Here is a 189,369-nt window from a genome sequence, read left to right on the forward strand (position 1 = left end):
GCTGCCCGTAACGCCAACGATGGTATCTCTCTGTCGCAGACCGCTGAAGGCGCGCTGACCGAAGTCAACAACAACCTGCAGCGCGTACGTGACCTGACCGTACAGGCGCAGAACAGCTCAAACTCAGCCTCTGACATCGACTCGATTCAGGCTGAAGTTAACCAGCGTATGGAAGAGATCAACCGTGTTACTCAGCAGACCGATTTTAACGGCATCAAAGTGCTGAACACCGGTTCTGGCAGCACCACCTATAACTTCCAGGTTGGTGCGAAAGACGGCGAAACTATCGGGATCACTATCAGCGCAAGTAACGGTTTCAACCTGTTCAACACTGCAAGCGCTTCAGGTCAGACTTCAGGCCAGACTATTAACGGTAACGCACGTTCAACCGTAGCAGAGGGCTTTGACGTTCTGAAGGGTACTGTGACTTCTGGTGGCGCGACGGATGGCAATCCATTAGCGGATGTCGATGCGGCGATTAAGGCTGTTGATAATCAACGTAGCCTGCTGGGTGCCTCGCAGAACCGTTTTGAGTCCACCATCAGCAACCTGAACAACACCGTAACCAACCTGACTGCTGCCCGCAGCCGTATTCAGGATGCGGACTACGCGACCGAAGTATCGAACATGTCCCGCGCGCAGATCCTGCAGCAGGCCGGTTCTTCGGTACTGGCGCAGGCCAACCAGGTACCACAGACCATGCTGTCTCTGCTGCGTTAATTCTCATTATAATGCAAGCGAACCCTGCCTTTTGGCAGGGTTTTTTTTGTCTTTTTTTCGCTATTGATAAGCAAGAATGGTGCGCTTTTATAGTGTTTTTGCGCCGATTGACTCCTCTTGACCTGAGTAGAATAAATCTATCTGGTTATTTTAATGACGTGTGGTCAGCAGGAGAGGGTATGAAAAACAATATAATGGTGACCAGTCCATTGCTTCCGCCTCTGGAAGAATTTATGCCTTATCTTGAAGAGATCTGGCAGAGCAAGCAATTGACGAATGGCGGCCCTTTTCACCAGCAGCTTGAACAGGCATTAGCCGAGTATTTGGATGTCAAGCATCTTTGCCTGTTTGCAAATGGTACCCTCGCATTGGTTACTGCCTTACAGGCGTTGCGTATCTCTGGTGAAGTCATCACTACTCCCTTTTCCTTTGTTGCCACCTCACACTCTTTACTCTGGAATGACATAAAGCCTGTATTCGTCGATATCGATCCGATAACGTGCAATCTCGATCCGGCTAAAATCGAGGCGGCGATCACGCCTCAAACGACAGCTATATTGCCAGTTCACTGCTATGGTATCCCCTGCAACATGGACGCTATTCAGGAAATAGCCGATCGGTATGGTCTTAAAGTTATTTACGACGCAGCTCATGCCTTTTCTGTGAAGCAGAATGGTGAAAGCATACTGAATCATGGCGATCTTTCAGTATTAAGTTTCCATGCGACTAAAGTCTTTAATACCTTTGAAGGCGGAGCAATCATTTGTCCCAATGAGAAAATTAAGCGTCGCATCGATTATTTGAAAAATTTTGGCTTTGCAGATGAAACAACTGTTGTTGCCCCGGGCATTAACGGAAAAATGAATGAGATCCAGGCTGCATTTGGCGTATTGCAACTAAAACATATCGATTATGCGCTGGACTGTCGCCGGAAAATTTTTGAGAGATATGTTGCGGCCTTAAGTCACCTCAAGGGCATTTCTTTTAGCTTCATCCCTGCTAACGTGGACTGGAATTATGCTTACTGTGCGATTTTTATCGATGAAAGCCAGTTCCCACTTTCTCGCGATGCTATGTATACACTTTTTAAAGAAAAAAATATTTATGTCCGCCGCTATTTTTATCCATTGATTTCCGAATTCCCAATGTATAAAGGCTATTCGTCTTCATCTCCTGATAATCTTCCTGAAGCATCCTTACTGTCTAAGCAAGTTCTATGCTTGCCGATCTATCCGACTTTAAGTGAAGAGAGTCAGAATGAGATTATTCACGTCATTCTGACCGCCGGTCATGTTAGAGCAGCGTAAATAAAAATTTTGCGATGTTTCCACATCGTCATTGAGGCTTAGTATGTCAAAAAGTAATCTGGTGTCTATCCTGATCCCTGCATATAAAAGTGATTTTATTGAGGATGCACTAAAAAGTGCTATGCAGCAGGATTACCCTGAAATTGAAATCATCATCTGTGATGACAGTAGCAGCGATGAACTTGCTCGTGTCGTCGAGCGAGTCAGTCAGGGGAGTTTACATCAAGTTCACTATTATAAAAATGAAACACGCCTTCTTGAACTGGGTAACATAGAGCGGTGTTTATCATTTGCCCAAGGCGAATATGTTAAATTTTTATATGACGATGATATACTGCGTTCTGATTGTGTAAGCCGATTAGTCAAAGCACTTAATGCTTCTCCAGATATCGTTCTTGCCTCCTCGCGGCGGCAGCGTATTGACGAATCTGGTTATGTCATGGCTGATATCATGGCCACAGCGTATCCGTTCCGTGGCGATGTTATTTTAGAAGGGCGGGATGTTATTTCATTCCTTTGTGATTACATCATCAATTTCATTGGTGAACCTTCCTGTGTACTTTGTCGCCGCGAAGACTTAATAGAATTAAATCACAATCCTGTTTACCTGAATGGTCAGGTTCTGCCTTATCTTTATGACCTGTGCATTTATGTGAACCTGTTAGTCAAAGGTAATCTGGCTTTTATCAGTGAGCCGCTTTCACAATTCAGGGTATCTGAAAGCCAGGTCAGCCATCAGGCGTCGTCTCAGGCAGATATTGTTTCTAATACTTATCAGCAGTTTCCGTTAATGATCGAGCAGTTAGGATTGTATAAGGGCGATCCTAATGAGAATCAGTCAGTGCGCGTTACGGCCCTCACTCATCCTCAGAATTATATCAATTGTAATCTTCTAGCTGCGATGAGCAGTGCATTACACCTGTCTGATGGCAATCGTGCGAATAAGAGCTTAAAAGAGTGGCTGGCATTACGCACCGTCACCGAGCTGGATTCAGCAAGGATTAATGATTACATCGGCAGTCAGATGTTTAGTACGCAGATTACGGTTTATATCTTATCGAATGGGGCCGATTCGTTATTAGTTGAACAGTCAGTAGATGATATTAATAAAAAACGCATTTCAGGCCTAACGCTAGTCCCTGTTATTGTTAATAATAGCAAACCCTTATCCTGCAATGCTGAAGCCATATCTGGAAGAAATGATGCTGAGGCAATAAATTTACATATCCAGCAATGTCAGGAACAATGGGTTCTGGTGATTAACGCGGGAAGTGTGCTGACTGAGAGTGGTCTGCTGCAACTTACGCTGGCATTGCCTTCCGCAACGGGCTGTAGCGCTGTTTATGCTGATGAAATGTATCAGCAAGAAGGTGATATCACAGGAACCTCTTTCCGCCCGGATTTTAATCTGGACTTACTGTTAAGTCACCCCGCTGAAATGGCACGCCATTGGCTCTTCAACCGTGAGTGTATCATTAACTTAGGCCTTTTTGATACGCGCTATGTGAATGCATGGGAGTTTGCAGGCATAGTCAAACTTATTGAACAATATGGTACTAACAGTATTGGCCACCTCCCTGAACCACTTGTGATTTCTCATACTTTTTCGCTTAATACCAATCCAGAGCATCTGGATATTCTGAGCGCCCATTTGCGTCAGAGGGGATATCCAAATGGTTGGGTCAAAAATACTTGGCCAGGCTTGTATAATCTTCGATATGAGCATACCGAAAAGCCACTGGTGTCAATTATTATTCCGACTAAAGACCAGTTACCCATTCTGATAACGTGTGTCACGTCACTGCTTGAAAAAACGGCTTATAAAAATTATGAGCTTCTCATCGTCGATAATAATAGTGAAACGGCTGAAGCGAAGCAGTGGTTGTCGGGATTAGAAACGATTGACCCTGAACGCATAAAGGTCCTGCGATTCCCTTATCCGTTTAACTATTCTGCTATGAATAATTTGGCCTCGCGCGAAGCGCGAGGGGAATACATGGTGCTGTTAAATAACGATACAGCCATTATTGATGGCGCATGGCTTGATGAGCTTCTCAATCATGCCCAGCGTCCTGAAGTAGGTATCGTTGGCGCTAAACTTCTTTTCCCTAACAATACGATACAACATGCGGGCGTTTTACTAGGCCTGAGAGGACCTGCAGAACATCCCTTTATTGGTGAGCCCGCAGAGGCAAAGGGCTATATGCGCCGCTTGATGGTCGATCAAAACTACGCTGCGGTGACTGCGGCCTGTCTCATGATTCGTAAGTCCGTTTACGAGTTGGTTGGCGGACTGGACGAAGACAATTTTAAAGTTTCCTATAACGATGTTGACCTGTGTCTCAAAGTCCGTGAACAAGGCTATCTGACTGTATGGACCCCGCACGCCATCGTAATGCACGAAGGAAGCGTCAGCCAGAAAAAAGTGGATAAGTCCACACAAGAAAAAAAGATCAAACGATTTACAGATGAGCAGGATAATTTTTATAAAAAGTGGCTGCCGCTTATTGCGAACGATCCTTCTTATAACGCCAACTTGTCACTTAACGGCAGCGGTTTTGAGCTGGAACAGGCTTTGGATATGACCTGGAAGCCATTGTCATGGAAACCGGTGCCGACCATTATTGCGATGATGGCGGATTTCACTGGTTGCGGCCAATACCGAATTATTCAGCCATTGAAAGCAATGAAGGCAGAAGGGCTGGTACAAGGGCGTCTTTCGGATTATATGCATCATACGGCGGAACTTGCCCGCTATGCTCCTGACAGTATCGTCTTACAAAGACAAATTACCCAGGAATCTCTGGAATGGCAGCGTCGACTGGGTGTTTTAAAAAATACCTTTAAAATCTTTGAACTGGACGATTACTTACCTAACCTGCCAATGAAAAGTATCCATCGTGCTAATATGCCGAAAGATATTTTAAAATCTCTCCGCAAAGCATTGAGCCTTGCAGATCGTTTTGTTGTGTCAACACCGGCTCTGGCTAATGCATTCGACGGAAATCATCACGACATCCGTGTTGCTGAAAATCGCTTGCCTGTTGAAACGTGGGCACATCTTACCAGCTTACGTGGCCAGGGAAAAAAAACGCGTGTCGGTTGGGCTGGCGGGTCGAGCCATACGGGCGACCTGGAAATGATTGCGGATGTTGTTCGCGCCTTTGCTGATCGGGTTGAGTGGGTCTTTTTTGGCATGTGCCCACCAAAACTCCGTCCATATATTCATGAATACTACAGCGGTGTGGAGATAAAGAAATACCCTGAAAAACTGGCTTCTCTGAATCTTGATTTAGCACTGGCACCGGTTGAGGATAATTTATTTAACCGCTGTAAAAGTAATTTAAGATTACTCGAATACGGCGCATGCGGTTATCCCGTCATTTGCAGTGACGTGGAGTGTTACCACTATGATTTACCCGTCACACGCGTAAAAAATCGCTTCAAAGACTGGGTTGAGGCAATCGAGATGCATCTTGACGATCCGGAAGCCTCCCGTCGTTCGGGTGAGGCATTGCGACAGGCAATCCATAAAGACTGGATGCTTACAGGAGAGCCTCTCCGGCATTGGATGAATATGTGGCTGCCTGATTAATGCGTGTGGACATGCTAGAAAGTTTAAAAGAGGGCTTGCCGCGGGTAAGCCCTCTTGATTGTTTATACAGAATTCAAATCGATGGGGCTCAGTCCTAAGTTAGCATCATCCTTAACCGTAGATGTAAGATAAACCGAGTTTTCCCATACTCTCAAAAACGCGTTTTTGATATTTTGTATTGATAAAGGATCAAGACAATGACTCAAGTCTCTAAAGTGGCAACGGATGCACGGCTAACCGCCCAGGCTCAACGTTTACTGGTTGTATCTGATAATCAGGAACTTTCCCTTTATCTAAAAGAAGAACTTGAAAAACAATCCTTCGAGCGGCCTTTCAACGCTGACTTTTGCTACACGTCATTTAATACGAATCCGCAGCAGATGATGGCCATGGGGGCAACGAAAATTAATATCAAAGATGAATTCACAGTTGAAAGGATCATCAATGAGTATGATTTAGTTTTTAGTTTGCACTGTAAGCAAATTTTTCCTGCCAAGCTGACTGATAACGTATGCTGCATTAACTTTCACCCCGGCCTCAATCCTTACAATCGCGGATGGTATCCTCAGGCTTTTTCAATCATAAATGGTCTGCCTACAGGGGCGACGATTCATTTGATGGATGCCGAAGTTGACCATGGCGATATTATCGATCAGCAGGAAGTTGAAGTAAAAATGTCAGATACGTCCTTGACAGTTTACAGGAAAGTCATTGCAATCGAAAAGCATCTTATAAGCAGGAATATTTTTACTATAATCACAAGGTCGTATACAACAAAAAAACCGCAGGCAGAGGGTAATTATAACGGGATTAAGGATTTTAATGCGCTGTGTGAATTAGATTTGAATTCTATAGGTACGCTTGATGAACATTTGAAAATATTGCGTGCAACAACGCATGGTGATTTTAAAAATGCTTTTTTTTGTGATGAAAAAGGTAGAAGATTCTTTGTTAGAATAGTCATCGATGAGGCGTTTTGACAATTAATTTTTTCTTGAAAGAGTTTAGGGTCTAATGTGCGTTATGAGTGACTGGTTCGTGTTTTAAAAAACTGTAAAGTGAAGCGTTATGCATTAAATATCTGAACAATATCATTGTGTTTTCTGAGATAATCAATTTTTATCTCTAGCCTTTCTGAATTTTATTGCGGATTTTTAATTATTATTAATGGGATCAGTCCCTTCGTGCGGCATAAAACAATTTTCTATTTTTAATGTTACAACATTTTTTCCACTCAAGTAACAACCTTTTAAAACAGTGTTAATGGGTTAAGTAAGTCTTTTGTAAGTTAACGAAAGCTAAAGTAAGGGTTGGAAAGATTAAAATATTGGTCACAACAGAATTGGATGATGATGACTTTTTCTATGTAATGTTTATTTATCAGTCAGTTTTTTAATGTTCAACTGACTGATACTCCTTAAGTATAAATATTGCAGTAATGCCCCTCTGTTAAGAGGCTATTTTATAATTTTTAGAAATTGTAAGGAGATAATTTTGCCAGTCTGAAGGGTGTATATTAAATTCTTTGATTTTATCACAACATAATAGTGAGTTTGTTGGCCGAACCGCCGCAGACGCATAGTCTCTACCAGAAATACCAAATACTGAAATTTCTTTTTTAACTGCAATAAAAACAGCTTGTGCAAATTCACACCAGCTAACAGGTTCATCACCACAGTAATGATAGATACCCCGCGCATCTTGCTGTAAGGCAAGACGAATCATAGCCCAGGCCAGATCGCCTGCGTAGGTAGGACAAGCATACTGATCATTGACCACCTTTATCTCATGCTGCGTTTCCGCTAAATGGAGCATCGTGTTAACAAAGTTATTTCCATATTCGCTGAAAACCCAGGAGGTACGAAGGATGACGGCTTCGGATGAAATATCCAATACGCGTTTTTCACCCTCCCACTTACTCAGGCCATAAAAATTAACCGGACAGGGCTGATCGCTTTCAGTGTAAGCAGTTTTTGTATTGCCATCAAAAACGTAATCAGTTGAAACATGAATCAGGCGTGCGTTGACCAGTTTTGCTGCTTGTGCCAGATTTTCAGGACCAATCGCATTCACCTTCAGCGCGCGGGTACGATCGGTTTCTGCTTTATCGACGGCCGTGTAGGCCGCAGCATTCATGATGACATCAGGTTTGAATTTTTTGACGACGCGCATAACCGCACAGCGGTCAGTAATATCCAGTTCTGCCGAACCACACGCCAGCGTGATCCAGTCAGCGGGAAAACGATCCAGCAAGCAACGCCCTAATTGGCCATAAGCCCCTGTAAGTAAAACGCGCATTACACCAACTCCTGCAGTGATAGTCCTTGTTGATCTTTTACCGACAATATCGGCTGTTCTACAGGCCATTGAATTGCAAAATCAAGGTCATTCCACATCAGGCAGGCTTCATCCTTAGGATTAACATAGTGAGGACAGGTATATTCAAAATCAGCAATGTCCGGGCGCGAGACGAATGGATGCAAGTGCATCAAAAGCGAAAGGGGAAGAGAGAGCATGGGTTTGTCATAGAACGGTAGCAGTTGCTCAGAGACGCCGCAGGTTACAGGATGTAATCGAGAACCTGTTCCACCAGCCAGCACTATGCCTTTCATCATTCACTTCCTCTATACCCGATCTGCATCTGCAGAGTGATGGTGAAAGAATACGAGTGTGCAAGTGAAATTAATGGCAAGAATAACCGATAAAAAAGCAGGTAAAGTAAAGGATAAGAACACCGCGCGCCCCTGAACAGAGAGGGAGATAAAACAAACAGGCGTGTTTTATGTTGCACTAATGCAAATGTTAAAGGGCAAAACGAACGGATTTTGGTCTGGGCCGTAAACAATAAAAAAGTGAACTCAGCGTTACAGTTCATCTCCGCTATGCCGATAATTCCCTTCAGAATGGCTCTAATTTTGATATTACTTTTCATGTTCTGGGGTGGTTATGCGCTTTAACTATGACCTGCTACCGGGCGAACGTCTCTCATTTGAAGAGATCGCCCTACGTTATGCACAACAATACCCTGATGAGAAAGAACTGACCGCGCGTGCGTTGCTGAGTCCTTCAACCAGCTATCGGACGTTAAAAATTCGCGCTGTCTTTGCTCAGGAAGAGAGTAACAGTCCGCTGGAAGACCTGTTGTTCATCGCCAACGATAACGAACGAAAAAATTATTTGCGCCGTTTTGAGCACTATCTGAAACAGCAGCAGCCTTTTCACTATTTTCGTCGGGGACACGAGGATAAAGAGAACAACCGGTGGAAAGTGATTGGGCAGAGCTACGTCTATGCGATGGTCGATCCGCACTCCGCTCAGGCGCAAAACCTGATCAACAGCCGGGGCTATAAGCTGGTTCTGATGCGCGAGGACGAAGAGGATGCCTGGTGGCAGCTGTTCAACGTTCAGTCTAATCCTTGCTTTCCACAGTCACGCCGTATCCAGTTTATTGTGGTACTAAGCACGCCTGAGCACAGAACGCCCGCTGCAGTTATGCCTGGTACGGAAGTCGGGCGGCGGGTGAAAGCCAAAGTGTTGCAGAAGGCCAGCCAGTCAGAGTTTATGGCGGCGGTTAAGGCGCGCTATGGGGCCTGTATCATTACCGGAACCAGCCTTCTCGATCAGCATCAATGGCCCTGGGTCGAAGCCTGCCATATCGATACGCGCGAAAACGAAGAGGGATTTCTCGCAGACAATAGCGTGGATAATGGGCTGTTCCTGCGCAGCGACTTACAGCGGCTTTTCATCAACAGAATGATTAGTATTGATGGTGATTCCGGGCAGGTCCGTTTTCACACGGATGATAAAACACGTGAAAGCATTAGCCCGTTTTATCAGGAGATGGAAGGGCGGGTTTGCGCGCTATGGGAAAACGTTCCCGTAGCCACACGGCAGCGTTTGCTGACATTACGTTAGCCTTCCTGTTCAGAGCGGAGACTTCCGCTCTGAAACATCACAAATTTGAAATAACCTCGGTTTATCCCGCCTATTCTGCCAATCAAAAGCCCTACAGAATTGCATAATCATGCCGATAACTTCATTAACGCAGGGTAGTCAACGTGAACGATCTCTATACCGCCGAAGGCGTGATGGACAAACATTCGCTCTGGCAGCGCTACGTACCACTGGTACGTCATGAAGCACTACGCTTGCAGGTCCGCCTGCCAGCCAGTGTTGAACTTGACGATCTGCTTCAAGCCGGGGGCATTGGTCTGTTGAATGCGGTGGAGCGCTATGACGCACTCCAGGGTACCGCCTTTACCACGTATGCAGTACAGCGCATCCGTGGAGCCATGCTTGATGAGCTTCGCAGCAGGGACTGGGCACCACGTAGCGTCAGACGAAATGCTCGCGAGGTTGCGGGAGCCATGCATCAGGTTGAACAGATGCTGGGCCGCGCTGCCTCTGAGCAGGAAGTCGCGCAACAGTTGAATGTTTCGATAGAAGAGTACCGGCAGATTCTGTTGGATACCAACAACAGCCAACTCTTTTCGTACGACGAGTATCGGGAAGAACACGGTGACAGTGCGGAACTGGTGACGGAAGGGCACGAAGAGGCCAATCCACTTCATCAGTTGATGGAAGGGAGTCTGCGTGAACGCGTCATTGAAGCGATCGAGGCCTTGCCCGAACGCGAAAAGATGGTGCTGACACTGTACTACCAGGAAGAACTGAATCTGAAAGAGATTGGCGCGGTTCTTGACGTGGGGGAATCCCGAGTCAGCCAACTGCACAGTCAGGCGATAAAACGCTTGCGTGCCCGACTTACGGGAGCGCGCTAGAAGGCTCAGTTCCTGGCGATCTATAAATAATAAGAAATCGGGGACTCAACAGTGGGAGCCAAAACCAAAGCCAGACCTTTAAGTCGTTATCTTAAAGACTACAAACACAGCCAAACCAATTGTTCACACTGTGGCAAAGTTTTAGATCGTATGGCGCTGGTCTTCCGAGGTCAGATCATCAATAAAGAGGCCATCGCACGCATGGACCAAATGATTGATGAGCCGCTTTGGCTAAAACTTCAGCCTGAATTAACGGCGCTTTGCCGTTTTTGCAGCGATATTTTTTGTAATACACATCCTAACTACTTTGACATTATGGCGTTTAAACAATATCTGTTCGAACAGACGGAAATGAGCCCGAGCACGATTCGTGAATACGTGGTTCGCTTACGTCGGCTTGACGATATGCTGAAAGCCAGAAACTTTCCGGCTGAAAAACTGACAGGCAATAGCTGGCATCAATGCCTGGAAGAAGACTTACCTGATGCTGGCAATAATAATTATCGTATTGCGCTGCGAAAGTACGACCAGTTTTTAGGCTGGCAGCAACGTTAAGGGACACAGTGAAATGTCAGAGAGCGTTGCCACTGACATGATGTCTCCCACCCCCATTTTTCCCACTTCGCGGGGGAAAATGGGGATGTTGCGCTGCAGCAGGCTGCCCTCTCTTTTCCCCCGCATTTGAATTCAGGATGATCCTTTCCGCATCTTCTGTAACACTGTAAAGATCACTGCCTTGTGCCCAACGGGAGGCCGCATTGTCCTTACATCTTATCCATCAGTTTCCTCGTATCGAACTTCTGGGCGCGCCCACGCCGCTGGAATATCTGCCGCGTTTATCTGACTATCTTGGTCGTGACATCTTTATCAAACGTGATGACGTGACACCGCTGGCTATGGGCGGTAACAAGCTGCGCAAGCTGGAGTTTTTAGCCGCGGATGCCCTTCGTGAAGGCGCTGACGTGCTGCTGACCGCTGGCGCCATTCAGTCTAACCATGTGCGTCAAACGGCGGCCGTTGCAGCCAAACTCGGCCTGAAATGTGTGGCCTTGCTGGAGAACCCGATAGCAACGCACAGTGAAAACTACCTGACCAATGGCAACCGCCTGATGCTGGATCTCATGGATGTCGAGGTGGTGATGGTCGATGCGCTGACCCAACCTGCCGCGCAACTGGCGGAACAGGCGGAGCGGCTTGAAGCGCAGGGCTTCCGGCCTTACATTCTGCCGGTGGGCGGTTCGAATGCGCTGGGGGCGCTGGGCTATGTGGAATGTGCCCAGGAGATTGCTCATCAGAGCGAAGGGGTGGTGGATTTTGCGGCAGTCCTGGTCGCATCAGGCAGTGCCGGAACGCATGCCGGTCTGGCGGTTGGGCTGGAACAGCTGCTGCCGGAAACTGAGCTGGTTGGCGTAACCGTATCGCGTAACGTCGCTGAGCAACGGCCTAAGGTTGACGCACTACGCCAGGCCCTGGCAACGCAGTTAGCCCTAGAGGCGAAGGCACCGGTCACGCTATGGGATGACTATTTTGCTCCGCGCTACGGCGAGCCGAATGAAGAAGGCATGGAAGCGATCAAACTGCTGGCGCGTCTCGAAGGGATTTTTCTCGATCCTGTTTATACCGGTAAAGCCATGGCGGGCCTGATCGATGGTATCAACCAGAATCGTTTTCGCCGGGAAGGGCCGCTGTTGTTTGTGCATACAGGCGGCGCGCCAGCGTTATTTGCTTATCACCCTTCGGTCTGAGACGCAGCGCAAAAAAGGGTTATAATTCAGCCGTTATTTTAACGCCTTAGGTAAAATAACGCCCATAATGACAGAGCGGCAGGCCGTGATGCGCCGCTCAACAGCTCACTTACAAATAATAAACGGGGTAAACATGGCTTTCTCACAGATTCGTCGCCAGGTGGTGACGGGAATGATGGCGGTTGCGCTGGTGGCAGGCTTCAGCGTTAAAACGTTTGCGGCAGACGATTTACTGGCGCAGGTTAAAAGCAAAGGCGAGCTGCGCGTCGGTCTGGAAGGCACCTATCCTCCTTTCAGTTTTCAGGATGAAAAGGGCAAGCTGACGGGCTTTGAAGTGGAGTTTGCTCAGGATCTGGCCAAACACATGGGGGTTAAAGCCGTCCTGAAGCCAACCAAGTGGGATGGCATGTTAGCGGCGCTGGATTCGAAACGCATCGATGTGGTCATCAATCAGGTGACGATCTCCGATGAGCGTAAAAAGAAATACGATTTCTCTACGCCGTATACGATTTCTGGCGTGCAGGCGCTGACGCTGAAGAAAAACGCGGGCAGCATCACTAAGCCAGAAGACCTCGCAGGGAAGAAAGTCGGTGTGGGCCTGGGGACCAACTACGAGCAGTGGCTGCGCGCGAACGTAAAAGGTGTGGATATCCGCACTTATGATGATGACCCAACCAAATATCAGGATCTGCGTTCTGGTCGCGTTGATGCGATTCTGGTGGATCGCCTGGCTGCTCTGGATCTGGTGAAGAAAACGGGCGATACCATGGCGGTAGCCGGTCCGGCATTCTCGCGTCTGGAAGCGGGCGTTGCGCTGCGTAAGGGCAACGAAGATTTACTGAAGGCGATCGATCAGGCCATTGCGGAAATGCAGAAAGACGGCACCCTTAAAAAGCTGTCAGAAAAATGGTTTGGCGCGGACGTTACTAAATAATGCAGGAAAGTTTACAACTGGTGCTGGACTCAGCACCCTTTCTTCTTAAGGGCGCGCTGTTCACGCTGCAGCTCAGTATTGGCGGTATGTTTTTCGGGCTGATACTGGGCTTTTTGCTGGCCCTGATGCGCCTGTCCCGCTTCTGGCCCGTGAACTGGCTGGCGCGTATCTACGTGTCCATCTTTCGTGGCACGCCGCTTATCGCCCAGCTGTTTATGATCTACTACGGTCTGCCGCAGTTTGGCATTGAGCTGGATCCCATTCCCTCGGCGATGATTGGGCTGTCGCTTAACATGGCGGCCTATGCCTCAGAATCGCTGCGCGGCGCGATTGCGGCCATCGAGCGCGGCCAGTGGGAAGCGGCGGCCAGTATCGGCATGACGCCGTGGCAAACGCTGCGTCGGGTTGTTTTACCGCAGGCCGCCCGTACCGCACTCCCGCCTTTGGGTAACAGCTTTATCAGTCTGGTAAAAGATACTTCGCTGGCTGCCACGATCCAGGTTCCGGAACTGTTTCGTCAGGCGCAGCTGATTACCTCACGCACGTTGGAGGTGTTCACCATGTATCTGGCGGCTTCGCTGATCTATTGGGTGATGGCAACCGTACTGTCAGCATTGCAGAACCGACTGGAAGCGCACGTTAATCGTCAGGATCAGGAGGCGAAATGAGTGCTATTGAAGTTCGCCAGTTGGTGAAAAAGTTTAACGGACAAACGGTACTGCACGGCATCGATCTTGATGTCGCCCCGGGCGAAATCGTCGCGATAATCGGCCCCAGTGGCTCAGGTAAAACCACGCTGTTGCGCAGCATCAACCTCCTTGAGGTCCCGGATGCTGGCCGCATTAAAGTGGGTGATATCACCATTGACGCCAGCCTGGGCATGAACAGACAGAAAGAGCGGGTGCGGCTGTTGCGTCAGCAGGTGGGTTTTGTCTTTCAAAACTTCAATTTATTTCCGCATCGTTCGGTGCTGGAAAATATTATTGAAGGTCCGGTGATTGTGAAGCGGGAAGCGAAAGCGGACGCGGTTGCCCGCGCGCGCAGCCTGCTTGAAAAAGTTGGACTCAATGGCAAGGAAGACAGCTACCCACGGCGCCTGTCCGGTGGTCAGCAGCAGCGTGTCGCCATTGCCCGCGCGTTGGCGATGCAGCCAGAAGTCATTTTGTTTGATGAACCGACCTCTGCGCTGGATCCGGAACTGGTGGGTGAAGTACTGAACACCATTCGCGCACTGGCTCAGGAAAAACGCACCATGGTTATCGTGACGCACGAAATGAGCTTTGCCCGCGACGTCGCCGACCGCGCCATTTTTATGGATCAGGGCCGTGTTGTTGAACAGGGCCCTGCTAAGGCACTCTTCAGCGATCCTCAGGAGCCGCGTACCCGGCAGTTTCTGAATAAATTTCTTAATCAATAAACCCGGTGCCGCCAGAAGTTGGCGGCGCTTATTGCGCTGTCTCCCACCTTTATTCTTCTCAGTTTCTTCCGAAAATTTACATTTTGCATAGATTTAATTAACTGATTTTAAAGGTGATTTGTCATCATCTCGCGTCCTGAGGTAACAGATTGTAACTTTTAAGAGCCGCCTGATTGAGACTTCCCGCTAAATATTAATAATTCTTCACAAATTCATTGCACGATCGGGAAGACATAATGAACCAACCCAGGAAGGAAATCCTCTGGATCAATACCCTAAAAGGGGGATGCATTTTACTTGTGGTACTGCATCACTCCATCATTACAACCTTCGCGCCAGCGCTTCATCATTTGACAGCCGGTATCGTACCGGCTCATGCGTGGGTGGCGTTTAATACCTGGCTTTCCCCCTTACGGATGCCGGCATTTTTCTTTGTATCCGGCCTGCTGGCCAGTAACTCGGTGATCAATAAACGCTGGAAAGCGGTCTTCACTAAAAAGTTCAGCAACATCGTTTACCTGTATCTGCTGTGGGGCGTAATCCAGTGGCTGAGTATCCACTACATTTCAACCCACCTGGGCGAGCGGCTGTCCAGCAGCAAAAACGCCGCCTATGCGGATTCGCCAATGGAGTTTATTAAACTGCTGATGCTGTCGATGACCAGCCTGTGGTACCTGTATGCTCTGGCGGGGTTTTTTCTGGTCACTAAACTTTTCCATCGGCAGAAGATGCTGCTGGTGGCTGCGGCAATAGCGGCAAACTACGCCGCGCAGTTTAGCCTGATCCCCGGATGGGGCCCGGCCAGCGTGGCACAGAACTATCTCTATTTCTTACTGGGCGTATTTTTTAGCGCAACGTTAATCGAACTGAGCGGTTTAAAAGGTCGTCACTGGCTCTGGTTGGGCGCAATCGCGGCGATCGGCATTGCCCATCATCTGGGCGGCATATATAAAAACCCGTTCTACAGCCTGCTGACCATCGTCTTTGGTATTGTGCTGTGCCGTTTTCTTAATGCGCATTTCAATATGGCGTGGCTGAACTATATAGGGCGTAACACGCTGCAGATTTATGTTTTGCACCGTATCTTTATCGAACTGGTGGGGCTGAGCGCCATCTCACTGGCGCTGCACTACGGCTGGTTTGGCAACGCGGGTTTTAGCTGGGCATGGGCGTTGCTGATGCCGTTAACCGGAGTGGCAGTCTGCACGCTCCTGTCTTTGATGGTCTGGTCGCTGCTGAACCGGGGGCCGGGACGGATGCTGTTTATTCATCCACGTTTAATCAGTAAACGGCAGCCAGAAACCCAAGCCTCATGATCCTGACGTACCGGGCCAGCATGCTGGCCCGTTTCGTATCCTTTCTCTGGCGGGCACCGCAGGGAGTAAGCATTTCTCCCCGGTTAGCCTGTTCCTGTCGCGTCAGCTGACAGGGCGAGAAGCATCAGTCGCCTCTGGTCGGGGAAGGGACACTTCATGTTGAGGCTGCTCTTTGCGTGCCGTGTTATGCCGGGAGACAAATGCCTTTGATGACCAGGTGCTGAATCAGAATAATGGTTTTCGCGTCAATGATGATGCCGGCATCAATCATCGCAAGCGCCTCTTGAATCGGCACCTCAATGACTTTGATATCTTCACCTTCAGCAGCAAGGCCTCCGCCCTCGTTAATCCGCATTTCGCGGGTAAAAGGGGCGATGAAAAAGTGCAGACGCTCAGTGACGGAACCCGGGCTCATGAATATCTCGCCAATCTTAGTGACCTCATTCAGCTTATATCCGGTCTCTTCTTCGGCTTCACTTCTTATTGCCTGAATCGGGTCCCGCTCATCAAGCAAACCGGCGCAGGCTTCAATCAGTTCATAGTGATGACCGATCAAAAACGCAGGCAGCCGGAACTGGCTGGTAAGGATGACCGTTCTGTCATCGCGGTTGTAGAGCAGAATAGTCGCACCGTGGCCGCGATCGTAAGCTTCACGCGTGAAACGCTGTTCTGTCCCATCGGAACGGACATAGGTCATATCGTATTTGGTCAGGGTGCCCCAGTCGTTTGCCAGTATCTGCTGGTTGTTAACGGTCGCGGTGGTGGAAACGGGCGTATAATGCGCATGCTTCATATTGAGATTCCATTGGTAAGTAAGTCTGGAAGAGCCATTCAGACACAGCGTGCCGAGTGGACATTAAAAAAATCACCCCTAAACCTAAACCTAAACCTAAACCTAAACCTAAACCTAAACCTAAACCTAAACCTAAAAATGCACTTTTCACCTGTCAGCGATATTTCCGAAAGGAACACCTAAGCGAATAACGTTTAGCGGTGTTTTATCCACGCCCTGTCTTTTTTAAGGTGATATTCGAACCTGAAATAAAGATACAGGCAATAATGCAGGGAAAAATTTAGCCGAAAAGGGCATAAACGAACGATTTTACCTGGCTGAATAAGCCACTCGCGCTAATCAAACACGCACAGTAACGTTACCTGTACTTAAGATGAGTCACCTGACCTGACATAAAGCCAGAAATAAGGTTAAGCAAGCGTTGAGTGTGAAAATTCGCCGGGACGTCATCGTGCGGTGTGGCATCGCGCGATGAAACGTTTATCTGTTGCCGCAACGATAAAGTCATGGATCTGAGGGGCAGGATGCGCGGGGCATTGGGGCCTTTGCGGCAGGATGCCTGCATAGCGCCGCACGGCTTTTGCAGCGCGCGTTCACGCAACAGCGTAGGGCCATGGGATAAAATACCTCGCCTGTCCTGCGCGACCCAGGCCAACTGATTTAATAACTGACCTGATGCTTAACGGGCAGCAACACCTGGACATTTCTTATTTATTCAGATAAGAACACCTTATTTATTCCGTCGTCTGACAACAATTCCCTGCGTTGAAATTAAATTCGGGATAAATGTCAGAAAACATCCTGTATTGTAAAGTACGGTTTTAAACCCTTCCGGGAAGGGGACTTTAAGACTTTCGCTACATTCAGGAGTGCGAGCATAGGGAATACTTTTCGTATAACGATAACGTCGGCAGTTCGAATAACTTGTTTGTACATGACACAGCGACGGAAAAAGCCTGATGACGAAAAGTGAAAAAAAAGATATTGCATGGATTAATACCCTAAAGGGAATCTGTATCCTGCTGGTCGTCCTGTATCACACGGTGTTACCCGGTTTTGAAAGCCGGGTGAAAGATCTGGCCGCAGGTGAATGGATGGCAGAGATGTGGGTGCAGTTTAATACGTTATTATCGCCGCTGCGCATGCCCGCGTTTTTCTTTGTGTCGGGTTTACTGGCCAGAAATGCCATCATTGACCGCCCCTGGAAACATATCGCGACCAGCCGGATGACAAATCTGTTTTATCTCTATCTGCTGTGGGGAGCCATTCAGTGGGGGGCCATCACGGGCATTTCAACGGAAATTACCGGGCAGCGTATTTCACAAAATATCAATGCGGCCTATGCGGGAACCTTTTCTGAGTTCCTGACGCTGACGTTTCTGGCGATGAGCACCTCATGGTATTTATATGCCCTGGGGATCTACTTTCTTCTTGCCAAACTTTTTCAACGTTACAACCTGCCTTTGTTGCTTATGGCCGCAGTGCTTAATTATCTGGCGGTTGAAAAAATCATTCCCTACTGGGGCCCGCAGAGTCTGGCGCAGTATTTTGTTTTCTTCATGCTCGGCACGTTCTGGTGTTCGCAGATACTGCGTTTAAGCGAGTGGCGAAGGCAAAACGGACTGCCGTGGTTGTTACTGCTGCTGCTGGCGGGCCTGCCCGCTCTGTTCGATTTCGACAGAAGCCTCTTCTTATCTGTTCTTGCCATCCTCATCAGCGTGGCGGCCTGTCGCGGGTTAAATCAGGTCAGTAGCATGGCGTGGCTCAACTGGATTGGCCGTCACACCTTGCCTATTTACGTCCTGCATCGCATCTTTATTGAGTATTTCGGCATGACGGCCATTTTGTTTGCGCAGCGCCACCAGCTCTTTGCGCTGGCATGGTTTTCGTGGCTGTGGGCCTGCCTCTATCCGCTGGTCATTGTCGCCCTCTGCTCACTGGCGTCCGTTGCCGTCTGGTCGCTGACAAATCATGGCGTCGGGCGCGCGTTGTTTCGCTTCCCGACGCTGATAAAACGGCCTGTGTACCCGGCGGCGTAACCGGGGCAGGTGGCGCAGGATGCGGGAACAGAAAAAGGCGTGGTGTAAAAAGCGCAATGAAGCCGGCCGCTGATAGCGGGCCGGATTGCGGTCAGGCTTAGTTACGCGCGCGCATCACCTGATAGCGGCGCGTGAAATACTCGACCGGCGCGCTCCAGATGTGCACAAGGCGGATAAACGGAAACACCAGAAAAATCGTCACTCCCAGAATCAGGTGAATACGATCAATCCCTTCCACCCCGTCAAGCCAGCGTGAGGCGTTGCCCCGCAACATGATCACCACCTGTGCCCAGCCGACCTGTTTCATCATGCCAGGGCCGTCCATATATCGCCCAATGCTCAGCGCAAAAAAAAGGTTCATGCCCGGGCATGAACCTTTAACGTAAGCGATCGGCCTGAAGGACGTTACCCGATTGTCATCAGGCTGGCATTGCCGCCCGCGGCTGCGGTGTTAACGCTGAGCGAACGTTCAATCAGCAGACGTTCCAGCAGCAGATTAGTTTCGCCGCGCGCAAAACCCTGCACCGACACGATGGCACCTTCGCGCGCCGCAACCTGTTCGCACAGGTTGCGGAGCTGGTCGGCATCACCGTGATAGATAACGGCGTCAAAATGCGCAGACAGGGGATCGTTGGAGAGCGTAATGCGGTTTTTCACCGCCGCCGGTAAGGTGCCCAGCAGTGCGCGGTGCAGCTCATCGTCCTGCCACAGTGCCTGGCTGCCTACGCTGGTGACCGCCGCCAGTTGAATCAGAGCATCCTCCTCGTTATCCGCCAGACAGAGTACCTGCTCACGCGGCAGCAACAGGAAGGTATTGCGTTCCCCTGTTGGACCTGGCAGCAGGCGTACCGTGCCTGCCTGAGCCAGCTCGGCATAATGCTGGCACAGTGAAGACAGCTGAGGCTTATCTTTTGCCCACTCGCTCAATGCCTGATGCGCTGCCAGCAGCAGCTGACGCTGGGCATGGTCGGCCGGGCGCTCAGCATCCTGACGGGCGAGGGTGGTGCTGAGTGCGTTGTCCGGGCGATTCGCCAGCAGGCGATACAGATAAAGCGGGCCACCCGCTTTCGGACCGGTACCGGATAAACCCTCGCCGCCGAACGGTTGCACGCCCACCACCGCGCCAACCATGTTGCGGTTAACGTACAGATTGCCCACTTTGGCCGCTGCGGTGACCTGCATGATGGTTTCGTCAATGCGGGTATGGACGCCTAACGTCAGCCCATAGCCCGAGGCGTTAATCTGTTCGATCAACTGCGGCAGGCCGCTGCGGGTGAAGCGCACAACGTGCAACACCGGACCAAAAACCTCTTGCGTCAGATCGCTGACCTTATCAAGTTCAATCAGCGTCGGTTTCACAAAAGTTCCGGTTGCCCACTCTTTGCTGTCCTGTGGATGATCCTGCGCCGTTTGAAACACCTTAAAGCCTTTATTGCGCATGGCCTGAATATGGCGCTCAATGTTGGCTTTGGCCTCTTTATCGATCACCGGGCCGATATCGGTGGACAGGCGCTCCGGATTGCCCATACGGCACTCCGCCATCGCGCCACGCAGCATTTTCAACGTATGTTCCGCGACGTCCTCCTGAACGCACAGCAGACGCAGCGCAGAGCAGCGTTGACCCGCGCTGTCAAAGGCCGAGGCGACGATATCGATCACCACCTGTTCTGTCAGGGCGGATGAATCGACAATCATGGCATTCATGCCGCCGGTTTCAGCAATCAGCGGAGTGGGGCGGCCTTGGGGATCCAGCCGGCCTGCCAGATTACGTTGTAACAGGGTGGCGACCGCCGTGGAGCCGGTGAACATCACGCCACGAATGCGTTCGTCTCCGGTGAGCTGTGCGCCCACGGTTTCACCGAGGCCCGGCAGCAGTTGCACGACGCCAGCCGGGACACCGGCACTCAGTAAGATCTCAACGGCCTGCGCGGCAATCAGCGGCGTCTGCTCGGCAGGCTTCGCCAGCACGCTGTTTCCGGCCGCCAGCGCGGCTGCGACCTGACCGGTAAAAATGGCCAGCGGAAAGTTCCACGGGCTGATACAGACCACAGGTCCCAGTGGGCGGTGCGTTTCGTTGTCAAAATCAAGGCGGACGATGCCAGCGTAGTAATAGAGGAAGTCCACGGCCTCACGCACTTCGGCAATGGCGTTGCTGTAGGTTTTACCGGCTTCGCGCACCAGAATGCCCAGCAACTGCTGTAGCTGACCTTCCATTAACTGTGCTGCACGCTCAAGGATGGCCGCGCGCTCCTGCGGCGGAGTGGCAAACCAGATGGGACCGGCATTGACCGCCGCCTCAATGGCCTGGGAAACCTCCTGTTCTGAGGCATGGCGAACGGTACCGACGACGTCCGACGGCGCGGCCGGATTCACCACATTCTGGCTTTCTCCGCTACCAGCAGGGCCGTCAATAAGCGGTTGTGCCAGATAAGGCTCACTCGCGCCGCTCAGCAGAGCACTGGACAGGGAAGCAAGGCGGTGCTCGTTAGCCATATCCAGACCCGCAGAGTTAACCCGGTCGCTGCCATATAAGTCTCGCGGCAGCGGGATTTTTGGATGTGGCAGGCCCAGGGTGCCTTCGCTGGCACCCAGTTTTTCAATTTCACTCACCGGATCGGCGACCAGCTCGTCTATCGGCATGGACGTGTCGGCAATACGGTTAACAAAGGAGGTATTCGCACCGTTTTCCAGTAGGCGACGCACCAGGTAAGCCAGCAGGGTTTCATGTGTACCTACGGGGGCATAGATGCGGCAGGGACGATTGAGTTTGCCGTCTGCCACTTTGCCTACCACCTGATCGTAGAGCGGTTCACCCATGCCATGCAGGCACTGGAACTCATACTGTCCGGGATAATAGTTATTGCCCGCCAGTTGATAGATCGCGGCCAGCGTGTGCGCGTTATGTGTGGCAAACTGCGGATAGATCAGATTGGGCACTGCCAGCAGTTTACGGGCGCAGGCCAGATAAGAAATGTCGGTGTACACCTTACGGGTATAAACCGGATAGCCTTCCAGCCCTTCCACCTGGGCGCGTTTGATCTCGCTGTCCCAGTAAGCGCCTTTCACCAGGCGAATCATGAGACGACGACGGCTGCGTTGGGCCAGATCTGTCAGCTCATCAATCACAAACGGGCAACGCTTCATATAAGCCTGAATCACGAAACCTATGCCGTTCCAGCCTTCAAGCTCGGGTTCAAAACACAACCGCTCCAGCATATCGAGAGACAGCTCTAAACGATCGGCCTCTTCCGCATCAATGTTAATGCCGATGTCGTAAGAGCGGGCCAGCAGGGTCAGCGACTTCAGAATAGGATACAGTTCATCCATCACCCGATCATACTGCGCGCGGCTGTAGCGCGGATGGAGTGCGGACAGCTTAATAGAAATGCCTGGGCCTTCATAGATGCCCCGACCGTTTGAGGCTTTACCAATGGCGTGAATCGCCTGCTGATAAGAAACCAGATAGGCTTTGGCATCGCTGGCCGTCAGGGCGGCTTCACCCAGCATATCGTAGGAGTAACGGAAGCCTTTTTCTTCAAGCTTGCGGGCGTTGGCCAGGGCTTCGGCGATGGTTTCACCGGTCACGAACTGTTCGCCCATCAGGCGCATCGCCATATCCACGCCTTTCCGGATGAGCGGCTCGCCGCTCTTGCCAATAATTCGGTTGAGCGAGCGCGACAGGTTGACTTCATTGTGCGTTGAGACCAGACGGCCCGTAAACAGTAGTCCCCACGTCGCGGCGTTCACAAACAGTGACGGGCTGCGGCCAAGATGTGACTGCCAGTTACCGTTGCTGATCTTGTCGCGGATCAGCGCATCGCGGGTGGGCTTATCCGGGATACGCAACAAAGCCTCGGCCAGGCACATTAATGCCACACCTTCCTGAGAGGAGAGTGAAAACTCCTGCAGCAGGCTTTGCACCATGCCGGCACGGCCGGTCGCCCCTTTTTGGTGCCTCAGCTTGTCGGCCAGCTGGTGCGCCAGCTGCTGCGTTTTTTCTGCCAGGGCGGCGGGAAGGCGCGCTTGCTCAAGCAACATGGGAACAGCATCAGTTTCAGGACGGCGCCAGGCGGCTGTCACCGCAGAGCGGGCGACCGACTGCGGCAAAATGTTTTCGGCGAATTCAAGGAAGGGCTGAACCATCTCTTCCGGGGCAAGCTCATCGGACGCTGAGTCGTTAAGCTGCAGGGGGATCTCATCCACCGTTTCACCCGCATCTAACTGGGTCAGATAATTAAAGATCGCCTGTTTGATCAGCCAGTGTGGCGTGCGATCGAGTTTCTGCGCCGCCAGTTTAATACGGTTGCGGGTGGCTTCATCCAGCTTCACCCCCATGGTTGTTGTTCCCATGATTTTCTCTTCCTTAAAACGGTTTTGACCAGAGCATGGGCTGCACTATTACCCATGTTGCAACTTTGTGCAACCAGGTTAAATGTGACCTCGGTTGCACACTTTGAAACCCCTTTTTTAATTAACATTTAAAAGCGGCACAAATCTTGCTGCAAAAAACTCGCCAAAGTTGCAACCTCATTCAATTTAAAGGGTGAAATCATTGCAAAGGTGCAACTTTATTGTGAGCGGGCGCAACCTGTGAGCATTTAAAAGGGATTGAGAGGTGAAACTGATGTGACGGATGTGTTAAATGCATTGTGTGCGCCGTGCCTTTACGGCAGGATACCGCGCCTTAAGGGAAATCGCTTTCTCTTGATGCGGTAACAGCCTGACGCCTTCACGTTCCGAGGGGGGCAGGAAAAAGATTTCTCTCAAGAGATCGGATAATAACGGAGAAACAAATGACAGTAAGTACGCCAATGTTGGTGACCTTTTTAATTTATATCCTTGGGATGGTGCTGATCGGTTTTATTGCCTGGCGCTCAACGAAAAACTTCGACGACTATATTCTGGGCGGACGCAGCCTGGGCAGTGTCGTGACTGCGCTGTCCGCTGGAGCCTCCGATATGAGTGGATGGTTGCTAATGGGATTGCCGGGTGCCATTTTTCTTTCCGGTATCTCTGAAAGCTGGATCGCCATTGGCCTGATTATTGGTGCATGGTTTAACTGGAAGATTGTCGCGGGGCGCTTACGGGTTCAGACGGAACACCATGATAATGCCCTGACGCTGCCTGACTTCTTTACCAGCCGCTTTGAAGATCGCAGCAAAATCTTGCGGGTCATTTCTGCCGTGGTGATTCTGGTGTTTTTCACTATCTACTGCGCATCAGGCGTGGTAGCGGGCGCGCGTCTGTTTGAAAGCACCTTTGGTATGGATTACTCCACCGCCCTCTGGGCCGGTGCCGCCGCCACCATTCTGTATACCCTGGTGGGCGGATTCCTGGCGGTGAGCTGGACGGATACCGTTCAGGCCAGCCTGATGATCTTCGCGCTGATCCTGACGCCAGTCATCGTGGTCATCGCCGTGGGTGGCTGGAGCGATTCGATGGCGGTGATTGAGGCCAAAAACGCTGAAAACGTCGATATGTTCAAAGGCCTGAATTTCGTGGCCGTGCTGTCACTGCTGGGCTGGGGACTGGGCTATTTCGGTCAGCCTCATATCCTGGCACGTTTTATGGCGGCGGATTCACATCGTTCCATTCGTACCGCGCGCCGTATCGGCATGGCGTGGATGATTCTCTGTCTGGCGGGCGCGGTGGCCGTGGGCTTCTTTGGGATCGCCTATTTCCACAATAATCCTTCTCTGGCTGCGGGCGTTTCACAGAATGGAGAGCGCATCTTTATTGAGCTGGCACGTATTCTGTTTAATCCGTGGATTGCCGGTATTTTACTGTCTGCCATTCTGGCGGCGGTCATGTCCACGCTCAGCTGCCAGCTGCTGGTCTGCTCCAGTGCGCTGACGGAAGATTTGTACAAAGGCTTTTTACGCAAGAATGCCAGCCAGAAAGAACTGGTTTGGGTAGGGCGCCTCATGGTGCTGCTGGTAGCGTTAGTGGCCATCGCGCTGGCGTCGAATCCCGAAAATCGGGTGTTAGGCCTGGTCAGCTACGCATGGGCCGGTTTTGGCGCGGCATTTGGACCGGTAGTCCTGTTTGGCGTGTGCTGGAAACGCATGAACCGCAACGGTGCGCTGGCGGGAATGATTGTCGGTGCGGTCACGGTACTGGTATGGAAACAGTATGGCTGGCTCGGCCTGTATGAAATCATTCCGGGCTTTATTTTTGCCAGTATCGCCATTGTGGTCTTCAGCCTGGCAGGCCGGGAACCTTCTGCAGCGGCCATTGAACGCTTCGATGCTGCCGAGGCAGAATTCCAGACTAAATAAGGCGCGAACGTGTTGAAAAGCCTGCCCTGTAAAGGGCGGGCTTTTTTTTGGCCTGCGTCTGGCACAGACAGTTACGAAATTATTTCACGGAGGAACTTGTTTTTTTCTGAGTGGTAATGATAATCGGTATCGTTCGTTTTTACGTAAATTTACGTCCCATTGACGCTGCTTAACATTCAAGAGGTCGGCGATGTTTGTTCCCTTTCTCATCATGCTGCGTGAAGGCCTGGAGGCAGCGCTCATCGTGAGCCTTATTGCCAGCTACCTGAAAAGGACGCAGCGCACACAATGGTTCCCTGCCATGTGGGCGGGCGTGTTTATTGCCGCTGCGCTTTGCCTTGCGCTGGGCATCGTCATCAACCAAACCACAGGGGAGTTTCCTCAGAAGCAGCAAGAGCTTTTTGAAGGCATTGTTGCGGTGGTCGCGGTCGTCATCCTGACCTCAATGGTGTTCTGGATGCGCCGGGTGGCGCGCAATATCAAGCTGGAACTGGAGCAGGCGGTCGATCAGGCTTTACAGAAATCAGCCGGGGGCGGCCTGGCCCTGGTCCTGATGGTGTTTCTTGCCGTCGCCCGGGAGGGGCTGGAGTCAGTGTTCTTTTTACTGGCCGCCTTCACTCAGGACGTCGGTTATGCGCCGCCGCTGGGGGCCGTGCTTGGCCTGGCGACGGCCGTTGTGCTGGGCATGTTGATCTACTGGGGCGGGGTTCGTCTGAATATGGCGCACTTTTTCCGCTGGACCAGCCTTTTTATTCTTCTGGTGGCCGCGGGGCTGGCAGCTGGCGCTATCCGTGCCTTTCATGAAGCCGGGCTGTGGAACCATTTTCAGCAGGTGGCGTTCGATATGAGTAACACCTTATCGACCCATTCACTGTTTGGCACGCTGCTTGAAGGCATTCTGGGTTATCAGGAAGCCCCCAGCGTAAGTGAAGTGGCCGTCTGGCTGCTTTATTTGATTCCGGCATTATTACTGTTTGTTATGCCTGCACGTGCTGGAACCTCAGCCGCTGCGCGCTAACGCGTTTACCAGGCGCGTCAGGCGCGCCTCTGACTGAATAGGGAAAAATATGAAGAAGCGTTTTCGTCGTCACGCGGTGCTGGCTTCGCTGCTGGCGGTTTCCGGCTCCACACTGGCTGCAGCCATTCCACAGGTTAGCGTGAGTGTCACGGACAAGCAGTGTGAACCGATGTCACTGACGGTTCAGGCGGGCAAGACTCAGTTTCTGATCAAAAACAACAGCCAAAAGGCGCTGGAATGGGAAATCCTGAAAGGGGTGATGGTGGTTGAGGAGCGCGAAAATATTGCGCCCGGCTTCAGTCAAAAACTGACCGCCAACCTTGAAGCGGGCGAATATGAAATGACCTGCGGCCTGCTGACGAATCCGAAAGGCAAGCTGATTGTCCAGGGCGGCGCGGGCAAAAACGTGCAGAAAGGTAAAACAGAACTGATGCAGCTGGCGGGGCCAATCAACGCCTACAAAGCCTACGTGACGGACGAAGTCAACCAGCTGGTGGCGGGAACCCAGGCCTTTACGGATGCGGTGAAAGCCGGAGATATCGAAAAAGCCAAAGCGCTGTTTGCCCCCACGCGCCAGCATTACGAACGTATAGAGCCGATAGCTGAGCTGTTCTCCGATCTGGATGGTCGCATTGACGCCCGTGAAGATGATTATGAGAAAAAGGCTGAAGACCCGAAATTCACCGGTTTTCACCGGCTTGAGAAAGCGTTGTTTGCCGATAATAGCACCAAAGATATGGCGGGCTATGCCGAGCAGTTAAACAACGACGTGCGCGATTTGCAGAAACGCGTTAGCGAGCTGGCGTTCCCCCCGGCCAAGGTCGTAGGCGGCGCCGCAGGGCTGATCGAAGAAGTGGCTTCCAGTAAAATCTCCGGCGAAGAAGATCGTTACAGCCGTACCGACCTGTGGGATTTCCGGGCGAACGTGGATGGCGCGCAAAAAATTGTCGAGCTGTTGCGCCCAGTCCTGAAGCAGGCAAATCCAGCGCTTCTGGCAAAAGTGGATGCCAATTTCGCGAAAGTTGACGCGATTCTGGATAAATACCGCAGCGGTCAGGGTTATGAATCGTATGAAAAACTGACGCCAGCCGATCGAACCGCGCTGAAAGGGCCGATTACTGCCCTGGCGGAAGATCTTTCTCTGCTGCGTGGCACCTTAGGCCTGGATTGATGATGGATAAGGATAAGGCGTTAAGCCAGCCATCGCGCCGCCGTTTATTGAAAGGACTGGGGATGCTGGGCGGCGCGGCGGCCGTCAGCGGTGGGTGTCCGTTTCATGCCGCGGCCGCCGAAAACCCGGACAGCTTTTCGCCCGGTACGGTAACGCCGAACGCGCGTCAGCAAGTGCAGCCCTTTTATGGCGTGCATCAATCCGGCATTACGACGCCACAGCAGGCGTCAATGATGCTGGTGGCGTTCGATGTGCTGACCCGCGATAAGCAGGAACTGCAGCGTTTGTTCAAACTGCTTACGCAGCGCATCGCGTTTCTGACCCGGGGCGGGATGGCGCCCGCGGTGACCAACCCACAGCTGCCGCCGCTGGATTCAGGCATTCTGGGGGCCGAGATTGCCCCGGACAACCTGACGATGACGGTTTCCGTCGGTCATTCCCTGTTTGATTCGCGCTTTGGTCTGGCGGCGCTTAAGCCGGCTAAACTGCAGGCCATGAGCCGTTTCCCTAACGACTCTCTGGATGCAAATCAGTGCCACGGCGATCTGCTGTTGCAAATCTGTGCTAACACGCAGGACACGGTGATTCATGCACTCCGTGATGTGGTGAAACATACGCCCGATTTGCTCGGCATTCGCTGGCGACGGGAAGGGTTTATTTCCGATCATGCCGCGCGCAGCGCGGGAAAAGAAACGCCCATTAATCTGCTGGGTTTTAAAGACGGTACGGCCAATCCCGATACGCATAACATGGCGTTGATGGATAAGCTGCTGTGGGTAACGGAAGAGCAGGCGGAACCCGCGTGGGCCCGTCACGGCAGTTATCAGGCAGTAAGGTTGATCCGTTTTCATGTGGAAATGTGGGATCGCACGCCATTGGGTGAGCAACAAACGATCTTTGGTCGCGAGAAATTAAGCGGCGCACCACTGGGCATGAAAAACGAGCACGACGTGCCGGATTATCGCCAGGATCCTGATGGCGATGTCATTGCGTTGGATGCGCATATTCGGCTGGCGAACCCGCGCACGCCTGCGACCGAAAGCAGCCTGATGCTGCGCCGGGGCTACAGTTATTCGGCGGGTATTTCAGCGTCAGGCCAGTTGGAAATGGGCTTGTTGTTTGTTTGTTATCAACATGATTTAGAATTGGGTTTTCTGACCGTACAAAACCGTCTGAATGGTGAAGCGCTGGAAGAGTATATACGTCCCTTTGGCGGCGGATACTTTTTTGTATTACCCGGCGTTATCAATGAAAATCATTATTTGGGCCAGTCCTTACTTGAAAGCTGATTAAATTTTAATCACGGCATTCTGTGCCTGACCGCCCAGCGTGCCGTATTTCTGTCTCAGGTTTTTTATCCTCCGCCTGTTTTTTCGCGCTCCGTTTTAAACCGTTGATGCTGCATTGAAAAATAAACTAACTCTCTGTAATACTTGCGTAATTTAATTTAAGTAAGGTTGGCGTTAACGCATGGTTGAATATTTATTTTTCAATAAAGTGAAAATACTGTTGCAAAATACCAATAAGATGGTTCACTTTACTATGAAAGCGTAATCGGGCGTGTTGATGTCTCACACTGGAGTTCGCGCATGGATAGATGTTTTTACAGCCGTTCAGCAGTAAAAAATATCGCATTTACCCGTGAGGAGGTTTCTTCCTCAACCGCTTTTACACCGCAATGTGTTTTCTCTTTTCAACCTCACTCCTTTTTTACCGGTATACGGCCTGGCTGTTTTGCTGCCGGATATCAATCGTCATGGCCTGTCACGGCTCTAAAGGAAGCCAACTGAAACCTCTAAAGCGTTCACGTAATCGCATCGGGCTTGTTGCCTGAGCGGGAAATGAAACCAACTGTAAGGTGCCACTATGGGAAGACAGAAAGCAGTGATCAAAGCGCGTCGAGAAGCAAGACGAGTGCTTCGCAATGACTCCCGCAGTCATCGTCAGCGTGAAGAAGAATCGGTCACTTCGCTGGTGCAAATGGGTGGGCTGGACTCGATTGGCATGGCGCGCGATGTGCGCGATCGTGCTCCGATTGAAGCCCGCAATGAAGCTCAGGCGCACTATCTCAACGCCATAGAATCAAAACAGCTTATCTTCGCTACCGGCGAGGCAGGCTGCGGCAAAACCTGGATTAGTGCTGCGAAAGCGGCAGAGGCCCTGATTCATAAGGATATCGACAGGATTATCGTTACGCGCCCGGTGCTGCAGGCGGATGAAGATCTGGGATTCCTTCCCGGGGATATCTCAGAAAAATTCGCCCCGTATTTCCGCCCGGTTTACGACATTCTGGTTAAACGTCTTGGCGCATCCTTTATGCAATATTGTCTGCGTCCCGAAATTGGCAAAGTTGAAATCGCGCCCTTTGCTTATATGCGCGGTCGTACCTTTGAAAATGCAGTGGTGATTCTCGATGAAGCGCAGAACGTTACCGCTGCGCAAATGAAAATGTTTCTGACCCGCCTTGGCGAAAACGTCACGGTGATTGTTAACGGCGATATAACCCAGTGCGATTTGCCCGCTGGGGTGCCTTCTGGTCTCGCGGACGCGCTGGCGCGTTTTGAAGAGGACGAGATGGTGGGCATTGTCCGTTTCGGCAAAGAGGATTGCGTGCGTTCCGCGCTGTGTCAGCGTACTTTGCATGCTTACAGCTAGCGTTCGATTGAGTCATGTAGCGACCAAAACCCGGCTTCGGCCGGGTTTTTTATCTCCGTGATGGGGCGCTATTCGCCGCTGCCGATTTGCCAGATAAAGGTAGGATCGCGCCCGTTGACTTCCCAGTCGCCCACGTTACGGCTTTTATAGATCACCGGATTGTGCGAGCCAATCGTTCGGGCATTGCGCCAGTGACGGTCCAGCGCTTTACTCACTCGCGTATCTGACGCGCCAAGCGCGTTAAACAGCTCACTGGCCGCACGCGTCACCCAATCCACGGCCACGACCTGCGCCTTCGCAGCCTCCACTTCTGCCTGGACGTTGGCGGCATGAATCTGCGTTTCATCTTGTCCCTGAATGTGCGTATCAAAAGCCTGTTGCAGCGCGTGCGTGGCCCGCTGCACGGCGGCATCTGTTGCCCATATCCAACTGCTGATCTGTCCCACCACCTGTAAGACCTGCACGTCCTGGCTGACGTGACGGGCATTACCGTGGCTGTAGATTCGTTTTCGGTTTGCTACGCCCTGTGACACGTCCCGCACGATAGCCCGGCCGATCCCGGCCAGCGTCGCCAGTAAGACATGCTGATAGAAGGCGGTTTGATATCGGAAGCGCTCGCTGAAATCATAGACATGGGCAGGTTCCACAACGGCCTGATGAAAACGCGTGGTTCCGCTACCGGTAAGACGTTGACCAAATCCGTCCCAGTCATCCTCCCGTACTACCGCATCCTGATGTGTACTGACCACCGCAATGACATCGCGCTGGTTGTCCGTACGCTTAGCGTAGACATCAATCCAGTCGGCATACAGCGTGCCGGTGCTGTAAAATTTTTCGCCCTCAAGCCGCCAGCCGTTGGCGGCGGGCGACACCTGCGTATTCACGTCTCCTAATCGAACGCTGCCTGTTTCACTCCAGCCGCTCCCGACAATATCACCGTCGATAAACCGATTAAACCAGCGCTGGCGCGCCTCACTGTCGGGCTGGTTAAGACGATCCTCGACAAAGGCCATGTGCGCGCGCAGCGCCTGAGGCAGGTTAGAATCCGCTTCTGCCAGCTCGGTCAGTAAGCGGAACAGTTGTGGCAGCGAGGCACCCAATCCGCCGTTTGCTTGTGGAATACGCAGTGTGCCAAAACCCGCCGCCTTCAGCCAGCGAACCGGCTCGTGAAGCAGGGTACGATTCCGTTCGCGATCGGCAGCGCCTTCGGCGATGCGGGCAAAGATGGGGCGGAAACGCGCCGCCAGTGAGGTGTAATCGGGCTCAGACATGGTGTTCTCCGTGTGTTGACTGGTCATCGATATCGTGACGAGTGGGTTCAAACCGGACGACTAACAGGAAAATGATGGGAATGAGGGCGGCCAGTGACACGATCCAGAACATATTGGTGCCATAAGCCGCCTGCAATATGGGCAGAATGAACAGCGCCAGCGCGCTCCCGATGCCCGAGACGGAACGACTAAAACCGACGCCGGTGGCCCGAATGTGCGTGGGATAGGAGAGGGCGGGATAGATCATTAACTGCGCTCCTGGCCCAAAGCCCTCAGCAAACAACCATAGCCCCAGCAGTAAAATGGCAAATACGACGCCGTAGGTTGCAACAGGATGGCCAATCAGAGCCAGTGAGATCAGCGCAATAAACTGCAGGGCAAATCCGGCAATCGCAACATGGCGTGACGGAAATCGCCAGGCCAGACGCATGCCAAGCAGGCCGCCGGTAAAGGCGAACAGCGCGTTAAGTCCTAGCGAGGCGGAGATCGTTTCAAAGACGCCCGCCCCCAGAAACTGCGCCAGGATAGAGGGCAGGAAAAAGGCGATCGCCGTATATTCGAATGAAATACAGGCGTTCATCACCGCCGCCACAACGGTGCGCTCCCGGTAAGGTTTTTGAAACAAGACGCGAAAACTGACCGCCTGGGCGACGGGTTTGGCCGCCGGCTCAGCGCGCTTATCTTCGTGCGCGTGAATGCCGTACGAATCGCGCAGGATTCGCGCTGCGCCGCTTAAATCCCCCTGGTTTGCGGCCCACAGCGGAGACTCATTCATAAACCTGCTGCGCACAGCAATGATGAGCAGGGCAGGCACTGCGCCAAACAGCAATGAAGCGCGCCACAGCCAGTCGAGGTGCTCTGCAGGCAGCAGAAAGTAAAGGCCAAAAATAATCAGAAAGCACACCGAAGACGCGGCATACCAGATGGGGCACCAGGCGGCGAGCCGCGACGCTTTATTCCCCTTTCCGGAGAATTTCGAAAATTCGGCCAGATAGGCCATCGCGACAGGCAAATCGATGCCCACACCAACGCCCATCAAAAAGCGCGCGCCAATCAGTACCCAGACGTTCGGCGCCAGGCCGGCCGCAATAGCGGACACCACAAAAAAAAGCATGTCCGCCATAAAGACGGAATAGCGGCCATATTTATCCGTCAGCCAGCCCCCGACCAGATTACCGACAATGGTGCCAATCATAATGGATGAGGTGACCAGTCCGGTTAATGTGGGCGTTAAGCTGAATGTTTTCACGACATCATCAATGCCGTAAGACAGGGTGGTCAGGTCGTAGGCATCCAGAAATACGCCGCCTAACGCCAGAAACACGATCCAGCGTGCGTAGCTGTTTTTCTCACTTTGCGTATTAATCAACTTTGCAACGTCGCTGACGGAGCGAATGGGCGTTGAGTGAGGTAAGGGGATCGCGGCATCGTCATCGATATTTAATGTGCTCATTTTATCCTCGTTATTGTCTGTACAGGTGACGCCTTTATATGCAGGAATCGCGATGTAAACAAACAACAAAAAGTGATAACTATTACTTTAATTTCAATAAGTTAATTTGATTTTTGTAGATAAGGGAAATACCGGGTGCGCTGTGACGCATCCGGTAAAATTAGCGGGCAAGGGGACGTGATGTCAGTCTGCTCAGCGGCAGACGGGCTATCCGAACAGATCGTTAAATCCCCTCATGATGCCTCCGCAGGCACAACCCGGCCTGATACCGAGGTTGTGCGTCGATATCCTGCGCCGGGATGAGGATGCTCAAGGCGGGCGCCCTTAGCAAACAGCTTCTCTCTCAGCGTACCGGGTTGGTAATCCTGTTTATAAACGCCACGTTTTTGCAGTTCCGGCACCAGCAGATCGACGACATCAGCAAAGGTTTCATGCGTGAGGGCATAGGCCAGATTAAAGCCATCCACGTCCGTCTCCTCCACCCAGCTTTGCAGTTCATCGGCAACGGTTTCTGTGCTGCCCACCAGCAGGGGGCCAAAGCCGCCAATGCCCACCCAGTCGGCCATGTTTTGCACCGTCCATTCACGCTGCGGATCGGCTGTGGAGAAGCTCTCTACAACAGACTGAATGGCATCGGTATGCAGATGCTTAAAAACCTGATCGGGTTGGTACTGACTGAAATCGATGCCGGTCCAGCCGGAGATCAGCGCCAGTGCGCCTTCATGGCTGACATAGCGTTTGTAATCCTGCCACTTGGCCTGGGCCGCTTTATCGGTTTCCCCCACAATGACCGTTTGCATATTGAAAATCAGAATACTGCGCGGATCGCGACCGGCCTCCTCTGCACGACGACGTATATCAGCCACGGTTTTCTTCAACAGCACTTTAGACGGCGCGGCAACAAATACGCACTCGGCGTGTTGTGCGGCGAAGGCTTTACCGCGGCTGGATGCGCCTGCCTGATACAGCACAGGCGTGCGCTGGGGCGAAGGCTCACACAGATGAATGCCCGGTACCTGGAAAAACGTTCCCTGATGATTAATGGGATGCACCTTATTGGGATCGCTGAAAATATGACGCTGGCGATCGCGTATCACGGCATCATCCTCCCAACTGCCTTCCAGCAGCTTGTATACCACCTGCAGATATTCGTCGGCGTAGTCATAACGCGCATCGTGGCTGGTTTGGCTGACCTGTCCCAGATTGCGGGCTCCGCTTTCCAGATAGGAGGTAACGATATTCCAGCCGATCCGACCTTTGGTCAGATGATCCAGCGTCGACATGCGCCGGGCAAACGGATAGGGATGCTCAAAAGAGAGTGATGCGGTCAGGCCAAAACCGAGGTGCTTTGTCACCATCGCCATCGGCGTAATCAGAGCCAGCGGGTCATTGACCGGTACCTGGGCGGCACTGCGAAGAGCAGCATCATTATTCCCGTTGAAAACATCGTAAATCCCCAAGACGTCGGCGATAAACAGGCCGTCGAACTTACCGCGTTCCAACAGGACCGCCAAATCTGTCCAGTATTCCAGATCTTTGTATTGCCACGAGCGGTCGCGAGGGTGCGCCCACAGGCCAGGTGACTGGTGACCCACACAGTTCATATCAAACGCATTAAGGCGGATTTCACGTTGTTTAGGCATAGCAAACTCCTGAGCGGATGCGGCACTGTCGGGCCGCCCACTTCGTTGGGATGAAAAAGGGGGGTAAATTAATTAGTCAGAGAAAGGGGACATCGCTCATGACGCGTGTCATCAGTGAGGTTGAGCAACTGGCGTGCGACGGCCTCAGCATGTGTGGCAACCTGCGGCAGGCCCATTAATTCACCAAAACGTCCGCGCGCCGCAGGCCCGACCACATACAGATGAGGATTCGCCTGGCCCTTGGGGTTTAGCGTCTGTGACCGGGCATTGACATGAATTCCCAGCGCCAGCGGATCGGACTGAATAACGCCATCCTGAGCCAGCTGGTTGAGTAACGCATCGCGCTCAATCAACGCGCCATGCGCAGGACCGGTGGTGACGATGATCTTGTCCACCTCCAGCGCCTGTACGCCGCCGAAACGCGGTTGCAGGCTGAGCCTGATGGTAGAGGGCAACGCCGCCGCCGCGGTCAGTCGTGCGGCGAGCACGCGGAGTGTGCCGCTGCGTTGGTGGTGCTTTAACACCTGCCCAACCTGGGGGGCAATCCGATAACGGTGAACGTCCCACCATGGCCGCAGATGCCGCAGGAAACGCCGTTGTTCATCCAGCGACAGGCTTTGCCAAATCGCCTGACCGTTGTGACGGACCTCATCGAACACCACCTGCCACGGGATGTGCCTGGCCGCCGCCTGGCGAATTTCCTGTCTGATCCGGCGTAGCCAGGCGCGAACGCCCAGAGGTTTGCTGAAATCAATACCAAGATGCCAGCTGAAATTGTCCTCAGTGAGGCTGGAACGCGGAAGCTGACCGCGTCGGGAAAAGACGGTGACTGGCCCGCGATGTCCCTGACGGTCCAGGGTCGCAACCATGTCTGACATGGTTAAGCCGGTACCCACAATGGCAACCCGGTCGTCAGGCGCAATCTGTGACAGGGCACCTTCCCGCCAGGGATCGGCAATCAGTGCCGGGTGAGGTGCCAGCGAAGCCAGGGCTGAGGGAAGCTGAGGCGCGGGATGGCTGATGGCCAGTACCACGATATCAGCATTAAGATGCGCGCCGGATGCGGTGCTGACCGTACCTTGTCGCAGCGCAACGGCGCGGTCCTGCACATGCAACAGCTCAACAGGGGAATGCTGTTTTACTGCATCAAACTGTTCACTGACCCACTGGCCAAACTGCCTGCGCTGCGGAAAAACCGTGCCGTCGTGCCATTCAGCCGCCGCATCCCTGGCAAATGCGGCAGAGGCACGGAACCAGCGCTCAAAGCTGCCCTCCTCGTCGCCGGCGAGTTGCATGCGCGAGGCGGGCACGTTGGTGCGATGTGCCGGGTCGGTGGTCGAGTAAGCCACACCCTGGGCCAGCTGCGCGCGGGGTTCAATGACCGTGACGCGCAGGCCCGCGCCGCCCAGACGACCAAGATGAACGGCCAGCGCCGTTCCGCTGAATCCTCCACCCACAATGACAATATGCTGCTCGGACATACACTGCCTCTCTGATTAGCTTGCACTGGCCTGTTTTTCGGGACGACGGTCGCCTCCGATGGTTTCGCCAAAAGGACCGGTATTAACCGTGCGCTGTTTATTTCCCGCAGGGGTTGAAAGCGGCAACAGCGGCATCAGCAAATCGGCAACCCGGTGTGCTTCTTCGAGATGCGGATAACCGGACAGAATAAAGTTATCAATGCCCAGCGCCTGGTATTCCCGAATCCGTTCCGCGACCTGCTGCGGATTTCCCACCAACGCGGTACCCGCGCCGCCGCGTACCAGACCGACGCCAGCCCATAAGTTGGGACCGATGCGCAGTCCATCACGCGAGCCACCGTGGAGTGCGCTCATGCGAGCCTGTCCGGTCGAATCCATTCTGGCAAAGATTTTCTGGGCGGCGGCGATGGTGTCTTCATCCAGATGTGCGATCAGCTTATCCGCCGCGGCCCAGGCTTCTTCCTCAGTTTCCCGCACGATGACGTGCAGACGAATTCCGTAGGAAAGCGTCCTGCCGCGTTCCTCTGCGCGCTTCCGCACCCCTTCAAGTTTAGCGGCAACCTGCGCTAAGGGTTCGCCCCAGGTCAGATAGGTATCAACCTGACGGGCTGCAACGTCAACCGCTTCATCGGATGAGCCACCGAAATAAAGCGGTGGACCTTCGGCCTGTACCGGTGGAAAGAGGATCTCAGCCCCTTCCACGTGAATATGCTCCCCGTGATAGTCCACTTTCTCTCCTTTAAGCAGGCGGGAATAGACATCAAGAAACTCACGGGTGACCTGATAACGTTCTGCGTGGCTGAGAAAAATGCCGTCGCCCTTGTTTTCAACCGGATCGCCGCCGGTCACCACATTGATCAGCAAACGTCCTTCAGACAGACGATCCAGCGTAGCCGCCATGCGCGCCGCCAGGCTGGGTGGCTGCAATCCCGGCCGGACGGCTACCAGATAACGAAGCTGTTTGGTAATCGGCACCAGCGCAGAGGCTACCAGCCAGGCATCTTCGCAGCTTTTTCCAGTGGGAATTAAAACGCCATAGAAACCCAGATTATCGGCAGCAAGGGCTACCTGTTGCAGATAGGGCAGGTCTACCGCTCTGCCGCCCTGGGTGGTTCCCAAATAACGCCCGTCACCATGTGTCGGTAAGAACCAAAAAAGATTGATGTTTTTTTCAGCGGTATCAGGCATTAGCAGATTCCTTTATAACGATATTTGAAATTGGCAATTAGAAAATTCATTTTCAGTTATATAGCCTTAAGCAGGATACGTGCCAACAGTTTAAGTGTTTTTTATTTTTTAATATCAATAAGATAGGTTTTTATTGCGACGGCGGTCACTGCTGCAAATGCAGCAATGTGTGACGGATACTGCTGTATTTGCAGCAATTCACGCTGGGCAGCGGCTCGTTTCTGGCCGCAACAAGGGATATCTTTAGCGCTCATTCACTCAGCAGGAACGCGCTATGCAGCACGCTGGCCCCGATTTAATTGACCCTGCTTCCCTGGCGTTCAGGCATATTCTGGATCAGCTGGCGCCCACGGATGCGACCGTATTAATCATTGGTGAAACCGGCACGGGCAAAGAGGTGATGGCGCGCTATCTGCATCATCACAGCCCGCGTCGCCATGCGCCCTTTATGGCAGTGAACTGCGGTGCGCTAACGGAGAGCCTGGCAGAATCAGAACTCTTTGGTCATGAGAAGGGGGCATTTACCGGCGCGACCGACCGTCATCGTGGCTGGTTTGAGGCCGCGCAGGGCGGGACGTTACTGCTGGATGAAATCGGCGAGCTGAGCCTGCCGCTTCAGGTCAAACTGCTTCGCGTACTGCAGGAAAGGGAAATTACCCGCGTGGGGTCTTCTCGCGCAGTAAAGGTTGACGTCCGGGTGATTGCCGCGACGAACCGCGATCTGACGACTGCGATAGCCGAGCGGCGGTTTCGCGAGGATCTCTACTACCGGTTAAACGTCGCCAGCGTTGCCTTGCCGCCGCTGCGCCAGCGGTGTGAGGATATCCCGGTTCTGGCTAACTATTTTCTGCAAAGCTATGCGCGCCGACTGGGGCGACCGCAGCTGCGCCTGAGCGACGAGGCAATGGAAACGCTCAAGGCCCATTCCTGGCCAGGGAATATACGGGAACTGGAAAATACATTACACAACGCGGTGCTGCTCAGTGAAACACCGCAGGTAGAACCACAACAGCTGCGGCTGGGCACGGTGACGGGCACGGGGCGGGTACAAAAGCAGGATGCGCTTGATGATTTTATTCGCCAGCAGATCCAGTGCAGTGACACGCCACTTTATCCCCGCGTCATTGAGGCACTGGTGAGAAATGCCTATGAACTAAGCCAGGGCAACCAGTTACAGGCCGCGGCGTTGCTGGGGATTAGCCGTAACAGCCTGCGTACGCATCTTGGCCATTACGGCATCATCAAGCCGCGTCGCAGCCTGACTTCAACCCTTCGCACCGCGTCAACAACGGGCGCGCAGGAGCGCGAGTTGCGCATTGGTTATCAAAAGTTTGGCAACCTTGGCATCCTCAAAGCGCGCCAGCAGCTTGAACAGCAGCTGGCCGGGCAAAACGTCAGCATCCTGTGGAGCGAATTTCCCGCCGGGCCTCAGCTGCTGCACGCGCTGAGCCATCGGGAAATTGATTTTGGCACCACCGGCGAAGTGCCGCCTTTATTTGCCCAGGCCAGTCACTGTTCTCTGGTGTACGTCGCCTGGGAGCCGCCCGCGCCACAGAGCGTGGCGCTGCTGGTGGCTAAGCACAGTCAGATAAACCAGATGGCAGACTTAAGAGGCAAACGTATTGCCGTAAATAAAGGTTCCAACGTGCATTTTCTGCTGCTGCAAATCCTTGATGAGGCGGGGATGACGCCAGAGGACGTGCGGATTGTGTACGCGCCGCCTAAATACCCGCTCACGCCCAGCGATCTGAATGCCGTTGATGCATGGATGATGTGGGATCCTCTGCTGAGCGAGGCAGAAAAAGGGGAACAGCTCCGGGTCATTGCCGACGGCGTAGGACGGGTGAATAACCATCAGTTCTACCTTGCCGATCGCCACTTCGCGAACCAGTCTCCAGACCTTTTAGAAATACTGGTAACCGCGCTGGAGCAGACGGGGCGCTACATTGATGCCCATCCTAAAGAGGCCGCCGGGCTGCTGGCCGGGGAGCTGGGGATGTCTGATCGCGCGCTGCGCCTGGCGCTGGCCCGGCGGAGCCACCAGACGCAACCAATGAATCTGGCGATCATTCGTGAGCAGCAAAGAATCGCGGATCGTTTCTACGCGCTGGGCCTCTTTCCCCGCGCGATTAACGTACGTGACGCGGTGTGGTCGCAATGACGTTTTATGACTAAAGATAGAAGTTTTATGCATTAAGGCGTTGAGGCCTGATTTGCTATGTTGCGCTGACGACAACACCACTCAGGAAAGAGACATGAAAAAAATCATATTCAGCGCACTGCTTGCGGTCGCGCACATTAGCAGCATCGTGACGGCACACGCAGAAGAGAAACCCAGGGTAGTGAATATCGGTTTTCAGAAAGCCAACATTTTTGCCTTACTGAAATACCGGGGCACGCTCGACAGTGAATTCAAAAAGCAGGGGATTGCCGTGCACTGGGTGGAATTTCCGGCGGGACCGCAAATGCTGGAAGGGCTCAACATAGGCAGCATCGATCTGGCCGCAACGGGCGATGCGCCGCCAACTTTTGCGCAAGCCGCGCAGGCTGACCTGGTTTATCTGGGCCATTCACCGGCAAATCCACAAACCGAAGCCATAGTGGTGCCTGCGGATTCGACGATAAAAAGTGTCAAGGATTTAAAAGGCAAGCGCGTCGCCCTGAACAAGGGATCGGATGTGAATTATCTTCTGGTATCAGCCCTTGAGCAGGCGGGGCTAAAATACAAGGATATCACGCCGGTTTATCTTCCTCCTGCTGATGCGCGAGCGGCTTTCCAGCGAGGCGCTGTAGATGCATGGGTCATCTGGGACCCTTACCTGGCGGAAGTAGAAACCACCGCCGGCGCGCGGCTGCTTAAAAATGCCGAGGGGCTGGTACCGCACTACACCTTTTATCTGGCCAGCCGCAAATTTGCGGAAGGTCATCCAGACGAGGCCAAAGAGGTTCTTTCAGAGCTGCAAAAGCTGAGCAGCTGGGCCAATAAAAACCAGGGCGAAGCCGCGAAAATTCTGTCTGGCTCGACTGGCCTGCCCGAACCTATCTGGCAGCGCGCGCTGGCAAGAATGCCCTTAGGGGCCGAGCGCATGACGCCGGATGTTTTCAAAGAGCAGCAGGCACTGGCAGATAAATTTACACAAATCGGTTTATTGCCGGTGAAGGTCGATGTCCGCAGCGCGACATGGTCGCTGGATAAAAAGTAACGGGTGAATGTGTTAAAGGGCCTGGCGGGTAGACCGGTAGGCCTTTTGTATTGGTGGGGGATACATTTCGTAGCGCGTAATTTTTTGGGGAGCGGCTCGCACTTCGCGTACGCAAGGCGTGAACAGGTGAGTGGGGAATCTGAATCGCTGATAGTGTGGGCGGGTGTTATTCATGGCCAGCGGTAATGGCGATGCGCACCGATTGGATTTCTTGCTTTTTTACAAATAGCTTCAGATCCATTTGGACGTAAGACCAGGGGCCTTTGGCTTGTGATGTGTAGTAATCATTACTACAATTCTCGCCATAATGAAAAGGGACTTTTCATGGGTTTTACGCTTTATGTTCATAACGTTTTGACAGAGTGTTTAAAAAAACGCGTCTGACAGACAGCGTCTTGTGTTACGCAGCAGGTGACGTTATTACTGGCGTGTTTGAGGCTGACTTAGGCGGTGGCGTTATTAAAAAGCGTCTTGCTCTTCACCAAGGCAAGCGTGGCGGCGTGCGAACGGTCATCTTCTTCAGACAAGGCACCAACCTGGTTTATTACGATGGATGGGTTAAAAACTTGTCGAGGAAATATGCCAGGGAAATCGATGAAGATCAGCTGGATACCTACAGGGATGTGGCAAGAATGTTTTTCCGTGCAAATAGTGAAGTGATGAGCCTGCTCGTCAGAAGCGGAATGGTCAGAGAGGTTAAATGTAATGAAAACTGAACCCGCCGAATTGAGTGAACTACTTGAAGATGCGAAAGCGTTTCACGCGTTAGGACTGGCAACAGATGAAGAAGTGGAGTCCATAGCAAAGCGCGCAAAAAATCGTGAACTCCGTGCCCGTATTGCATCAGTAAAGCCCATGACAGCAACTGAAATCAAAGACGTGCGCATGCGTTGGGGAATGTCGCAATCGCTTGTGGCGCTCTCATTTGGCATGACGGTCGATAGCGTATCGAAATGGGAGCGAGGTGAAATCACACCGAGCCCACCGGTGATGCGGATGCTACAACTCCTTCGCGATAACGGCCCTGAACTCTTTACCTCTAAGCATCAAGGTATCTAGACGCCGAACCCCGTTCGGGGCTTCTCATCCCCCTCGGCGGAGAATATGTAAAAAAAAAGCCTGAACGTGAGTTCAGGCTCTTCTTTGAAGATGGCGGTGAGAGGGGGATTCACTCGCTGCGCTCGCCCTGCGGGTGGCCTGACGGCCATGCAAAACGGCGGGCCGTTTTGTCGAACCCCGGTCGGGGCTTCTCATCCCCCTCGGCGGAGAATATGTAAAAAAAAGCCTGAACGTGAGTTCAGGCTCTTCTTTGAAGATGGCGGTGAGAGGGGGATTCGAACCCCCGATACGTTGCCGTATACACACTTTCCAGGCGTGCTCCTTCAGCCACTCGGACACCTCACCGCAAATTGTTGCTGACCGCGCTGGGTCAACGGGGCGCTACTATAGGGAGTCGGCCTGAAACGGTCAAGCACTATTTTTCTCTTTTTTTCTATTCGCTTAAGCTCTGAACGAATCGCGTTAAGGCTGCGCAAATCGCGGTTTTTTGGCGCCAAAAACGCGATATTGCACAGCGTAACAGAAGGGGGAGATTCGCTGGGTTGCCTGAGCTTACGGCGCGCTTTTTACGCGGTTGGCAAAACTCTTGCGCAGCTTTTGCAGTTTGGGGGGAATCACCGCCATGCAGTAACCGTTGCGCTGACCGGCGCCTTCCCAGTAATCCTGATGATAACCTTCAGCGGGATACCAGGCTTTTAACGGTTCAATGGTGGTCACAACAGGCTCAGCATGATCCTGTTGGGCACGCGCGATGGCCGCTTTGGCTTCGGCTTCCTGCTCCGGCGTCTCAACAAAAATCGCGGAACGATACTGTGTACCGATGTCATTGCCCTGACGATTGAGCTGGGTCGGATCGTGGGTCGCAAAGCTGATGTCCAGCAAATCGCCATAGCTGATCTTTTCAGCATCAAAACCAATACGAATGGCTTCGGCATGACCGGTTGCGCCGCTGCACACCTGCTCGTAGGTGGGATTAGGGCGCGCACCGCCGGTATAACCACTTTCCACTGACTCAACGCCGATCACATCTTTAAAGACCGCTTCTGTACACCAGAAACAGCCGCCTGCGATCACTGCATATTGGATAGCCATAAAATTACTCCTGTCTGGTCTGAAGGAAAGAGGTGGGGATGAGATCGATCGTTTTCAACGTCACACAAGGCATTTCAGGCCGTTGCCAGGTTTTAGCGGGGTGATGGCATGGTGTGAGACGAATGATTTAGCGTAGCAGGGATCGATCGCCCGCGCCTGGCGGGCAGCCTGAAGGCGCGGCAGGTTAATGTTTCCTTAATATAAGGAAGCGATACTGCATAAAACATCACTGGAGAGATCGATGAAAACCCCCACCGTATCCGTCAGTTCTGTTCCGTCTCGCAGCCTCAGCGAATATCTTGCCGTGCTTATTGCCGTCGGCACAGTGATTGCGTTTCTGGTCTGCTGGTTCAACGGCTAAATCACGCAGTAGCAAAGTTTACCCTGGCGCGGCAGCCTGAACGATCTGGGCGATTTTCCAGCAGGAATTGTCCGCCATGGAGCTGGACAATCCGGCTGACAATGCTCAACCCCAGGCCAATGCCGCCGTAGCCGGTATCCATGCGTACAAAGGCTTTACTGAGTTCACCGCGCATACTTTCATCAATGCCGTTCCCTTCATCCTCAATGATGAGCGACAGCCCGGCTGTTGCCTCAATGCGCACCGTAATGTTTCCGCCCGATGGACTGTAGCGATGAGCATTCTCTACCAGGTTACGCAGTAGCATTCTCAGCAAGATGGCATCGCCCTTCACCCGGAACATGTCCTCGACCTCCAGGGTCAGAGTCTGCTCGCGCGTCTCCAGCATTGCACTCAACTCAGCCTCCATCGGCAGGATGACTTCCTCTACTATCTCAACATTCTGATAACTGCCAGAGGTGAACTGCTGACCTGCACGCGTGAGTTGCAACAGTTGAGAGACATTGCCAGACATCTGATCAAGCCGCTGTAATAACGGTTGTGTATCGACGGCCTGGTTGCGCTGTAACAGTTCAAGATGTAAACGCAGCCCAGCGAGCGGCGTACGCAGTTCATGAGCAACATCGGCAGTAAAGAGGCGTTCGCGTTCAAGACTGGCGGTCAACCGCGCAACAAGTCGGTTAATGGACTGCGTGACGGCATCAATCTCCTGAACGGAGCCTTCAAAGATAATCGGCTCGAGGTTCACCTCACTCCGGCTTTCCAGCTCATGCTGCAGTTGATAAAGCGGGCGAGTGATCCATCTTACCGCCTGATAGCACAGCAGTAGCGTCAGGCTAATCATGACCAGGCTGGGCAGCGCCAGGCTCAGGATGGCTTCACGGACCTCTTTATCCACGTGCTTATCCATGTTGCGGTTAAGCAGGTTGGCTTCCACCAAAAACTGCACCTGCTCTTTACTCTCATGCCAGAGCCAGGCCACGCTGATCAACTGAAAAAACAGCATGATCATGCCAATCGTGAGCATCAGCCGGAAACGCATGGTATTGCCAGAACGGTAGGGATTCATTCGGGTGATGACTCGTTTTCTGCGCGCGGCTGAGATAAGGCATAGCCAAAACCGCGAACCGTTCGGATCGTGGCTTTGCCCACCTTGTCGCGCAGGTTATGAATATGGACTTCCAGCGTATTGGTGGAGGGCTCATTATCAAAGTTGTAGATGTCCTGATACAGCAACTCACGGTGAACCGGATGGCCTGCTTTCAACATCAACCGGGACAGAATGGAAAACTCTTTGGGCGTCAGGTCGAGCAGCACGTCATCCAGATGAATCTGGCGGTGGGTCATATCCAGTGACAGATTACCCACTTCGAGGCGGGAATCGCCCTGGTTGACGTGACGCCTGATCAGCGCGCGAATCCGTGCCAGCAACTCATCCAGCGCAAAAGGCTTAATCAAATAGTCATCAGCGCCGGCATCGAGTCCGGCTATGCGCTCTTCAATGGTATCGCGTGCGGTCAGGATTAAAACGGGCTGCATCTGCTTTTGACGACGCAGGCGTTGCAGTAAATGCAGGCCGTCTTCGTCCGGCAGGCCGATATCCAGCAGCACCAGGCTGTAAAGTCCGCTGGCAAGATGGGCTTCGGCAGAACGGACCGTTGAAACACCATCGCACACGTAGCCTGCACCTTCCAGCGCCAGTACCAGCCCCTGAAGTAGGAGGGCATCGTCTTCAACAATCAATATTTTCATAAGTTCTGAAACCCTTTACGAATCGGCGCTGGCAGTGAGAAAGGCAGATAAAGCGTGTTTGAGTCCCCATCGCGGGGGTGAACAGGACAAGCGCCCCGGCTATTGTGACCGAAAGCAACGTAAACGCCTATTGCGTCAGGGAATCTCACCCTGTTAATCGATGGCAAACGACGCGTAACCTTTACCGAATGCCGCGATAACGCTGAGAGACTGCCTGACGCAATGCCACATTCAGACGAATGGCAACGCCGTATGACGAAAACCTTGCCAGGGCAATAAAGCTGTCGCGATATAGCAAAACATAAAATGCCGCATTGCCAAAAGGACGTAATCAGTAATAGGAGAAAGCGACGCCCAAAAAATGATTTCATACGGAAAGGAATTATTAATCCGGGACGGATGAAAAGTCATTAATTACTATTATCGCCGATTAAAAAGCGTTCATGAAACCAACAAAATACCGCCCATCCGTGTACGCGCGAATGAGTTGACAATAATTTTAAACAGTCTGCTGATTAAAGATTAAGAAAACCTTAAACAGGGCCATTTATTACACTTTTATTTCACTGTTGAGCGCTTGATAAAAAGACGGTATGCGCTCAGGGATCGGTCCGGGCCAGTCCAGGGCATTGGAAAGCGAGACGGCTGGCACAGGAAATGCATATTCCTGGCAGAACGAAATTTAGCGACTACACTTTATGGGGCGACAATAGCAGCCAGCGGATTTATCAGCATCAAAACACATTTGTTTTTTGAAAAAGGGTTGTTGAATTGCAGGGTTTTACCACGCAGTCTCCTTACTTCACATGGCCTTGAGCCAACCTCTTGCTGAAACGTCCTCTGCTGTGATGTCCTGATGATGAACCTATTTACAGGAGAAGACACGTGACCCAGATGGCAGATAGTGATGCCTCATTTCCGTCATTGAGCGGCGGTCTGTATGCCTTCTTTTTTGATGTCGATGGCACGCTGGCAGCGATTCAGTCCCAGCCCGATGCTGTATTCATTCCAGAAAATGTCGTCGCAGAACTGCAACGGCTCTCATCGTTATGCCATGGCGCACTGGCGCTGGTTTCTGGCCGACCTGTCGAACAACTGGATGCGCTGGCGGCGCCTCTGCGGGCACCGGCAGCAGGCGTGCATGGTGCTGAACGGCGCGATGCGACAGGCGAACTGCATCGGGTGACTTTGCCAGATGATGTTGAACGTCCGCTCAAACGCCTGCTTGAGGAGGCGATGGAGCAGTGGCCGGGTACGCAGTTGGAAGCTAAAGGCATGGCTTTCGCGCTTCATTACCGTCGCGCGCCGCAGCACGAACAGGATGTTATGCAACTGGCTCAGGCTGCGGTGGCGCGTTTTAACGGTCTTGCGCTGCAACCCGGCAAATGCGTTGTAGAAATCAAACCCACCGGGATTGATAAAGGCGCAGCCGTCCATAAATTTATGCAGGAAGCCCCATTCTCAGGCCGTATCCCGGTGTTTATCGGGGATGACCTGACCGATGAGAAAGGATTCGCTGCGGTGAATGCCCTGCAGGGAATCTCTATAAAAGTGGGGGAAGGCCCCAGTCAGGCGCATTATCGTTTACATGACGTTACGGATGTCTATGCCTGGCTTGAAACAACACGATTACAATTAGAGCAAGACAACATTGGTAAGGAGTGTAGGTTATGAGTCGTTTAGTGGTTGTATCTAACCGTATCGCCATGCCAAATGGGAACAAAACCGGTGCTGGCGGCCTGGCCGTCGGCATTCTGGACGCGCTGAAGAGCACGGGCGGACTCTGGTTTGGCTGGAACGGTGAGATCAGTGAGTTTTCAGGTGAAGAAGAAAATCCGGTATCGGTAATGGAACATGACGGTATTGAATATGCCTCTTTCCCTCTGAGCCAGAACGAATACGATCTTTACTACTGCCAGTTTTCAAACACCGTTATCTGGCCCGCCTTTCACTACCGGTTAGACTTAGTTCAGTTCCAGCGCGAAGCCTGGGAAGGCTACTGTGAGGTCAATGATGCGGTCGCGCAGCGATTAAAGCCGCTGATTAAGCCGGATGACATTCTGTGGATCCACGATTACCACTTTTTACCTTTCGCCGCTGCATTGCGTCGGGCTGGCATTAACAACCGTATCGGCTTCTTCCTGCATATTCCTTTCCCTACGCCGGAAATTTTCAACGCGCTGCCTCCTCATAAGGAACTGCTGGAGATGCTGTGCGAATACGATCTGCTAGGCTTCCAGACAGAATCAGATCGTGTGGCTTTCCTCGATAGTGTCAGCCAGTTGACCCAGTTGCAGAATAAGGGTGACAAGAAACACCGCGCCTATGGCAATACCTTTATGACCGAGGTCTACCCGATAGGGATTGAACCCGACAGCATTAAAGAGATGGCTGAAGGGCCGTTGCCACCGAAGATGGCCGCGATGAAAAAAGAGCTGGGCGATGCCCGCAACATCATCGCCTGTGAGCGTCTGGACTACTCCAAGGGGTTACCAGAACGTTTCCTGGCTTATGAGGCGCTGCTGGAAAACTTCCCTCAGCATCACGGCAAAATTCGCTATTCCCAGATTGCGCCCACGTCACGCGGTGATGTGCAGGCTTACCAGGATATTCGTCATCAGCTTGAAACGGAAGCAGGGCGCATTAACGGTAAATACGGGACACTGGGCTGGACGCCGCTGTACTACCTTAACCAGCACTTTGACCGTCGTCTGTTGATGAAAATCTTCCGTCTGACCGACGTGGGGCTGGTGACGCCGTTACGTGATGGGATGAACCTGGTTGCGAAAGAGTATGTTGCGGCACAGGACCCGGATGATCCGGGCGTACTGGTACTGTCCCGCTTTGCCGGTGCGGCGAATGAGCTGACCTCGGCATTGATCGTGAATCCCTATGACCGGGATGAGGTGGCCGCTGCGCTGGACAAGGCCATTACTATGCCGCGCACGGAAAGAATTTCTCGCTATAACGATATGATGGCCGTTCTGCGTAAGAACGACATCACCGCATGGCGCGAAAGCTTCCTACGCGATCTCGAAAAGATTGCGCCACGTAGCGCCGATCATGGAATGGCGAATAAAGTGGCCACATTTCCAAAACTCGCCTGATGCCGCAGCAAGCCAGGGATGGCTTGCTGTTTGTCGTATTTGACCCTCGCTTGCCGTCTGCAAACTCTCCTTATGTTTTGATCAGTTACCCTTAACTCAAAGGCGGTCCTGTACCGCTGCAGGACACTATTCCGGCACTTTTGCAGTCAAAATGACCCATTAAAATGTCAAAACACTATTTTTACCTGGTTAAGCTAAAGTTTTGGCGATCCGGGCCGATACTCTTAGTGCACAAAACTATCTTGCCTGCAATTCATTCACGTTATTAATGTAACTCCTTGTTACATCGACGATCACCCTCTAAACACCTTGCTGTCACCCTTTACAACGGATTGCCAGAACGCGCCTAATCCCCATCGCCTGCCGGACATGGCTGTTGCCCCTTACTCTGCAGTAAAACGCTAACTGACTAATTTAAAAACAAATAATTGTTTCTGCTGGCAGCACATTCCACTGCTTTTATGGTTTTGAATGGTTCTAAATAGGGTACAAATTGCATTCGTGAACATAAACCTGACCTCAACGGTCTGATTTGGCTTTTGCGGCCGTTTTGTTGCTAATTAAGTCCTGGTTAGGACAAATCCCTACAAAAAAAACGTAATTTCGCTCAAAAAACACACAGTCAAAATGTGATCATAAAGTATTTCTGAAGAAAAAAGGCTCAAAAGTGTGACCTGTGTCACACTTTATCCAAAATTTCACTGAACTGTCGTTGTATGTGAGGATCAGACGATATAGATTTGCCTTGTTTTCGGATTAGTCTTAAAAAATGTATGAAGGCCTCACGGAAGAAGGTTGAAGACTTAAGAATAAGGTGGACTGAAAAAATTGACTTCTGACCCAAAACACAGGGTCGTAAAAAGAAGCAGCACTCAGAACCATTTGCCTTTTATGTTTAATTATTTTTGCCATCTTTAGATTTACCAACCAGCAGCTCGATACGCAGAGATGTTATCTGCGGTAAGTTACGTCGCGTCTCTCAGGATGGAAAAATGGGTACATCTGAATTACTAAAACATATTTACGATATCAACTTGTCATATTTACTGCTCGCGCAGCGATTAATTAACCAGGAAAAAGCTTCGGCAATGTTTCGCCTCGGGATTGATGAAAAGATGGCAGATGCGTTGTCAGAATTAACCTTACCTGAAATGGTAAAATTAGCTGAGACCAATCAACTTGTGTGTCAGTTTCGTTTTACCGATAGCACCGTTATTAATCGCCTGACGCAGGAATCTCGCGTGGATGATTTGCAACAGATCCACACCGGGATTTTGTTATCCAGCCGTTTATTACGCAGCGCGTCTAAAGACGCCGCGCCTACTAAAAAGAGGGCGGTATAATGGGTGAAAAAAGTATTGTTCAGGAAGCGCGCGATATTCAGCTCGCCATGGAGCTGATTACCCTGGGTGCGCGGTTACAAATGCTGGAAAGCGAAACGCAGCTGAGCCGCGGTCGCCTGATTAAACTGTATAAAGAGTTGCGTGGTAGTCCACCACCTAAAGGCATGTTGCCTTTCTCTACTGACTGGTTCATGACGTGGGAACAAAATATTCATGCTTCCATGTTCTGTAACGCCTGGACTTTCTTACTGAAAACCGGTTTGAGCAAAGGTATTGATGCGGTAATCAAAGCCTACCGCCTCTATCTTGAGCAGTGCCCGCAATCGGACGAGGGCCCGCTGTTGGCGCTGACACGCGCCTGGACCCTGGTGCGATTCGTCGAAAGCGGTATGCTGGAATTATCGGATTGTAAAAGCTGCAACGGCAGCTTTATTAATCATGCACATCAGCCTGTTGGCAGCTTTGTCTGCAGCCTGTGCCAGCCACCATCACGTGCCGTAAAAAGACGTAAACTTTCTGCAGATACTGCCGATATCTTTCCACAACTGCTGGATGAACAGGTTAAACACGCCGTTTAAATTTGTTCGCAATGTGGAAGTCATCCAGCAGCGGTTAATCCCGCTGCTTTTTTTTTGCCTCCACGTGGTGAACATCACCTGGGTTTCTGGCTTAACGTCGACCAACACGTTACGGACGTAAGGATTTTTTGTGCTGATAATTTTAGGTTACATCGTTGTATTAGGTTCCGTGTTGGGCGGATACGCTTTAGTGGGCGGCCATCTTGGCGCGCTTTACCAGCCTGCAGAACTGCTGATGATCGCCGGGGCGGGCGTCGGTGCGTTTCTGGTGGGCAACAACGGTAAATCGATCAAGAAGACCCTGAAGGCCCTGCCGCTCCTGTTTCGTGGCTCGAAATACAACAAAGCGGTCTATATGGATTTGATGGCGCTGCTGTATCGCCTGATGGCGAAATCACGCCAGCAAGGCATGTTGTCACTGGAGCGCGATATTGAAGATCCCGCTCAGAGCGAAATTTTTGCTAATTATCCCCGCATCTTAGCCGATAAACAGTTAGTAGATTTCATCACTGACTATTTACGCCTTATGGTCAGTGGCAACATGAATGCCTTCGAAATCGAAGCATTGATGGATGAAGAGATTGAAACCTACGAACACGAGTGTGAAGTTCCTGCGCAAAGTATCGCAGCAGTGGGCGATGGCCTGCCGGCTTTCGGTATCGTCGCCGCGGTGATGGGCGTAGTGCATGCCCTGGCGTCAGCCGACCGCCCAGCCGCAGAGTTAGGTGCGCTGGTTGCCCATGCAATGGTGGGAACCTTCCTCGGGATTTTACTGGCATACGGTTTTATTTCGCCGCTGGCGTCAGTGTTACGTCAGAAATGTGCAGAAACAACCAAGATGATGCAGTGCGTAAAAGTGACGCTGCTTTCAAGCCTGAACGGCTATGCGCCACAAATCGCCGTCGAGTTTGGCCGTAAAACGCTTTACTCCGCCGAGCGTCCTTCGTTCAGTGAACTGGAAGAGCACGTACGCAACGCGAAGAACCCGGCTAAACAGACTTCGGATCAGACCTCATGAAACATGGCAATCGCCCAATTGTGCTGATTAGAAAGCGCAAACATAAGAAACATGAAGGAGGGCATGGTTCATGGAAAATCGCTTATGCCGACTTCATGACGGCGATGATGGCATTTTTTATGGTGATGTGGCTGCTGTCGATCGCCAGCCCACAGCAGTTGATTCAGATAGCGGAATATTTTCAGACGCCCTTAAAAGTGGCGCTGACGGGTGGACAACGCAGCAGCGACAGCAGCAGCCCTATCCCGGGTGGCGGTGACGACCCAACGAAGAAAGAGGGTGAAGTTAAGAAGGTTGTGGATATGGATGCGCAGAAACGCAAGCTGGATGAGATTCGCCTCAACCGGTTACGTGAAAAGCTCGACCAGCTGATTGAAGCCGACCCGCGCCTGAAAGCACTGCGTCCGCATTTGATCATCAACATGGTGGAAGAGGGGCTGCGTATTCAGATTATCGACAGTCAGAATCGCCCAATGTTTAAAACCGGCAGCGCAGAAGTTGAACCTTATATGCGCGACATTTTGCGCGCGATTGCCCCGGTTCTGAACGACATCCCAAACCGAATCAGTATCGCGGGGCATACGGATGATATTCAGTACGCCGGTGGTGATAAAGGCTACAGCAACTGGGAGCTCTCTGCTGACCGCGCCAATGCGTCACGTCGGGAACTGGTGATTGGCGGGCTGGATGGTGGAAAGATTCTTCGTATTGTCGGCATGGCTGACACGATGAAACTGAAAAACCGCGGGGGGGATGATGCCGTGAACCGCCGTATTAGTTTGCTGGTGTTGAACCACGATACCGAAGCCGCCATTGAAAAAGAGAATGCTGAAAGTGATGCCGTGCAGGTTAGCGATCCGGCTGCGTTTGAGAAAATTACCGAACCTTCAGCCTCCATCGGTACAGCAGCAGATAAAGCGGGTGCAGTGAAAACCGCAACCTCAGCACGGTCCGCCTCGGCAGGCGGTGCGATGAAAACGACAGCGTCTTCGCCGTCCGCCCCGGCGAACGGCACAGTGAAAACAGGCACTTCCACGCAGCCCGCGTCTTCAGCGGGTGCGGTGAAAACAGCAACGTCCGCACAACCAGCGTCTTCGACTGGTGCGGTAACAACCGTATCTCCCGCGCCGTCAGCCTTATCGACGGGTACGGTGATAACAGTAACCTCTGCACCGCCAGCGTCATCGGCTGGTGCGGTTAAAACAACCTCCGCGCCGTCAGCTTCGTCGGCTGGTGCGGTCACTACAGCAGCCCCCTCACAGCAGAGGTGATTCCCGTGAGCATGGACATCAGCGATTTTTACCAGACGTTTTTTGATGAAGCCGATGAGCTGTTAGCGGATATGGAGCAACACCTGTTGGGACTCGATCCCCAGGAACCTGACTCTGAACAGCTTAACGCCATCTTCCGCGCCGCCCACTCCATTAAAGGCGGGGCAGGAACCTTTGGTTTTACGGTTTTACAGGAAACAACCCATATCCTGGAAAACATTCTGGATGGTGCTCGTCGCGGCGAAATGCAGCTCAGCACCGACATCATCAATCTGTTTTTGGAAACTAAAGATATTATGCAGGAACAGCTCGATGCTTATAAAACCGCGCAAGAGCCTAACGCGGAAAGCTTCAAGTATATCTGTGAAGCATTACGCCAGCTGGCGTTAGAGGCTAAAGGTCTGCCGGTTGAAGCGCCGGTGGTGGTTGCCCTTGATGCACCGGTCAGTCAGGCAGAGTCCGCGCAAGCAGGCGCCGACGGCGTTCATCTGCAACTGGTCGATCTGAAAGAAAAAGACATTGATTTGATGCTGGAAGAGCTGGGTAACCTCGGCACAATCAGCGATGTCAAGAAAGGCAGCAACTCGCTTGAGTGCCACATTACGGGCGTTGGCAAAGACGATATCGTCGCCGTGCTCTGTTTTGTGATTGATGAATCCCAGATTCGCTTCCCGGAGGCGGGCGACGCAGCCCCAGCCGAGACAGCGCGCGCCGCTGAGCCTGAGGTGGCCGAAGTACAGACCGCGACCGTTACCGAATTGCCCGTTGCCGCAGCCAAACGCGAAAGCAAGCGCGTTGCCGCACCGGCGAAGACCAGCGAATCCAGCAGCATCCGTGTTGCCGTTGAGAAGGTCGATCAGCTGATTAACCTGGTGGGTGAGCTGGTGATCACGCAGTCAATGCTGGCACAGCGCTCTGGCGAACTGGATCCGGTGGCGCACGGCGAGCTGCTGAACAGCATGGGCCAGCTGGAGCGTAATGCGCGTGACCTGCAAGAGTCGGTGATGTCGATTCGTATGATGCCGATGGAATACGTATTCAGCCGCTTCCCGCGTCTGGTTCGCGATCTGGCCAGTAAACTGGGCAAAGAAGTTGAACTGACCTTACTCGGCAGCTCGACCGAACTGGATAAGAGCCTGATTGAACGCATTATCGATCCGTTAACGCACCTGGTGCGTAACAGCCTGGACCACGGCATTGAATCGCCTGATAAGCGTATTGCCGCAGGAAAAGTCGCGACGGGCAACCTGACGCTGTCCGCAGAACATCAGGGCGGCAACATCTGTATCGAAGTCTCCGATGACGGTGCGGGCCTCAACCGTGAGCGTATTCTTGCTAAAGCACTGTCATCCGGTCTACCGGTTCATGAAAACATGAGCGACGAAGAAGTCGGCATGTTGATTTTCGCGCCAGGCTTCTCCACCGCAGAACAGGTCACGGATGTGTCCGGCCGCGGCGTGGGCATGGACGTTGTGAAACGGAATATCCAGGAAATGGGTGGTCATGTCGAAATTGCCTCTAAACAGGGCAAAGGCACCACAATCCGTATCCTGCTGCCGCTGACGCTGGCCATCCTTGATGGCATGTCTGTACGCGTCGCGGATGAAGTCTTTATTCTGCCGCTGAATGCGGTGATGGAATCATTGCAGCCTCGCGCAGAAGAGTTGAAACCGCTGGCGGGTGGCGAATGTGTTCTGGAAGTCCGTGGCGAATATCTGCCGCTGGTTGAACTGTGGAACGTCTTTGATGTGAAAGATGCCAAAACAGAAGCGACACAGGGCATCGTGGTCATTTTGCAAAGCGCGGGCAAACGCTACGCCCTGTTGGTAGACCAGTTAATTGGTCAGCATCAGGTTGTTGTTAAAAACCTGGAAAGCAACTATCGCAAAGTACCAGGGATTTCAGCCGCCACCATCCTCGGCGATGGCAGCGTGGCGCTGATTGTTGACGTTTCGGCGTTGCAGTCACTTAACCGTGAAAAACGTGTGGCCGGCGCTGCCGCCTGATTGATAACGAAAGGGTAAATAACATGAGTGGAATGGCAACCGTGACAAAAATTGCTGGCGAAACCGTGGGCCAGGAGTTCCTGGTGTTCACGCTGGGTGATGAAGAGTACGGCATCGATATTCTTAAGGTTCAGGAAATTCGTGGTTACGATCAGGTAACCCGCATTGCCAACACGCCGGATTTTATTCGCGGCGTAACGAACCTGCGTGGCGTGATTGTGCCTATCATCGATCTGCGTGTGAAATTTGCACAGGCAGACGTTGAGTACAATGAGAATACGGTCGTAATCGTTCTTAATCTGGAAAACCGCGTCGTCGGTATCGTGGTTGATGGCGTGTCCGACGTGCTGTCGTTGACGCAGGAACAGATCCGTCCTTCACCTGAGTTTGCCGTGACAATGTCCACCGAGTACCTCACCGGTCTGGGTGCACTCGGCGACCGCATGTTGATTCTGGTTGACATCGAGAAGCTGCTGAGCAGCGAAGAGATGGCGCTGGTCGACAACCTGCGTACGGCATAATCCTTCTTCACGGGTCAGCCCAGGCTGGCCCGTGAGGTTCTGTGTCTTGTGTACAGCCTGAATCAGTGTGATCCGCTTACGCCACGCATCGCTTCCATCTCTCATTTTGCCCCTGTTGTCTGTGACCTGAACCACTAAAAAACACCCTCAGCTGATATCAATAATTACAAAAGCCCTAATTGCCGCTTTTTTACTGAAGCTGACTAAACCCTCTCTCTTTCCCGCCGATACAGCCCCTGCACTTTACTTTTTATGCTCGGGGAAAAAGATGTTAAAACGAATAAAAGTCGTGACCAGTATTATCGCGGTACTGATGCTTTTCGGTGCCATGCAGCTGCTGTCAGGCAGCCTGTTCTGGTCAGCGCTGAATAATGATAAAGAGGCCTTTGCGCTGTCACAAATTTCCACCCGGAACGTTGCGGCGATGACCGATGCCTATATGGCGCTGAACCAGTCTCGTACCACCCTCAACCGCGCAATGTTGCGCCTGCAAACCAGCCTGGCGTCTCAAATGAACGGCGGCCAGCTGGACAGCCTGACAGAGAAAGCCGTTAACGAGGCGAATAAAGGTGAGCAGTACCTGGCAGAATTTAACGCGATTCCGGAAACGCCGGGCGCAGATACGGAAATGCGCGATCGACTGCAAAACGATTTTAAGGCCTATCTGACCGGTCTGCGCGGCATGATCGCCAGCCTGAAAGCGAAAGATCTGGAAGGCATGTTTAAACAAAATATTGAACAGAAGCAGCAGGCGATGCAGGCCACCTATTCCGCATGGCGCCTGAAGCAAAGCGAACTGTCCGCACACGGCGCAGAGCAGAATCAACAGGCCTTCACGCAGATGATGTGGATGCTCGGCATGGTGGGCGTGCTGGTGATTGTGGTTATTCTGGGCTGCTGGTTTGGACTGCGTCAGCTCTTGATTCAACCGCTTCAACGCCTGCTGGTGGATATTCGCACCATTGCTTCTGGTGACCTGACGCAACCCATTCTGGTGGAAGGCCGCAATGAGATGAGCCAACTGGCCGCCGGTATCCACGAGATGCAGCATTCGTTGGTATCGACCGTGGGTGAGGTTCGCAGCGGGTGTGATGCCATTTTTACCGGCGCCAGTGAAATCGCGGCCGGGAATAACGATCTGTCTGCGCGTACGGAAGAGCAGGCAGCTTCGCTTGAACAAACGGCAGCCAGCATGGAGCAGTTAACGGCGACGGTAAAACAGAACGCAGATAACGCACGTCAGGCTTCTCAACTGGCACAAACCGCATCCGAAACCGCGCTGCAGGGCGGTAAAGTGGTGGATGGCGTGGTGACCACCATGCAGGAAATTGCCGGCAGTTCGAAGAAAATAGCAGACATTATCAGCGTTATCGACGGCATTGCTTTCCAGACCAATATTCTGGCGCTTAACGCTGCCGTAGAAGCGGCGCGTGCTGGTGAGCAGGGCCGTGGCTTTGCCGTGGTGGCGGGTGAAGTCCGCAGTCTGGCACAGCGCAGTGCTCAGGCAGCAAAAGAGATCAAAGGGTTAATCGAAGATTCAGTGGCGCGCGTTAACAGCGGCTCGCTTCAGGTTGAAAGCGCGGGCAGCACTATGAATAACATCGTGGGCGCGGTAACACGCGTGACCGATATCATGGGCGAAATCGCTTCTGCATCTGACGAGCAAAGTCGCGGCATCGATCAGGTGGGCCAGGCCGTAACAGAAATGGATCGTGTGACACAGCAGAACGCCTCGCTGGTCGAAGAGTCAGCCGCCGCGGCCGCCGCGCTGGAGCAACAGGCCAGCGCCCTGTCCCAGGCCGTATCCGTCTTTAAAATCTCGCGCGTTTAAGTTTTCCCAACCTCTTTTTACGGCCAGTGTGAACCTGTCTTCACGCTGGCCGTAAAGTTCCGTACGTCCGGGCCGATAAACAGAATCGAATTGCTAATGAATGAGGTTTCTATGTTTAGTCGAGTACGTGTTGTCTCCGGTCTTCTCTGTGTATTGGCACTGTTCGCGCTACTGCAAATTTTTTCGGGTGGCGTGTTCTATAAGACGGTGACAGAAGATAAAGAAAATTTTGCCTATAACCAACGTCTGAGTACGCTTCAACGCGCCATGGGCACCTCTTGGGTCGCACTGGTACAGGCGCGAAATACCTTAAACCGCGCCGGGATCCGTTATTTGCAGGATGGGCAAATGGCCGGCTCAGGTGCCACCGTTAAAGAGCTGGTGGCGCTGGCAGATAGTGAATTAAAGCGTGCGGAAGAAGGCTATGCCATGTTCAATGCCAATCTTTCTGAGAAAGGCAAAAGTGCAGAAAACGTACTGACACTGCAGGCAAACTATAAGCAATTCCATGACGGACTCGCGGAACTGATCGTATTTCTTGGCAACGGTAACTTTAAAGGGTTTGTAGACCAGCCGACGCAGAGCTATCAGGACAAATTCCAGAAAGACTACGATGCCTGGCTTAACTACAACCTTCAACTCAGTCAGCAGGGCGTGGATGCCAACAATGCCGCCTATCAACGCATGATTATGCTGGTTGTAGGGACGCTGTTGGTCACGCTGTTGGTGATTGTGCTGGTCTGGAACCTGATGCGCAGCCTGCTTATTCGACCGCTCAAAGAGAGCATTGAACATATTCAGCACATCGCAGGCGGCGATCTCACGCAGCCCATCAACATTAGCGTACGTAATGAAATTGGCGATCTGCTGACCTCGCTGCAGGACATGCAACGTTCTCTGGTGCGCACCGTCAGCACCGTGCGAGACGGCGCAGATGCAATTTATACCGGGGCCAGCGAAATCGCCGTCGGTAATAACGATCTTTCTTCCCGAACCGAACAGCAGGCGGCATCGCTGGAGCAAACGGCGGCCAGCATGGAAGAACTTACCGCGACCGTAAAACAAAATGCGGAAAATGCCCGTCAGGCTTCAAAGCTGGCGCTGAATGCCTCTGAAACCGCGCAGCAGGGCGGCAAAGTCGTTGATGGCGTGGTCACGACCATGAAAGAAATTGCCGGCAGCTCACGGAAAATTGCGGACATTATCAGCGTCATTGATGGTATCGCTTTCCAGACCAACATCCTGGCGTTGAACGCAGCGGTTGAAGCCGCGCGAGCTGGCGAACAGGGACGAGGCTTTGCCGTGGTAGCCGGTGAGGTTCGTAACCTTGCCCAGCGCAGCGCACAGGCGGCAAAAGAGATTAAAGGCCTGATTGAAGACTCCGTTGGTCGCGTTAACACCGGCTCAGTGCTGGTTGAAAGCGCGGGCGATACCATGAATGAGATCGTCAGTGCGGTGACGCGCGTGACCGACATCATGGGTGAAATTGCTTCTGCGTCGGACGAACAGAGCCGTGGTATCGACCAGGTCGGTCAGGCGGTGACTGAGATGGATCGCGTAACACAACAGAACGCCTCGCTGGTGGAAGAGTCTGCTGCAGCCGCCGCGGCGCTGGAAGATCAGGCCAGTAACTTAAAACAAGCGGTTTCTGCCTTCAATATTGGTAAAGAAATTGTCACGCAGGCCGTTAACAAGACTACGGCGGCAAAAAATTTACGTTTAGAAAGTCCGTCAGAAGGCATTCGCCAGCCATCACCGCGCGGTGATGAGAACTGGGAAACCTTTTAATTGCCTGGATGGCCCAGCCGCTGAGACGCGGTTGGGCGTAGCAGCAGATGTTCAACAGGTTTAGTTCAGGCCAGGTGCAAAGATGAAGAAATCGACGTTATTAGATCAACCGGAAGCGACGACGCTGCTGTCACAAATGGTGCAGCGTCTGCCCCTGTCCGATACCCATTTTCGCCGTATCAGCCAGCTCATCTATCAGCGTGCGGGTATCGTGCTGGCCGATCACAAGCGCGAGATGGTTTACAACCGTCTGGTTCGTCGTCTGCGCACGCTGAATATCGATGATTTTGGTCGCTATCTGGCCCTGCTGGAAAATGATCCAAACAGTGCTGAGTGGCAGGCGTTTATTAATGCGTTAACCACTAACCTGACAGCGTTTTTCCGCGAGGCGCATCATTTTCCAATCCTTGCGGAGCATGCACGTAAACGTCAGGGAAATTTTAGCGTCTGGAGTACGGCAGCGTCCACCGGCGAAGAACCTTACTCTATCGCGATTACGTTGGCTGAAACCTTAGGCATGGGACCGGGTAAATTCCAGGTACATGCCAGCGATATAGATACCCAGGTTTTGGAGAAAGCCGTGGCGGGCGTTTACCGTCAGGAAGAGCTGCGTACGCTGTCGCCCGCGCAGTTACAGCGTTTCTTTTTACGCGGTACAGGTCCACATGCTGGCATGGTTCGTGTCCGTTCCGAACTGGCGAACATGGTGAACTATACCCAGCTTAACCTGCTGGCAAATGACTGGGCCTTACCGGGACCGTTCGATGCGATCTTCTGCCGCAACGTAATGATCTATTTCGATAAAGAAACACAAGAAAAAATTCTACGTCGTTTTGTTCCTCTGCTTAAGCCCGGCGGCATTCTCTTTGCCGGACACTCAGAGAACTTCAGCCAGATTAGTAAAGAGTTTTGGCTGCGTGGGCAAACCGTGTATGGACTGACGAAGGAAAGATGATGAGCAAAATTACCGTGATGTGCGTAGATGACTCTGCGCTGATGCGGCAACTGATGACCGAAATCATCAACAGTCATCCTGATATGGAAATGGTGGCTACGGCCCCGGATCCGTTAGTGGCACGCGATCTGATTAAACAGTTTAATCCGCAGGTGTTAACGCTGGATGTTGAAATGCCGCGCATGGACGGCCTGGACTTTCTTGAAAAACTGATGCGTTTACGGCCCATGCCCGTGGTCATGGTGTCATCCCTGACGGGACAGGGCTCAGAAATCACGCTGCGCGCGCTGGAGTTAGGTGCGATCGATTTCGTGACGAAGCCGCAGCTAGGCATTCGTGAAGGCATGCTGGCCTATAGCCAGATGATTGGCGACAAAATTCGCGCGGCGGCCCGGGCGCGCCTGCATGTTCGTAACGTTATGCCCGCGCCGGTCACGCTGAAAGCCGGCCCGTTGCTGAGTAGTGAAAAGTTGATTGCCATTGGTTCATCAACCGGCGGCACAGAGGCGATTCGCCACGTTTTACAGCCGTTACCGGCCACCAGTCCGGCACTGCTGATTACGCAACATATGCCACCGGGCTTTACCCGATCTTTTGCCGAGCGGCTGAACAAGCTGTGCCAGATCACGGTGAAAGAAGCGGAAGATGGCGAGCGTATTCTTCCCGGCCATGCCTACATCGCGCCTGGCGCAATGCACATGGAACTGGGGCGCAGCGGGGCGAACTACGTGGTGAAGCTGAATGAAGGCCCCCCGGTTAACCGGCATAAACCTTCAGTGGATGTCTTGTTTAAATCGGTTGCGATTAACGCCGGGCGTAATGCCGTCGGCGTCATCCTGACCGGTATGGGTAACGATGGGGCAGCAGGCATGCTGGAAATGCATCGTGCCGGCGCCTGGACCATCGCGCAAAATGAAGCTAGTTGTGTCGTTTTTGGCATGCCACGCGAGGCGATAGCCAGCGGTGGCGTGAGCGAAGTAGTAGATTTAAGCAACATCAGCCAGCACATGCTGGCGAAAATTAGCGCCGGACAGGCATTGCGTATATAACCAGGCCCGTCCTGCCGGGCGAGATAACACAGGAGTAGATATGGCTGATAAAAACATGCGCTTTTTAGTAGTGGACGACTTCAATACGATGCGTCGTATTGTACGTAACCTGCTGAAAGAGCTTGGTTTCAATAACGTAGAAGAAGCGGAAGACGGCGTTGATGCGCTAGGCAAGCTGAAAGCAGGTGGTTTCGATTTCGTTATCTCTGACTGGAACATGCCAAATATGGATGGCCTGCAACTGCTGCAGACTATTCGTGCCGATGCTGCAATGGCGAGCCTGCCAGTTTTAATGGTGACGGCAGAAGCGAAGAAAGAAAACATTATTGCTGCCGCTCAGGCGGGTGCAAGCGGCTATGTAGTCAAGCCGTTTACTGCAGCCACGCTTGAAGAAAAGCTGGGCAAAATTTTTGAAAAACTGGGTATGTAAGGAGATGTGATGAGCGACCTTCCGAAATCAGCTGAGCAAGCCGCGGCACACGATATCATTTCCCGCATCGGTTCACTGACCCGCATGCTGCGTGACAGTCTGCGTGAGCTGGGGCTGGATCAGGCCATTGCAGAAGCTGCTGAAGCCATTCCTGACGCCCGCGACCGTCTGGACTATGTAGTGCAAAAGACCGCTCAGGCGGCGGACAGGGCGCTGAACAGCGTCGAAGCAGCGCAACCGCACCAGGACAAAATGGAAGCGGGCGCGATTGCGCTGAAAGGACGCTGGGATGCGTGGTTTGAAAATCCAATTGAACTTGCCGACGCGCGCGAGCTGGTGACGGATACGCGTGAGTATTTAGGGGAAGTGCCTACGCACACCTCTTTTACTAACAAGCAGTTGCTCGACATCATGATGGCGCAGGATTTCCAGGACCTTACTGGTCAGGTCATCAAGCGCATGATGGATGTGATCCAGGAAATCGAGCGCCAGCTGTTGATGGTGCTGCTGGAAAACATGCCAGAAGTGAGCGCCGAGAAACGTCAGGTTGGCACCACGCTGCTTAACGGACCTCAGGTCAATGCCGCTGCGCCAGGCGTCGTGGCGAATCAGGACCAGGTTGATGACCTGCTGGACAGCCTGGGTTTCTAACCGCGAGTCTGTCTGGTCATCGCCGATCCGTTAACGGTTGGCGATTGCCGCCCCTTCTAAGATGGCCTGTTTCTGACAGGCCACTTCTCTTTTCTCTTTTGCCATCCGTGAAAGAGCGCGCATTTTTCACGTTTTATCCACGCTTTAACCAAACCCAAATTTGGCATTCTATGCTCAGAATTCCTGCCAACCGAGGTTTGTGGTGTCAGAAAATAGCGACGAAGAAAAAACAGAATCGCCCACGGCCCACCGACTTGAGAAAGCACGTGAAGAAGGCCAGATTCCGCGTTCGCGCGAGTTGACCTCATTACTGATGCTGTTAGCCGGCATCATGATTTTATGGGTCGGCGGTGCCATGATGGCCCACCGGCTGGCCGCGATGGTGTCAACCGGATTACGATTTGACCATGCCATGGTGACCGATGACAAAATCATCATTGCGCATGTGGGCAATCTGATTATGCAGGCCATTGCGGCGCTGCTCCCGCTGCTGGGCGGGCTGGTTCTGGTCGCGATTGCCTCGCCAATGCTGCTGGGCGGCGTAGTGATCAGTGGAAAATCCATTAAGGTCGATTTTGGCAAACTGAACCCGCTGTCTGGTTTAAAGCGTATGTTTGCCGCTCAGGCCTGGACCGAACTGTTTAAAGGCATCCTGAAGACTATTCTGGTCGGGTGTGTTGCAGGCTGGTACGTCTGGAGCCACTGGCCCGATATGCTGCGTCTGATTGCCGAATCACCGACAACGGCACTGATTCACGGCATGGATATGATTGCCATCTGCTGCTCGCTGGTCATGCTCGGGTTGATCCCCATGGTGGGCTATGACGTTTTCTGGCAACTTTACAGCCATTTTAAAAAGCTGCGCATGTCGCGTCAGGAAATTCGTGATGAACACAAACAGCAAGAGGGTGATCCGCACGTGAAAGGGCGCATCCGCCAGCAGATGCGCGCAGCCGCCCGACGTCGCATGATGGCCGATGTTCCCAAAGCCGATGTTATCGTCACCAACCCAACGCACTACTCGGTTGCCTTGCAATATAACGAGAAAAAGATGAGCGCGCCGAAGGTCATCGCCAAGGGCGCAGGGGATATTGCCTTACGCATTCGTGAACTGGGCGCGGAACACCGTATCCCGGTTCTGGAAGCGCCGCCACTGGCGCGTGCGCTGTACCGACATACTGAAATTGGACAACACATTCCGGGTGCGCTGTATGGCGCCGTCGCGGAAGTGCTGGCCTGGGTCTGGCAGCTACGTCGCTGGAAGCGCGAAGGTGGCCTGATCCCGGTAAAACCTAAAGACCTGCCGGTCCCGGCAGAGATGGACTTTGCAGGAGAGAACACAAACGATGGCTAATCTGGCCGCTAAATTACGCCTACCGGGCAACTTCAAAGATATGCAGTGGCAGGTGCTTGCTGGCCCGGTACTGATCATCATGATTTTATCGATGATGGTTCTGCCGTTACCGCCATTCATCCTTGATCTGTTGTTCACCTTCAACATCGCCTTGTCGATCATGGTGCTGCTGGTGGCGATGTTTACCCAGCGCACGCTGGAGTTTGCGGCGTTTCCAACCATCCTGCTGTTTTCGACCTTGCTGCGCCTGGCGCTTAACGTTGCCTCAACCCGTATCATTTTACTGGACGGCCACACCGGGGCCGCCGCCGCCGGACGGGTGGTGGAAGCCTTTGGCCACTTCCTGGTCGGGGGCAACTTTGCCATCGGTATTGTGGTGTTTATCATCCTGGTGATTATCAACTTTATGGTTATCACCAAAGGTGCCGGCCGTATCGCTGAAGTGGGCGCGCGCTTTGTTCTTGACGGGATGCCCGGTAAGCAGATGGCCATCGACGCCGACCTGAATGCCGGTCTGATCGGTGAAGATGAAGCGAAACGCCGCCGTGCTGAAGTCACCCAGGAAGCCGACTTCTACGGTTCAATGGACGGTGCCAGTAAGTTCGTACGTGGTGATGCCATCGCCGGCATTTTGATCATGGTAATCAACGTGATTGGCGGGCTGTTGGTCGGTATCGTGCAGCACAGCATGGATGCAGGACATGCGGCAGAAACCTATACGTTGCTGACTATCGGTGATGGTCTGGTTGCTCAGATCCCGGCGCTGGTTATCTCGACTGCGGCGGGTGTTATTGTGACGCGCGTGGCAACCGATCAGGACGTCGGCGAGCAGATGGTTGGCCAGCTGTTTAAAGATCCTCGCGTACTGATGCTGAGCGGCGGCGTAATAGGTTTGCTGGGCCTGGTGCCGGGCATGCCGAACTTCGTTTTCCTGCTGTTTACGGCGGCCTTACTGGGGCTGGCATGGTGGTTACGCGGCCGCGAAATGCAGCCGAAAAAGAGTGTCGAATCACCCAGCAGCCTCACCAAATCTATGGAAACACCCGCATCGGCCGAGGCGTCCTGGACCGATGTACAACTGGAAGATACCCTGGGAATGGAAGTGGGCTATCGCCTCATTCCGATGGTCGATCATAATCAAAACGGTGAACTGCTGGGGCGTATCCGCAGTATCCGTAAGAAGGTGGCGCAGGACGTCGGCTTCCTGCCACCGGTGGTGCATATCCGTGACAATATGGAATTACCACCGGCCCGCTATCGCATTTTGATGAAGGGCGTAGAAATTGGCAGTGGTGACGCGTATCCGGGGCGCTGGATGGCGATTAACCCCGGCACCGCAGCGGGCACCTTGCCGGGTGAAGCCACCGTCGATCCGGCGTTTGGCCTGGCGGCCGTGTGGATTGATGGCGCGCTGAAAGAGCAGGCCCAGATCCAGGGCTTTACCGTGGTCGAAGCCAGTACGGTGGTGGCAACCCATCTTAATCATCTGATTGGTCAGTATGCCAGCGAGCTGTTTGGTCGCCAGGAGGCGCAACAGCTGCTGGATCGCGTCTCGTCTGAAATGCCTAAACTGACTGAAGATCTGGTGCCGGGCGTTATTACCCTGACAACCCTGCATAAAGTGCTGCAAAACCTGCTGGTGGAGCGCGTCTCTATTCGCGACATGCGCACCATCATTGAAACGCTGGCAGAGCACGCGCCGGTTCAAAGCGATCCGCAGGAGTTGACCAGCGTGGTGCGTGTCGCGTTGGGTCGTGCAATCACCCAACAATGGTTCCCGGGCAACGGTGAAGTTCAGGTTATTGGCCTGGATGCTACGCTGGAACGCCTGTTACTGCAGGCTCTGCAGGGCGGTGGTGGGCTGGAGCCGGGGCTTGCCGATCGTCTGCTGGCCCAGACGCAGGAAGCCTTACAGCGTCAGGAGATGATGGGCGCGCCGCCGGTCTTACTGGTAAACCATCCATTACGTGCGTTACTGGCGCGCTTCCTGCGTCGCAACATGCCGCAGCTGGTGGTGCTGTCCAACATGGAATTAAGCGACAATCGTCAGATTCGCATGACCGCCACCATCGGAGGCAAACAATGAGATCGATGATGCTGTTTGCACTGCTCCTGCCGCTGTCTGCCCTGGCCGCTGACGGCGCCTGGAGCGCCAGCGCGGCAGGCCCGCTGATGGCCAATCGCGGTAGCTGGCAATCCTCACAGCCCTTAACGCCGCCGGGCGACGTAAAAGGGGCAATGACCGTGGTGAACTGGCGCTATCAGCTCACCCGGCCTGCGCCATCGGGCCTGCAGGTCCGGCTTTGTGCGGCGCAGCGCTGTACCGAACTGGACGGTGCCAACGGCGCGACGCGGGGTCTGACCGGCGTGACCGCGGATGAAACATTGCATATGGTGTTTGGTTTCGCTGGAAGCGGCAGTTTACCGCCCGGGCTGAAAGTGGTCAGCACAGACGTGACGGTTAATTACCAGTAAGCCTGATTATTCCATTATTAAGACAGACCGGCAGCGATCGTGCAGGCGTGCACGATCGCTGCCGGTCTGCATAATGAAGGCAGGTTACGTCATTTTCGCATTAAATCAGTCTGTGCTTCGCAGCAGAAAACGAGAGATCAACCCGCCAGCCACACCGCCCGCCATCGGCACCAGCCAGAACACCCACAGCTGCTGCAAGGCCCAGGTTCCCTGGAACAGCGCCATCGCCGTACTGCGCGCCGGGTTTACCGACGTATTGGTCACGGGGATGCTAATTAAATGAATAAGCGTTAAGGCCAGGCCAATGGCGATGGGCGCGAAACCCGCGGGCGCGCGTTTATCGGTCGCCCCCTGAATAATGATCAGGAAAAAGGCGCTGAGTACCAGTTCAGTGACCACTGCTGCACAAAGGCTGTAGCCCCCGGGGGAGTGTTCGCCAAAGCCGTTAGCCGCGAACCCGCTGGTGGTGGAATCAAAATCAGACTGACCACTTGCAATCACATACAGCACGGCCGCCGCCGCGATACCGCCCGCGACCTGCATAATGATATAGGGCAAAATGGCCTGATATCCGATACGGCCGCCCGCCCATAAACCCAGCGTGACGGCAGGATTAAAATGGCCGCCCGAAAGATGACCCACAGCAAAAGCCATCGTCAGCACGGCAAGGCCGAAAGCCAGAGCCACTCCGGCAAAGCCAATCCCGGTTTGCGGAAAGGTTGCCGCCAGCAGGGCGCTTCCACAACCCGCCAATACTAACCAGAATGTCCCGATGAATTCGGCAAACGCTTTTTTAATCATCAACTTAGTTTCCTTTCTCGTTAACAGGTCAAGACCTGATGAAATGCGGGCTTATAGTAGAGCGCGCGCATCAGAAAGGAATAACCCCATGATCTTACGCAGATAAACAGGACATTATGGCTGCATGGGCCAGTTTGTCCGTTGCTATGCATCATGATGTCTGGTTTTCAGGCGATAGCGGGCCGATTCATATCGTGGGCAGAGCAGGCAGCGAAAACAGCGGTCGCGGAAATCATGACGCGGCGGCGGGGAAGGCAGGGAAGGCAGGCGCCGGGCCACGGTGGGCACTCAGCGCCTGAAGAGGTTACATGCGATCGACGGTTTTGATACCCAGCGTGTCCAGCCCCAGTTTCAGGGTTTTGGCGGTCAGGGCAGCAATCTGTAACCGGCTCTGACGGGTCGCTTCATCTTCGGCCGCCAGAATCGGGCAATGCTCGTAGAAGCCGGAGAACAGGCCAGCCACGTCATAGAGGTACGCACACATAACATGCGGCGTGCCGTCACGGGCAACCTGAGTAATGACTTCTTCAAACTGCAGTAGGCGTGTAGCCAGCAGGGCTTCACGATCGTCCGTCAGGGTGATGTCGGCCTGAATCGCGTCGGCTTCAATACCGGCCTTACGGAATACCGACAGGACACGCGTGTAAGCGTACTGCATATAAGGCGCGGTGTTACCTTCAAACGCCAGCATGTTGTCCCAGTCAAAGATATAATCCGTGGTGCGGCTCTTTGACAGATCGGCATATTTTACAGCGCTGACGCCGACGACTTCCGCAAGTGCACGCCGCTCTTCTTCGCTCATCTCCGGGTTTTTTTCGCTGACCAGCGAGTAAGCACGATCGTAAGCTTCATCCAGTAGATCCGAAAGTTTGATGGTGCCGCCGCTGCGGGTCTTAAACGGACGACCGTCTTTACCCAGCATCATGCCAAATGCATGGTGCTCAAGCGGCACAGATTCAGGCACATAACCGGCTTTACGCACGATGGTCCACGCCTGCTGTAAATGCTGATGCTGGCGCGAGTCGATGTAGTAAATCACCCGATCGGCATGCAGCGTTTCGTAGCGGTATTTGGCACAGGCAATATCGGTAGTGGTGTAAAGATAGCCGCCGTCTTTCTTCTGAATGATGACGCCCATAGGCTCACCTTCTTTATTCTGGTATTCATCCAGAAAGACCACGGTCGCACCTTCGCTCTCTACGGCTAACCCTTTCGCTTTCAGGTCGGCAACAATCCCCGGCAGCATGTCGTTGTAAAGGCTCTCGCCCATGACATCTTTGCGGGTCAGCGTGACGTTAAGGCGGTCATAGATATGCTGGTTCTGGCTCATGGTGATATCAACCAGCTTTTTCCACATCTGACGGCAGTAGTCATCGCCGCCTTGTAACTTCACCACGTAGCGACGTGCGCGCTCAGCAAATTCCGGATCTTCATCGTAGGTGCGCTTGGCTTCACGGTAAAACCCTTCTAAGTCAGCCAGCGCCATTTCGGCATGGTTTTCGTTCTGCTGTTTCTCAAGGAAAGCTATCAGCATACCGAACTGCGTTCCCCAGTCGCCAACGTGGTTGGCACGGATGACGTTATGGCCCAGAAACGCCAGAGTGCGGACAGCGGCATCACCAATAATGGTGGAGCGGACGTGGCCGACGTGCATTTCTTTCGCGACGTTCGGGGCAGAGTAATCTACGACGATAGTCTGAGGTTCAACGCGGGCGACGCCGAGTCGCGGATGCTGCAGGGCATTCCTGGCATGTTCTGCCAGCCAGCCACGATCGAGAAAGATGTTAATAAACCCGGGTCCGGCAATCTCAACCTTGCTGGCAATACCGGTAAGATCCAGATGTTGAATAACAGTTTCAGCTAATTGTCGCGGCGCCTGGCCCAGTTTTTTAGCCACGGCCATGATGCCGTTTGCCTGATAATCACCAAACTGAACTTTGGCCGACTGGCGAACCTGAGGTTCGCAATCGGAGGGAGCACCAGCCAGCACCATAGCCTGACTGACTTTTGCGGAAAGAAGCGCCTGAATATTCACCGGGTTACCTTACATATGCTAAGAAAAGCACGCTGACAGCGCAGCGCGCTTCATCCTCATTCTGCCGGAGGCGATAACCAGAGTCATCACCAGGCAGAACGGAAAAAAATGAGGGGAAAAGTATACGTGAATTGTCAGCTTGAGTCAGTAACTGGATAAACGCGGAGAAACAGAGCTGAGGATGTTTCCCAAAGGATTAGCGGCGGCGCGCGCGGCGCGCATTTTTAACGCTTTTGTCTTCTCGCACCTTCCAGTGGCGCGCAAGGGCAAATCCCATCAGTGCGATCAATGTTGCCACTACGATGAGCATAGTCATAAAAACTTTCCTTATAATGGTATTGATGCAAATTTATAAGAAAGGTGACGCGGCTGCAATCATGTTGGCGGTAAATGGGAATTGTCTTATTGTATTAATTAACATCAATTTAAACAGGTGGTTAGGTGGTTTTTGTCAACTTAAGGGTGGATCTAAAAAGAAGATAAGTCTGAATTGAAAGCGTAATTTATCTGCTTTAATGGAAAAGAATCACGTAAATAAGATGAATCTCACCATTATGTCGTTTAGGATTTAATGCTAACAATGAGTTACGATATTTAAGTCTGTAAATTTTAGAGGGGCAGAGGCAACCGTGAGCACCACCTTTCCATCAGAACTGGACGATTTACGCGAAGATTTGGCCGCTTTCGAACAACGGTTACAAAGTTTTTCACAGCGACTCGGATTAGATAATGCCGGACTCGATGTCGATCATGTCGCGGTTCGCTGTCACCAGAACACCACCGCCGAACGTTGGCAGCAGGGTCTGGCGAAAATGGGACAGCAATTTTCGGCAGCGATGATCAATGGTCGTCCTGTCTGCCTGTTCAAACTGCATCAGCCGCTCCAGATTGCCGGCTGGCATATCGACGTGGTGGAGTTACCCTGGCCCGGCGAGAAACGCTATCGCCATGAAGGCTGGGAGCATGTGGAAGTGGTATTAAGGGGCGAGCCAGAAACGCTTGGGATGCGGGCAATGGCGTTGCTGTCCGACCATGCACTGTCCCAACCCGGTATTTCGTTCAAGACCAGCTCGCCAAAAGGGGAAAATGAACGTTTGCCTAATCCTACCCTCGCAGTAACCGACGGGGAAACCACGATAAAGTTTCACCCGTGGAGCCTGGAAGAGATCGTGGCCAGTGAGCAGTCTTAACCCAGGGCGTCAACCGCGCGTTTAAGCCGCTTTGCCGCTTCTTCCAGCAGCGCGCGTGGGCAACCGAAGTTGATACGCACGAAACGGTCATCGCCAAAATCGCGACCCGGTGAGAAACCCAGCCCGTACTTTTCAAAATAGAGTGCCGGGCTGGTAACCGGCAATGCGCTGGCATCAATCCAGCCGAGATAGCTGCCTTCTGGTGACACCATCGAGAGTCCGGGGAGCGCATTGACCTGTTCAACCAGCCAGTCACGATTCCCGCGCAGATAGTCCAGCTGTGCATCAAGCCAGTCATCATTGTCGCGCCAGGCAACCTCTGCGGCCACCAGTGCCAGAATATCAACCGAGGGAACGATGCCCTGGCGGACGGCGTTGAAACGTTCACGCAGTACCGGGTCAGGGATGATGGCGACGGATGCGCCCAGGCCGGCGATGTTAAAGGTTTTCGAGGGCGAAAGCAGCGTGACGCTGCGCCGCGCGGCATCGTCGCTCAGGGAGGCGAACGGGATGTGTTGCAGGCCCTGTGTTAACAGCAGGTCGCAATGGATTTCGTCAGAACAGACAATCAGGTCGTGCTGCTGGGCAAACGCCAGTTGGGCCTCCAGCTCTTCCCGGCGATAAACCGTACCGCCAGGATTCTGGGGATTGCACAGCATCAACAGCTTTTTGTCCTGCATTTTCCCTTCGGCCGCGCTCAGGTCCATGACCCAGCGCCCGTTCTGTAATATTAATGGCAGACTCAGCTGGTCGCGTTCCGCCAGTTTAGCGGCAGAGCGAAAAGGGGGATAAATCGGCAAGGGTGCCACGGTACCTTGCGGTGGCTGAGTAAAGGCGCGGACCGACAGATTTAAGCCGCAGACAACGCCGGGCAAGACAACAACCCATTCGGGATCGACCTGCCAGTGATAACGTGATGCACAGCGAGCGATAAGGGCCGCAATCAACCCCTGGGGCTTATCGCCATAGCCGAAAACGCCGTGGTCAACGCGGGCTTTAATGGCTTCAATGATACGCTCAGGCGATCGGAAATCCGTATCGGCGACCCACAGTGGCAGAATATCCTGACCCGCATATTTGTGCCATTTAAGACTATCACTGTGACGGCGGTCTATCCGTTGGTCAAAATTGAATGTCATAGTTAGTTTTCCACGTAAACTGTTCTAAGGGATAAGCGTACCTGACGAATTTGGCGTGAACAGGAAGCCATGTAAAGGAGAAGACAATGACGACACTGGAAATTTGTTGCTATGGGGTGGATTGTGCATTAACCGCCCAGCAGGCGGGAGCCGATCGCATAGAGCTTTGCGCCGCGCCGCGTGAAGGCGGGCTGACGCCTTCTGCAGGCATGCTGGAGGTCGCCCGTCGTGACATTTCAGTTCCGGTGCATCCTATTGTTCGCCCTCGCGGTGGCGACTTTTGCTATTCCAGCCGTGAATTTGAAACGATGAAGTCAGACGTGGCGCGTATCCGTGAGCTGGGTTTTCCCGGCATCGTTCTGGGCATGCTGGATGAAGATGCCAATATCCATGCCAGTCAGATGCGACAAATCATGGCCCTGTGCGACGGGATGGCGGTGACTTTTCACCGCGCCTTCGATCTGTGCCATCGGCCCAAGCGTTCGCTTGATGTGCTGACGGATTTTGGCGTCAGGCGCATCCTGACATCTGGCCAGCAACAAAGCGCGGAAAACGGAATTGCATTATTGAGGGAACTTAATGAATACAGCGCAGGTCCAATCATTATGGCCGGTGCTGGCGTTCGCCTCAGCAACCTGCAAAAGTTTCTGGATGCGGATATTCGCGAGGTACACAGCTCGGCCAGCCACCTTGTGGCATCCCCGATGCGCTACCGTAAAGTGGGTGTTTCCATGTGTTCCGAAGCCGAAATTGATGAGTTCAGCCGCAATTGCGTCGATGGCGATGTCGTTGAGGCAATGAAAAGTGTGATGCAAATGAATACCGCCCGGGTGGCCTGACTCATGACCAGTTTTGCCGCGCAGCACGCCGATTGATGACGTGATGTTTGCAAGTACCAAACCCCAGTAAATTTGCTGGGGTATTTTTTGCCCAAAATTCCTTCAGCGCCCTTTATCGTCGTGCCCGCGAGGCTGAATTCAGTCGCTGCTGGCGCTGAGAGAAGAATTCCACTTTCCATCATCCGTCGGTTCCTGCTATTTAGGGTAAACCGTTTACGACATTGACGTCCGAGGTGCACACCATGCGATGCGTTCTGCTGTTCGCTGTGATTACGTTATTCTCCTTTCCCACCGCATGGGCCGCAGCCTCATGTCAGCCATACAGTAAAGCGGTGACCAACAGCAATAACTGGATCCTGCTGGGCGGCAGTGCCAAAGGTCAGGTGCGTCAGGTGATCGCCGGCGAGTTTGGTAAAGACGTCAACTCACAGAAACGGGTACTGGGGCAGTTTGATCGCTGTGGCGATCTGCTGGTGGCGGACATCAGCTATGACAAAAATGAGCGTAACGTCATCCTAAGCATGGAACAGCACCTGGTTCGGGTTCAGGACGGCTGGGTTGCGGAATATGCCTATCTGGTTAAAGTCATCAAGCAGGGCAGTGAAGTGGTGGTCGATAACCGTCAGGGCACCATTCAGTGGCAGAAGGGCAAAAACGGCAACATCATCAGCGCATCGGATAAATTTATCAGCATGGGTAAAGACGGGTTTACGGATACGACTTACCGTTATGATAAACGTTTCCACTTACTAAAAAGTATTGCGCGAGGTACCGATCCCGTCAGCAACGGGGAATACCGTTATGAGTGGAATCCACAAGGCCTGGTCACCCGTTCGACCTCTGCCCGCCGCAAAGATACCTACACCTATGATAACCAGTGGCGGGAACGGCGCCTGAATGGCACCGCAACGACAGACGTCAGCACATTGCGCACCGTGGATGAATGCCAGTTCTGGGATGAGAAGGGCAACTGCACGCTGAGTTATCTGAATGAAACGGAAGTGTTCGAGAAAGGGACGATTCAACGCCACCTCAGCGCAGTCTATAAATACCAGTACTGGGATAAACCCGCTGAGGTGACGGAATAGCCGTTATTTTACCGTTTGACTGAACGCATCCAGCCCCAGCAGCGCATGGGCAATTTGCTCCGGTGCCAGGTTGGGGTTAAGGTTTTTCAGCGTATCGCCTTCACTGTTTGCCAGTGCGCCTATTTTCACCAGATTTTCCCAGCTTTCGCCCTCCAGATGCATCTCTTTCAGGGTGGTGGGCATCTTGATCGAGCGATAGAAACGGATGTAGCGTGCGATCTCCTCGTCCGGACGCTGCTCCAGCACCATCTGGGTTAAGGTACCGTAGGCCACTTTCTCGCCGTGGGTGAGATGATGGATATCGCCTTCAATAGCAGTAAAACCATTGTGAATGGCGTGCGCAGCTGCCAGGCCGGCATTTTCGAATCCCAGGCCCGACAGCAAGGTATTCGCTTCCACCACCGCTTCCACCGCCGGCGTCACGCGTTTTTCCGAAACGGCAACATAGGCACTGTAACCCCAGGTCAGCAGGGTTTCCTCACAGGCACGGGCGATGGCCAGCCCGGCAATGGTCGGATCGCCATTGACCATCGATTTGGCATGGCTGCGGGCTACCGCCTGGGCTTCCACCCAGGTTGCGAGGCCATCCGCAATGCCCGAGGCAAACAGGCGGGCAGGCGCAGCGGCACAGACGGCGGTATCCACCAGCACCAGATCGGGGTTCTTATTGTAGAAGCGGTAGCTCTCAAACACGCCGCTGTCAGAATAGATAACGGAGAGTGCGCTACAGGGCGCATCGGTAGAGGCAATCGTGGGAACGATCACCACCGGTTGTTGGATCTCATCAGCCACTGCCTTAACGGTATCCAGCGTTTTACCGCCGCCCAGCCCGATGACCACGTTGCAGTTCTGCTGTTGCGCCTGCTGGCTCAACCGGGTGATTTCATTACTGGACGCCTCGCCGTTGAACTGCTGGCGCACCACGTTCACGCCCGCCTTTGTGAGCGTGGCCTGAGCCCGTTCACCGATCAGTCCCCAGACGACATCGTCCGCGACCACAAAAGCCTGAGTACCCAGTTCGGTGACGTAGCTCCCCAGTTCATCGAGTACGCCTGCACCTTGCACATATTTGCGCGGTGACGAGAAAATAAATTTCATAAACGTTGCTCCTGATTGCATAAATCATGGCCGTGACCGGCCCGTTGATAAAGCCCTTAAAAGGGTAGCAGCTAATGGGGTTTTGCTGGCTGTACAGACAAAAAACCGCTTGTTATTGTGAGCGGATGTTTACCGGGGATACGCTTATGACGGCTTCGTTGCTCTCTTTCCTGCTGGCTATTATTATTTTGACCCTGACGCCGGGCTTTGATACGGCGTTGATCCTGCGATCGGCCGCCGCACAGGGCTGGCAGCGTGCCAGTGCCACGGCGCTGGGCGTGGCAACCGGCTGTTTGCTCTGGGGCATTGCGGTAGGGCTGGGATTAGGCGCGCTGCTGCTGGCGTCGGAGATGGCTTATAACCTGCTGAAGTGGGCTGGCGCCGCTTACCTCCTCTATCTGGGCATTAAGCTGCTGTGGCATCCGCGCGCCCAAAACGTGTCAATGCATGCCGAGGCCGCGGCTCAGCAACGTCATCTTGCCTGCTTCACGCGTGGATTATTGGGGAATCTGCTGAATCCCAAGGTGGGCGTTTTCTATGTGACTTTTTTGCCCCAGTTCATTCCGCAGGGCGCCTCTGTCCCGATCTGGTGCAGCCTGATGGCGTTGACGCACATGCTGGTGGGGTTGGCCTGGAGCACGGTGCTGATCGGCAGCAGCCACTATTTTGCTGAGCAGTTAAAACGGCCACGAATAGTCAAAATCATGGACCGTTTAACGGGCTGCGTCTTTATTGGTTTTGCGGCGAAACTGGCGCTGTCTCGCCGCTGAGGATCAGGGTTTGGTGGCAACCAGAACGGCGCGCAGCGGTGCGGGATAACCTTCAACGGTTTTGCTGCTGTCGTCGGGATCCAGAAACTCGGCCAGTGATTCACTGGTCATCCAACTGGTACGACGTTGCTCTTCCGTCGAGGTCAGGGCAAAGTCGACAATGCGCACGTTAACAAAGCCACACTTCTCCAGCCAGCTTTTCAGCGCCTCGGCAGAGGGAATAAAATAGACGTTGCGCATCTGCGCATAGCGTTCGCCCGGCACCAGCACCTGGTTCACATCGCCTTCGATCACCAGCGTTTCCAGTACCAGCTCGCCGCCGCTGACCAGCTGATTTTTTAGCTGAAGGAGGTGGTCAAGGGGGGAACGGCGATGATACAGCACGCCCATCGAAAAGACCGTGTCGAACGCCTGGAGCGCCGGCAGTTGTTCAATGCCCAGCGGCAGTAAATGGGCGCGACGGTCATCATTCAACAGCTTACGCACGGCTTCGAACTGGCATAAAAACAGCTGCATGGGATCGATACCCACAACCAGATGCGCACCCGCACCGATCATCCGCCACATGTGATAGCCGCTGCCGCAGCCGACATCCAGCACGGTTCGTCCGGCCAGCGAGGAAATATGAGGCAGCACGCGCTCCCATTTCCAGTCAGAACGCCATTCGGTGTTAATCTCCGTTCCGTACAGGGAATAAGGGCCTTTGCGCCACGGCATCAAATTGCGTAGTAGTTTCTCAATGCCCTGACGATGACGATCGCTGATGTCATCCCGATCGGCGCTTACGCTGTTCAGCAGGTCCAGCCGCTGGGGTTCCAGCAGCGGTAAGTATTCCAGCGACTTGTACCAGTCACGGAAGTGCCCGTGCAGATTCTCCCGCTGCCAGTCGCTAATCTGTGCAGGCAGCACGTCAAGCCATTTTGCCAGGGGGCCAACGGCGATTTGCTGATAAAAACGGCCAAAGTCGATCATTTTAATGCCACCAACGAACCAAAATTAAAGCACTGAAACCATAATTCAGCGTGCGAAAAGCCCGCCTGCTTAAGACGAGCCTTATGCGCTTCCACACTGTCGGTCAGCATGACGTTTTCCAGCATGCTGCGCTTCTGGCTAATCTCCAGTTCGCTGTAGCCGTTGGCGCGCTTAAAATCATGATGCATGTTAAACAGCAGTTCGCCGACGTCACGATCTTCAAAGCTGAACTTCTCCGAGAGAACCAGGGCTCCGCCGGGATTCAGCCCCTGCCAGATTTTACTGAGCAGCGTAAGACGGGCAGGCGGCTCAAGAAACTGCAGGGTGAAATTGAGCACCACCAGAGAGGCATTCTCAATCTCAATGTCACAGATATCCGCTTCCACCACGGTAACCGGCGTGTCGGCGCGAAAGGCATCGATATGGCGGCGGCAGCGTTCGACCATGGCCGGAGAGTTGTCTACGGCGATAATCTGGCAGCCTGGCACGTGAATATTACGACGCACCGAAAGTGTGGCGGCACCGAGTGAGCAGCCCAGGTCAAACACCTGGCTGTTGGGCTGGACGAAGCGTTCTGCCAGCATGCCAATCATCGAAATGATATTGGAATAGCCGGGCACCGAGCGCTGAATCATGTCGGGAAACACTTCAGCGACACGTTCGTCAAAGGTCCAGTCGCCCAGTTTTTCAATGGGCGCAGAAAAGAGTTGATCGCGATCAGACATATCGAAAATCCGAAGAGACGGCGGAAAGGGCGCTATTCTGGCAGAAACTGCCGCGGCCTGCACCCTTTAAGCCGCAACATTAATGCAGGCTGAGCACCAGTTGCCAGGGGAGATAGATGAGGTTAAAAATCACCATTCCACTCAGGCCAAACAAGGTCAGCATCATGCCGTATTTGCGTCCACTCATCACGTCTTTACGCAGGCCATAAGCATGCAAAAAACGGCCAACAAAAAACACGATGCCCGTCAGGTGAACCATCCAGACATCCGCCCCGTTCATCTCAAGCGTGATCACCAGCAGCAGTGCCAGGGGAATGGTTTCAACGGCATTGCCATGAATGCGGATGGCCCTGTTCAGGTCGTGATGACCGCCATCCCCAAAAGCAACGTGATGTTGACGCCGAAAGCGGACGACATTGAGGGTGAACTTCATTATCAGTAACGCACCGATAACCACATATAACGCGCTAATCATCATTGTTTCCTTTTTTATTCATATCACCAGAGGGGGCGAGGCTGCCCATCGCTATCAGAATAGCGAATCCTGTTGCGGCCAGTCAGGTCCGGGACCGATGCTGGCATCAATTTTTTGTAATGCCGGCCAGAGCGCCTGCACCAGCGGAAACACCTGTCCCATATCGGGCGTGTGGATAAACACCAGAGGGTCACTTTGCGTGTGCCATTCGGCCAGCTTGGCCAGCCAGATTTGAAACAGTGGCAGGCTTTCTTCCAGGTTGTCGCTGCCGACAAAACGGATCATGGGGCGCGACCCGGTTAACAGTGCATGCGGCGGAACGCGAGGCTTTTGCTGGCGGGCGTGAAGTGCCGCCGGGCTTTGCGAGGTTGAGGCATGAACCGGACGGCTGTCCAGCACCACACGATTGACGCCGCGCTGCAGCAGGCCGCGATTCAGCGCGCGCTCAGCCTCGCCTTTGGCAAAAAAGGCGGCATGGCGGACTTCGACGGCGTAGGAGAAATGGGTGGGCAGGCTGTCCAGAAAGCGCCAGAGATCGTTCAGTTGCGCAGGGGAAAAGCTGGCGGGCAGCTGTAGCCAGTACTGACCCATGCGGTCGGCGAGCGGTGCCATCAGGCGAAAAAAATCCGTTACTAAGTCGTCGGTATTTTGCAGGGCGGCCTGATGGCTGATGCTGCTGGGAAATTTAAAACAGAAACGAAACTGGTCATGGGTCATATCCCGCCAGCGCAGGACCGTTTCCGCATCAGGCAGCGCATACAATGTGGTATTGCCTTCCACCGTGCCGAAATAACGCGCATAGTCAGCCAGGGTTTCGATTCCCCATCGCTTCCAGTGCGCGTGATGCCATTGTGGCAAACCAATACGAAGTGTCACGCCTGATTCCCGCCTTTGAGTGTGATGGTAATTATCCTGTAACGCAGTATATTGACGCAAACAGGTGAAAAGCGAACAGGAAATGCCGCGCTTTAACGTGGCTCCACTTATCCTGTTTGCCTTTTTCCATTATAATAGCGGCCTTTTTTGCGACAGCACCCCACAAGGTGACGCGGCCTGGTGCTGTCAGCTGCAGCGGCGAAGTTAAAAGGATAGTGTTATGCGTACAGAGTATTGTGGACAGCTCAATCTGTCTCATGTAGGTCAGCAAGTCACGCTTTGCGGCTGGGTCAACCGTCGTCGCGATCTGGGAAGCCTGATTTTTATCGATATGCGTGACCGTGAAGGCATCGCACAGGTTTTTTTCGATGCCGATCATCAAGACGCTTTCCAACTGGCATCTGAACTGCGTAACGAATTCTGTATCCAGATTACCGGCACTGTGCGTGCCCGTGACGAAAAAAACAGAAACAGCGACATGGCCACGGGGGACGTAGAAGTCTTTGCCCACGCGCTGAACATCATCAATCGTGCTGAACCGCTGCCTCTGGATTCTAACCAGACCAACAGCGAAGAAGCACGTCTGAAGTACCGTTATCTGGATCTGCGCCGCCCTGAAATGGTTGAGCGCTTAAAGACTCGCGCTAAGATCACCAGCTTTGTCCGTCGTTTTATGGATGACGCTGGCTTCCTGGATATCGAAACGCCGATGCTGACGAAAGCCACCCCGGAAGGCGCGCGCGATTACCTGGTGCCGAGCCGCGTGCACAAAGGCAAATTTTATGCGCTGCCTCAGTCACCGCAGCTGTTTAAACAGTTGCTCATGATGTCGGGTTTCGATCGCTATTATCAGATTGTTAAATGTTTCCGTGATGAAGACCTACGCGCAGACCGTCAGCCCGAATTTACGCAGATCGATGTGGAAACTTCCTTCCTGACCGCACCTCAGGTGCGTGAAATTATGGAGCGCATGATTCGCGAACTCTGGCAGAGCGTGAAGGGCGTGGATCTGGGTGAGTTTCCGCAGATGACCTTTGCCGAAGCCATGCATCGCTACGGTTCAGACAAACCCGACCTGCGTAATCCCATGGAGCTGGTGGACGTGGGTGATCTGCTGAAAACCGTTGAGTTCCAGGTGTTTTCTGGCCCGGCTAACGACGAGAAAGGCCGTGTTGCCGCGCTGCGTGTGCCCGGCGGCGCGCAGCTGAGCCGTAAGCAGATTGATGAATACGGCAAATTTGTTGAGATTTACGGTGCCAAAGGCCTGGCCTGGATGAAGGTAAACGAACGTGCGAAGGGCCTGGAGGGCGTACAGAGCCCGGTGGCGAAATTCCTTAATGCCGATATCGTTGAAACCCTTCTCAGCCGCACGAGCGCGCAGGATGGGGATATCATCTTCTTTGGTGCCGACCGTGCCAAAGTGGTGGCCGATGCGCTGGGCGCACTGCGCCTGAAAGTGGGACGTGACCTGCAAATCACCGACGACAAAGCCTGGGCGCCGCTGTGGGTTGTCGACTTCCCGATGTTTGAAGAAGATGACGAAGGTGGGCTGGCTGCCATGCACCATCCGTTTACGGCACCGAAAGAGATGAGTGCGGAACAGCTGGCAGCCGATCCGACCCAGGCCGTAGCGAATGCTTACGACATGGTGATCAACGGTTATGAAGTCGGCGGCGGATCTGTGCGTATCCACAACGGTAACATGCAGCAGACCGTGTTTAGCATTCTGGGCATTGAAGAGCATGAACAGCGTGAGAAGTTCGGCTTCCTGCTGGATGCACTGAAGTACGGCACGCCGCCGCATGCAGGCCTGGCGTTTGGTCTGGATCGCCTGACGATGCTGTTAACCGGTACCGACAATATTCGTGACGTTATCGCGTTCCCGAAAACCACGGCAGCGGCCTGCATGATGACGGAAGCGCCAAGCGAAGCGAATCCGGCGTCACTGCTTGAGTTAGGCATTCAGGTCGTCAAGAAAGACAAGTCTGAGACGAAGTAATGCCGTATAAACATCCGGTTTCTGTGTTAGTGGTGATTGTGGCGCAGGACAGTGGCCGGGTGTTAATGCTGCAGCGCCGTGACGACCCGGATTTCTGGCAATCGGTCACCGGCAGCCTGGAAGCGGATGAGTGTCCGCTGCAGGCGGCCGAGCGAGAAGTCGGTGAGGAGCTGGGGATTGATGTAAAGGCCGAGCAGCTAACGATTGAAGACTGTCAGCGTGAAATCGACTTTGAGATTTTCCCGCACTATCGTCATCGTTATGCGCCGGGCACGACGCACAACCGTGAACACTGGTTCAGGCTGGCCTTGCCTACAGAGCGTGATCTGCTGCTCACCGAGCATCTTGCCGCGCGCTGGCTCGATCCCGCCGCCGCCGCTGCCCTCACGAAATCCTGGAGTAATCGCCAGGCGATTGAAGAATTTATCTGAATGCTCGCCGCTGCGCGTTTTTCCCGTGGCGAAGGCATTAGGTTTTATGAATCGGGTGGGTTTTCAATGAACGCACCGAACAATATCGACAGTCAGGCGTAATCGGCGCCGCGAGGGTGTCCACCGCCAGCGCACCGCAACGGATCGTACTTCTGTATGTGGGAATTGCGGGCACGGCCGCAGGACACGTTCGCACGTAAGATAGCCTGCACCCAGTAAAAGATCGGAGAAAATGCAACATGGCTGGACACAGTAAATGGGCGAATACCAAGCACCGTAAGGCCGCTCAGGACGCCAAGCGCGGTAAAATCTTTACGAAGATCATTCGTGAGCTGGTCACGGCTGCCAAACTGGGCGGCGGCGATCCGGGCTCCAACCCGCGCCTGCGTGCGGCAATGGATAAAGCGCTGTCTAATAACATGACGCGCGATACCATGAACCGTGCCATTGCACGCGGCGTAGGCGGCGAAGATGACTCCAATATGGAAACGATCATTTATGAAGGTTACGGTCCGGGCGGATCGGCCATCATGATTGAGTGCCTGAGCGACAACCGCAACCGTACCGTGGGCGAAGTGCGTCACGCCTTCACCAAAACGGGCGGCAACCTGGGTACCGATGGCTCCGTCGCCTATCTGTTCAGCAAAAAAGGCGTAATCTCCTTCGCACCCGGTCATGACGAAGATGCGGTGATGGAAGCGGCGCTGGAAGCGGGCGCAGAAGACGTGGTCGGTTACGATGACGGCGCGATTGACGTGTTTACCGCATGGGAAGAGATGGGCACGGTGCGCGATGCGCTGGAAGCGGCGGGCTTTAAAGCCGACTCCGCGGAAGTGGCCATGATCCCCTCGACCAAAGCCGAAATGGATGCGGAAACCGCGCCTAAACTGCTGCGCCTGATCGATATGCTGGAAGACTGTGACGACGTGCAGGAGGTTTACCATAACGGCGAAATCTCCGACGAGGTGGCGGAAACGCTTTAATGCTGTACCGCTACACGCTCAGGCTGGAGACGCGTCATGTCGATTATTTTAGGGATTGACCCTGGCTCACGCGTGACCGGTTATGGGGTGATTCGTCAGACTGGCCGCCAGCTCACTTATCTGGGCAGCGGCTGTATTCGTACCAACACAACAGAGTTACCTGCGCGTCTGAAGCTGATCTATGCCGGAGTATGCGAAATCATTACGCAGTTCTCGCCGGATTTTTTTGCTATCGAGCAGGTGTTTATGGCGAAGAATGCCGATTCTGCCCTGAAACTGGGGCAGGCGCGGGGGGCCGCGATTGTGGCGGCGGTTAACCATGATCTGCCGGTGTTTGAATATGCCGCGCGCCAGGTCAAGCAAACGGTCGTTGGCACCGGTGGCGCAGAAAAAAGTCAGGTGCAACACATGGTGAAATCGCTGCTGAAACTGGCGGCGAATCCCCAGGCCGATGCCGCCGATGCGCTGGCTATCGCCATCACGCACTGTCACGTGGCCCAAAACGCGGCGCGCATGAGTGACAGCAAGCTGGTGCTGACCCGCGGCCGGTTGCGTCAGAGTTAACAACCCTTACGTCGTCATCGCTATCAGGCTGGATATTCATCCAGCCTTTTTTATGGTATAAATTCCGCCACATACTTTGGATAAGGAAGGCTTCAGGTGATTGGTCGTTTACGGGGCATTATTCTGGAAAAGCAGCCACCGCTGGTGCTGCTGGAGGCGCACGGTGTCGGCTATGAAGTCCATATGCCAATGACCTGTTTTTATGAGCTGCCCGATCTTAATCACGAGGCGGTGATCTTTACTCAGTTTGTGGTGCGCGAAGATGCACAGTTGCTGTTTGGCTTTAACAGCAAGCAGGAACGAGCACTGTTCCGCGAGTTGATTAAAGTCAATGGCGTTGGGCCTAAGCTGGCGCTGGCCATTCTGTCGGGCATGTCGGCACAGCAGTTTGTGACGGCGGTTGAAAAGGAAGAGATCGCCGCGCTGGTTAAACTGCCGGGCGTGGGCAAGAAAACCGCTGAACGTCTGGTGGTGGAAATGAAAGACCGCTTTAAAGGCATGCATGGCGATCTGTTTGGCGGCGATTCAGCCTTTACGCTGACCACGCCGGGCCCTGAGCCAGAGACCAACGATGCAGAATCGGAAGCGGTTGCAGCGCTGGTGTCGCTGGGGTATAAACCGCAGGAAGCGAGCCGCATGATCAGCAAAGTTGGCCGTCCTGACGCGGATTGCGAAACGTTGATCCGTGAAGCGCTCCGCGCCGCTATTTGAGGTAATTCATGATTGAAGCCGATCGCCTGATCTCCGCTGCCAGCATTAACGAAGAAGAGGGCCTCGACCGCGCCATTCGTCCAAAGATGCTGACCGAATATGTGGGCCAGCCGCAGGTGCGTGAGCAGATGGAAATTTTCATCAAGGCGGCACAACTGCGTGGTGATGCGCTGGATCATTTATTGATTTTTGGCCCTCCCGGGCTGGGCAAAACGACGCTGGCCAACATTGTGGCCAACGAGATGGGCGTTAATCTGCGCACGACATCCGGCCCGGTGCTGGAAAAAGCGGGCGACCTGGCCGCGATGCTGACCAACCTCGAACCTCACGATGTGCTGTTCATTGATGAAATCCATCGTCTTTCACCGGTCGTGGAAGAGGTACTTTATCCGGCTATGGAAGACTATCAGCTGGATATTATGATTGGTGAAGGCCCGGCTGCGCGTTCCATCAAACTGGATCTGCCGCCCTTTACGCTGATTGGCGCCACCACGCGGGCAGGCTCGCTGACGTCACCCCTGCGCGATCGCTTCGGCATCGTGCAGCGTCTGGAGTTTTATCAGGTAAAAGATTTACAGCACATTGTGGGACGCAGCGCCGCCTGCCTTGGTCTGGCACTCAGTGAAGAAGCCGCCCTGGAAATCGCCCGCCGGTCACGCGGAACGCCACGTATTGCCAATCGCCTGTTACGTCGGGTAAGGGATTTTGCTGAGGTGCGCGCGAACGGTGTACTGAGCGGTGATGTCTCGGTGACGGCGCTGGATATGCTGAACGTGGACAGCGAAGGCTTCGATTATATGGATCGAAAACTGTTGCTGGCCATTATCGATAAATTCACCGGTGGGCCGGTCGGGCTGGACAACCTGGCGGCAGCGATTGGCGAAGAGCGGGAAACCATCGAAGACGTGATTGAGCCGTTTTTAATTCAGCAGGGCTTTATTCAGCGCACGCCGCGCGGCCGGATGGCCACGCAGCATGCCTATCGCCACTTTGGTATCACCAAAGAAGCCTGATCACAGCGCCGGTTTGCGCACCATGCTGAAGAGAAAAAGGATGGCGGCGCACAGCACGACGGAAGGGCCGGCGGGCGTGTCATAAAACGCCGAGAAGGTTAAGCCGCCGGTCACGGCAATCACGCCAATCAGTACGGCCACCGCCGCCATCATTTCGGGTGAACGCGCAAAGCGCCTGGCGGTGGCAGCCGGAATGATCAGCAGCGATGTGATGATCAGCGCACCAACAAACTTCATCGCCACACCAATCGTCAGTGCGGTTACCAGCATCAGCATCAGCCGGGTGCGTTGAATATTCACGCCGTCAACCTGTGCCAGTTCAGGGCTGATTGTCATCGACAGCAGTGCGCGCCACTGCCAGGCCATAACGGCCAGCACGAATATCACACCTGCAGCCATGGCCCAGAGATCGCTGGGCGTTACCGCCAGCAAATCGCCAAACAGGTAGGCCATCAAATCCACCCGGACGTTCGACATCAGGCTTACCACGACCAGTCCGAGCGAAAGCGCACTGTGCGCCATGATGCCCAGCAGTGTATCTATCGCCAGATGCGGGCGACGCTCAAGCCAGACCAGACCCAGTGCCAGACAGACCGTGACCAGGATCACGGCATAGTAAGGGTTGACGTTGAGCAGCAAACCAAAGGCGACGCCGAGCAGTGAGGCATGCGCCAGCGTGTCGCCGAAATACGACATCTTGCGCCAGACGACAAAAGAGCCCAGGGGGCCCGCCGCCAGCGCCAGCATCACGCCGCCCAGCCAGCCCGGAAGCAGTAATTCAATCATAATGGACCCGGTCCTTTGCGTAATACGATACGTCCCTGAAGGTCGTGACGGTGATTATGGTGATGACGATAGATAGCCAGTTCCTGCGCACCGCGCGGGCCGAACATGGCAATGAATTCGGGATGCTGCGACACCGCCTCAGGCGTACCTGAACAGCAAATGTGATGGTTAAGGCACAGCACCTCATCCGTTTTCGCCATGACTAAATGCAAATCATGGGAAACCATGAGCACGGCGCAGTTCAGCTCGTGTCGCAGTTGATTGATCAGATCGTAAAGCGCGACCTGCCCGTTGACATCCACACCCTGCGTCGGTTCATCAAGCACCAGCAACTGAGGCTGATTGAGCAAGGCGCGAGCCAGTAACACGCGCTGCGTTTCGCCGCCCGACAGTTTCTGCAACGGCGAGGTCAACAGGTGACCCGCCTGAACGCGTTTCAGGGCAGGCAAAATATCCTGATTGCGCGCACCGCGCGACAGGCGCATAAAACGTTCGACCGTGACCGGCAGCGTGGGATCGATATGCAGCTTCTGTGGCACGTAGCCGATGCGTAAGCCCGCACTGCGACTGACCCGACCGGAGGAGGGCGCAAGGAGGCCAAGCACCACCCGGACCAGCGTCGATTTGCCCGCGCCGTTAGGACCGAGCAGGGTTAAAATTTTACCAGGATGGAGTTCCAGACTCACGCCAGATAAGACCTGACGTTGATCAAAACTGATGGATACGTTTTCAAGTGTGACAAGTGATGGCATAAGATTTACAGGTTGCACAGAATTTCGAATGTTATAATATCACATCCAATCTATTGATGACGAAGGAATGACGCATTATGTTACATAATAAAAAAGGGGGCTTTTTGACCCTGACGGCGATGGCTTTCGCCACCTCTGCTGCCTTGCCCGCTCACGCCGATATTGTGGCCTCCATTAAGCCCGTTGGGTTTATCGCCTCGGCCATTGCTGACGGCGTCACACCCGTGGAGGTTTTGCTGCCGGATGGCGCATCCGAACACGATTATGCCCTGCGCCCCTCTGATGTAAAACGCTTACAAAACGCGGACTTAGTTGTTTGGGTTGGCCCTGAAATGGAAGCCTTCATGACGAAATCTGCGGCGTCTCTGCCGGAAAAAAAGAATCTTGAGATCGTGCAAATTTCCGGCGTAAAACCCTTGCTACTGCGTGGAGGTGAAGACGATGATCATCACGACCATGATGACGCAGAGCACGATCATGATGAAGCGCATCATCACCATCATGGTGAGTTTAATATGCACTTGTGGATGTCACCAGAGATAGCGAAAAAAACCGCGGTTGCAATCCACGGAAAATTATTGGAACTTATGCCGCAGGATAAAGCCAAACTTGACGCCAACCTGCAGCATTTTGAGGCAGAATTAGCGGACACAGATAAGCGCATTATCTCACAGCTTGCCCACGTTAAAGATAAAGGGTATTTCGTTTTTCACGACGCTTACACGTACTTTGAAAAACACTACGGTCTCTCGCCCACCGGGCATTTTACCGTTAACCCTGAGATTCAGCCGGGTGCACAGCGCTTACATCAAATTCGAACACAGTTGGTTGAGAAAAAGGCCGTTTGCGTCTTTGCTGAGCCACAATTCAGGCCGGCGGTCATCGATGCTGTTGCCCGTGGAACCCAGGTGCGCAAAGGCACGCTTGATCCGCTGGGTACAGACATCAGCTTAGGAAAAGACAGCTATGTGAAATTCCTCTCACAGCTGTCGAGCCAGTATGAGACCTGCCTGAAAGGAGCATAGAGGAATAGTTCAACGTGCAGCAGATAGCCCGCTCTGTCGCCCTCGCATTTAATAATTTGCCGCGCCCCCACCGCGTTATGCTGGGATCGTTAACCGTAGTGACTCTGGCCGTCGCCGTCTGGCGGCCTTACGTCTACCATCCCAGTAATGATGTGACGCCCATCGTCAAAACCATCGAACTGGACAAAAACGAATTTCGTACACTGCTTCCCGAAGCCAGTGAACCCATCGACCAAAGTACCCCAGAGCCGGATGAAGAACTCCCTGCAGATGATGTCGATCAGGACGTCGCCGACAGTGCCGGCACGCATGAATACACGGTTTCTTCTGGCGATACCCTGAGCAGTGCACTTAATCAGTACGGCATTGATATGGGGGACATTAACGCCCTGGTCTCCAGCGATCGCGATCTGCGGAATTTGCAGGTCGGGCAGCAGCTCAGCTGGACATTAAACGATGACGGCGCGCTGAACACCTTTAGCTGGGAAATTTCGCGTCGTGAAACCCGCACCTATACGCGCACGGATAGCGGCGGCTTCAAAATGCAGTCGCAGATGCAGCAGGGCGAATGGCGCAACAGCGTGATGCAGGGTGAGATACATGGCAGCTTTGCCGCCAGTGCCCGTCGGGCCGGTTTAACCAGTGGCGAAGCCAGCAGCGTGATCAAAGCGATGCAGTGGCAGATGGATTTCCGTAAGCTGCGGGCAGGCGATAAGTTTAGCGTGCTGATGTCGCGTGAAATGATGGACGGCAAGAGCGCACAAAGCCAGTTGCTGGGGGTGCGTTTGCGCAGTGGCGGTAAAGATTATTACGCCTTCCGTGCTGATGACGGCAAGTTCTATGACCGCAGCGGCGCAGGACTGGCGCGCGGCTTTATGCGCTTCCCCACCGTCAAACAGTATCGGGTGTCCTCTAACTTTAATCCCCGCCGCCTTAATCCTGTGACGGGTCGCATTGCGCCGCACAAAGGCGTTGATTTCGCCTTACCGATCGGTACGCCTGTGCTGGCGGTCGGTGATGGTGAGGTCGTGGTGGCGAAAAACGGCGGCGCCGCCGGAAACTATGTGGCTATCCGGCATGGTCGTCAGTACATGACGCGCTACATGCACCTGAAGAAAGTGTTGGTGAAGCCAGGTGAAAAAGTGAAGCGCGGCGACCGCATTGCGCTGTCAGGCAACACAGGCCGTTCTACTGGCCCGCACCTGCACTTTGAGATCTGGATTAATAACCAGGCGGTCAATCCCTTAACGGCTAAGCTACCGCGTATGGAAGGCCTGACCGGTAAAGAACGGACGCAGTACCTTACCCAGGTGAAAGGCTGGTTACCTCAGCTGGGGCTAAAGTAAGTTTTTCGCTAAAATCGACGGCATTGCCGTCGATTTTTTTATCTCTGGCGCAGGATGATTGCAAATTTACTCGTCGCCACTATCATTAGCCCGTCATTGATTGAGGCGAGTGCATGGAAACCCGTAAAAAAAATAACAGCGAATTTATTCCCGTTTTTGAACGATCTTTTTTAAAGCCTAAATACTGGGGCAGCTGGTTGGGTATTGGTGCACTGGCAGGCATCGCCCTGATGCCCGCCACCGTGCGCGATCCGCTTCTGGGGCGGCTGGGCAAAATGGCCGGAAAGCTGGCGAAAGGCGCGCGTCGTCGTGCGCTGATTAATCTCTATTATTGCCTGCCTGAATTAAGCGAATCTCAACGCGATGCGATCGTTGATCAGATGTTTGCCACTGCGCCACAGGCGATGGCCATGATGGCTGAGTTGGGGATGCGCGATCCGGCACAAATTCGTCAGCGCGTTGAGTGGCACGGTCGGGAAATTATTGACCAGTTGCAGGCCGACAAGCAGAACGTTATTTTTCTGGTACCGCATGGCTGGGCTGTCGATATTCCTGCTATGCTGCTGGCCTCAGAGGGCCAAAAGATGGCAGCCATGTTCCACAATCAGAGCGATCCGCTGGTGGACTATGTCTGGAACCGTGTCCGTCGCCGCTTTGGTGGCCGTATGCATGCGCGCAATGATGGCATCAAGCCGTTTATCAGTTCGGTTCGTCAGGGCTACTGGGGCTATTATCTGCCTGACCAGGATCACGGTCCGGAGCACAGCGAGTTTGTCGATTTCTTTGCGACCTACAAAGCCACTTTGCCCGCGGTGGGGCGACTAATGAAAGTCTGCCGTGCCCGCGTTGTACCACTGTTTCCGGTCTATAACGGTGAAAGTCACAAACTGGAAATTTATGTTCGCCCTCCCATGGACGACTTACTTGACGCGGATGACCGCCAACTGGCGCGCAGGATGAATGAGGAGGTGGAGGTGTTTGTGCGTCCGCATCCGGAACAATATACCTGGATACTCAAGCTGCTGAAAACTCGCAAAGAAGGTGATATCGAACCCTACTCGCGCGACGAGCTTTATCCACGTAAATAATCATCAGGCCGCATTGCGGCCTGAAAGCTTCAGAGAGGCGTTACTTTGGCGTGACGTTTACGTTCACGCAGGAACATCAGCACCAGCCCAAACCACATCACGCCGCTGATAAAGTTGATCAGGCTAAACCAGATGACCCCACCGTTGAAATAGAAGTGCTTCGCTAACTCAATGCCGATAGCCAGGGTCAGAATACTGACCATGCCCAGCATGGCCGCCACGCTGCCTTTTCCTTCATCACTGGCATACAGTGTCAGACGATAAAGTCCTGCATTGACCATGCCGCCGCCAAAGGCATACAAACTCAGTCCCGCTGTGATAAAGAGATAGCTGTGCGCGTCAATCAGGGTAGCTGACAGGGCAAGGCTCAGGCCCAGCAGTATCGGCCATGCCGCAAATTTTACTGGCTGCTCTATCGGCATGCGGCCTACCACCTTACTCAACGTCACATTGCCCGCAATCATCGCCAGAAAAACCGGAAGCTGGAGCAGGGCATACTGCATGCGGGAAAGGCCCTCATCGCGCATTAAAATCACGGGTGACAAGGCAACCCAGGTCAGAATGGGAATGAATACCAGCCCGATAGCAAAGGAGCCATACATCACCTGGCGATCTTTCAAAAGACGGCCGTAATTACGTGCGAGCACGGGCAGCGCAACAGACTGAGTGCGATCGCCTGCGGTTTCAGGCATCACCCGCCATAAAACGAGAAAAGCCACGGCGCTACAGGCGGCAAACAGCCAAAACATACTGCGCCAGCTGCCTACCGTTAGCCAGGCTGCACCCGCCAGCGGTCCGGCGAGCGGGGCGAGCAGGGCCACATTCGCCATGAGTGCCATGATCCGCACCGCTAAGGCTTCTTCAAACGCTTCCTGAATGGCGGCATAGCCCACCGCGCCGATGAAGCACAGACTGATGCCCTGCACAAAACGCAGGCTGACAAACTGCTGAATATCACTTACCCAGGTTGTGAGAATGCAGGCGGACGCAAAAAAGAGAATGCCGAATAGCAACACGGGCCTGCGGCCATATTTATCCGACAGCGGGCCGAGTAACCACTGGAGCACGACGCCGCCCAGTAAGTAGGCCGTCAGAGAGGTTGATACCCATTCTGCGCCAACGTTGAACTCGGCGGTGACCAGTAACATGCCTGGTTGGATCATGTCGTGCGCAATATAGGTTGCAAACTCGTAGAGCACCATAGCCAGTGGGAACAGCATTATGCGCCCCGTAAGCTGGCTGATGGGTCGATAACGGGCCATCTGGCCTCCTTGTGGAAAAACAAAAACGCGACTGCAGGGCAGTCGCGTTTCCAATGGTAATACAGGTGATGGGAAAAAGGCGGAATTAATCGACGCGCAGCACACGACCTGTGTTGGTTGTTCCGGTTGCGCCCATCACGTCACCCTGGGTGACCACGACAAGGTCACCCGACAGCAGAAAGCCTTTATCACGCAGCAGATTAACCGCGTCGTGCGCGTTTGCTACGCCCTCATTATTGCTGTCGAAGAATACCGGCGTTACGCCACGGAACAGCGCCGTAATGTTCAGCGTGCGCTCGTGGCGCGACATGGCAAAAATCGGCAGGCCAGAGGTGATGCGCGAGGTCATCAACGGCGTACGGCCTGATTCCGTCATCGTAATAATGGCGGTCACGCCCTGCAGATGGTTGGCCGTGTACATGGCTGACATCGCGATGGCTTCTTCGATGTTGTCAAACTGCACGTCAAGGCGGTGTTTAGAGACGTTCACGCTGGGGATTTTTTCTGCACCCAGACACACTTTTGCCATCGCCGCGACCGTTTCAGCCGGGTACTGGCCTGCGGCGGTTTCAGCAGAGAGCATCACGGCATCTGTGCCGTCCAGCACGGCGTTGGCAACGTCCATGACTTCAGCGCGGGTGGGCATTGGATTGGTAATCATGGATTCCATCATCTGGGTTGCCGTGATGATGGTACGGTTAAGCTGACGGGCGCGGCGGATAAGCGCCTTCTGAATACCCACCAGTTCCGGATCGCCGATTTCAACGCCAAGATCGCCGCGGGCCACCATGACCACGTCTGAGGCCAGAATGATGTCGTCCATCGCCTCCTGCGAGGCAACGGCTTCAGCACGTTCAACCTTCGCCACCATCAGCGCATCACAGCCTGCGTCGCGCGCCAGACGGCGCGCATAGTGCATGTCTTCACCACAGCGCGGGAAAGAAACGGCCAGGTAATCCACATTGATTTTGGCTGCGGTGATGATGTCTGCTTTGTCTTTTTCGGTCAGGGCTTCGGCTGATAACCCGCCGCCCAGTTTGTTGATCCCTTTATTGTTGGAGAGCGGGCCGCCTACCGTAACTTCAGTAAAAACTTTTACGCCCTGAACTTCCAGCACCTTTAACTGTACGCGACCATCATCCAGCAACAGAATATCGCCAGGCACCACGTCTTCAGGCAGACCTTTATAATCGATGCCCACGCGCTCTTTGTCGCCTTCGCCTTTACCCATCGCCGCGTCCAGCAGGAAACGATCGCCGACGTTCAGGAACACTTTGCCTTCTTTGAAGGTCGAGACACGGATCTTAGGGCCTTGCAAATCGCCCAGAATGGCAACATGACGTCCCAGTTTTGCGGCAATCTGACGGACTTTATCAGCACGCAACTGATGATCTTCAGCCGTGCCGTGGGAAAAGTTAAGACGCACGACGTTGGCGCCAGCTGCAATGATTTTTTCGAGGTTGTTGTCGCGGTCAGTGGCTGGGCCGAGGGTAGTTACGATTTTGGTTCTTCTTAAACGTCGAGACATAGGGATTCCTTTGGAGTTTGGAACTGAGCTGAATCGTTACATTTTAAGGTGTTAGCCCATCAGATACTGCTTACCACACAGAGGTATTATTATACATTCGAGTGTGTCAGAACTGTGGCACTGCGCCATAACCCTGTCGAGAAAGGGCGATTTTGTTAGATACAATACTGAGACTCATCAAGGAAGTCATCCCCCTCACGGCATTAGCGAAAGCTTAATTGACCAGGCGCATATGATGTCACTTTTCCGATCGCTTTTACGCGGTATCGGGAAAATGAACCCAGGGCACAGAGATCAGACGCTATCGTTATCGGCAATGGCGGGTTTGTCGTAACGAGATGACTTTAGCGCCTCTTTTACCCGCTTCAGGTTCTGCCTGAAAGCGGGCCCCCGTTCCAGGGTAAAACCGGTCGCCAGCAGGTCGATCACGGTGAGTTGAGCCAGCCTGGACACCATCGGCAGATAGATATCGGTATCCTCGGGCACATCGACGAGCAGCGCCAGCGAGGCTTCATGGGCAAGTGGCGATCCGGCTGAGGTAATGGCGATAACGGTCGAGCCGTTGGCCTTTGCCATCTGCGCTAGCTCAACCATGTTGCGGGTACGGCCGGTATGAGAGATCAAAACAAACACCTCTTTGTCGCGGCTGTTGATACAGCTCATTCGCTGCATCACCACATCATCTGACCAGATAACCGGCAGGTTGAAGCGTAAAAACTTGTTGAAGGCGTCGTGTGCCACCACAGCGGAGGCACCTAAACCAAAAAAAGTGATTTTATCGGTATGCGTCAGATGGCTCACGGCCTGCTGCAGCGCGGCAAGATCGAGATGCTCCCGCACCCGCTGAAGCCCGGCCAGGGCAGAATCGAATATTTTCTCACTGTAACGCTCAACGCTGTCATCTTCCTGCACGTCCCGACTGAGCCAGTTAGGGGACTTGACCAGCGCCTGAGCAAGTTGAAGCTTGAAGTCGGGAAAACCCGCCGTGCCAAGATGGCGGCAAAACCGGTTGACGGTGGGCTCACTCACTTCCGCCGCCCGTGCCAGCGTAGCAATACTGGAATGTATCGCCTGCTCCGGAGAAGCAAGGATATGTTGTGCCACTTTACGCTCTGACTTACTGAGCGCACTCATCTGCACCCGAATTTTATCCAACATAGTCCTGACCTGATAAGCGTGGAATATCTGTTAATATGAATAATTACTGTTGTTACAGGAAATTAACGGAGAATATACCCCGCCTGACCGAGGTGGGCGCAAGGTCTGATAAGTCTGCGGCCCTTTTTTTTGCGATAATCAGGCCCGTACTGGATTTTAGCCAGACAATATTTGACACAGAAAAATAACTGAAAGCGCACGTGTCAACATACCCCAGACGCTAATTGGGTGCAGAGTTAGCGTCGTGACGCCGCAGGCTGGTTTACCTGGCCTGGGGAAAAAAGTACATTGTGCTGAAAGAAAATGACAACTTGGACCCGGTGCTCAGGACGCAACGCCACCGGGACAATCCTGCAACGAGGAGAGGAAAATGGCGGTAACACAAATAGCCCAGGCATGCGATCTGGTAATTTTCGGCGCCAAAGGCGATCTCGCCCGTCGTAAACTGTTGCCCTCGCTGTATCAGTTAGAGAAAGCGGGCCAGATTCATGAAGAAACCCGCATCATCGGCGTGGGCCGTGCCGAGTGGGATAAAGCCGAATACACCAAAGTGGTGCGTGAGGCGTTAGAAACCTTCATGAAGGAAAAGATCGATGAAGCACTCTGGGACAAGCTCAGCAACCGTCTCGATTTCTGTAACCTTGATGTAAACGATACGTCGCACTTCCCACGCCTGGGTAAGATGCTGGACCAGAAAAGCCGTACCACCATTAACTATTTTGCCATGCCGCCCAGCACCTTCGGTGCGATCTGTCAGGGACTGGGCACGGCAAAGCTGAACGCTAAACCCGCGCGTGTTGTCATGGAAAAACCGCTCGGTACCTCGCTGGAAACCTCAAAAGAAATTAACGACAGCGTGGGTGAGTACTTTGATGAGAGTCAGGTTTTCCGTATTGACCACTATCTGGGCAAAGAAACGGTTCTTAACCTGTTAGCGCTGCGCTTTGCTAATGCCATTTTTGTTAATAACTGGGATAACCGCACGATCGATCACGTGCAGATTACCGTGGCGGAAGAAGTGGGTATTGAAGGACGCTGGGGCTACTTTGATAAAGCGGGCCAGATGCGCGATATGATTCAGAACCATCTGTTACAGGTTCTGACGATGATCGCCATGTCACCGCCTTCCGATCTCAGCGCCGACAGTATTCGTGATGAAAAAGTGAAAGTACTGCGCTCGCTGCGTCCTATCGATCAAACCAACGTCCGCGAGAAAACGGTGCGTGGTCAGTACACCTCTGGCTTCGTTCAGGGCAAGAAAGTGCCAGGTTATCTGGAAGAAGAGGGTGCCAATAAGACCAGCGCCACCGAAACCTTTGTGGCTATTCGCGTGGACATCGATAACTGGCGTTGGGCAGGCGTACCGTTCTACCTGCGTACCGGTAAACGTCTTCCGACCAAATGCTCAGAAGTCGTGGTGTATTTCAAAAACCCGGAGATGAACCTGTTTAAGGATTCCTACTCCCAGTTGCCGCAGAACAAACTCACTATTCGTTTGCAGCCTGATGAAGGCGTGGATATTGAGATCCTGAATAAAGTGCCGGGTCTTGATCACAAACACAAACTGCAAACCACCAAGCTGGATCTGAGCTACTCAGAAACCTTCAATCAGTCTCATCTGGCCGATGCCTATGAGCGCTTATTGCTGGAATCCATGCGCGGTATTCAGGCGCTGTTTGTGCGTCGCGATGAAGTGGAAGCGGCATGGACCTATGTGGATTCCATCATCGATGCCTGGGCAGCCGACGGCGACTCATCCAAGCCTTATCAGGCGGGAACATGGGGGCCGGTGGCCTCTGTGGCAATGATTACCCGTGATGGCCGCTCCTGGAACGAATTTGAATAACCACCCAGCCCGCCGCGAGCGGGCTTTTTTTTGCACCAACTCTCAAAAATGAACTGCCGTTTTAAAAATCCTTCCCGGTCATAGACGGGCAAACGGCGGATCCTGTATGGTAGTAGCGCTGTTAACCGGGCTGGCCTGGCGATGTCCTCGCCGTGCTGCTCCCAATGTTATCCATCAGGGGACGTGATGAAAAACTGGAAAACGAGTGCCGAACAGATTCTGAAAACCGGACCGGTCGTACCGGTGATTGTGGTTAACAAGCTGGAACATGCCGTTCCCATGGCTCAGGCCCTGGTCGCCGGTGGCGTCAAGGTACTTGAGGTCACGTTGCGCACCCCTGTGGCGATGGATGCCCTGCGCGCCATCATTAAAAACGTACCTGACGCCATTGTGGGAGCCGGCACTGTGCTTAACACCCAACAGCTGCAGGAAGTCACGCAGGCGGGTGCCCAGTTCGTCATTAGCCCGGGGATTACCGAGTCTCTGCTTAAGGCCGCCGTTGAAGGCCCGATTCCGCTGATTCCCGGCATTAGCACCGTGTCAGAATTGATGACCGGCATGGACTATGGTTTGCGGGAATTCAAGTTTTTCCCTGCGGAAGCGAACGGTGGAGTAAAAGCGTTGCAGGCCATCGGCGGGCCTTTCCCTCAGGTACGCTTCTGCCCGACGGGCGGTATCTCACCGGCAAATTACCGCGACTATCTGGCTCTCAAAAGCGTGCTCTGTATCGGCGGTTCCTGGCTGGTGCCAAACGATGCACTGGAAGTGGGCGACTGGCAGCGAATCACGCAACTGGCGCGCGACGCTGTCGCTGGCGCGGAGTAATCTCCGGCGGGAAGTCAAACGCGAGCGGTGAGTCACTGACTCACCGCAATGGCACTATCCCTGAACGCTGACAGCCGCCGCGCTGGCAACGGCACGCGCAACGGCTTCTTCAGTTGTATCCGCACAGGCCAGGGCAACACCTAAACGGCGCTGACCGTCGATTTCAGGTTTGCCAAACAGGCGCAGCTGCAAACCTGAACCCAATGCCGCCTCCACATTGACGAACTGCACGTTCTGACTGGTCAACTGCGGCAGGATAACGGCTGACGCGGAAGGACCATACTGGCGAACGGTGCCAATCGGCAGGCCAAGGAACGCACGCACATGAAGCGCGAATTCAGACAGATCTTGTGAAATCAGCGTCACCATACCGGTATCGTGCGGGCGAGGGGAGACTTCGCTGAACACCACTTCGTCGCCGCAGACAAACAGCTCTACGCCAAACAGCCCATAGCCACCCAGCGCTTTCACCACGGTTTCCGCAATGTGCTGCGCACGCTGCAGCGCCAGCTCACTCATTTGCTGAGGTTGCCATGATTCACGGTAATCCCCGTCTTCCTGGCGATGACCAATGGGGGCACAGAAATGAATGCCGTCAACGGCACTGATCGTTAACAGGGTGATTTCAAAATCAAACTTCACCACGCCTTCCACGATAACGCGCCCGGCACCCGCACGGCCGCCCTGCTGCGCATAGTCCCAGGCTTTTTCCAGCTGGCTGGCATCCCGGATAAAGCTCTGACCTTTACCTGAAGAGCTCATCACTGGCTTCACGATGCACGGAAAACCAATTTCGGCGGCGGCAGACACGAAATTATCTTTGCTGTCGGCAAAACGGTAGTGGGAAGTGGGAAGCGCGAGCTCTTCTGCTGCCAGACGGCGAATGCCCTCGCGGTTCATGGTCAGGCGCGCCGCGCGGGCGGTCGGCACGACGTGCTGGCCTTGCTGCTCCAGCTCCAGGAGTTTTTCAGTCGCAATAGCTTCAATTTCGGGTACGACGAAGTGAGGCTTTTCCTGCGCAATCACTGCGGCCAGCGCGTCACCATCCAGCATATTAATCACGTGGCTGCGATGAGCAACATGCATGGCAGGTGCATCAGCGTAGCGGTCAACGGCAATCACTTCCACACCCAGGCGCTGACATTCCAGCGCAACTTCTTTCCCCAGCTCACCGGAGCCCAACAGCATTACGCGCGTTGCACCAGGGCGCAGCGCAGTTCCAAGAGTCGTCATAAATTCCCCTAAAATCGAAGCAGTCAAAATGCGCGCGCAGTATATACGAAAACGTTTGCGTTCTCACCCTTCAGCTTGTTTGCCTGGGTTTGCGCTACTTTTCCTGCTCTGACGTTTCCTGACATCTTTTTGGTAATGATGTTGTTTCTGAATGGTAAAGGGAGATGATGATGAATAACTGGCTGCAACAGATTCAATCGGTACTGGCTAAAAAAAGCAGCGAGGGTAAATCCAGCGGAGGATTAAGCGATATGCTGGCGCCGGGGGCTTTAGGCGGGCTGGCAGCCATGCTGGTGGCCAGTAAGTCATCCCGAAAGTTGTTAACGAAATATGGCGGTCAGGCTTTGATTATCGGCGGCGGGGCCGCGGCGGGTGCCGTGCTGTGGAACAAATATAAGCAGCGGGTACGCGAAACGCATCAAAACGATCCCGGCTTTGGTGAGTTGCAAACGCCAGTGGATCAGCGGGCGGAGCGGCTGGTGACCGCGCTGGTTTTTGCTGCTAAAAGCGATGGCCATATTGACGATCGGGAACGCGCGGCGATTGAGCATAATATTCACGAGGCTGGCTATGGTCAGGATGCCGAAAAACTCATCCAGCAGGCCATGCAGCGACCGCTGGACCCCGAGTGGCTCGCGGCGGACGTCAAAAATGAAGAAGAGGCGCTTGAACTCTATTTTCTGAGCTGCGCCGCCATTGATGTGGACCACTTCATGGAGCGCAGCTATCTTTCCGCCCTGGGCGATGCGCTAAAAATCCCGCAGGATGTGCGTGACGGCATTCAGCAGGATATCCTGCAGCAGAAAGCGGGCTAACCGCACAGGGCCAGCGATATGGCCCTGCACAACCTCACATTACCGTCACTTTACTTGGCATCTCTTTACATTAGTGCCACGCTTAGTGTTCATTACATTCAGCGGGACGGATGACATGAAAGCACCGAGCGCAAAAAAAATCCCTTACGAATTATCGCTGCATGGCGAAACGCGCATCGACAATTATTACTGGCTACGTGACGACAGGCGTGAAAACAACGAGGTGCTGGACTATTTACGCGCTGAGAACAATTACGGCCAGAAAATCATGGGCTCACAACAGCCCTTACAGAATCGCATTCTGCATGAGATTATCGATCGCCTGCCGCCGCAGGACCACTCAGTACCCTATGTGAAAAATGGTTATCGCTATCAAAGCCGGTATGAAAGCGGCAATGAATATGCCGCCTATTACCGACAGCCCGCTGACAGCGATGAGAGCGACCCGTGGACACTGCTGCTGGATGCGAATCAGCGCGCATCACACAGTGATTTTTATACTATGGGCGCACTGCACATCAGCCCGGATAACCGGGTGCTGGCAGTGGCAGAGGACTTCCTTTCCCGGCGGCAGTACGGCATTCGTTTTCGCAATCTGGACAGTGGGAGTTGGTATCCGGAAGTGCTTAACGATGCCTCGTCCAGCTTTGCGTGGGCGAATGATTCACGCACCCTCTATTACGTTCGTAAACATCCGCAAACCCTGTTGCCTTATCAGCTATGGCGGCATGAGTTGGGTACGCCCCAGCACGACGATCGGCTCGTGTACGAAGAAAAAGACGATACCTATCACCTCAGCATTCATAAAACCACGTCGAAACAGTTCATCCTGATCGTGCTATACAGCACCAGCAGCAGCGAGATTCAGCTGATCGATGCGGATTTCCCGGACGCCCTTCCGCAGGTTTTTTTGCCCCGGCGGCGCGATCATGAATACAGTCTTGATCATTATGATCACACGTTCTTCATCCGCTCGAATCGCGAGGGTAAAAATTTCGGACTCTACCGTAGCCATTATCTGGATGAAGCGCGCTGGCAAACCGTGATCCCCGCGCGCGACCATATCGTAATGGAGGATTTCCAGCTTTTTCGTGACTGGCTGGTGGTAGAGGAGCGCCAGCGTGGGCTGACCAGCCTGCGGCAAATCAACTGGGAGACGGGAGAAACCAGCGGCATTGCGTTTGACGATCCCACTTACGTTACCTGGCTGGCTTACAATCCTACGCCGCGCACCAGTAAGCTGCGCTATGGCTATTCGTCCATGACCACGCCCGCCACGCTGTTTGAACTGGATATGGATACGGGGGAACGTCGCATCTTAAAACAAAGTGCGGTCAAAGACTTCAATCCGGATGAGTACAAAAGCGAGCACCATTGGATCACCGTTTCTGACGGCACAGAAGTGCCGGTCTCGCTGGTGTACCACCGCACCCATTTTCAGAAAGGGCAGAACCCCATGCTGGTGTATGGCTATGGCGCCTATGGCAGTAGCATGGACGCTGACTTTAGCGTCAGTCGGCTCAGCCTGCTGGACCGCGGGTTCATCTATGCGCTGGTGCATGTGCGAGGCGGCGGGGAGATGGGGCAGCAGTGGTATGACGGTGGCCGCCTGCTCAATAAGATGAACAGCTTCACCGATTTTATCGACGTGACAAACGGGCTCGTGGCGCGTGGATTCGGGCACCCGGACCGGCTCTATGCGATGGGAGGAAGTGCAGGGGGATTGCTGATGGGCGCAGTCATGAATCTGGCGCCCACGCGCTATCACGGTGTGGTTGCGCAGGTGCCTTTTGTTGATGTGCTCACCACGATGCTTGATGAGTCTATTCCACTGACGACCGGGGAATATGACGAGTGGGGTAATCCGAATGACGCGGAGTACTATCGCTATATCCGGCAATACAGCCCATATGACAACGTTGCGGCGAAAACCTGCCCCCACCTGCTGGTGACAACCGGCCTGCATGATTCACAGGTACAATACTGGGAACCGGCAAAATGGGTGGCTAAGCTGCGTGAATATAAAACCGATGATAACCTGCTGCTGCTCTGCACCGATATGGACTCGGGGCATGGCGGTAAGTCTGGGCGCTACAAGGCCTATGAAGGCGTTGCCCTGGAGCTCACCTTCATCATCGCCCTTGCTCAGGGCAGTTTGCCTCCGGCCGCGCTTACGGAAGCTGACTAAGACACTTGCGCAGCGCCTGCCGTAACGGTGGGCGCAAATCTTTCACGTTATCCAGCATCCATTTCAGGTAACCCGGATCTTTTCGGGCCACCACGGCCAGCGCCTGACCACGATATTTACCAAACGGCAGCACATCATCACGCTGCGCGGCAGGCTGCGAGCGCAGACTCATTTCGTCCGCACGCCAGCCGGACAGTTCCATAATTCGAATGAGCAGCGCGGCCGTCACGTAGCAGTCGTACAGCGCCCGGTGAGCATGCAAATCCGCTGGCGGCGTCACATCCAGCTTGAGGCTGTGCCGAAGCGCCTGATTACCGTATTTAATGCCGGGCCATAGCTGACGAGCCAGCGTCATGGTACAGATCCACTCGCCGTGCATTTCCGGCAACATCCGACGGTCAAAGCTGGCGTTGTGGGCCACGTAAAAGGGACTGCCGTGGTAGCGCAGGATGGCCTCTTCAATGGGCGGTTTGCCCATCACCATGGCTTCACTTATGCGGTGCACGGCCATGGCCTGACGACTGATGGGGCGATCGGGTGAGACAAGATCGCTCATTGGATTGACGATTTGGCCGTCGATCACATCTACCGATGCAACCTCAACCACGCCGCCCTGCAGTCCGCAGGTTTCCGTATCGATAACGCGTAGCATCATTATTTCTGTTTAGGCTCGTAGGGCAGGCGTGACAGGTTGAGAGAGGCCTGGCGGTAATGCATTAAACGCTGACGAAACCAGTCCCGCAGGGCTTCAGGTTGTTCGTTGGCGACCATTTCTGCCACGACAGGCATGTTGTAGCGCTCTTTAAAAGCAACGCCTGCTGCAGCCAGATCGACATTGACTTTGTCTTTCTCTTCCTGCGACAGCAAGGCAAGGTTGTGACTCATGATATTCTCCCGATAAGCGTGACCAAAAGTAATGTTTTCCTCCTCCTGGCGCAAGGGACAGGATAGCATTGCTGGCCTCGACAGTTAAATTTCAGCGGCGTATTCTTGCGCCACGTTCGTGGGCTTTGCCGCCGTTAACAGGATGAAGTGATGAAAAAAACCGTGATTTCACGTGGGGTGCTGGCTCTGATCGCCACCGGCACAGTGGTGTTTAGTCAGTTTGCACTGGCGCACGCCCACTTAGCGTCGTCGGTGCCGGCAGCCAACGCGGCGGTAACGCCTGCGCCGCAACACATTACGCTGAGCTTCACCGAAGACGTTGAAGCCGCATTCAGTGGCGTTGACGTCATGAATGCACAGCATAAAGCCGTGGGTGAAAAGGCCCGGCTGGATGGCAAGCAGCACGACCGCCTGCGGGTTGATTTTGCCCAGCCGCTGGTGCAGGGCGCTTATCAGGTAAACTGGCACGTGCTGTCCGTTGACGGGCACAAAACGCACGGAAGCTATACCTTCACCGTGAAATAAAACTGTGACCCTGTTGTGGCTGGTGCTGCGCACACTGCATTTCACGGCATTAATGTTGTTGGTTGGCAGTGCCTTTTACAGCAGGTTGCTGGCACCGGTTGCCTTTCGAACCTCGCTGGCCGCGCGATTATTTCCGCTAATGAAGTGGAGTACATGGCTGGCCCTGCTGTCGGCACTGGCGATGCTGGCCACACAAAATGTGTTGATGAGTGGTGACTGGCACAATTTGTCAGAGACGGCTGTGTGGCTGGCGGTATTCACAACCCGCTGGGGGGCCGTATGGCAATGGCAGCTCCTCTTTTCGCTGTGTAGCGTGGCTGCGATTGTCATGCGTGACCGCCCCCGTCAGCAGGTTTGGCTGTTAACTGGCCTGCTACAGACTGGCTGTCTGGCGCTAACGGGCCATGCCGCCATGCGCGAGGGTATCGCCGGGCTCTTGCAACAAAGTAACCAGGCCTTACATCTCCTCGCCGCCGCCTTTTGGGCGGGCGGGTTAGTGCCTGTGTTGGTGTTGATGCGCATGGCGCGTAACATCGAATACCGGACAGCCGCAATCCGCACCATGATGCGTTTTTCCCGTTATGGTCACGTTGCCGTCGCCTTAACGATAATTACCGGTGTCGTTAACAGCCTGCTGATTGCCGGGGCGCCAGCAAACTGGCATCTCAACGATTATGTTGTACTGTTGTTGTGCAAAGCAGGGCTGGTCATGCTTATGGTGCTGATTGCGCTCTGGAATCGTTACTGGCTGGTGCCGCGCTTTCACATTGCGGGCCTTGCCGCACAACGACTGTTTATTCGCATGACCCAGCTGGAAATTGTGCTGGCATGCGGCGTAGTGGGGTTGGTCAGCGTGTTTGCTACGTTGTCACCAACCTGAATGATGAAAACCCCATAAAGGTAAGTTATGTTGCTGAAGAAAGCGATCCCCACACTGCTGTTATTAACGCTGGCTGGTCAGGCAGCAGCGGCACAAATCATCACCGTCAGCCGTTTCGAAATTGGTAAAGACAAGTGGCCGTTTAATCGTGAAGAGGTGATGCTGACCTGTGAGAAAGATGGATCGCTGTTTGCCATCAATCCCAGCACGCTGATGCAGTACCCGCTTAATGAGAACGCGGAGGCTCAGGTCAATGCTAAGCGGGTGAAGGCACAGCCCATCAGCGTGATTCAGGCGCCGGATAAAGCGCATCCGGATCGTATGATGAGTCTGCAACCTGTCGTGGATCGTGCACAGGCGCTGTGCACAAAATAAGACGATGCAGGCAAGCGTGCGCAAATTTGTCTTACGGGTCACAAACCTGTCGGGTTTATGGTCTGAGCCGCGGCGCTGGCTGGAAAATCTGGCGCTTTGTCCTACGCTTTAGAAGCAAGGCGAAAGCCTCTATTAATGCCAACTTTTAGCGCACGGCTCCTTGAGAGCCATTTCCCTGGACCGAATACAGGAATCGTGTTCGGTCTTTTTTTGCCTTTCAACGCTCACCATGACGGCCCAGACAGCGGGGATGGTGTTCACCTGGCCGCACGCTACTGGCCCGGCTCACGCAACAGGATGGCAGAAACGAAACCGGCGCGATCGCGTTTCTCCCTCCTGTGCGAAAGGGCGTTTACACCCGGAACGCTTCTACCATACCGCGCAGCGCGTGTGCCTGCTCAGAAAGGGATTGTGAAGCGGACGATGATTCCTCAACCAGTGCGGCGTTGTTCTGAGTAACGCTGTCCATCTGGCCCACGGCGACGCTCACCTGAGAAATCCCCTGCATCTGTTCGGAAGAGGCCAGCGAGATCTCATCCATAGCCGTTGCCAGTTCACCCACCATGTTAACGATTTTCAAGATACTTTGACCGGTTCCACTCGCGACGGTTACGCCGGTTTCAACCTGCTGCACGGCCTGTTCAATCAAGGTTTTAATTTCCTTCGCGGCGGTAGCACTCCGCTGGGCCAGATTTCTGACTTCGCCAGCCACCACGGCAAACCCGCGCCCTTGTTCACCGGCACGCGCGGCCTCAACGGCAGCATTGAGCGCCAGAATGTTGGTCTGAAAAGCAATGCCTTCAATCACGCCGGTTATATCACGAATCTTCGCAGCACTGTCTGAAATGTCTTTCATGGTTGCCGACATCCGTTGCATATCTGCTTCGCCGCGTTGAGCCAGATTGGCCGTTTCGCGAGCTGATGTGGCTGTATGCTGTGCCCCGGAGGCATTACTCTTCACCGTCGCGGTTAACTGTTCCATGCTGGCAGCGGTTTCCTGAAGCGCGGCAGCCTGCTCTTCGGTACGGGACGATAATTCGGTATTTCCTTGCGCGATTTCATCGGCAGCAAGCGCAACGTTAGCTGAAGAATCTTTGATTTCGACAACCAGGCCGCGAAGTTTAGCCTGCATTCCGTCAAGGGATGCCAGCAGACTTGACGTATCCTTAGGACGCAGGTGCACCGCCGAGGTCAGATCGCCGTTAGCAATGGCCGCCGCAATGAGTTGGGCCTGAGCAGGCTCGCCCCCTAACTGGCGCATCAGTAAACGGGTAATCATCCATCCGGTGGCGACAGAAAAAACGATGGAAAGCAGGCCCAGGATAACCAAAACGAGTGTTGAGGTTCGGGTTGAACGATTATTCTCTTCCACTGCGTTGCGACTGTTATTCAACTGAACGTTGGTCATTTCACCAAGTGAACTGAGTAACGTACGCTGAGCAGGACGCACCGTCACCATCAGATAATTTGTGGCTTCCTGAGGACGGTTATCCAGGCCAAGCTGACCGGCTTTTTCCAGACCGGAAATCACCTGCGCTTCATTGGCCTGAAGTTTTTCCAGCGCAGCACGTCCGGCGGGCGTGGAATCCGTACGCATGATTGTTTCAAGCGCTTCGCGATTTTTTAAGTAAGCTGCTTTTTGCAGTTTCAGCCTCTCCCATTCTGGCTGCATGGTTTTTACATCGCTGAGAAGCGCGAGGTTTCTCGCGGCAATCGCCATGTCTCTCAGTTCATCTCGCATATCAACGGCGAGCTGATATTTTCGCATCTTAACATTGACCGCATCATCCATACCGGTGCTGGCGGAATGCAGTGCTTTAAAAGAAATAGTAATACAGATAATAAAAAGCAGAATTAACAGGCCAAAACCGATTGCCAGACGCGTGGAGATTTTCATCTTAGAATTCCTGAAAGTTAAGTTCAGGGTTCTTATCGGCAAAGGACGTGTAAAAAATTAATAAAATAGACATATTTTTGAAACAGTAAATTCCGCAAGCAGGGTGAAAGTTTCCAGAGTAATGGTCCTTTAAAAGGACTTATAAGTTCAATTAATCAATTGAGTGCAGGTAATCAGGAGAGGGTAATTGATATTTAAAATGCTTTTAGTAAACACAGCAGCGCGCTGGCGCGATATATGAACGGCGAGGGCAGCACTGCCTGACCTTGATTTGAAATAAGTCTTGTCATTTTCCTAATGTGTGGCGTTTTTCCTAAATGCACAGATAAGACGACACGTTCACCCGTCCCCAATAAATATAGCGTCCTGCTGCAGGGTGTTAGCCAGATTCACTCTCACGCAAGGCACCTGTGATTCGAACGGGCGATTATATTACACCTGAGAAGCGCTCTGGCGCATTGATGAAGCGTACTGACATCTCTGATCACTCAACCCGTGCGTCGTAGATGGTAGTTAACCTGATAATCGTGGGTGTTTCTGTACATCACGGCGTAGTTGATAAAAGAGCCCGTATTGCTGTATGAAAGCGAGTCGACTCTGAGTAGGAGGGTTTTTTCAGCGATATCCATCAGGTGCGACAGGCGCTTATCGGATAAAACCGGTCTTAATGACTCATAATTGCCCTCTAAAACAATGCCACACTCCTGCTCGATATAGTCAAATTTAGATTTTTCCAAATGGGCCAGGCTAAGGTCAGGGAATATTTTCACTGGCATATAACTTTCTTCGAGCATCAGCAGCTTTTCATCAACATAACGTAACCGACGTGAGAAAAAGAGGCGTTCACCACTGTTTATGCGTAACTGATCGGCTATGGCGGGAGGGGCGGCGATTAACTCGAACGCCAGTACCTTACTGATCACCTCTTTTCCCTGCAGACGTAAGACTTCTGCCAGCCCGGTGAGCGAACTGGTTTCATGACTGATATCCTTTGCGGACACGTAGGTTCCGCTGCCATGCCGTCGCTCCAGCAACCCCTCTCTGACCAGTAAATCTATTGCCTTACGCAAGGTCATTCTCGCCACGCCAAACTCTGTGGCGAGCACTTTTTCAGCCGGAATAGCACTCCCGACCGCGACAAAGGGCGAATTTAGCCGGAGACGCAGTTTGTCAGCGATAAATTTATAGATCACTTTTGTACCTCCTGAGAGGGAGACATAACCGTCAACAGGCCTTGCATAAAGTTAATGCGTGCAGGGGGATAAATAAATAGATTTTTTATTTCCTATAGCCGCGCTGTGAGATGTCTAGTTATTGCCATGAAAATAGACGTCATGATGAAAATTAAAACCATGAGGGCGCTCACGAAGTCGTTAATGTCCCACTCTGCCAGAGGCGTGACTGCCTTATTTTGGCTGCGTTTACATTGACTTTAACGATGTATCCTTAGAATCGTTACGTGAGGAACTTAAATGCTCAGTCAAATACAGCGCTTTGGCGGCGCCATGTTTACGCCGGTATTATTATTTCCCTTCGCCGGTATCATCGTTGGTCTTTCCATTATGTTACGCAACCCTTTATTTGTAGGGGAAGCATTAACGCATCCAGAGAGTTTATTTAATCAAATTGTCTTCATTATTGAAGAGGGCGGATGGACGGTTTTTAGAAACATGCCGTTAATATTCGCGGTTGGCCTCCCGGTGGGGTTGGCAAAACAGGCTCAGGGGCGAGCATGTCTGGCCGTTGTCGTCAGTTTTTTAACCTGGAATTATTTAATTAATGCCATGGGCAGCACCTGGGGCGATTTTTTTGCCGTCGATTTTTCCAAAGGAACAGAAGCCGGAAGCGGACTGGCCATGATCGCGGGGATAAAAACACTGGATACCAGCATCATCGGTGCCATCGTCATTGCCGGTCTGGTGACGGCTCTACACAATCGTTATTTTGAAAAACCGCTTCCGGTTTTTCTGGGTATTTTTCAGGGCTCATCTTTTGTCGTCATTGTTGCCTTCTTAGCGATGATCCCCTGTGCCTGGTTAACGCTGTTTGGCTGGCCCAAAATTCAAATGGGCATCGAGTCGCTTCAACAGTTTTTACGCGATGCGGGCGCGGTTGGCGTGTGGGTTTATACCTTTCTGGAACGTATCCTGATCCCGACAGGACTGCACCACTTTATTTATGGGCCTTTTATCTTTGGCCCGGCAGTGGTTGAAGGCGGCATCCAGGTTTACTGGGCAGAGCATCTGCAGGCCTTCAGCCAGAGTACGCAACCACTCAAACAACTGTTTCCTCAGGGCGGTTTCGCGCTTCATGGCAATGCAAAAGTCTTCGGCGCAGTGGGGATTGCGTTGGCGCTCTATTCGACAGCCTCAGCGCGTCACCGGGTCAAAGTCGCAGGGTTGTTAATTCCGGCCACGTTGACAGCCGTTCTGGTCGGCATCACTGAACCCCTGGAGTTTACCTTCCTGTTTATTTCGCCTCTGCTGTTTGCGGTGCACGCTGTGCTGGCCGCCAGCATGGCGACAGCAATGTATATGTGCGGCGTGGTAGGGAACTACGGTGGCGGCTTACTGGACCAGTTTCTGCCGCAAAACTGGATCCCAATGTTCCCTAACCATGCCGGCATGATCTTTACCCAAATCGGTATAGGCCTGGTTTTCACGGGGCTCTACTTCGTGGTTTTTCACCAACTCATCCTGCGGCTGAACCTGAAAACACCCGGTCGGGAGGACAGTGACGTCAGGCTTTACAACAAGGCCGACTATCGGGCAGCGCGAGCAGCGCCAGCTTCCCCGGGCGGGCATAACCCGCAACGCGATCAGGCTTGGGGTTTTCTGAATGCGCTGGGTGGGGCCAGCAATATAGCCAGCATCAACAACTGCGCCACGCGCCTGCGCATAACACTGCTCGATGAGGCCAAAACGCAGAACGATGCCGCGTTTATGGCGCTGGGCGCCCACGGTGTCGTCCGGCGTGGCAACAGTATTCAGGTCATTGTGGGCTTACAGGTCCCCCAGGTGCGCGAGCAACTTGAAAGCCAAATGAAAGACCCGGCCCGGTCTGAAGCAACACTTACCATGGAGAAACCTTTATGAAGACATTCTCAGTTTTAATTGCGGGCGGCGGTAGCACCTTTACGCCGGGTATTGTGCTAATGCTCCTGGCGAACCGGCACCGCTTTCCTTTACGCCAGCTGAAGTTTTACGACAATGACGCGGCCCGTCAGGAAACCATTGCCCGGGCCTGTAAGATTATCTTGCAGGAACAGGCACCTGACATTGTGTTCAGCTATACCACCGATCCGCAGGAAGCATTCAGTGACGTCGATTTTGTCATGGCGCATATTCGGGTGGGTAAATATCCCATGCGTGAGCAAGATGAAAAAATCCCCTTGCGTCATGGTGTTCTGGGCCAGGAAACCTGTGGGCCGGGTGGTATTGCCTATGGCATGCGCTCAATCGGCGGTGTCCTTGAGCTTGTCGATTATATGCAACAGTACTCACCCGACGCCTGGATGCTGAATTATTCCAACCCGGCCGCCATCGTGGCTGAGGCAACGCGACGCCTGCGACCTGAGGCTAAAATCCTGAATATTTGTGACATGCCGATTGGTATTGAAAGTCGGATGGCAAAAATTGTCGGTCTGCAAGATCGCAAGCAAATGCGGGTGCGCTACTACGGGCTCAATCATTTTGGCTGGTGGACCGCTGTTGAAGATTTGAAGGGGAATGATTTAATGCCACAGCTGCGTGAGTACGTGGCAAAGTACGGCTATGTTCCGCCCTCTGGATCGTCATCAGTGGAGTCCAGCTGGAAGGATACTTTCCTGAAGGCGCGCGATGTGCAAGCGCTGGATCCCCAGACGTTGCCCAATACCTATCTGAAATATTATTTGTTCCCAGATTATGTGGTCGCGCATTCCAACCCTGAACGCACCCGCGCTAATGAGGTCATGGAGCATCGTGAAAAGCAGGTGTTCAGCGCCTGCAGGGCAATCACCGATGCCGGGCATTCATCCGCCGGGGAGTTGGAGATAGACGAACATGCTTCCTATATTGTCGATCTGGCGACCGCGATCGCCTTCAATACCCAGGAGCGTATGCTGCTCATTGTGCCTAATCAGGGCGCTATCCCCAACTTTGATGCGGACGCTATGGTGGAAATTCCCTGTCTGGTGGGGCGCAACGGTGCGGAACCTCTTCAGGTTGGCGACATTCCGACTTTCCAGAAGGGGTTAATGAGTCAGCAGGTTGCGGTCGAAAAGCTCGTGGTGGAGGCATGGGAACAGCGCTCCCGGCACACGTTATGGCAGGCCATTACCTTATCTAAAACGGTACCAAGTGCCGCCGTTGCAAAAGCTATTCTCGACGATCTTATCGAGGCAAATAAAGCCTTCTGGCCGCCGTTGAGCTAGAGCGCCCGTCAGCCAGCCTGGGTTCGCGTTCAGGCTGGCTGTCTTTAGCGCAGACAGGGCAAACCAGGAGAATCGAATGCCGTGAGGGATAACTCTGTGGATCGCGCGCGAGAGTCGTCAATATTCTAGTGTGCACTGCCGCGTCATGCCTCTCCACCGTTGCGCGTGCTTGATTTTCAGCGCGCATCCCGCCACATTAGCGCCTCGTATCCTGACGCTTGCAAAGGAGATGATCGTGTCGACTGTAACCCCACTGACCTTACTGAAGCGTATTGATGAACGCTACCGATCGCTCACCGGACATGGGCTTTACTGTCCTCATGATATCGATGACCGTTATCAGTGGCTGCATGAACAGGCGCCGTACAGCATTCTTGCCCACAGTACCGCAGCCGATCCCGTGTTTGTCTATGCCAATCGTTGTGCTCTGAACTGCTTCAAATACAGTGCGGAAGAGATACGGCAACTGCCGTCACGACTCAGTGCCGGGCCTTTCGACAGGGAAGCACGACAGCGCCTGCTGGATATTGTCAGACGCGATGGCATTGCCACCGGCTACAGCGGACCGCGTGTCGATAAGCAGGGCAAAAGCTTCATTATCTACGATGGCGAAGTCTGGCAGTCAGACGGACGCGATGAGGCGGGATGGGGCCAGGCCGCACTGTTCTGGCCCAGCCCCCGTCACGCGTTGGCAGCGTTCTGATCGGCGCGACGACGCCTTTCTGCCGTGTGCTGACAGGCTTATACCCGAAACGCTTCTACCATGCCGCGTAATGCGTGCGCCTGTTCAGAAAGGGACTGAGAAGCAGAGGATGACTCTTCAACCAGCGCCGCGTTGTTCTGGGTGACGCTGTCCATCTGGCTGACGGCGACGCTCACCTGAGAAATGCCCTGCATTTGTTCGGAGGAGGCCAGTGAGATCTCATCCATCGCGCTGGCCAGGTCGCCGACCATGCTGACGATTTTGAGGATGCTTTCACCTGTACCGTTGGCGACTTTGACGCCGCTGCCAACCTGTTCAACCGCTTGCTCAATCAGCGACTTAATCTCTTTTGCTGCGGTCGCGCTGCGCTGGGCCAGGGTGCGGACTTCACCTGCGACAACGGCAAAACCCCGGCCCTGTTCGCCAGCACGCGCGGCCTCTACCGCGGCATTGAGGGCCAGGATATTGGTCTGGAAGGCGATGCCCTCAATAACGCCGGTGATATCGCGAATTTTAGACGCGCTCAGCGAAATGTCGTTCATGGTTTCCGACATCCGGTGTACGTCGCTTTCGCCACTGCGCGCCAGCACGGCGGTCTCACGGGCAGTTGACGCAGTGCTTTGCGCACCGGCGGCGTTACTTTTCACCGTGGCGGTGAGCTGTTCCATGCTGGCTGCGGTTTCCTGCAGGGCGGCGGCCTGCTGTTCGGTCCGGGAGGACAGCTCCGTGTTCCCCTGGGCGATCTCTTCCGCTGCCAGCGCAACGTTACCCGAGGTCTGTTTGATCTCTGACACCAGAGCACGCAGTTTAGCCTGCATACCATCCAGTGAAGCCAGCAGGCTGGTGGAATCATTACGGCGGAGCGTGACGCTGGCGGTCAAATCGCCCGAGGCAATCGCGGCCGCCAGTTCCTGGGCCTGGGCAGGCTCACCGCCCAACTGGCGCATTAACACCCGGGTGATGACATAGCCGGTGGCGAGGGAGAACAGCACGGAAAGCACGGATAAAAACACCAGCGTCAAGGACGCCCGGCTGGTTGCCACGCTGTTAACTTCCACCGCGTTGCGGCTGTTATGCATGAGAATTTCTGTGGTTTTGTTTAGCGCATCCAGCATATTGCGTTGCAAGGGGCGCAAGGTCTCCATGAGATAACGCGTCGCTTCATCTCGCTCATTCTTCAGCCCCAGTTGCCCGGCAGCTTCGAAAGCGCTCATCACCGTGCCTTCCAGTTCTTTAATGTGGTTTAAGGCAGCCTGTTCTTCAGCCGTGGACTGGCTTTGCATGATCACCTCAAGCGTTTCACGGTTTTCCGCGAACAGTTTTTTTTGCGCTTCAAGACGCTCCCATTCAGGCTGCATTTCCTTAACGTCGCTCAACAAGGCCAGATTTCGCACGGCTATCGCCAAATCCCTGAGTTCGCCGCGCATATCAAGAATCAACTGGTACTTCCGCATTTTGACATTCACGACCTCATCCATTCCGGTTTTAGCGTTATGCAGCGAGTTAAGTGAGACAGAGGTGCAGATAATGGAAAGCAAAATTAACAAACCGAAACCGGTTGCAAGACGAGTGGAGATTTTCATAAATATGTTCCCGATGGATTGCTGTTTTGTTCTCTATCGGCACGCGTCAGGAAAATGATTAACAAAAAGGCCAAAATTTACATAAGTATCGTTAATATTATTATTTTGAATTTAAAAAATGATCTTAATCAATAGATGACGATATTTTTGTTATGTCTTGAATATCGTAAGGTAATGGCCGAAAAATATGCAATGGGTTGATGTATTGAGTCAGGTTGAGGGGGCGTTTTTTATTAAATCATAAATTTAAATGGTGGTTGCCACTAACCCGGATCGACGGGCAGCGAAGGGCAGACATGACCTCGTAGCGGGCCTGGATCTGCGCTCGCCACTCTGTTGCTCATCAGTGATCCCGTCACGCTACCCAACAGATCAAACTCTGAAGTGACGGCGTTGGGTAAGGTGTGCCTGTGCGACGAACACAGCGCGTATACGTCCGATAAATATGTGATCGGGGTAACAATCTTGACATGAATTTTAAGTTTATCAGACAGTTCATTACGCCAGTTTCTTCACTATAGCGACTCCATTCACAGCATGGGAAAGCACAATGAGGAAACCGTTAGCAGTGGCCTGGTTGTTTTTGATCATTTCATTCGGCGCAACGGCGCAAAGTCTGACGCACAGCAGGGCCGATCCCACCCATTATGCGGGATTAAAGACGCACAGCAGCATCGCAGATACGCCGGAATCACCGGATGAGCATGTAAGAGAGAGGCAGCACGACGTGGGTAAAGCATTGTGAAGTAAAAAAATGGCTCGCCAGTGCGAGCCATCTTTTCATCAGCGTGCAGGCCTGGGTGCCAGAAACTTCTTGCCCAGTTTTATTCCCGGTTTTTCCACACAGTTAAACAGTAATGATGCCAGCGCGTAGGTCACCGGAATCGATACGGCACAAACAATCAAAAAACGCGTCAGATCATTTTGATACTCAATGTCCGTTTGATTGAGCAACAGCGCAATGGCCGGGATCACGATCAGCAGATGCAGCAAGTAGACCGAAAACGACACATCGCCCAACCATGTACTCAGACGGTTGTTTAACACCTTACGCGGAATGCGGATCAGTTTTGCCATCAGGCTGCTTTCCTGATACTGCCAGAGCACGGCCGCCATACCGATAATCATTAAGGCTTCCAGCATCACCTGCAGCTTAATGGCACCCAGCCCAATCAGCACGCTTACGGCCGGTCCGGCAAGGGCAAACAGCACGTACAGCAGGGATTTACGGCGTACCGCTTCAGCCAGCAGCATGCCTGAAATAAACATATTCAGTTTAATCAGAATCATTGACGGCATTTCAAAGGCTTCATAGTAGTCGGGCAGCAGGTAACGGCCTGCGCAACTCAGCGCCATCATGCTTAGCAGGGCGGTCGCGTAACCGAAGCGCATCACCGCCAGCATCATAAACGGAAACAGCAGATAGAACTGCATTTCCAGCCCAATGCTCCAGTCGGGCAGCGTGGTATTGAATCCATAGGCGGGCAGCACGCCAAACAGGAATGACAGATGCGTCAGCACGTTCATGAACGACTGATCCGCATAGCGTGAAGATTCTGTTGCGGTCCCGGAATAAAACTGGGCAATGGTATCGCGCATCTCACCAAACCAGGGGCCATAGATCAGGGCAACCGCCAGCAGCAGATAATAAAGCGGGGCAATGCGGAAAAAACGGCGTAACCAGAATTTTTTAATGGTTTCCGCGCGTTGCCAGGGCTCCTTGTGCTGGCGTTCCACATAGTTTTTTGCCATCAGATAGCCCGAAAGCAGGATAAAGAGATCCACGCCAATGCCGGGTGAGGAGATCAAGGTAATATGGCAATGGATAAGCAGACTTATGTGTCCCAGCAGTACCCAAAGAGAAGCGATGCCGCGTAACCCCTCCAGTTCCGTGGACCAACCTCGTGTCGCAGACATGGTAAAACCCCGTTAATCAGTTAGTTATACTTGCACTAAGGCGGTAACTAAGCCCTAACGTGGTGGTTAAGTCCACCCGTTGAGAAAAAAGTGAGAGGATTCTGACGCTGTGGTTAATAATTAATCGGCGAGATAATGCGCTCGCTGATTATTTATGGCGGTTCAAACGGGAGCACGCAAGATGAATAAGCACGGCAATACATTGTTGATCACCGGTGGGGGAACGGGCATTGGGCGCTCACTGGCGCATCGCTGGCATGACGCCGGGAACAAGGTGATTATTACCGGGCGTCGTCAGGACGCGCTGGACGAAGCGGCGGCCGGACGAGAAGGCATAGCGACCTGGGTTTTAGATGTCACCGATGCGGATGACGTCAGTCACGCCATTCCTCTGCTGCTCCAGACGTATCCGCACCTGAATGTTTTAGTCAACAATGCTGGCGTCTTTAGCCCTGAGGACATCACTTCACGCCGCGACCTGAGCGATGTTGTGAGAATGACCGAAACCAATTTTATTGCGCCCGTCAGGCTCACTGATGCGCTAATCGATCACCTGAGCGCTCAGCCCGCTGCGGCTATTATTAACGTGTCGTCCGGGCTGGCATTTGTCCCTTTCCCTGCGTCGCCGACCTACAGCGCCACTAAAGCGGCACTTCACTCCTATACCGCAGCCCTTCGGCCGCTGTTAAAAGGGAAGGTTGAGGTGATTGAGATTATCCCGCCACAGGTGCAAACCGAGTTAGCGCCCGGGCAGTCTCAGGATCCTGACAGCATGCCGCTTGATGCCTTCGCCGATGAGGTTATGACGTTATTGCACAGCGGCACAACGCCCACCGAAGTCTGTGTGGAACGCGTGCGCTACTTTCGCGAGGCCGAAGCGAAAGGGCAGTTTGATGAGGCATTGCAGATGCTGGTGCAATACAGCTAAGCCCCGGCCAGGCGCGAGGCGACAACGCGAGCGACGATTATGCTGTTCCACTGATTTCGTGCAGCCAGTCTGTGAGATCGCGCTCAAGCGTTCCTGCCTTTGCGACCTCAGGCGAGAACAGGCAATACTCTGAGCCATCTTCCACAAACCCCATTGGTGCGGCCAGTATGCCGCTTTGAATATCATCTTTAACGAGCGGCCAGGGTCCTATGGCTACGCCGATCCCGGCTACCGCCGCCTGCAGGCTAAAATAAAAATGTTCGAAACACTGCTGCACGTTAACGGGAGCCGGTATCTGCATCGCCGTCGCCCAGACCTGCCACGCCTCCGGGCGGCTTCTGGAGAGCAGTAAAGGCGCGTCCGGATTCAAACCCGGACGCTCGCTGTCGAACCAGGCCGTGACGCGATCGGGGCGGCAGACCGGTCCCACCTTTTCCCTGAACAAGTGTTCGATATGGCAGGGCGATACGTGAGTAAAATCATTGCGGCGCAGTGCAAAATCAATCCCCTGATCAAACGAGAATGCGCCACTGGCCGCGACCAGATGGATCTCATTTTTACCGAAGCGCGCCTCAAAATCGCCCCAGCGTGGAATCAGCCAGCGCATTAATAACGTGGGCTCACATGACAGCACGCGCTGGCGCGTTCCCGCGCGTAAGCGGTTTACGCTGCGGGAGATCATGGCGAAGCCGTGACTGACCGCGTCAGCCAGCTGTTCGCCTGCTTCTGTCAGACAGACTTTCCGGTTACGACGCGCAAACAGCGCAACACCTAAATCCTCTTCAAGTACGCGCACCGCCCGGCTGACAGCACCGGGCGTGAGATGCAGTTCGTCTGCTGCACGGGCAAAGCTTTCGAAACGCGCCGCCGCTTCAAAACAGCGCAGCGCCATTAACGAGGGCAGGCGGTTGCCTGGTAAAGGTGAGTTTAACTCACCGTTTGGCGCAGAAATCATCGTTATATCTCGCGTTTTTTCACCATTAATATCAATCAAACCGAGAAGGGTTGGATATTTATATTACCAGGGGGTCAGTAACGTGGACTATATCATTCGGGAAGAAATACCGTCTGTAGAAACCTATCGCCACATCAGAGTGAGCGCAGGATTAAGTGACAAAACGGAACAGGCCGCAAAGACGGGGTTAAGAAACGGTTTGTACAGCGTGGTGGTTTGCCATCAGGACGCGCCGGTTGGCATGGGAAGAGTGATTGGCGACGGAGGCTGCTTTTTTGTCATTACCGATATTGCTGTGCTGCCACAACATCATAAAAAGGGGGTGGGCGATCGTATTATGACGGCGTTAATGGCCTGGATAGCGCGCCATGCGCCGCCCTCCGCCTACATCAGTTTGATTGCCAGTCATGGCTCGCCGGGTTTTTATGCCCGTTATGGTTTCGAACCGGCATTGCTGCCAGAACGTGCGGGCATGTTTTTGCGAATCCAGGGATAAAGATGAAAAAGGGGACGTCAGCGTCCCCCTGTTATCAGGCCAGTTTCAGAATGATCATGCCCAGCAATAACAGCACAAGCCCCACCCAGCCCTTGAGGTTGAGCCGCTGACCAAACAGTATCCATCCTGCTGCCACGGTCGCGACGATACCAAAGCCGCCCCACAGGGCGTAAGCAACCGACAGATCGATGCCTTTAACCGCCTGAGACAGCGCGCTAAACGCCAGCAGCACGCAGGCCAGAGACAGCATTCCCGGGAGGATTTTTTTAAAGCCGTTGCTGTACTTAAGCAAAATATTTGCGGCTATCTCCAGCAGGACCGCCAGTGCCAGCCAGGCAAAATGGATCACATCAGGCAGGATCATGTTCTGCCTCCTTCACCTCACCGCTGCCGACTTTAATGAGCAGAATGCCCGTCATCAGCGTGATCAAACCGCAGATTTTCATTAACGACAGGGTTTCATCAAAAAGCTGCACGCTAAATAAGGTGATCAGCAGAATGCCAATGCCCTCCCAGAGCGCGTAAGCCACACCCAGCGCAATGCGCTTGATGGCGAAACTCAAAAAAAAATAAGAACAGGCAATCATCCCCAGCATGACCACATAACCCAGCTGACTCTGATTCAGGCTGGACCATTTCATGGTCAGGGTACCTATAATTTCCGTAACAATAGCGAGTACTAATAATCCCCAGGCGCGCATGGGTTTTCTCCATCAATCGACGTCATGATTTACCGTGATGCGTAACGCAACGGCAGAAAAGAAGTTGGCTGGCAGAAAGGGGACTAAAGGGCGCTGCGCCAGTGCTGATCGACGGCGTTAACGCTGACAGGTGCGAGGGTAAAAAGGGGGTTAAAAAGAGTAATGAACATCCTGCTCATAATTAAACAATGCATCCACGTTGTTGCTTCTCTTCAGTGGACGGGGAAAGCCTCCGGTAATGAACACAGTAGCGTTATATCATTAAAACCGCCCCAGGCACAGCCTGTTTGTTCGGGTTTTTGACAAATATCAGGTCAATATTGCTGGGGTTTAGGCACGGTTGCGTTTCGGCAAAAAAAAGCCGGACAGCAGTCCGGCTTTGATGTCGTAGAAAACCTTACGCTGGGCGCGCGGGTTCCGTACGAACGGGCGCTTCGCCCGCCACATAGTAGTCAGCCGTGCTGCGTGGCAGAGCATCAAGTCCACGAATGCAGTCGGCAATTTTTTCACCGATCATAATGGTGGTCGCATTCAGGTTACCGGTGATGATCAGCGGCATAATTGAGGCATCGACAACGCGTAATCCCTGGAGTCCGTGAACGCGGCCTTCACCGTCAACGACCGACATCTCGTCATTGCCCATTTTACAGGTGCCGCAGGGATGATAGGCCGTTTCGCCATGATTACGGACAAACTCATCCAGTTCTTCATCGGTCTGGCATTCAATGCCCGGACTGATTTCACGTCCGCGGTATTTATCCAGGGCCGGCTGATTAATGATCTCACGCGTAATGCGGATGGCATCGCGGAATTCGTGCCAGTCCTGCTCATGTGACATATAGTTGAACAGGATCGCAGGATGGCGACGTGGATCGCGCGATTTCAGGCGCACATGACCCCGGCTCGGCGACCGCATAGAGCCAACATGACACTGGAAACCGTGCGCATCTACCGCATTTGACCCGTTATAGTTAATCGCGACCGGCAGAAAATGGTACTGAATATTCGGCCAGCTAAACTCTTCGCGGCTGCGAATAAATCCGCCTGCCTCAAACTGGTTGCTTGCCCCGACGCCGGTGCCGTTAAACAGCCATTCCGCGCCAATCTTAGGCTGGTTCCACCATTTCAACGCCGGATAGAGCGAGACCGGCTCTTTGCACTCGTACTGCAGGTACATTTCCAGGTGATCCTGCAGATTTTCACCCACGCCTGGCAGGTCATGTACCACCGGAATATCGAACTGGTTCAGCAACTCGGCTGAACCCACGCCGGAACGCTGCAGGATCTGAGGGGAGGCAATGGCCCCTGCACACAGCAAGACTTCGCGGCGGGCGTGAACCGTATGCAGCGTATTGCTGTCGCCGATCAGGTACTCGACACCTATTGCACGCTTGCCTTCAAACAAAATGCGATCGGTCGTGGCATGCGTAACGATTTTCAGGTTGGCACGATTTTTCGCCCTGTCCAGATAGCCGCGCGCGGTGCTTGAACGACGACCTTCAGGCGTGACAAAGCGGTCCATTGGACCAAAGCCTTCCTGCTGATAGCCGTTAAGGTCATCGGTACGCGGATAGCCAGCCTGAACGCCTGCCTGAATCATCGCCTCAAACAGAACGTTATTGCCTTTCTTCGGCGTGGTCACGCTGACCGGACCCTCTCCGCCGTGGTAATCGTTGGCGCCCGTATCACGGGTTTCTGATTTACGGTAGTAGGGCAGACAGTCCAGGTAGCTCCAGTTTTCCAGACCGGGCATGGTCGCCCAGTTGTCCAGATCCATGGCGTTACCGCGGATGTAACACATGCCGTTGATCAGTGATGAACCGCCCAGGCCTTTGCCTCGGCCACACTCCATCCGGCGGTTGTTCATGTAAGGCTCAGGTTCCGTTTCGTAGGCCCAGTTATAACGTTTTCCCTGTAAAGGGTAAGCCAGTGCCGCAGGCATCTGGGTTCGGAAATCAAAACGATAGTCGGGGCCGCCCGCTTCCAGCAGTAAGACATTCACATTGCTGTCTTCGGTCAGTCGGGTAGCCAGGACATTCCCTGCGGATCCGGCTCCAATGATAATGTAATCAAATTCCATTCGTCGCTCCTCAGGTAGGGGGATTAAAATACAGACTGAAAACGCGTCAGTTCTACCTGAACCGACTTCACCTGGGTGTAATTTTGCAGCGTCATCAGGCCGTTTTCACGTCCCACGCCAGAGTGCTTATAGCCACCAACCGGCATTTCGGCGGCAGATTCACCCCAGGTGTTAATCCAGCAAATACCGGCTTCAATCTGATGGATCACGCGGTGCGCGCGGTTAAGGTCTTGCGTGACCAGGCCGGCAGCCAGACCGAATTCGGTGTCATTGGCCCGACGTATCACTTCGTCTTCAGAGGTGTAGCTCAGAATTGACATCACAGGACCAAAGATTTCCTCACGGACAATCTTCATCTCGTCACGGCAGTCGCTGAATACGGTGGGTTCAACCCAGGCGCCCTGATCAAAGCCTTCGCCCGTTAAGTGTTTTCCGCCACACAGCAGACGTGCGCCTTCTTCAACGCCAGAGGCGATAAAGCGCATGACGTTGTCGCGGTGGCTAAAGCTGACCAACGGGCCAAAGTTAGTCTCAGGATCGCGCAGGTCGCCCGCTTTGATGCGCGCAACGCGCTCAAGAATTTTGGCTTCAAACGCCGACTGCAGCCCGGCGGGAATAAACACGCGCGTGCCGTTAGTACATACCTGGCCTGAACTGTAAAAGTTAGCCATCATGGCGATATCCGCGGCGAGATCGAGATCGGCATCATCAAAGATGATCAGCGGTGACTTACCGCCCAGCTCCATCGTAACGTCTTTCAGCGTAGAACCGGCCGCGTTCGCCATTACCTTCTTACCACTGACGACGCCGCCGGTGAACGAGACTTTATCAATGCCAGGATGTTCGGTCAGCAGCTGGCCGGTCACCGCGCCGGTTCCCGGTAGCACGTTGAACACGCCATCCGGCACGCCCGCTTCCGTGTAGATTTCAGCCAGTTTCAGGGCCGTCAGTGGCGTGACTTCACTGGGCTTGAAGATCATGGCGTTGCCGGCGGCCAGAGCAGGCGCTGACTTCCACAGCGCGATCTGGATCGGATAGTTCCAGGCACCGATGCCCGCAACAACGCCCAGCGGTTCGCGGCGGGTATAAACAAACGAGGTATCACGCAGCGGAATTTGCTGGCCTTCCAGCGCAGGGATCAGCCCAGCGTAATATTCCAGTACGTCGGCACCGGTCACGATGTCCACGCTGGAGGTTTCACTGAACGGCTTACCGGTATCAAGCATTTCCAGCTCAGCCAGCTCATCATTGCGCTCGCGCAGGATATCAACCGCACGACGCAGAATGCGTGAACGTTCCATTGCGGTCATCGCTGCCCAGATCTTTTGTCCTTTTCTGGCAGCGGCGACGGCACGATCGACATCCTCGCGTCCGGCGATCTGAACATCAGCCAGAACCTCACCGTTGACCGGATTGATGCTCTGGAAGGTTTCTCCAGAGGTGGCGGCAACGTAGGTACCATTGATGTAGAGTTGTTGCTCGTTGAATCGGGACATAATTTCTCCTGGTTCCGTTACTCGTGTTCGCCAGCTAACTGCTGACGAATGAATTGGGTGGTTAGTGTTCGGGCGGTGGCGGCGTCAAACGGCTTGCCACTCAACGCGGCGCGTAACCACAGACCATCGATCATGGCCGCCAGCCCGTACGCGGCAAGACGGGCCTTTTCCTTTGGTAACTGGCGGCGAAATTCAACCGCTAAAGAGGAAAACAACCGCCGGTGGCTGACCCGTTCCAGACGTTTGAGCTGCGGCTGATGCATGCTGCTCGACCAGAAATCAAGCCAGGCTTTCATTACCGCACGTTCGATCTGACTTTCGTCGAAGTTGCCGTCAACGATAGCGCGCAGCCGCACCTCTGCTGAGGCCTCTGTCAGGGACGCCAGTCGACTCGCGACCGCCTCACGTAGCTGACGCGTCACATCGCGCATGGTGGCTTCCAGCAGGCCGTTCTTATCCTTGAAGTAATGACTGATGATGCCCGTTGAAACCCCTGCGCGCCGTGCAATCTGGGCAATGGTGGCATCATTAATACCCACCTCATTAATTGTTCCCAGCGTTGCATCGATCAGCTGCCGACGTCGTATTGGCTGCATCCCTACCTTTGGCATGACTCTCACTCCAGCCTGAAACCGAACCCCTATTTAAACTTTTTTTGATTGGATGTTCAATATAAATAGAATCCTTGTTAGGATGATGTGTCCTAAAAGTTGAGTAAGTGAAGCGGTAAGTGTGGCAGATTTGCTAGTTTTGACCAGAATGTAACAGCAGGAAACGAAGCGTAAAAACACACGACGCCGGGACGCCGGATTATCCAAACAGGATGATCCCTTGCAAAATTTACACGCCAACAACCAGAGGTAAACGATGACGAGTCCACCTAGTAGTGAAAAAGACAGAATCAATCCTGTAGTGTTTTATACATCGGCGGGATTGATTCTGACCTTTTCACTCATCACCATTTTGTTCAGTAACGAAGCCGCAGGCTGGATCCTCAAGGCAGTCAACTGGGTATCTTCCGCGTTCGGCTGGTATTACATGCTGGCGGCCACGCTCTACATTGTGTTTGTGATTTACATGGCCTGTTCCCGTTTCGGCTCAATCAAGCTGGGGCCGGAGCAGTCAAAGCCAGAGTTTAGTGTACTGAGCTGGTCGGCGATGCTGTTTGCTGCCGGTATCGGTATCGACCTGATGTTTTTCTCGGTAGCCGAACCTGTTTCGCAATATATGCAGCCGCCGGAAGGTGCAGGGCAGACCATGGAGGCGGCCCGCCAGGCGATGGTCTGGACGCTGTTTCATTACGGCTTAACCGGGTGGTCAATGTATGCCCTGATGGGGATTGCGCTCGGCTACTTCAGCTACCGGTATAATCTGCCGCTCACCATTCGTTCGGCGCTGTATCCCATTTTTGGCAAGCGCATCAACGGGCCGATTGGGCACACGGTTGATATCGCCGCCGTTATCGGCACGATTTTCGGTATCGCCACCACGCTTGGCATCGGTGTTGTGCAGCTCAATTACGGGCTGAAAGTGTTGTTTGATATTCCGGAAGGGTTAACTGCCCAGACCGCGCTGATCGTTTTATCGGTGGTTATAGCCACCATTTCAGTGACCTCCGGTGTGGACAAAGGTATCCGTATTCTGTCGGAACTGAATGTCGCCCTGGCGCTCTGCCTGATTCTGTTTGTTCTGTTTGCAGGCAACACCAGTTTCCTGCTGAATGCGCTGGTGCTTAACGTGGGAGACTACATCAACCGCTTTATGGGCATGACGCTGAACACCTTTGCCTTTGACCGGCCAACGCAGTGGATGAACAGCTGGACGCTGTTTTTCTGGGCCTGGTGGGTTGCCTGGTCGCCGTTCGTCGGCCTGTTCCTGGCGCGTATCTCTCGCGGCCGTACCATCCGTGAATTCGTTCTGGGTACGCTGGTGATTCCTTTTACCTTTACGCTGCTGTGGCTGTCCGTATTCGGTAACGCGGCCCTGTATGAAATTATTCACGGCGACGCCGGTTTTGCACAGGAAGTCATGACGCACGCCGAACGTGGCTTCTACAGCCTGCTGGCGCAGTATCCGGCGTTTAAGCTGAGCGCATCTGTCGCCACCATTACCGGCATGTTGTTCTACGTCACCTCAGCGGATTCCGGATCGCTGGTGTTAGGTAACTTCACCTCAAAGTTGAAAGACATTAACAGTGATGCCCCCAACTGGCTGCGTATTTTCTGGTCGGTAGCCATCGGCGTCCTGACGTTAAGTATGCTGATGACCAACGGCATTACCGCGCTGCAAAACACGACGGTTATCATGGGGCTGCCATTTAGCTTCGTGATCTTCTTTGTGATGGCGGGGTTGTATAAATCACTTAAGGTTGAAGATTACCGCCGCGCCAGTGCTTCACGGGAAACTGCACCCTATCTGGCCCATGCGACCGATCGTCTGACCTGGAAAAAACGCCTGTCGCGCCTGATGAACTATCCTGGCTCGCGTTACACGCTGAAGATGATGGAAGAAACTCTCTTCCCCGCCATGCAGGAAGTGGCGAAAGAGCTGGAGCTGCGCGGAGCTAAGGTTACGCTGGACAGGGTTGCGGCCAATGACGAACATCCCCTGGGTTATCTGGACCTGCGGGTGCAGTTGGGCGAGGAGCAGGATTTCCTCTATCAGGTCTGGCCTCAGCAGTACTCTATACCGGGCTTTACCTACCGCGCGCGTAGCGGAAAATCGACCTATTACCGGCTGGAAACCTTCCTGCTGGAAGGCAGTCAGGGCAATGACCTGATGGACTACAGCAAAGAACAGGTGATTATTGATATCCTCGATCAATACGAACGCCATCTTAACTTTATCCATCTTCATCGTGAGGCACCGGGAAACAGTATTACCTTCCCTAACGCCTGAGTCAGCAGCCCGTAAGCCAGGTGGTTTACGGGCTTTTTTTATAGTCGGAATTGTCCCGACCTAAACCGTGACAAAATCAACTATGGTTAACTCTGACAGGACACCGACCAAAGGGGTAGACAGGGAGTCGTATGCGAAAAATACTCAGAACATTTCTGCCGCTTTATACCACGACGCTGTTAATGCTGCTGGGTTCGGGCCTGCTGACCACCTATGTGTCACTTCGCCTGGCGCATGAAGCGGTAAACGGTGCCCTAATCGGCGCGATTATTGCCGCCTATTACATTGGCCTGGTGATTGGTGGAAAAGTGGGACACAACCTGATTGCCCGCGTCGGCCATATTCGCGCTTACGTCGCCTGCGCCGGGATTATCACCGCCTCGGTAATAGGGCACGGGCTGACGGACTTTATACCGCTGTGGGTTTTCCTGCGTTTGATTATCGGCCTGTGCATGATGTGTCAGTACATGGTGCTGGAGAGTTGGCTCAATGACCAGGCGGAATCTTCCCAGCGCGGCCTGATTTTTGGCTTCTATATGGTGGCGACCTACCTTGGCTTAAGCAGCGGTCAGGTGGTGCTGACGCTGCAAAGCGGGTTTGGTATTAACACGCTCCTGATCGTGGCGCTCTGCTTTGCGCTTTGTCTGGTGCCCATTGCGCTGACGACGCGCACGCACGTCCGGCCCATGTCGCCTGCACCGATGGAGCTGGGCTATTTCATTCGCACCATTCCTAAGTTGCTCAGTACCACCCTGTTAACCGGCATGGTGGTCGGCGCGTTCTATGGTCTGGCGCCGGTCTATGCAAGTAGCAAAGGGTTCAGTGACGCGCAGACCGGTATCTTTATGAGCCTGACCATCTTCGCCGGACTCGTCTCGCAGTTTCCGCTCAGCTGGCTGTCCGATCGCTATGACCGTCAGCGGCTGCTGTTTTATATCTCACTAGTTTTAATGCTGGCCTGTTTGCCGCTGGTCTTGCTGCCAAATCTACCCTTTAACTGGGTACTGGGTATCGCGTTTGTCGCCAGCATGGTGCAGTTTGCGCTTTATCCTTTACAGGTTGCCCTGGCTAACGATCAGGTGGCTGCTGAGCAGCGCGTTTCCCTGACGGCCTGTCTGCTGATGGCATTTGGCATCGGGGCCAGCATCGGTCCCTTACTGGTGGGTACATTGATGCAGCCCTTCGGCAGCAACCTGCTCTATCTGTTCTTCACCCTGTGTACGCTGCTGATTGCCGCACTGAGCTTCATGAAAACGCCTCAGCCGTTACCCACCACTGAAGTACCCCTGCCGCACGTGGTGTTGCCAGACAGCCTGGCGACGTCGCCCTTAGGCGCGGCGCTTAATCCGGTGCTCGAAGACGAGGCGATTCAGGCGGCGATGGTCAACAGTGATGAGATAAACGAGGACGAGGAAGGCGGTGAAGATGATGGCGGGGACGAGAATGATGACGACCCTGGCACGAATAAGACGCTGAATCAGTCATCTCCGCCCCGATGAACAACGGCCCTGAACGTGCCGCTGGCACGATGAAAATCCTCGACAAGGTGCGCGGGTTTTGTCACGCTGAAAGCCGAAATCGCCGAGGAAGATGCCATGCTGGAACTGCGCCCTAACTGTGAACGCTGTGATATTGATTTGCCTGCGGCATCCCACGATGCGCGCATCTGTTCGTTCGAGTGCACGTTTTGCGCCGCCTGCGCTGAGCAGCACCTTAAAGGGCGGTGTCCGAACTGTGGCGGTGAACTGGTCCGGCGTCCTGTCCGGCCTGCCGCTAAACTGCTGACGCACCCGGCCAAAACGCGTCCCGCCTGAGGTCATGACATCAGAACGCCGGCTTCTGCCGGCGTTCTTCCATTCTCATTACCGCCTGTCTTGCCTGCTAACCTCAACGAATCATCCCCTTTGCAAGGTGAAAATGGGATGATTTCGTGACAGTGTCACAAAAGGCGAGTGGGGCAGTTACCGGAACAGCCTGCCGTCGCGTACCAGCTCGCGGGGATAGCTGTTTTTAATACGGCTGCCAACACGTTTAGCCAGCCCGAGCGGCTGATCCTGATAGGTCACTATCATTTCATCCCGCGTGGGGGCGCTTTCAGGATAAATATCGCGACCGCGATACCACTCTTCGGCTTCAGCTTCGTTTAGCGCAAACGTCTGGTCGGGGCGCGGGGAGGCAAGGGCAATGACGGCCTCGTGTTGCCAGCGATAGCCTTTTGCAAAGGTTTCGGCCAGCTTCAGGCCAATCCGCGAGAAACGGACCTTACCTAACAGCGGTGTCACACCGGCCGGGAACAGCCAGATCTCCTTATCGCGCTGCCAGAGCTGAAGGTTGTCATCCCACTGAATCGCCACCTGCGCCGCCGACTGTACAATCTCGCTTTCCAGTTTGCGACTGACGTGGCTGAACGGCAGCTTACCCACTTTATAGGTCGGTTCAGGTAGCCGTGTGACAGAGGCCGTTTTACGCAAGCAGGCGACAAAGAACCCTTCGCTGTCGAACAGGTGCGGGAAAACGTGAAGATAACCTTCAGGCGTCGCGGCCCGCTCCGCCCCGGCAAATAACCCATTCAACGGGGCGATTTCAACGGCGTCCGGATAGCGCGCCAGCAGCCAGGCGACAACCTGTTGGTTCTCAATCTGATTAAGCGTACAGGTAGAGTAAACCATCGTACCGCCGGGCTTGAGGGCGTGGAACGCGCTTTCGATAAGGTCGCGCTGAGTCTGCGCGATAGTCTGCGTGCTGGTCAGCGACCAGTTTTTCAGGGCATCAGCATCTTTACGCATGACGCCTTCACCCGAGCAGGGCGCGTCCAGCAAAATGGCATCAAACTGTTCCGGCAGCGCAGGCCCAAAGACGCGGGCATCAAAGTGGGTCAGGGCGCTGTTGGTTACGCCGCAACGGGTTATGTTGGCATGAAGCACTTTGACCCGGCTGGCGGAAAACTCGTTGGCCAGAATGACGCCCCGGTTGTGCATGCAGGCGGCAATCTGGGTGGTCTTGGAGCCGGGGGCAGCAGCCATATCCATGACGCTCATGGCATCGGGCTGGGCCGCAAACAGTGCTGTCACCGGCAGCATTGAGCTGGCTTCCTGGATATAAAACAGGCCGCTCAGATGCTCCGCAACGCTGCCCAGCGGCAGGCTTTCGTCCTCGCGATTTATCCAGAATCCTTCCGCACACCAGGGAACCGGCGTCAACTGCCAGCCGTAATGCGCGGTTTGTGTCAGAAAGTCACTAACGCCGATCTTTAAGGTGTTAACGCGCAGGCTGCGACGTAATGGCTGCAGGCTGATGTCAATAAACTGCTGCAGGTCAGTATCATCGGGCAAGCTCTGGCGTATCAGATCGAGGAATTCGGCAGGGAAGCGTGAGGCGGAGTCGGACACGGATAAGTTCTCTTTGAGGCAAAGGCGGCAGTGTAGCACGCCAAAAGAAAACGGGCAGCCTGGGCTGCCCGTATGGCTTAAGGTTGATTCGGGTCGGGGATCGCCGTTCCCCAGTTACGCCAGTCTTTAGGCGGTTCATCCTGCAGCAGGAAGTGTTTGTTTGACGTTGCCTGAGGTGCCAGCGGCACGGTCGGCGGCGTAGCAAACTGAATACCGCCACGGATAAACTGCTGGAAGGTGCCGGTTTTCACCACGCCGCCAATCAGGCCAAAGTCCAGGTTATAGCCCGAGGCCAGCCAGAACACCGAATTGTTGCGGACCAGGTGCTGGTATTTCTTACTGATACGCAGCGCGATTTGTACGCGGTCTGCCATATTCCCCAGCGATGTACCGGTCACCGTGCCCACTTCTACCCCGCGGAACAGCACCGGCGTACCCAGCGACAGGGAACCCGCTTCGGTCGCATCCACATAGATGTTCAGGCCGTTAAGGTAACGTGAATCCGTGATGGTGCTTTCCTGCAGCTCAAAGGTGCGCGCGCCACGGCCTTTACCCGGATCGACGTTGACATAAGGCTGGAGGATCGTTTCCAGATGATTTACACCTGCGGCAGAAATTTCTGGCGATACCACCGAGAAACGGCTGTCGACGCGGGCAAAACTCTGCACATATTCAGGGTAGAGTACGGCCTTCGCCACCACCTGATTGTTGTCATCGCTCAGCGACAGCGACTCGATTTGTCCCACGTTGATACCGAGATAACGAATGGGCATGCCGGCGGACAGCTTGCTGGCGTCATAGGTATGTAACGTAATCTGGCTGCCCACGGCCCGTGCAGCCGTTTCAGACGGATAAAGCACGCGCTTCGCGCCTTTATCAATTTTCGCGCCCGTCAGGTTGTCGAAGCTAATGGCGCCTTTCAACGCCCGGTTTAGCGGCGAGGCCTGCACGGTTAACCCACTGCCGTTAAGCTGAACGCGTGCGCCGCCTTCTGCCCAGAACACACTTTCAGCAGAGAGCAGTTTGCGGTATTCCGGTTTGATGTGGACCGCGATATCAAACGCATCAGCGCGCGGGGTGACTTGCGTAATTTCACCGACCTGGAATTTACGATAGAGCACAATTGAGCCGGCCTGAACGTCTGGCAGGCTTTTCGCCGTCAGCATCAGCGTGGTGGATGGGCCATCGCCGGTAATGCCTTCTTCCGCGCGTTCAGCATCGGCAAAGAGGGGATAGGCCGTCTTAGGTGCGCCTTGTTTACCCGGCTCCAGACGAATACCGCCATCGACCCACTCGCGGGCGCTGGCGCCCAGCACCTGCATGCCATCCAGGCCGAATTTCACGTCAAGGCGACTGTTCACAATGAATTTACTGTCGCCGTGGACCAGTTGGCGCTGGTCAGGATTGACCGCGACAACAAAATTAACGCCGTTTGCATCCAGATCCCGGGAAATTACCTGACCAATTTTTAGTCCGTGCAACATCAGGGGTTGGCCGGCATCGATGCCGTAGCTTTCGGGGGCGCTCAGTTTCACGGTGAGAACATTGGGTTGCTGCAGCAGCGTTTTATTGGGTGCGACCACCGTAAAATGCTGCTGCGGTGCACCATCGCCAGGCACCAGCTCAAAGGTGTTACCGGTCAGCAGGCTGCTCAGGCTGGTATCCGTGAGGCTGAGTTTGGGGCTGCGCATCTCAATACGCGTGCCTTCACGCATCAGTCCCACGACTGAGGGATCGATCGTCATCTCACCGGTCACTTTACCGCCATCCTGCAGGTTCAGCTTGGTCAGGGTGCCGACTTCTAAGCCCTGATACATCAGCGGTGTACGGTTGGCTGAGAGATTATCCCCGCTGGGCAGATCCAGCGATATCAGCACGCCCCGCTGGCTGTGAGCCAGGTCGGGATAGAGCTGATAGTTCTGATCGGTTTTGGCGGCTTCCGCGCCCTCAGGCGAGTCAAAGGCGATAGCGCCGTTGACTAAGGCTGACAGGCTTTCTAGCTGTACTCTGGCCCCGCTCAGGCTGACGTCTGCATTCATTCCTGACACATTCCAGAAGCGGCTGCTGGTTTTCACCAGGTTCACGAAGCGCCGCTCAATCAGGACGTCAATCGACACGCCGTTGTTCTGATTGTTAATGCTGTAATCGTAGACACGGCCCACCGGGATTTTGCGGTAATACACTAACGAGCCAGTGTTCAACGAGCCGAGGTCGGATGAATGCAGGTGAATCATGAGCTCACCGGTATTCACGCGGTATTTCGGTTGGGTATCCAGCGCGGTAAAGGTGTCACTTTCTTTACCATCGCCTGGCATCATGCCGATGTAGTTCCCCCCCACCAGCGCATCCAGACCGGAAACCCCCGCCAGTGAGGCTTTTGGCGTGACCAGCCAGAACTGCGTATTTTCACGCAGCGCATCGCGCATGTCGCTCTTAATGCTGGCCTTGATCTGAATCTTTTTGTAGTCGTCGCTAAGATTGATGCCCTGCACAGTACCGACTTCCACGCCCTGATAGCGGATAGGCGTGCGGCCGGGCACGATGCCATCGGCCGTCTGGAAATTGATGGTGATGGTCGTGCCGCGCTCTTGAAAATTGGTCCAAAGCAGCCAGCCCGCAATCAGCATTGCGATAATGGGCAGAAGCCAAAAAGGTGAAATTTTACGCTTGTTGCGCAGCGTAGCATTAGTCGGTGTAGTCGGCGTTTCCTGTTGCATGTGCATCCCAGAGCAGGCGGCTATCCAGCCACTCAACGGCCATAATGGTCAGGATCACTGCCGCGCCAAAATAAAACGCAGCGGGTCCCATGGTAAAAGCCAGTAGTTGATCGCGATTGACCAACGACATGGTTAGTGAAATGACAAACAGATCCAGCATAGACCAGCGTCCAACCCAGGTCACAAAACGTAGCAGACGAATGCGGGTTTTCAGGCCCTGTTCGCAGCGGAAATGGATACTGAGCAGCAGCGCCAGCATCACCAGTACTTTGGTGAAGGGAACCAGAATACTGGCGATAAACACCACGGCTGCGACGGGCACGTTACCGGATGCCAGAGACAGGATGCCGGAGAAGATCGTGTCTTCACGGCGCGATCCGTTCAGGTACACCACCGAAATCGGCAACAGATTGGCGGGAATCAGCAGCACAATTGACGCGATAAGGGCGGCCCAGGACTTTTGTAAGCTGTGGCGGCGCCGAAAATCAAGCGGCGTATGACAGCGCGCGCAGCGGCCGCGGGCGTCAGGAATATCGGTGTAGTGGCAGTTAAGGCAGACCTGAAGATCGTCACGCCGCGTCACCTGGTGCGACTGGGGATAAAAGTGCTCCCAAAGCTGCTCCATGTTCAGATGAATCAACGTAATGACGCTCAGCACGGTTAGCGCCACATAGGCGACCAGCCCATAGCCTAATTCGAGGTCGGCGTAATCCTGGACTTTTATGGAGGCGACGGCGATGCCAATCAAAAAAATATCCAGCATCACCCACTCTTTGAGCTTATCGAGCATCAGCAGCACCGGGCGCAGATTCATCCCTAAACGCTCACCCAGGGCCAGATAGCCAATGCCTGCCACCAGCGTCACCGGCGCGCCGATAGTACAGAACGCCACCATCGAGGCGGTCAGGACATTGCCCTGTAGCGTCATCTGAACGATACCTTCCAGTACGCTGGCGTCAATGCGCATGCCCAGCAGGCGAATGTCGATAAGCGGCATGCTAAAAGCAAAAGGCATCAGCACCAGCATCGTGGCCGCCATCGCCAGCAGACGTGTCATTGACCAGTCGCGGCCGCTCACAATTTGCGCGTTGCAGCGGGGACAGTGGGCTGACTGATACGATTTCACATCTGGTAAGGAAAAAAGGGTATCGCATTGCGGACAACGCTGATAACGTGCCTGAGGCAATGTCTGGCTGATAGCGTGAATTTTCATAAATTAGTGCATGTTTCGCTTATTGTGATTAACGCAAAGGGTCAGTAAGACATCGCCTGGGTACCTGTCTCGGGTATCACGCTTCGATCCACAGAATGTTAAGGTTATAGTAACTAACGCTATGATTCACCTTATGGCTATGGATTTTTAGTGCTTATTTTTAACAAGCGGAGTGGTTAGCCGCTCGGATGTCACTGGTAACGGTTGAATAATGAACAAAACTGCCTTTTACGCCGATTTAGATCGCGATATGCGCGCCTTACTGGCGGGAGAAACGGCGTTCCTCGCTGCAATGGGTAATTTTAGCGCGCTGTTGTATGAACGTCTCGAAGGCGTGAACTGGGCAGGTTTCTACCTGCTAACGGAAGCCGATACGCTGGTTCTGGGCCCGTTCCAGGGGAAAATCGCCTGCGTGCGCATTCCCGTGGGCAAAGGGGTTTGCGGCACCGCACTGGCGCAACAACAGGTGCAGCGTGTTGATGATGTCCATGCTTTCCCTGGCCATATCGCCTGCGATGCCGCCAGTAATGCAGAAATTGTGATTCCTCTGAAAATAAACGGTCAGGTTGTCGGCGTACTGGATATCGACAGTGTGGAATACAATCGCTTTGATAGTGAAGATGAAAAAGGGCTGGTCGCCTTGACTAACGGGCTTTGCGACGTGCTCGCGAACAGTGACTTAGAAAAATATTTGCAGCTGACGCGTAGCTAATCGACTGGATTGCATGGCATTTGGCGATGTTGTCATTATAATGTCGCCTGTTCATGCCTGCTCTGGTCGGCAAACCCGTAGTAATCAGGAAATTTCATGGAAAATCAACCTAAGTTGAATAGCAGTAAAGAAGTCATTAGCTTTCTGGCGGAGCGCTTTCCGCACTGCTTTAGCGCTGAAGGCGAAGCGCGTCCGCTCAAAATCGGTATCTTTCAGGATCTGGTAGAGCGCGTTCAGGGCGAAATGAACCTGAGCAAGACGCAGTTGCGTTCGGCCTTGCGTCTTTATACCTCTAGCTGGCGCTATTTGTACGGTATCAAAGCGGGTGCCACCCGTGTGGATCTCGATGGAAACCCCTGTGGTGTTCTTGATGAGCAGCACGTGGAACATGCCCGTAAGCAACTCGAAGATGCCAAGGCGCGTGTTCAGGCACAGCGCGACCAGCAGCGAGCCGCTCGTCGCGAAGCCGGTGAAGGCGAAGAGGGTGCCAGCGCACCACGTCGCCCACGCAAGCCTGCTCCGCGTAAACCGGCAGAAGGTGAGGCCGCGCGTAAGCCGCGTCCACAGTCTGCTGAGCGTCCTACTGCATCGCAGAATCGCAAACCGGCACCACGCCCGGAGCAGCAGGCTAAACCCATCACTGATACCTCAACTTTGCAACCCGGCCAGAGTATTAAAGTTAAAGCAGGCAAAAGTGCGATGGACGCAACCGTTCTGGAAGTGTCGAAAGACGGCGTCCGGGTACAGCTCGCTTCCGGCATGGCAATGATTGTGCGCGCAGAACATTTGCAGTTCTGAAACGGAGGCTGACCCCGGCATGAACACCCTTTTAAAAGTTGGATTGATTGCGGGCCTGCTGTTGTCAGGCCCTTCCTTTGCGGCCGAGAACATTACACGTGCCGATCAAATTCCACAGCTGCATGAAGATCCGCAGGATGCGACGGTAAGCGAGCGCGTGACGTCGCGTTTTACCCGTTCTCACTATCGTCAGTTCGATCTTGACGGCGCCTTCTCGGCCAAGATTTTTGACCGCTATCTCAATATGCTCGACTACAGCCACAACGTGTTGCTGGCGTCGGACGTTGCACAGTTTGCCAGCAAGAAGACCCAACTGGGTGATGAGCTGCGTAGCGGTAAGCTGGATATTTTTTACGATCTTTATAATCTGGCGCAAAAACGCCGCTTTGAGCGCTATCAGTATGCGCTTACGGTGCTGGCGCGTCCGATGAACTTTACCGGCAATGACACCATCGATATTGACCGTTCTAAAGCGCCCTGGCCGAAAGACCAGAGTGAGTTGAATGCGCTGTGGGACGCCAAGGTCAAATACGATGAGCTGAGCCTTAAACTCGCCGGTAAAGACGAAAAAGAAATCCGTGAAGTGCTGACCAAACGTTATAACTTTGCCATCCGTCGTCTGGCGCAAAGCAACAGTGAAGATGTATTCCAGCTGGCAATGAACGCTTTTGCCCACGAAATCGATCCGCATACCAACTACCTTTCACCGCGTAATACGGAGCAGTTCAACACCGAAATGAGCCTGTCGCTCGAAGGGATTGGTGCCGTGTTGCAGATGGATGATGACTATACCGTTATCAACTCTATGGTGGCCGGTGGTCCGGCGGCGAAAAGTAAAGCGATCACCGTTGGCGACCGCATCGTCGGCGTCGGTGAGCCTGGCAAGCCAATGGAAGACGTTATCGGCTGGCGCCTGGATGATGTGGTCGCCAAAATCAAAGGGCCGAAAGGCAGCAAGGTTCGCCTTGAGATTCTGCCTGCTGGCAAAGGCACTAAGACCCGTATTGTGACCTTAACGCGTGAGAAAATCCGTCTGGAAGATCGCGCGGTTAAAATGAGCATTCACACTGTCGGTAAAGAAAAAGTCGGCGTGCTCGATATTCCTGGCTTCTACGTTGGCCTGACCGATGATGTCAAAGTGCAGTTGCAGAAGCTGCAAAAGCAGAACGTTGACAGCATCGTCATCGATCTGCGCACCAACGGCGGCGGCGCACTGACCGAGGCGGTTTCGCTTTCTGGCTTGTTTATTCCAAGTGGCCCGGTTGTTCAGGTCCGTGATAACAATGGCCACGTGCGTCAGGATAGCGACAACGACGGCATTGTTTATTACAAAGGCCCGCTGGTGGTGCTGGTTGACCGCTTCAGTGCTTCTGCATCAGAAATTTTTGCAGCGGCAATGCAGGATTATGGTCGTGCGCTGATCGTCGGCGAGCCCACCTTTGGTAAAGGCACCGTTCAACAGTACCGGTCACTGAACCGCATTTACGATCAGATGCTGCGTCCGGAATGGCCTGCGCTGGGTTCGGTGCAGTATACGATTCAGAAGTTTTATCGTATCAATGGCGGCAGTACGCAGCGCAAAGGCGTGACGCCGGACCTGTTGATGCCAACCGGTGTTGAAGCGGCGGAAACGGGCGAGAAGTTCGAGGACAATGCGTTACCGTGGGACAGCATTACGGCCGCGACCTACACCCGCACAGGTGATGTCAAGGCGCTGGCGCCACAGCTGACCAAAGAGCACGATGAGCGCATCGCTAAGGATCGCGAGTTCCAGTACATCATGAAGGACATCGCCCGCTTTAACGCCATGAAAGACAAGCGCAACATTGTGTCGCTCAATCTTGCCCAGCGCGAGAAAGAGAACCACGAGGAAGATGCGCTACGTCTGGAACGCATTAACGCGCGCTATCAGGCTGAAGGTAAAAAGCCGCTGAAGAGCCTTGATGATTTGCCGAAAGACTATAAAGAGCCCGATCCTTATCTGGATGAAACGGTAAAAATTGCCAATGACCTGGCGCAGCTGGAGAAATCCTCACCTGAGGCACCGGCAGCCAAAACCAACTAACGGCATAACCCGGGTTATCCAAAGCACCGCCCAGCGCGGTGCTTTTTTTTATCATTAATTTGGCAGTGATAAGCGTCGTTAATGTGTTCGTCTGAGCGGTTTCCGACAGGTTGCGCGAAAGGTTGTGTCATATTGTAAAGTTATGTCTTTTTAGACACTTAAACGTTAAGGTCGCTTGAAAACCCGCACAATGCTCATAGGATATGTATCCGCGCATGAGCGCATGAACTACTGAGGAAGATTAACCGTTATGATGCGTATTGCTCTTTTCCTGCTGACCAACCTGGCTGTGATGTTGGTATTCGGGCTGATTCTCAGTCTGACAGGAATCCAGTCAAGCAGTGTTCAGGGCCTGATGATAATGGCAGGCTTGTTTGGCTTCGGCGGTGCGTTTGTCTCACTGCTGATGTCGAAGTGGATGGCGCTACGTTCAGTTGGCGGTGAAGTGATTGAGCAACCGCGCAACGAAACCGAGCGCTGGTTAATTGACACGATTGGCCGACAGGCACAGCAGGTCGGTATTGCTATGCCCCAGGTCGCTATCTATCACGCGCCGGATATCAACGCGTTTGCAACCGGTGCGCGCCGTAATGCCTCGCTGGTGGCGGTTTCTACTGGCCTGCTACAAAACATGAGTCGTGATGAAGCGGAGGCGGTGCTGGCGCACGAGGTGGCGCACATTGCGAATGGCGACATGATCACCATGACGCTGATTCAGGGTGTGGTGAACACCTTTGTTATCTTTGTGTCGCGTATCCTGGCACAGATTGCGGCGGGCTTTATGTCCGGCAACCGTGATGGCGAGGAGAGCAGCAACGGAAATCCGCTGGTCTACTTTGCTGTCTCGATGGTGCTTGAACTGGTATTCGGTATTCTGGCCAGCATCATCACGATGTGGTTTTCACGTCATCGTGAATTCCATGCCGATGCCGGCTCGGCCAAACTGGTGGGGCGCGAAAAAATGATTGCGGCTTTGCAGCGTCTGAAAACCAGCTATGAGCCGCAGGAACCCAGCAGCATGATGGCGTTTTGTATTAACGGAAAAGGAAAATCATTTAGCGAACTCTTTATGTCGCATCCACCGTTAGATAAACGTATCGAAGCGCTGCGCAGCGGTGAATACCTGAAGTAACCCTCACGAAAAAGGCGACGGCAACGTCGCCTTTTTTATCGCTGAACTCAGGCTTTCATTCGTGACAGGCTGAGAAGGGCGGCGACGGTAGAGAATCCTCCCGCTAATAACAGCGAGGCATGGGTTCCACCATTTCCCATCAGATTGAACATCAGCGCGACCAGCGCCGCGCCGCTGCTCTGGCCCAGTAATCGCGCCGTGCCTAACATACCGCTGGCACCGCCGCTGCGGTTGCGCGGCGCAGCAGTGACGATTGTATGGTTGTTTGGCGACTGAAACAGGCCAAAACCGGCTCCGCACAGCATCATGCGCCAGATAATATCCATGTCGTCAGGTTGGGCAGGCAGCCGGGCCAGCAGGAACAGCCCGCTGGCAAACAGTGCCAGACCAATGCCGCCGAGCAGACCGGCATGGACTCGCTCAATCAAACGGCCCGCAAGGGGTGAAAGCAGCATGGTAGCAAGAGGCCATGGCGTCAGCAGCAGCCCTGTTGCGACTTCATCGCGACCCAGTACGCTTTGCAGATAAAAAGGCAGAGAGACCATCGCCAGCATTTGTGCACAGAAAGAGCAGACAGAAGTGCAGATCGACAGTGCGAAAATGGGAATACGCAGCAAGTCAACCGGCAACAGCGGCACCTCCATCCTTAACTGACGACGGATAAAGAAATAACCGACCAGGATGATCACCACAATTTCGCTGGCGATCAGCCAGTGGGGCTGTCCCTGCGCAAATCCCCCCAGAGCCGAAATCAACAGCCCGAAAAAAAGCGCATTCATCACCGCACTGGTGATATCGAACTTCTGGGTTTTTGCCCGTTGTGGGTTATCGGGCAGATAACGCAACGCCAACCAGAGTGTCACTGCACCCAGCGGCAGGTTAATCAGAAATAACCAACGCCAGCTGGCAACAGAAAGAATGGCTGCCGCGACGGTGGGACCGGCAGCGGTTGAGATCGCCACCAGCAGTGCATTGATGGCAATGCCCCGACCCAGATAGCGAGGAGGATAGATAATGCGTATCAGCGCTGTATTAACGCTCATGACCGCAGCACCGCCAAGCCCCTGCAAGACACGCGCAACGGTCAGCATCGTCAGCGTGGATGACAGCGCGCAGAACACCGATGTCGCGGCAAAGACCACCAGGCCGAACTGATAAACGCGGCGGTATCCAACGATATCGCCCAAAAAGGACAGCGACAGCAGTGAAGCCACAATCGCGATCTGATAGGCGTTAATGACCCAGACCGACTGGGCCGGGCTGGCCTGCAGCTCACGTGAAATGGTTGGGAGAGCCACATTGGCAATTGAGCCGTCTAACACCGCCATGATGAGGCCAATGGCGATTGTCAGAATAGCCCAGTACCGTTGTGGCACAGGAAGTCCGCCGTCAGAAGAAGAGAGTGACATAGAGGCTAATATTAAAGAGTGTGAATATCATCATGCTAATCAATTGGCGGACAAAATGCACCGCGCCGGAATGAAAAATATATTTTACAGATGTTACAGACCTTGAAAGTTTGCCGGAGCGAGGCGCCGCAATCTATACTGCAACCCTGTTCCGTTTTTTTTGAAACACGTATTCAAGGTGAGCAATGGTTCCTGATTCAAAGGACAAACAACCTGATTCTGTCTCTTCGGTGCAAAAGGTGTTTGGCATTTTGCAGGCCTTAAGCGAAGAGCGCGATCACGGTATTACCGAACTGGCTCAGCGGCTGATGATGTCTAAAAGCACCGTTTACCGTTTCCTGCAAACCATGAAATCACTGGGTTATGTCGCCCAGGAAGGGGAAAGCGAAAAATACTCACTGACGTTAAAACTGTTTGAGGTGGGATCGAAAGCGCTGCAGAACATTGACCTGATCCGCAGTGCCGATGTGCAGATGCGTGAACTGTCCCGGTTAACCAAAGAAACGATCCATCTGGGCGCGCTGGACGAGGACAGTATTGTCTATGTCCATAAGATCGATTCGCTGTATAACCTGCGCATGTCGTCACGTATTGGCCGCCGCAATCCGCTGCACTCAACCGCGCTGGGTAAAGTGTTACTGGCGTGGCGCAGTCGGGAAGACATTAACGACATTTTGCAGCGGATAACCTTTACCATTAATACCGCGAATACGCTTTCTGACGCCGGCGCGCTTATTGACGTCCTGAGTCAGGTCAGGATGCAGGGTTATGGTGAGGATAATGAAGAGCAGGAAGAGGGCGTTTGCTGCATCGCCGTGCCCATTTTCGATCGTTTCGGCGTGGCCGTCGCGGGGCTGAGTATCTCTTTTCCTACGCTGCGCTTCCCGGCATCGAACAAGCACACTTACGTGGCAATGCTGCATGAGGCGGGACGCCGTCTTTCCGCTGAGCTTGGTTACCACGATTACCCTTTAAACTGAAAAAGCGGGCCGTGGCCCGCTTCAGTGCGATCAGTTATCAATCACGTCGCCACTCTTTTTCAACAGCGGGCAGTCGGTAACGCCCACGACGCCGCTGTCGGTGTGCAGATATTGTGCCGTGATCATGCCCCGTGCGGTCAGGTAGTTACACTTCAGGCCCAGACCTGCGGCATTCTTGTTACTTCCGGCCAGCACGCCATATCCGGTAAACAGCATGGCCAGCCAGATGATTCCCACAACAACAATTGCCCGAATGAACAGTTTCATTGTATCTCCTTATGATACCCAACGCAGTGTTCCAGTGACTGCTGCTTAACATGATGTACAGGGGCAGCATGCCTCGCTTTTAAAAGGGATGCGATCAGAGATAACTGAAAGAAGCAGATTGATACACATCATTTACGTCACCATTATCTTTTACTGCGCCACAGGGTAGAATGGCGGGTCGTCCCCTTTATTGTGATTTCACCTGGTATCTTGAGGCAGTTATGAATGAGTTAGCCGCTAATGCGGGTCCTGTGGTCAGCTTTGGCGTGATGGGAATCGTGCTGATTGTGGCATTGATGCTATGGTTCTATGTTAACCGCGCCAGCGTTCGGGCAAATGAACAGATTGCGTTGCTGGCGTCACTGTTAGAAGAGCAAAAGAAACAAAACGCGCTGCTTAAGCGGCTGATCGAGAAGCAAACGGGTGCCGCCGAGCAAAAAGCGGAAGAGCAGGCGGAAAGCAATGATTTTATTCGCCTGATCCCGGAACGTTAAATCCTGCATGGAGGCCGGATGGCCTGGAAAAATCCCTGGTATGACAGCAGTAAACCCCATCATACGCCGGAGGGGTTTCGCAACCCTGAACCTGATATGCGCCAACAGGGTGACCTGAAGCGCTGGCGTAAGGAACGTAAAGCGCAGGGATTACCGCATCCGCCTCAGCAGGGCTATGATGGTTTTAGGGCGCAGTGGTGGCAACCCGTCGACCTGAGCGGTGACGACGATCGCATCTGGTGGCTGGGCCATGCTGCGCTGCTGTTGCGGCTGAATCAACGCTATATTCTGATTGACCCCGCACTTTCCCGGCGGGCATCACCATTGCCGTTTCTGGGGCCGGAACGCAAAACTCCTTCGCCGCTGACGATCGACCAGTTGCCACATCTGGATTACGTGCTGATCTCCCACAGCCATTACGATCATCTGGATAAGCCGACCATCAAGCAGATCGTACGCCACTTTCCAGAGGCGGTTTTTGTGGTTCCGCTGGGTCTGGCTGACTGGTGTCAACGCCGTGGCGTGAAGCAGGTACATCAGCTTGACTGGTGGCAGCAGAAAGCCTTCGAGGGTATTCAGTTTCATGCGGTTCCGGCCCGCCACTGGAGTATGCGCACGTTAACTGACCGCAACCGGTCATTGTGGTGCGGCTGGGTCATCCACACCGCGTCGCTGCGCTTTTGGTTCTCGGGGGACAGTGGCTACACTGAAAACCTTCATGCCATTGCCGCGCGTCTCGGGCCGTTTAATCTTGCCGCGCTGCCCGTCGGTGCCTATGAACCCCGCTGGTTTATGGCGGGGCAACATATGAATCCTCAAGATGCGGTGTCGCTCTGGCATGCAATAGGGCAGCCTCTCACGATCCCTGTCCATTGGGGCGTCTTTGAACTTGCTGATGAATCGCTCGATGCGCCCCCGGCAGAATTGCTGCGGGTCTTACAACAACGTGGGGAAGCAAGCAGGCATTTTACGCCCTGGCAGATAGGCGAGAGCCGCAGCCTGAGCTATATCGACCAGGCGTAGTCCGAGGTAATAACCTTTCCTTCTGACGCCACGGGATTCTGGCTGAAATCAATATTCCTTCACGGCCCCCGGCAGGCGTAATTCAAAAAACGCCTGCATGCAAGCTGTAAGTGATTGCGTTAACGCTCAACTTATGATTTTACTGGAAATAAAATTTATATTTGTACGAAATAGAATTTATTGTACAAGCCTGCTGCAATAGTTTGCCCGCGCTTCACTTATCGGCTCCTTTATTTGGTGCAACTTTGCCATATTAGTGCAATGTTATTTTTTTAATGTTATCCCTCTGGCTGGACGGCCTAGACGGCGTCAGATATCACCCTGTCTGGGCAGAAAAGCATTATATTATAGGGTTGTTGTGACTATTAGTGGCGTTCAGTACACAGGCTTATGTACCAGAAAGTACATTCTCTGGGAGCTGTCTTGCAAATATGTGAAAAGCGCCGACCGTGTTTATAAAAATGGCTTGCCATTATTTAGCGGATATGTGATAACAATTCGTGGGTTAAACGAGGTACAGTTCTGTTTATGTATGGCATCTTCAGTAAAGAAGTTACGAGTAAAGACGTTGACGTTGAATACCGCTTCCTTGCCGAACTTTAATCAGTGCCTCATTCAGTAATGTCTCTGTTTTATCTGTAGGTTAGCCTCCGGGCAAAATAAACACTTTAAGGAATTAGTAAAATGGCAAAGATTAAAGGTCAGGTTAAGTGGTTCAACGAATCTAAAGGCTTCGGTTTTATCACTCCAGCTGACGGTAGCAAAGATGTATTCGTACACTTCTCTGCTATTCAGGGCAACGGCTTCAAAACGCTGGCCGAAGGCCAAAACGTTGAGTTCGAAATCCAGGACGGCCAGAAAGGCCCAGCAGCGGTTAACGTTACTGCTATCTGATTTCGCCTCAGACGGGTGCCATGCACCACAGTCTCAGATATTAAAGCCTTGGCCAACTGGCCGAGGCTTTTTTTACGCTTTCGCTATTGTTTCCCGTCAAGTACACTTCCGCGCGTTAATCTTTGCAGGAGCGCCTGATGTCTTTGAACTGCCCACTTTGTCACTTCCCCCTGACCCTGACTGACCGCAGCTGGCGCTGTGAAAATCGCCATCAGTTCGATCAGGCGAAAGAGGGCTACGTCAATTTGCTGCCCGTTCAACATAAAGGTTCACGTGAACCGGGCGACAGTGCAGACATGATGCAGGCGCGACGTGCGTTTCTGCAGGCCGGTCACTACCAGCCTTTGCGGGACAACGTGGTTGCCGTCCTTAACCAGCATCTGAACCAACCGGCTGCGCAGATTCTGGATATCGGCTGTGGAGAAGGCTACTACACGGGCGCACTGGCCAGCGAGCTCGCGCCTGAGGGCCAGGTTTATGGTCTGGATGTGGCGAAGATGGCCGTCAGGCTGGCGGCAAAGCGTTACGCCCAGGTTTTATTTTGCGTGGCATCAAGCCACCGCCTGCCGTTTGGTGATGCTTCGCTGGATGCGGTGGTCCGCATTTATGCGCCCTGTAACGAGACTGAGCTCAGCCGGGTCATTAAACCGGGAGGCTTTTTACTCACGGTCACGCCCGGGCCTCATCATCTTCAGCAGCTTAAGGCGCTGATATACCGCGACGTTCAACTCCACGCCTCGGAAGAGAAAAGCTACCAGGGATTTCGTCAACTCGCCCAGCATCGTTTAACGTATCCAATGGCGTTGAGCGGGCAGTCTGCCACCACCTTGTTGCAGATGACGCCCTTTGCCTGGCGCGCGCGACCTGATGTGTGGCAGAGCTTAGCGGAAAGTACGCAGTTTCCCTGCGACGCAGACTTTATGATCACCCTGTGGCAACGCGATTAGCGTGCCTCCACCAGGGTCTGGTAAATGCGTTCCAGATCGTCAAGCTGTTGCACGGCGATAAGCAACCGCCGCTGCTCAAGCTGCATCACCAAAATACCGTCCTCGGAAAGATTGATGCTCTGTATCTGTGGATACGTTGTCCATCTGCCGGCATAAAACAGCCCCTGACTTTTCATCAGCAATTTGGGGCGGCGCACCCAGAAAAGCCAGAACGATAAAAAGCACAGCACCATCAAAAGCGTGGTCGTGAGTTTCGGCCCCTGATGGGTCAGATTGTTCCACAACAGAATGAGCAGTAAGCCAATAAAAATCAGGCTGTCTGCTTTGTGTTGGCGTTGGAGCGGGACACGTAAAAGCGCAGGGCCATGACGACGTGGTAGCACGGCTTCAACGTAAATAGCCAATAACAGAAGGGCAGCGATGCAGAGGGCGATGACGATGTCGGTCAATGACATTCTTCTTCCTTTACTGATTAAAGCCGGGCGTGAGTCACGCGACCACAATCTGAAAACATCGGGAGCCGCAGCTCCCGATGTGATGCCGGTTACAGCCCGAGCAAACCAATCCAGTAGCCAAAAATACCGATAGCAAAAAAGCCCACAATGATCCACAGGGCATTGACCTTACGGCGCAGCAGCCACATACAGGCGAAGGTCAGCAGGAGCGGTACGATCCCCGGCATCAGCTGATCCAGAATCGACTGCACGGTTGTCACCGTGGTTTTTCCGGTTTGATCGGTGATGCGTGAAACCACCAACGGAATGTTGACGTGCGTCCACTTATTGACCAGCGCCCCCATGACAAACAGGCCGAGTATGGATGCCCCCTCGGTCAGTTTTTGCAGGAAGCCACCGCCCATATCGCTGACGATATCAATCCCCTTGCGGTAACCATAAGCGACGCCGTAATAACGGGTTAACAGACGCGCCAGGTTAAACAGGATAAAGAACAGCAGCGGACCGAGCAGACTGCCGCTCATTGCAATCCCCGCGCCTAATGCCGCAAATACGGGACGAACGGTTCCCCAGAAAATCGGGTCACCTACGCCAGCCAGCGGGCCCATCAGGCCCACTTTGATGCCGTTGATGGCACCGTCATCAATCGCGGCACCGTTGGCGCGCTGCTCTTCCATGGCCATCGTCACGCCCAGCACAGGCGCGGCGACGTATGGATGTGTATTAAAAAACTCCAGATGGCGTTTGATCGCCTGCTTACGATCGTCATTATTTTCAGGATAAAGACGGCGAATGACCGGCACCATTGAGAAACAGAACCCCAGCGCCTGCATACGTTCAAAGTTCCAGGAGCCCTGAAACAGGTTTGAGCGTAAAAACACAGCGCGTACGTCACCCGGCGTCAGTTTCTTTTCGACTTTTGTTATATCAACCATGTTGTCACCTGTTCCTTAATCGAGTTCGTTGTCGAGGTCGTTAGCTGACGGCGATGCCGCAGGCGCACCGGCTGCGCGGTTATATTTCGGGCTGAGCTGGATATAGAGCACCGCCATCACCACGCCAATCACGCCCAGTGCCACCAGGTTAAAGCTGGTAAACGCGGCAGTAACGAAACCCAGATAGAAGAACGGCATCAGGTAGCCTGCGCGCATCATGTTGATGACCATGGCATAACCCACCACCACGATCATGCCACCCGCGATGTTCAGGCCGTTGGTGACCACCTCCGGAATAGAGCTGAGCAGGGAGTGAACCGCATCCGTTCCTACCGAGATAGCCACAATCAGCGCCGGAATCGCGATGCGCATGGCCTGAAGCAGTAAGGCGGAAACGTGGATCCATGAGATGGCCGTGAGGTTGCCTTTCTCTGCCGCTTTGTCAGCGGCATGCTGGAAGGCTACGGTCAGCGTACGCACGATGATCGTCAGCACCTGACCGGCTGCCGCCAGCGGGATGGCCAGGGCGATACCGGCACCGACGCTCTGTCCACCGGCAATAACCAGAATGGTGGAGATAATCGAGGCCAGCGCAGCGTCCGGGGCAACTGCAGCACCGATGTTCATCCAGCCCAGCGCAATCATCTCCAGCGTACCGCCGATGATGATGCCCGTTTTCATATCACCCAGCACAATGCCAATCAGCGTACAGGCGACTAACGGACGGTGAAACTGGAACTCATCCAGGATCGAACCCATCCCGGCAATACAGGCAATGATAAAGATTAATACAATTTGAAGTGTGGTTATTTCCATCATACTGCTTGTCCTCTACAGGATAGAAAAAGACGGCTGGCGCGTTATGCGCTCACCTTTGCCACCAGATCCATCATTTTTAGTTTTGGGTCGCCCGAAACTTTACGCACCTCAAGTTCGATGTTGCGCGCGTTAAGCTGGCGAAATGCGGCGATATCTTTTTCATCGACCGAGACGGCATTGTTGACCTGGGTTTTACCCTGGCGAAAAGCCATGCCGCCAATGTTAACGCTCTTGATATCAACCCCTTGCTCAACAATCCGCAGGACATCCGTCGGGTTGGTAAACAGCAGCATGACCCGATCCCGGGCATATTTGGGGTTATTCCAGACGCGCACCATCTTATCGACGCCCACCACATGCGCGGTGACGCCCGGCGGTGCCACCTGGGTTAACAGCGTTTTGCGCACGTTGTCGTTGGCCACTTCGTCGCTGACAACGATGATGCGGCTGACGTTGGTTTCCTTGGTCCAGCGTGTAGCGACCTGCCCATGAATCAGGCGGTCGTCGATGCGCGCCAGGCAAATATTCATATGGTCGTCGGGGGTGAGAGGGCGACTGGCATGCGGGGCGCTGGCCGGGGCGGCAACCGCTGCGGGTTTTTCTTCAGGTTGTGCTTTTAAGGCTCTGACGCCTTCGCGACCGGTTTCTACCGCAATGGCCACCAGCTCGTCAAAAGAGGGGTTATCATCCCGCGCCATCAGGGTTTCCACCAACATGGGAATGTTTACCCCGGCGACCACCTCAAAATGTGTTTTATCAACGACCAGCCGGCTGGCTGCATTGAAAGGGCTGCCGCCCCAGGTATCAACCAGAAAAAGCACGCCCTGTGAGGTGTCCAGTTCTGTCAGTCTTGCCTGATATTTCTCAATCAGCGTGTCCGCGTTTTCTCCCGGGACAAAATCAATCCATCCCACATTTTCCTGTTCGCCTAAAAGCATCTCTGCCGTTTTTAGCAGCTGCTCCGCTGCCCAGCCGTGTGTACCAATTACAAGAGCAATGGTCACGTGCTACCTCCGTTCGCTTGTTAGTTCCTCAGAATCTGAGGAACCGTTAAGAATTATCGCGTTAACAATATCCAAATCTTGTTAATGTGATTTAACCTGACTTCAACATTGCAGGGATAACTAACTCACTACGTGATGCCGGATTTATTTTAGTGTCCGAAAAAATAAATTTTGTGACATTGGTTGGTTATTTGCAGCATGAAAGAGGGAAGTTGAGTTTTTATGTCACTCAATGCCGTCTGGCGAAAATGTAAAAACAGGAAAATTTTTTGACCTCGTTGTACGAACTGATACATTAGCGATCTGTTTATTATTCAGGAGTAGCGGGCAGCAGCCCACCCTTATGGATCGTCACCGACGTTGCTTAACCTTGTCTTTGCGCTCTTCAGCGCGCCAATTTACGCCAGACCGCGTTTTCTCTGCTTTTCCGGGCTTCTCTCTGTCACGTCCTTCGACGCGGGCATGCGTTAGCGTAATCACATCCTTTTTCTGGAGTCACTAATGGAATTTCTGTTCGACCCCTCAATTTGGGCGGGATTGCTCACGCTCATCGTGCTGGAAATCGTACTCGGCATTGATAACCTGGTCTTTATTGCCATTCTTGCGGATAAGTTGCCTCCTAAGCAGCGTGATAAAGCGCGATTAATTGGTCTTTCTCTGGCACTGGTGATGCGCCTGGGGCTGTTGTCACTTATCTCCTGGATGGTAACCCTGACACGCCCTCTGTTCAGCGTGGGGGATTTTAGCTTTGCCGGACGCGATCTGATTTTGCTGGCGGGCGGGATATTCCTGTTGTTTAAGGCCACCATGGAACTGCATGAGCGGCTGGAAAACCGTCAGCTGGAAAACAGCGGTAACCGTAGCTACGCCAGCTTTTGGGCGGTGGTGACCCAGATTGTCATACTGGATGCGGTATTCTCACTGGATGCCGTGATAACGGCGGTAGGGATGGTGAATAACCTGCCGGTCATGATGACTGCGGTCGTGATTGCGATGGTGGTGATGCTGCTGGCTTCCAAGCCGCTAACCAAATTCGTTAACGCGCATCCTACTGTTGTGGTGCTGTGTCTGAGTTTCCTGTTGATGATCGGCCTGTCACTGGTGGCTGAAGGCTTTGGCTTTCATATTCCGAAAGGCTATCTGTATGCGGCGATTGGTTTCTCGATTCTTATCGAGTTGTTCAATCAGATTGCCCGTCGCAACTTCATTCGTCACCAGTCCCATCGTCCGATGCGTGAGCGCACCGCCGAGGCCATTCTGCGGTTGATGGGGGGACGTAACCGGGTGCAGAGCGCACCTGCGAGCACTGAAGAGCAGGCGATTGCCGTCGCGATGCCGCAGGAAGCGTTTAAAGATGAAGAGCGCTACATGATTAACGGCGTACTGACGCTGGCGTCACGTTCCATCCGCAGCATTATGACACCGCGCGGCGATATCTCGTGGGTGGATGCCAACCGTCCTGTAGATGAAATTCGTATTCAACTTCTGGATACGCCGCACAGCCTGTTCCCGGTGTGTCGGGGGGAACTGGATGAGATCATCGGCGTGGTCAGGGCCAAAGAGCTGCTGGTGGCGCTGGATCACGGCGTTGACGTCGCGACCTTTGCCGCCAGCACACCGACGATTATTGTGCCGGAAACGCTTGACCCAATTAACCTGCTCGGCGTGCTGCGTCGTGCCAAAGGTAGCTTCGTGATCGTGACTAACGAGTTTGGTGTGGTGCAGGGCTTAATTACGCCGCTGGACGTGCTGGAAGCGATTGCCGGTGAATTCCCGGATGAAGATGAAACGCCGGATATCATCATGGATGGCGACGGCTGGTTAGTAAAAGGCGGCACTGACCTGCATTCTCTGCAGCAGCTTCTGGACTTCCATGAGCTGGTGAAGCCGGAGGAAGATCATGCTTCGCTGGCTGGCTTGTTGATTGCGCAAAAAGGGCAGTTACCTAAGCCCGGCGACGTGATCGATATCGAACCGCTGCACTTCCAGATTATTGACGCGACGGAGTACCGCATTGATCTGGTCCGGGTAACCAAAGATCAGCGTGACGACGACGAAGAAGAAGGTTAAGGCCACGCCTGAAGATAAAACGCATCACGGAGTGATGCGTTTTTTTTGCGCGGAATAACGCGATGGCACACTTTTATCGCATTACAGGCCGAGGGTAAGCTGGTGCTGACGCAACCATTCCGGGAAGTCCTCCAGCGGCATGGGGCGGGCAAAGTAATAGCCCTGTAAATGTTCCACGCCCCGATCCCTCAGATAGTGGGCCTGTTCCTCGGTTTCAACGCCTTCCGCAACCAGACTGATGTTCAGGCGCTGTGCCAGAGAAATCACCATATCCGTCACGATGGCGTTGATGGCATCTGTGCCAATTGACGCGGTAAAAATTTTATCCAGCTTTAACACGTCCGGCTGCAAATCTTTCAGGTAGGACAACGAGCTGTGCCCGGTGCCGAAATCATCAATCGCCAGACGCACCCCAATGTCGTGCAGTTGAGAAATTACGGCCTGATCGACGACGGGCAGCGCATCACGTTCGGTTAATTCAACAACCAGCGTGGGAACGGGCTCGGCGGGCCACCAAAGCGTTTGCAGGTCTTCCAGAATGGCGCGGTCGCGGAAGTGGCTGGCAGCCACGTTAATGGCAATGTGAAAATGAGGGCTATGCGGAAGGTCGGGTAAGGCTTCGACAACGCGGTTCAGTACAAAGCGGGTTAACGGCTTAATCAGGTTCTGACGCTCAACAAGAGGGATAAAGACGTCAGGCGGAATCCAGCCCTGCCGAGGATTGTGCCAACGCAACAGTAGCTCAATGCCTTCACACTCAGACGTACGAGCATTGATCAACGGCTGGCAGTAAACCATAAACTCCCTGGCCGTAATGCCGTAACTAATCTGCCAGCTCAGACTCATACGATTGGCGGTCGCCAGCCAGACCACGTAGCCAATCAGTAAACTCAGCATCAGCGCCAGCGGCAACTGCGAGGGTAAAGATTCCAGCGCCAGGCGGGAAGGTGACGGACCATAGAGCGTCACGGTGTAAGGATAACGCAGTGAGGCCTCGGTATAGGTGACTTCATCTTCAGAAGGCTGCGTGGACTCAATCAACGGATTACCGTATTCCAGGCTTTTACCGTTGACGTTAAAAATGGCCCGTTCAACCCAGGGCGCCTGCGGCTCCAGCAGGTAGCTGCTCATTAATTCAATATTAATGGCCTGAAGAATGCCAGAACGATTATCCAGCGTCGTTGGCGTCCACAGTAATAAAACGGGTGAACCTTTAAGCAGATACTCATCCGTGGATAACACCATGCGCCGATCGTTAAGGGCCAGTTCGGGGTAGGTCTGACTAAATGAGATGTCCCGGGTGCCAAAAATACTGGAACAGTAGAGCGTGTCCCCATCGACCAACAGAACAGCGCGCACCGTTTGTAGTGACGAAATCTTTTCAATTAATGGAAAACGGGCATCCTGGCAGGGCATACCCACCAGGCCCAGCATGTTGTTCGCTGAGACGTCGAGAGGTGAAAACATGCGATCGAAACGCGTGATCGCCGTGTCGGCAAAGCTGATTGCTCGCTTTTGAATACGTGATTTTTCTTCAAAATAGCGAAAAGCCAGCGTTAATGTAAGAACAATCGAAGCAATCACCAGCGCAATAAGCAATCGCTTACGTCTGTATTGTCCAACATATTGCTGGGCCATGAACATCAAGAATCACCTTCCCAAAACCAGAAAATAGATATAGCTGGGTTGTTATCGGCACGGCCCGAAGCAAATTTAGGACCTGAGCGTAAAATGAAAGGTCATAAAAAAAGGAGAGCGACCCGAAGGTCGCTTTAACATTGTTAATATTTATAGCAGGCAGGGCTGACTAATGCACTGGTTAAAAAGCAGAAAGTTAGAAACAAATCTCAAAAAATATTAGTCACACTGAACTTTTATCGCCAGTCCGCCGCGGGAGGTCTCGCGATATTTGGCATTCATGTCTTTTCCTGTCTCGTACATGGTTTCAATGACCTTATCCAGCGAAACGCGTGGCTCGCTGGTGCGGCGCAGGGCCATACGTGCAGCGTTGATGGCCTTCACGGAGGCAATGGCATTGCGTTCAATGCAGGGCACCTGGACCTGACCCGCCACGGGATCGCACGTCAGACCCAGATTGTGCTCCATGCCGATCTCCGCAGCGACACAGACCTGCTCTGGACTGGCACCTAACAGTTCCGCCAGACCGGCTGCAGCCATAGAACAGGCAACGCCCACTTCGCCCTGACAGCCCACTTCGGCACCGGAGATAGAGGCATTCATTTTATAAAGAATGCCGATCGCGCCGGAGGCGAGAAAATAGCGAATAAAGATATCGGGCGTGACCGGTTCGATAAAGTGGTCGTAGTAGGCCAGCACGGCTGGCACGATGCCGCAGGCACCGTTGGTTGGTGCGGTGACCACGCGCCCCCCGGCGGCATTCTCTTCATTTACCGCCAGAGCAAACATGTTAATCCAGTCAATAACGACCATGGGATCGTTAGAGTGCTTGGCAGAGGAGATCAGCAGGCGGCGCAGTGACGCGGCGCGGCGCGGCACGCGCAAGGGACCGGGCAGCACGCCTTCGGTATTCAGGCCGCGATCGATACAGGCCTGCATGGTTTGCCAGATTGTTGCGAAATAGGCGTTAATGTCGTCACGCGAATGCAGTGCCAGTTCATTTTTCATCACCAGCCCTGACAGGGAAAGCCCGGTTTCACGGCAGTGCGACAACAACTCTTTTGCCGAGTGGAAAGGCCAGGGAACCGAAACTTCATCCAGCGCAGACTGACCAAAATGCTCTTCATCGACAATGAAGCCGCCGCCAACGGAGTAATAGGTCTTTGACAACACCAGCAGATCGCCCGAAAACGCCAGCAGGCGCAGGCCATTTTCATGCAGAGAAAGGTTCTCGCTGCGGAAGACCATGCCGCCTTCGCGAGGAAAATCGACTTCATGCGCGCCTTTCGCAACCAGCAGACGTTCCCGCTGCTGCACGTCTTTGATAAAGGCAGGAATGGAATCAATGTCTACGCTGTCAGGTGACTCACCCGCCAGGCCCATGATGATAGCGATATCGGTATGGTGACCTTTACCGGTCAATGACAGGGAACCATAGACATCGACGGCGATGCGTGTCACCTCATGCAGTTTGCCCTGTTCAGACAACAGATCCACAAACTGCTTACCCGCTTTCATCGGACCGACCGTATGAGAACTGGATGGGCCAATGCCCACTTTAAACATGTCAAAAACCGAAATCATGGGTGACACTCCTCACAAAAAAAACTTACCCTGCCGTGGCAGTTTATGGCGCTAATAGTAAACGGCGAAGCAGGATGAACGCGCTGCTTTTCGCATGAAATAAACTAATTAAAACCACGAAAAAAAATTATAGTGTGAGATCGCGCGGAAGCCCGTAAACAGGGTTAAAAATGAAAGCTGCGTCAACTAAAACGCAATTTGCTGACTCAGTGAACGAATAATACCTGCTGTCATGCCCCAGACCAGGTAATCCTGATAGCGCGACAGCCACACAGGATGGCGAATACCGGCGCGGTAGTAGTCAAGCTCTGCGTAGCGGCTGAGGCGCAACGCTTCGGTCAGGGGCATTTCAAAAGTACTCACCACTTCATCGGGGTTGATGCGCAGCGCGAGGCGGTCCGGGATGATGCCTAACACAGGCGTGACCTGAAATCCTGTGCTGCTGGTCACCGCAGGCAGGCAGCCCAAAACCTCCACCTGAGCGGGTGAAATGCCCACCTCTTCCTGCGCTTCCCGCAAAGCGGTAGCGACCAGCGAACCATCTTCGGGGTCCTGCATGCCACCGGGAAAAGCCACCTGACCGGCGTGCTTACGCAGCCCGTGTGAACGCTGGGTCAGCAGAAGACCGGGCTGCTGACGTGCAACAATGGGAATTAACACCGCCGCATGGCGCCCAGAAAGCGGCTGCGTAGGTTGCTGAGGGGGCTGCAGCAGAAAGCGGGTGCGGAAATCCGCCAGGGTCAACGCCATTCAGGCCCCTTTTTCCAGCGCGGGCAAAATGCGGCTGACCTTATCCAGGGTTTCCTGATATTCCGATTCCAGCTCGCTGTCGGCCACTAAACCGCCGCCAGCCGAACAGTAGAGGTGATGATCTTCGGCAATCAACGTACGAATCGTAATACTGGTGTCCATACGACCACACACACTCAGATATCCGATGCTGCCACACCAGGCGTTACGGCGTTGCGGTTCCAGTTCATCGATAATTTCCATTGCACGAATTTTCGGCGCACCCGTGATCGAACCGCCGGGAAAGCAGGCGCGTAACAGATCGCAGGCCTGCAGATTTTCGGGCAGCGTGGCGCGAACGGTGCTGACCAGATGATGCACTGCCGGAAAGGGTTCCACCACAAACAGTTCGGGTACGCTTACGGAACCGGCCACGGCGACCCGGCCTATATCATTACGCAGCAGATCGACAATCATCAGATTCTCTGCCCGGTCTTTGGCGGACGTCCGCAGACTTTCGGCCTGGGCGGCGTCCCGCAGCGGATCGCTGTCACGCGGGCGCGTACCTTTAATCGGGCGGGTCGTAATGACGTGTTGATCCAGCGCCATAAAGCGCTCGGGGGAAAGGCTGAGAATGGCGCTCTCCGGCAGGCGTAAAAAAGCGCTGAAAGGCGCGCGATTAGCCTGATTCAGCAAGCAGAACGCACGCCATTCGTCACCCTGATAACCGGCCTTGAAGCGCTGTGACAGGTTGACCTGATAGCAGTCACCCGCCTGGATATAGGCCTGGACCTTGCGAAAACGTTCCGCGTAGTCATCAACGCTGAGGTTAGCGGACCATTCGCTGGTCAGTGAAAACGGCGCGCTTTCGCGTGTGGGCCAGCCTTCCAGCCAACTGAGCCGCTGCGCAACATCCTCTACAGCAACCAGGGTCAATGTCTGACGATGATGATCGGCAATTAACGCCCAGTTGTAGATGCCCACCGCCATATCCGGCGTCTGCAGATCGGCGGTGGCGATCTGAGGTAACTGCTCAAAGCGCCGTCCCAGGTCATAGCCAAACAGCCCCAGCGCGCCGCCCACAAAGGGTAAATCCGGATGGCGTGTTGGGGAGATGCCCAACGCGTTGCAGTAGTGCTGCACGAGAGAGAGAGGATCGTCCTCACTGTTTTCATGGCCATGTGCATGGCGAATTTCTGTTATCCTGCCACGCGTCGTCAGTGTGGTAAGGGGATCGGCGGTCAGGATATCAAAACGGTTATCGCTGTGATCGGCGTGCCCTGACGACAGCAGCATCGCCCATGGCAGATGCGCAATACGGGAAAAATAGTGCGTAAGGGCGTCAGGAGAATAACGTAGGTTATGAGTTTGAACGTTCATTGAGCACAAAATCTGACATCAGAAATGCCGTTAGACTGACATATTTTTTCCTGACTGGCACCTGTTTGTTCCCCATGAAATAATGGCAGCCCTAAAGCAGGAGTGAAACATGATTACAGGATTACCCGCACTTTCACACGACCAGCAGCAACGCGCGGTAGAACGCATTCAACAGTTAATGGCAGAGGGCATGTCCAGCGGCGAGGCGATAACCCTGGTGGCGCAGGAAATTCGTGAAAGTCACACCGGAGAACTGATTCGGGCGCGCTTCGAAGATGAAGACGACGAAGGCTGACGCCCGGAACCGGGGTTAACGCGCGGCGATAATTTTTATTTCGACTTTATACTTCGGATTCATTAAGGCTGCCTGAACCGTGCAGCGCACTGGGGCATTGCCGGGTGAAACCCAGGCGTCCCAGGCGCGGTTCATTGCCGCAAAATCAGCTTTATCGACCAGAAAAATGGTGGCATCCAGGATTTTGCTTTTGTCACTGCCCACGCGTGTAAGCAGGGCGTCAATCACCGCCAGCGCATTGGCGGTTTGCGCTTCGGCATCCGCATCAAGGTTTTCAGGCACGCTGGTATAATAAATCGTGTCGTTATGAACAACCGCTTCGGACATACGATGTTCGGGATCAATGCGCGTAATGCTCATCATCTTCTCCTTATTTTTTTGGACGCCTAGCCTGACATATTCCCGATGCCATTGTCATCCATTGCAAACGCCTGCGGGCGTCGGTCGCGCATCGTGGCCGGAAAAATGGTATAAAACGTCGCTTATCAGTTCAGGACTCCTAGGAAGAAGGCATGGCGAATACGCAATATCTGTTTTGGGTGATGTTTGGCGCACTGGCGCTGCTGTCTGTGGTGGTGTCAACTTTTGTGGGCATGTCGCGTACGGCCAGACAGGGGTTTATCACGCTGGCGGTTTTATGGGTGATCCTGGCGGCGGGTGCGCTTTATATCAGTCATTAGCGGCATTCCCTGCATCCAGCTAGCATAATGGAGACGCCCGCGTCAGCCATTTCCTTAAGGCGGGAAAGACTGACATAATATACAGTGTTTTTTGCCGGAATTGAGAGGATACGTGGCAGACGATTTTGCATCAGATGGCGCGCTGGCAAAGCGTATTACGGGGTTCAAACCGCGTGAAGCACAGCGTGAAATGGCCCAGGCTGTCACCGAGGCCGTGCAGAGCAGCGGTGAGCTGGTTGTTGAAGCGGGCACGGGGACGGGCAAGACCTATGCCTACCTGGCACCGGCGTTACGCGCCAATAAAAAAGTGATTGTGTCCACGGGCTCAAAAGCCCTGCAGGATCAGCTTTATGCTCGCGATTTGCCCACCATTGCTAACGCGCTAAAATTTACCGGTAAAACGGCGCTGCTTAAAGGGCGATCTAACTACCTGTGCCTGGAGCGGATGGATCAGCAGTCTGCCACCGGCGGCGATCTGAGCGTTCAGTCGCTTACCGACCTGGTGACGCTGCGCGCCTGGGCCTCACACACCGTCGACGGCGATATCAGCGCCTGTGCAGACGTGACGGAAGACAGTCCGATATGGCCGCTGGTGACCAGTACCAACGACAACTGTCTGGGAAGCGATTGCCCGCAGTATAAAGCGTGTTTTGTCGTCAAAGCGCGCAAGAAGGCTATGGATGCCGATGTGGTCGTCGTCAATCATCATCTTTTTCTTGCCGATCTGGTGGTGAAAGAGGGGGGCTTCGGTGAGCTGATCCCTGAAGCGGACGTCATGATTTTTGACGAAGCCCATCAGTTACCGGATATCGCCAGCCAGTATTTCGGTCAGCAGATCTCCAGCCGTCAGTTAGCCGATCTGGCGAAAGACATCATTATTGCCTATCGCACCGAAGTGCGTGACGTTCAGCAACTGCAAAAATCGGCCGACAGGCTGGCTCAGTGCGCTCAGGATTTTCGGCTGGCGCTGGGCGAACCCGGCTATCGCGGAAATCTGCGGGACTTGCTCAGTGATAACAACATCATGCGCATGTTCACGCTGCTCGATGATGCCCTGGAACTCTGCTATGACGTCATTAAACTCTCACTCGGGCGTTCTGCGCTGCTTGATGCGGCCTTTGAACGCGCAGCGCTTTACCGTACGCGACTGAAGCGCATACGATCCATCAGCGAACCGGGATTCAGTTACTGGTATGAATGCACATCGCGTCACTTTGTGCTGGCGCTAACGCCGTTATCCGTGGCCGAACGCTTCCGGGAAATGATGGATGACCGCAAAGCGGCATGGATTTTCACCTCAGCGACCCTGGCCGTCGATGAAAAGATGGACCATTTTGCCGATCGGTTAGGCGTGAGCAAGGCGAAGAGTTTGATTCTCAGCAGTCCGTTTGACTACTCACAGCAGGCATTACTGTGCGTTCCCCGCAATCTGCCGGAACCGAATCGTCCCGGTGGCGCACGCCAGCTGGCTAAAATGATGAAGCCCTTGATCGATGCAAACAAAGGCCGCTGCTTCTTCTTATGTACCTCACATCTGATGATGCGTGAGCTGGCGGCCGAGTTCCGCGCCTCCATGACGTTGCCGGTGTTGGTGCAGGGCGAAACCAGTAAAGGGCAACTGCTGAAACAGTTTATCGAAAAGGGCAATGCTCTGCTGGTGGCTACCAGCAGCTTCTGGGAAGGGGTGGACGTACGTGGCGATGCGCTGTCGCTGGTCATCATCGACAAGCTGCCGTTTACCTCACCGGAGGATCCGCTGTTAAAAGCCCGCATGGAAGACTGCCGTTTGCGGGGAGGCGATCCCTTCAGTGACGTGCAACTGCCCGACGCCGTGATTACGTTGAAACAGGGCGTTGGCCGTTTGATTCGCGATACTGACGATCGTGGCGTGCTGGTGATTTGCGACCAGCGTCTGGTATCCCGGCCTTATGGCGCGCTGTTTCTTAACAGCCTGCCGCCCACTCCACGCACGCGGGATATCGCGCAGGCTATTGCCTTTATTCGTCAGCAACCTGACGCGTAATTTTATGCTAAGATGCGCGCCGTTTTTGAATCCTCTGAGGTCGTTATGTCGGTCCGAATTTTAGCGCTGGATACAGCGACAGAAGCCTGTTCTGCAGCCCTGCTCAACGGGCAGCAGATTGATGCACGCTTTGAGATCGCGCCGCGCGATCACACCCAACGAATTTTACCCTTAGTGGCAGAACTGCTGCAGTCTCAGCAGTTGGAACTAACACAACTTGATGCGCTGGCATTTGGCCGCGGTCCGGGCAGCTTCACCGGCGTGCGTATTGGTATCGGGATCGCTCAGGGGTTGGCACTGGGCGCGGCGTTGCCCATGGCGGGGATCTCTACGCTGGCCACGCTGGCGCAGGGTGCCTGGCGGCTGCACGGTGCCACGCGGGTATTAACCGCGATAGATGCCCGTATGGGCGAAGTCTACTGGGCCGAGTATCAGCGTGATGAGCAGGGTCACTGGCAGGGTGAAGCGAGCGAGAGCGTACTGTCGCCCGCCGCGGCCTTGACGCGGATGCAGGCGCTGGAGGGCGAATGGTTTACTGCCGGAACCGGCTGGCAGGCCTGGCCAGATCTGCAGCAGGGCCATGCCCTTCAGCTGGTTAACAGCCATGTGGAACTGCCTGCGGCAGAAGATATGTTGCCGCTGGCCGTCGCCGCTTTGCAGCAGGGCGCGACGGTATTGCCTGAAAACGCAGAACCCACCTATCTGAGAAACGAGGTGGCCTGGAAAAAACTGCCTGGACGCTGAAACGTGACGCAACTTATTGTTATCGGAGCACTCTAAACAGCAACTTTCAGGAGAATACCCATGTCAATTCGTCGTCACGGTGTTGCCGGTCTGCTACTGGCCTGCGCCCTGGTTTTAAGTGGTTGTGTTTCAGTGCCGGATAATATTAAGGGCAATTCCGCCATGCCCCAGCAGGACTTATTGCGGGTGATGAAAGATCCGGCCATCTATGTCGGTCAGGAATCGCGCTTTGGCGGCAAGGTGGTTAACGTGTTCAACCGTAACGGCAAAACCCGGCTGGAAATAGCAACGCAGCCGCTGGATGAGGGCGCGCGTCCCGTACTAGGCGCCAGCTCTGTGGGTCGCATCTATGCCGACATTCCCGGCTTTGTCGATCCGACGGATGTCAAAGATCAGTACGTTACGGTGCTCGGTACGATTAAGGGCACGGAGCAGGGCAAAATTGGCGAGGCCACCTATCAGTTTGTGGTCATCGACGTTCGTGGCTATCAGCGCTGGCATCTGACGCGCCAGATTGTTGCGCCTCCGCAGCCCATTGACCCGTGGATTTGGTATGGCCCGACGCGCCATCGTGGGGGCTACTGGGGACCCAACCCGTACTGGGGAATGTATAACAGCGGGCCCGCACAGGTTGAAACTATCCTGACACAGTAAGCATTACCTGTTTATTCAGCCCGGTAGCGGTGCTCGCTGCCGGGCTTTTTATTTGTATTGTCTGCAAAGACGAAATTTAGTGATGGACTTCGCAACCTCAACATGACAAGAAGAGCAAACTGGTACAATCAGTTAAAATATTGTTAACAAATGCGATTGTCGAGGCGGCGATGAGTACACAACAAGATTATCGGGGTGAATCCTTGAATAAGGTTTGGCTAAAACGCTACCCGGCAGACGTCCCTGCCGAAATTAATGCTGATCGTTACCGCTCTCTGGTTGATCTGTTTGAGCAGGCCGTTGCCCGTTACGCCGGGCAACCTGCTTTTTACAACATGGGTCAAAAAATGACCTATCGCCAACTGGACGAAAAAAGTCGGGCCTTTGCCGCCTATCTGCAACATGAGTTGAAACTGAAACAGGGCGACCGTGTTGCCCTGATGATGCCTAATCTGCTGCAATATCCGGTTGCGCTCTTTGGCGTTTTGCGGGCCGGAATGGTCGTGGTCAACGTCAACCCACTCTATACGCCGCGCGAATTAAAACACCAACTTAATGACAGCGGTGCCAGCGCGATCGTTATTGTCTCTAACTTTGCGCATACGTTAGAAAAAGTCGTCAGCGAGACCGCGATCAAACACGTTGTTCTGACCCGCATGGGCGACCAGCTTGCACCGGTCAAAGCCACCCTTGTGAACTTTGTGGTGAAGTATGTGAAGCGACTGGTACCAAAGTACCATTTGCCGGGTGCGATAGCGTTTCGCCACGTACTGGAAGCCGGAGAGAAAATGCCGTATCAGCGCCCGGATGTCAGTAATGAGGATCTGGCGTTTCTGCAATACACGGGCGGCACGACAGGCGTGGCGAAAGGTGCCATGCTGACGCACCGGAATATGCAGGCAAACCTTGAACAGACGAAAGCCACCTACGGCAAGCTGTTACGGGATGGCAAGGAGTGCGTTGTCACAGCGTTACCGCTTTACCATATCTTTGCGCTGACCGTTAACGGCTTGCTGTTTGTTGAGCTGGGTGGGCAGAATCTGCTGATCACCAATCCGCGTGATATTCCCGGTTTTGTTAAAGAGATCGCCAAATATCCGTTTACCGCCATTACCGGCGTGAATACGTTGTTCAACGCGCTGCTTAATGACGATGGCTTTACCAAACTCGATTTTTCTACCCTGCGCCTCTCTGCCGGGGGCGGGATGGCGGTACAAAAGGCAGTCGCTGAGCGCTGGGAAAAACTCACCGGCCACTATTTACTGGAAGGCTACGGTCTGACCGAGTGCTCTCCGCTGGTCTCCGTCAATCCTTATGACATCAGCTGCCACACGGGCAGTATTGGCTTACCGGTGCCCTCAACGGACGTGATCATTCTGGATGAAAACGGCAATGAAGTGCCAACCGGAGAGCCCGGCGAATTGTGTATCCGGGGTCCGCAGGTGATGCATGGCTACTGGCAGCATCCGGAGGCCACGGCAGAAGTCCTGAAAAATGGCTGGCTCCACAGCGGGGATATTGTTACCGTTGACCACGAAGGATTTATCCGTATCGTGGACCGCAAAAAGGATATGATTCTGGTGTCAGGTTTCAACGTCTATCCGAATGAAATTGAAGACGTTCTGATGCAGCATCCCAAAGTGCGCGAAGCGGCTGCGATTGGCGTGCCCAGCGAACTGTCGGGCGAGGCGGTGAAGGTCTGTGTGGTGAAGAAAGATCCCTCGCTGACCAAAGAAGAGCTGCTCGATCACTGTCGTCGTCAGCTCACCGGCTACAAAGTGCCGAAAATCGTTGAGTTCCGCGATGAACTACCCAAAACGAATGTAGGAAAAATTCTGCGTCGTGAACTGCGCGACGAGGTGAAAACCCACACGGGTTGATTCACCGTCAGGATTCAGGTTGAACGCCGGCTCTGTCCGGCGTTTTTATTGCTTTTAACATGGAGCACCGCACGTTGTCGGCTGCGGTGAAAACTGAACGTGAACTATTCCCTGATCGATAACGATGATCGCCTGGCCGAGGTGTGCAACAAAGCACGCCAGCATACGGCCGTCGCCCTGGATACGGAATTTGTCCGTACCCGTACCTACTATCCACAGCTGGGACTGATTCAGCTGTTTGATGGCGAACAGCTGGTGTTGATCGATCCGTTACCTGTGCGTGACTGGTCACCGTTTATCGAACTGTTAACGGATACCCGCGTCACGAAATTTTTGCACGCGGGCGGCGAAGATTTGGAAGTCTTCCTGCACCGTTTTGCGGTACTGCCACAGCCGATGATTGATACACAGATTCTGGCGGCCTTTAGCGGTCAACCGCTTTCCTGGGGATTTGCCTCCATGGTGGCGCACTTTACCCAGGTCGAATTAGATAAGAGTGAGGCGCGCACGGACTGGCTGGCGCGTCCGCTGACGGAACGGCAGTGCCAGTATGCCGCTGCCGACGTGCATTACCTGTTGCCGATTGCTCATCAACTCATGCAACAGGTTGAGCAGGCAGGGAACATGGCGGCGGCGCTGAGCGAATGTGAAAACCTGTGCCAGCGTCGGCTGGATAGCTTAGCGCCGGAAGATGCCTGGCGCGATATCACCAATGCCTGGCAGCTGCGTCCGCGCCAGCTGGCGGCGCTGCAACGCCTGGCGGCCTGGCGGCTCAAGGTTGCCCGAGAAAAAGACATGGCAGTGAATTTTGTGGTGCGGGAAGAGAACCTGTGGAAAGTCGCCCGTTTCATGCCGGGCTCGCAGGGTGAGTTAGATCACCTGGGCTTATCTGGCCATGAGATTCGTTTTCACGGCAGGGCGATGCTGGCGCAGGTCGCAGACGCAGCCGGACTGGCTGAAAGCGAGCTGCCGCCGCCGTTAAGCAATCTGGTCGATCATGTGAACTATAAGCGGGCGTTTAAAGCGATCAAAGCACTGGTGCAGCAGGTAAGTGAGCAGAGCGGGTTTAGTCAGGAGCTGCTGGCATCGCGCCGACAGATCAATCAGGTACTGAGTCAGCACTGGGGGCTGAAGCCACAAAACCGCGAACCTGAACTGTTATCAGGGTGGCGAGGCGACGTGCTGAAACCCGGCATTATGACCATCCTTGCCGAGATGTAAGAAATTTCCCCTGCCAGTACAGCGCAGGGGAAAATCAGGAAACGGTCGACGTCATTTAGGCACGTCTTCCGTTTCAGGTAGCGTGACGTTCAGTTCCAGAATGGAGATATCATCCCCTTTCTGGTCGAGTTGAACCGTCACCATGTCCGGATCAATCTTCACGTACTTGCAAATCACTTCGAGAATGTCACGCTTAAGTTGCGGAAGATAGTGGGGCTCACTGTCGCCCCTTCTCCGTTCTGCCACAATAATCTGTAGCCTTTCCTTGGCTATGTTGGCAGTGTTCTTCTTCCGGGATAAAAAGAAATCAAGTAATGCCATGGTTTATCCCCCGAACAGGCGTTTCAGGAAACCCTTCTTCTCTTCTTCAATAAAGCGGAAGGGGCGACTTTCACCGAGTAACCGGTCAACGGTATCGGCATAGGCTTTACCAGCATCAGACTCACCATCGAGAATTACCGGCTCACCCTGGTTAGAGGCACGAAGAACCGACTGGTCTTCCGGGATGACGCCGACCAGAGGAATACGCAGGATTTCCAGAACATCTTCCATGCTCAGCATATCGCCACGATTAACGCGGCCAGGATTGTAACGGGTCAGCAGCAGATGCTCTTTAACCGGTTCCTGACTGGTTTCCGCACGGCGGGATTTGGAAGAAATAATACCGAGAATACGGTCAGAGTCGCGTACAGAGGAAACTTCCGGGTTCGTGGTGATGATGGCTTCGTCGGCAAAATAGAGCGCCATTAACGCACCGGTTTCGATGCCGGCCGGCGAGTCACAAACGATGAAGTCAAACGCCATCTCTGCCAGATCGTTCAGCACCTTCTCAACACCTTCGCGGGTAAGGGCGTCTTTGTCGCGGGTCTGTGAGGCAGGCAGAATATAAAGTTGTTCTGTGCGCTTATCACGAATCAATGCCTGGTTCAGCGTGGCATCACCCTGAATGACATTAACAAAATCATAAACCACACGGCGTTCGCAGCCCATGATTAAATCAAGGTTACGCAGGCCGATATCAAAGTCGATGACAACCGTTTTTTTGCCTTTCTGCGCTAAACCGGTGGCGATGGCCGCGCTTGACGTGGTCTTACCAACGCCCCCTTTACCGGATGTAACTACAATAATGCGTGCCATAAATGTTGATTTCCTTAACGAAAGAAAAGGGGCCTAATTAAGTGTCTGGATAGTCAGCGCGCCGTCCTGAAGGCAGAGGCGTGCCGCTTTAGCAAAAAACGCTTCGGGGATTTGATCCATGATCCAGTACTCCCCGGCGATAGAAACCAACTCTGCTGCCAGGTTGGTGCAAAAAATCTGGCAATCTCTGTCACCGCTGGCACCCGCCAGCGCGCGGCCGCGCATCATGCCATAGATATGAATATTGCCATCGGCAACCAGTTCCGCGCCGGCGCTGACGCTGCTGGTGACAATCAAATCCGCATTGCGGGCATAGATTTGCTGACCAGAACGCACCGGCGTGTTAACGATGCGTGTTTTCGCCACCAGCGCTTCCGTCGCAACGGGTTTTGACTCCGGCTCCGGCGCTTCGCGCTTGTGGCTCTCTTTACCTTCGGCCAGCACCGGAAGACCGACGCGAGCGATCATTTTTTTCAGCGCCTCGTCTTTGCATCCACTGACGCCGACGATACGGAGCCCCGTTGCGCTGACGGCCTGCTGCATCTGTTTCCAGTTTACGGCCGCATCAAGGGCCGCAACATTCAGCACCACGGGTGCGTTTTTCAGGAAATCTGGAGCCTGGTCAATTTTGTCCTGTAGCGCTTTGCGGATCACCTCTGGCTCATGGTGATGCAAATGAACAACGGACAAGGTAAAACTGCTTCCCTTAAATTCGATTGGCGATTGCGGCATCTGTCCCGACTCAGTCCTGTTTTACTACCCTGTGCTAAGCGATCATAAAAGCATCGTTAAAGCGCGATCGGCGAATATTCGAAGTACTGCAAGCATGTTATAGTTACCGCTATATTCAAACAAGCCTCACGGCTGGTTAATTCGAGTAAAAAATATGTTTTGTGTGATCTACAGAAGTCCCGTCCGCGACCAGACTTATCTCTACGTTGAAAAAAAAGACGATTTTTCGCGCGTTCCTGAGGCCCTGCTGAAAGGCTTTGGTAAGCCTCAGTTAGCGATGGTGGTGAACCTGGCCCAGCGCGACAAACTGGCCAATGCGGACATCAATAAAGTGAAGCAGGGGTTAAGCGAGCAGGGATATTATTTGCAAATTCCACCACCCATCGAAAGTTTGTTAAAAACGCATCTCGAACTGGATAGAAAAGATTAACTCGGATTGTTCCTTTAATATAAATTTTGCAGGGCCGTCATCAGCAAATTTATATTCCCGTGAGGCTGAATAATAATTGCACAGTCGCGCCGCTGCGGCGCGCTGTTTGCAACCTGACCGGTCAGATGAAGGCGGCGACGCACAAATAGCCTGGCTGACTTATTGACAATTCTCGCGCATCTGTCAGGTTTATGCATCTCAGTGATAGCTGGCAGGCTGGCTTTAGGTGTCGTCTGTCAGTAACGTCAATCCGCCGACATGACTGGCATTTCGGCACTCTAAGCAGGGGATTAGCATGTATCAGCATCGTAACTGGCAAGGCGCTTTGTTAGATTATCCCGTGAGCAAAGTGGTTTGCGTGGGCAGCAACTATGCGAAACACATCAAAGAAATGGGCAGTGCGACACCGACCGAGCCGGTTATTTTTATTAAGCCGCAAACGGCCTTGTGCGATCTGCGCCAGCCTTTATCTGTTCCCGATGCGTTTGGTGAAGTGCACCACGAAGTTGAGCTGGCCGTACTGATAGGCACCACCCTGAAGCAGGCTTCAGAAGCGCACGTGGCGCAAGCGATCGCCGGTTACGGTGTGGCGCTGGATTTAACCCTGCGTGACCTGCAGGCAGGCTTAAAAAAAGCCGGGCAGCCGTGGGAAAAAGCGAAAGCCTTTGATAACGCCTGTCCGGTCTCGGGATTTATTCCGGTCGCTGAGTTCTCAGGCGACCCGCAGAATACCGAGCTGAAGCTGGTGGTCAACGGTGAGGTTCGCCAGCAGGGCAACACCGCCGATATGATCCACAAAATTCTGCCGCTGATTGCACATATGAGTCAGTATTTTACCCTGCATGCGGGTGATGTCATCCTGACCGGCACGCCTGAAGGCGTGGGGCCGATGCGCTCGGGCGATACGCTTGAGGTTTCTGTTGCGGGCCACGGCATCAGCACGCGGGTACTCTAAAACTTGCATCATCGCGTCAATATCTTTATAAGGTGCGGTTTAGGCTAAATCTGGACAATCATCATGACTGAAACCCCTTTCTGGCAACATAAACGCCTGGCACAAATGAGCGATGAGGAATGGGAATCCTTGTGTGATGGTTGTGGCCAGTGCTGCCTGAACAAATTACAGGACGCCGATACGGATGAAATCTATTTCACCAACGTCGCCTGTAACCAGCTCAATATAAAGACCTGTCAGTGTCGCAATTACGAACGTCGGTTTGAATTTGAAGAAGACTGTATCAAGCTGACGCGCGAAAACTTGACCACCTTCAACTGGCTGCCCCGTACCTGCGCCTACCGGCTGTTGGGCGAGGGGAAGCCGCTCCCGGCCTGGCATCCGCTGCGCGCGGGCTCCAAAACCGAGATGCATGCTCAACGTATTTCGGTGCGTTATATTGCGGTGCGGGAAAGCGAAGTGCGTGACTGGGAAGATCACATTATTGATCGGCCGGATCGTAACGGCTGATGCACATACATTAAAGGCTGCCAGTGGCAGCCTTTTTAACGTTAGCGGCCAAATAAATCCCGGCGCTTAGGTTTTAACGGCTGCGCGATCAGAACCAAAATGCCGACCAACAGATAGGCAGCGAAAACACCGATCATCCACTGTGGCATGCTGAGCGACAGGAATTCCCACCCACGATCTGAACAGTCTCCGCTGGCGACGAACACCGACGGTAGCCATTTATCCAGCGGCAGCCACGTTGGAAAACGGGCCGCGAAATCACAGGTCACAAAAGGATTGGGATGCAGCAGGATCATCGTGTGTTCGTAAGACAGCCGCAGGCCTTCCCAGGCGCTGTAGATCCAGACCAGAATGGCCACCAGCCGCAACGGTGAACGTGGTAGAAGAAACCCGATAAGCCCTGCAGCCACTACGCCAAACAGCGCACAGCGCACATAAATACACATTACACAGGGTTTGAAGCCCAAACCATACTGGAACCACAACGCCGTAAGCTCCAAGGCCAGTGCAGAAAGGGCCAGTAATAACCAGGCCCCGCGACCACGCGAACATTGGTTTAAATATCGCAACATATTGCATTCCCTGTAAACGTTAATGCCCCGCAGTGTAAACCAAAAGTCGCTGCGCGCCATCCTGCGTTGGGTAAAAATTATGTACAAACATGACCTGGCACTGATCCAGATTAATGACTTAACAAAAATTCTGATAACCGCGTGATATTGATGTTCTTTTGCGCGTCAAATCCCGCAAGCAAGGGAACCGCGTGGTGGCAATGCGCCCGCCCAAAACGCTGAGGTAAGGCTGGCGTAAATACGGCCGTAATGATCGCGGTAATCTGTCTTAATTTTGTGCTAAACCGCGCTTTTAATCGTTGTGCAGTCTGTATCCGCTATAGGGCGTCTGGTATGATGAGTCCCCATTACGATCCAGAAAGCAATGAGAACACACAGTTATGGTTATTAAGGCGCAGAGTCCAGCCGGATTTGCTGAAGAGTATATAATTGAAAGCATCTGGAACAGCCGTTTTCCGCCTGGATCCATTCTTCCTGCTGAACGTGAGCTTTCTGAACTGATTGGTGTAACACGTACCACATTGCGCGAAGTGCTGCAGCGTCTGGCGCGTGACGGCTGGCTGACGATTCAGCACGGCAAACCTACTCGCGTGAATAATTTTTGGGAAACCTCGGGTCTTAATATTCTTGAAACCCTGGCGCGTCTCGATCATGACAGCGTACCCGCCCTGATCGATAACCTGTTATCTGTCCGAACCAATATTTCTTCGATCTTTATCAGTCGCGCCTTACGCCATTATCCAGAGAAGGCACGCGAGGTGCTGGAAGCCGTAAACAGTGCTGAAGACCAGGTAGACAGCTATACCGAACTGGATTACCGGGTGTTTCGCGGGCTGGCGTTCGCATCAGGCAACCCAATTTATGGCCTGATCCTGAATGGGCTGAAAGGGCTTTACACCCGCGTTGGACGCCACTACTTTTCTAACCCGGAAGCGCGTAAGGTGGCACGCGATTTTTATCAAACGCTGCTCAACCTGTGTGACAAAGAGCCTACCCAGGACGAAATCGTTGAATGTGTCCGTCGCTATGGTCGTCAGAGTGGCGATATCTGGCATTCGATGCAAAAAACGCTGCCGGACGATTTAGGCAGCAAACGTTAATAAAAAACCGGACATGGCGTCCGGTTTTTTTTATTCCGCATTCCGCTTAAAGCGGGGCGTTACGCGGTGGATTACGGTCCAGTAGCTCAACGCTCCCGTCTTCGTTTTGCTGTTCCAGAATAACGTCAAATCCCCATAGTCGTCGCACGTGTTTAAGCACTTCCCGGCGGCTTTTGTCCAGCGGCGCACGGCTCTGCGGGACATAGCGCAGCGTCAGGGAACGATCGCCACGCAGGTCAACGTTGTAAACCTGAATGTTGGGCTCCAGGTTACTCAGGTTGTACTGAGCGGAGAGCTGCTGACGAATCGCACGGTAGCCCGCCTCATCGTGGATGGCAGCGATCTCCAGAAAGTTATTACGATCGTCATCCAGCACGGTAAACAGGCGGAAATCGCGCATAACCTTTGGCGACAGGAACTGACTGATAAAACTTTCATCCTTGAATTCACGCATCGCGAAATGCAGGGTTTTTAGCCAGTCAGAACCGGCAATATCCGGGAACCAGTAGCGATCTTCTTCGGTTGGCGACTGGCAAATGCGCTTGATGTCCTGGAACATCGCAAAACCTAATGCATAGGGGTTGATCCCGCTATACCACTGGCTGTTATACGGTGGCTGATAGATGACGTTGGTATGGCTGTGGAGAAACTCCATCATGAAGCGCTCGGACACTTTGCCTTCATCGTACAGGTGGTTAAGGATGGTGTAGTGCCAGAAGGTGGCCCAGCCTTCATTCATGACCTGGGTTTGTTTCTGGGGATAGAAATACTGGCTCACCTTACGCACTATGCGCAGAATCTCCCGCTGCCAGGATTCGAGCAGGGGCGCGTTCTTTTCCATAAAGTAGAGCAGGTTTTCCTGCGGCTCTGAAGGGTAACGCGCGGCCTCAACCAGCGTGGCTTCTTTCTCTTTGCGCGGCAGCGTACGCCAGAGCGTGTTCACCTGACTCTGCAGATACTCTTCACGGCTTTTTTGCCGCGCTTTCTCTTCCTGCAATGAAATTTTCTGGGGACGCTTGTAGCGATCAACACCGTAGTTCATCAACGCGTGGCAGGAATCAAGCAGGCGTTCCACTTCTTCAACCCCGTAACGCTCCTCGCAGTCAGAAATATAATTCTTTGCAAACAACAGATAATCCACGATGGAGCTGGCATCGGTCCAGCTACGAAACAGGTAATTATTCTTGAAGAAGGAGTTGTGCCCGTAGCAGGCGTGCGCCATCACCAGCGCCTGCATGGTCATCGTGTTCTCTTCCATCAGATAGGCGATGCAGGGATTGGAATTGATCACGATTTCGTAAGCCAGGCCCTGCTGGCCGTGCTTATAGCGCTGCTCGGTCTCAATAAATTTTTTGCCAAAAGACCAGTGCGAGTAGTTGATGGGCATCCCTACGCTTGAGTAGGCGTCCATCATTTGCTCTGAGGTGATCACTTCTATTTGGTGCGGGTAGGTATCCAGACCGTAGTGTTTGGCTACGCGGTCGATTTCAGCGAGATAGACATCGAGCAGGTCGAAGGTCCAGTCGGGTCCATCGCTGATGCGTTTGCTGTCCATGAGTGAATCGTCAAAGATTGTTGTCATAGCGCACCTCTGTTTTGGCGAACGGACTCACGCGGTGGGGTTGCCCGTTGCGATTTATTTAAGGCTCTTCCTGAGAAAGGGAACCCAAAAAAACTGAGTGAACATATCAATGATAGTTCACTGTCGCTTATCCGATCCGGGAACTCAAACGAATTCTTTGGCAGAAAAATCATTTCAGGTTTAAGGGGTTGGGATTAAATAGCTCTACCGACTACATTGCAGGTATTTATTAGCACAATATTCTGGAATTGGGCCAAAAGGCGCGCTTTGAATGATTCTCCTGAAAGTGGTGGAATTAACTATAGACAATGTCATTTATGCCTGCTTTTTTTACTATTGGCGCATAACTCTCTGAATTTAAGTGGGTGAAATGATTTTAGTTACCTGCGGATGAAAAAAGAGGTGAAATAGTTGAATTGTTTAGAGGATGTTTCCACTTTGTGATCACACTGAATGTAAACCATTGCACAGTGGATTATGCTTTTTAATTTCGCGGGGGACTTATGCACGTAGTGATTCTTGGGAGTGGCGTAGTAGGGGTAACGAGCGCATGGTATCTGGCGCGTGCCGGACACCAGGTCACCGTGATCGATCGTCAGCCTCAGCCTGCGATGGAAACCAGTGCCGCCAATGCCGGGCAAATCTCCCCCGGTTATGCTGCCCCTTGGGCGGCGCCGGGCGTGCCGCTTAAAGCGATGAAGTGGATGTTTCAGCGCCATGCGCCGCTGGCTATCCGTCTGGACGGCAGTCGCTTCCAGCTCGAATGGATGTGGAACATGCTGCGCAATTGCGATATGCGTCACTACCAGCAAAACAAAAGCCGTATGGTCCGCCTGGCCGAATACAGCCGTGACTGTCTCAAAGCGTTGCGTGCGGAAACCGGCATCGCCTATGAAGGTCGTCAGGGCGGCACGCTGCAGCTGTTTCGAACCCAGCAGCAGTTCGACAGCGCCAGCAAAGATATTGCGGTGCTACGCGAGGCCGGTGTGCCCTATGAATTGCTGGAGGCGCACCAGCTGGCCAGCGTGGAACCGGCACTGGCAGCAACACAGCATAAACTTACTGGCGGCTTGCGCCTGCCTAACGATGAAACCGGCGATTGCCAGCTTTTCACGCAGCGTCTGGCCAAAATGGCTGAAGAGGCTGGCGTTGTCTTCCGGTTTAATACGCCGATCGATCAGCTCCTGCGTGATGGTAATCGTATTTATGGGGTGAAGTGCGGTGAGGAAGTGATCAAAGGTGACAGCTATGTGGTTGCGCTGGGATCCTACTCAACCTCATTGATGAAAAACATCGTCGATATTCCTGTTTACCCGCTCAAAGGCTATTCCCTGACCATACCGGTGACCAATCCCGATGCCGCCCCGGTTTCAACGATCCTCGATGAAACCTATAAAGTGGCGGTGACACGCTTCGATAACCGTATTCGCGTCGGCGGTATGGCGGAGATTGTGGGTTTTAACACCAAACTGCTGGAGGCGCGTCGCGAAACGCTGGAGATGGTGGTCACAGATCTTTATCCTGAGGGAGGAGATGTCAGTCAGGCCAGCTTCTGGACCGGTCTGCGTCCCATGACGCCAGACGGGACGCCGGTAGTCGGTGCCACGCCGCTTTCGAATCTTTTCCTGAATACCGGGCACGGCACCTTGGGATGGACAATGGCGTGCGGCTCCGGTCAGTTACTGGCTGACGTCATATCCGGTACCTCATCCGCGATAGCCGCGGACGATCTTACCGTCTTTCGTTATTTACCCGGTTTTGCGGCGACCCGATCGCCGCTTCATAACGTTAACGCAGTACGTTAAGCCTTCAGGGAGAGGAATATGTCACGTCCAATTGTCGCGACCATCGATCAACAGGCGTTGCGACATAATCTGGCGATTGTGCGCCGGGCGGCCCCGACGTCACGCGTCTGGTCAGTGGTGAAAGCCAACGCTTACGGTCACGGCATCGCCCGCGTATGGGAAAGCCTGTCCGCCACGGATGGTTTCGCGCTACTCAACATGGAAGAGGCCATTTTGCTGCGCGAGCAGGGCTGGAAGAAGCCGATATTGCTGCTTGAAGGCTTTTTTCACCCTGACGATCTGGCATTGATTGATCGCTACCGGCTGACGACCAGCGTGCACAGCAACTGGCAAATTCACGCCCTGGCAAACGCCACGCTCTCTGCGCCCGTTGATCTCTATCTCAAGATCAACAGCGGCATGAACCGGCTGGGGTTTCGTCCTGAACAGGTCAACGGAATCTGGCATAAGCTGCGTGCGCTCGAAAATGTCGGAGACATTACCCTGATGGCGCACTTTGCCGATGCGGAAAATCCTGACGGAATCGTCGAGCCGCTTAAACGCATCGCACAGGCTACGGAAGGGCTGGACAGTCCGGTGTCATTATCCAATTCGGCCTGCACGTTGTGGCATCCTGAAGCGCATTACGACTGGGTACGTCCGGGCATCATCTTGTATGGCGCTTCGCCAAGCGGGAACTGGCAGGATATCGCCAGCAGCGGACTAAAACCGGTCATGACGCTGAGCAGCGAGATTATCGGCGTACAGCAGCTGCAGGCCGGTGATGGCGTCGGCTATGGCTATCGCTATCATGCAACCCAGCCGCAGCGTATCGGCGTGGTTGCCTGCGGTTATGCGGACGGCTATCCACGTCATGCGCCGACAGGAACCCCGGTTGCCGTTGACGGGATAATGACGCAGGTTGTCGGCGCGGTTTCGATGGATATGATAACGGTGGATCTCACGCCGTGCCCGCAGGCTGGCATTGGCTCGTCCGTGGAGTTATGGGGGGAAAATGTCAAAATCGATCAGGTGGCGAAAGCAGCCGGAACGGTGGGCTATGAGCTGATGTGCGCGCTGGCCCCACGCGTTCCGGTTAAAATCAGTTAACGGCGGTAATCCGGCTTTGCATTTTCTTACTGCAGCGCCAGGCCAGGAAGGCCAGCGCTGCGCCCAGCAGCATCATCAACGTTAATGACAGTTTCTCCGCTACCGGCAGAGCCACCACGATCAGGCTACCTGCTGCGCCTCCCGCCATCTGGATAAATCCCTGCAGCGCCGAGGCCACGCCTGCCTGCTGCTGATAGGGTTCCAGCGCATAGCTGGTGGCTGGCCCAACGGTGAAAGCCAGCCCGGCTACGGCGACCGCCACCGGGAACATATACAGCGCCCAATGGAACTGCAGGCTGTCAGGCAACAAGGTCATTCCCGCCACGAGCAGAACGGCACCCGTCAACATGGTGATAAAACCGATGGCAAGGCAAAACGGTCGGCCCGCTTTGCGAATCGCTTTATTCACCACCACGCTGACCAGCATGATCCAAAAACCATTTGCACCAAAGGCAAACGAGAAGGCCAGAGGCGAAAGTCCCCCTTCGGTCATTAATACCTGCGGGGCCAGCGAGACATAGGTCAGCACCATCCCCAGCGCGCCGGCATTGGCAAAGGCAAACGCCAAAAAGCGCGGCTGGCGAAGAATCGCGGCGTACTGGTTTACCGGAAGGCCCTTCACGCGCAGCGTATCCGCCGGACGCGTTTCAGGCAGCCAGATGATGACCATCAGCATCACGACTGCCGCATAGGCACACAGGAACCAGAACGGCGCGCGCCAGTCGAAGGCGCTGGCCAGAATGCCACCCAGCAACGGCGCCAGAGCAGGCACAATATTCAGTGCCCCGTTCAGGAAGCCGTAAGCCCGGGCAGCGTCATCACCACTGAGTCGGTCACGCACGCCGCTAAAAGCCACCACCGCGCTGCAGCAGACCGCGCAGCCCTGAACCAGTCGGGCAATTAAAAATAGCGGGAAAGTGGTCGCCGTCGCGGCAATGACGCTGCCGGCGATGTACAGCGCCAGGCCCAATAAGGCGACGGGCTTACGGCCATAGTTGTCCACCAGCGGGCCACTGACCAACTGTCCCAGCCCCATAATCAGTAAGAAAAGCGGGATCGTGGTTTGTACCAGGGCGACGGGCGTCGATAAGCCTTCAGCAATCTGCGGCAGCGTGGGTAAATAGAGATCAATGCCTAAAGGTGCCAGCAGCACCAGGCTCAATAGCAATAAGGTATATTTTTGCATAGCAACCAGAGGGTAAACGTTCGATAAAGCGAGGAAAGAGGGTAATGATTAACAGCGAAAAAGGAAAGCAAATTACCTGGAGAAATGGCGATGCCTGCTGAAACAGGCATCGCATGCTAAATCAGTAGGCGCCGTCGCGGCGGAAAACTACACCGGCCGTTTTAAACAGGATGGCGATGTCTGTCCATAACGCCCAGTTTTTAACATACCAGGAGTCGAAATAGACGCGGGTGTCGTAATCAATATCGTTACGTCCGCTGACCTGCCATAGCCCAGTCATACCCGGTTTCGCCATCAGGTAGTAATCCACATCGCCGGCGTAGCGCTCAAGCTCAGCCTCAATCACCGGACGCGGCCCCACCAGGCTCATCTCCCCGCGGATCACGTTCCACAGCTGCGGCAGCTCATCCAGGCTGGTTTTACGCAGGAAGCCGCCGATGCGGGTAATACGCGGATCCTTCTTGAGCTTAAAGTCTTTGTCCCATTCCCGACGCGCTTCTTCACTGGTTGCCAGCAAGCTTTCCAGCACCTCTTTGGAATTGGTCACCATTGAGCGGAACTTCAGACACTTGAACTTTCTGCCATCCTGCCCGATACGTTCGTGACCATAGATGGCATTGCCCCCATCACGCTTGACCATATAGCAGAGCAGGGCAAAGACCGGCGCCAGGAACAGCAGCAGTAACGACGCCACAACAATATCGAAACTGCGCTTCAGGAAACGTGACGAATGCTTTGCCAGGTTATTACTGACGCGCAAAATCATCACTTCATGGCTAAAGATAAACGACATATCCGTGCCGTAAAGCGGGACGCCACGCAGGGTTGGGATCACCGACACTGACCGGCAGTTCATTTTTGACAGAAACTTCAACCAGCGATCGCGCTCCGGCTGCTGCTCGTACTCCATCGCGACAATAAACTGCACGTTGTCGCGATCGATGGTGCTCCAGTTAATATCGTTGGCAGAAATGACCGGTACGCCATTCACGCTCTGCTGCAGCGGCGCATCTTCTACTGAAATAAATGCCTGAACGTTATATCCCAAAATTTCTTCACTTTGTAAGGCCGCATAGGCTTCGGTAGCGTTACGGCCAGAGCCAATAATGATGGTTTCTTTTTGCCACTGACCGGCTTTATTAATGGCACTTTTAACGCCTGCACGCAGCAGCGGCAGCAGCAGCAGGGCATAGCTCCAGCTGAACACCCACACCATGCGGGAGAAGTCCCATTTAGAAAACGCGATTAATGCCAGATCGAGCAGGGAGAAAACAACCAGTGTTTTCACAATTTCTTTCAGTTCGAACCAAAAGGGTTTGCGGTAGGTGTAGTGACGCAGGCGCATCCAAAACCAGCCGGTACATAATACCGACATAATAAACTGCGCAATAAAACGGTTTTCAATTTGATGCGGCGGAATAAACGCATCCAAATCTCCCCAAATACCCTGCACGGTAGCGGCAGAGAGAAACAGCGCCAGGTTCAGCGCAATAAGGTCTGAAAAACTCAGTGCAAACTTTACCAGAATATTCTTACGAAGACCGCTCCATGAGCGACTCGCATTGTTTATTACCATTGTACTTGCCATAAAACCTGCTCTCTTAATTAAGTAAAAGATGGCCTGACCAGAATCAAGTACGCGTTCAGGGGTTAACGACTGAAAACCCGAAACCGGGATGTTTTCAGTTTGTTACAGTCATTAGAGCCATTGATGCTACAAATAAACCGTTACTAAGCGTGATTTGAGTCACGTAAAATTGCAGCACTGAAAGAGAGTATGCAGGAGATATTTGACGGAGTTAATACGGAAGAATTCTTAAAAAACCAGGTGAAAATTGCGCAGAATGGGCTTAAATGGCTGATTTGGAAAATAATATTTTAAAAGTATAACCTATAAGCCGTGCGGCCAGGGCCACTTTTTAGGAATTACCGCCAAATCAATGACTGGCGGTAATACTCAGGCTCAGGCCGGTTCTTTTAATACCCACCGGTCTTGCTGCTTATCGTAGTGGGCGATATGTAAAATGACCTCTTTATCGTCGATCCATGCCGGAACGCTGGTGTCGTGATCCCAGCCGTCGAGCTGATAGCTCAGTCCGGGGTTGGTGTGGCAGGGAATACTCACTGTCAGCGGTTTTTCGCTGCTGAATTCTGCATCGACAATTTCGTAGCGACCAATTTTAACCACGTGACCCATGGATAACTCCCGTTTTCACTGAATGTTATAAAAGCGTAGTGCAATTCAGCCCATTTAACGCGCCAGCGAAGTAAGATTATTCTTTGTCTTCACTTGGGCGCACACCAATTTTCACAATCTGATTATCTTCTTTTTCCGCCACGGTCCAGGTCAGTTGATTCCATTCAACCTGATCGCCCACGACGGGCGTGCCACCCAGCATGCCAAGCATCAGCTGCCCGAGCGATTGTTGAGCATTGGTCTGTTCGTCCAGTTCAAGGCCGTAAATTTGCGCCACGTCGTTCAGGCGCGCGTCGGCATCCAGAATAAAGTCACCAAAGAAACGCTGATCCAGCGCGACGGGCGGCGACTGACTGAACATTTTTCCTAGCGCAGGCAGGTCACGCTCGCGTCCAATCACGCAGATAACGTCGTTTTCTTTTAATCGTGTCGCCCCGTTGGGATGCATCAGCACATTATCCCGAAACAGGGCAGCAATGCGGGTTTCACGCGGCATCTGTAAATCACGCAGCGCAGCGCCCACGCACCATTTGTCGGCACTGAGCTGGTAAACAAACTGCTCCCAGGGATTTTCCGGGTGGATATCTAACCCAATTCGGCTGACAGGCGATGCCGTGGGCGGTACCACCACTTTGGCTTTTTTTGCCGCATAGCCCAGAGAGGTGCCCTGCAGCATCAGGGAGACCAGCACGACAAAGAAGGCGATGTTGAAATAGAGTGATGCGTTTTCAAGTCCGGCCATCATCGGGAATACCGCCAGGATGATCGGAACCGCGCCCCGCAGGCCTACCCAGCTGATAAAAATCCGTTCACGGCCTGTAAAACCGCGGAAGGGCAACAGGCCGATAAACACGGAGAGGGGGCGCGCAACCAAAATCAACCACAGGGAGAGGATCATTGCCGGAACCGCAATATGCCAGAGATCGGAAGGTGTGACCAACAGGCCCAGCACGATAAACATCCCTATCTGACTGAGCCACGCCATACCGTCAAAGGTTTGCAGAATGCCAAATCGGTTACGGATGGGGCTGTTACCCAGTAAAAAGCCGCACAGATACACGGCCAGAATGCCGCTGCCTTCCAGCACCGTTGTCAGGGCGAACACCAGAATCCCGCCGCTGAGTGCCAACAAGGGATACAGGCCGGGTGCCAGGTTGATGCGGTTTATGAGCTGCTGCAGGGCCCAGCCGCCGCCCAGTCCAAGTACGATGCCCAGGCCGAACTGTTGGATGAGATGCACGAGAAACATCCAGTCAAGACCGGTTTTGCCCTGCTCGATCATTTCAATCAGCGTGATGGTCAGAAATACGGCCATGGGATCGTTGCTGCCTGACTCAATTTCCAGCGTTGAGCTGACGCGTTCGTTCAGGCCTTTATCCCCAAGCAGTGAAAAAACGGCTGCCGCATCGGTAGAGCCAATAATGGCACCGATCAGAAAGCCCTGCATCATATCCAGCCTGAAGAGCCAGGCCGCGGCCACGCCGGTCAGGCCAGCCGTAATCATTACGCCTACCGTTGCCAGTGACAGGGCCGGCCCCAGCGCCACCTTGAAGGAGCTGGCTTTGGTACGCATCCCACCGTCCAGCAGGATAATCGCCAGAGCAAGGTTAGAGATAAGGTAAGCGGCGGGATAGTTATCGAAGGCGATGCCGCCAATGCCATCCACGCCGGCCAGCATGCCCAGTGCCAGAAATATCACCAGAATAGGAATGCCAAGACGGGATGAAAAAGAGCTGAGTAAGATACTCGACGCAACCAGCACGGAGCCAATAATAAAAAGACTATAAACAATAGTGTGGTTCAAACGCGGTCTCCTGAGATTCGGCAGTCAATGTCAGCTAATGTGTAGAAACATCCATGCTATCTCTGCAAGATAATGTTTTATCAATGAGTTGTCATGGTCATTTTGCAATTTATATCAATTGCTAATGCCTTGGTTAATCCGGTTAAACGATATTAATAGAGGAGTTGGAGGAGTTGTTGCAGGAAAGGCCATGTTTTAACAGGTTATTACGCAAAAAAAAGCCGACAGAGCGTCGGCTTGATGTGTCAGGCTTCCATCGCCTGCTTGTGAAACAGTTCACGGAAGACCGGATAGATATCCTCCGGCTCGCGAATGTGCTGGATCGCAAAGTTATCAAATACAGACTGCAGATGTTCATATTCGCGCCACAGTGTCTGATGCGCGCGACGCGTGATTTCAATGTAGGTGTAGTAACGGACGACCGGTAAAATGTTCTTTGCCAGAATCTCATGGCACAGGGGGGAATCGTCGGCCCAGTTGTCGCCATCGGAGGCCTGCGCGGCATAGATATTCCACTGAGCCGGATCGTAACGCTCTTTCACCACGTCATCCATGAGCTTAAGGGCACTCGACACGATAGTGCCGCCGGTTTCCTGTGAGTAGAAAAACTCCTGCTCATCAACTTCTTTCGCCTGAGTATGGTGGCGAATGTAGACCACCTCGACATTTTTATAGGTTCGACTCAGGAACAGATAGAGCAAAATATAAAAACGTTTTGCCATGTCCTTGGTGGCCTGGTCCATTGAACCCGAAACGTCCATCAGACAGAACATCACGGCCTGGCTGGACGGCTCAGGGCGTTTTTCAAAATTTTTATAGCGTAAATCAAACGTATCAATGAAGGGCACCCGATCGATACGTGCTCGCAGCTCGGCAATTTCTTTGCGTAAGCGCTCCTCTTCGAGCAACTGAGCCGGTTCAGATTTTTCAACCGTCGTCAGCGCATCCTCAAGCTCATGCAACTGGCGGCGCTTACCTGCGGTCATCGCCGTACGGCGCGCCAGCGAGTTCTGTAGCGAGCGTACCACGCTGATGTTGGCCGGTACGCCATTAGACGTAAAACCGGCGCGGTGGGTTTTATACTCATTCAGCTGGCGATGCTGGTTTTTACGCAGGTTGGGCAGGGCCAGGTCTTCAAACAGCAGGTCCAGATATTCGTCTTTAGAAATCTGAAAAACAAACTCATCCTGACCTTCACCGTCCTGACCGGCGTTGCCCTGGCCTGAACCGCTGCCACCGCCGCCCTGCGGCCGCTCCACGCGGTCATTTTGCACAAAGTGGTCGTTGCCGGGATGGACGCGATGGCGCTGCCCGCCGCGTCCCTGATGGAAAATCGGTTCGTTGATGTCATCAATCGGAATAGAAACGGATTCGCCACTGCTGACGTCGGTGACCGAGCGTTTGTTAATGGCCTCGGAGATCGACTGCTTAATCTGAGACTTGTAACGACGCAAGAAGCGCTGGCGGTTGACCGCGCTCTTGTTTTTACCGTTTAGTCGGCGATCGATAAAATAGGCCATGATGTTCCCCCAAACTACATTGCAAGCAGGCCGGGTTGTCCCGACCTTAAGAGACCGGTGCTATCCCGCACCGGTTTGCTTACAGACTCTGATCAGGACGATTTACGCACGCGCAGATACCATTCACACAGCAGGCGAACCTGTTTGCGGGTATAGCCTTTTTCCATCATGCGATCGACAAAATCATCGTGTTTCTTCTGCTCATCCGTAGAGGTTTTCGTGTTAAACGAAATAACCGGCAACAGCTCCTCGGTATTCGAGAACATTTTTTTCTCAATCACCGTACGCAGTTTCTCATAACTGGTCCAGTTTGGATTGCGACCGTTATTGTGCGCACGCGCACGCAGCACAAAATTGACAATTTCATTACGGAAGTCTTTAGGATTACTAATCCCGGCAGGCTTCTCGATTTTCTCCAGTTCCGCATTGAGCGACTCGCGGTCAAAAAGCTGTCCGGTGTCAGGGTCACGATATTCCTGATCCTGGATCCAGAAGTCGGCATAGGTAACATAGCGATCGAAAATATTCTGACCATATTCGGAATAGGATTCCAGATAAGCCGTCTGAATCTCTTTGCCAATAAACTCAGCGTATTTCGGAATTAAATAACCTTTAAGGTGCTCAAGGTATTTTTCCGCCTGCTCCTGTGGGAACTGCTCGCGTTCAATTTGCTGCTCCAGCACATAAAACAGGTGAACAGGGTTGGCTGCCACTTCAGTGTGATCGAAGTTGAAGACGCGGGACAGAATCTTAAAGGCGAAACGGGTTGACAGCCCGTTCATCCCTTCGTCGACGCCGGCGTAATCATGATACTCCTGCCAGGACTTCGCCTTAGGATCGGTATCTTTCAGGCTTTCACCGTCATACACACGCATTTTTGAGTAGATACTGGAGTTATCCGGGTCTTTAAGTCGCGAAAGGATAGAGAATCTCGCCAGCGTTTCCAGGGTGCCTGGTGCGCAAGGCGCGGTAGACAGCTCACTGTGGTTCAGCAGCTTCTCATAAATCTTGATCTCCTCGGACACGCGCAGGCAGTAAGGCACCTTAACAATATACACACGGTCAAGGAACGCCTCGTTGTTTTTGTTGTTGCGGAACGTCACCCACTCCGATTCGTTCGAGTGGGCCAAAATGATACCGTTAAACGGCAGGGCGGAAATGCCTTCTGTACCGTTGTAGTTACCTTCCTGGGTGGCGGTCAACAGGGGATGTAGCACTTTAATCGGTGCTTTAAACATCTCCACAAATTCCATGATGCCCTGGTTAGCCCGGCACAGCGCGCCCGAGTAGCCGTAAGCATCGGGATCGTTCTGCGCATGGTTTTCCAGTTTACGAATGTCCACCTTACCGACCAGTGCGGAGATATCCTGGTTGTTTTCGTCGCCCGGCTCTGTTTTAGCAATAGCTAACTGCTCCAGAATCGACGGCCACACTTTCACCACTTTAAAGCGGGTGATATCCCCGCCGAAATCATGGAGGCGTTTAGCCGCCCATGGCGACATAATGGTGCCAAGGTAGCGGCGCGGCACGCCGTACTCTTTCTCCAGAATATTGGCGTCTTCCTGAGGATTGAACAGGCACAGTGGATGATCGTTGACCGGGCTCCGTTCGCCATCGGCGCTCAACACATAGATAGGAACGCGTTGCATCAGGGATTTGAGACGTTCCGCCAGCGAGGATTTACCGCCCCCGACCGGACCCAGCAGATAGAGAATTTGTTTCTTCTCTTCAAGGCCTTGTGCCGCGTGTTTCAAATAAGAGACGATCTGTTCAATCGCTTCTTCCATACCATAAAACTCTTCGAACGCCGGGTAACGGCCCATTACCCGGTTAGAAAAGATTCTGGAAAGACGTGGCTCCTGAGCGGTGTCCACCATCACGGGTTCACCGATTGCCATTAACAGTCGCTCTGCGGCGTTGGCGTATGCACTGCGATCCTGTTTACAGATTGTCAGAAATTCCTGCAGTGTGAACTCTTCGTCCTTGGCAGCTTCATAACGCTGACGATAATGATCGAATATATTCATAGCGATGCCCGTCCTTTCGTTTTTAGCACAGGTAAAGGAGCAATAATCAGTGCTCGTACAGCTCCCGGAAGATATTATCTGTTAGTACAGCAACCCTTATGCCAACCTGATCATTGTTATCGGGATGCACAACATTTATGACGACACTCTTGCAACAAAACCTCGGGTATTAAGTTTAACTGTAGAAGGCATTCAGAAAATTTCATCATAGATTTTTGATTAGTGAGCCACATATCAATAACAAAATCATTTTGTTGCGAAACCTTTTTGACAGGGTAATGGCGAATTTGTGATGCCTCCAACCCGGTTATGCCACATTCCGCCATAAATGCGGTAGATGATTTTCATATAAGGTTAATTCAGTCTGTAAAAAGCGTTAGACTGTATGAGTGATTGTTATATTTATGGAATGAATAAATTGTGAACCAATTCAAACTTAACACGCTTATCGCGCTTATCCCTTGTTATTTTCTGGGGCATTCAGTACAGGCCGCGCCTTTATCGCTTGGCGCATCAGTGATTTATGCCCAGTCGCCTTACCGGGGTGGGCAGGACCGCTATTTGCCGGTGCCCATCATCAATTATGAAGGAGAAAACTTCTGGTTTAACACGCTGCAGGGCGGCTATTACCTGTGGAAAGACCCGCAGGATCAGCTGTCTCTGACCCTGCTCGGCTCGCCCCAGGAGTATGACCCCGGTGATAACGATCTGGGGGATATGAAAGGGCTGGATAAGCGCCGTATGACGCTGATGGGCGGGGCAACCTACCGACATACTGCAGACTGGGGGATTATCCGTACCTCACTGCTGGGCGACCTGCTCAACAACAGCAACGGGATCATCTGGGACCTGACCTATCTCTACCGCTTCAACTTCGGTGACTTTACCCTGACACCGGGCATCGGGGCGATGTGGAACAGCGCGAACCAAAACCGCTACTACTATGGTGTTTCCGGCAATGAGAGCGATCGCACCGGCATCAGCCGCTACCATCCTGATGACAGCTGGTCGCCCTATGCTGAGCTGAACGCCAGCTACAGTATTACGCCGCAGTGGAATGCCAACCTGTCCGGTCGCTATACGCGTTTTGCCAGTGAAATCAAAGACAGCCCTATGGTCGATAAAAGTGGGCAGTTCACAATCTGGACCGGTGTCAGTTACAGCTTCTGATTTGCACCCTAAGAGGGCAGGCGTTGCCCTCTGATCGTTTGTCTGCTCTACAACAGTGCAGGAGAGTCAAATGGCACAACGTCTCGATGTTGCGGGTCACCAGGGCATCCCGGCTATTGGCCTCGGAACCTGGTACATGGGCGAGGACAGCGCTCGCCGTCAGCAGGAAGTCACAGCGCTTCAGGCGGGTCTGGATGCAGGCCTGAAAATTATCGATACGGCAGAAATGTATGCCGATGGCAGAGCGGAAGAGGTGGTCGGCGAGGCATTAAAAGGGCGCCGCGATAGCGCGCTGCTGGTATCGAAAGTCTACCCATGGAATGCCGGTGAAGATGATGCGATAGCGGCCTGCGAAGCCAGCCTGCGCCGTTTGCAAACCGACCGTATTGATCTCTATCTGCTGCACTGGCGCGGCAGCGTCCCGTTGGAAGAGACGATTCGCGCCATGCAAAGGCTTCAACAGCAGGGGAAGATTGTTCACTGGGGCGTTTCAAATTTTGACAGCGATGATATGGACGAGCTCTGGGCCGAACCCGGGGGCGAAGCATGTGCGACGAATCAGGTCCTTTACCATCTCGCCTCTCGCGGTATTGAGTACGACCTGTTACCGCAGTGTCAGCAGCGTGCTGTGCCGATCATGGCATACTGTCCGTTGGCACAGGCAGGGCGGCTGCGCCGCCATTTGTTCTCTGAGCCCACGCTGGTCGCTTTGGCTCAGCAGAAAGGCGTGACGGTTGCACAGCTGCTTCTGGCGTGGGTAATCCGCGCTCCCGGCGTGATGGCTATTCCTAAAGCCAGTTCCCTTCAGCACGTCCGGGAAAATGCCGCGGCACTGGATATCACCCTGAGTGATGAGGCGTGTTTCCTGATCGACAAGGCTTTCCCGCCACCGCGGCATAAAATGCCCCTGGACGTGGTGTGAATTAAGCGTTAATTCACTTTCCCTTTCAGGCGGATCGTGGTGGCCAGCCGGGCCGGTTTTTCGCCCGCGCTGCGTAACGGCTTGCTGATTCGCGCCGTTTCCACGCACACCATGGTTTTATACCCTTCGTTGGGCATGTCCGTCATACTGCAGGAGAGTTCGACGCCGGGGTTCCACGTGACAACGTCACTATGATGGTGGTGATAGACTTCAATCTGGCGCTTTCCAGCCTGATCGTTAATCACCGAACAGTCATTGGCCGAGGTGAAAATACGGTCAACCCGGGTGGTAAAGCGCTGTTTGCCGTCGCCCGTGCCTGGCTGATTGTCGTTAACCTTGTCGATATAGTGCTCACCCAGACCCGACACCTCTACGTCGTTGATATCCGCCACGTTAAAGTAGCTGTGCAGGGCGGCGGTGGACGTGTAGTCGCCATAGGCTTCCAGTTCGATCTCACAGTGCTGCCCCAGGCGGAAACGGGCGATTAACGTGAATTCATGTGGCCACAGCTTTAGGGTTTGCGGATTACTTTCCAGCACCAGCGTCAAGATAACGCCATCTTCGTTTTCGTCATGGGCGGACAGCGTCCACGACTGGTTACGGGCAAAACCGTGTGCGGGTTCACCTGCGGGGCCAAACCAGGGCCAGCAAATGGGAATGCCGCCTCGAATCGCTTTGCCTGGTGAGAAGGGGCTTTTGTCACTTAGCCACAGGACAGGTTTCTCCCCGCTGGGCTGCCAGGCGATGAGATGCGCGCCCTGTAACGTGATAGCTGCGCGCACGCGGGGATGACTGACGACGATAGTCGGAAGTTCGCCCACCTGACGCTGTGACAGGTAAGGCGTAATCTGTTTAATGACGGGAAGAGAAAAAAGTTTGTCTTGCATGCCCGACTCCTTACGAAAGGGATCAAAAAAAGGGTGACCGAAGTCACCCTTATTCTCTAGTGTCTGGCTGCCTTATTTAGCAGAAACCAGCGCAATCAGGTCGAGAACTTTGTTTGAATAACCGGTTTCGTTATCGTACCAGGAAACCAGTTTAACGAAGTTGTCATTCAGCGCGATACCCGCTTTCGCATCAAATACTGAAGTCAGCACTTCGCCGTTGAAGTCGGTAGAAACCACGTCGTCTTCAACGTAGCCCAGCACGTCTTTCATTTCGCCTTCTGCTGCTGCTTTGATCGCTGCACAGATTTCTTTGTAAGATGCGGCTTTTTCCAGACGAACGGTCAGGTCAACAACAGAAACGTTTGGCGTCGGAACGCGGAACGCCATACCTGTCAGCTTGCCATTCAGTTCTGGCAGCACTTTACCTACGGCTTTGGCCGCACCGGTAGATGAAGGGATGATGTTCTGAGACGCGCCACGACCGCCACGCCAGTCTTTGTGAGACGGGCCATCAACGGTTTTCTGCGTTGCAGTCGTTGCGTGAACGGTGGTCATCAGACCTTCCACGATACCGAACTTGTCATTGATCACTTTAGCCAGTGGTGCCAGGCAGTTAGTGGTACAAGAGGCGTTAGACACGATGTCCTGGCCCTGGTATTTGTCGAAGTTTGCACCACGAACAAACATTGGGGTGTCATCTTTAGACGGACCGGTCAGAACGACTTTCTTAGCACCCGCAGTGATGTGCTTACGTGCCGTTTCGTCGGTCAGGAAGATACCGGTTGCTTCAGCAACAACGTCAACGCCGACTTCATCCCACTTCAGGTTAGCCGGATCTCTCTCAGCAGTAACGCGGATTTTCTTACCGTTAACAACCAGAGCGCCGTCCTGTACTTCAACGGTGCCGTCGAAGCGGCCGTGAGTAGAGTCGTACTTCAGCATGTACGCCATGTAATCAGCGTCCAGCAGGTCGTTGATAGCAACGATTTCGATGTCAGAGCGCTGTTGAGCAGCACGGAAAACGATGCGACCGATACGGCCAAAACCGTTGATACCTACTTTGATAGTCATATATTCCACCAGCTAGTTGTTAGTGAATAAAAGGTTGGCTGTAAAATTACAAAAACCTTACCAGGCGTCAAGCGGAATCGTGTCAATTGTTGCGACAGGTCAATCCACCAGACAGGAATTATTGGGGCCGCAACCGCTTGCGCTCAGCGGTAAACGGCGTGCTCTGTTGAATCCTTCGCCGAATATATAGGGATATACCAGAGAAAAGGTGATCGAGTTCACAAATCCACCTTGTGAGATACTGACTGAAGGGTTGAGCACAAAAAAAGACCCGATTAATGTTGATCGTTTGTTAGAATACTAGTCGATTTTTACAGAATGACATCCCGGAATTGCTCAAATGCCTAAAGAAACCGCACCCGAAGCAAAAATTGCCCAACTGACTGAGATGCAACGCTATGTGACTCAACAGCGAGGAACGGAGCCGCCTTACAGCGGTGCCCTGCTGCATAACAAGCAGGAAGGGATTTATCACTGCCTGGTCTGCAATGCGCCGTTGTTTTTGTCTGATACCAAGTACGATTCAGGTTGTGGCTGGCCGAGTTTTTATCAGCCGGTAAGCGATGAGGCCATTCGCTATCTGGAAGATAATTCCCATGGTATGCAGCGCATCGAAATCCGCTGTGGCAGCTGTGATGCGCACCTGGGGCATGTTTTCCCGGATGGCCCCCAGCCGACAGGCGAGCGTTACTGCGTCAATTCTGCCTCGCTGAACTTTACAGATCAGCAAGGTGAGGAGACCCAAGGATAATCATGAAACAGCAACTTGAAGCCATGCTTGAAGCCCTGACGCCTGAAATTTATGAGCGTCTTGTTGTGGCCGTTGAAACCGGAAAATGGCCGGACGGTGTAGCGCTTACCCAGCAGCAGCGTGATAACAGCCTGCAACTGGTGATGATGTGGCAGGCACGTCATAACGATGCACCTCAGCATATGACCATCGGAAAAGACGGTGAGATGGTCACCAAATCGAAAAGGCAGCTGAAAGAAGAGTTTGGTATCGAACCAGACGTCACGCGTATCAACCTGCATTAAGTCTGATAAGGTGCTTCTGTCAGGGTGCTGACAGAAGCGTTTAGCGTGGATGACGGGCTGGCACGCTGCCAGCCCGGAGCACGTCAGACAATGACCGCACCCTGGGCGGCCATCTGGGCCAGTGCGATGTCGCTGTCTTCAGGATTCAAATTCACCCCGCGGCAGCCTTCGGCGACCACGTCCACCTGATAGCCCAGTTCCAGTGCATCCAGAACGCTGTATTTCACACAGTAATCGGTTGCCAGCCCCAGCATAACCAGATGGCTGATGCCGCGTTCACGCAACCAGCTGTCCAGCTCCGTTTTACGGCGATGGCCGTTATCAAAAAAAGCGCTGTAGCTGTCGACATCCTGATCCTGGCCCTTGTGAAAAACAGCATCAAACAGGCTGCGATCGAGACCAGGATGAAAATCAGCGCCCGCCGAATGCTGAACACCATGATCGGGCCACCAGATTTGAGGCAAACCGTTGAGCTCACCCAGGGTATAAACCGGCTCGCCCGAGACAGAAGCAAAGCTGCCATGATTGGCCGGGTGCCAGTCCTGCAAGGCCACTACGCATTCGCCTTTCTCATGAAAGGCACGGGCATAGCGATTTGCTACCGCGACGGTGTGATCGCCTTCTCTCACGGCCATTGGGCCGCCGGGGCAGAAGTCGTTCTGAATATCGATAATGATCAGTGCCCGTTTCATTCCCGTTTGCTCCGTTTTAGTCTTCTGTCAGTTCGCCACGCAGGTTTTGCTGCATTTTGGCACGGATTTGCTCGCTTGAAAGATCCTGACTTAACAGATAGTGAAGTTTGGTCAGGGCCGCTTCTACCGTCAGATCAAAACCGCTGATCACGCCTGCATGCTCCAACGCATTGCCCGTCGCGTAGCCGCCCATGTTAACTTTGCCGGAAATACACTGCGTCAGGTTAACGACCACAATGCCGCGCTCGCTGGCCTGCTGCAGTTCAGAGAGAAACTCAGCGTTCTGCGGCGCATTACCCACGCCATAAGAGCGCAGAATAAGGGCTTTAACCGGCTGGCGCAGGAAGTTGCGCACCACATCGGCGGAAATACCGGGGTAAATGGTAACCACGCCAATAGGCTGTGGCGTAATGGTATGAACGATGAGTTCACCTTTCCCCTGTGGCGCGGGTGGCGTGTTCAGACGACGAATGTGGATGCCGGCTTCCAGCAGCGCAGAAAGGTTGGGTGAGGCAAAGGCATTAAACCCGTCAGCATGCGCTTTTGTGGTGCGGTTACCGCGATAGAGCGTGTTATTGAAAAACAGCGTCACTTCATTAACCGGATAGTTAGCGGCGACATAGAGTGAATTCAGCAGGTTTTGCTGACCGTCCGAGCGCAGTTCTGCCAGGGGGATTTGCGAGCCGGTTACGATGACAGGCTTGGCCAGGTTCTCCAACATAAACGACAGGGCGGAGGCGGTAAAAGCCATGGTATCTGTGCCATGCAGAATCACAAAACCGTCGTAGCGATCGTAATTACGCCGGATATCTTCGGCAATTGACTGCCAGTCCTGAGGCGTCATATCGGACGAGTCGATCAGGGGCTGATATTCGTGAATCGTAAAGTCAGGCATTTCCGGGCGATGGAATTCCGGCATTTTTGCCAGCTCTTGCTGCAGGTGACCTGAAACCGGAATATAACCTTGAGCGGAACGTTGCATACCGATAGTACCGCCCGTATAGGCAACGTAAATGTTTTTCTTTTGCATAGGTGTACTCAGACTTGCCGTAAAACGCGCAGTATAAGGGCAATGGCAGGGAAAAGCAGCCCGACCAGCGGTCGGGCTGAGAGGTTTATCGCACTTCGCCGCAGGTCAGGCAGAAGGCATAGCGGTTTTGTGGATCGTTAAGATGGTCGAACAGGCCAGGCTGACGTCGCATTGCACTCATTACGTCGAACATCGGCGCAGGCAGCCAGGCTTTGATCGGGTCAGGCAGAACAGCCTGCACGGAGGCATTCATTTGATTTAGCATCAAATCAATAAAGCCGGGATCTTCCTGGTACCAGTCAAGCTGCGGCTGGGAAACCTTCGCCAGTTCAGCGGCTTTTTTCACTGCGTCATCAAAATCCCCCAGCGCATCGACCAGGCCATTAGCTTTCGCATCACTGCCGGTCCACACATGTCCCTGGGCGATGGCGTCAATTTGCTCCGGCGTTTTGTGACGCGAGGCGGCAACCAGACCAACAAAGTTGTGATAGCCGTTTTCGATGGTCAACTGCATAAGCTGTTGAACCTCGGGGGGCAGCGCCTTAGTGCTGGCGACGTCCGCCAGAGGCGATGTCGCCACGCCGTCCGTGTGCACACCAATACTGGCCAGACTGTTCTCCAGGGTATTAATTACGCCGAAGATGCCAATAGAGCCGGTCAGGGTACTCGGGCTGGCGATGATGTAGCTGGCTGGCGTTGAAATCCAGTATCCACCGGATGCCGCCATGCCGCCCATTGACACCACTATCGGTTTCCCGGCCGCTTTCGCTGCAGCCAGTTCGGCACGGATGGCCTCCGAGGCCGTCACGCTACCGCCCGGGCTGTTGACCCGAAGAATGATCGCTTTGATTTTCGGATCCAGGCGTGCATCACGAATCTGCGCCGCCGTGGTATCGCCACCGACGTTGCCCGGCGTTTCATCGCCATCCATGATGGCGCCGCTGGCCATGATCACGGCAATATTACCTTTCTGCTGAGTGGCGTCCGGTTTCACGTTGTAGTCATAAATACTGACGCTGCGATAATCGCTACTCTGCTTATCGAAACCAAAGGTCTTGATTAACATCTGATCGGCATCGGCCCGTGAACCCAGAACGTCGACCAGTTTGTTATCCAGCGCGTATTGACCCGTATCACCTTTAACGGCCTGCAGGCCGGCGATAATGGCCGTTGCACCAGGGAACAGCTGCTCAGGCGTAATCTGACGGTTAGCCGATACGGTGTTCAGGTAATTTTGCCAGAGTTGGCCAACCCAACGGGTATCCGCATCGCGCGCTGCAGGTGACATATCGTCGCGCAGGAAAGGCTCAACGGCAGACTTATAGGTTCCAACACGGAAGACGTGTGAATTGACTTTCAGCTTTTCAAGCAGCGTTTTGTAGTACAACCCGTTGGTGGCGAAACCATGCAGGTCAACCGTACCCTGAGGCGAGAGATAGATTTTTGTTGCATAGCTTGCAAGGTAGTACTGAGCCTGGCTGTAGCTGTCGCCCAACGCATAAATCGGCTTACCGCTTTCCCTGAATTCGCGCAGCGCTTTGCCCACATACTGCAGCGAGGGCTGATCGCCACCGGCAAAGTCACGCAGGTCCAGCACCATGCCTTTGATATTACTGTCATCCTTTGCCTGACGGATCGCATCGACCACGTCAAACAGGGAGTTTTCCTGCAGTCGGTCGCTGCTGGTGCCTAACAGTTGACGGCCAATTTTGCTCAGGCGATTACTGACGGAAGGCTTATCGACCAGCACACCGGTCAGGTCAACTTTTAACGCACCTTGCTGTATGGGAGCAGAATGACTGCCTGAACCACTGACCTGAAGCCAGATCCCGACACACACGACAATTAAAAAAATCAGGAATAAATTAAGAATTAATTCCCTGATAAAGTTCAGCACTCGCCAGATCCCGCGGAACAGGCCAGCAATTATTCGCCACAATGTGCGCATCACACTCTCCATATTGATATAACCGGAAATCGCCGCTTAGCGGTCCAGGTCTCCGTTGACGACCTCATCCTAAAGAGCGGCGAAACAAAAGTCAGCAGGAAATCACCCAGGACTGTTACAAAAAATCCACCTGTGCCAGGATTACGCATGCTTTTACCCCACTGGAGAAAAACATGGATGCACTTGAATTACTGGTTAATCGCCGTTCGGCTTCCCGTCTGGCGGATCCGGCTCCCGGCGGCGAGGCGCTGGATAACATTCTGCGCGCAGCCATGCGCGCGCCCGATCACGGCACCTTACAACCGTGGCGCTTTATCATAGTTGAAAACAGTGGACGCGATCGCTTAAGCCAGCTTCTGGAAAAGGCGGCACGTGACAATCAACTGGATGATAAGGCCATCAATAAAGCCAGCCAGGCTCCGTATCGTGCCCCAATGATCATTACGGTTGTGGCCCATTGTGAACTGAACCACAAGGTGCCACGCTGGGAGCAAATTGCATCTGCAAGCTGTGCCGTGATGGCTATGCAAATGGCCGCGGTCGCACAGGGGTTTAATGGTATCTGGCGAAGTGGGGCCTGGACTGACGATCCCCAGGTACGCGAGGCCTTTGGCTGCCGTGAGCAGGACGCGATTGTGGGCTTTCTCTATTTAGGCACGCCCCAGCTGAAATCCAACACCACCGTGATACATCCCGACACTGCGCCGTTCGTGCGCTATTTCTGATCGCCCCTGAGCGGGTTTGCGCGGTTATTGTGCGAACAGTTCAGCATTGAACCCGGCGCGCTTATCAGCCGCGCGCCGCCAGGCTACCATAGCGCTGCTTCATCTGGCAGCGCATACTCTCTTCCAGCCTGTGCGCATGATGTAACCGTTCTTTGGACTGAGGCGCAGGCATCATGTTGCCGACTGTTTGTTGACCGGTAGTGCGTTGTCATCATTGTTGTTTGCTGACGTTAAGGATTACCCGATTTAATGCGTTTGTTTATTGCAGAGAAACCCAGCCTTGGACGGGCCATTGCCGATGTACTGCCTAAACCGCACCGGCGTGGTGAGGGCTTTATCGCCTGCGGCAATGACCAGATAGTCACCTGGTGCGTGGGGCATTTACTGGAGCAGGCGCAGCCTGATGTGTACGACAGCCGCTATGCGCGCTGGTCGCTGGTCGATCTGCCGATTATTCCTGAAAAATGGCGTTTGCAGCCGCGTCCTTCGGTGGCAAAACAACTCAAAGTGGTGGAAGGCTTACTGGCCCAGGCCGATGAAGTGGTGCACGCCGGCGACCCGGACAGGGAAGGCCAGCTGCTTGTGGATGAAGTGCTGGATTACCTTCAGCTTCCCGCTGAGAAACGCAGTAAAGTGCAGCGCTGTCTGATTAACGATCTTAACCCACAGGCTGTGGAGCGGGCTATCAACCGGCTGCGTGAGAATCGCGAATTTATTCCCCTCTGCGTGTCCGCGCTGGCGCGAGCACGTGCCGACTGGCTTTACGGTATTAATATGACCCGCGCCTGGACGCTGCTGGGCCGGAATGCGGGCTATGATGGCGTGTTGTCCGTTGGACGCGTACAAACGCCGGTGTTGGGGCTGGTGGTGCGACGGGATGAAGAGATCGCGAATTTCGTCCCAAAGGATTACTTTGAAGTGAAAGCGCACATCGTCACGCCGGATGAGAGCCGGTTTACCGCGAACTGGATCCCCAGTGAAGCCTGTGAACCCTGGCAGGATGAAGAAGGTCGCCTGCTGAAACGCTCACTGGCGGAACATGTGGTGGCGCGCATCAGCGGTCAGCCCGCTATCGTTACCGCCTACAGTGACAAGCGAGAAAACGACATTGCGCCGTTGCCGTTTTCACTCTCCAGCCTGCAAATCGAGGCGGCAAAGCGCTTTGGTTTGAGTGCGCAGGCGGTGCTGGACATCTGCCAGCGGTTATATGAAACCCACAAGCTGATCACCTATCCACGTTCTGATAGCCGCTACTTACCCGATGAGCATTTTGCCGGCCGTCATGCGGTGCTCAATGCGATCCAGTCCCATCAATCCGGTCTTACTCCACCAGCAGACTTTGATGCAGATCGAAAAAATCGCTGTTGGGATGACAAAAAAGTGGATGCGCACCACGCCATTATTCCTACCGCGCGCGCCAGCGCAGTGAAACTTAATGAAAACGAACAGCAGATTTATGGACTGGTTGCGCGTCAGTATTTGATGCAATTTTGTCCGGATGCCGTGTTCCGCAAATGCACCATCGATCTGGATATCGCGGGCGGTAAATTTGTGGCTAAAGCGCGCTTTCTGGCGGAGGCGGGCTGGCGTGCGCTGTTGGGTGGCAAAGAGCGCGATGAAGAAAACGATGGCATGCCGCTGCCTGTTGTAGCGAAAGACGATGAGCTGCTGTGCGAGCGGGGTGAGGTGCTGGCGAAACAGACACAACCGCCACGCCACTTTACCGACGCGACCTTGCTTTCGGCCATGACCGGCATTGCGCGCTTTGTGCAGGATAAAGAATTAAAGAAAGTGCTGCGTGCGACCGATGGTTTAGGAACGGAAGCCACGCGCGCAGGCATTATTGAATTACTGTTCCGTCGTTCGTTTTTGCATAAGAAAGGGCGCTATATTCATTCTACTGATGCAGGCAAAGCGCTGATCCACTCGCTACCGGATCTCGCCGCCAGGCCGGACATGACGGCGCAATGGGAATCAACCCTGACGCGTATCAGTGAAAAGGCCTGTCGCTATGATGAATTTATGCAACCCCTGGTGCAGACGCTGAGCGGGCTTATTCAGCAGGCGCGACAGCAGCCCTCGGGACAGGCGTTTCGTGGTTTACCGTCCACCGGCCAAAAACGTCCACCGCGTAAAGCAGGGCGTAAAACGAAGGAAACTGAATAATGAGTAAATCAGCCTGGCTAATTCTGGTTGCAATGGCTGCCTGCAGCCCCGCGCATGCTAACTATCATCAGCAGGGCGCGGCAGGTGGCACCAATACCGATGTGATCGTGGATATGCCACCGGAAGTCTGGACGCAGGGGCAAAACAGTCAGCAAAACTGTCTGCAGTGCTGTATTTTTGAAAACCGAAATTACACAGAAGGCGCAGTGGTGAAATCGGAAGGTGTCCTGCTACAGTGCGCGCGCGATGAGAAGTCGTTGGGAACCAATAATCTGATTTGGAAAATAGTGAAATAAGTACGCGTGGCATTTCACCACGCGTCAGGATCCTGTCAGAAGTGGAAGGTTGACCAGACCGGCGCATGATCGGACGGTTTTTCCATACCGCGAATCTCGTAATCGATGCCTGTTTCAATACAGTGTGAGGCCAGCCCGGTGCTGGCCAGCAGCAAATCGATACGCAGACCGCGATTGTCATCAAAGCCTTTTGAACGGTAGTCGAACCACGAAAAGCGATCGTTAATCTCAGGGTTTTGTGCCCGCCAGGTATCAACAAGGCCCCAGCTGAGCAGGCGATCCATCCATTCACGTTCTTCCGGCAGGAAAGAGCATTTACCGGTACGCAACCAGCGCTTGCGACTGTCTTCTCCAATACCGATATCGAGATCGGTGCTGCTGATATTCATATCACCCATGATCAGCACCGGCTTATCGGCCGCCAGGCTGTCGCTCAGGTAGCTTTGCAAATCGCGATAAAACTTCTCTTTCGCCGGAAATTTTGTCGGATGGTCACGGCTCTCGCCCTGGGGGAAATAGCCGTTAATTACCGTAATATCGCCAATCGGGCTGGGGATCTCCGCCATGATTAACCGACGCTGAGCATCGTCGTCATCGCCCGGGAAGCCGCGTCGCACGGATACCGGCTGGACTTTTGTCAGCAGCGCCACGCCGTAATGCCCTTTTTGACCATGGTAAAACACGTTGTAGCCCAGCTTAGCCACGTCTTCTAAGGGGAACATATCGTCATGAACTTTGGTCTCCTGCAGTCCGATGACGTCCGGCTGATGTTTTTCTACCAGCGCTTCAAGTTGGTGAGGGCGAGCCCGCAAGCCGTTAATGTTGAATGAAATAAATTTCATGAGATGACCTTCAGCGAATGATAGGCAGGATGGTAGCGATTTTTACAGGAAAAGTCATGGCAGAGCAGGGCAATTTCAGCGAGTGGTGGACAGGCTCAGTCAGAAAGCGGGAAGCGGGTTCAAGAGGATGATTTCACCCTGCGGACCGCGCTTGCGCGCGTTGCCCGACCCGAACCTTAGTCGAAGGTTCTCATCCCTCTCCCCAGATAACTATGATGGTTTGGTTTTTTTGGGCAGAAAGGCAGAATTTTCGTGATGGTGGTGGGAGAAGGATTATTCGGCGCGTTGCGCCTCACCCTGCGGGCCGCGCTGATACGCGTTGTCTCGCGATGCTCGACCCGAACCTTAGTCGAAGGTTCTCATCCCTCTCCCCAGATAACTATGATGGTTTGGTTTTTTTGGGCAGAAGGGCAGAATTTTCGTGATGGTGGTGGGAGAAGGATTATTCGGCGCGTTGCGCCTCACCCTGCGGGCCGCGCTGACGCGCGTTGTCTCGCGATGCTCGACCCGAACCTTAGTCGAAGGTTCTCATCCCTCTCCCCAGATAACTATGATGGTTTGGTTTTTTTGGGCAGAAGGGCAGAATTTTCGTGATGGTGGTGGGAGAAGGATTATTCGGCGCGTTGCGCCTCACCCTGCGGGCCGCGCTGATGCGCGTTGTCTCGCGATGCTCGACCCGAACCTTAGTCGAAGGTTCTCATCCCTCTCCCCGAAGAATATGGTGATTGAGATTATCTTGGGCAGATCAGGAGAATATTTAAGATGGTGGTGGGAGAAGGATTATTCGGCGCGTTGCGCCTCACCCTGCGGGCCGCGCTGACGCGCGTTGTCTCGCGATGCTCGAC

The 189,369-nt window shown here is 53.6% G+C and carries 168 protein-coding genes, 1 tRNA gene, 6 other RNA genes and 3 pseudogenes (1 of these 178 cut by a window edge); 99 read left to right on the forward strand and 79 right to left on the reverse strand.

What is annotated here, in order from left to right:
* The 4 genes from QLG08_RS03265 to QLG08_RS03280 all read left to right on the forward strand — a co-directional run.
* A protein-coding gene (locus QLG08_RS03265; protein ID WP_015700075.1) for a flagellin crosses the window boundary here: on the forward strand, positions 1-720 show its 3' portion. 186 nt of this gene lie to the left of the window's left edge; only the last 720 of its 906 coding nucleotides appear in the window; its start codon lies beyond the left edge, outside the window; it ends in the stop codon at positions 718-720.
* Positions 721-899: 179 nt separating this feature from the next.
* Positions 900-2,027 (forward strand): DegT/DnrJ/EryC1/StrS family aminotransferase, encoded by a 1,128-nt coding sequence (locus tag QLG08_RS03270; RefSeq protein ID WP_015700076.1) that lies wholly within the window; start codon positions 900-902, stop codon positions 2,025-2,027.
* Between the two features lie 43 nt (positions 2,028-2,070).
* Entirely contained in the window at positions 2,071-5,622 is a 3,552-nt protein-coding gene (locus QLG08_RS03275) for a glycosyltransferase (protein ID WP_282472803.1), read from the forward strand.
* A gap of 197 nt (positions 5,623-5,819) precedes the next feature.
* Positions 5,820-6,602 carry a dTDP-4-amino-4,6-dideoxyglucose formyltransferase gene (locus QLG08_RS03280; RefSeq protein ID WP_064352471.1) on the forward strand — a complete coding sequence of 261 codons (783 nt, stop codon included), beginning with the start codon at positions 5,820-5,822 and terminating at the stop codon, positions 6,600-6,602.
* A 469-nt stretch (positions 6,603-7,071) separates the two neighbouring features.
* On the opposite strand, the gene rfbD is transcribed toward QLG08_RS03280, so the two are convergent.
* The 3 genes and pseudogenes from rfbD to QLG08_RS03295 form a co-directional block, all read right to left on the reverse strand.
* On the reverse strand, positions 7,072-7,920 hold the full coding sequence (gene rfbD, locus QLG08_RS03285; protein WP_015700079.1) for a dTDP-4-dehydrorhamnose reductase: 849 nt from the start codon (positions 7,918-7,920) through the stop codon (positions 7,072-7,074).
* A complete protein-coding gene (locus QLG08_RS03290) occupies positions 7,920-8,111 on the reverse strand; it encodes a dTDP-4-dehydrorhamnose 3,5-epimerase family protein (RefSeq protein ID WP_238493460.1) in 192 nt (63 codons plus the stop codon). Before QLG08_RS03290 ends, rfbD begins: the two co-directional genes overlap by 1 nt.
* A pseudogene (locus QLG08_RS03295) lies at positions 8,109-8,237 on the reverse strand (sugar phosphate nucleotidyltransferase); the annotation flags it as partial. The pseudogene QLG08_RS03295 and the gene QLG08_RS03290, both read right to left, overlap by 3 nt.
* Positions 8,238-8,568: 331 nt before the next feature.
* Here QLG08_RS03295 and QLG08_RS03300 point away from each other — a divergent pair.
* From QLG08_RS03300 to QLG08_RS03335, 8 genes are all read left to right on the forward strand, one after another.
* The gene (locus tag QLG08_RS03300; protein WP_014593927.1) at positions 8,569-9,537 is read left to right on the forward strand and encodes an HNH endonuclease; all 969 of its coding nucleotides are present in this window, start codon (positions 8,569-8,571) and stop codon (positions 9,535-9,537) included.
* Positions 9,538-9,680: 143 nt separating this feature from the next.
* Entirely contained in the window at positions 9,681-10,403 is a 723-nt protein-coding gene (locus tag QLG08_RS03305) for an RNA polymerase sigma factor FliA (protein ID WP_006118887.1), read from the forward strand.
* Positions 10,404-10,454: 51 nt separating this feature from the next.
* Entirely contained in the window at positions 10,455-10,958 is a 504-nt protein-coding gene (gene fliZ / locus QLG08_RS03310) for a flagella biosynthesis regulatory protein FliZ (RefSeq protein WP_013026139.1), read from the forward strand.
* Between the two features lie 203 nt (positions 10,959-11,161).
* Positions 11,162-12,148, forward strand: a complete 987-nt coding sequence (locus QLG08_RS03315) for a D-cysteine desulfhydrase (RefSeq protein ID WP_013026138.1) — start codon at positions 11,162-11,164, stop codon at positions 12,146-12,148.
* Between the two features lie 133 nt (positions 12,149-12,281).
* Positions 12,282-13,082: a cystine ABC transporter substrate-binding protein gene (gene tcyJ / locus QLG08_RS03320; protein WP_014605583.1), complete on the forward strand. Its 801-nt coding sequence runs from the start codon at positions 12,282-12,284 to the stop codon at positions 13,080-13,082.
* On the forward strand, positions 13,082-13,750 hold the full coding sequence (gene tcyL, locus QLG08_RS03325; protein WP_013026136.1) for a cystine ABC transporter permease: 669 nt from the start codon (positions 13,082-13,084) through the stop codon (positions 13,748-13,750). The genes tcyJ and tcyL overlap by 1 nt, the downstream gene beginning before the upstream one ends.
* Complete coding sequence (tcyN, locus tag QLG08_RS03330) at positions 13,747-14,499, forward strand: L-cystine ABC transporter ATP-binding protein TcyN (protein WP_013026135.1); 753 nt, start codon at positions 13,747-13,749, stop codon at positions 14,497-14,499. The genes tcyL and tcyN overlap by 4 nt, the downstream gene beginning before the upstream one ends.
* Positions 14,500-14,735: 236 nt before the next feature.
* Entirely contained in the window at positions 14,736-15,815 is a 1,080-nt protein-coding gene (locus QLG08_RS03335; RefSeq protein WP_015700083.1) for an acyltransferase family protein, read from the forward strand.
* 184 nt (positions 15,816-15,999) lie between these two features.
* Here QLG08_RS03335 and QLG08_RS03340 read toward each other — a convergent pair whose 3' ends face one another.
* Positions 16,000-16,608, reverse strand: a complete 609-nt coding sequence (locus QLG08_RS03340; protein ID WP_013026133.1) for an NUDIX domain-containing protein — start codon at positions 16,606-16,608, stop codon at positions 16,000-16,002.
* 959 nt (positions 16,609-17,567) lie between these two features.
* Here QLG08_RS03340 and QLG08_RS03345 point away from each other — a divergent pair.
* Positions 17,568-18,647: an acyltransferase family protein gene (locus QLG08_RS03345; protein WP_282472804.1), complete on the forward strand. Its 1,080-nt coding sequence runs from the start codon at positions 17,568-17,570 to the stop codon at positions 18,645-18,647.
* Positions 18,648-18,744: 97 nt separating this feature from the next.
* Here QLG08_RS03345 and QLG08_RS03350 read toward each other — a convergent pair.
* Positions 18,745-18,978, reverse strand: a pseudogene (locus QLG08_RS03350) (respiratory nitrate reductase subunit gamma); the annotation flags it as partial.
* Positions 18,979-19,052: 74 nt separating this feature from the next.
* Entirely contained in the window at positions 19,053-22,997 is a 3,945-nt protein-coding gene (gene putA, locus QLG08_RS03355; RefSeq protein ID WP_013026130.1) for a trifunctional transcriptional regulator/proline dehydrogenase/L-glutamate gamma-semialdehyde dehydrogenase, read from the reverse strand.
* Positions 22,998-23,440: 443 nt separating this feature from the next.
* Between putA and putP the strand changes: the two genes are divergently transcribed.
* The 5 genes from putP (at position 23,441) to phoH (ending at position 29,769) form a co-directional block, all read left to right on the forward strand.
* Positions 23,441-24,925: a sodium/proline symporter PutP gene (gene putP, locus QLG08_RS03360; protein ID WP_022623275.1), complete on the forward strand. Its 1,485-nt coding sequence runs from the start codon at positions 23,441-23,443 to the stop codon at positions 24,923-24,925.
* Between the two features lie 190 nt (positions 24,926-25,115).
* Complete coding sequence (gene efeU, locus QLG08_RS03365) at positions 25,116-25,943, forward strand: iron uptake transporter permease EfeU (protein WP_013026128.1); 828 nt, start codon at positions 25,116-25,118, stop codon at positions 25,941-25,943.
* 49 nt (positions 25,944-25,992) lie between these two features.
* Positions 25,993-27,114, forward strand: a complete 1,122-nt coding sequence (efeO, locus tag QLG08_RS03370; RefSeq protein ID WP_013026127.1) for an iron uptake system protein EfeO — start codon at positions 25,993-25,995, stop codon at positions 27,112-27,114.
* A complete protein-coding gene (gene efeB, locus QLG08_RS03375; protein WP_028715243.1) occupies positions 27,114-28,403 on the forward strand; it encodes an iron uptake transporter deferrochelatase/peroxidase subunit in 1,290 nt (429 codons plus the stop codon). The genes efeO and efeB overlap by 1 nt, the downstream gene beginning before the upstream one ends.
* A gap of 577 nt (positions 28,404-28,980) precedes the next feature.
* Positions 28,981-29,769, forward strand: a complete 789-nt coding sequence (gene phoH / locus QLG08_RS03380; protein WP_013026125.1) for a phosphate starvation-inducible protein PhoH — start codon at positions 28,981-28,983, stop codon at positions 29,767-29,769.
* Positions 29,770-29,837: 68 nt separating this feature from the next.
* On the opposite strand, the gene QLG08_RS03385 is transcribed toward phoH, so the two are convergent.
* The 6 genes from QLG08_RS03385 to QLG08_RS03410 all read right to left on the reverse strand — a co-directional run bounded on the left by QLG08_RS03385 (position 29,838) and on the right by QLG08_RS03410 (position 37,059).
* Positions 29,838-31,040, reverse strand: coding sequence for an acyl-CoA dehydrogenase family protein (locus QLG08_RS03385; protein WP_072136866.1), 1,203 nt, complete (start codon positions 31,038-31,040; stop codon positions 29,838-29,840).
* On the reverse strand, positions 31,033-32,493 hold the full coding sequence (locus tag QLG08_RS03390; protein WP_282472805.1) for an MFS transporter: 1,461 nt from the start codon (positions 32,491-32,493) through the stop codon (positions 31,033-31,035). The genes QLG08_RS03385 and QLG08_RS03390 overlap by 8 nt, the downstream gene beginning before the upstream one ends.
* Positions 32,494-32,726: 233 nt before the next feature.
* Positions 32,727-34,136 (reverse strand): LLM class flavin-dependent oxidoreductase, encoded by a 1,410-nt coding sequence (locus QLG08_RS03395; protein ID WP_013026122.1) that lies wholly within the window; start codon positions 34,134-34,136, stop codon positions 32,727-32,729.
* 68 nt (positions 34,137-34,204) lie between these two features.
* A complete protein-coding gene (locus tag QLG08_RS03400; protein WP_282472806.1) occupies positions 34,205-35,617 on the reverse strand; it encodes an FAD-dependent oxidoreductase in 1,413 nt (470 codons plus the stop codon).
* 15 nt (positions 35,618-35,632) lie between these two features.
* Positions 35,633-36,805 carry an FMNH2-dependent alkanesulfonate monooxygenase gene (gene ssuD, locus QLG08_RS03405; protein ID WP_013026120.1) on the reverse strand — a complete coding sequence of 391 codons (1,173 nt, stop codon included), beginning with the start codon at positions 36,803-36,805 and terminating at the stop codon, positions 35,633-35,635.
* 101 nt (positions 36,806-36,906) lie between these two features.
* Complete coding sequence (locus QLG08_RS03410) at positions 36,907-37,059, reverse strand: hypothetical protein (protein WP_176017546.1); 153 nt, start codon at positions 37,057-37,059, stop codon at positions 36,907-36,909.
* 20 nt (positions 37,060-37,079) lie between these two features.
* Here QLG08_RS03410 and QLG08_RS03415 point away from each other — a divergent pair, with 20 nt between their 5' ends.
* The 4 genes from QLG08_RS03415 (at position 37,080) to QLG08_RS03430 (ending at position 41,067) form a co-directional block, all read left to right on the forward strand.
* On the forward strand, positions 37,080-38,966 hold the full coding sequence (locus QLG08_RS03415; protein ID WP_028715241.1) for an aliphatic sulfonate ABC transporter substrate-binding protein: 1,887 nt from the start codon (positions 37,080-37,082) through the stop codon (positions 38,964-38,966).
* Between the two features lie 94 nt (positions 38,967-39,060).
* Positions 39,061-40,008: a sulfonate ABC transporter substrate-binding protein gene (locus QLG08_RS03420; protein WP_015700094.1), complete on the forward strand. Its 948-nt coding sequence runs from the start codon at positions 39,061-39,063 to the stop codon at positions 40,006-40,008.
* A 362-nt stretch (positions 40,009-40,370) separates the two neighbouring features.
* Positions 40,371-40,724: a type II toxin-antitoxin system RelE/ParE family toxin gene (locus tag QLG08_RS03425; protein ID WP_282472807.1), complete on the forward strand. Its 354-nt coding sequence runs from the start codon at positions 40,371-40,373 to the stop codon at positions 40,722-40,724.
* Positions 40,714-41,067: a type II toxin-antitoxin system MqsA family antitoxin gene (locus QLG08_RS03430; RefSeq protein WP_014605595.1), complete on the forward strand. Its 354-nt coding sequence runs from the start codon at positions 40,714-40,716 to the stop codon at positions 41,065-41,067. Before QLG08_RS03425 ends, QLG08_RS03430 begins: the two co-directional genes overlap by 11 nt.
* A gap of 91 nt (positions 41,068-41,158) precedes the next feature.
* Here QLG08_RS03430 and QLG08_RS03435 read toward each other — a convergent pair.
* The 5 genes from QLG08_RS03435 to pmrA form a co-directional block, all read right to left on the reverse strand.
* A non-coding RNA gene (locus QLG08_RS03435) (RtT sRNA) lies at positions 41,159-41,283 on the reverse strand.
* Between the two features lie 41 nt (positions 41,284-41,324).
* Positions 41,325-41,412, reverse strand: a tRNA-Ser gene (locus tag QLG08_RS03440).
* 207 nt (positions 41,413-41,619) lie between these two features.
* Positions 41,620-42,159, reverse strand: coding sequence for a peptide-methionine (S)-S-oxide reductase MsrA (gene msrA, locus QLG08_RS03445; protein ID WP_024472094.1), 540 nt, complete (start codon positions 42,157-42,159; stop codon positions 41,620-41,622).
* 362 nt (positions 42,160-42,521) lie between these two features.
* Entirely contained in the window at positions 42,522-43,589 is a 1,068-nt protein-coding gene (pmrB, locus tag QLG08_RS03450) for a two-component system sensor histidine kinase PmrB (RefSeq protein WP_013026114.1), read from the reverse strand.
* Complete coding sequence (pmrA, locus tag QLG08_RS03455) at positions 43,586-44,272, reverse strand: two-component system response regulator PmrA (protein ID WP_014593911.1); 687 nt, start codon at positions 44,270-44,272, stop codon at positions 43,586-43,588. The genes pmrB and pmrA overlap by 4 nt, the downstream gene beginning before the upstream one ends.
* A gap of 885 nt (positions 44,273-45,157) precedes the next feature.
* Here pmrA and otsB point away from each other — a divergent pair.
* From otsB to QLG08_RS03540, 17 genes are all read left to right on the forward strand, one after another.
* Positions 45,158-45,946 carry a trehalose-phosphatase gene (otsB, locus tag QLG08_RS03460; RefSeq protein ID WP_024472095.1) on the forward strand — a complete coding sequence of 263 codons (789 nt, stop codon included), beginning with the start codon at positions 45,158-45,160 and terminating at the stop codon, positions 45,944-45,946.
* Complete coding sequence (gene otsA / locus QLG08_RS03465; protein ID WP_013026111.1) at positions 45,943-47,379, forward strand: alpha,alpha-trehalose-phosphate synthase; 1,437 nt, start codon at positions 45,943-45,945, stop codon at positions 47,377-47,379. The genes otsB and otsA overlap by 4 nt, the downstream gene beginning before the upstream one ends.
* 992 nt (positions 47,380-48,371) lie before the next feature.
* On the forward strand, positions 48,372-48,722 hold the full coding sequence (flhD, locus tag QLG08_RS03470; RefSeq protein WP_006120236.1) for a flagellar transcriptional regulator FlhD: 351 nt from the start codon (positions 48,372-48,374) through the stop codon (positions 48,720-48,722).
* The gene (gene flhC / locus QLG08_RS03475) at positions 48,722-49,300 is read left to right on the forward strand and encodes a flagellar transcriptional regulator FlhC (RefSeq protein ID WP_013026109.1); all 579 of its coding nucleotides are present in this window, start codon (positions 48,722-48,724) and stop codon (positions 49,298-49,300) included. Before flhD ends, flhC begins: the two co-directional genes overlap by 1 nt.
* 130 nt (positions 49,301-49,430) lie before the next feature.
* Positions 49,431-50,318, forward strand: coding sequence for a flagellar motor stator protein MotA (gene motA / locus QLG08_RS03480; RefSeq protein WP_006120238.1), 888 nt, complete (start codon positions 49,431-49,433; stop codon positions 50,316-50,318).
* Positions 50,315-51,589 (forward strand): flagellar motor protein MotB, encoded by a 1,275-nt coding sequence (gene motB / locus QLG08_RS03485; protein ID WP_019105769.1) that lies wholly within the window; start codon positions 50,315-50,317, stop codon positions 51,587-51,589. The genes motA and motB overlap by 4 nt, the downstream gene beginning before the upstream one ends.
* 11 nt (positions 51,590-51,600) lie before the next feature.
* The gene (cheA, locus tag QLG08_RS03490; protein ID WP_181134963.1) at positions 51,601-53,595 is read left to right on the forward strand and encodes a chemotaxis protein CheA; all 1,995 of its coding nucleotides are present in this window, start codon (positions 51,601-51,603) and stop codon (positions 53,593-53,595) included.
* A 23-nt stretch (positions 53,596-53,618) separates the two neighbouring features.
* Positions 53,619-54,116 (forward strand): chemotaxis protein CheW, encoded by a 498-nt coding sequence (cheW, locus tag QLG08_RS03495; protein WP_013026106.1) that lies wholly within the window; start codon positions 53,619-53,621, stop codon positions 54,114-54,116.
* 268 nt (positions 54,117-54,384) lie between these two features.
* Entirely contained in the window at positions 54,385-55,947 is a 1,563-nt protein-coding gene (locus QLG08_RS03500; protein WP_019105767.1) for a methyl-accepting chemotaxis protein, read from the forward strand.
* 111 nt (positions 55,948-56,058) lie between these two features.
* Entirely contained in the window at positions 56,059-57,735 is a 1,677-nt protein-coding gene (locus QLG08_RS03505) for a methyl-accepting chemotaxis protein (RefSeq protein WP_014605659.1), read from the forward strand.
* Between the two features lie 82 nt (positions 57,736-57,817).
* Entirely contained in the window at positions 57,818-58,690 is an 873-nt protein-coding gene (cheR, locus tag QLG08_RS03510; RefSeq protein ID WP_013026103.1) for a protein-glutamate O-methyltransferase CheR, read from the forward strand.
* The gene (locus QLG08_RS03515; protein ID WP_014605660.1) at positions 58,690-59,739 is read left to right on the forward strand and encodes a chemotaxis response regulator protein-glutamate methylesterase; all 1,050 of its coding nucleotides are present in this window, start codon (positions 58,690-58,692) and stop codon (positions 59,737-59,739) included. The genes cheR and QLG08_RS03515 overlap by 1 nt, the downstream gene beginning before the upstream one ends.
* A 40-nt stretch (positions 59,740-59,779) precedes the next feature.
* Complete coding sequence (cheY, locus tag QLG08_RS03520) at positions 59,780-60,169, forward strand: chemotaxis response regulator CheY (protein WP_013026101.1); 390 nt, start codon at positions 59,780-59,782, stop codon at positions 60,167-60,169.
* Positions 60,170-60,178: 9 nt separating this feature from the next.
* The gene (gene cheZ / locus QLG08_RS03525; RefSeq protein ID WP_014593904.1) at positions 60,179-60,820 is read left to right on the forward strand and encodes a protein phosphatase CheZ; all 642 of its coding nucleotides are present in this window, start codon (positions 60,179-60,181) and stop codon (positions 60,818-60,820) included.
* Between the two features lie 202 nt (positions 60,821-61,022).
* The gene (flhB, locus tag QLG08_RS03530; protein ID WP_014605661.1) at positions 61,023-62,174 is read left to right on the forward strand and encodes a flagellar biosynthesis protein FlhB; all 1,152 of its coding nucleotides are present in this window, start codon (positions 61,023-61,025) and stop codon (positions 62,172-62,174) included.
* Positions 62,167-64,260 (forward strand): flagellar biosynthesis protein FlhA, encoded by a 2,094-nt coding sequence (gene flhA, locus QLG08_RS03535; RefSeq protein ID WP_282472808.1) that lies wholly within the window; start codon positions 62,167-62,169, stop codon positions 64,258-64,260. The genes flhB and flhA overlap by 8 nt, the downstream gene beginning before the upstream one ends.
* Positions 64,257-64,649 (forward strand): flagellar protein FlhE, encoded by a 393-nt coding sequence (locus QLG08_RS03540; RefSeq protein WP_015700157.1) that lies wholly within the window; start codon positions 64,257-64,259, stop codon positions 64,647-64,649. Before flhA ends, QLG08_RS03540 begins: the two co-directional genes overlap by 4 nt.
* Positions 64,650-64,754: 105 nt before the next feature.
* On the opposite strand, the gene aqpZ is transcribed toward QLG08_RS03540, so the two are convergent.
* Together aqpZ and argS are read right to left on the reverse strand one after the other, a co-directional pair.
* A complete protein-coding gene (gene aqpZ / locus QLG08_RS03545; protein ID WP_207806688.1) occupies positions 64,755-65,450 on the reverse strand; it encodes an aquaporin Z in 696 nt (231 codons plus the stop codon).
* Positions 65,451-65,754: 304 nt separating this feature from the next.
* Complete coding sequence (gene argS / locus QLG08_RS03550; protein ID WP_014605664.1) at positions 65,755-67,485, reverse strand: arginine--tRNA ligase; 1,731 nt, start codon at positions 67,483-67,485, stop codon at positions 65,755-65,757.
* A gap of 629 nt (positions 67,486-68,114) precedes the next feature.
* Between argS and QLG08_RS03555 the strand changes: the two genes are divergently transcribed.
* Positions 68,115-68,675: a VOC family protein gene (locus QLG08_RS03555; protein WP_013026094.1), complete on the forward strand. Its 561-nt coding sequence runs from the start codon at positions 68,115-68,117 to the stop codon at positions 68,673-68,675.
* On the opposite strand, the gene QLG08_RS03560 is transcribed toward QLG08_RS03555, so the two are convergent.
* Positions 68,672-69,814, reverse strand: coding sequence for a PatB family C-S lyase (locus QLG08_RS03560; protein WP_282472809.1), 1,143 nt, complete (start codon positions 69,812-69,814; stop codon positions 68,672-68,674). The genes QLG08_RS03555 and QLG08_RS03560 overlap by 4 nt on opposite strands.
* 86 nt (positions 69,815-69,900) lie before the next feature.
* On the opposite strand from QLG08_RS03560, the gene cutC reads away from it, so the two are divergent.
* Complete coding sequence (gene cutC, locus QLG08_RS03565; RefSeq protein WP_013026092.1) at positions 69,901-70,653, forward strand: copper homeostasis protein CutC; 753 nt, start codon at positions 69,901-69,903, stop codon at positions 70,651-70,653.
* Between the two features lie 242 nt (positions 70,654-70,895).
* Positions 70,896-71,741, forward strand: coding sequence for a hypothetical protein (locus tag QLG08_RS03570; RefSeq protein WP_207806662.1), 846 nt, complete (start codon positions 70,896-70,898; stop codon positions 71,739-71,741).
* A 3-nt stretch (positions 71,742-71,744) separates the two neighbouring features.
* Here QLG08_RS03570 and QLG08_RS03575 read toward each other — a convergent pair whose 3' ends face one another.
* The gene (locus QLG08_RS03575; RefSeq protein WP_014605667.1) at positions 71,745-72,839 is read right to left on the reverse strand and encodes a glycerol dehydrogenase; all 1,095 of its coding nucleotides are present in this window, start codon (positions 72,837-72,839) and stop codon (positions 71,745-71,747) included.
* Positions 72,840-72,985: 146 nt separating this feature from the next.
* Here QLG08_RS03575 and QLG08_RS03580 point away from each other — a divergent pair, with 146 nt between their 5' ends.
* Positions 72,986-73,609: a LysE family translocator gene (locus QLG08_RS03580; protein WP_033765959.1), complete on the forward strand. Its 624-nt coding sequence runs from the start codon at positions 72,986-72,988 to the stop codon at positions 73,607-73,609.
* A gap of 3 nt (positions 73,610-73,612) precedes the next feature.
* On the opposite strand, the gene cmoB is transcribed toward QLG08_RS03580, so the two are convergent.
* The 4 genes from cmoB to QLG08_RS03600 all read right to left on the reverse strand — a co-directional run bounded on the left by cmoB (position 73,613) and on the right by QLG08_RS03600 (position 76,657).
* A complete protein-coding gene (gene cmoB / locus QLG08_RS03585) occupies positions 73,613-74,581 on the reverse strand; it encodes a tRNA 5-methoxyuridine(34)/uridine 5-oxyacetic acid(34) synthase CmoB (protein ID WP_014593894.1) in 969 nt (322 codons plus the stop codon).
* Entirely contained in the window at positions 74,578-75,306 is a 729-nt protein-coding gene (gene cmoA, locus QLG08_RS03590; protein ID WP_014593893.1) for a carboxy-S-adenosyl-L-methionine synthase CmoA, read from the reverse strand. Before cmoA ends, cmoB begins: the two co-directional genes overlap by 4 nt.
* Before the next feature lie 79 nt (positions 75,307-75,385).
* The gene (locus QLG08_RS03595) at positions 75,386-75,781 is read right to left on the reverse strand and encodes an MAPEG family protein (protein WP_282472818.1); all 396 of its coding nucleotides are present in this window, start codon (positions 75,779-75,781) and stop codon (positions 75,386-75,388) included.
* A gap of 54 nt (positions 75,782-75,835) precedes the next feature.
* Positions 75,836-76,657, reverse strand: a complete 822-nt coding sequence (locus QLG08_RS03600; RefSeq protein WP_282472810.1) for a DUF72 domain-containing protein — start codon at positions 76,655-76,657, stop codon at positions 75,836-75,838.
* Between the two features lie 220 nt (positions 76,658-76,877).
* Between QLG08_RS03600 and aspS the strand changes: the two genes are divergently transcribed.
* The 6 genes from aspS to ruvB all read left to right on the forward strand — a co-directional run bounded on the left by aspS (position 76,878) and on the right by ruvB (position 82,358).
* Positions 76,878-78,656: an aspartate--tRNA ligase gene (gene aspS / locus QLG08_RS03605; protein WP_019105097.1), complete on the forward strand. Its 1,779-nt coding sequence runs from the start codon at positions 76,878-76,880 to the stop codon at positions 78,654-78,656.
* Complete coding sequence (nudB, locus tag QLG08_RS03610; protein WP_013026082.1) at positions 78,656-79,087, forward strand: dihydroneopterin triphosphate diphosphatase; 432 nt, start codon at positions 78,656-78,658, stop codon at positions 79,085-79,087. The genes aspS and nudB overlap by 1 nt, the downstream gene beginning before the upstream one ends.
* Positions 79,088-79,326: 239 nt before the next feature.
* The gene (locus QLG08_RS03615) at positions 79,327-80,070 is read left to right on the forward strand and encodes a YebC/PmpR family DNA-binding transcriptional regulator (RefSeq protein ID WP_013026080.1); all 744 of its coding nucleotides are present in this window, start codon (positions 79,327-79,329) and stop codon (positions 80,068-80,070) included.
* 36 nt (positions 80,071-80,106) lie between these two features.
* On the forward strand, positions 80,107-80,634 hold the full coding sequence (gene ruvC, locus QLG08_RS03620; RefSeq protein WP_013026079.1) for a crossover junction endodeoxyribonuclease RuvC: 528 nt from the start codon (positions 80,107-80,109) through the stop codon (positions 80,632-80,634).
* Between the two features lie 96 nt (positions 80,635-80,730).
* Positions 80,731-81,345 (forward strand): Holliday junction branch migration protein RuvA, encoded by a 615-nt coding sequence (gene ruvA, locus QLG08_RS03625; protein WP_013026078.1) that lies wholly within the window; start codon positions 80,731-80,733, stop codon positions 81,343-81,345.
* An 8-nt stretch (positions 81,346-81,353) separates the two neighbouring features.
* Positions 81,354-82,358, forward strand: coding sequence for a Holliday junction branch migration DNA helicase RuvB (ruvB, locus tag QLG08_RS03630; RefSeq protein WP_013026077.1), 1,005 nt, complete (start codon positions 81,354-81,356; stop codon positions 82,356-82,358).
* On the opposite strand, the gene znuB is transcribed toward ruvB, so the two are convergent.
* Entirely contained in the window at positions 82,359-83,144 is a 786-nt protein-coding gene (znuB, locus tag QLG08_RS03635; RefSeq protein WP_014593886.1) for a zinc ABC transporter permease subunit ZnuB, read from the reverse strand.
* The gene (gene znuC / locus QLG08_RS03640) at positions 83,141-83,896 is read right to left on the reverse strand and encodes a zinc ABC transporter ATP-binding protein ZnuC (protein ID WP_019105098.1); all 756 of its coding nucleotides are present in this window, start codon (positions 83,894-83,896) and stop codon (positions 83,141-83,143) included. The genes znuB and znuC overlap by 4 nt, the downstream gene beginning before the upstream one ends.
* A gap of 77 nt (positions 83,897-83,973) precedes the next feature.
* Here znuC and znuA point away from each other — a divergent pair, with 77 nt between their 5' ends.
* The 3 genes from znuA (at position 83,974) to lpxM (ending at position 87,355) form a co-directional block, all read left to right on the forward strand.
* Entirely contained in the window at positions 83,974-84,921 is a 948-nt protein-coding gene (gene znuA, locus QLG08_RS03645; protein ID WP_207806663.1) for a zinc ABC transporter substrate-binding protein ZnuA, read from the forward strand.
* 14 nt (positions 84,922-84,935) lie between these two features.
* Positions 84,936-86,267 (forward strand): murein DD-endopeptidase MepM, encoded by a 1,332-nt coding sequence (mepM, locus tag QLG08_RS03650; RefSeq protein WP_013026073.1) that lies wholly within the window; start codon positions 84,936-84,938, stop codon positions 86,265-86,267.
* Between the two features lie 113 nt (positions 86,268-86,380).
* Positions 86,381-87,355, forward strand: a complete 975-nt coding sequence (gene lpxM, locus QLG08_RS03655; protein ID WP_019105099.1) for a lauroyl-Kdo(2)-lipid IV(A) myristoyltransferase — start codon at positions 86,381-86,383, stop codon at positions 87,353-87,355.
* Positions 87,356-87,384: 29 nt separating this feature from the next.
* Here the strand turns inward: lpxM and QLG08_RS03660 are convergent, their stop codons facing one another.
* From QLG08_RS03660 to QLG08_RS03670, 3 genes are all read right to left on the reverse strand, one after another.
* On the reverse strand, positions 87,385-88,617 hold the full coding sequence (locus QLG08_RS03660) for an MFS transporter (protein ID WP_282472811.1): 1,233 nt from the start codon (positions 88,615-88,617) through the stop codon (positions 87,385-87,387).
* An 85-nt stretch (positions 88,618-88,702) separates the two neighbouring features.
* Entirely contained in the window at positions 88,703-90,145 is a 1,443-nt protein-coding gene (gene pyk / locus QLG08_RS03665; RefSeq protein WP_013026070.1) for a pyruvate kinase, read from the reverse strand.
* Positions 90,146-90,439: 294 nt separating this feature from the next.
* The gene (locus QLG08_RS03670; RefSeq protein WP_014593880.1) at positions 90,440-91,303 is read right to left on the reverse strand and encodes a MurR/RpiR family transcriptional regulator; all 864 of its coding nucleotides are present in this window, start codon (positions 91,301-91,303) and stop codon (positions 90,440-90,442) included.
* Between the two features lie 370 nt (positions 91,304-91,673).
* Here QLG08_RS03670 and zwf point away from each other — a divergent pair, with 370 nt between their 5' ends.
* Positions 91,674-93,149 (forward strand): glucose-6-phosphate dehydrogenase, encoded by a 1,476-nt coding sequence (gene zwf, locus QLG08_RS03675; RefSeq protein WP_013026068.1) that lies wholly within the window; start codon positions 91,674-91,676, stop codon positions 93,147-93,149.
* Positions 93,150-93,335: 186 nt separating this feature from the next.
* On the forward strand, positions 93,336-93,974 hold the full coding sequence (locus tag QLG08_RS03680) for a bifunctional 4-hydroxy-2-oxoglutarate aldolase/2-dehydro-3-deoxy-phosphogluconate aldolase (protein ID WP_014605677.1): 639 nt from the start codon (positions 93,336-93,338) through the stop codon (positions 93,972-93,974).
* A 54-nt stretch (positions 93,975-94,028) separates the two neighbouring features.
* Here QLG08_RS03680 and purT read toward each other — a convergent pair whose 3' ends face one another.
* Positions 94,029-95,207 carry a formate-dependent phosphoribosylglycinamide formyltransferase gene (purT, locus tag QLG08_RS03685; protein WP_014605678.1) on the reverse strand — a complete coding sequence of 393 codons (1,179 nt, stop codon included), beginning with the start codon at positions 95,205-95,207 and terminating at the stop codon, positions 94,029-94,031.
* A gap of 170 nt (positions 95,208-95,377) precedes the next feature.
* Between purT and QLG08_RS03690 the strand changes: the two genes are divergently transcribed.
* Together QLG08_RS03690 and QLG08_RS03695 are read left to right on the forward strand one after the other, a co-directional pair.
* Positions 95,378-96,022 carry a DUF533 domain-containing protein gene (locus QLG08_RS03690; RefSeq protein WP_015700169.1) on the forward strand — a complete coding sequence of 215 codons (645 nt, stop codon included), beginning with the start codon at positions 95,378-95,380 and terminating at the stop codon, positions 96,020-96,022.
* A 115-nt stretch (positions 96,023-96,137) separates the two neighbouring features.
* Positions 96,138-98,210, forward strand: a complete 2,073-nt coding sequence (locus QLG08_RS03695; RefSeq protein ID WP_282472812.1) for a prolyl oligopeptidase family serine peptidase — start codon at positions 96,138-96,140, stop codon at positions 98,208-98,210.
* Here the strand turns inward: QLG08_RS03695 and exoX are convergent.
* Positions 98,194-98,865: an exodeoxyribonuclease X gene (exoX, locus tag QLG08_RS03700; RefSeq protein ID WP_013026063.1), complete on the reverse strand. Its 672-nt coding sequence runs from the start codon at positions 98,863-98,865 to the stop codon at positions 98,194-98,196. The genes QLG08_RS03695 and exoX overlap by 17 nt on opposite strands.
* Positions 98,865-99,095: a DNA polymerase III subunit theta gene (locus tag QLG08_RS03705; protein WP_019105100.1), complete on the reverse strand. Its 231-nt coding sequence runs from the start codon at positions 99,093-99,095 to the stop codon at positions 98,865-98,867. The genes exoX and QLG08_RS03705 overlap by 1 nt, the downstream gene beginning before the upstream one ends.
* Before the next feature lie 150 nt (positions 99,096-99,245).
* Between QLG08_RS03705 and copC the strand changes: the two genes are divergently transcribed.
* Genes copC through QLG08_RS03720 form a run of 3 tightly spaced genes read left to right on the forward strand, consistent with a single transcriptional unit; the run spans position 99,246 to position 100,875 of the window.
* On the forward strand, positions 99,246-99,620 hold the full coding sequence (gene copC / locus QLG08_RS03710; protein WP_110286801.1) for a copper homeostasis periplasmic binding protein CopC: 375 nt from the start codon (positions 99,246-99,248) through the stop codon (positions 99,618-99,620).
* A gap of 4 nt (positions 99,621-99,624) precedes the next feature.
* Positions 99,625-100,500, forward strand: a complete 876-nt coding sequence (copD, locus tag QLG08_RS03715) for a copper homeostasis membrane protein CopD (RefSeq protein WP_110286800.1) — start codon at positions 99,625-99,627, stop codon at positions 100,498-100,500.
* Between the two features lie 27 nt (positions 100,501-100,527).
* Positions 100,528-100,875 carry a YebY family protein gene (locus tag QLG08_RS03720; RefSeq protein WP_110286799.1) on the forward strand — a complete coding sequence of 116 codons (348 nt, stop codon included), beginning with the start codon at positions 100,528-100,530 and terminating at the stop codon, positions 100,873-100,875.
* A 352-nt stretch (positions 100,876-101,227) separates the two neighbouring features.
* On the opposite strand, the gene QLG08_RS03725 is transcribed toward QLG08_RS03720, so the two are convergent.
* Positions 101,228-102,772, reverse strand: a complete 1,545-nt coding sequence (locus QLG08_RS03725) for a methyl-accepting chemotaxis protein (RefSeq protein ID WP_014593871.1) — start codon at positions 102,770-102,772, stop codon at positions 101,228-101,230.
* Positions 102,773-103,260: 488 nt separating this feature from the next.
* A complete protein-coding gene (locus tag QLG08_RS03730; RefSeq protein WP_013026057.1) occupies positions 103,261-103,965 on the reverse strand; it encodes a GntR family transcriptional regulator in 705 nt (234 codons plus the stop codon).
* 279 nt (positions 103,966-104,244) lie between these two features.
* On the opposite strand from QLG08_RS03730, the gene QLG08_RS03735 reads away from it, so the two are divergent.
* The 3 genes from QLG08_RS03735 (at position 104,245) to QLG08_RS03745 (ending at position 107,889) form a co-directional block, all read left to right on the forward strand.
* On the forward strand, positions 104,245-105,867 hold the full coding sequence (locus tag QLG08_RS03735) for an alpha-glucoside-specific PTS transporter subunit IIBC (RefSeq protein ID WP_014593869.1): 1,623 nt from the start codon (positions 104,245-104,247) through the stop codon (positions 105,865-105,867).
* Positions 105,864-107,186: a 6-phospho-alpha-glucosidase gene (locus QLG08_RS03740; RefSeq protein ID WP_161611151.1), complete on the forward strand. Its 1,323-nt coding sequence runs from the start codon at positions 105,864-105,866 to the stop codon at positions 107,184-107,186. Before QLG08_RS03735 ends, QLG08_RS03740 begins: the two co-directional genes overlap by 4 nt.
* Before the next feature lie 229 nt (positions 107,187-107,415).
* Positions 107,416-107,889, forward strand: coding sequence for an MEKHLA domain-containing protein (locus QLG08_RS03745; protein ID WP_029570099.1), 474 nt, complete (start codon positions 107,416-107,418; stop codon positions 107,887-107,889).
* A 38-nt stretch (positions 107,890-107,927) separates the two neighbouring features.
* Here QLG08_RS03745 and QLG08_RS03750 read toward each other — a convergent pair whose 3' ends face one another.
* A complete protein-coding gene (locus QLG08_RS03750) occupies positions 107,928-109,472 on the reverse strand; it encodes a methyl-accepting chemotaxis protein (RefSeq protein WP_282472813.1) in 1,545 nt (514 codons plus the stop codon).
* 550 nt (positions 109,473-110,022) lie between these two features.
* Here QLG08_RS03750 and QLG08_RS03755 point away from each other — a divergent pair.
* A complete protein-coding gene (locus tag QLG08_RS03755) occupies positions 110,023-110,217 on the forward strand; it encodes a hypothetical protein (RefSeq protein WP_078828724.1) in 195 nt (64 codons plus the stop codon).
* Positions 110,218-110,255: 38 nt separating this feature from the next.
* On the opposite strand, the gene QLG08_RS03760 is transcribed toward QLG08_RS03755, so the two are convergent.
* Positions 110,256-111,389 (reverse strand): acyltransferase, encoded by a 1,134-nt coding sequence (locus tag QLG08_RS03760; RefSeq protein ID WP_078828723.1) that lies wholly within the window; start codon positions 111,387-111,389, stop codon positions 110,256-110,258.
* A 181-nt stretch (positions 111,390-111,570) separates the two neighbouring features.
* Here QLG08_RS03760 and QLG08_RS03765 point away from each other — a divergent pair, with 181 nt between their 5' ends.
* Positions 111,571-112,317, forward strand: a complete 747-nt coding sequence (locus QLG08_RS03765; protein ID WP_161611153.1) for an SDR family NAD(P)-dependent oxidoreductase — start codon at positions 111,571-111,573, stop codon at positions 112,315-112,317.
* 37 nt (positions 112,318-112,354) lie between these two features.
* Here QLG08_RS03765 and QLG08_RS03770 read toward each other — a convergent pair whose 3' ends face one another.
* Positions 112,355-113,272, reverse strand: a complete 918-nt coding sequence (locus tag QLG08_RS03770) for a LysR family transcriptional regulator (RefSeq protein ID WP_026020937.1) — start codon at positions 113,270-113,272, stop codon at positions 112,355-112,357.
* Between the two features lie 82 nt (positions 113,273-113,354).
* On the opposite strand from QLG08_RS03770, the gene QLG08_RS03775 reads away from it, so the two are divergent.
* Entirely contained in the window at positions 113,355-113,768 is a 414-nt protein-coding gene (locus QLG08_RS03775; protein WP_013026048.1) for a GNAT family N-acetyltransferase, read from the forward strand.
* Between the two features lie 34 nt (positions 113,769-113,802).
* Here the strand turns inward: QLG08_RS03775 and mdtI are convergent, their stop codons facing one another.
* The 5 genes from mdtI to betI all read right to left on the reverse strand — a co-directional run bounded on the left by mdtI (position 113,803) and on the right by betI (position 118,656).
* Entirely contained in the window at positions 113,803-114,132 is a 330-nt protein-coding gene (gene mdtI / locus QLG08_RS03780) for a multidrug/spermidine efflux SMR transporter subunit MdtI (RefSeq protein ID WP_013026047.1), read from the reverse strand.
* Positions 114,119-114,469 carry a multidrug/spermidine efflux SMR transporter subunit MdtJ gene (mdtJ, locus tag QLG08_RS03785; RefSeq protein ID WP_014593863.1) on the reverse strand — a complete coding sequence of 117 codons (351 nt, stop codon included), beginning with the start codon at positions 114,467-114,469 and terminating at the stop codon, positions 114,119-114,121. The genes mdtI and mdtJ overlap by 14 nt, the downstream gene beginning before the upstream one ends.
* Before the next feature lie 397 nt (positions 114,470-114,866).
* A complete protein-coding gene (gene betA / locus QLG08_RS03790; RefSeq protein ID WP_013026045.1) occupies positions 114,867-116,549 on the reverse strand; it encodes a choline dehydrogenase in 1,683 nt (560 codons plus the stop codon).
* 23 nt (positions 116,550-116,572) lie between these two features.
* Positions 116,573-118,045 carry a betaine-aldehyde dehydrogenase gene (gene betB, locus QLG08_RS03795; RefSeq protein ID WP_072138811.1) on the reverse strand — a complete coding sequence of 491 codons (1,473 nt, stop codon included), beginning with the start codon at positions 118,043-118,045 and terminating at the stop codon, positions 116,573-116,575.
* Positions 118,046-118,062: 17 nt separating this feature from the next.
* On the reverse strand, positions 118,063-118,656 hold the full coding sequence (gene betI / locus QLG08_RS03800) for a transcriptional regulator BetI (protein ID WP_014593862.1): 594 nt from the start codon (positions 118,654-118,656) through the stop codon (positions 118,063-118,065).
* Between the two features lie 256 nt (positions 118,657-118,912).
* Between betI and QLG08_RS03805 the strand changes: the two genes are divergently transcribed.
* The 3 genes from QLG08_RS03805 (at position 118,913) to QLG08_RS03815 (ending at position 122,757) form a co-directional block, all read left to right on the forward strand.
* Entirely contained in the window at positions 118,913-120,943 is a 2,031-nt protein-coding gene (locus tag QLG08_RS03805) for a choline transporter (RefSeq protein ID WP_014593861.1), read from the forward strand.
* A 131-nt stretch (positions 120,944-121,074) separates the two neighbouring features.
* Complete coding sequence (locus tag QLG08_RS03810) at positions 121,075-122,442, forward strand: MFS transporter (protein ID WP_072138810.1); 1,368 nt, start codon at positions 121,075-121,077, stop codon at positions 122,440-122,442.
* 96 nt (positions 122,443-122,538) lie between these two features.
* On the forward strand, positions 122,539-122,757 hold the full coding sequence (locus QLG08_RS03815; RefSeq protein ID WP_013026040.1) for a DUF1272 domain-containing protein: 219 nt from the start codon (positions 122,539-122,541) through the stop codon (positions 122,755-122,757).
* A 147-nt stretch (positions 122,758-122,904) separates the two neighbouring features.
* On the opposite strand, the gene rsmF is transcribed toward QLG08_RS03815, so the two are convergent.
* The 3 genes from rsmF to yebS all read right to left on the reverse strand — a co-directional run bounded on the left by rsmF (position 122,905) and on the right by yebS (position 128,262).
* Positions 122,905-124,332: a 16S rRNA (cytosine(1407)-C(5))-methyltransferase RsmF gene (gene rsmF, locus QLG08_RS03820; RefSeq protein ID WP_072138809.1), complete on the reverse strand. Its 1,428-nt coding sequence runs from the start codon at positions 124,330-124,332 to the stop codon at positions 122,905-122,907.
* A gap of 77 nt (positions 124,333-124,409) precedes the next feature.
* Positions 124,410-127,049, reverse strand: a complete 2,640-nt coding sequence (locus tag QLG08_RS03825) for a PqiB family protein (RefSeq protein ID WP_015700191.1) — start codon at positions 127,047-127,049, stop codon at positions 124,410-124,412.
* On the reverse strand, positions 127,018-128,262 hold the full coding sequence (gene yebS, locus QLG08_RS03830) for a membrane integrity lipid transport subunit YebS (protein WP_013026037.1): 1,245 nt from the start codon (positions 128,260-128,262) through the stop codon (positions 127,018-127,020). Before yebS ends, QLG08_RS03825 begins: the two co-directional genes overlap by 32 nt.
* Positions 128,263-128,473: 211 nt before the next feature.
* Between yebS and QLG08_RS03835 the strand changes: the two genes are divergently transcribed.
* The 4 genes from QLG08_RS03835 (at position 128,474) to htpX (ending at position 132,969) form a co-directional block, all read left to right on the forward strand.
* Positions 128,474-128,974, forward strand: coding sequence for a GAF domain-containing protein (locus QLG08_RS03835; protein WP_013026036.1), 501 nt, complete (start codon positions 128,474-128,476; stop codon positions 128,972-128,974).
* A 96-nt stretch (positions 128,975-129,070) separates the two neighbouring features.
* Positions 129,071-129,772 carry an RNA chaperone ProQ gene (proQ, locus tag QLG08_RS03840; protein ID WP_013026035.1) on the forward strand — a complete coding sequence of 234 codons (702 nt, stop codon included), beginning with the start codon at positions 129,071-129,073 and terminating at the stop codon, positions 129,770-129,772.
* 19 nt (positions 129,773-129,791) lie between these two features.
* The gene (prc, locus tag QLG08_RS03845) at positions 129,792-131,837 is read left to right on the forward strand and encodes a carboxy terminal-processing peptidase (protein WP_014605697.1); all 2,046 of its coding nucleotides are present in this window, start codon (positions 129,792-129,794) and stop codon (positions 131,835-131,837) included.
* A gap of 250 nt (positions 131,838-132,087) precedes the next feature.
* Entirely contained in the window at positions 132,088-132,969 is an 882-nt protein-coding gene (gene htpX / locus QLG08_RS03850) for a protease HtpX (RefSeq protein ID WP_013026033.1), read from the forward strand.
* A 47-nt stretch (positions 132,970-133,016) separates the two neighbouring features.
* Here the strand turns inward: htpX and QLG08_RS03855 are convergent, their stop codons facing one another.
* Positions 133,017-134,378 carry an MFS transporter gene (locus QLG08_RS03855; RefSeq protein ID WP_089517308.1) on the reverse strand — a complete coding sequence of 454 codons (1,362 nt, stop codon included), beginning with the start codon at positions 134,376-134,378 and terminating at the stop codon, positions 133,017-133,019.
* Positions 134,379-134,563: 185 nt separating this feature from the next.
* Here QLG08_RS03855 and kdgR point away from each other — a divergent pair, with 185 nt between their 5' ends.
* A complete protein-coding gene (kdgR, locus tag QLG08_RS03860) occupies positions 134,564-135,358 on the forward strand; it encodes a DNA-binding transcriptional regulator KdgR (protein ID WP_282472814.1) in 795 nt (264 codons plus the stop codon).
* 30 nt (positions 135,359-135,388) lie between these two features.
* On the opposite strand, the gene QLG08_RS03865 is transcribed toward kdgR, so the two are convergent.
* On the reverse strand, positions 135,389-135,625 hold the full coding sequence (locus tag QLG08_RS03865; RefSeq protein WP_013026030.1) for a YobH family protein: 237 nt from the start codon (positions 135,623-135,625) through the stop codon (positions 135,389-135,391).
* 221 nt (positions 135,626-135,846) lie between these two features.
* Here QLG08_RS03865 and QLG08_RS03870 point away from each other — a divergent pair, with 221 nt between their 5' ends.
* From QLG08_RS03870 to rlmA, 5 genes and pseudogenes are all read left to right on the forward strand, one after another.
* Positions 135,847-136,119, forward strand: coding sequence for a YebO family protein (locus QLG08_RS03870; RefSeq protein ID WP_033765958.1), 273 nt, complete (start codon positions 135,847-135,849; stop codon positions 136,117-136,119).
* An 18-nt stretch (positions 136,120-136,137) separates the two neighbouring features.
* A complete protein-coding gene (locus QLG08_RS03875) occupies positions 136,138-137,142 on the forward strand; it encodes an MBL fold metallo-hydrolase (RefSeq protein ID WP_282472815.1) in 1,005 nt (334 codons plus the stop codon).
* Between the two features lie 528 nt (positions 137,143-137,670).
* A pseudogene (locus tag QLG08_RS03880) lies at positions 137,671-137,805 on the forward strand (DUF2627 domain-containing protein).
* A gap of 21 nt (positions 137,806-137,826) precedes the next feature.
* On the forward strand, positions 137,827-138,036 hold the full coding sequence (gene cspE, locus QLG08_RS03885; protein ID WP_001062678.1) for a transcription antiterminator/RNA stability regulator CspE: 210 nt from the start codon (positions 137,827-137,829) through the stop codon (positions 138,034-138,036).
* A gap of 137 nt (positions 138,037-138,173) precedes the next feature.
* Entirely contained in the window at positions 138,174-138,983 is an 810-nt protein-coding gene (rlmA, locus tag QLG08_RS03890) for a 23S rRNA (guanine(745)-N(1))-methyltransferase (RefSeq protein WP_022623239.1), read from the forward strand.
* Here the strand turns inward: rlmA and QLG08_RS03895 are convergent.
* From QLG08_RS03895 to manX, 4 genes are all read right to left on the reverse strand, one after another.
* A complete protein-coding gene (locus QLG08_RS03895) occupies positions 138,980-139,438 on the reverse strand; it encodes a DUF986 family protein (protein WP_014593854.1) in 459 nt (152 codons plus the stop codon). The genes rlmA and QLG08_RS03895 overlap by 4 nt on opposite strands.
* A gap of 89 nt (positions 139,439-139,527) precedes the next feature.
* Positions 139,528-140,373 carry a PTS mannose transporter subunit IID gene (locus tag QLG08_RS03900; RefSeq protein ID WP_013026024.1) on the reverse strand — a complete coding sequence of 282 codons (846 nt, stop codon included), beginning with the start codon at positions 140,371-140,373 and terminating at the stop codon, positions 139,528-139,530.
* A gap of 15 nt (positions 140,374-140,388) precedes the next feature.
* Positions 140,389-141,189: a PTS mannose/fructose/sorbose transporter subunit IIC gene (locus tag QLG08_RS03905; protein ID WP_026020938.1), complete on the reverse strand. Its 801-nt coding sequence runs from the start codon at positions 141,187-141,189 to the stop codon at positions 140,389-140,391.
* 44 nt (positions 141,190-141,233) lie between these two features.
* Positions 141,234-142,196 (reverse strand): PTS mannose transporter subunit IIAB, encoded by a 963-nt coding sequence (gene manX, locus QLG08_RS03910; RefSeq protein ID WP_158150760.1) that lies wholly within the window; start codon positions 142,194-142,196, stop codon positions 141,234-141,236.
* Between the two features lie 501 nt (positions 142,197-142,697).
* Here manX and QLG08_RS03915 point away from each other — a divergent pair.
* Positions 142,698-144,266 carry a TerC family protein gene (locus QLG08_RS03915; protein ID WP_014593852.1) on the forward strand — a complete coding sequence of 523 codons (1,569 nt, stop codon included), beginning with the start codon at positions 142,698-142,700 and terminating at the stop codon, positions 144,264-144,266.
* 81 nt (positions 144,267-144,347) lie between these two features.
* Here QLG08_RS03915 and QLG08_RS03920 read toward each other — a convergent pair whose 3' ends face one another.
* From QLG08_RS03920 to pabB, 4 genes are all read right to left on the reverse strand, one after another.
* Positions 144,348-145,910 (reverse strand): cyclic diguanylate phosphodiesterase, encoded by a 1,563-nt coding sequence (locus tag QLG08_RS03920; protein WP_014593851.1) that lies wholly within the window; start codon positions 145,908-145,910, stop codon positions 144,348-144,350.
* Positions 145,911-146,123: 213 nt separating this feature from the next.
* A complete protein-coding gene (locus QLG08_RS03925) occupies positions 146,124-147,488 on the reverse strand; it encodes an L-serine ammonia-lyase (protein WP_014593850.1) in 1,365 nt (454 codons plus the stop codon).
* A gap of 186 nt (positions 147,489-147,674) precedes the next feature.
* Positions 147,675-148,238, reverse strand: coding sequence for a CoA pyrophosphatase (locus QLG08_RS03930; protein ID WP_013026018.1), 564 nt, complete (start codon positions 148,236-148,238; stop codon positions 147,675-147,677).
* Positions 148,239-149,597 carry an aminodeoxychorismate synthase component 1 gene (pabB, locus tag QLG08_RS03935; RefSeq protein WP_019105118.1) on the reverse strand — a complete coding sequence of 453 codons (1,359 nt, stop codon included), beginning with the start codon at positions 149,595-149,597 and terminating at the stop codon, positions 148,239-148,241.
* 109 nt (positions 149,598-149,706) lie between these two features.
* On the opposite strand from pabB, the gene QLG08_RS03940 reads away from it, so the two are divergent.
* Complete coding sequence (locus QLG08_RS03940; RefSeq protein WP_013026016.1) at positions 149,707-149,892, forward strand: YoaH family protein; 186 nt, start codon at positions 149,707-149,709, stop codon at positions 149,890-149,892.
* A gap of 15 nt (positions 149,893-149,907) precedes the next feature.
* Here the strand turns inward: QLG08_RS03940 and QLG08_RS03945 are convergent, their stop codons facing one another.
* The gene (locus QLG08_RS03945) at positions 149,908-150,252 is read right to left on the reverse strand and encodes a RidA family protein (RefSeq protein WP_014605705.1); all 345 of its coding nucleotides are present in this window, start codon (positions 150,250-150,252) and stop codon (positions 149,908-149,910) included.
* Between the two features lie 152 nt (positions 150,253-150,404).
* Between QLG08_RS03945 and QLG08_RS03950 the strand changes: the two genes are divergently transcribed.
* The 6 genes from QLG08_RS03950 (at position 150,405) to rnd (ending at position 157,094) form a co-directional block, all read left to right on the forward strand.
* The gene (locus QLG08_RS03950; protein ID WP_013026014.1) at positions 150,405-150,572 is read left to right on the forward strand and encodes a hypothetical protein; all 168 of its coding nucleotides are present in this window, start codon (positions 150,405-150,407) and stop codon (positions 150,570-150,572) included.
* A gap of 112 nt (positions 150,573-150,684) precedes the next feature.
* On the forward strand, positions 150,685-152,595 hold the full coding sequence (locus tag QLG08_RS03955; RefSeq protein ID WP_014605706.1) for an ATP-dependent DNA helicase: 1,911 nt from the start codon (positions 150,685-150,687) through the stop codon (positions 152,593-152,595).
* A gap of 45 nt (positions 152,596-152,640) precedes the next feature.
* Positions 152,641-153,339, forward strand: coding sequence for a tRNA (adenosine(37)-N6)-threonylcarbamoyltransferase complex dimerization subunit type 1 TsaB (tsaB, locus tag QLG08_RS03960; RefSeq protein WP_015700197.1), 699 nt, complete (start codon positions 152,641-152,643; stop codon positions 153,337-153,339).
* Between the two features lie 60 nt (positions 153,340-153,399).
* A complete protein-coding gene (locus tag QLG08_RS03965) occupies positions 153,400-153,993 on the forward strand; it encodes a Slp family lipoprotein (protein ID WP_013026011.1) in 594 nt (197 codons plus the stop codon).
* A gap of 203 nt (positions 153,994-154,196) precedes the next feature.
* The gene (gene fadD / locus QLG08_RS03970) at positions 154,197-155,873 is read left to right on the forward strand and encodes a long-chain-fatty-acid--CoA ligase FadD (RefSeq protein ID WP_126843543.1); all 1,677 of its coding nucleotides are present in this window, start codon (positions 154,197-154,199) and stop codon (positions 155,871-155,873) included.
* Between the two features lie 99 nt (positions 155,874-155,972).
* A complete protein-coding gene (gene rnd / locus QLG08_RS03975; protein ID WP_019105121.1) occupies positions 155,973-157,094 on the forward strand; it encodes a ribonuclease D in 1,122 nt (373 codons plus the stop codon).
* A gap of 51 nt (positions 157,095-157,145) precedes the next feature.
* On the opposite strand, the gene minE is transcribed toward rnd, so the two are convergent.
* The 3 genes from minE to minC are packed head-to-tail and all read right to left on the reverse strand — an operon-like array spanning position 157,146 to position 158,963.
* Positions 157,146-157,415 carry a cell division topological specificity factor MinE gene (minE, locus tag QLG08_RS03980; protein WP_010616394.1) on the reverse strand — a complete coding sequence of 90 codons (270 nt, stop codon included), beginning with the start codon at positions 157,413-157,415 and terminating at the stop codon, positions 157,146-157,148.
* A 3-nt stretch (positions 157,416-157,418) separates the two neighbouring features.
* Positions 157,419-158,231, reverse strand: coding sequence for a septum site-determining protein MinD (gene minD, locus QLG08_RS03985; RefSeq protein WP_014593844.1), 813 nt, complete (start codon positions 158,229-158,231; stop codon positions 157,419-157,421).
* Between the two features lie 33 nt (positions 158,232-158,264).
* Positions 158,265-158,963: a septum site-determining protein MinC gene (gene minC, locus QLG08_RS03990; RefSeq protein WP_013026006.1), complete on the reverse strand. Its 699-nt coding sequence runs from the start codon at positions 158,961-158,963 to the stop codon at positions 158,265-158,267.
* A gap of 154 nt (positions 158,964-159,117) precedes the next feature.
* Between minC and QLG08_RS03995 the strand changes: the two genes are divergently transcribed.
* From QLG08_RS03995 to QLG08_RS04005, 3 genes are all read left to right on the forward strand, one after another.
* Positions 159,118-159,393 (forward strand): YcgL domain-containing protein, encoded by a 276-nt coding sequence (locus tag QLG08_RS03995; protein WP_013026005.1) that lies wholly within the window; start codon positions 159,118-159,120, stop codon positions 159,391-159,393.
* Between the two features lie 295 nt (positions 159,394-159,688).
* Positions 159,689-160,348 carry a fumarylacetoacetate hydrolase family protein gene (locus QLG08_RS04000; protein WP_014593843.1) on the forward strand — a complete coding sequence of 220 codons (660 nt, stop codon included), beginning with the start codon at positions 159,689-159,691 and terminating at the stop codon, positions 160,346-160,348.
* A 63-nt stretch (positions 160,349-160,411) separates the two neighbouring features.
* Positions 160,412-160,858 carry a YcgN family cysteine cluster protein gene (locus QLG08_RS04005; protein ID WP_013026002.1) on the forward strand — a complete coding sequence of 149 codons (447 nt, stop codon included), beginning with the start codon at positions 160,412-160,414 and terminating at the stop codon, positions 160,856-160,858.
* Positions 160,859-160,899: 41 nt separating this feature from the next.
* Here QLG08_RS04005 and dsbB read toward each other — a convergent pair whose 3' ends face one another.
* Positions 160,900-161,430 (reverse strand): disulfide bond formation protein DsbB, encoded by a 531-nt coding sequence (gene dsbB, locus QLG08_RS04010; protein ID WP_024472129.1) that lies wholly within the window; start codon positions 161,428-161,430, stop codon positions 160,900-160,902.
* Positions 161,431-161,810: 380 nt separating this feature from the next.
* Between dsbB and fadR the strand changes: the two genes are divergently transcribed.
* Positions 161,811-162,530 carry a fatty acid metabolism transcriptional regulator FadR gene (gene fadR, locus QLG08_RS04015; protein WP_013026000.1) on the forward strand — a complete coding sequence of 240 codons (720 nt, stop codon included), beginning with the start codon at positions 161,811-161,813 and terminating at the stop codon, positions 162,528-162,530.
* A 46-nt stretch (positions 162,531-162,576) separates the two neighbouring features.
* Here fadR and QLG08_RS04020 read toward each other — a convergent pair whose 3' ends face one another.
* Positions 162,577-164,112, reverse strand: coding sequence for a SpoVR family protein (locus QLG08_RS04020; RefSeq protein ID WP_282472816.1), 1,536 nt, complete (start codon positions 164,110-164,112; stop codon positions 162,577-162,579).
* A gap of 503 nt (positions 164,113-164,615) precedes the next feature.
* On the opposite strand from QLG08_RS04020, the gene QLG08_RS04025 reads away from it, so the two are divergent.
* Positions 164,616-165,917 (forward strand): D-amino acid dehydrogenase, encoded by a 1,302-nt coding sequence (locus QLG08_RS04025; RefSeq protein WP_064373891.1) that lies wholly within the window; start codon positions 164,616-164,618, stop codon positions 165,915-165,917.
* Between the two features lie 18 nt (positions 165,918-165,935).
* On the forward strand, positions 165,936-167,006 hold the full coding sequence (gene dadX / locus QLG08_RS04030; RefSeq protein WP_014593840.1) for a catabolic alanine racemase DadX: 1,071 nt from the start codon (positions 165,936-165,938) through the stop codon (positions 167,004-167,006).
* Here dadX and QLG08_RS04035 read toward each other — a convergent pair.
* From QLG08_RS04035 to yeaG, 6 genes are all read right to left on the reverse strand, one after another.
* The gene (locus QLG08_RS04035; RefSeq protein ID WP_014593839.1) at positions 166,999-168,192 is read right to left on the reverse strand and encodes a multidrug effflux MFS transporter; all 1,194 of its coding nucleotides are present in this window, start codon (positions 168,190-168,192) and stop codon (positions 166,999-167,001) included. The two genes, dadX and QLG08_RS04035, sit on opposite strands and share 8 nt — an antisense overlap.
* Before the next feature lie 121 nt (positions 168,193-168,313).
* The gene (wbaP, locus tag QLG08_RS04040; protein WP_014605710.1) at positions 168,314-169,780 is read right to left on the reverse strand and encodes an undecaprenyl-phosphate galactose phosphotransferase WbaP; all 1,467 of its coding nucleotides are present in this window, start codon (positions 169,778-169,780) and stop codon (positions 168,314-168,316) included.
* 375 nt (positions 169,781-170,155) lie between these two features.
* Positions 170,156-170,389, reverse strand: a complete 234-nt coding sequence (locus QLG08_RS04045) for a DUF1480 family protein (protein WP_013025994.1) — start codon at positions 170,387-170,389, stop codon at positions 170,156-170,158.
* A gap of 76 nt (positions 170,390-170,465) precedes the next feature.
* Positions 170,466-172,193: a potassium/proton antiporter gene (locus QLG08_RS04050; RefSeq protein ID WP_013025993.1), complete on the reverse strand. Its 1,728-nt coding sequence runs from the start codon at positions 172,191-172,193 to the stop codon at positions 170,466-170,468.
* Positions 172,194-172,438: 245 nt separating this feature from the next.
* Complete coding sequence (locus tag QLG08_RS04055) at positions 172,439-173,713, reverse strand: YeaH/YhbH family protein (RefSeq protein ID WP_013025992.1); 1,275 nt, start codon at positions 173,711-173,713, stop codon at positions 172,439-172,441.
* Between the two features lie 92 nt (positions 173,714-173,805).
* On the reverse strand, positions 173,806-175,740 hold the full coding sequence (gene yeaG, locus QLG08_RS04060; RefSeq protein WP_014593835.1) for a protein kinase YeaG: 1,935 nt from the start codon (positions 175,738-175,740) through the stop codon (positions 173,806-173,808).
* Between the two features lie 420 nt (positions 175,741-176,160).
* Between yeaG and QLG08_RS04065 the strand changes: the two genes are divergently transcribed.
* Together QLG08_RS04065 and QLG08_RS04070 are read left to right on the forward strand one after the other, a co-directional pair.
* Entirely contained in the window at positions 176,161-176,910 is a 750-nt protein-coding gene (locus QLG08_RS04065) for a MipA/OmpV family protein (protein ID WP_013025990.1), read from the forward strand.
* Between the two features lie 70 nt (positions 176,911-176,980).
* Entirely contained in the window at positions 176,981-177,832 is an 852-nt protein-coding gene (locus QLG08_RS04070) for an aldo/keto reductase (protein WP_238493384.1), read from the forward strand.
* A gap of 8 nt (positions 177,833-177,840) precedes the next feature.
* Here QLG08_RS04070 and QLG08_RS04075 read toward each other — a convergent pair whose 3' ends face one another.
* Together QLG08_RS04075 and gapA are read right to left on the reverse strand one after the other, a co-directional pair.
* Positions 177,841-178,719: a D-hexose-6-phosphate mutarotase gene (locus QLG08_RS04075; RefSeq protein ID WP_238493383.1), complete on the reverse strand. Its 879-nt coding sequence runs from the start codon at positions 178,717-178,719 to the stop codon at positions 177,841-177,843.
* A 72-nt stretch (positions 178,720-178,791) separates the two neighbouring features.
* A complete protein-coding gene (gene gapA, locus QLG08_RS04080) occupies positions 178,792-179,790 on the reverse strand; it encodes a glyceraldehyde-3-phosphate dehydrogenase (RefSeq protein ID WP_014593833.1) in 999 nt (332 codons plus the stop codon).
* A 340-nt stretch (positions 179,791-180,130) separates the two neighbouring features.
* Between gapA and msrB the strand changes: the two genes are divergently transcribed.
* Complete coding sequence (gene msrB / locus QLG08_RS04085; RefSeq protein ID WP_013025986.1) at positions 180,131-180,541, forward strand: peptide-methionine (R)-S-oxide reductase MsrB; 411 nt, start codon at positions 180,131-180,133, stop codon at positions 180,539-180,541.
* 2 nt (positions 180,542-180,543) lie between these two features.
* The gene (locus QLG08_RS04090) at positions 180,544-180,825 is read left to right on the forward strand and encodes a DUF1315 family protein (RefSeq protein ID WP_013025984.1); all 282 of its coding nucleotides are present in this window, start codon (positions 180,544-180,546) and stop codon (positions 180,823-180,825) included.
* An 83-nt stretch (positions 180,826-180,908) separates the two neighbouring features.
* On the opposite strand, the gene pncA is transcribed toward QLG08_RS04090, so the two are convergent.
* The 3 genes from pncA to sppA all read right to left on the reverse strand — a co-directional run bounded on the left by pncA (position 180,909) and on the right by sppA (position 184,495).
* On the reverse strand, positions 180,909-181,517 hold the full coding sequence (gene pncA, locus QLG08_RS04095) for a bifunctional nicotinamidase/pyrazinamidase (protein ID WP_013025983.1): 609 nt from the start codon (positions 181,515-181,517) through the stop codon (positions 180,909-180,911).
* Between the two features lie 16 nt (positions 181,518-181,533).
* Positions 181,534-182,547: an asparaginase gene (ansA, locus tag QLG08_RS04100; protein WP_013025982.1), complete on the reverse strand. Its 1,014-nt coding sequence runs from the start codon at positions 182,545-182,547 to the stop codon at positions 181,534-181,536.
* An 85-nt stretch (positions 182,548-182,632) separates the two neighbouring features.
* Positions 182,633-184,495 (reverse strand): signal peptide peptidase SppA, encoded by a 1,863-nt coding sequence (gene sppA, locus QLG08_RS04105; protein WP_014605713.1) that lies wholly within the window; start codon positions 184,493-184,495, stop codon positions 182,633-182,635.
* Between the two features lie 173 nt (positions 184,496-184,668).
* On the opposite strand from sppA, the gene QLG08_RS04110 reads away from it, so the two are divergent.
* The 3 genes from QLG08_RS04110 to QLG08_RS04120 all read left to right on the forward strand — a co-directional run bounded on the left by QLG08_RS04110 (position 184,669) and on the right by QLG08_RS04120 (position 187,682).
* A complete protein-coding gene (locus QLG08_RS04110; RefSeq protein WP_013025980.1) occupies positions 184,669-185,220 on the forward strand; it encodes an NAD(P)H nitroreductase in 552 nt (183 codons plus the stop codon).
* 249 nt (positions 185,221-185,469) lie between these two features.
* A complete protein-coding gene (locus QLG08_RS04115) occupies positions 185,470-187,386 on the forward strand; it encodes a DNA topoisomerase III (RefSeq protein WP_022623227.1) in 1,917 nt (638 codons plus the stop codon).
* Between the two features lie 32 nt (positions 187,387-187,418).
* On the forward strand, positions 187,419-187,682 hold the full coding sequence (locus QLG08_RS04120; RefSeq protein ID WP_230957802.1) for a YnjH family protein: 264 nt from the start codon (positions 187,419-187,421) through the stop codon (positions 187,680-187,682).
* 35 nt (positions 187,683-187,717) lie between these two features.
* Here QLG08_RS04120 and xthA read toward each other — a convergent pair whose 3' ends face one another.
* The 6 genes from xthA to QLG08_RS04150 form a co-directional block, all read right to left on the reverse strand.
* Positions 187,718-188,524 carry an exodeoxyribonuclease III gene (xthA, locus tag QLG08_RS04125; RefSeq protein WP_013025977.1) on the reverse strand — a complete coding sequence of 269 codons (807 nt, stop codon included), beginning with the start codon at positions 188,522-188,524 and terminating at the stop codon, positions 187,718-187,720.
* Positions 188,525-188,636: 112 nt separating this feature from the next.
* A non-coding RNA gene (locus QLG08_RS04130) (RtT sRNA) lies at positions 188,637-188,739 on the reverse strand.
* 41 nt (positions 188,740-188,780) lie between these two features.
* Positions 188,781-188,908: non-coding RNA, RtT sRNA (locus QLG08_RS04135), on the reverse strand.
* Between the two features lie 41 nt (positions 188,909-188,949).
* Positions 188,950-189,077: non-coding RNA, RtT sRNA (locus tag QLG08_RS04140), on the reverse strand.
* Positions 189,078-189,118: 41 nt separating this feature from the next.
* A non-coding RNA gene (locus QLG08_RS04145) (RtT sRNA) lies at positions 189,119-189,246 on the reverse strand.
* A gap of 41 nt (positions 189,247-189,287) precedes the next feature.
* Positions 189,288-189,369, reverse strand: a non-coding RNA gene (locus tag QLG08_RS04150) — RtT sRNA; the annotation flags it as partial.

The sequence above is a fragment of the Pantoea sp. V106_11 genome, assembly GCF_029967885.1.
GTDB lineage: Bacteria > Pseudomonadota > Gammaproteobacteria > Enterobacterales > Enterobacteriaceae > Pantoea > Pantoea ananatis.

Excerpts from the sequence above, each read along its gene's own strand:
- QLG08_RS03270 (WP_015700076.1), top strand. The coding sequence starts at position 900 with ATGAAAAACAATATAATGGTGACCAGTCCATTGCTTCCGCCTCTGGAA.
- QLG08_RS03275 (WP_282472803.1), top strand. The coding sequence starts at position 2,071 with ATGTCAAAAAGTAATCTGGTGTCTATCCTGATCCCTGCATATAAAAGT.
- QLG08_RS03280 (WP_064352471.1), top strand. The coding sequence starts at position 5,820 with ATGACTCAAGTCTCTAAAGTGGCAACGGATGCACGGCTAACCGCCCAG.
- rfbD (WP_015700079.1), bottom strand. The coding sequence starts at position 7,920 with ATGCGCGTTTTACTTACAGGGGCTTATGGCCAATTAGGGCGTTGCTTG.
- QLG08_RS03290 (WP_238493460.1), bottom strand. The coding sequence starts at position 8,111 with ATGCACTTGCATCCATTCGTCTCGCGCCCGGACATTGCTGATTTTGAA.
- QLG08_RS03300 (WP_014593927.1), top strand. The coding sequence starts at position 8,569 with ATGCGCTTTAACTATGACCTGCTACCGGGCGAACGTCTCTCATTTGAA.
- tcyJ (WP_014605583.1), top strand. The coding sequence starts at position 12,282 with ATGGCTTTCTCACAGATTCGTCGCCAGGTGGTGACGGGAATGATGGCG.
- tcyL (WP_013026136.1), top strand. The coding sequence starts at position 13,082 with ATGCAGGAAAGTTTACAACTGGTGCTGGACTCAGCACCCTTTCTTCTT.
- tcyN (WP_013026135.1), top strand. The coding sequence starts at position 13,747 with ATGAGTGCTATTGAAGTTCGCCAGTTGGTGAAAAAGTTTAACGGACAA.
- QLG08_RS03335 (WP_015700083.1), top strand. The coding sequence starts at position 14,736 with ATGAACCAACCCAGGAAGGAAATCCTCTGGATCAATACCCTAAAAGGG.
- QLG08_RS03340 (WP_013026133.1), bottom strand. The coding sequence starts at position 16,608 with ATGAAGCATGCGCATTATACGCCCGTTTCCACCACCGCGACCGTTAAC.
- QLG08_RS03345 (WP_282472804.1), top strand. The coding sequence starts at position 17,568 with ATGACGAAAAGTGAAAAAAAAGATATTGCATGGATTAATACCCTAAAG.
- putA (WP_013026130.1), bottom strand. The coding sequence starts at position 22,997 with ATGGGAACAACAACCATGGGGGTGAAGCTGGATGAAGCCACCCGCAAC.
- putP (WP_022623275.1), top strand. The coding sequence starts at position 23,441 with ATGACAGTAAGTACGCCAATGTTGGTGACCTTTTTAATTTATATCCTT.
- efeU (WP_013026128.1), top strand. The coding sequence starts at position 25,116 with ATGTTTGTTCCCTTTCTCATCATGCTGCGTGAAGGCCTGGAGGCAGCG.
- efeO (WP_013026127.1), top strand. The coding sequence starts at position 25,993 with ATGAAGAAGCGTTTTCGTCGTCACGCGGTGCTGGCTTCGCTGCTGGCG.
- efeB (WP_028715243.1), top strand. The coding sequence starts at position 27,114 with ATGATGGATAAGGATAAGGCGTTAAGCCAGCCATCGCGCCGCCGTTTA.
- phoH (WP_013026125.1), top strand. The coding sequence starts at position 28,981 with ATGGGAAGACAGAAAGCAGTGATCAAAGCGCGTCGAGAAGCAAGACGA.
- QLG08_RS03385 (WP_072136866.1), bottom strand. The coding sequence starts at position 31,040 with ATGTCTGAGCCCGATTACACCTCACTGGCGGCGCGTTTCCGCCCCATC.
- QLG08_RS03390 (WP_282472805.1), bottom strand. The coding sequence starts at position 32,493 with ATGAGCACATTAAATATCGATGACGATGCCGCGATCCCCTTACCTCAC.
- QLG08_RS03395 (WP_013026122.1), bottom strand. The coding sequence starts at position 34,136 with ATGCCTAAACAACGTGAAATCCGCCTTAATGCGTTTGATATGAACTGT.
- QLG08_RS03400 (WP_282472806.1), bottom strand. The coding sequence starts at position 35,617 with ATGTCCGAGCAGCATATTGTCATTGTGGGTGGAGGATTCAGCGGAACG.
- ssuD (WP_013026120.1), bottom strand. The coding sequence starts at position 36,805 with ATGCCTGATACCGCTGAAAAAAACATCAATCTTTTTTGGTTCTTACCG.
- QLG08_RS03410 (WP_176017546.1), bottom strand. The coding sequence starts at position 37,059 with ATGAGCGCTAAAGATATCCCTTGTTGCGGCCAGAAACGAGCCGCTGCC.
- QLG08_RS03415 (WP_028715241.1), top strand. The coding sequence starts at position 37,080 with ATGCAGCACGCTGGCCCCGATTTAATTGACCCTGCTTCCCTGGCGTTC.
- QLG08_RS03420 (WP_015700094.1), top strand. The coding sequence starts at position 39,061 with ATGAAAAAAATCATATTCAGCGCACTGCTTGCGGTCGCGCACATTAGC.
- QLG08_RS03430 (WP_014605595.1), top strand. The coding sequence starts at position 40,714 with ATGAAAACTGAACCCGCCGAATTGAGTGAACTACTTGAAGATGCGAAA.
- msrA (WP_024472094.1), bottom strand. The coding sequence starts at position 42,159 with ATGGCTATCCAATATGCAGTGATCGCAGGCGGCTGTTTCTGGTGTACA.
- pmrB (WP_013026114.1), bottom strand. The coding sequence starts at position 43,589 with ATGAATCCCTACCGTTCTGGCAATACCATGCGTTTCCGGCTGATGCTC.
- pmrA (WP_014593911.1), bottom strand. The coding sequence starts at position 44,272 with ATGAAAATATTGATTGTTGAAGACGATGCCCTCCTACTTCAGGGGCTG.
- otsA (WP_013026111.1), top strand. The coding sequence starts at position 45,943 with ATGAGTCGTTTAGTGGTTGTATCTAACCGTATCGCCATGCCAAATGGG.
- flhD (WP_006120236.1), top strand. The coding sequence starts at position 48,372 with ATGGGTACATCTGAATTACTAAAACATATTTACGATATCAACTTGTCA.
- flhC (WP_013026109.1), top strand. The coding sequence starts at position 48,722 with ATGGGTGAAAAAAGTATTGTTCAGGAAGCGCGCGATATTCAGCTCGCC.
- motB (WP_019105769.1), top strand. The coding sequence starts at position 50,315 with ATGAAACATGGCAATCGCCCAATTGTGCTGATTAGAAAGCGCAAACAT.
- cheA (WP_181134963.1), top strand. The coding sequence starts at position 51,601 with ATGGACATCAGCGATTTTTACCAGACGTTTTTTGATGAAGCCGATGAG.
- cheW (WP_013026106.1), top strand. The coding sequence starts at position 53,619 with ATGAGTGGAATGGCAACCGTGACAAAAATTGCTGGCGAAACCGTGGGC.
- QLG08_RS03500 (WP_019105767.1), top strand. The coding sequence starts at position 54,385 with ATGTTAAAACGAATAAAAGTCGTGACCAGTATTATCGCGGTACTGATG.
- QLG08_RS03505 (WP_014605659.1), top strand. The coding sequence starts at position 56,059 with ATGTTTAGTCGAGTACGTGTTGTCTCCGGTCTTCTCTGTGTATTGGCA.
- cheR (WP_013026103.1), top strand. The coding sequence starts at position 57,818 with ATGAAGAAATCGACGTTATTAGATCAACCGGAAGCGACGACGCTGCTG.
- QLG08_RS03515 (WP_014605660.1), top strand. The coding sequence starts at position 58,690 with ATGAGCAAAATTACCGTGATGTGCGTAGATGACTCTGCGCTGATGCGG.
- cheY (WP_013026101.1), top strand. The coding sequence starts at position 59,780 with ATGGCTGATAAAAACATGCGCTTTTTAGTAGTGGACGACTTCAATACG.
- cheZ (WP_014593904.1), top strand. The coding sequence starts at position 60,179 with ATGAGCGACCTTCCGAAATCAGCTGAGCAAGCCGCGGCACACGATATC.
- flhA (WP_282472808.1), top strand. The coding sequence starts at position 62,167 with ATGGCTAATCTGGCCGCTAAATTACGCCTACCGGGCAACTTCAAAGAT.
- QLG08_RS03540 (WP_015700157.1), top strand. The coding sequence starts at position 64,257 with ATGAGATCGATGATGCTGTTTGCACTGCTCCTGCCGCTGTCTGCCCTG.
- aqpZ (WP_207806688.1), bottom strand. The coding sequence starts at position 65,450 with ATGATTAAAAAAGCGTTTGCCGAATTCATCGGGACATTCTGGTTAGTA.
- QLG08_RS03560 (WP_282472809.1), bottom strand. The coding sequence starts at position 69,814 with ATGACATTCAATTTTGACCAACGGATAGACCGCCGTCACAGTGATAGT.
- cutC (WP_013026092.1), top strand. The coding sequence starts at position 69,901 with ATGACGACACTGGAAATTTGTTGCTATGGGGTGGATTGTGCATTAACC.
- QLG08_RS03570 (WP_207806662.1), top strand. The coding sequence starts at position 70,896 with ATGCGATGCGTTCTGCTGTTCGCTGTGATTACGTTATTCTCCTTTCCC.
- QLG08_RS03575 (WP_014605667.1), bottom strand. The coding sequence starts at position 72,839 with ATGAAATTTATTTTCTCGTCACCGCGCAAATATGTGCAAGGTGCAGGC.
- QLG08_RS03580 (WP_033765959.1), top strand. The coding sequence starts at position 72,986 with ATGACGGCTTCGTTGCTCTCTTTCCTGCTGGCTATTATTATTTTGACC.
- cmoB (WP_014593894.1), bottom strand. The coding sequence starts at position 74,581 with ATGATCGACTTTGGCCGTTTTTATCAGCAAATCGCCGTTGGCCCCCTG.
- cmoA (WP_014593893.1), bottom strand. The coding sequence starts at position 75,306 with ATGTCTGATCGCGATCAACTCTTTTCTGCGCCCATTGAAAAACTGGGC.
- QLG08_RS03595 (WP_282472818.1), bottom strand. The coding sequence starts at position 75,781 with ATGATTAGCGCGTTATATGTGGTTATCGGTGCGTTACTGATAATGAAG.
- aspS (WP_019105097.1), top strand. The coding sequence starts at position 76,878 with ATGCGTACAGAGTATTGTGGACAGCTCAATCTGTCTCATGTAGGTCAG.
- nudB (WP_013026082.1), top strand. The coding sequence starts at position 78,656 with ATGCCGTATAAACATCCGGTTTCTGTGTTAGTGGTGATTGTGGCGCAG.
- QLG08_RS03615 (WP_013026080.1), top strand. The coding sequence starts at position 79,327 with ATGGCTGGACACAGTAAATGGGCGAATACCAAGCACCGTAAGGCCGCT.
- ruvC (WP_013026079.1), top strand. The coding sequence starts at position 80,107 with ATGTCGATTATTTTAGGGATTGACCCTGGCTCACGCGTGACCGGTTAT.
- ruvB (WP_013026077.1), top strand. The coding sequence starts at position 81,354 with ATGATTGAAGCCGATCGCCTGATCTCCGCTGCCAGCATTAACGAAGAA.
- znuB (WP_014593886.1), bottom strand. The coding sequence starts at position 83,144 with ATGATTGAATTACTGCTTCCGGGCTGGCTGGGCGGCGTGATGCTGGCG.
- znuC (WP_019105098.1), bottom strand. The coding sequence starts at position 83,896 with ATGCCATCACTTGTCACACTTGAAAACGTATCCATCAGTTTTGATCAA.
- znuA (WP_207806663.1), top strand. The coding sequence starts at position 83,974 with ATGTTACATAATAAAAAAGGGGGCTTTTTGACCCTGACGGCGATGGCT.
- lpxM (WP_019105099.1), top strand. The coding sequence starts at position 86,381 with ATGGAAACCCGTAAAAAAAATAACAGCGAATTTATTCCCGTTTTTGAA.
- QLG08_RS03660 (WP_282472811.1), bottom strand. The coding sequence starts at position 88,617 with ATGGCCCGTTATCGACCCATCAGCCAGCTTACGGGGCGCATAATGCTG.
- pyk (WP_013026070.1), bottom strand. The coding sequence starts at position 90,145 with ATGTCTCGACGTTTAAGAAGAACCAAAATCGTAACTACCCTCGGCCCA.
- QLG08_RS03670 (WP_014593880.1), bottom strand. The coding sequence starts at position 91,303 with ATGTTGGATAAAATTCGGGTGCAGATGAGTGCGCTCAGTAAGTCAGAG.
- zwf (WP_013026068.1), top strand. The coding sequence starts at position 91,674 with ATGGCGGTAACACAAATAGCCCAGGCATGCGATCTGGTAATTTTCGGC.
- QLG08_RS03680 (WP_014605677.1), top strand. The coding sequence starts at position 93,336 with ATGAAAAACTGGAAAACGAGTGCCGAACAGATTCTGAAAACCGGACCG.
- purT (WP_014605678.1), bottom strand. The coding sequence starts at position 95,207 with ATGACGACTCTTGGAACTGCGCTGCGCCCTGGTGCAACGCGCGTAATG.
- QLG08_RS03690 (WP_015700169.1), top strand. The coding sequence starts at position 95,378 with ATGAATAACTGGCTGCAACAGATTCAATCGGTACTGGCTAAAAAAAGC.
- QLG08_RS03695 (WP_282472812.1), top strand. The coding sequence starts at position 96,138 with ATGAAAGCACCGAGCGCAAAAAAAATCCCTTACGAATTATCGCTGCAT.
- exoX (WP_013026063.1), bottom strand. The coding sequence starts at position 98,865 with ATGATGCTACGCGTTATCGATACGGAAACCTGCGGACTGCAGGGCGGC.
- QLG08_RS03705 (WP_019105100.1), bottom strand. The coding sequence starts at position 99,095 with ATGAGTCACAACCTTGCCTTGCTGTCGCAGGAAGAGAAAGACAAAGTC.
- copC (WP_110286801.1), top strand. The coding sequence starts at position 99,246 with ATGAAAAAAACCGTGATTTCACGTGGGGTGCTGGCTCTGATCGCCACC.
- QLG08_RS03720 (WP_110286799.1), top strand. The coding sequence starts at position 100,528 with ATGTTGCTGAAGAAAGCGATCCCCACACTGCTGTTATTAACGCTGGCT.
- QLG08_RS03725 (WP_014593871.1), bottom strand. The coding sequence starts at position 102,772 with ATGAAAATCTCCACGCGTCTGGCAATCGGTTTTGGCCTGTTAATTCTG.
- QLG08_RS03735 (WP_014593869.1), top strand. The coding sequence starts at position 104,245 with ATGCTCAGTCAAATACAGCGCTTTGGCGGCGCCATGTTTACGCCGGTA.
- QLG08_RS03740 (WP_161611151.1), top strand. The coding sequence starts at position 105,864 with ATGAAGACATTCTCAGTTTTAATTGCGGGCGGCGGTAGCACCTTTACG.
- QLG08_RS03745 (WP_029570099.1), top strand. The coding sequence starts at position 107,416 with ATGATCGTGTCGACTGTAACCCCACTGACCTTACTGAAGCGTATTGAT.
- QLG08_RS03750 (WP_282472813.1), bottom strand. The coding sequence starts at position 109,472 with ATGAAAATCTCCACTCGTCTTGCAACCGGTTTCGGTTTGTTAATTTTG.
- QLG08_RS03755 (WP_078828724.1), top strand. The coding sequence starts at position 110,023 with ATGAGGAAACCGTTAGCAGTGGCCTGGTTGTTTTTGATCATTTCATTC.
- QLG08_RS03760 (WP_078828723.1), bottom strand. The coding sequence starts at position 111,389 with ATGTCTGCGACACGAGGTTGGTCCACGGAACTGGAGGGGTTACGCGGC.
- QLG08_RS03765 (WP_161611153.1), top strand. The coding sequence starts at position 111,571 with ATGAATAAGCACGGCAATACATTGTTGATCACCGGTGGGGGAACGGGC.
- QLG08_RS03770 (WP_026020937.1), bottom strand. The coding sequence starts at position 113,272 with ATGATTTCTGCGCCAAACGGTGAGTTAAACTCACCTTTACCAGGCAAC.
- mdtI (WP_013026047.1), bottom strand. The coding sequence starts at position 114,132 with ATGATCCTGCCTGATGTGATCCATTTTGCCTGGCTGGCACTGGCGGTC.
- mdtJ (WP_014593863.1), bottom strand. The coding sequence starts at position 114,469 with ATGCGCGCCTGGGGATTATTAGTACTCGCTATTGTTACGGAAATTATA.
- betA (WP_013026045.1), bottom strand. The coding sequence starts at position 116,549 with ATGGAATTTGATTACATTATCATTGGAGCCGGATCCGCAGGGAATGTC.
- betB (WP_072138811.1), bottom strand. The coding sequence starts at position 118,045 with ATGTCCCGATTCAACGAGCAACAACTCTACATCAATGGTACCTACGTT.
- betI (WP_014593862.1), bottom strand. The coding sequence starts at position 118,656 with ATGCCAAAGGTAGGGATGCAGCCAATACGACGTCGGCAGCTGATCGAT.
- QLG08_RS03805 (WP_014593861.1), top strand. The coding sequence starts at position 118,913 with ATGACGAGTCCACCTAGTAGTGAAAAAGACAGAATCAATCCTGTAGTG.
- QLG08_RS03810 (WP_072138810.1), top strand. The coding sequence starts at position 121,075 with ATGCGAAAAATACTCAGAACATTTCTGCCGCTTTATACCACGACGCTG.
- QLG08_RS03815 (WP_013026040.1), top strand. The coding sequence starts at position 122,539 with ATGCTGGAACTGCGCCCTAACTGTGAACGCTGTGATATTGATTTGCCT.
- QLG08_RS03825 (WP_015700191.1), bottom strand. The coding sequence starts at position 127,049 with ATGCAACAGGAAACGCCGACTACACCGACTAATGCTACGCTGCGCAAC.
- yebS (WP_013026037.1), bottom strand. The coding sequence starts at position 128,262 with ATGAAAATTCACGCTATCAGCCAGACATTGCCTCAGGCACGTTATCAG.
- QLG08_RS03835 (WP_013026036.1), top strand. The coding sequence starts at position 128,474 with ATGAACAAAACTGCCTTTTACGCCGATTTAGATCGCGATATGCGCGCC.
- proQ (WP_013026035.1), top strand. The coding sequence starts at position 129,071 with ATGGAAAATCAACCTAAGTTGAATAGCAGTAAAGAAGTCATTAGCTTT.
- prc (WP_014605697.1), top strand. The coding sequence starts at position 129,792 with ATGAACACCCTTTTAAAAGTTGGATTGATTGCGGGCCTGCTGTTGTCA.
- htpX (WP_013026033.1), top strand. The coding sequence starts at position 132,088 with ATGATGCGTATTGCTCTTTTCCTGCTGACCAACCTGGCTGTGATGTTG.
- QLG08_RS03855 (WP_089517308.1), bottom strand. The coding sequence starts at position 134,378 with ATGTCACTCTCTTCTTCTGACGGCGGACTTCCTGTGCCACAACGGTAC.
- kdgR (WP_282472814.1), top strand. The coding sequence starts at position 134,564 with ATGGTTCCTGATTCAAAGGACAAACAACCTGATTCTGTCTCTTCGGTG.
- QLG08_RS03865 (WP_013026030.1), bottom strand. The coding sequence starts at position 135,625 with ATGAAACTGTTCATTCGGGCAATTGTTGTTGTGGGAATCATCTGGCTG.
- QLG08_RS03870 (WP_033765958.1), top strand. The coding sequence starts at position 135,847 with ATGAATGAGTTAGCCGCTAATGCGGGTCCTGTGGTCAGCTTTGGCGTG.
- QLG08_RS03875 (WP_282472815.1), top strand. The coding sequence starts at position 136,138 with ATGGCCTGGAAAAATCCCTGGTATGACAGCAGTAAACCCCATCATACG.
- cspE (WP_001062678.1), top strand. The coding sequence starts at position 137,827 with ATGGCAAAGATTAAAGGTCAGGTTAAGTGGTTCAACGAATCTAAAGGC.
- rlmA (WP_022623239.1), top strand. The coding sequence starts at position 138,174 with ATGTCTTTGAACTGCCCACTTTGTCACTTCCCCCTGACCCTGACTGAC.
- QLG08_RS03895 (WP_014593854.1), bottom strand. The coding sequence starts at position 139,438 with ATGTCATTGACCGACATCGTCATCGCCCTCTGCATCGCTGCCCTTCTG.
- QLG08_RS03900 (WP_013026024.1), bottom strand. The coding sequence starts at position 140,373 with ATGGTTGATATAACAAAAGTCGAAAAGAAACTGACGCCGGGTGACGTA.
- QLG08_RS03905 (WP_026020938.1), bottom strand. The coding sequence starts at position 141,189 with ATGGAAATAACCACACTTCAAATTGTATTAATCTTTATCATTGCCTGT.
- QLG08_RS03915 (WP_014593852.1), top strand. The coding sequence starts at position 142,698 with ATGGAATTTCTGTTCGACCCCTCAATTTGGGCGGGATTGCTCACGCTC.
- QLG08_RS03920 (WP_014593851.1), bottom strand. The coding sequence starts at position 145,910 with ATGTTCATGGCCCAGCAATATGTTGGACAATACAGACGTAAGCGATTG.
- QLG08_RS03925 (WP_014593850.1), bottom strand. The coding sequence starts at position 147,488 with ATGATTTCGGTTTTTGACATGTTTAAAGTGGGCATTGGCCCATCCAGT.
- QLG08_RS03930 (WP_013026018.1), bottom strand. The coding sequence starts at position 148,238 with ATGGCGTTGACCCTGGCGGATTTCCGCACCCGCTTTCTGCTGCAGCCC.
- pabB (WP_019105118.1), bottom strand. The coding sequence starts at position 149,597 with ATGAACGTTCAAACTCATAACCTACGTTATTCTCCTGACGCCCTTACG.
- QLG08_RS03940 (WP_013026016.1), top strand. The coding sequence starts at position 149,707 with ATGATTACAGGATTACCCGCACTTTCACACGACCAGCAGCAACGCGCG.
- QLG08_RS03945 (WP_014605705.1), bottom strand. The coding sequence starts at position 150,252 with ATGAGCATTACGCGCATTGATCCCGAACATCGTATGTCCGAAGCGGTT.
- QLG08_RS03950 (WP_013026014.1), top strand. The coding sequence starts at position 150,405 with ATGGCGAATACGCAATATCTGTTTTGGGTGATGTTTGGCGCACTGGCG.
- tsaB (WP_015700197.1), top strand. The coding sequence starts at position 152,641 with ATGTCGGTCCGAATTTTAGCGCTGGATACAGCGACAGAAGCCTGTTCT.
- QLG08_RS03965 (WP_013026011.1), top strand. The coding sequence starts at position 153,400 with ATGTCAATTCGTCGTCACGGTGTTGCCGGTCTGCTACTGGCCTGCGCC.
- minE (WP_010616394.1), bottom strand. The coding sequence starts at position 157,415 with ATGGCATTACTTGATTTCTTTTTATCCCGGAAGAAGAACACTGCCAAC.
- minD (WP_014593844.1), bottom strand. The coding sequence starts at position 158,231 with ATGGCACGCATTATTGTAGTTACATCCGGTAAAGGGGGCGTTGGTAAG.
- minC (WP_013026006.1), bottom strand. The coding sequence starts at position 158,963 with ATGCCGCAATCGCCAATCGAATTTAAGGGAAGCAGTTTTACCTTGTCC.
- QLG08_RS03995 (WP_013026005.1), top strand. The coding sequence starts at position 159,118 with ATGTTTTGTGTGATCTACAGAAGTCCCGTCCGCGACCAGACTTATCTC.
- QLG08_RS04000 (WP_014593843.1), top strand. The coding sequence starts at position 159,689 with ATGTATCAGCATCGTAACTGGCAAGGCGCTTTGTTAGATTATCCCGTG.
- QLG08_RS04005 (WP_013026002.1), top strand. The coding sequence starts at position 160,412 with ATGACTGAAACCCCTTTCTGGCAACATAAACGCCTGGCACAAATGAGC.
- dsbB (WP_024472129.1), bottom strand. The coding sequence starts at position 161,430 with ATGTTGCGATATTTAAACCAATGTTCGCGTGGTCGCGGGGCCTGGTTA.
- fadR (WP_013026000.1), top strand. The coding sequence starts at position 161,811 with ATGGTTATTAAGGCGCAGAGTCCAGCCGGATTTGCTGAAGAGTATATA.
- QLG08_RS04020 (WP_282472816.1), bottom strand. The coding sequence starts at position 164,112 with ATGACAACAATCTTTGACGATTCACTCATGGACAGCAAACGCATCAGC.
- QLG08_RS04025 (WP_064373891.1), top strand. The coding sequence starts at position 164,616 with ATGCACGTAGTGATTCTTGGGAGTGGCGTAGTAGGGGTAACGAGCGCA.
- dadX (WP_014593840.1), top strand. The coding sequence starts at position 165,936 with ATGTCACGTCCAATTGTCGCGACCATCGATCAACAGGCGTTGCGACAT.
- QLG08_RS04035 (WP_014593839.1), bottom strand. The coding sequence starts at position 168,192 with ATGCAAAAATATACCTTATTGCTATTGAGCCTGGTGCTGCTGGCACCT.
- wbaP (WP_014605710.1), bottom strand. The coding sequence starts at position 169,780 with ATGGCAAGTACAATGGTAATAAACAATGCGAGTCGCTCATGGAGCGGT.
- QLG08_RS04045 (WP_013025994.1), bottom strand. The coding sequence starts at position 170,389 with ATGGGTCACGTGGTTAAAATTGGTCGCTACGAAATTGTCGATGCAGAA.
- QLG08_RS04055 (WP_013025992.1), bottom strand. The coding sequence starts at position 173,713 with ATGGCCTATTTTATCGATCGCCGACTAAACGGTAAAAACAAGAGCGCG.
- yeaG (WP_014593835.1), bottom strand. The coding sequence starts at position 175,740 with ATGAATATATTCGATCATTATCGTCAGCGTTATGAAGCTGCCAAGGAC.
- QLG08_RS04070 (WP_238493384.1), top strand. The coding sequence starts at position 176,981 with ATGGCACAACGTCTCGATGTTGCGGGTCACCAGGGCATCCCGGCTATT.
- QLG08_RS04075 (WP_238493383.1), bottom strand. The coding sequence starts at position 178,719 with ATGCAAGACAAACTTTTTTCTCTTCCCGTCATTAAACAGATTACGCCT.
- gapA (WP_014593833.1), bottom strand. The coding sequence starts at position 179,790 with ATGACTATCAAAGTAGGTATCAACGGTTTTGGCCGTATCGGTCGCATC.
- msrB (WP_013025986.1), top strand. The coding sequence starts at position 180,131 with ATGCCTAAAGAAACCGCACCCGAAGCAAAAATTGCCCAACTGACTGAG.
- QLG08_RS04090 (WP_013025984.1), top strand. The coding sequence starts at position 180,544 with ATGAAACAGCAACTTGAAGCCATGCTTGAAGCCCTGACGCCTGAAATT.
- pncA (WP_013025983.1), bottom strand. The coding sequence starts at position 181,517 with ATGAAACGGGCACTGATCATTATCGATATTCAGAACGACTTCTGCCCC.
- ansA (WP_013025982.1), bottom strand. The coding sequence starts at position 182,547 with ATGCAAAAGAAAAACATTTACGTTGCCTATACGGGCGGTACTATCGGT.
- sppA (WP_014605713.1), bottom strand. The coding sequence starts at position 184,495 with ATGCGCACATTGTGGCGAATAATTGCTGGCCTGTTCCGCGGGATCTGG.
- QLG08_RS04110 (WP_013025980.1), top strand. The coding sequence starts at position 184,669 with ATGGATGCACTTGAATTACTGGTTAATCGCCGTTCGGCTTCCCGTCTG.
- QLG08_RS04115 (WP_022623227.1), top strand. The coding sequence starts at position 185,470 with ATGCGTTTGTTTATTGCAGAGAAACCCAGCCTTGGACGGGCCATTGCC.
- QLG08_RS04120 (WP_230957802.1), top strand. The coding sequence starts at position 187,419 with ATGGCTGCCTGCAGCCCCGCGCATGCTAACTATCATCAGCAGGGCGCG.
- xthA (WP_013025977.1), bottom strand. The coding sequence starts at position 188,524 with ATGAAATTTATTTCATTCAACATTAACGGCTTGCGGGCTCGCCCTCAC.